This window comes from uncultured Sphingopyxis sp. (genome assembly GCF_900078365.1).
GTDB lineage: Bacteria > Pseudomonadota > Alphaproteobacteria > Sphingomonadales > Sphingomonadaceae > Sphingopyxis.
This window is the reverse complement of record NZ_LT598653.1, coordinates 454974-685659: the sequence shown is the minus strand read 5'-3', so window position 1 is coordinate 685659 and position 230686 is coordinate 454974. Positions and strand designations below refer to the sequence as shown.

Sequence of the window (230686 nt, the reverse complement as noted above, 5' to 3'; positions counted from 1 at the left end):
GCCTCCGAACATGGCATCGATCGCTTCGTCCCCAGCCCAGCCCGAGGCATAGAGCGTATGGATCGACGTTGCCATGAGCGACCAGCCGGTCGACCCGTCGGATCGCGCCAGGTCTTCGAGAACCTCGATGCATGTGCGGATACTCGACGCGCCGCCGCCGAGCTCGCGCGGCGCCATGAACCACACGAGTTCGCTCTCCAGGAAGATATCGACGACCGGCTTGGTAAGATCCCCCTTCGCCTCGGCTTCGCGCGCTTCGCTGGCCACGAGCGGCGCCATATCCCGAACGATCGCGCGGTAATCGATCGCGGCGTTCGCGGTGGATTTTTCCTTCACCATGGTCTGGCTTTCATACTGCATCGAATTACCGCTCCCGATCTGCTCTCGGTCTGCTTCTTAGGATCGAATGCCCTGTCGGTCTGTCCCCAATCGCAGGGACCGCGAACAGGGCAGCGGAGCATTAACCTGTATCTTCGGCGCGCAGGATAGCCGAGCCCAGCAGACCCCGCCAAGACACCGATCGAAAGGATTTGACATTGCAGGACGCTTCCTCCTGGACCGACGGGCTTCAGCTCGCCTTCGGCGCCGACCAGCCCCGACGGATGCTGATCGGGGGAAGATGGCTCGAGAGCGATTCCGGGCAGAGTATCGCAGTCGTCGATCCCTCCACGGCGAGCCCGATCGCCTCGATCCAGCGCGGAACCGCTGCCGATGTCGACCGGGCCGTGGCGGCGGCGCGCGCGGCATTCGAGGGCGGCGAATGGCCTGCGATGAATGGGACGGCACGCGAGCGGCTGATGCGCAAGCTTGCCGATCTCATCGAGACCAACAGCGCCGAATTCGCGTTGCTGGAGGCACTCGATGGCGGAAAACCCATCGCCGCCGCACACCAGGCCGATGTTCTCGGCAGCGTCGCCCGTCTCCGCTATGCCGCGGCGTGGGCGCCGCGCCTGAACGGGCAAAATATCGAACCTGCGGTGCCGCTCGACATGCATTGTTACACACGGCGCGAGGCATGCGGCGTGGCAGGGCTGATCGTTCCCTGGAATTTTCCTCTTGCGATGGCGGTATCGAAGCTCGGCGATGCCCTTGCGGCCGGCTGCACCGTGGTGCTCAAGCCTTCCGAACTGACGTCGCTCGCTACCTTGCGACTGGGCGAGCTGATCGGAGAAGCCGGCTTTCCGGACGGCGTCGTCAATATCGTCACCGGCTACGGCTCCGAAGCGGGACAGGCGCTGGCGGATCATGCCGGGGTGGACAAGATTTCCTTCACGGGTTCGACCCGCGTCGGCAAGCAACTCGTCCGCTCGGCAGCCGGCAATCTGAAGCGGCTGACGCTCGAACTCGGCGGCAAGTCGCCGGCTATAGTTTTCGCCGACGCCGACCTCGACCTTTCGGTACGCGGCGTGCTGCGCAACTTCACTTACAACAGCGGACAGATTTGCGCGGCAGGCTCACGCATATTCGTGCATCGCGCCGTTTATGAGCCTTTTCTTGTCGCGCTGGCTGACGCCGCGTCGGCCGTTCGCGTCGGACCGGCGACGGAGGATTTTACCGAGATGGGACCGCTCGTTTCCGAGGCGCAACGCGACCGCGTCCGCGATTATATCGCCGGCGCGGTCGAAAGCGGCGCCACCGTAGTCGCTGGCGGCGCGATGACAGAAACGGAAGGCTATTTTCACCGCCCGACGATCCTGGCCGATACGCGGCCCGACATGGCGGTCCGGCGCGAAGAGATTTTCGGTCCGGTCGCGACGATATCGCCCTTCGAGGGCGACGAATTCGCGGCCGTTATTCGCGAGGCGAACGACACCGATTACGGATTGTCGTCCTATATCTACACGCGCGACCTCTCGGCCGCCCATCGAACCGCACGGCTCATACGGGCGGGCACCGTACGGATAAACGGAGCGGCACTCGACCACACGATGCCGTTCGGCGGCTACAAACAATCGGGATGGGGGCGCGAAAATGGCTGCGAAGGCGTGCTCTCCTTCACCGAACTCAAGACCGTCATGATCGCGCTCGGGTGATTTCGGTCTGTTGCGGCACTGTCAGCGCTCGGACCGCGCGATCCACTTTGTTTCCCCCGCGGGAACATAATCGCGCAGGGAGGCGAGCATAGCGCCGGGGTCGTTGGCGATCTGTAACATGCCGAAATGACCGGGCTTCAAGAAGGCTTCCGCAACACTGTGTTCGAGGAATTCGAGCAGCTTGTCGTAATAGCCCGCGATATTGAGGAGGCCGCAGGGCTTTGCGTGACTACCGAGCTGCGCCCATGTCCAGATTTCGAAAATTTCCTCGAAGGTTCCGATGCCGCCCGGCATCGCGACGAAACCATCGGAAAGCTCGGCCATCAGCGCCTTACGTTCGTGCATCGAGCCGACGATCCGCAGATCGGCGAGAGCCGGATGCGCGACCTCATGCTCGACCAACGCCTGCGGAATGACGCCGATCACTTCGCCTCCCGCCGCCATCGCCGCGTCGGCGACCGTGCCCATGAGGCCGACCGCTGCGCCGCCATAAACCAAGCCGATTCCCTCTTCGGCGAGGAGCCGTCCGAAGGCCGCCGCGGCTATGCGATAGTCCTCGCGCACGCCATAATTCGAACCCGTAAACACGCAAATCCGCTGCATGCCGCTCATCTTCCGCCCTTTCAAAAGTATGGAGATTAGAAGGCTTTGGCACGCCGTGGAATTCTACCAAAGATCAGGTCGGCTCCCGCTCGCGTATAGGCAAGCGGCGAATGGACGCGGCGCGCGGGAAGTGAATTTCCGAAGGAGGACACCAAAGGGCGGCGTGCCCGTTCGGTGCCTCTCCCTTCACTCTAAACCCCCAATGCCTTCGCAACCCCTGCCCCATAGGCCGGATCGGCGCGGGTGCAGTTTGCGACATGGCGCCGCTTCACCTCGACCCGCGCGTCGCCCATCGCGCGCGCCGTGTTGTCGAACAGCAGTTGCTGCTGCTCGGGTGACATGAGCCGGAACAGGTCGCCCGGCTGTTCATAATGATCCTCGTCGACACGGTGGTCCCAATGGGCCGCGGCGCCTTCGAGTACCAGCGGCGGTTCGACGAGCGCGGGGTCGTCGCCCATCCATTCGCCCTTGCTGTTCGGCCAATAGCTCGGCGTCGCGCCCAGATTTCCGTCGGTGCGCATAGCACCGTCGCGGTGATAGCTGTGATAGGGGCAGCGCGGCGCGTTGACCGGGATATGGTTGTGATTGACCCCGAGGCGGTAACGGGCCGCGTCGGGATAGGAGAAGAGCCGCGCCTGCAGCATCTTGTCCGGAGAGAAGCCGATCCCGGGCACGACGTTCGACGGCGAGAAGGCCGCCTGCTCGACCTCGGCAAAGAAATTGTCGGGATAGCGATCGAGCTCCAACTCGCCGACCTCGATCAGCGGATAGTCGCCCTTGGGCCAGACCTTGGTCAGGTCGAACGGGTTGTGCTTGTGCGTGTGCGCCTGCTCCTCGGTCATCACCTGGATGAAGAGCGTCCATTTGGGGAAATTGCCGCTGTCGATGGCGTCGAGGAGGTCGCGGCCGTGGCTTTCGCGATCGCCGGCGATCAGCGCGGCGGCATCCGCGTCGCTGAGATTCTCGATCCCCTGCTGGGTGCGGAAGTGAAACTTGACCCACACGCGCTCGCCCTCGGCATTGATCATCGAATAGGTGTGGCTGCCAAAGCCGTGCATGTGGCGCAGGCTCCTCGGGATGCCGCGATCGGACATCACGATGGTGACCTGGTGCAAAGCTTCGGGAAGCAGGGTCCAGAAGTCCCAATTGCTGTCGGCCGAGCGCAAACCGGTGCGCGGATCGCGCTTGATCGCATGGTTGAGGTCGGGAAAACGCAGCGGGTCGCGGAAAAAGAAGACCGGCGTATTGTTGCCGACCATGTCCCAATTGCCCTCCTCGGTATAGAATTTGACTGCGAAACCGCGGATGTCGCGCTCGGCATCGGCGGCGCCGCGCTCGCCCGCGACGGTCGAAAAGCGCATGAACAGGTCGGTCTTCTTCCCGATATCGGAAAAGATCTTCGCCTTCGTGTAGCGGCTGATATCGTGGGTGACGGTGAAGCTGCCGTATGCGCCCCAGCCCTTGGCATGCATCCGCCGTTCTGGGATCACCTCACGGTCGAAATGCGCAAGCTTTTCAATGAGCCAAATATCATCAAGCAGCGCCGGACCGCGCGGTCCGGCGGTCTTGATGTTGAGATTGTCCACAACGGGAGCACCGTTGGCGAGCGTCATGCGGCGATCGGTGTCAGTCATATCATGTTCCATTCGATGGGAGAGAGAAGCGGGTTCGTTCCGCTGGCGGCAAGGCCCTCGGCGCATTTCCGGAACCCAGGATGCCCGCCGGAAATCAAGCCTGGGCGAGCAGTTTGTCTTTCAGGAAGCGCCAGGTGCGGGCGTTGGCGAGGGCCGCGGCATCAGCGTCGTAGCGTTCGCCCGAATGCCGCGCGAACGCATGTCCGCATCCGGGATAAGCATGGATCAGCACGGCAGGGTTCGCAGCAACGGCGGCGCTCACCGACCTTTGCGCCCCTTGTGAAATATATTCGTCATCGCCGCCGAGATGAATCATCAAGGGGCTTTGGATCTTGTCCGCTTCCGAGAGATAATTCTCGGCCATCCCCGGATAATAGGCAACGGCAGCATCCGCACCGTGGCGCGCGCTGACGAGATAGGCCATCAAACCGCCGAGACAGTAGCCGACTAACCCCACCTTTCCCGAAGCGCCGGGAATCGTCGCGGCGAATTCCATGACATCCGCGATATCCTCGGCCCCTTGGTCGCGATCGTAGATTTCATATAGCGCGATCGCCTTGTCGACGTCGGCCGGCGTCCGCGGCGACAGATCCACGCCGCGCTCCTGTCGCCAGAAAAGTTCGGGAACGACAGCCAGAAAACCCTGGTCGGCCAACTCTCGACAGCTCGCGCGCATGTCGGCGTTCAGGCCGAAAACCTCGTGCAGGACGACGACGACCGGCCCCTTGCCGGAAGGCGGATGCTCGACGAAAGCGCGGATTGATCCGCCATCGAGCTCGATATCGACATATTGTCCCATGGACGCCTCCGGTAGCGTTAGTCGCCGCAATCGCTTGAGCGGTGATTCTTTGGGTTGAGAAGAGGAGCCCGCGACCAGCTCCGGAGCGCAGGGCGGCCGAGGCGAAAAACATCCCGCCCCGGCCGCGCGCCCTTATCCGCGAATGAAGGCGAGCATATCCTTGTTGATGACATCCGCGTGAACAGCGGCCATGCCGTGCGGATAGCCTTCGTAGGTCTTGAGCACGCCCTTCGTGAGCAGCTTCGCCGACAGCGGCGCCGAGTCCGCATAGGGAACGACCTGGTCGTCGGTGCCGTGCATGACGAGCGTCGGCACCGCGATCTTTTTCAGATCTTCGGTGAAGTCGGTTTCGGAAAACGCCTTGATGCAGTCGTAATGCGCCTTGGCGCTGCCGACCATGCCCTGACGCCACCAATTCTGGATCAGGCCCTTGCTGATCTTCGCGCTGTCACGGTTGAAGCCGTAGAAGGGTCCCGAAGCGATATCGATATAGAATTGCGAGCGATCGGCGGCGAGCGCCTTGCGGAACCCGTCGAAGACGTCGATCGGCAGTCCGCCCGGGTTGCTCGCCTTCTTCACCATCACCGGCGGCACGGCGCCGACGAGGACCAGTTTCGAAACCGTGCCCGGCTTGGCGCGCGCGGCATAATGTGCGGCTTCGCCGCCGCCGGTCGAATGGCCGATATGCACCGCGCCCTTGAGGTCCAGCGCCGCAACCAGCGCGGCGACATCGGCGGCATAGGTGTCCATGTCGTTTCCGATATCGGTCTGGGTCGAGCGGCCATGGCCGCGCCGGTCGTGCGCGATCACGCGGTAGCCTTGCGACAGGAAGAAGAGGAGCTGGTTGTCCCATTCGTCGGCGGTCAGCGGCCAGCCGTGATGGAAGACGAGCGGCTGCGCGTCGCGCGGCCCCCAATCCTTGTAGAAAATCTGCACGCCTTCGGCTGCGGTAATGAAATTCATCGGATGTGCTCCTTGATTTGCGGAAGGGAGAGGTGCGCCGAGGGCCGAGCTCGGCCAATTGAGGCTGCTCGCGATCGCCACAGCGCCACCAGCCGCGACAAATGACCGGCGGTTGAGCATGAAGTCTTCCAAAATCGCCATATGATATCCCCTGACTGGCCGACGTTGCCGCAAGATCCAGATCCCCGACGCGAGGACCGGACATGTGCATATTGCGTCTTGGAGACCGGCTTGTGCATCGTGCCAAGGATCGAACCGACCTATCCTTTGGTCGCACGCCTATAGACGGCTCGGTGCATCGCACCCCGGCTGAGCATTAATCTTCGACCGCAGCTGAAAAAAATTTCCGCTCATGTGCGGGTGCGCACAAGCGGCGGTGTCTCCCTTTCAAACCTTCAGCTCGCGCTGAAAAACAGAAAGGGATGAGAGATGATTTCCAGCCGCACACGCCGCATTCTTGCGACGACCAGCATCGGGGCAATTGCTACGCTGCTGTGGGCGAATTCGGCCGCGGCCCAACAGCAAAACGCCTGCGGACCGCTGATCGATGGGCAAGTCTTCTGCCCGTCGGACGGCGCTACCTACCCCGAGGGCATTCGATATGACGCAGCGGGCAATATCACGCTGAATCTCGGGGAGGGCCTGTCGCTGGCTCCCGTAGTCGGCGAAGCCGGAATCATCGCCATTTCCGGGTTCGGGACGGGTGGCGCAGTCGCCATCAACGGCTCCGGGACGTCGATCAACGCACGCGACGCGACCGGAGCCGCCGTCGAAGCCGACGGCGACATCGTGATCGACCTCGCGAGCGTCTCGACCGAAGTTGTCACTCCAGGCGAAGTGGCTGCCGGAATTACCGCCGCAACCCCTTTCGGATCGACCCGGATCAACGTCGGGTCGGTACGTACGGTTGGCGATTATTCGAACGGTATCGTCGTCGAACAGGGCGGTCTCGGCAACGTATCCATCAATGCCGGAAGTATCTCAACCAACGGCTTTGCATCGGACGGGATCAAAGTCGTTTCGGGCGGCGATACGATCATCGCGGTCGATAAGATCGAGGGCCACGGCGACTATATCTGGGGCGCCAACATCACGAACGGCATCGAATATGAGGGGCAATTGATCTATGGCGTGACGTCGGTTTCCGTCGGCCAGATCAATCTGTCGGGCAATTACAATAGCGGCATTGTCCTGAACAGTCAGGGCGTCGGAATAATCGACATAGGCGATCTCAACGTCGAAGGGACCGGGAGCAGCGGCGTCAATGCCTCGGCTGCCGAAACCGCCTATGTTTCGGTGGGAACCGCGACGTTCAGGGGCGAAGGCAGCGGCGGTATCGTCGCGGCGTCGAATAACGGCAACGCTTTCGTAAAGGTCGGATCGCTCACCGCCGAAAATGGCGCGGGTATCGTTGCCGTTTCCGGATCCGGCGACGCGATTGCCGAGGCGGACTCGATTCACATCAAAGGCGATTTCGCGCGCGGCGCCGAGGCGGCATCTACCGCGGGCAATGCCAATGTTCGCGTCGCTGAAATCTCCACCGATGGGCAAGTTGCGCACGCTATCGCGGTTTCGGCCATGAAAGGCGAAGCCAATATCATTGCCGGCGAGGTCACTACGGCCGGCGACACGTCGTACGGCATCATGGCGACGGGGAAAGAAAACGATATTCGTGTGCTCGGCGCCTTGACCACAAAGGGCGATTGGTCGGCAGGCATATTGAGTTCGACGACGGGCGGCGAGAATTTCGTTCTGACGAGCGGGAAGGTAACGACCCAAGGGGCCAATTCGGACGCTTTTTGGATCACCAGCCGCTACGCGGCCTCCGTAATCCGCGCGACCGGCGACGTCGCGACCTCCGGCGACAGGGCGATCGGGATCCGCGCAATCGGCGAGGATGGCGAGGTTTCGATCGACGCGCAGAATATCGTGACCGAGGGCGCAGGTTCGCACGGAATCCAGGCCCGCACCCGCTTCGTCTCCTTCTACTCGGGACCGTCTCCCGATAACCCCGTTTCCTTGGGGGGCGACATCGACATCCGGGCCGCCAATGTCGCCGTCAGCGGCGAAGGGGCGATGGGCATCAGCGCGCGGGGCCTCGGCAACGCCGCCATTCTCGCGGGCAATGTCAGCGCCGTGTCGGGATCGGCGATCGAGACCGACATGATCGAGGATGTCGCACTCGATCTGCGCGGCAACATTCGCTCGCAGGACGCCAGCGCGGTCGTGGCACGGGGCCAAAATGTCTCCATCGAAATCGGCGCGAGCGCGCATGTTTTCGGCGGCCAGAACGGTCTGGTTATCGATGCGGTCGGCTCGCGCTGCGCGCTGCCCGACTTGGGCGACGGATCGCCGAACCCCTGCCCCAATCCGGGAGACGAAACAGCGGGAGGAGGGATCGGCAATGCCGCCTTTGTAGCCGCCCCGGCGAATTTCCCGGCCTTCGCAGGCGACGCGCGCGTCATCAACCGCGGCACGATCGAGGCCGTCGACGGCTTTGCGGTTCGGGTCGAGAACGGAACGATCGCGTTCGAAAACCGAGGCACGATTACCGGCGGGGTCCGCTTCGCGGGCGGCGATGACCTTTTCGACAACAGCGGGTCGCTCGTCCTGACCAAAAATAGCGATTTCGGTGACGGCACCGACATCCTGCGCAACAGCGGCGTTGTTCGCGCGGGCGGCGACCTCCGCCTCGACGGCCTCGAACGGTTCGAGAACAGCGGCGCGATCGATCTTGGAAACGAGAAGACGGGCGACGTGCTGACCATCGCTGGCGACTATGTCGGTCGGGGCGACGCGGTCGTGCGCCTCGATATCGATGGCGCCGGCCGCGCGTCGGACCGCCTCGTGATCGAAGGGTCCGCCTCTGGTTCGACCGCCATCGCGCTGTCCACCGACCCGACCGAAGCCAAAATAACCGGAGCGAAAGGCGTGCTGCTGGTCGAGGTCGAAGGTCAATCGACCGCCGATGCCTTCACGCTCGCCGAGGCGACGCGCGATATCGGCCTCGTCCGTTATGCGCTGACCTATGATGCGGCGAACGGAAGCTACAGCCTAGTCGGCCGCGCAGGCGCCGGGGCATTCCGCCAGCTCGGCGCGCTGCAGGCCGCCGATCATATGTGGGACGCGAGCGCCGACGTGTGGCGCACCCAAGGCCTGTCGCGCCGCGACGCGCTGATGGGCGATCTCGGTGCGGTTTCGCGCCTGTGGGGCTCGCTGCAGGGTGGCCGCGCGACGCGCGACTGGTCCACCGCCGACGGCGACGATGAGATCGACCTCGACTATCGTCAGAGGCATCGGGGTGGCCAGATCGGCTATGACCTGTTCGGAAGCGGCGGCGAAACCGGCGCGCTGCGTTTCGGCCTGACCGGCGGTTACGCCACGTCGAAGCTGCGCTATCGTGGCGGCGGCGAGCGGATCGAGCTGTCGACCGCCAACGTCGGCATCTATGCAAATTATGTCGGCGAACGGCTCTTTGCGAACCTGCTCGTCAAATATGACCATCATGACGTCGAACTCGAGACCTCGGCTTTCGCATCGACGCAGGACATTGGCGGCTCGACCTGGGGCGTCGACGGTGAAGTCGGGATGCGTTTCGGCAGCACAGGCATGTTCGTCGAACCGACCGTCGGCCTGAGTTGGTCGGCGAGCGACATCGACAGCCTCGGCACCGCAAACCAGCGGCTTGAGTTTGAGCAGTCGAAGCAGGTCAAGGCGCGCATCGGTGCCCGGTTCGGCGGCACGAGCCAGTTCGCGAACGGCAACGCGTTGACCCTCTACGCCAGCGGTAATGCGGTTCGCATCTTCGGCGACGATTATGGCCTGACGGTGACCGCCGGCGAGAGCCAGCGGATCGAGGGTGACCGCCTCGGCACCTTCGGCGAAGGGCGCGCCGGTGTCTCCTATCGCACGGCGGCGGGCTTCGAGGCCTTTGCCGAAGGACAAGGCGAACTGGGAAGCGGTTACGACGGGCTGACCGGTCGCATCGGTTTCCGGATCGGCTTCTGACGGTGCGCAAGCAACGACGGGTGCCGATTTGAAGGACGGCATTTCCGCATCGCGCGGACTGGCCGGTTGGCTGCGGGACAACCGGCTCAGCTTCGCCTGCACATCATATCAATCGGGGCATCTGGTCCTCGTGGGTTCATATCCCGAAGGCGCAGTGGCGATCAGCCGCTGCGCCTTCGACCGCACCATGGGCCTCGCGGCTCGCGGCGGCACGCAGGATAGCGCCGCTAGAGAATATATTGTCCCCGGACGAACGGAACGATACCGGCCACGCGCTCGTGGCGCTACTAAAGCCACGCGAAAGAATATTCGCAGACTTGCCAAAAGACGAGCGCCTCAGCATAGGCGACCGCACCCGATTTTGCGGGGTGACGATCGTTGAGTTCGCGAGCGGTAACACTATAAAATGGCGTCGTTTTCACGCACCGCAAACCGACCTGTTCGACGCCGTCGCGATCGCGGAAATTTTCTGCCTCTCGGCTGCCGCGCCGCGACGTCCGGAAGCCGACGGGATGCCCACTTTCGATCCGCGACCTGTCCTCGCCGTTCGCGTATTTGGCGAAATGACCTGAAATGGGATGGGGGCAAGCCATGACCGAGCATGCCTCGACAGAAGCCGTTGCCGCACCCGCCACTGGTCTGGAAGCCGTCTATCTCGCGCACCGGGATCGGCTTCTGCGTTTCCTGCGCGCCCGTGGCGCCGGGGCTGGAGCCGAGGATCTCGTGCAGGAACTATGGCTTCGGATCGCATCGAAGCCGACCGGACCGGTCTTCGACCCCCTGAGCTACCTCTACCGGGCAGCAAACAACCTGATGCTCAACGACCACCGGGCCGACGCCCGAAATGCGGCACGTGAAGAAGCTTGGGGAGAGGCACATTTGGTCGGCGCGGCGAGCGCCGCTGAGGCGGCTCTCACTGCTAAGGAGGAAGTCGCCCGCGCGCGGCGCCACCTTGCGGCGTGCAGCACCCGCGTACAGGAGATATTCTTTCTTTTTCGCATCGACGGGTTGAGCCAGCGTGCCATAGCGGAACGCTATCACCTCAGCCTGAGCGCGGTGGAAAAGGACATTCAGCGGGCCTACCGAGCGATTGCGTCGTTGAAGGATGAAGACGATGGCTGAATATGGGCCCGATCCGCGGCATACCGCAATCGACTGGCTTACCCGCCAGCGCGATCCCCTGTTCGACGATTGGGACGAGTTCATCGAATGGCTCGAGGCTGACCCGTCGCACGCGGCCCTGTATCAACAGCTTATGGAGCTCGACGCTGCGGTTGCCGATGACCTGGCCGTCGATCCCCCGCAATTCGTCTCCGACGCCAACCCGGCCGAAGGCCCGCCCGAGCGACGGCGGCGAACCGGTGTGTTTGCGGCAGGAGCGGCGGCACTATTGGCACTTGTCGCCTTCGTCATGCTACACCCCCGCGGCGCTTATGAAGTCGCGACCCACGAAGGTCAGCGCAAGCACATTTCGCTAGCAGACGGGAGCCGGATCGTCCTCAACAGCGATACCCGGATGCGGCTGGACCCCGACCTGCCGCGTTCGGCAGAGCTCGTCACCGGTGAAGCGCTTTTCGACATCATTCACGACGAGCGCACACGGTTCAAGGTCACCTTCGATGGTGGCACGGTCCATAATTTGGGAACGCGTTTCATCGTCGGCCGGAAAGGCCGCCGGACAGAAGTCGCCGTCGCCGAGGGAGCCGTCGCTTTCCAGAGCGGGAAGAGCCAGGCGGAACTGCGACCCGGGGAGCGAATTGTCGTAACCGGCGGCCGCATAGTCCGGGATTCGATCGCGAAAGAGGCGATCGGCCGATGGGCAACGCCCAGGCTCGATTACGAGAATGAGCGCCTCCAAAACGTCGCGGCCGACCTATCGCGTGAACTTGGCGCCCCTGTTTCGGTTTCACCGGCAGCAGCGGATATACGAGTCAGCGCGACGATCCAGCTCGATCTCGACGTCGAAAGCAGCGTGGCGCAATTGGGACCACTGCTCGGAATCGAGGTGCGCCGCGACCGCGATGGATGGACGCTGTTGCCGGGAAGATGAGGCGCGATTACGGAATTGCCGCTGCCGCCGGCATGGTCCTCGCGCAGGCGAGCCCGGCGTGCGCCCGCGACCTGATATCGGTCGACGTTCGGGCGGACACACTGCAAACCGCGCTGCGGATACTCGGCGCGCAAACCCGATCGAGCATCGCGCTGGCCGATCCCGCGATGGCAAATCTGGAAACTCGAAAGGTTCGGGGCCGTATGTCGGCCGAACAGGCGCTGCGGCGAATGGTGCGCGACCTGGCAGTCGATGTGGTGGTGCTTGGACCTTCCAGTTTTCGCCTGATCCCCGCGCACCGCCGTAGGGCGCACCGAAAAGCCGTTCGACCTGCCCTTGCCGCGCCGACAATCCCGCCGCCGCCCGACGTCGAGATCATCGTTACCGCCAGCAAGCGACGAACAAGCCAGTCGCATTATCAGGGCAGCCTCCAGACCATCGAGGCGAGCAGCTTGGCCCATGCAGAATATCGCGGCACCGAAGCGATCGAACGCACCGGAACGTCGCTCAGTTCGACCCACCTCGGCCCGGGGCGCGACAAGCTGTTCTTGCGCGGGGTCGGCGATTCCAGCTTTAACGGAAATACACAGGCCATCGTCGGACAATATCTCGGCGAAGCACGCCTTAATTATTCAGGCCCGGACCCGGATCTGCGCCTTTACGATATCGCTCGCGCCGAGATCCTGCTCGGACCGCAGGGAACGCTCTACGGCGCGGGCTCGCTTGGAGGGATCATCCGGATCGAACCCAATCGGCCCGATCCCGACCTGATGCAGTTGCAGGGCACTCTGGCGACCTCGACCTTCAGTGGCGGGACGCGAGGTAGCGAAGCTGCAGCGATGATGAATGTGCCGCTCGGCTGGAACAGCGGCGCGGTGCGCCTCGTCGGTTACCATGTGCGCGAAGGCGGCTATATCGACGACTTGTCACGCGGCGTCATGAACAGCAACATGCTCGAAATCACCGGAGGGCGGGCCACCGTAAGCATCGCGCCGGACGGTGCATGGCGCGCCGAAATCCTGAGCGTATGGCAGGATATCGATGGACGGGATGCCGGATATGTCGACCGCCGCCTCGGTCGCCTGGCGCGGGCGTCCGTCATAGCCCAACCCTACTCCAACCGATTCCGGTTGGTGTCGGCTACGCTCCGCGGCGAGCAGGAGGGGCTCGATATCGCGGCGAACCTGTCGCGTTCACACACGCGCCTGCACGACATTTTCGACGCAAGCGAACCGCTGCCGGACACGCTGGCCCTGATGAGGCACGAAACTTCGAGTGTGAGTTCCGCCGAGGTGCGGATCGGCCGCTCGGGACCGGCGGGAAGCGGTTGGCTCATCGGCGGTTCGGTCGTCGACAGCAGAAGCCGATTTTCCTCCGCGCTGTACTATCGGGTTGCGCCGCCGCTTGGGACGAACACCGCCGCCTCGATACGCGAATATATCCTGTTCGGCGAAGCGTCTGAAGCGATAGGTCCCCTCGCCCTGTCGATCGGCGCGCGTGCTGCGCGGTGGCGTGGTCGCGCCCTGCATGTGTCGGACACGAATTCTCCCGAGGGGCCCTTTAGTTGGAACGATGAGGGTTGGAACATCCTTCCCGGCGTATCGGCGTTGCTTACCCTGCCCGGCGACGTCCAATTCCTCGTTCGCTATGCAGCAAGCTATCGCCCTCCGACCGCGGCGGCGTCGCCTGCCGGCTTCATCGCCCTGTCCGGCGATCGCTACACCGCGTGGGAGGCGGCCGTACGCCGTCCCGCAGATGACGACCGGTCGCTGACAGGCAGTTTGAGCATCTCGGTGGGTCGCTGGCGCGACGTGCAGGCAGATGTCATCGATCATGCCGGCTATCTCACGGCGGCGAATATAGGCGATGCGAAGACGCTCACAGTCGAGGCGCTGGCGCTATGGCGTTTGTCGGAATGCCTGACGCTGAACGGCAGCATCACACTGAACCGGGCGATAGTTACGGCCACAAAGCCGAGCAATATCATTGTCACCGAGGGACGCCTGCCCAACATCCCCGATATGAACGCCCGGGTGGCGGTTCAATATGCCAGTCCGGCCAACGTGAAAAATCCTTACCGATTTTCCGCGGCGCTGCGTCGCACGGGCCGATCGCGGCTTGGCATCGGGCCTGAACTTGGGCGGTGGCAAGGCGGTTTTTCCGATGTTGACCTCGACGCCCACTTGACCCTCGGCAGAGCCGAACTCCATGTCGGCGTCGCCAATATTTTCGATACCGCAGGCAATCGTTTCGCACTCGGATCGCTAGCGCAACCGGGAGCATCAGACCTCTTCGTTCCGCAAACGCCCCGTCGCTTCAGTCTCGGTATCAGAATTTCAGCTCCTTAGGCGGCGCACGGAACAGATCCGCAATCTACCTTTGGCGTTGTACCGGCACCTCGTCCTCACCGGAACGCAAGGGACGGCGCATCGATCACTTGATTGTGCTCTTGGAAATATTGAAGCGGCGGCCATGTCCGGCCATCTGGACCGTGGCCGCCGCTTCGAGGAGATAATATCGTGGCTGCCCGGGGCCTCAGGACCTAAGGCAGTTCGGTGCGATCAGCCGTCAATAATCCCAGACGGCGGGAACCGCGCGAAAGGCGTCGCCCGAGACTGCCACATGATAGATCGACGGGAACGGCAGATGCGTTGCCACGAAGGGTTCACGGGTTTCGGCGAACTCGCGCAGCAGATTGACGCGGACGCGGGCAGCCTCTTCGGGATCATGTTCGAAGCCATTGTGCCAGCCGGGCTGATCGAAACCGGTCTGAAAGATGGCATCACCAACGAACGTCAGTCGCTCGCCATCCGACGTCAGCCGGACCATGCAATGCCCGGGGGTGTGCCCGCCGGTAAGCTGGGCAGTCACGCCGGGCGCGACCTCGGCTTCATTCTCGAAGGTTTGGATCTGGCTGCCATATTGCTCCATAAATCGCTTGGCGGTGCCACGCAACGCATCGGGGAAGCCTTCGGGCATCGCGGTCTTCGAGAAGTCGGGATTCTTCCAGAATTCGACCTCGGCGGCCGCGACGTGAACGCGCAGGTCGGGTCGCATCCGCTCGCGCGTGCCGTCGATGGTCAACCCGCCGATATGGTCCATATGCATATGGGTCACCACGACGTCGGTGATCGAATCGAGCGCGATGCCTGCCGCCTCCAGCCGCTGCACCAGGCGGCCCGCCTTTTCCAGCTTGAGGTTAGGGTCCATACCCAGCCCGGCATCGACGAGAATGATCTGGTCGCCGCTGCGCACGACAAGAACGTTTAGCGGCCACTCGGCCACTCCGTTCGGCAGGAACTGTTCGTCCAGCCATGCGTCGAGGACCTTCGGCTCGACATTATGCGCGAGCACATGCGCGGGGATTGGCAGGATACCGTCGCTGATTATCAACACATCGATATCGCCGACCTGAAGCGCGTACCGCGACGGCACCAGCTCGTCGCGGGCAGGTCCGTCAGATTTCAAGACAGTCTCGAGGGTCATGCCAATCTCCTTGTATCATTTGTTGGGAGGCTTGGATCGCCCATCCGGGTCGTTGACGGTATCGTGCCGGGCGACAGGGCCGGGCAATTTAAGGAGCAGGCAGACCTGTTCTTTTAGATAGGTCGCATTCCGGCGCGGAGAGGTCCTGCCGACGATATCGGCAAGGGCCTAGGTGAGCATAAGCGGCAGCGCGCACCCGGCTTTTAGCGCCCTGTTGGCTTACCGCGGACTGAGTCTAATATGGTCTGCCAGAGCATAGGTCTAGCAACCCTGTTGCCTACCACCCCCCAGATAAATCTAGATAAACCTTAAGTCTTAGTTATGGGCCCCGCTCGACTTCGAGATAGTTACGGGGGCCGATAGAACGAGCAAGTCTGCCCGTCGTCCACTCACAGGACTGGAGACATGAAGATGGATTATCTACGTTGGCTGTTCAATGGATGGCTTCTCGGCATCCGCTGATTAAACGGGCTATCGTCGCGCGGTGCCGCCGGTTCTGCGTTGACGATAGTCTGGCGCTACAGAGTGGCATATGCCTCTCGCAACTAACATTTGTGGCCCCGCCCATTGCCGGGAGCGCCATCTAGCGCTGTCGGCCAAACAGGGGTTTCAACACCTTGGCTCCGTCGCGTTGGCGATCCAGGTAATCGGACCAAAATTGCATCATACGGACCCGCTCTTCCCAATATTCACCGCGAGTGTAGGCTCGCCGGACGCCGTTGTTTTCCATATGTGCCAGTTGACGTTCGATCGCGTCCGGGTTGAATTTCCCGGACTCGTTGAGCAGCGTCGCCGCCATCGCGCGAAAGCCGTGCGCCGTCATTTGCTCCTTCCCGAATCCGAGTGCGCGGAGGGCGGCATTGACGGTGTTCTCCGACATGGGCCGACGTGTTGAGCGAAGCGACGGGAAACAATATCGGCCCGTGCCCGTCAGCTCATATAGCTCTTCAAACAGACGCACGACCTGCCTCGAAAGGGGGACGCGATGCGGCCGACGCATTTTCATCTTATGTTCGGGAATATCCCAGACGAGGCGCTCGGCATCAAATTCGTTCCATTCCGCCTGCCGCAACTCACCCGGCCTGACAAAAAGGTGCGCCGACAGGCGAAGCGCGAACAGCGTGATCGCATGACCGGAATAGCCCTCGATCGCGCGCATCAGTTCGCCCGCCTCCTTCTCCGTGGTGATGGCAGCCAGGTGCTTGACCTTCGGCACGGTCAGCGCGCCGCGCAGGTCGCCCGCGGGATCACGTTCCGCCCGCGCCGTTGCAATAGCATAGCGAAAGACGCGGCTCAGGACGCTTCGCATCCGCCGCGCGCTTTCATAGCGCCCGGTCGCCTCGACTGAGCGAAGAACGAGGAGCACCTCCTGCGCGGTGATTTTCGAGACCGCGCGATTGCCGATGCGAGGATAGGCCTTGTCCAGGAGCCAGCGGATTTTGGCGAGCGTGATATCCGCCATATCTTCGCGCTTGTTCTTCTCGACCCACTCTTCCGCAATGCGCTTGAAACTATTGTCTTCGGAAATCGCCGCGCGCGCCTGCTCGAGTTTCTTCTCGTGTGAAGGATCGAGGCCCGCTGCGATCTGACGCCGCGCCTCATCGCGCTTGGCGCGCGCGTCAGCCAGGCTGACCGCAGGCCAAGCGCCGAACGCCAGCGTGCGATATCGGCCGTGATATTTGTAGTTCATGCGCCACAGTTTGCTTCCGTTCGGCCGAACAAGCAGAACGAGCCCGTCTCCATCGGTCAGCTTGTAGTCGCGGTCGCGCGGCTTGGCGTTAGTGACAGTGGTGGCAAAGAGTCGGTTCATGAGGGTATCGCCCTTCGAAAGGGGCGGAACGATACCCTCCAGGATACCCTCTTTGTTCCCGATTGGTGCCGTATTCGCCCGAATTTGGTCGGACGAGCATAGCACAAAAAGTGGCTGAAATCTCCCGTTTTTCGGACATTCTCGGACGCCCCCGGAAGAACAAATGGTGCCCAGAAGAGGACTCGAACCTCCACGACCTTGCGATCGCCAGCACCTGAAGCTGGTGCGTCTACCAATTCCGCCATCTGGGCACGGGGTAGGAGCGGGCGCTTAGCGGCGGGGTGGCCGGCTTGTCAACCGCGTCGCGGCAGCGCAGGTGCATTTTATCGCAAGGCCGAGGGTTTTGCGTCCTGTCGCCGCCTTCGCCCCTTGCTCCCCTTCCCGCTTCGCGGCATGGGAAGGCCGTCGGCGCGCCCCGCGCCATCCAGAGAATCGATACAGGCGGACGCAATGCAGAAACTCGACGGGCAATTGATCACGGTGCTGGGCGGCGGGGGCTTCCTTGGCCGCTATGTCGTGCAGCGGCTGCTCGCGCGCGGCGCGCGCGTCCGCATCGCCCAACGCGACCCGCGTGCCGCGACCTTCCTCAAGCCGCTCGGCGGGCTCGGCCAGACGCAGTTCGTGGCGTGCGACGTGCGCGACGCCGGGAGCGTGGCGCGCGCGGTGCAGGGCAGCGATGCCGTCATCAACCTTGCCGGCGCGTTCGCCGACATGCAGGCGGTGCAGGCCGATGGCGCGGGCCATGTCGCGACGGCGGCGAAGGCGGCGGGCGCCGGCGCGCTCGTCCATGTCTCGGCGATCGGCGCCGACCCCGAAAGCGCCTCGGCCTATGGCCGCAGCAAGGGCGACGGCGAAACCGCGGTGCGCGCCGCCTTCGCCGATGCCGCCATCCTGCGCCCGTCGATCCTGTTCGGACGCGAGGATCATTTCATCAACCGCTTCGCGGGCATGATGCGCTTGGCGCCGGTCGTCCCGGTGATCGCGCCGCGCGCGAAATTCCAGCCCGCCTATGTCGGCGACGTGGCCGATGCGGTGGTCGCGGCGCTCGGCGGCGACGCGGCGGGCAAGACCTATGAGCTTGGCGGGCCGCAGGTGCTGATGATGGGCGAATTGCTGCGCTGGATCGCCGATGCGACGGGGCGCTCGCCGCTGTTCGTCGACGTGCCCGATTTCATCGCCTCGGCGCTCGCCACCGGCTTCGGCTGGGCGCCCGGAGCGCCGATCACCAAGGATCAGTGGCTGATGCTCCAGCGCGACAATGTCGTCGCCGAAGGTGCCGAAGGTTTCGCGCAGCTTGGCGTCACGCCGGCCTCGCTCGCCTCGGTCGCCGACGGCTGGCTGGTCCAGTATCGCCGCCATGGCCGCTTCGCCGAGCTTGCCGCGCGATAATGGGTATCTGGCTGACCGCGATCATCCTCGGCATCGTCGAGGGTCTCACCGAGTTTTTGCCCGTTTCCTCGACGGGGCACCTGATTCTGGCGACGGAACTTCTCGGCTATGACGCCGCGCGCTGGGCGATCTTCAACATCGCGATCCAGCCGGGGGCGATCCTGGCGATCGTCGTGCTGTACCGGAAGCTGTTCTGGGAGATGTTCACCGGCTTCTTCCGGCGCGACCGCCAAGCGATCGCCTTTGTGCGCAACTTGGCTCTCGCCTTCTTCCCGGCGGTCGTCCTCGGGCTCGCGTTCGGGGATTATATCGAGCTGCTGCTCGAAAATGCCGTCGTGGTTGCCTGGGCGCTCGTCATCGGGGGCTTTGCGATCCTGCTCGTCGAGCGGTTCGCGAAGACAAGGGACGTCGGCGGGGTCGCCAATGTGTCGGCGCGCCAGTCGATCCTCGTCGGGCTGGTCCAGTGCATCGCGATGATCCCGGGGGTCAGCCGCTCGGGCGCGACGATCCTCGGCGCGATGTCGTTCGGGGTCGACCGCAAGACCGCGGCCGAGTTCAGCTTCTTCCTCGCGCTGCCGACGCTGACCGGCGCGACCGTGCTCCAGCTGTTCAAGCATCGCGACGCGATCACAACCAACGACCTCGGCCTGATCGCGCTCGGCTCGCTCGTCTCGTTCGTCGTCGCCTGGGCGGTGATCAAGGCCTTCCTCGCCGTGGTCACGCGCTATGGTTTCGCGCCCTTCGCCTGGTACCGAATCATCGTCGGCGTCGCGGCGCTGATCTGGCTCGGCATGAGATAGGTCCGAAACGATACTAATTGACGAAAGATAATTGCGCAGACCGCTTTGAGAGCAAATTTGCCCTCCAATTTAGGTCAAGAATATTGTCCTATCCCGTAATTCGCCCGTGACACGGCGTTTCGGGCCATGCAATTCCGCCTTCAACGAAGGGGATATTGCATGGCTTCCGAACGCATGCTCCAATTTGTGGGGCGTGAACAATCCTATCCGGACAAGCGCTCGCCCGAAGAGCGCGCGCGCGACTTTCGCGAGATCGCCGAGCGTTACGCGGCTCCGCAAGCCGATGCGCAGGCGGCGCGCTGCTCGCAATGCGGCGTGCCCTATTGCTCGGTGCATTGCCCGCTGCACAATCATATCCCCGACTGGCTGCGCCTGACGGCCGAAGGCCGGCTGCGCGAGGCCTATGAGCTCAGCAACGCGACCTCGACGATGCCCGAGATCTGCGGCCGCATCTGCCCGCAGGATCGCCTGTGCGAAGGCAATTGCGTGATCGAATTTTCGGGCCATGGCGCGGTGACGATCGGCAGCGTCGAGAAATATATCACCGACACCGCCTGGGCCGAGGGCTGGGTCGAGCCGCTGCACGCCGGCGCGGCGACCGGCCAGTCGGTCGGTGTGATCGGCGCGGGCCCGGCGGGGCTGACCGCGGCCGAATATCTGCGCGCGCAGGGGCATGAGGTGCATGTCTATGACCGGCACGACCGCGCGGGCGGCCTCCTCACCTATGGCATCCCCGGCTTCAAGCTCGAGAAGGATGTCGTGATGCGGCGCATCGACCGGCTGACCCAAGGCGGCATCCATTTCCACCTCGGTTTCGCGGTCGGCGAAGACGCGACGCTCGACGCGCTGCGCCAGAAGCATGACGCGATCCTGATCGCGACCGGCGTCTACAAGGCGCGCGAGATCAACGTCCCCGGCAATGGCGCCGATGGCGTGATCGCCGCGCTCGACTATCTGATCGCGTCGAACCGCAAGAGCTTCGGCGACGCGGTTCCGGCGTTCGACGACGGCCGCCTGAACGCTGCGGACAAGCATGTCGTCGTGATCGGCGGCGGCGACACCGCGATGGACTGCGTTCGCACCGCGGTGCGGCAGGGCGCGAAGTCGGTCAAATGCCTCTATCGCCGCGACCGCGAGAATATGCCGGGATCGCAGCGCGAGGTCGCCAATGCCGAGGAGGAAGGCGTCGAGTTCGTCTGGCTTTCGGCCCCCGAAAGCTTCACCGCCGACAAGCATGTGAAGGAAGTCGCGGTCGCGGGGATGCGCCTCGGTGCGCCCGACGCGAGCGGCCGCCGCAGCCCCGAGGCCGATCCCGGCCGCAAGTTCGACGTGCCCGCCGACATGGTGATCAAGGCATTGGGCTTCGACCCCGAGGAGCTGCCGCACCTGTTCGGCTCGCCCGACCTGTCGGTCACGCGCTGGGGCACTTTGCGCGTCGATCACCAGACGATGATGACCAGCCTGCCGGGTGTCTTTGCGGCAGGCGACATCGTGCGCGGCGCGAGCCTGGTCGTCTGGGGCATCCGCGACGGCCGCGACGTCAGCGAACAGATGGCAAAGTGGTTGAAAGCCAAGGCGAAAAGCGAAAAGAAGGCGGCATGACCAAACAGGGAAGGAAATATATGATGCCGTCGTTCCAATCGATCCTGCTCGCCGGTGCCGCCGCCTTGACTCCGCTGGCACCGGCCGGAGCCGTGCAGCAGGAAACGCACGCCGAAATCATCTCCTATTCCGTCGATCAGGAAGATCCTGCATCCGACCCTGCCGAGGCCAAGGCCAAGATGCAGCGCGAAATGGACGAGGCGATCGCGCTGATCGAAAAGATGTTCGACACGAGCGACCTGCCGCCGATCGACCCCGCGCGCCTGACGCTGGCGCAGCAGACGACCGCCGCGCTGATCCCGGCCGGCAGCATCGAGAAGATGGTCGACAACCTCTATGGCAAGATGTTCAAGACGTTCATGGGCGAGTTCGGCGGCCAGTCCGACCTGATGCTCTCGATCAAGACCGGCGTCGAAAGCGACCAGATCGCCGCGCTCGACGAGGCGACGAAGGGCAAGGTCGCCGACATGTTCGACCCGCACCGCAAGGAACGCGACGAGCAGATCAACCGGGTGATCAAGCCGCTGATCAGCGAGGCGCTCGCCGACATGGAGCCGCCGATGCGCGAGGGGCTCGCCAAGGCCTATGCGCGCAAGTTCACCGGCGCTGAGCTCACCGACCTCAATGACTTCCTCGCGACGCCGACAGGCCAGCTCTATGCCGGCGAATGGATGGCGCTGCAGGCCGATCCCGAAGTGATGGTCGCGGTGATCAAGGCGGTGCCTCCGCTGATCACCAAATTCATCGACCGCGCGCCCGCGATCGAGAAGGATCTGAAGGACCTGCCCAAGGAGAAGCAGCTTTCGGACTTCGACGACAAGGAACTCGGCAAGCTCGCCAAGCTGTTGAAGGTCGATGTGAAGACGCTCGAGGAACATCGCGACCTGTGGAACAGCGAGGCGACGGAAGCCGCCGACGCGGTCGCGGTCGATGCGGCCGACGATTATGCGGTCGAGGCCGCCAGCGAGGCCGCGGATGCCGCCGCGGTGGCGGCCGATGCCGCGGTGGCGGTCGACGATCCCGCCTATGACCGCACCAACTGGTCGGCCGATGACGTGAAGCGCGTCGAGGAACTGGAAGCCGCCTCGGCCGCTGCCGCGACCGCCTATCTCGAAGCCGAAGCCGAAGCCGCCGAGAAGGCGCGCGCGCGGCTGGACAACAAACCTTCCGACTAAAGCCCTCCGTCATCCCGGCGCAGGCCGGGATCTCGACGGGCGAGTTGACAATGCACCGATGAGATCCCGGCCTTCGCCGGGATGACGATAGGGAAACAGGACCGTCAGGACGAAGATGATGACCCATTACCCCACCCCCGAGCACGCGCGGCTTGCCGAGCAGGGCATGTATCGCCCCGACATGGAATCCGATGCCTGCGGCGTCGGCATGGTCGCGGCGACCGACGGCAAGCCGTCGCGCCGCGTCGTCGAGGCGGCGATCGAGGCGCTGCGCGCGGTCTGGCACCGCGGCGCGGTCGATGCCGACGGCAAGACCGGGGACGGCGCGGGCATCCATGTCGACCTGCCCGTCCGCTTCTTCGACGATGCGATCGCGGCGTCGGGGCACCGGGTGCGCCCGAACCGCCTCGCCGTCGGCATGGTCTTCCTGCCGCGCACCGACCTTGGCGCGCAGGAGGAGTGCCGCACGATCGTCGAGGCCGAGATCATCGACGCGGGCTTCACCATCTATGGCTGGCGCCAGGTGCCGGTCGACGTGTCGGTGATCGGCGACAAGGCGCAGCGCACGCGTCCCGAGATCGAGCAGATCATGATCGCCGGGCCGCTGCCCGAGGAACAGTCGATCGACGAGTTCGAAAAGCAGCTCTATCTCGTCCGCCGCCGCATCGAGAAGAAGGTGATCGCGGCGCAGATCGCCGATTTCTATATCTGCAGCCTGTCGGCGCGCTCGATCATCTACAAGGGGCTGTTCCTCGCCGAGAGCCTCGCCGATTTCTTCCCCGACCTCACCAACAAGCTGTTCGAGAGCCGGGTCGCGATCTTTCACCAGCGTTATTCGACCAACACTTTCCCGCAATGGTGGCTCGCGCAGCCGTTCCGCTGCCTCGCGCATAATGGCGAGGTCAACACGATCCGCGGCAACAAGAACTGGATGAAGAGCCACGAGATCAAGATGGCGAGCCTCGCCTTCGGCGAGCATAGCGAGGACATCAAGCCGGTGATCCCCGCGGGCGCGAGCGACACCGCCGCGCTCGACGCGGTGTTCGAGGCGCTGTGCCGCGCCGGACGCGACGCGCCGACCGCGAAGCTGATCCTGGTGCCCGAGGCGTGGACGACCGAATGCGACGTCCCCGATAACCACCGCGCGATGTATAGCTATCTCGCGAGCGTCATGGAGCCGTGGGACGGCCCCGCCGCGCTCGCGATGACCGATGGCCGCTGGGCGGTCGCAGGCATGGACCGCAACGCGCTGCGGCCGCTGCGCTATACGCTGACCGCCGACAATCTGCTCGTCGTCGGATCCGAAAGCGGCATGGTGCTGCTGCCCGAGGCGAGCATCCGCAAGAAGGGCCGCCTTGGCCCGGGCCAGATGATCGCGGTCGACCTCGACGAAGGACTGCTATTCGAGGATCGCGCGATCAAGGACAAGATCGCCGACGCCGCCGACTATGCGTCGCGCGTCAAGGGGTTCCGCACGATGGCCGACCTGCCCAAGGGCGGCAAGTCGAGCCTGCCCGCGTGGGACCGCGGCGAGTTGCTCCGCCGCCAGGTCGCCGCCGGGCTGACCATGGAGGATATGGAGCTGATCCTCTCCCCCATGGTCGAGGATGCGAAGGAAGCGATCGGCTCGATGGGCGACGACACGCCGCTCGCGGTCATCTCCGACAAGCCGCGCCACGTCGCGCAATTCTTTCGCCAGAATTTCAGCCAGGTCACCAACCCGCCGATCGACAGCTTGCGCGAACGGCATGTGATGAGCCTGAAGACGCGCTTCGCCAACCTCGCCAACATCCTCGACGAAAAGGGGCAGAGCGACCATGTCCTCGCGATCGACAGCCCGGTGCTGGTCGGCGAGGATTGGGATCGGCTGCGCGCTTATTTCGGCGATGCGGTCGCCGACATCGATTGCACCTTTCCCGCCGACGGCGACGCCGCAACGCTGCGCGAGGCGATCGCGCGCGTGCGCCGCGAGGCCGAGGATGCGGTGCGCGCGGGGCGCAGCGAGCTGTTCCTGACCGACCAGAATATCGGCAAGGACCGCGTCGGCGTGGCGATGGTGCTCGCCGCGGCCGCGGTGCATACCCATCTCGTGCGCAAGGGGCTGCGCAGCTATGCCTCGATCAACGTCCGCTCGGCCGAAGTGCTCGACACCCACGCCTTCGCCGTGCTGATCGGCGTCGGCGCGACCACCGTCCACGCCTATCTGGCCGAAGCGGCGATCGCCGACCGGCAGGCGCGCGGGCTGTTCGGCGAGCTGACCCTCGACGAATGCCGCCTGCGTTTCCGCAAGGCGATCGACGATGGCCTCTTGAAGATCCTTGCCAAGATGGGGATCGCGGTGATCTCCTCCTATCGCGGCGGCTATAATTTCGAGGCGGTCGGCCTGTCGCGCGCGCTCGTCAACGATCTCTTCCCGGGCATGCCGGCGAAGATTTCGGGCGAAGGCTATCAGTCGCTGTTCATCAACGCGGTCGAGAAGCATGAGGCGGCGTTCGACGGGCGCGTCACCACCCTGCCCATCGGAGGCTTCTATCGCCAGCGCGCGGGGGGCGAGGCGCACGCCTTCTCCGCGCAGCTGATGCACCTCCTCCAGACCGCGGTCGCGACCGACAGCTACTCGACCTATCTGCAATTTTCGCGCGGGGTCGCCGACCTGCCGCCGATCTATTTGCGCGACCTCGTCGAGTTCAACTATCCGGCGCAGGGTGTGGCGCTCGACAGCGTCGAGGCGATCACCGAGATCCGCAAGCGTTTCGTCACCCCGGGCATGTCGCTGGGCGCGCTTTCTCCGGAGGCGCATGAGACGCTGGCGATCGCGATGAACCGCATCGGCGCCAAGGCGGTGTCGGGCGAAGGCGGCGAAGCGAGCGAACGCTACAAGCCCTATGCCAATGGCGACAATGCCAACAGCAACATCAAGCAGATCGCGAGCGGCCGTTTCGGCGTCACCGCCGAATATCTCGGCGCGTGCGACGAGATCGAGATCAAGGTCGCGCAGGGCGCCAAGCCCGGCGAAGGCGGCCAGCTGCCCGGCCACAAGGTGTCCGAGTACATCGCCAAGCTGCGCTATTCGGTGCCGGGCGTGGGCCTGATCTCGCCCCCGCCGCACCACGACATCTATTCGATCGAGGATCTGGCGCAGCTCATCTACGACCTCAAGCAGATCAACCCGAAAGCGCGGGTGTGCGTCAAGCTCGTCAGCTCGGCGGGCATCGGCACCGTCGCGGCGGGGGTCGCGAAAGCCCATGCCGACGTCATCCTCGTGTCGGGCAACACCGGCGGCACCGGCGCCTCGCCCCAGACGAGCGTCAAATATGCCGGGACGCCGTGGGAAATGGGGCTCAGCGAAGTCAATCAGGTGCTGACGCTGAACGGCCTCAGGCACCGCATCCGGCTGCGCACCGACGGCGGGCTCAAGACCGGGCGCGACATCGTGATCGCCGCCATTCTCGGCGCCGAGGAATATGGCATCGGGACGCTGAGCCTCGTCGCGATGGGCTGCATCATGGTGCGCCAGTGCCATTCGAACACCTGTCCGGTCGGCGTCTGCACGCAGGACGAGAAATTGCGCGCGAAGTTCACCGGCAGCCCCGAGAAGGTGATCAACCTGATGACCTTCATCGCCGAGGAGGTGCGCGAAATCCTCGCCAAGCTCGGCTGCCGCAGCCTCGACGAGGTGATCGGCCGCACCGAATTGCTGCGCCAGGTCAGCCGCGGCGCCGAGCATCTCGACGACCTCGATTTGAACCCGATCCTCGCCAAGGTCGATGCGCCCGACGATCAGCGCCGCTCGCAGGGGCCGAACTTCCGCAACCCGGTGCCCGACAGCCTCGACGCGCAGATTCTCAGCGACGCCAAGCCGCTGTTCGAGCGCGGCGAGCGCATGCAGCTCACCTACAACGTCCGCAACACGCACCGCGCCGTCGGCACGCGCCTGTCGGCCGAGGTCACCGCGCGCTTCGGGATGAAGGGGCTCGCCGACGACCATGTGCAGGTGCGCCTGCGCGGCACCGCGGGGCAGTCGCTGGGCGCCTTCCTGTGTCAGGGCGTGACGCTCGAAGTCTTCGGCGACGCCAACGACTATGTCGGCAAGGGGCTGTCGGGCGGGCGCATCGTCGTGCGCCCGACGGTGTCGAGCCCGCTCGTCAGCCAGCACAACAGCATCGTCGGCAACACCGTCCTCTATGGCGCGACCGCGGGCACTTTGCTCGCGGCGGGCCAGGCGGGCGAGCGTTTCGCGGTCCGCAATTCGGGCGCGCGCGTCGTCGTCGAGGGCTGCGGCGCGAACGGCTGCGAATATATGACCGGCGGCACCGCGGTGATCCTCGGCCCCGTCGGCTCGAACTTCGGCGCGGGGATGACCGGCGGCATGGCCTTCATCCTCGACACCGACGAGCAGTTCGAGCGCCGCGCCAACGGCGAATCGATCGTCTGGCAGCGGCTCGCGAGCAGCCATTGGGAAGCGGTGCTCAAGGAACTCGTCGAGGAACATGCCAAGGCGACGGGCAGCAAATGGTCGGCCGAGGTGCTCGCCGACTGGGACCGCTGGCGGCTGCGCTTCTGGCAGGTGTGCCCGAAGGAAATGCTGAGCCGCCTGACGCATTCGCTGAACGAGGAAGAGGTCGAGGTGGTCGCGGCGGAGTAGATATTCGTCGCCCCCGCGAAGGCGGGGGCCGCCATCGGCCTTGCGCCGTATCTCCAGCGGCCCCCGCCTTCGCGGGGGCGACGGTTAGACGCGTCCTTGCATCGGTCCGCCGCAAGGCATGATATGTTCACCCCAGCGAAAGCGTCTTTGGGCTAAAGACGCCGCCTTACTGCACCCCCTCGTCCCTCGAAAGGACCGAGTCATGACCCGTCTCGCCCTCATCGCCCTCCCCCTCGCCGCGCTCGCGGCGCCGCTGCCCGCGGCCGCCAGCGAGATGAACGACACCGTCGCCGTGCTCAACGATCCGGCGGCGCAGGACCGCATGGCCGAAACGATCACCGCGATCGTCGGCGCGCTGATGCAGATGCAGGTGGGGCCGCTCGCAAAAGCCGTCGCGCAGGTCGATCCCGAATCCGACGCCGCATACATCCCGCCCGACGCGACGCTCGGCGAAGTGACGGGCAGCGACCCCTATTATGCCGAGCGCATGGGCGACGACGTCCGCGCGACGACGCGCATGGCGGGCCATGCCGCGGCGGCGCTCGCGGCTTATGCGCCGGTGCTCAAGGACATGGCGCGTGACCTTGCCGCGCAGTGGGAGCGCGAGCGCGCCGACGCGCGCCGATAAACCCCTCACTTCGTCATCCCGGCGCAGGCCGGGATCTCGCCGGTGCGTTGTTATGCAAGGTCGAGATCCCGGCCTGCGCCGGGATGACGGTGGGTTGTTCGCATAGCCGTTGCGCGCCACGCCCCGCTGCCGCTATGCCGGACTTATGTGGCAACTCTATCAATTCCCGCTCTGTCCCTTTTCGCGCAAGGTCCGCCTTTTGCTGGGCGAAAAGGGCGTCGGGTACGAATTGGTGCGCGAATCGCCGTGGGAGCGCCGCGACGAGTTCATCGACCTCAACCCCGCCGGCCGCACCCCGGTGATGGTCGATCAGGCGCGCGGTCAGGTGCTGATCGACAGCATGGCGATCGCCGAATATTTCGAGGAGACGGTCGAAGGCAAGGCGATGATCAACGGCACCGCGGCGAACCGCGCCGAGATCCGCCGGCTGACCGCCTGGTTCGACCATGATTTCTATTATGAAGTCACCGGGCCCTTGCTGTTCGAGCGAATGCAGAAGCGCATCGTCCATCGCCAGCCGCCCGACGGCGGCGCGCTGCGCGAGGCGATGAAGGCGGCGAACAATCATCTCGACTATGTCGATTATCTGATCGACCACCGCACCTGGCTCGCCGGCGCGACGATGAGCCTCGCCGACCTGACCGCGGCGGCGCATATCTCGGTCGCCGACTATCTCGGCGGCATCGACTGGACGGGGCACGAGCAGACCAAGGGCTGGTATTCGGGGCTGAAATCGCGCCCCAGCTTTCGCCCCTTGCTGGCGGAGCGGATGGAGATCGTCAGCCCGCCGAAATATTACGAGGATGTGGACTTTTGACGCGCCACGGAATCCCCGGCGAAGGCCGGGGGTTCCGAAGCGTCAACCCCCGCGAAGGCGGGGGTCTTCAGCGGCCTGACGCTTCCTCTCCGTATCCGTCATCCCGGCCTTCGCCGGGATGACGATTCAGGTAAGGATGATCATGCTCCAACCGTCGCCCCCGCGCAGGCGGGGGCCGCCGTCGGTTTACGCGGGGGCGACGGTCATTTCCCGGCCCCTGTTTCAGTCGGGCCACCGCGCCGCGACCAGATAGTTGAGCGCCTCGCTGCCGCCGAGCTTGAAACCCTTGGCGGCCGAGGGCGACAGGCCGGTGCGGTCGATCACCTCGAGCCCCGCGCCTTCGAGCAGCTTCGTCAATTCCTCGGGCTTCAGGAACCGGTCCCAGTCGTGCGTCCCGCGCGGCACCGCGCCGACGCGTTCGGCCGCCTCGACGAGCAGCAGCTTCGACAGCATCGTCCGGTTCGGGGTCGAGAGGATCATCAGCCCGCCGGGCGCGAGCCGCGCCGCGAGCCCGCCGACGAAGGCGGCGGGATCGGCGACATGCTCGACGACCTCCATCGAGGTGACGAGGTCGAAGGTCGCGGGCGGCAGCGCGGCGAGTTCGCCCGAGAAATAGGCGATCGCAAGCCCCTGCCCGGCCGCATGCTCCTTCGCCGCCGCGATATTCTCGGGCGCCGCATCGACGCCGGTGACCTTCGCGCCCATCCGCGCCAGCGGCTCAGCGAGCAGCCCCGCGCCGCAGCCGACGTCGAGCGCGGTGCGGCCCGCGAGCGGATGACGCTCGCGCGCGTCGACGTGCCAATGCGCGTCGATCCGGTCGCGGATATAGGCGAGCCGCACGGGGTTCAGCTTGTGCAGCATCGCCGACGAACCATGCGGGTCCCACCAGTCGGCGGCGAGCGCGCCGAAATGGGCGGCTTCGTGCGGGTTGATCGTCGCGGCGCTCATGCCCCGCGATGTGGCACCGCGCCTCGCGCCATGCAAGAAATTCTATCGCGCGCATAGGTTCTCACGCTTGCCATCGCCCTCCCCCTTCCGTAACGACGCGAGCGCCGCGGAAATCCAAGGGAAAGTTGCGGCCGAAACCAGATCAGGAAAGCGGGGCGAGATGGCGCGGATCGTGATGAAATTCGGGGGCACGTCGATGGCGGGCACCGAGCGGATTCGCACCGTGGCGAAGCTCGTCGCGCGCGAGGTCGCGCAAGGCAATGAGGTCGCGGTCGTCGTCTCCGCAATGGCGGGCGAAACCGACCGGCTCGTGAATTTCTGCCGCGAGGCGAACCCGCGCTACGATCCCGCCGAATATGACGTCGTCGTCGCGGCGGGCGAGCAGGTCACCTCGGGCCTGCTCGCGCTGACCCTGCAGGCGATGGGCGTGCCCGCGCGCAGCTGGCTCGGCTGGCAGCTCCCGATCCGCACCGAGGAAGCGCACGCCCGCGCGCGCATCATCGACATCGACACCGGCGCGCTGACCGCCGCGATGGGACGCGGCGAAGTCGCGGTGATCCCCGGCTTTCAGGGCATGATGGACGACGGCCGCGTCGCGACGCTCGGCCGCGGCGGCTCGGACACCAGCGCGGTCGCGGTCGCCGCCGCGGTGAAGGCCGACCGCTGCGACATCTACACCGACGTCGACGGCGTCTACACCACCGACCCGCGCATCGTCGCGCGCGCGCGCAAGCTCGATTTCGTCACCTATGAGGAAATGCTCGAACTCGCGAGCGTCGGCGCCAAGGTGCTCCAGACGCGCTCGGTCGGGCTCGCGATGAAGATGGGCGTGCGCGTGCAGGTGCTCTCCAGCTTCGTCGAGGGCGACGCGGCTCCCGCAAAAGGCACGATGATCGTCAGCGACGAGGAAATAGAGGAACATCAGATGGAACGGCAGCTGATCACCGGCATCGCCCACGACAAGAATGAAGCGAAGATCATCGTCACGCGCGTCCCCGACAAGCCGGGCGCGGTCGCCAACATCTTCGGCCCGCTCGCCGCGGCCGGGATCAACGTCGACATGATCATCCAGAACGTCGGCCGCGAAAAGGGCGAGACCGACGTGACCTTCACCGTTCCGGGCACCGACCTCCTCCGCTCGATCGACCTGATCGAAGGCGCGAAGGACAAGATCGGATTCAACCGCATCATCAGCGACGACAAGGTGGCGAAGGTCAGCGTCGTCGGCGTCGGCATGAAGAGCCACGCGGGGGTCGCGAGCACGATGTTCCGCGCGCTGGCCGATCGCAGCATCAACATCCAGGCGATCTCGACCAGCGAGATCAAGGTCAGCGTGCTGATCGACGAGGACGAGACCGAGCTCGCGGTGCGGGTGCTGCATACGGCGTACGGGCTCGACGCGGAGTAGGACCTGTTCGGTCTGGACGGGATCAAGCCCCTCCCCTTCAGGGGAGGGGCTAAGGACGCCTTGACCTCGGCAGGGTAATCTCCGGGCTATTCGGCCGCCAGCGGCTGCAGCTCGCCGCCCGCGCGGCGGCGCAGCCGCGCCTGGGTGATCATATGCACCACCGCGATGTGGATCGCGAACAGGGTGAATTTCGACGCCAGCGGAAAGATGCCGATGAACAGCGGCCACCAGGCGGTGAAGAAGAGCGCGATGATCAGGTTCAGCCCCGCGCTTATGAACATCAGCGCCGCCCAGATCATGCCGAAGCGGTCCATGACGTCGCCGACGATCGCGAGCTGCTCGGGCGGGATATAGCGACCCAGCCAGCCCTTGCGCAGCATCACGCCGCCGACGATCAGATAGACGATCGTCGGCTTCGCCATAACGAAGCGCGGATCGCCGGTGAACAAGGTCGCCGCGGCGGTGAAGAGCACCGAGGCGAGGCTGATCCATTGCAGCGCCGCGACCTTCCTGCCCCGCGCCAGTTCATAACCGACGACCGCGAGCGCGACGACGGTGCCCGCGACCGTCGCGGGAACGATGCCCGCCCCCGCAACCAGAAGCACCGCAAAGACGAGGATGCCGAGCGAGTCGAACAGCATCGGCCCGATGGCATAGAAGAGGGTTCGCATGACGCATCCTTTTCGCGACTCAATGTTATCGTTGTAAACATCGTAGCTCCGCCGCGCAGGGTCAAGCAGAAATTTACGTCGTTAACATTGGTGGGTGGCGAACGGCAGGTAGCGGAATAAGCCGTCGCCCCCGCGAAGGCGGGGGCCGCTGCCGGTTTATGCGGCGACGCAGGAAAAGGCCGATTGCGGCCCCCGCCTTCGCGGGGGCGACGTTCTGAGGTAACGCCTGCTCCCCGCCCCAAAACCGCCGTGACGCCCGCCACCCTCTGCCAGGTGCATGGGCCCCAAAAGAAGACCCGCCCCCGGGCCCATGTCCCCGGGGGCGGGTCGCGACCCGTCGTCCTTGGCCGCCGCCGGTCCCGCGGCATGATGCGGGACCGGGGCGGGCGATCAGGCGAGGTCGAAACGGTCGGCGTTCATCACCTTGGTCCACGCCTTGACGAAGTCCTTGACGAACTTTTCGCCGTTGTCGGACTGCGCATAGACCTCGGCGACCGCGCGCAGTTCCGAGTTCGAGCCGAAGATCAGGTCGGCGCGGGTCGCGCGCCAGGTCTCGCCGCCGCTGGTGCGGTCGGTGGCGACATATTCCTGATCGTCCGATCCCTCGACCGCCTTCCACACATTGGTCATGTCGAGCAGGTTGACGAAGAAATCATTGGTGAGCTGGCCCGACCTTTTGGTGAAATGGCCGTGGCCGCGCTCGCCGTGATTGGCGCCGAGCACGCGCAGGCCGCCTATCAACACCGTCATCTCGGGCACCGAAAGGCCGAGCAGCGACGCCCGGTCGAGCATCATCTCCTCGGTCTTCACCGCGAGCTTCTTCTTGCCGAGATAGTTGCGGAAGGCGTCGGCCTCGGGCTCCATCACCGCGAAGCTGTCGGCGTCGGTCTGCTCCTGCGTCGCATCGCCGCGGCCGCCGGTGAACGGGACCGCGACATTGAAGCCCGCGTCCCTGATCGCTTTCTCAAGGCCGACCACGCCGCCGAGCACGATCGCGTCGGCCATCGACAGATTGCCGCGCAGGCCGTCGAGCGTGCCCAGCACCTGGGCGAGCATCGCGGGCTCATTGACCTCCCAGTCCTTCTGCGGCGACAGGCGGACGCGCGCGCCGTTGGCGCCGCCGCGATAGTCGGACTTGCGATAGGTGCTGGCCGAGGCCCAGGCGGTCTTGACCAACTGGCTGACCGTCAGGTCGGACCCCGCGATCTTCTCCTTCACCGCCTTGACCTCGGCGTCCGATGGCGTGGCGCCGGCGGGGATCGGATCCTGCCAGATCAGATCTTCGGCGGGCACTTCGGGGCCGAGGTAGCGGACCTTGGGTCCCATGTCGCGGTGGGTCAGCTTGAACCAGGCGCGCGCGAAGGCGTCCTTGAACGCTTCGTGGTCGCTGCGGAATTTCTCGCTGATCTTGCGAAGCTCGGGATCGACCTTCAGCGCCATGTCGGCGGTGGTCATCATCGTCGGGACCTTTTTGGAAGCGTCCCAGGCCGCGGGGGCCATATCCTCTTCCTTCTGGTCGATCGGCTGCCATTGCTGCGCGCCGGCGGGCGATTTCACCAGCTCATATTCATAGTCGAGCAGCAGGCGGAAATAATTCTCGCTCCATTGGGTCGGCGTGTTGACCCACGCACCCTCGAGCCCGCTGGTCACGGCATGTTCGCCGACGCCGCTCTGGTTGCTGCTGACCCAGCCGAAACCCTGCGCCGTGAGGTCGGCCCCGGCGGGCGCGTGACCCAGCAGCGACGCGTCGCCATTGCCGTGCGCCTTGCCGAAGGTGTGGCCGCCGGCGGTCAGCGCGACGGTCTCCTCATGGTCCATCGCCATGCGCTCGAAGGTCGCCTTGATGTCGCGCGCCGACTGGAGCGGATCGGGATTGCCGCCCGGCCCTTCGGGATTGACGTAGATCAGGCCCATCTGGATCGCGGCGAGCGGGCCTTCGAGTTCGTGCATGCCGTGCTCGGGGGCGATGCGCGTCTGCACCCCCTCGTTCACCCACTTATCCTCGCTGCCCCAATAAATGTCGCGTTCGGGTTCATAGACGTCGGCGCGGCCGCCGCCGAAGCCGAAGACGGGGCCGCCCATGCTTTCGATCGCGACATTGCCGGTCAGGATGAACAGGTCGGCCCAGCTGATCTTGTTGCCATATTTCTGCTTGATCGGCCACAACAGGCGCCGCGCCTTGTCGAGATTGCCGTTGTCGGGCCAGCTGTCGAGCGGCGCGAAACGCTGCTGCCCGCTGTTGGCGCCGCCGCGGCCGTCGGCGGTGCGATAGGTGCCCGCGGCATGCCACGCCATGCGGATGAAGAAGGGGCCGTAATGACCATAGTCGGCCGGCCACCAGGGCTGGCTGTCGGTCATCAGCGCGGTCAGGTCGTCCTTGAGCGCCTGATAGTCGAGCGACTTGAACGCCGCGGCATAGTCGAAATCCTCGCCCATCGGGTTCGACGGGCCGTTGGGGTTGAGGATCTCGGTCGCCAGCATCTCGGGCCACCAGTCCTTGTTGGTGCGGCCGAGCAAGGCGCGGACGCCGCCGGGCTGGTGGACCGGGCAACCGCCCGCGGGATCGATGGGGGTCGGGTCGTTCATGCAGTCTCTCCTCGTTCGGTTTTTGGCCTCGTTCGGTTTTATGGCCTCGTTCGTTTTATGGAATGCCGGATCGTGACGCCGCGGAATGACGGGCGCATGACGCATGGCCGGGCGTCGAGTCGATGGCGCCATCCTTTCGTTCTGACCGGGGAAGGATATGCCGCGCTTCCCCATCGACATAACCGAATAAGCTGAATTCAGTCATCGAATGAACCGATCAAGCGCGCGAGAGTTGCACGACAAGAGGCTCCCGTCCCGCCCTTGCCACGCCCCGGCTACAGGGAGGAACATCTGGACCGGCCACGGGTTGATCCGATGTCGCGGCATGATGGCATGGCGCGGCAAAGGAGATGGAAAGTGGCTAACAACCCCAACCAGCAGAACCAGAAGAACCCGCAAGCTGATCGCGACGAGCAACAACGCCGCCAGCAGCAGCAGCAGCAGGGCGGCCAGGATCGCCAGCAGGGCGGCCAGCGGTCCGATCAGGACCGGAACAAGAACCCGCAGCAGCGCTGACGACCAGCCTGCATGAGAAAGGGCGGCCCCCCATGTCTTTTGGGCGGGCCGCCCTTTTCATTTACCGGCAGGGCGCGGATCAGAAGCTGGCCTTGATCGTCCCGCCCCAGGTTCGTGGATCGCCCGGCAGGCCGGTGATCAGGCCGGTGTTGCCCGGGCCGACGAACAGTTGGTCGATATAATTCTGGTCGAAGGCGTTGCGGACCCACAGGAAGAGGTCGATGCCGCGTTCGGCGCGAAAACCGGCGCGGAAATTCGACAGCGAATAGCCATCGACCCAAGTGTAGAGCGACGGGGTCGCGTTCGACGAGAAGTTCGACCGGTAGCTTCCGTCATAACCGAAGTAGAATTGCCCGTCCTCGCCGAACAGCGACGACGGCGCATTGACCTCCGCCCCGAACGACAGGGCCCATTTCGACACGCCGGGCAGGCGCTGGCCCGAAATGTCGCAGTTCGGCGGGCTGTCGGTGCCGCCCGCCAGCTCGGGCGGGCATGGCGCGTCGACGAACTTCACATATTTGGCGTCGGTATAGGCGCCGCTCCCATAGGCGCGGAACCGCTCGCTCGGCCGGATCGAGACATCGGCCTCGACCCCCTGCGTCCGCACCTTGCCGGCGTTCGCCAGATAGCCGCGCAGCACGCCGAACTGCCCGTTGTTCACATTCGCCTGATAATTTTTGATGTCGGTGCGGAAGATCGCGAGGTTGAAGGTCGCCTTGCGATCCCAGAATTCGCTCTTTAGCCCCGCTTCGTAATGATTGACCGATTCGGGCTTGATCGTCGCCGCGGCGAGCAGCGGATCGCCGGCAGCGTCCCGCGGCACGCCATTCTGGTTGATCCCGCCCGATTTGAACGTCTTTGCATAGGTCGCATAGACAAGGATGTCGGGCGTCACCTTGTAGTTGACGGTCAGGTCGTAGCTGAAATTCCAGTCGCTGAACGACGGCGCATATTCCTGCGGCGAGAAGACGGCGAGCCGGGCGGCGGACACCGCATCGGTCAGGTCCGCCGTCACCGGCGACCCGTCGCCGGCAAAGACGAGACGGCGGTAATAGCCGTCCTTCTTGTCGTAATTCACCCGGACGCCGGGCTGGATCGTCAACCGGTCGGTGACCTTCCAGCTGAGCTGGCCGAACAGCGCCGCACTCGTATTCTTGAGATATTGCGTGTTGATCGCGGTCAGCCCGTCGAGCACCGACGGGTCGTTCGACAGCGGATTCGACGGATTGATCGTCCAGCGGCTCGAGGCGGAACCATGGCCTTCGGTGCCCTGCGTGTCGATGCGCTGGTAATAATAGAAGCCCCCGACGACGAAATCGACGCGGTCGCCGCTGTAATTGTAGCGCAGCTCCTGCGTATATTGGTCCTGCTGCGACGGATTCTGCGACCTGGTGACGATCGGCAGGCCGGTGAAGTCGCGGTCGTTTTCGGGCTGCCAGTCCCAATAGCGCCACGCGGTCACCGAGGTTAGCGTGCCCGGCCCGACATCCCATTTGATGCGCAGCGACGCGCCGCCGATCTCGTTCCCCGCATTCAGATTGGCATCGAGGTCGGTGAGCCGATCATAGGGATTTTCGCTGGGAAAGGCATAGCCCTGCGCCGCGGCCAGCGCGGCGAACTGACGATTCAGCGGCCGCTGCGTCTCACCGGTGCGGACGAAAACCGAGCCGCAGCACACCGCCTCCTGCTTGTTCCAGTCGCCGGCGAGCGTGATGTCGAGAGTGTCGGTCGGCCGCCAGAGCAATTGGCCGCGAATGCCGATATTGTCCTGGCTCTGGATATGGCGGTCGGTCGTGACATTGTAGATCGTGCCGCGGCGGCTGGTCGACGAGACCGCGATGCGCGCCGCAAGCTGGTCCGACAGCGGCCCAGAAATCGCGGCCTTCGCCTGCTTGAAATCGAGGTTGCCGATGCTGACTTCGGCCTTGCCCTCGAAATCGAAGGTCGGCTGGTTCGTCGTGATGTTGATCGCACCTGCCGTCGTGTTCTTGCCGTAGAGCGTGCCCTGCGGCCCGCGCAGCACCTCGATCTGCGCGACGTCGAGGAAATCAAAGGTCGAAGAGGCGACGCGCGAATAATAGACGTCGTCGACATAGATGCCAACGCCCTGCTCGATCCCGTCGTTGGTGAGGCCGAAGGGCGCGCCGATGCCGCGGATATTGACCGCCGTGTTGCGCGGGTTCGACGAGTAGAATTGCAGCGTCGGCGTGAGCTGGGTCAGACGGCCGACGTTGAAGCTGCCCGTATTGTCGATCTGTTCGCCGTCGACGACCGAAATGGCGATCGGCACTTCCTGCGCGGTTTCGCTGCGGCGGCGCGCAGTGACGAGGATCTCGCCGCCATAGCTGCCGCCCTCGACCTGTGCGGCGGCATCGGCGGCGGCATCGACGGCGGCATCATCGGCGGTTTCCGCCGCACCGGCGGGGGCCGCGGCGATCGCCAGAGCCAAGGAAAGCGTGAGGAGGCTGGCCGGCACACGCCGGCGGGCAGACGGATATTTTGAGGTCATGACAATTTCCTGTTGCTTTGAAGATGCAAGAAAATTGCCACATCCGGTGGTCCGGTCTGCGGCATTCAGGTGTGGGGAATATCCCCGCTGGGAGTGGTTGAAATCAGTTGGGGTAGCGGTGCCGTTCGGTCACATCGACCTGCACCAGCCGCCCTTCGTGGACGGTCAGCTGGATCGCGCCGAACTTCAGCTTGTCGAGCGCGTCGAGCACCGTCTGGATGGCGCGGCGTGCCGGTTCAGGGCCGCTTTTGGCGGCTTCCTCCGAAAGACTCATCGATATTCCTTTCCCTTTTGGATTCGCCGGGTAAGCATATGCCAAGTAATTTAGTTGACAATGATTGATTTGCTTTTTGCGCCGAAAGGTTCGGTTGCAGCGCCCAACAGATTCAGGCGTGCGGCGGGCTGACAGGCTGGGCGACGCGGGGGATTGCGCGCGAGTCGCAGTGCTGGCAAAGGCAGCCTCAATGAGCAAAATTAACGATCTGATGGCCCGCGGGACCGACCTTCTCGGCAGCGACTATGCCATCCTCTGCGGCGCGATGAGCTGGGTTTCCGAACGCCATCTGGTCAGCGCGATCAGCAATGCCGGCGGCTTCGGCGTCATCGCGTGCGGCGCGATGACGCCCGAGCTGCTCGATGCCGAAATCGCCGGGACCAAGGCGCTGGCGAAGCGCAATTTCGGCGTCAACCTGATCACCATGCACCCGCAATTGTTCGAGCTGATCGAGGTGTGCGCACGGCATGATGTCGGCCATGTCGTGCTCGCGGGCGGGCTGCCGCCCAAGGGCAGCCTCGAGGCGATCAAGGCGTCGGGCGCGAAGGTCGTCTGTTTCGCGCCGACGCTCGCGCTCGCCAAGAAGCTCGTCCGGTCGGGCGTCGATGCGCTGGTGATCGAGGGGATGGAGGCTGGCGGCCATATCGGTCCGGTGTCAACGAGCGTGCTGGCGCAGGAAATCCTGCCGGCGCTGGCCGACGAAGTGCCGGTGTTCGTCGCCGGCGGCATCGGCCGCGGCGAGGCGATCGCCGCCTATCTGGAGATGGGCGCGTCGGGCGTCCAGCTCGGCACGCGCTTCGTCTGCGCGACCGAGAGCATCGCGCATCCCAATTTCAAGAAGGCCTTCCTGCGCGCATCGGCGCGCGAGGCGGTCGCGAGCGTCCAGATCGACCCGCGCCTGCCCGTCATTCCGGTCCGCGCGCTCAAAAATGCCGGGACCGAAGCCTTCACCGCGAAGCAGCGCGAGGTCGCGAACAAGCTCGACGCGGGCGCGGTTGACATGGCCGAAGCGCAGCTCGAGATCGAGCATTATTGGGCGGGCGCGCTGCGCCGCGCCGTCATCGACGGCGACGTCGAAAATGGGTCGTTAATGGCAGGGCAATCTGTCGGTATGGTATCCGAAGAGGAGAGCGCGGCAGCAATTGTCGCATCTCTGGTGCAACAGGCCGAAGCCGCGTTGCACGCTCGGGGTTGATGCCGCATGGTGATGCGGTTGGGGAGTGGATCATGAATTTGTCGCGTAAGATCATCGTGGCCGGGCTGCTGGCGAGCGTCGCCGCCTGTGCGCCGAAGCCGCCCCCGCCGCCCCCGCCGCCCCCGCCCCCGCCGGTCGTGGTCACCATCCCGCCGCGGCCGCTGCCGCCCGGCAATGCCTCGCTGACGCAGATCCTGCCCGGCCGCGGGATCGACGGGCGCTTCGTCACCGCGAACAGCGGCGTGACCGGCGACCGTGCCTTCTGGCAGCTCAAGATCGGCCTCAACGTCGCCGCCATCGGGTGCCGCGGCGTCGAGGAATCGACGCTGGTTTCGGCCTATAACAACATCATCAAGACGCACGGCAAGGTGATCAAATCGACCGAGAAATCGGTGATCAAGGAGCTCGGCAAGGAAAATAAGAACAACGGCATCGCGCCGCGCGACCGCCTGTCGACGCAATTGTTCAACTATTTCGCGCAGCCGCCCGCGCAGCGCGCTTTCTGCGCGCGCGCCAACGAGATCGCGCAGATCGTCTCGACGACCCCGAGCGCGCAGCTCGTCGAACAGGCGCCCGCGCACCTCGCGCGGCTCGACGAACCGTTCAAGGATTTTTACGAGGCCTATGCCCAATATCAGGCCGACGTGATCGCCTGGGACGCGAAATATGCGCCGCCGCCGGCAGTGATGACGACGCCGGCCCCGGCGATCCCCATCGGCCCCGCCATCACGACCGGCACCACGCCGGGCGGGTTGGCGGCGGCCCCGGCGACCCCTGCCGAAAGCCAATGACGGAATTTCGCGCCGCACAGGAATAGAACGGACAATCGCACGCGGGCTATTGGCGCGCGCCGCATCCTTCTGTTAGCAGGATTGCGATGACCAACGCCCCGCCCCCGCCGTCTTCGGCCGCCCAGTCCGCGCGCACCATATTGACCCGGCTGCACGAGGTGATGGCGTCGCGCGTCAACGCGCAGGGCAAGCTCAATCAGGTCGTCGGCATCATTGGCGAATGCCTCGACAGCGAAGTCTGCTCGATCTATCTGCTGCGCGACGGCACGCTCGAACTCTATGCAACGCGCGGGCTGAAGCAGGAGGCGGTCCACGTCACCCGGCTCGGCCTCGGCGAAGGGCTGGTCGGCACGATCGCCGAGCAGATCGAGACGCTGAACCTCGACGAAGCCGCCGCGCACCCCGACTTTTCCTATCGCCCCGAAACGGGCGAGGAATTGTTCCACAGCTTCGCCGGGGTGCCGATCATCCGCCGCGAGCGCGCGGTCGGCGTCTTGTGCGTCCAGCACAGCGATCCGCGCCGTTACGAAGAGATCGAGATCGAGACGCTGCAGACCGTCGCGATGGTGCTGTCCGAGCTGATCGCCAATGCCGACCTGGTCGACACCGCCGCCCGCACCGACGCCGCCGCCACCGACCAGTCGGCGCAGCGGCTGAACGGGCAGAAGCTGGTCGACGGCATGGGCGCCGGTGTGGCGGTATTCCACCAGCCGCGCATCACGATCGAGCATACGGTCGCCGACGATACCGAGGCCGAGCGCCATAGGGTGTACGCGGCCTTCGACAAGATGCGCGAGCAGATCGACCGCATGGCGAGTTCGGCCGATTTCGGCGTCGGCGGCGAGCATGAGGAGGTCATCGAGACCTACAAGATGTTCGCCTATGACGAGGGCTGGTCGCGGCGCATCAACGAGGCGATCGACAGCGGGCTGACCGCCGAGGCGGCGATCGAGCGCGTCCAGCAGCGCACCCGGATGCGGATGCGCCAGATCGACGATCCGCTGCTGCGCGACCGCATGCACGATCTGGAGGATCTGTCGAACCGGCTGATCCGTATCGTGTCGGGGCAGATGGGCACCGCGGCGCAGATGGGCCTTCGGCAGGATTCGATCCTGATCGCGCGCAACCTCGGCCCCGCCGAACTGCTCGAATATGACCGCCGCCGCCTGAAGGGCGTCGTGCTCGAGGAAGGGTCGCTGACCGCCCATGTCATCATCGTCGCGCGCGCGATGGGGGTGCCGGTGATCGGCCGCGTCAACGACGTGCGCACCTCGATCCGCGAAGGCGACCTGCTGCTGCTCGACGCGGGCGCCGGGCAGCTCCATGTCCGCCCGACGCAGGCGGTGCAGGACGCGTTCGACGCCAAGCTGGAGATTTCGCAGAAACGCCGCGCCAATCTCGCGGCGCTACGCGACCTGCCCGCGGTCACCAAGGACGGCGTCCCGATCGAGCTGATGATCAACGCGGGGCTGCGCGAGGATGTCGCCGCGCTCGACCTGACCGGCGCGCGCGGCATCGGGCTGTTCCGCACCGAATTCCAGTTCCTCGTGTCGGCGACCCTGCCGTCGCGCGATCGCCAGCAGCGGCTCTATCGCGACGTGCTCGACGCGGCGGGCGACCGGCCGGTGATCTTCCGCACCGTCGACATCGGCGGCGACAAGGCGCTGCCCTATATGAACGTCGGCGACAGCGCGCAGGAGGAAAATCCGGCGATGGGCTGGCGCGCGCTGCGCCTCGCGCTCGAACGCGAGGGGCTGCTCAAGGTTCAGGCGCGCGCGCTGATGGAGGCTGCCGCCGGACGCACGCTCCACGTCATGTTTCCGATGGTGTCGGAGCCGTGGGAATATGAAGCCGCGCGCGCGCTGTTCGTCGCCCAGCGCGCGTGGCTCGCGAGCCACAACAGGAAGCTGCCGGTGGCGATCCGCTATGGCGCGATGCTCGAGGTGCCGGGGCTGGTCGAGACGCTCGACCTGATGCTCCCGCACCTCGACTTCCTGTCGATCGGCACCAACGACCTGACGCAATTCCTCTTCGCCGCCGACCGCGCGCACCCGCGGCTCGCCGAGCGTTACGACTGGCTATCCCCCGTCGTGATGCGCTACCTCGCGCGCGTCGTCCGCATCGTGGCGGGGTCGAAGGTCGCGCTGGGCGTGTGCGGCGAGATGGGCGGACGGCCGCTGGAAGCCATGGCGCTGCTCGGCGTCGGCATCGAGCGCCTGTCGATCACTCCCGCCGGCGTCGGCCCGGTGAAGGCGATGATCCGTTCGCTCGACCTCGGCGCGCTGCGCGCCGACATGCCCGCGATCCTCGCCCAGCCCGCGGCCGACCCGCGGGGGCAGTATGCCGAATGGGCCCAGCGGCATCAGGTCGATCTGGGGGATTAGAGGATCGAGCCGCGCAACACTGTCCGCGCGAACTCGGCCCAGTTCTTTCCGCCCTTGTCAGCGGCGATGGCGGCAGCAAGCCCGGCGGCGCGGTCGCGCGTGACCTCCCTGGCAAGAAGGTTGGCGAGCGCCGCTTCATCGGCGGCGGGAAACAACCAGCCGTTGCGCCCATGGTCGATGGCTTCGGCAAGGCCGGGGAGATCGCTCGCGACGACCGGCCGGCAGTAATGCGCGGCCAGCGCAAGCACGCCCGAGCCCGTTACCGAGCGATAGGGCGCGACGACCGCATCGGCGCGCGCGAACAGATCGGCCACGCGTTGATCGGGGATATAATGGGGTAGGAACTCCACCCGCTCGGCTACGCCGCAATCGGTCGCCAGTTGCCGCAGCTCGCCGATGTCGCCCCAAACCTCGCCCGCGACGGTCAGCCGCACATCGCGGTCGGCAAGCGCCCCCAGCGCGCGGATCGCGACATCGACTCCCTTGTAGGGACGGACGAATCCGAAGCAGAGCAGTTCGAGTCCATATTCCCGGGGCAGGTTGCCGGACGCCGCAGGATAATCTGCATAGACGGGATGCGGACAGACGAGGACCGGTCTGCCGGGTTCGGTGCGACGCACCTGTTCGGCCAATGCTTCATTATGGGTGACATGGAAATCGGCCGCGCGCAGTTGCCAATTGCAAAGGCGCGACTTCCATCGTCTCCCTTCGTGATCGCCGACATTGTGGACGATAGCCGCCACGCAGATGCCGCGACGACGCAGCCCGCGCGCGATCGTTCCGAGCATCGGCGCGACGAAGAAAGTCCAGGCGGGGATGACGACCAGCGATGGCCGCAGCGCGGCGATGCGGCGTATTGCCCGGAACCAGCTTATCGGATTGATGCTGCTGATGGCATATCGCGCCGGCACTTTTCCGAACGCCCCGTCGGGATCGCGATCGCTCGCGCCGGGATAGAGAAAACGAGGGTAAAGCAGCGAAAAGCTCTCTACCGCGACGATCACATCCTCCATTTCCGCGAAGGCTTCGGCAAGCGCGGTACTATGTCGCGCGATGCCGCCGCGGAACGGCGCGACCGGCGCAAGGAGAACCACCCTGTCGTGCGGCGTTTTCACCGCCGGATGCAGGACGCAGGCATTGCTGGTCAAGCTGTCGACACCACCCAGAGCCGGGCGGCGAAATATTTACCGATGCCGGGCAGTTTGGACAGGGGATGGAGAAGCTTCAATATATTGTAATGGGGGATGGTTTCCACAACAATCCCGGCGGGATCAAAACCCGCCGCCACAAGCAGGTCGGCAGTGGACCTGCCATCGCGCACGGCGATATGTTCGGGAAATTGCGGAACGATGCCCAATTGCTTTGCACGCTCCATGAAGAAGTCGAGGTTGGGGGTATGCAGATAGAGCCGTCCGCCCGGGCGTAACGATCCGCGGATCGACCGGTAGATGGCGATCGCGGAATCGTCGTCGATATGTTCGGAAAAATCCAGCGTCGCCGCGACATCGAAATATTCCGGGTGACGCGCGCAAAAGTCGCGGATGTCGGCGCAGTGGAAACGATAGCGGCGGCGGCCGGCGCGTTCGGCCCAGGCATTGGCCGCGGCAACGAAATCCGGCGAGAAATCGACCCCGTCATACGAAGCGAAATCATCCCCGATTACATGGAGCAGCATCCCGTTCCCGCAAGCGAAGTCCGCGACCCGCATATTGTCGATCGGTTGCATCCGGGGGACCAGATTGCGAACCCGGTCGATGGGTTTGGCATTGTACCGCTCGACATAATCGCCGCTGTGCAGAGCGAGGCTGCGGTCATGCGCGGCACGGTCTGCGTCCATTATCCGTTGCTCCCCAATTCGTCCCGGCGGGCGGGCGCGGTCTCGGCCGGCCGACGACGCGCGCCAATCTGGCTGATCAACACGACTATGCCGCACCCCGCAAGGCAGAATATCCGGTCGATGCCGACGGCAAGAAACGCAATTGCCGGCGGAATCGCGGTGACCGTTGCGGCGAGCGCAGCCAGTGCTTCGCTGATACCAAGGCCCGCCGGGGCGATCGACGAGGCGGAACCGAGCAGGATCGCGAGCACGAAGGGAAAGGTCCCCGCGAAACCTGTTGATATATGCAAGGCCGCGAAGGCGAAGTTGAGACGCAGCGCGGTCAGCAATATGCCGAACATGCGGTGTACCAGTGTTTGCAGGGCGATAGCCGGTCCCGCAGTTGACCAAAGCCATGCGACGATCGCGACGCTTGCGAGCGAACCGATGACGAGGAGCGGCAACGCCAGTGTGAACGATAACGGCAGCAAGGTCAGCGCGGCCATGACCATCGCGAGCGCCAGCCATAATATCGCGGTCAGCACAACGAGCGCCGAGCTTCGCCCCAAAGAAGCGCCAGCGCGAACCAACGAGCCGGCACGAACCAAGGCGCCGCCGGGCAATGGCAGCAGTTCGGCGAGATAAGCGTACGCCGAAACGACTGTTCCCTTGGCAACGGGCATCGACTGCCCGGCGCTGCGCGCCAGAAGCCACATCGCCACGCCCCCGTATAATAGCGACGGGAGGACCGACAAGGCCAAGAGGAACAATGGCAGGCTTCGCAAACCGGAGGGAGGAAGATCGACCGCGCCGAACGACCAATAGGCCCCGCCGCAAAACAATATCAACGATCCGATCAGCGCAGGACCGCGCCATCTGGTCAATCGAAGCTCGAACGTCGAGGATTTCATCCGGACCGCGGATGAAAGTCGGCTGATATATGGGAGTATGCGGCCGGCGACCATCGGCGAGTCCGATCAAAAAGGCATGAACAACGGGCCGTCCTCATCGGGTCGGGCCGGCGGACGGATGCCGTTGCCCCAGATGAGGCGGGCCGCGCGGGCGCCCGGCACCGACGCGATATGAAACCCGCGGTCGAGATGAACGACCTGGCCCGGGGAGACCGCACGGCCGTTCAGGACCACCCCCGCGTCGCGCACGGTATAGTCGCCGGGCACCCTGACGCGGAACCGATGCTCGCTGGCGCCGGCGGGAATCGCCTCTCCCGCCACCCAGAAGGGACCCCACAGAGGGATATAGGTGTCGCGGATCGCGGCGAGGTCGCCGGGCAGAAACTGGGGCACCGGACGGGTGCCGTTCAGCGCCGCCTCGAACATATAATCGTCGTTGACCACGAGCGGCACCGGTGTCGCCGCCATGGTTGCCTCCATACTGGGAAAGGCGCCGGCCAGATATTGTTCGGTGCCCCACGGGGTCATGAACACATTGGCTTTCGGAAAGCGGCCGAGCAGCGCGCAACTGTCGAAATAGGCTATGGGGCGCGCGAACATCCGGTCGGCCGCGCGCAAAATGTCGCGTTGGCGGTCGATCGGATTATATGGCTCGACGAGCAACACAAATCCGGCGCCGAGCAAAAAGACCAGCGCAGCCAGCCGCCCGCCATAGCGCCGGATCGTCCACGACATCGACAGGCCGCAGGCAACGGCGGCGGGCGCCAGTATATAGACGTAAAAATAAGGCGCCGTATTGTGGTAGAAGAGGAAACTGGAAAGCGGCGCGAGATAGCCCGCGAGGCAGATTTTCTCCGCTTTCGACAAGCTCGCGGCGCGCCAGATCGCGAACGGCGCCGACAGGATCAGCAGCGTCAGCGGCAAGGAGAACAGGGCACCGCCGAGCAAATACCGCCCGTAGGAGATCGAACCCAGATTGAACATCTTGTCGCCCGCGCGCGACACGACCGAGATGGCCTCGCCGCCGCTTCCCGCCGCCAGCGATGCGGCATGCAACAGAAAGATCGCCGCGAAAATCGCAACCGTGACGATGGCGGTGAGCGCAAGTCGGACCGTGATTTGCCTCTTGCCGGTCGCTTCCGACCAGCGCAACCACGCGATACCCATGAAGAGCGGCGCATAGAGCGCCGTCTTGATCGTCAGCACGGCCGCGGTGCCCGCGAGAGCCGCCGCGCCCAGGATCGCCCAGGCGTCGAGCCGCGACCGCAGCATGATCCACGCCGAGGTCATCAGCAGCGCGGCGGCCGGAGCGTCGAAGCGGAACGATGTTCCGTGCTGCAACACATAGATGGCTGTCAGATAGGCGAGCGCGCAGCAGGCGGCGGCGGTCCGGTCGACAAAGCGCGCGGCCGACCCGGCGATCGCCGCCGCGGCCAGCAGGACGCAAAAAAGCATGAACAGCCGGATCAGGATGATATGGTCGACCCCCGTGCCCGGCAGGTCGACGACCCAGAGGAATGCCCGCGTATAGAGCGTCTGCAACGGCTGCGACAGCGTGCCCCGCGCCAGCGCGTGAATCTGGCTGTAGTGATAGAATTCGTCCCAGTTGACGGCGCGCGTCAAGGCGATGTGGAGGTGCAGCAAAAGCGCGGCCCCGATCGCGAAACACGCCCACGCAAAAGGCCCGGAACCGACCTGCCCTTCGCCGCGCCCCGCGACGAACGGGCGACCAACGAGCGCGCCTGTCACGCCGCACCCTTGCGCGGAGCGCGCTCGGACGGCGCGGGCATTGCCGCGGCGTCGATCCGCCCCTCGATCTCGCGCAGCCGTGTCAGGCTCTCTTCTATCAGTTTGCGGTTCGTCGCGATCAAATCGGCGAGAATGCCGAAGGTGGCGGTGAGCGCGCCCAGCACCAGCAGCGCGCCGCCGATGACCAGCGACTGGACATGGCCGTCGCCGTCGCCGCTCGCCCAGAACCACAGGAAGCGCAGCATCGGCAACAGACCGGCGAACGTCATCGCCAGCCCAAGCCCGACGAAGACGCGCAGCGGATTATACGTCGTATAGGCACGCGCCATCGTAATGCCCGTGTTGACGATGAAACGCGGAATCGATTTGAACAGGCGCGACGGGCGAAGCGTGGCATTGGTACGGATCGGCACGCTCAGGATCGACAGCCGCTTGCGGCCCGCCTGGATCAGCATGTCGGTGGTATAGCTGAATTCGGTGGTGATGTTGATGCGCTGCGCCGCCTCGCGGCTGATCGCGCGAAAGCCGCTGACCGCGTCCGAAATCTGCACATTGGCGAGGCGCTGGACCACCCTGCTGCCCAATTCCTGCAGGCGGCGCTTGACCGGACCGAAATGCGCATTGTCGGAGACGCCGCGGTCGCCGACGACGATGTCGGCGCGGCCGTCGAGGATCGGCGCGACGATCCGGGCGATGTCCTCGCCGACATATTGGCCGTCGGCGTCGGTGTTGACGATGATGTCGGCCCCCGCCGCGAGCGCGGCATCGACGCCCGAACGGAACGCGGCGGCGAGACCGCGGTTGGTGCGGTGGCGCACGACATGATGCACGCCCCACATCCGCGCGACCTGCGCCGTATTGTCGGTGCTGCCGTCGTCGATGACGAGGATTTCGATCGTGTCGATGCCGTCGATCTTGCGGGGCAAGGCCGCGAGCGTCGCGGGGAGATCTTCGGCCTCGTTCAGGCAGGGAATCTGGATGACCAGCTTCATCGCGCCGCCCTCCGGCTCACCGCCCACTCGCTCATTCCGCTCTGATCCATGGAAATCCCCAACATTCCGTGTCCTCGCGGCCTAGGGGCTTGTGGTTAATATCGCACTAACGCACGCATTCGGGGCCATTGCTCCCGCGGTCATGTTTATGTTATGTTCTCCATCCGATTCCCCGAGGAGAGAGCCATGACCGACGAAGCCCCCCGCGCCAGCGGCCAATGCCATTGCGGCGAAATCCGCTATTCGATGAGCACCGCGGTGCAGCATCATGCGCTGTGCCATTGCGGCGATTGCCGCCGTCATTCGGGCGCGCCGCTCGTCGGCTGGGCGCTCGTCGGCAACGACGAGATCGAGATTAGCGGCACCGCGAAAATCTATGCCTCGTCCGAACATGGCCGCCGCCATTTCTGCGGCAATTGCGGCACCGGGCTTTTCTACACGAACGAGGCGATGTTTCCTGGGCAGATCGACGTGCAGAGCGCGACGCTCGACGACCCAGACCTGATCCCGGCGCAGGCGCAGATCCAGACCGCCGAGCGCATCGGCTGGATGGAGAAACTGAACGACCTGCCCGCCTTCGAGCGTTACCCGCCCTTCGAATAACGCGGGTCATCGTCGTCGGCGGCGACCACCGCCGCGACGAGCTTCGCGATGTCGAGCAGGGTCTTGGCGTCGTCATAACCCTGGCGGACGATCACGAGCGCGCGCGACGGGATGACGACGACATATTGGCCGCGGTTGCCGAAACCGCCGAAGGCGTCGGCGGGCACGCCCTCCGACTTGGCGAGCAGCCAGAAACCGGCGCCATAACCGAACGGCCCATCGGGCTGCGGTCCGCTCGGCGTGGTGACGAAACGGCGCCAGCCGGCGGGAAGCAGGCGCTCGCCCCGCCACATGCCGTCATTCTGGTAGAGGAGCCCGAGCCGCGCGAGGTCGCGCGCGCTGGTCCACACCTGGCTCGACAATATATAGTCGCCGTCCTTGTCATGCTCGGCGAAGGTCCGCGTCATGCCGAGCCGGTCGAAGAAAGCGGCGGGATCGAGCGGCGTTCCCGCCTTTTCGAGCGCCGCCCGCAGCGACAGCGTCGCGAGCAACGTGTCGTTGTTGGCGTAGCGATAGCGCGTGTTCGGCGGATTGAGCAGCGGCCATTGCGTCGTCCACTGGCGCACCGATGCGCCGCCCATATAGATGGCGTCGGTGCGGTTTCCGGCGGTGTCGCTGGTGAGGCCGCTCGCCATGCGCATCAGTTGCTCGGTGGTGATCGCGGCGCGCGGGTCGCCCGGCGTCCGCCATTCGGCGATCATGGCGGGCTTGGTGACGTCTATCTGCCCCTTGAGCACCGCATTCCCGATCAGCGTCACCGCTATCGACTTGGCGACCGAAAAGGTGCGTTGCGCGGTGTGCATGTCGTGGCCGCCCCAATAGCGTTCGAGCGCGATGCGGCCGTTCTTGACGATCAGCAGCGAACTGGTGCGGCCGCCGAAGCGGGCCATGTCCGCCGTCGCTTGCTCGAACTTCGTCTGCCCCTTGACCGGCCAGCGCGCCCCCTTGTCGCCCATCGGCCAGGGTTGGGCATCGAGGTCGGGGCGGCGTTCGACGGCGCCGGCGGTCTCCGCAGGTCGCGCGCCGATCGGCAGCGTGACGCAGCCTTCGCGCCCGGTCCATACGGCGATGCGCGGCGGCATGCCGTCGCGATAGCGCACGCTGACGCGCTTCGCCTCCTCGTCGACGTCGGCCCTGAGCGCGCGGACGTCGGCCTCGATCTCGGGATAGATGTTGGTGAGCTCGTCGCGCTCGATCGCCTCGACCGGCTTGCCCGCGCCGTTCCACAGCGACGAGCAGGTAAAGGCGGCGCGATAGCCCGCCGCCCAGGCGCGGGCGAGTTCGGCATCGGGCTGCGGCGCCTGCGCCGCCGCGGGCGCCGCGCCCGCGAGGAGCGCGGCGGCGAACAGGCGCAGCAAGTCAGGGCCGATCGCCGAAGGCCTGCCGCTGCGCCTTTTTTGCGCGATCCCACCAGGCACGGCGCAGGACGTCGGCGACCCGTTCGGGGTCGTCCGATCCGTAGCGGACGAGGAGCGCGTGCCAGCCTTCGTAATGCGGGGTCTGCCAGAAGGTGTCGGGATCGGTTTCAAGCAGCATTTCCTTTTCGTCGGGCTGGCACATCGCGGCGAAGCTGCCGGGCTCGCGGCCGGGCGAAGCGAGCGCCTTGCCATTGAGCTTCGGACAGGGGGTGCCATAAAAGGAAAGCATCTCGACGTCGGGAAGCGCGCAGGCGAAGGCCACCACATCGTCCCAATTGTCGAATGTCAGCGCCATATCGCCGGTTTAGCTCAGTCTTCCAAAGTCCCGGCGATGACCTCTATGTCGCGCCCCAAGGGCTGCATGGGCTGGAAGCGCAGGCGCGTCAACACCAGGCGGTCGTCCTGAATGTCGAGGTCGAACATGGCATGGCCGCCGCGCGGGCAGCATTGGCTGTCGTCGTCACGCGCGACGGGGGCCGATGCGGACATCGCGTCGAAGGCGAACTCCGCCGGGCCGCGCAGCCAATAGCCGGCGGGCAGCAACTTGCCGCCCTGCTCGGCCCAGCCGGACAGGTCGATACGGCGCCACCCGGGCTTTGCGACATCGTTCATGAACAGCGCATCGGCATTGCCGCCGCCGCTGCCGGCAAGCCGGCCGCCGACATGGACCAGCTGGCGCGCGTCGCCGTCGACGACCAGGTCGGGCGCGCCGAGCGATCCCGAGCTTTCGGCGAAACCCGCAAGCGACGCCTTGCCCGCCTTGTTTTGCGACACCAGAACCAGCATCCGCGTCCGGGCGCCGTCGCGCGGGGCGAGCAGCATCTTTTGCCAGAGCAGGGTCGCCCCGCGGTCCGCGCTGTTGATCCGCCCGCTCGCTTCGACGCTGCATGTCCCGCCGAAATCATAGAGGCATCGCTGCGCGATATGGGTGATGCGGGCACGCGTCAGCGCGATCTTCGCCGCGACGTCGGCCGCGGTGCAGGTGGTTTCGACGGTGCCGCCCGGACAGGACAGGATCGGTGTCGCTGCGGCGGCAAGGACAAGCGCCAATGCCATGATGACTACCCCAGTTCCGGCGCGACCCGACGGGGCGAAATTATACCCTCGCGGCGCACCGAACAAGGCTCGGAAAGCCCCCAGCGTCAGCTCTTGGCGCGGCGCCTTTCATCCCACCAGGCGAGGCGTTCGGCGATGCGCTTTTCGAAGCCGCGATCGACGGGGCGGTAGAAGGCGGCGGGGGCCATGCCGTCGGGCCAGTAATTGTCGCCCGAAAAGCCGTCGGGCGCGTCATGGTCGTAGCTGTAGCCCGCGCCATAACCCAGATCTTTCATCAGCTTGGTCGGGGCGTTGAGGATGTTCGCGGGCGGCGCGAGGCTACCGGTCTCGCGCGCCGCGGCCCACGCCGCCTTCTGCGCGGCATAGGCGGCGTTCGATTTGGGCGCGGTGGCGAGATAGAGGCAGGCCTGCACGATCGCGAGCTCGCCCTCGGGCGAACCGAGGAACTGATAGGCGTCCTTCGCCGCGAGGCATTGCACCAGCGCCTGCGGGTCGGCGAGGCCGATGTCCTCGCTCGCGAAGCGGGTGAGTCGCCGCAGGACGTAGAGCGGCTCCTCGCCCGCGACGAGCATCCGCGCGAGCCAGTAGAGCGCCGCCTGCGGGTCCGAGCCGCGCAGCGCCTTGTGGAGCGCCGAGATCAGATTGTAATGGCCGTCGCGATCCTTGTCGTAGACCGGCATCCGGCGGTGGAGAAACTGCGCGAGTTCGTCCGGGCCCAGCGGCTCCTCGATCGTCACCGAAAACAGCGTCTCGACCTGGTTGAGCAGGAAGCGTCCGTCGCCGTCGGCGCTGGCGATCAGCGCCGCGCGCGCCGCGCCGGTCACCGGCAGGCGCTGGCCCAGCTCGGCCTCGGCGCGCTCGATCAGCGTGCCGAGCGCCTCCTCGCCGAGCCGGTTGAGAACGAGCACCTGCGCGCGGCTCAAAAGCGCGGCATTCAGCGCGAAGCTGGGATTCTCGGTCGTCGCGCCGACGAGGACGACGGTGCCGCGCTCGACATAGGGCAGGAAGCCGTCCTGCTGCGCGCGGTTGAAGCGGTGAATCTCGTCGACGAAGAGCAGGGTGCGCTTGCCCGCCGCCGCCATCTTTTCGGCATCGGCGAAGGCTTGCCTGAGGTCGGCGACGCCCGAGAAGACCGCCGACAGCGGCGCGAAGCGCATGGAGACCGCCTCCGCGAGCAGCCGCGCGATCGTCGTCTTGCCGGTGCCCGGCGGTCCCCAGAGGATGATCGACGACAATTGCCCGGCGGCGACCATGCGGCCGATCGCGCCCTCGGGGCCGGTCAAATGCTCCTGCCCGACGACGTCGGCGAGCGTGCGCGGGCGCAGCCGCTCGGCGAGCGGCACCGGGCCGGTCGCGCCGCCCCGCTGCGCCGCGGGTATTTCCTCGCCGAACAGATCTCCGGCCATCGTCAGGATCGCCGCTGTTTCTGGCGGATCAGGCGGATATAGGTGTCGGCGACCGCCTGGTTGATCGCATCCCATTGATAGGCGCCGCTTTCGAGCACCGCCGCCGCGCCATGTTCGGCGCGCAGCGCGGGGTCGCGGCAATATTGCTGGAGATGGTCGGCAAAGCCGGTGATCGATCCGGGTGCGACGAGATAGCCCGTCTGGCCGTGCTTGACGATGCTCGCGCTGCCGGTGGCGCGCGCGGCGACGACGGGCAGCCCGCACGCCATGGCTTCCAACGTCACATTGCCGAAGGTTTCGGTGACCGAAGGGTTGAAGAAGATGTCGCACGAAGCAAGCGCGCGGGCGAGGTCCTCGCCACCCTGGAAGCCGACGAAACTAGCGTCGGGGAGCCGCGATTCGAACCAGTCGCGCGCCGGCCCCTCGCCGATCACGACGACCTTGTGCGGCACGCCGCGCCGCTGGAGCAGGTCGATCGCGTCGGCGAAGACGTCGAGCCCCTTTTCCATCACCAGCCGGCCGAGAAAGGCGATCGCGGGCCCGTCATCGCCGATGCCCAGCGCGCGGCGCCACGTCATGTCGCGCCGGCCGGGGTTGAACACTCCTTGCTCGACCCCGCGCGTCCAGATGCCGATGTCGTAGTTCATCCGCTGGTCGCGCAGCACCTGCGCGAAGCTTTCGGACGGCGCGATCAGCGCGTCGCACTTGCGGTAAAGCTTGCGCAGCCAGGCGACGACGACGGGTTCGAGGAAGGAGAGATTATAATAGCGGAAATAGGTTTCGAAGCGCGTGTGGACCGAGCAGGCGACCGGCAACCGCCGCCGCCGCGCCCACGCCGCCGCCTGCCGCGACACGCGGTCGGGGCTGGAGATATGGACGATGTTGGGCGCGAAGGCGGTGATGTCCTCGCGGACGCGCGACGAGAAGCTCAAGGGAATGCGATATTCGCTGCGTCCCGGGATCGCCATCGACGGCACGCTGACAAGATCGCCGGTCGGCGCGAAATCGGGGTCGGCGACGGTCGGCGAATAGACGCGGACCGCCGCGCCATGCGCCAGCAGAAAGCCGACGAGGCGATTCAGCGCCTTGTTCGCACCATCGGTGGTCATGTTGTAATTGCCGCTGAACAGGGCGATGCGAAGGTCGGAAACTTCCATCCGGTCGCGCCTAATCCTTTAGCCGTGCCTTGGCAATTGCGTCAGAACTCCTCGGTCCGTTCCGACGGCGCCTCCAGATCGACTTCGACCGGCGGGTGGAGGCGCAGGCGGTGGACGCGGCGCTCGTCGGCCTCGGTCACCTCGATCCGCCAGCCGCTCGGGTGGAGGAGGATCTCGCCGACCTCGGGAACATGCCCCGCGAGCACCGCGGCAAGCCCGCCCAATGTATCGACATCCTCGTCGACTTCGGCGAGGCGGGGGTCGATCGCCTCGCCGACGTCGTCGAGCTCGGCGCGCGCATCGGCGTCCCAGCAGCCATGCTCGCCCGCGACGATCAGCGGTTCGGGCTCGTCGTCATGCTCGTCCTCGATCTCGCCGACGATCTCCTCGACCAGATCCTCGATCGTCAGCAGGCCTTCGGTGCCCGAATATTCGTCGATGACGATGGCGAGGTGGGTACGCTTGGCGCGCATTTCGGCGAGCAGGTCGAGCACGCCCATCGACTGCGGGACATAGAGCGGCTGGCGGATCAGGTCGAGCAGCGGCGGCGGCGGGCGCCCCTCGGCAAGCACGGCGAACACGTCCTTGACGTGAATCATGCCGACGACCTCGTCGAGATTTTCGCGATAGACCGGCAGGCGGCTGTGCCCCGCTTCGACAAAAAGCGCGACGACCTCCGCAAAGGGCGCGCTTTCGGGAATGGCGATGATGTCGGCGCGCGGCACCGCGACATCATCGACGGTCTGTTCACCGAAGTGGAGGAGGTTGCGCAGCATCTTGCGCTCGATCGGCGACAGGTCGCCGACGATGTTGCTGCCGCGCCGGTCCTCGCCCTCTTCCTCGGCCTCGTCGATGACCTCTTCGATCTGTTCGCGCAGCGACGGTTCCTTGTCGCCGCCGAACAACAGGTTTTTCAGTCCGGACAGCAGCCCGGACCTGCTACTGTCCTCTTCCGATCGGTTCGAAGATCCCTGGTCGTCGGGCATTTTTCCGGCTTATCCTAAGTTAGTCCCGATCCGCATATGGATTGGCGATGCCCAGCGATGCAAGGGCTTTCACTTCGAGCGCCTCCATCGCCGCCGCCGAGGGGTCGTCCATATGGTCGTATCCGACGAGGTGAAGCATGCCGTGGACGATCAGGTGCGTCGCATGATCGGCGAGGGAAACCCCCTTCTCCTCCGCCTCGCGCGCGCAGGTTTCGCGTGCGAGCACGATGTCGCCGAGCAGGATTTCTCCGTCGTCGCTGTTCGCGAGCCCTTCGAGCAGATCGTCCTGAACCTGCGGGAAGGACAGGACGTTGGTCGGCTTGTCCTTGCCGCGAAAGTCGCGGTTGAGCGTCTGCACCTCGGCATCGTCGGTCAGACGGATCGCGATTTCGACCAGCGGCGCGGCGTCGGCAAGCGCGGCGAAGGGCGTCAGCGCCAGCGCCGCCGCGGCCGCCTCCGCGGCGCGGGCGTCCCAGTCGACGGCGTCGGGCCACGGGGTCGCGGCGTGCGTTTCGACGCTCAGCATGGAAAATGGCGCGCCGGAAAAATGGCCGAAAACTGCGTAACTTCACTCTGGAATCGCGGTTTCGAGGCGGAAGGAACAACGATGCGGATCATGCGAGCGACGCTATAATGGCGGCGCACTGTAGGACAGCGAAAAATTGCTGGGCGTGTCCCTCGGCTTGGGGATGGGGAGCGGACGTTCCCCAAATTTCCTTCGTCATCCCGGACTTGATCCGGGATCCCGCTTTGTGATGCCCCCCCCCCTGATTTCGACAGCAAGCGGGACCCCGGATCAGGTCCGGGGTGACGATGATTTATAGGCAGCTACCGGCCGTCAGCCGCCGCCCCTCAATGCACGTGCCGCAGCTTGTCGGGATTGCGCATCACATAGATGCCGGTGACCTTGCCGTCCTCGATCTCGAGCGCGGTGGTCTGCAACTCACCGTCGGCTTCGCGCGTGACGAAGCCCGGCAGGCCGTTGATCATGCCGGTGTGGACGAGGCTCGATCCATATTTGCCGAACAGGACCGCGAGGCTGCGGTGCAGCTTGAGCACAATATCGTAACCGAGCACCGGCTCCATCGCCGCCGGGCGCTTGCCGCCGCCATCGGTCCACATGCCGACGTCGGCCGCGAGCAGCGCGCCGAGCGCGCCCATGTCACCGCTGCGCGACGCGGCGAAAAAGGCGTTGGCGATCTCCAGCCCCTTTTCCTTCTCGAGCTTGTAGCGCGGGCGCGCGTCGCGGACGTGGGTGCGGGCGCGCGCCGCGAGCTGGCGCGCCGCGGCGGGATCGCGGTCGATCGTCTTCGCGACCTCATCGAACCCGACGCCGAAGACGTCGTGGAGCAGGAAGGCGGCGCGTTCGAGCGGGGAGAGCCGTTCGAGCGCGAGCATCAGCGGCAGGGTGACATCGTCCGCTTCCTCTTCCTCGACCAGCGGATCGGGCAGCCAGGGGCCGATATAGGTCTCGCGGGTGCTCCGCGCCGACTTGATCTGGTCGAGGCAGAGCCGCGTCACGGTGCGGCGGAGAAAGGCCGCGGGCTCGCGCACCGCGCCGCGGTCGGTGCCGAGCCAGCGGATATAGGCGTCCTGCACCACATCCTCGGCATCGGCGACCGAGCCGAGCATGCGATAGGCGACGCGGGTGAGCAGCGGACGCAGCGGGTCGAAACTCGCCGCCGCCTCCGCCGCATCGACCGCGCTCCGGATGCCGCCCGGCGTCATCAGGCCGCCTTCGGCACGCCGTTTTCGTACCAGAGGCCGAAGCCGACCGCGATGCGGTTCCAGCCATTGATCACATTGATCATCACGGTCAGGTTCACCTGTTCCTCCGGCGTGAAATGCGCTTCGAGCTCTTCCTTGGCCGCTTTGCGTGTGTGCTCTTCCGAAAGGCGGGTCAAGGCGTCGGTCCACGCCAGCGCGGCGCGTTCGCGGGGCGTGAAGACCGGGGCTTCGTGCCACGCCGCGAGCAGATAGATGCGTTGTTCGCTCTCGCCCTTCGCGCGGGCCTCGACCGTGTGCATGTTGATGCAGTTGGCGCAGCCGTTGAGGATCGACGAGCGGATTTTCACCAGTTCGGCCAGGCTCGGATCGAGGCTGTTTTGCGCGGCGATCGAAGCCGCCATCCACTGCTTCATCACCTGCGGGGCGGCGGCATAGGGGTCGGTAACCTTGGACATATCGTGTCTCCTTCAGGGGGTGTGCAGATATGACGAGACAGGAATGCCGAATGTGACACGAAGCGAGAAAATTTTCTCAGCTCGTCATTGCGAGCGAAGCGAAGCAATGACGGCTTGATAATCGGCGGACTAGGCGTAGCATCGCGCCGTCTTTCGGCAGTGGAGGGGAATGGCGATGAAGTTTCTGGGTGGTTTCAGCGAACAGGCCTATGCGCTGCTGCGCATCGTCGCGGGACTGCTGTTCCTCGCGCATGGCGTGCAGAAATTCTTCAATTTCCCGGTCGCCTTCCCGATGCCATTGAACCCGATGCTCCATGCCGCCGGGATCATAGAACTCGTCGCGGGCGGCCTGATCGTCATCGGCCTGTTCACGCGCCCCGCGGCCTTTGTCGCGAGCGGCATGGCGGCTGTCGGTTATTGGATGATGCACGGAAGCAAGGGGCTGTACCCGATCGTCAATGGCGGCGAAACGATCGCGCTCTATTGCTTCATCTTCCTGTTCATCGCGACGCGCGGCGCGGGGATATGGAGTGTTGACGGCGCAAAGAAATAGGGGGACCTCTGCGGAAATGGCTGGAACCAGCCGGTAGCGGACCTATCTTTCATCGTCATCCCCGCGAAAGCGGGGACCCAGAGCGCGCGTAGGCTGATCCCACACTGGGTTCCCGCTTTCGCGGGAATGACGAAGATAGGGAATGTCCACTTCCCACCCCAAAGCCGACAGTAGCACCCAAAAACAGGGGACGGCCCTTGCGGACCGCCCCCAGGTGCGGGCTTCACATGGTGAAGGTCTTCACAGCTTGCGCGTGTTCGCTTCGATCAGCTTCTTCGCCTCGGCGATCGCCTTGGCGGTGGTCAGCTTCTTTTCCTGAACCTCGTCGGCCATTTCGAGCAGGCGGCCGCTGATCACGGTGCCGGTCTCGGCCTTTTCCTCGATCGCGATGCCGCCCTTGGCCGCCGCCACCCGGTCCCATTCGGCGCGCACCGCGGCCCAATATTCCTTGGTCGCGGCCCAATAATCGTCGGCCGCTTTCACGTCATACTGGTCGTATTTGATATAGGTGTTGAGGACATATTCCTGGACGATCGGCACCAGCTTGCCGTCCTTCGTCCCCATCTTGGTATTGTCCTGCCAGTGGATCCAGCCGTCAGGCGAGGGTTGGTGGCGGTTGATCGAGAGATAGCGGTCATAGACCGGATTCCGCACCGCGTCGCGGCGCGCGAGGGGGCGCCAGGTCCAGCTCGAGCGCCAGCGGCGGATGCCGCCCTGCGTTTCGAACTGACCCCAGCCGGCGTAGCGCGGGCTGTCGTCGACCTGATAGACGGTCTGCGACCAGCGGCCGGTGCGCATCCGTTCGGGGACGTCTTCCCACGCCCAGATGTTGCGATCCGAATAGGCGAGAATCTTCGCGGGCTCATATTCCCAATCCTGCCGCCAATGCTTGATGACGAAGCTCTTGTCGTCGTCGCCGGTGATGACGAGCATGTGCTGCAATACGATCTTGCGCCCCGTGTCCTCGATCACGCGCACGACCTCGTTGCCGCCCGACCTTTTGGGTTCGAGCACCTCGTAATCGGGATCCCAGCGCGTCGATTCCTGCATGTTGAAGCTGACGCGGTAATTGCCCGCCATCGCGAGGATGTCGGCGCGGTCCTGCTCGAAATGGGCGGCGGCCTCCTCGGCGGCGATCGGCGGGTGCGCCGATGCGGTGACGGGCAGCGCGGCGGTGAGCAGCAACAGACCGGCGGCGAACTTGCGATAATGTTTCATCGGTGCAGTCCTTCTGTTCGACTAGAAGCGGAAGCTCAGCGAGGCGCTCACGTTGCGGCCGGGCTGGGTATAGGCGTCAGTGACGGTCGAGGTGGACGCGAGCCCGCGCACATCGCTCCACCACGCATATTTTTCGTCGAGGATGTTGAAGACCCCGGCGCGGAGCGTCAGCCCCTCCACGATCCGCACGAAGGCGGTCGCGTCGAGGATGGTGAAGCCGTCGGGGCGGTAGCATTCGGGCGTGCAAAGCCCTTCGGTCCGCGATGCCTCCTTGCGCGCGCTGTGCGTCATGATCAGCTGGCCGCCGAACCGCCCCGCGGGCTCGCGGTAGCCGACGCCCGCGACGAGCTTGAGCGGGTCGATCGTCGACAGCGGCACGCGCGTGCCGTCGGGCAATATCTCACTGCCCTTCGCATAGGATAGGGCGAGCGTCGTATACAGGCCGGACGACGCTCGCCCCTCGAACCGCGCTTCGGCGCCTTTGACCCGGGCGCGGTCGAGATTCACGAATTGATAGACGGCGGGATCGGCGGGCGTGAAGCTGCCGCTCACCACTTCCTGACTGATGAAATCCTTGTAGCGCGCCGAAAAGGCGGTGACGTCGAGGCTGACATGATCGCTGGAAAAGCGGATGCCGCCCTCGAAGCTTTCGCTGCGTTCGGGGCCGAGGTCGGGGTTCGGCGCCGAGGTGTAGCCGAAGGCGAGATTTTCGAAGAACTGGTTGACCTGCCCCGGCTCGGGCGCCTTGAAACCCGTCGCATAATTGGCGAACAGCCGCACCGTGTCGGTGATCTTCCACAGCGCGCCGAACTTGGGCGACAGACGCGAACCGCCCTGCCCGGCGCCGCTGAAGGCGGGGAGCAGCGGGTCGTCGTCGGGCGACAGGTCGTACCAGTCGAAGCGCAGCGCCGGATAAAGGATCAGCCGGCCGTCGGCGATGCTGATCTCGTCGCCCGCGAACAGGCCCGCGCGGGTGAAGTCGGTGCTCGGGAAGGCGCGCGTCGGAAAGACTTCGCCGAAGGGCGGGACGGTGCCGTCGCGCAGGCCCCGCTGGCGCGTCTTGCTGATGTCGCCGCCGAAGACGAGGCGGTGGGCGACCGCCCCGGTCGCAAAGTCGGCGCGCGCGTCGGCGGCGGCGCCGATGACGCGGTTCTCGAAGGTGTTGAGGCGCGTGCGGTCGACCGCGGGGGTGCGATCCTCTTCGGTATATTGATTGTCCTCGCCGTCCTGCCAGTAAAGCGCGACGCGCGCGAAATCGATCGCGCCCTCGCCCTCCCAGCTCCAGTCGAGCGAGACGCGCTTGCGTTCGCCGCTGTCCCAGCCTTCGAGCCGTTCGACCGACGCGCTGAGGCCGGTGAGCCCGTTCGTGTAAAGATGCGTGTCGAGATATTCGCCGGTCAGGCGCAGCTTGTGACCGTTCGCCGGATCATAGACGATGCGGGCGAGCGCGGCGTTCGAACGGCCGTCCTGCGGATTGGGTTCGGTGCGCAGCGTGCCGGTGCCGCCGACGTCGCCCTTGTTGTCGAGTTCCTGCCAGTCGCGGCGCGTATAGGCGGCCATCAGCGACCAGTCGCCGCTGCGCCCAGCGAGGATCGCGGTCTCGCTATACTCCTCGTCGGCGCTGCTGTAGCCGGCGCGGAGGAGGCCGCCGACAGTCTTGCCCGGCTGGATGAAATCGGCGGGGTCGGCGGTGATGAAACTGACCGCGCCCGCGAGCCCGTCGCTGCCATAGAGCGCCGACGAAGGGCCGCGCAGGATTTCGACCGACTTGATGAGGCCGAGGTCGACATAGTCGCCGCGGCCCGCCGCCTGCGCGCCGAAGCTGAAACCGTCGGGAACGCGCACCCCGTCGACCTGGATCAGCACGCGGTTGCCGCCGATGCCGCGAATGTTGAAGCTGTCGTTACCCGCGCGCCCGGTCGCGCCCAGCGCGGCGCCGAAGCGCGCGGGCTGGCGCTGGACGCTGACGCCCGGTTCGAAGCGCACGAGGTCGCGGATGTCGGTGACGAGCTCGTCGGCGATCTGCTCGTCGCTCTTGACGCTGACGGTGACGGGCAGGTCCTCGGCCCGCACCGCGGTGCGCGTCGCGGTCACGACGATCTGGTTCTTGCGTGCCAGCCAATATTCGCCGTCATTGTCCTGCGCAAAGGCCGGCGCAGCGGTCGCGGCGAGCGCAAGGCCCAGCGCGCTGCCGGCGGCGAGGCGGCTGACGGACGGCAAACTCTGGCTGGTCAATTTTCTTCCCCTGATTGTTATGCGATTGACTCGCAATAGCAGCGCCCTAGGCGCGCAAAATCAGAGGGTCAATATGCTAATGCGAATCACTCTCGAAAAATAGCGCGAACGGTGCGACGTTGTGGGAGGCGTCGTCCGGGACAATGTCAGGGGTCATCGGATTAAGGGGTTCGAGGCCGCTGGCGGCCGGAAGCGGATCTATCTTTCATCGTCACCCCGGACTTGATCCGGGGTCCATTCACGCGGCGTGGAGAGAATGGATCCCGGATCAAGTCCGGGATGACGAATGTCTGAGACCGACCGATTGCGGACATGGAGAGAAGAAAGCCCCTCCCCTTCAGGGGAGGGGTTGGGGTGGGGTCTATCGGCCTTGCGCAACACCGATAAACCCCACCCCACTACGACTAGGCAGCAAGCTGCCAAGTCTTCGTTGCCCCTCCCCTGAAGGGGAGGGGCTTGATGGATCGCAATGGCAGTTCACCACCCCATAGCCGTCATCGCTTGCGTTAAGCCCCCGGCCCCTCATAGGCCTCGACGATCCGGCCGACGATCGGGTGGCGGACGACGTCGGCGGCGGTGAAGCGGCTGACGTTGATGCCTTCGAGCCCCTCGAGCCGCGCGACCGCGTCGGCGAGGCCCGAGGTCGCGGGCATCGGCAGGTCGACCTGCTTCGGGTCGCCGCAGATCACCATCCGGCTGTTCATGCCGAAGCGGGTCAGGAACATCTTCATCTGCGGGATCGTCGTGTTCTGCGCCTCGTCGAGGATGATGAAGGCGTCGGCGAGGGTGCGGCCGCGCATGAAGGCCAGCGGCGCGATCTCGATCTCGCCGCTCGCGATGCGGCGCTCGACCTGCTCGGCGGGCAGGCAGTCGTGGAGCGCGTCGTAGAGCGGGCGCAGATAGGGATCGACCTTTTCCTTCATGTCGCCGGGGAGGAAGCCGAGCTTTTCGCCCGCCTCGACCGCGGGGCGCGAGAGGATCAGGCGCTGGACGCTGCCGGTGATGAGCTGCGCGACCGCCTGCGCGACCGCGAGATAGGTCTTGCCGGTGCCCGCGGGGCCGAGCGCGAAGATCACCTCGTCGCGCGCGAGCGCCTGCATATAGGGGACCTGCGACGGCGCGCGCGGGACGATCGTCTTCTTGCGCGTGCGGATCATCACCGGCGGCGCTTCGCTCGTGTCGTGGCGGATGATGCCGTCGAGCGTCGGCTGCGCCGACATCGCGATCACCCCATCGACGAGCCCCGCGTCGACCTCCTGCCCCTGTTCGATGCGATTGTAGAGTTCGGTGAGCACGTCGCGCGCGCGCGCCGCGGCTTCGGCCTCGCCCTCGATCTGCACACGGTTGCCGCGCGCCGAGATATAGACGCCGAGGCGGTTCTCGATCGCGACGAGATTGCGGTCGAACTCGCCGAAAAGAATGCCCAGAAGCTGCGTTCGCTCGAACTCCGCCGTCAGTCGGACGCGGTCGCCGGGTTCGGCGGGGGTGGAGGCGGTCAGCGGGCGTTTGGACACGTGGGCAGGGCTCCTAGCTTCGATAAAGGACTGTGTACTCCCGCGAAGGCGGGAGTCCATCTCCGGTCGTCTCAAATTTAAGCAGTGGGTGATGGGTCCCCGCCTTCGCGGGGACACAGGAAGCCCGAGCCACTAGGCGACTGCTTCCATCAGAAGTTCGGCGCCGAGGCTGTTCGGCCCGGCCGAGGTGACGCGCACGTCGACCATGTCGCCGATCGCGAGGCCCGGCGCGGTGACGTGGACCGACTGCAGCCAGGGCGATTTGCCGATCAACTGGCCGTCATGCTTGCCCTTGCGTTCGAGAAGCAGGCGCGTCGCGCGGCCGACGGTCGCTTCGTTGAACCCCTGCTGCTGCTCGTTGAGCAGCGCCTGAAGCCGCTGGAGGCGATCGTTCATCACCGCCTCCTCGACCTGATCCTCCATGCTCGCCGCGGGCGTGCCGGGGCGGCGCGAATAGATGAACGAGAACGAGGTATCGAAACCCACGTCTTCGATCAGCTTCATGGTCTTGTCGAAATCTTCTTCGGTTTCACCGGGGAAGCCAACGATGAAGTCGCCCGAGATCGCGATGTCGGGGCGCGCTTCGCGGACGCGTTCGATGACGCGCAGATAGCTGTCGACGCTATGGCTGCGGTTCATCGCGGCGAGGATGCGGTCGCTGCCCGCCTGCACCGGCAGGTGGAGAAAAGGCATCAGCTTCTCGATCTCGCCATGCGCCGCGATCAGCCCGTCGGTCATGTCGTTGGGATGGCTCGTCGTGTAGCGGATGCGCTCGAGCCCGTCCTCTTTCGCGAGTTCGCGGATCAACCCGTCGAGGCCGATCGCCCTGCCCTGCTCGTCCTCGCCGTCCCACGCATTGACGTTCTGCCCGAGCAAGGTGATCTCGCGGACGCCGCCCGCAACGAGCGCGCGCGCTTCGGCGATCAGGTCGGCGAAGGGCCGGCTGATCTCGGCGCCGCGCGTATAGGGAACGACGCAATAGGTGCAGAATTTGTCGCAGCCTTCCTGCACGGTCAGGAAGGCGGTCGGGCGCTGGTTGCCGCTGCGCTTCGGCAGCGCGCCGAACTTGCTTTCGAGCGGCATGTCGAGGTCGACCGCCTTCTCTCCCCGCTCGGCGCGCGCGATGAGGCCGGGCAGGCGGTGATAGGCCTGCGGGCCGACGACGACGTCGACGCTGGGCGCGCGGCGCGCGATCTCGGCGCCTTCGGCCTGCGCGACGCAGCCAGCGACGGCGATGGTCGGCGTGCTGCCGTCGGCGCGCTTCAGCCGGCCGATGTCCGAATAGACTTTCTCGGCCGCCTTTTCGCGGATGTGGCAGGTGTTGAGCACGACCAAATCGGCGTCGGCGCCATCGGCCGCCGCGACATAGCCCTCGGCGCCTAGCATCTCGGCCATGCGCTCGCCGTCATAGACGTTCATCTGGCAGCCGAAGGATTTGACGTGGAAGGTCTTCTGAGGATTTGGGAGAGAGTCGGATTTCATCGGCGCGCTATAGGCGATGCGGCGCGCCGGCGGAAGACCGCGCGATTTCGGCCGCGATCGTCGCACGCGCCGCCTCGGCGAGCAGCTTGCGATCGCCCTCGACGATGTCGGGGAGCGGATCGAGATAATGGATCGTCAGATAGATCGGACGCTTGCGCGCGAGCAGCCGCTTGAAATTGTCGAGCCCGGATTCGGGATCGAGCCAGGCAATGTCGGTCGCCTCGGCGCCATAGTCGAGCAGGACCGGCTGGACGCGCAGCTTCGGCGGGGTCGGGATCACCGCCTGGAACAGCGAGGCGCGGAAGGGCAGCAGTCCGTCGCCCGGCCCGGTCGTGCCCTCGGGAAACAGCGTCACCGGCCGGCCGCGCGCGAGCGCACCCCGCAGCTCGTTCGCCTGATTGTGAATCTCGCGCCGCGCCTCGCGCTGGACATAGACGGTGTGGTTCTGGTCGGCGAGCCAGCCGACGAGCGGGGTCGTGCCCACTTCGGCCTTCGACACGAAAGCCGAGCGCGCCGCGCCGCCCAGCGCCAATATGTCGAGCCAGCTGACATGATTGGACACGAACAGCACGTCGCGCCGGAGCCGCGTGCCCGTCGTGCGGATGCGCAGCCCCGCGATCCAGCCGGCGGCGTTCATGAAGGCCATGACCATCGGCGACGGGCGGCCGGCGGCGCGATAGAGAAGGTGCGGGACGATCAGGAATAGAAGCGTCAGCACCATCAGGGCGAGACGGGCGACCGTCCGCCAGGTGATCGAGCTGCGATCAGTCGCGCTTGCGATCGATGGCGACACCATAAAGCTCCATGCGGTGGTCGACCAGGCGGAAGCCCAGCCGTTCGGCGATCACTTTCTGCAACGCCTCGAGCTCGGGATCTACGAATTCGATCACATTGCCCGTTTCGACGTCGATCAGATGGTCGTGATGCGCCTCGGGCGCGGCTTCGTAGCGCGAGCGCCCGTCGCCGAAATCGTGGCGGTCGAGGATGCCCGCTTCTTCGAACAGGCGCACGGTGCGGTAAACGGTCGCGATCGAGATGCCGCTGTCGAGCTTCGAGGCGCGCTCATAAAGCGTCTCGACATCGGGATGATCCTCCGAATCCGAGATGACGCGCGCGATAATGCGGCGCTGTTCGGTGATGCGGAGACCCTTTTCGTGGCACAGGGCTTCGAGATCGATATTGCCGGACATGCTTGCCTTTCCTGCAGATGCAGCCGTGTCTGTCTTTGTTACAAACTGTATAGGGATGCCCCGCGAATAGGACAAGGGCGGCGCCCCTGCGGGCGCCGCCCTTCCCTGCCCCGCGGGGCCGTCTTTTGCAAAGCGTTACGCCTTGGCCTTGCGCTTGCGCCCGCCGCCACGGCCCTTGGTGCCGAGACCGATTTCCTTCGCCAGCGCGCGGCGCTTTTCGGCATAGTTGGGCGCGACCATCGGATAGTCGGCGGGAAGCCCCCATTTGGCGCGATAGTCGTCAGGGGTCATGCCATAATGCGTCATCAGGTGGCGGCGCAGCATCTTCAGCTTCTTGCCGTCCTCGAGGCAGACGATGTAGTCGGGCTTGACCGAAGTGCGGATCGAGACCGCCGGCACCGGCTTTTCCTCGACGACCGGCTCGCTTCCGAGGCCCGACAGCGCGGCGTGAACATTATTGATCAAAATGGAGAGATCGGAAATCGCGACGCTGTTGTTGCTGACATGCGCCGCGACAATGTCGGCGGTCAGCGTGACGAGCATCTCGTTGGTGTCGGCAGAATCGGACATGAGACTATTCCTTGTTTTACCCAGAAGCGTTGCGGCGAATATTGGCTTTTTTCTTCCGCCCTACGGATTAGTGCCACTTCGGATGCAATTCCGCAATGACCGATCAGTCGACTCGACGCTCCCCGCCCGGTCGGCGCATTGTAATCGCGTCGCGAAGCTTGCCGTCGTTGCCGCGATAATAGGCGGGCCGCCGTCCGCATTCGGTAAAGCCCGCGCGTTCATAAAGATGAACCGCGTCATTGTCGGCTCGCATTTCAAGGAAATAGTCTTCCACGCCCTGTCCGGCGGCCCAGGCGCGCCAGTCGTCGATCAATAATCGCCCGATCCCGCGGCCGCGAAACTGCGGGTCGACCGCGAGCAACAATAATTCGCTTTCTGGTCCCGCGATCCGCGCGGCGGAAAAGCCGCACGCCTCTTCGCCCTCCCACGCCAGGCACACGCGCGCCGAGGGCAGCGCGAACAGGGTCAAGAGCTGCGCGCCGGTCCACGCCTCGCCATAGGCGGGCTCGAACGCCGCATCCATCACCCGCATCACCGCGGCGAGATCGCCGACGCGCGCGGTGGCGAGGCGGATAGCGGCGGTCATGCCGGGGCCGCCATCGGCTTCGCATCGGGCGCCCGGCCATAGATGGGGCCCGGCCGGTCGGTGATCGCGCTCGCGGGCAAGCGCAAAAAGGCGCGCGCGTCGGGCAGCATCGCGAGCGCGCGCCCCGAACCGCGTTTCGCGACAAAGGCCTCGGCGCGATTGCCGACGATCAGCGCGTCGCCGAGCCGGACGGCTTCGTCGGGAAGCAGCGAACGAAGCTCGCCGCGCGGCGCGAGGTCGGCCGCGAAAGGCTGGACGAACCATTGGCCGTGGCCGCCCTCCATCACGACAAGCGCGCCGCCCGCCGCCGCGATCTCGTCCGCCGCCGCGGCGGCGGCGAGCGCGAGCGTCGAAAAGCCGCGGACCGGCACTTGCCAGCCGAGCGCGAGCGCGCGCGCCGCCGCGATGCCGATGCGCACGCCCGCAAAACTGCCCGGACCGCAGCCGACGGCGATGGCGTCAGCGCGGCCGCCGCCCGCAAGTTCGGCGATCAGCGGAACGAGACGCTCGGCGTGACCGCGCCCGATCACTTCGTGGCGATGATCGACGACCGCGCCCCCCTCGATCAGCGCCACCGAGCAGGCCTCGCTCGCCGAATCGATGACCAGATGGCGCATGGGACGGAGCGCGCGCCGTTCAGGCGATGCGATTGAAGCGCGCGAAATCGGGGCGCGGGCTGCGCTCGAAGATGGTCGCGGGATCGCCATAGCCGAGCGTCGAGATGAAATTGCTCTTCACCTTGGGCTCGCCGGCGAAAAAGGCCCGATCGACCGCTTCATTATCGAAACCCGACATCGGCCCGGTGTCGAGCCCGAGCGCGCGCGCGGCGAGGATGAAATAGGCGCCCTGGAGGCTCGAATTGCGGAATGCCGTCGTCTCGGCAAGCGCGTCGTTGCCCGCGAACCAGCTCCGCGCATCGGTGTGCGGGAAAAATTCGGGCAGATGCTCGTAAAATTCGGTGTCCATCGCGATGATCGCGGTGACGGGCGCCGCGCGGATCTTGCCCTCATTCCCCGGGATGGCGAGCGCGGCGAGCTTCGCCTTCGCTTCGTCCGAGACGCACCAGACGATCCGCGCCGGTAGGCTGTTCGCGCTGGTCGGGCCGAACTTCATCAGGTCCCATATCGCGTGCAGCTGCGCTTCGGAGACGGGTTTGTCGAGGTAGCCATTATAGGTGCGCGCGGTGCGAAACAGCTGATCGAGAGCGCTGTCGGAAAGCGGCTCGCTCATGGGCTAACTCCTCGAGGAAAAAATGATCAGACGGCGTGAACTGCCGTTACCTCGGGAACATAATGTTTCAAGAGGGACTCGATGCCATTTTTGAGCGTCGCGGTCGAGGACGGGCAGCCGGCGCAGGCGCCCTGCATCTTCAGATACACATTGCCCTTGTCGAAACCGCGATAGATGATGTCGCCGCCGTCGTTGGCGACCGCGGGCCGCACACGCGTTTCAATGAGTTCCTTGATCTGGTCGATGATGTCGGCGTCGGCGGGATCGTCGGCAAAGCCCTCATCCTCGGCCGGAACCGAGAAACCCGCGCTCGCCGCGTTGAACAGCGGAACCTCGGCGAGAAAATGATCCATCACGATGCCGAGCACGTCGGGCTTCACATCGGCCCATTCCGCGCCGGGGGCGATCGTCACCGACACGAAATCACGGCCGAAGAACACGCCGGTCACGTCGCCGAGCGAGAAAAGCGCGCTCGCGAGCGGCGAGGCTTCGGCCTCTTCGGGGCTGGCGAAGTCGCGGGTTCCCGTCTCCATCACCGCCCGGCCGGGCAGGAATTTGAGCGTCGCGGGGTTGGGCGTCGATTCGGTTTCGATCAGCATGGAGTGCATGTGGGGCGCATTCACGCTTTGTGCAAGGTGACGCGCATGCGCTAGGACGCGCCGATGCGCCGCTTCACCCATTTCGCCGCCATCGACTGGTCGGGCGCCCGCGGCGAGCGCCAGCGCGGGATCGCGCTCGCGGTGGCGAGCGGCGCGGCGGCGCCCGCGCTCGTGCGGCCCGGCCATATCTGGTCGCGCGCCGAAATACTGGCGTGGCTGGAGGAGGTCGCGGCCGCGGGCGAGGATATGTTGATCGGCTTCGATTTCTCAGCCGCCTTCGCCTTTGCCGACGCGGGCGCCTATTTTCCCGAATGGAGCGAGAGCCCGGCCGATATCCGGGCGCTTTGGTCGCTGGTCGAGCGGCTCGCGCGCGGCGATCCGCATTATGAGGCCGGCGCCTTCCTCGCGCATCCCGACGCGCGGCGCCATTTTCGCCACGGCCGCGGCGATGTCGGCGATCTTTTCGCGCCCGGCGCGGGCCGCCTGCGCGTCGTCGAGCAGCATCAACGCGCGACGAAGCAAGCCGCGAGCGTCAGCAATTTCAACCTCGTCGGCGCGGCGCAGGTCGGCAAGGCGAGCCTTTCGGGCATGCGCCTGCTGCACCGGCTGGCGGGCCGGATACCGCTGTGGCCGCTCGGCCCGGTTCCCGCCCGGGGGCCGCTGCTCGTCGAAATCTATACGAGCCTTGCGGCGCGCGCGGCCTGCCTGCCGCCGGGGCGCAGCAAGATCCGCGACGGCGCGGCGCTCGACGCGGCGCTCGGCGCTCTGGGATCACCGCCCGCCCGCCTTGCCGGCCCGGTCAGCGACCATGCGAGCGACGCGCTGCTGACCGCGGCATGGCTGCGCACGATCGCGAGCGAGGCCGCCCCCTGGTCCCCGCCTCCGCTGACCCCGGTTCTTGCCGGGACCGAAGGCTGGACATTCGGCATCGTCTGACCATTTTCGGCCTGCCGCATTTTCCCGCATGTCCGCTGTTCCCATCGGGCCGAAAAATGCTTAGGGGAACGCGAGCGCCGGCTTAGCTCAGTTGGTAGAGCACCTGATTTGTAATCAGGGGGCCACGGGTTCGAATCCTGTAGCCGGCACCATTCGAGCCTTCCGTAACGGCGCCAGCTTCCCCCTCGTCACGTCCGTCAGGAGCCGTGATGCGGGGAGAGAAGCCGGCGCTGTCTTCAACCATCAGAATTTCGCGGTCAGTCCGACAAAGATCATGCGGCCGAGCGGATCATAAACGCCCGGATAGGTATTGCCGTTTCCGAAAGAGCTGAGCAGCCCCTGCGCGATCGCGGGCGGATCCTTGTCGAACAGGTTGTTGATGCCCGCGCGCACCGTGAAATTCTCCAGCACGTCGACCGTGCCGGCAAGGTCGAAATAGCTGTAAGCGTCGATCTTGCTGTTGATGACATAGGGCGTGCCCTGGAGGAATTCATTGTCGGTGTTGCTCGACAATTTGGCGCTGCCGAAATAGCGCCAGTTGAGCGAGAGCGTCGCGTTCGACCACGGCATCTGCCACGTCGTGCGCAGCTGATGCCGCCAGCGCGGCGTCGGCTGGCCGCAGGTCGGCCCGAACAGCCCCGCGCAGTCATAGGTTCCAAGCCCCGGAAGCGGCTGCACCTGATGCTTGTCGAGATAGGTGCCGACCAGTTCGAAATTGAGCTTGCCGCCATCGTTCAGGCCCAGCGTATCGAGGCCGAAGCTGTAGCTCGCCGTCGCGTCGATGCCGGCCGATTTCAGATAGCCGGTGTTGAGCGTGGTCGCCGTGATATAGCCGTTGGTTCCAAAGATCACGCCCGTGGTGGGGTCGCGGTTGAACAGGTCGCAGAAGAACGGATTGCCCGTCTGGATACACTGGTTGATCGTCAGGAAGGGATCGACGGTCCCGATATAATTGTCGACCTTGATGTTGTAATAATCGACCGAGACCAACAGGTTGGGAATGGCCCGGGGCGTCAGAATCAACCCCGCGGTATAGGTGTCGGCTTCTTCGGGCTTGAGCGCCGGATTGCCGCCGCCCTGGGTGACGCAGGTTTCCGCCGGGCATTCGGGGATGTTGCCATAGAGCGCCTGCGTCACGCCGGTGAGGGCGCAGCGATCGAACGACGCGACGGGCGAGGCGCCCGAGCAGGGATCCTGCCCCTGAACATTGCCCAGGCCGCGGGCCGCGAACAATTCGGCGACGTTGGGCGCGCGGATCGCATGGTTGTAGCTGGCGCGGAAACGGATGTCGCGCGATGGCGCATAGTCGAGTTCGGCCTTGTAGGTCGTCGCGCCATAGCTGGTTTTCGTGCCGTCGAGACTGTCGTTGGTATAGTCCGAATAGCGCAAGCCGAGATTGACGCTGAGCGAATGGGCAAGCGGCATGTCGGACAGGATCGGCAGTTCGAGTTCGCCATAGACTTCCCGGACCTTGATCTTGCCCTGCGATTCAAGCGTCCCCTTTTGCTGTGCCAGCGCGTCGGCCCGGAAATCGAGCGTCTCGATGCGCTGCTCGACGCCGACCGCGAATCCGATCGCCTGCGACGCCCAGGGGCTCTGGATGCCATAGGCGCCGAGTTCGCCGCTGATTCCCGCGTTGAGCACGGTGATTTTCTGCTCGCCGCGCGTGAAAGTCGGGGCATAGATATAATCATAGACGCCGGGGTCGATCGTGCCGAAACCGAACACGTCCATCGGCACGCAATCGGGATCGCTGCCGTCGATGACCGATTTGCAGGTCGCCACGCCGTCGACCTCGACGACCTGGAGCGCCTTCTTCGCCTTTACCGGGTCGATATCGTTCTGGTAATTTTCGTTGAAGATCGCCACCGCGCGCAGCGCGCCGACGTCGTAGCGGATCCCCGGTGCGATCTCGCCGCGCACCCCGCCCTGAAAGCGATAGTCGGTGTGGCGCAGGTCGTCGCGGCGCGGCGCGCTGCCCTCGCCGGTCATACGATAGCCAATGAAGGTATCGCGGCTGGTGTCGGTGCCCGCCGCGGCGCCGCAGAGCGCCCCCGCCTGCTGCGCGCTCAGGAAGGGATTGTCGCAGTTGATCGAATAGACCTCGCCCTGGAACAGGGCCGACGGCGCGGCTTGCGAAAAGCTGTGGTCGTCCATGAACATGAAGCTGCCATAGAGTTCGGCGGCCGAAGACAGTTCATAATGTGCGAAGGCGCCCGCGGTATAGCGGCGATCCGAACGCTGCATATAATTGGTCGGCGCATAATTGTAGCGGAAGCTGCTGTCATACGGCACCCAGGTCTTTTGGCCGTCCTTGGTGTTGTTATAAGTGACGGGCGATCCCGAGACCGGGTCGGCGAGAACGGTGAACAGGCCGAATTCATTGTTGCTCGAACCGCCGCAGACAAAGCCGGTGCGGTCGTCATTGGGGTCGAGCGCGCAGGCCGAATAGTCGCGCGAGCCCTGCAGCACGGGGTTGACGCGCCGATAGCCCGCATAGGCGGTGACATTCCCGCGCCCTTCGGCGAAATTGGTGCCGACGGCGAAATTGACGTCGAGCTTTTCGCCATCGGTGACCGATTTGGGCGCGTTCTGATAGCCGTTGCTGTCGATCAGGTCGCGCAGCGTCCCGTTGTTGTTGCTGTGCTGATAGAAACTATATTGCCCATCGACGCGGACGCCGTCGAGATTCTTGCGCAAGATGAAATTCACCACGCCCGAAATCGCGTCCGATCCGTAAACCGCCGATGCACCGCCGGTCACGACGTCGACGCGCTCGACCAGCGACGACGGGACGAAATTCACGTTGATCGCCTGCGTCGGCAGCATGCGCTGGCCGTCGATCAGGACGAGCACGCGGTTCGAACCCAGGTCGCGAAGATTGACGTTCGACGTGCCGTCCGACCCGTTGGAGACATTTTCATTGGCGTCGGCGGTGAATTGGGGAAGCCGGTTGAGTACCGATTCCACCGTCGTCGCACCCTGATAGCGAAACTCCTCGTCGCTCACGACGGTCATGGGGCTGTTGCTGTCGAGGTTGGGCCGCCGGATGCGGGTGCCGGTAACGACGATCGCCTCGCCTGCGTCGCTCGCAGCCGGGGCGCCGCCGGTCTCGCTCTGCGCCATGACCGGCGTGGCAAGAAACATCGTCGCTAGCGCACTGGCGCTTGCGCCCAGCAAACAGCGGGTAAGTCCGTCCTTCATTGCAACCTCCCAAAAAGCTCTCGTGGCCTTGCCCATTGGTGAGCATGTCGGACAATTTAAGCATGTCTGACAATTAGGAGTCAAATACATTATACGATTTACTGTATACGCACCAAAGTGCGTGGTTTTTGAGGCGGTTCCGGCGGATGGGCGGTGCTTTACCGGAGCCGCGATCGCGGCGAATCAACCGAGGGCGAACGAATCACTCCGCCATGCCAGGCTGGCGGATCGGCTGCGGAGCAGGTTTCCTGCTAGGGTCTGTCCTGATTTAGCGGAATCAAGCCCCTCCCCTTCAGGGGAGGGGTTGGGGTGGGGGCTCGAAAACCTGCGCAAGGCCGATGGCCCCCACCCCCGACCCCTCCCCTGAAGGGCAGGGGCTCAATCGGTTCAAACTAAATAGGAGAGACGCTAACAGGAAGGGACGCCAGCGATGGCCGTAGCATTGTTCGCCGCATCGCGTCGCGTTCACCAGGCCGGCGCTGAAATCGCTATCCGATACCGACCGATCCGATCGTCATGGTCCAATCGGCCGCCCCCGCATCGTCCCGATTGCGGCTGGGCCCGCTTCTCGCGCCCTATCGTCGGACGAGAAAGGGGCCGGTCAAATCGGCTCGCCATCGACCCGCAGCAGCACCGCGCCATGCGCCGGCACCGTGAACTGCAAATCGTCGATGGCGACTGCCGCACCGCGCCACAGGTCGCGCACCCGCGTCAACCGCGCCAGATCGGCGTCGGCCGCCGTCGGCGCCATTTGCGCCGCCGCCTCTCCGCGGTTGAAGAGCGCCAGCGCGACCGACCCGTCCGCCAGTTCCTTGCGCCACACCTCCAGCGGGCCTTCCTTGCGGATCGCGCGGCCCTGAACGCCCTTGACGTCCTGATCGATGGCGATGACTTCGCGGTTCTTGAGAAGGCGCAGCGCGCTCTCGGGGGTCTGCCGCAGGTCGTGTCCCATGATCAGCGGCGCGGCCTGGATCGCCCACAATGTCAGGTGCGTGACATATTCGTCCTCGCTCATGCCGCCATTGCCGACCTCCAGCATATCGGGATCGTTCCATCCCCCCGGCCCGGCGTGGCCGAATTTCGGATTCCGTTCGAAGCCGATGTCCGACATGGTTGCATAATCGTCGGTGATGTCGCCGGTCGTGCGCCACAGATGGCCGCCGACCGATCGCCCCCATTCGGACACGTCGAACCGACCATATTGGCACAAGGAGTAGAGCATCGGCCGCCCCGTCGCTTTCAGCGCGAGCCCCATTTCATAGTAGCTGCGCTTCACCTTGTCGGCGTCGTCGTAGAACCATTCGCCCGAGCATAGATCATGTTTCAGATAGTCGAATCCCCAGTCGGCAAAGGTCTGGGCGTCCTGCTGGATATGTCCGTAGCTTCCTTCATAGCCGGCGCAGGTCCGCGGACCCTGCGACGTATAGATGCCGATCTTCAGCCCCTTCGAATGAACATAGGCGGTGAGCGCCTTCATGTCGGGGAATTTCGCATTGGGCTGCAGCACGCCGTTCGCGTCGCGCTCGCCCTGCCAGCCATCGTCGATGTTGACATAAAGATAGCCGGCATCGCGGAGGCCGGTCGCGACCAACGCGTCGGCCATCGCGCGGATCGTCGCATCGTCGATCTTGTCGCCGAACTTGTTCCAGCTCGACCAGCCCATCGGCGGCGTCGCGGCGAGGTTGTCGGGCGCGATCGCTCCCAGCGGCGGAAGATCGGGGGCGAAGCGAAAGGCGCGGGCCTCGGCGTCCTTCACCCCGCCGCGGCGGCCGTCCTGCTCGACATGCGCATACCATATATCGCCGGTCAGCTTGACGCCCGCAGGGGTGAACCGCGCCGTCCAGCGGCGCGTGGGATGCGCCTTGTCGTTGAGGTTGCGTAGGTCGAAGGTCAGCGTGTCGCCCTCGATACGGGCATTCTGCAAAGCGATCGGCCCATACCATAAGGTCGTTACGCTGCCGCTGATCACGCCCGCATCGTCCGCCACTTCGAGCATGGTGACGCCGGGATAGCTCGGCGCGTCGTCGAACAGCCAGACGCCTTCGACCGCGGAACGCGCCTGGGCGGGAAGTTGCAGCGCCAGAGACAGGCACAGCGCGGCCAGCAGCAATCGCATGATATTTTCCTTTGAACCGGGAAGGATAGCGTCGATCAGGCCGCGATCGCCGAACGCTGGCGCGCGCTGCGCCACCGCCCATAGGCGAAATAGATCGGAAGACCGGCGAGGTTCCAGATGATGAAGCGGACGATGGTCGACGACGGCAGGCTGACGAGCAGATAGAGGCAGCCGAGCACCGCGGCGGTCCCGACGACATAGGGCGCGGGACAGCGGAACAGCCGTTCGATTTGCGGCGCGTTCCGGCGCAGAACCATCAGGCACACGCCCACGGCGATGAAGGCGAGCAGGGTTCCGGCATTGGCGAGCTCGGCGATTTCGTCGAGGCGGAAGATGCCCGCCACCGCGGCGATCGACAGGCCGGTCAGGATGGTGATCAGCGTCGGCGCGCCGGTCCTCGGGCTGACCGTTGCCAGCCGTTTGGGCAAAAGCCCGTCGCGCGCCATCACAAAGAAGATGCGGCTTTGGCCGTACATCATCACGAGGATGACCGACGGCAGCGCGATGATCGCCGCGAGCGCCACAAGATGCGCCGCCACCGGCTGGTCGAGCGTGCGCAGGACGAGGGCGAGCGGCTCGGTCGAATTGGCGAGTTGCTGAAAAGGCAGCGCGCCGACCGCCGTGATCGCAACCCCCATATAGATGAGGGTACAGACCAGCATCGAACCGATGATGCCGATGGTCAGGTCACGCTTCGGCTGCTTGGTTTCCTCGGCCGAGGTCGCGACCGCGTCGAAGCCGTAAAAGGCGAAAAACACGATGGCCGCCGCCGCCATCACGCCGCGCTTCTCGCCTCCGCTTTCCACCGATCCGAAGCCATAGGGCATGAAGGGTTGCAGATTGGAGAAATCGAACGCGGGAAGCGCAAAGGCGATGAAGGCCGCCAGCGCCAGCAATTTGATGATGACGAGAATGATGTTGAGGGTCGCGCTTTCCCGCGTGCCCGCGACGAGCATCCCCATGACCGTCAGCGAGACCAGCACCGCGGGCAGGTTGACGATGCCCCCGTCATGCGGCCCCGACAGCAACGCCGGCGGCAGCGCGACGCCCGCGGATTGTATCCAGCCCACCAGATAGCCCGACCAGCCGACGGCAACCGTCGAGCAAGCGAGCGAATATTCGAGGATCAGGCTCCATCCGACGATCCACGCGATGGTTTCGCCCAATGCGACATAGCTGAACGTATAGGCGCTCCCGGCCGCGGGAATCATCGTGGCAAGCTCGGTATAGGCGAGCGCGGCGCAGGCGCAGACCATTCCGGCGATCGCGAAGGCCAGGATCACGGCCGGCCCCGCGCGCTCCGCTCCGACCCCGGTCAGCGTATAGATGCCCGTCCCCACGATGGCGCCGACGCCCAGCGCGATCAGATGCGGCCAGCTCAATGTTTTCGCCAGCGACTGGCTTGCCTCGTGCGACCGGATGTCATCGAGCGACTTGCGCGGACCGAACATTCATTTCTCCCCGTTCGTCGCCGGCTCAGACCGCGACTTTCAATTGTGCTTTCAGATCGGCGAGCGTCGCCTTGATATGCTCGGTCAGCAGATGTTCGACGGTATCGCCGTCGCGCGCCATCCATGCGTCGAGCAGTTGCCGGTGTTCGAGATGCGCCCGCGATTCGCGGCCCGACGGCTCCAGATGGGCGACCACATAACGCTCCGAAAGGATCGAAAGCCGTTCGACCATCTGGGTCGTGAGCAACCGGCCGCCGACCCGGACGAGCGCGGTGTGGAAATCGCGATTGCGCATCGCGACATCGGCCAGATTGTCGCTGGCGGCGGCGTCGAGACGCTCGTACACGCGCTGCGCCTCCTCGCGCTCGGCGTCGTCGGCATGGACGGCCGCGAAGGCGGCGGCGGCGGGCTCGAGCGCCAGCCGCAGCGCATAGATTTCGTCCGCCTCGGCCGCCGACATCGGCCGGACGAGATAGCCGCGGTTCGGGTGGCTGATGAGCAGCCCCTCCTGTTCCAGCCGGGCCAGCGCCTCGCGCACCGGAATCTTGCTGACCCCCAGTTCGGCGGCCAGCGCGTCTTGGCGGATCGGCATGTCGGTCGCCAGTTCGCCGACGACAATCTGCTCGCGAACGATATCGAACACGCGTTCGGACAGGGTGCGGACCACTATACTCATTTCAAATACTCCAAAGCGGGGCGGAACGCCGGACAGTCCGGGCGCCCCCCACGCGCTATTTGACCTGAAATCCGTCCCAGAAGCGATCGCTGCGATCAATCCAAATCGTATTGAAACCGGTGGCGATCGCGGAACCCGTGATCGACGGAATGATCGCCGGCTGCCCGGCGATCGTCGTTTCGGATTCGACGCGCCCGGTGAACAGGCTGCCGATATAGCTTTCGTGAACGAAGCGGTCGCCGGCCTCCAGCTTGCCGGCCCCGGCAAGATGCGCCAGGCGGGCCGAGGTGCCGGTACCGCACGGGCTGCGGTCGATCGCCTTGTCGCCATAGAATACCGCGTTGCGGCCATCGGCCCCGTCGGCGCGCGGCTTGTCGGCCCACAGCACATGGCTGACCCCCCGGATCGTCGGATCGAGCGGATGCACCGGTTCGAATTTGGCCTGCACGGCCTGCCGGATCCGCCCGCCCAGTTCGATCAGGCGCGCGGCGCCCAGATCGTCGAGCCCGGTATAGCCGCCCTGCGGCTCGACGATCGCATAATAATTGCCGCCATAAGCGACATCGACCGAGAGCGCCCCGATGCCCTCCACCTCGATCGCGATACCGCGCGCGGCGACATAGGCGGGAACATTGACGATGCTCACCGCCGTCACCTTGTCGCCATCACTTTCATAGGTGATGTCGATGACGCCCGCCGGAACCTCGACCTTCAGCCGGCCGGGCGTCGCCGGCACGATGAGGCCATGTTCGAGCGCGAAGGTGATGATCCCGATCGTGCCGTGGCCGCACATCGGCAGGCAGCCCGATGTTTCGATGAACAATATGCCGACGTCGGTGTCGTCCCGGGTCGGCGGATACAGAAACCCGCCGGACATCATGTCGTGACCGCGCGGCTCGAAACACAGGCCGGTCCGGATCCAGTCGAACCGGGCCAGGAAATCCTGCCGCCGCGCCGACATCGAATCGCCCTTCAGCATCGGCGCGCCGCCTGCAACCAGACGAACCGGATTTCCCGCCGTATGCCCGTCGATGCAGAAGAAGGTGTGACGCATCGCCAGCCGGCCTCAGGCCGCTTTTGCGCTGACCGAGGCCGGGCGGGTGGCGGCCGCCTGTTCCACCATCGCGATCACCTCTGCCCGGCGCGCGCCGACGAGCGGCAGACGCGGCGGCAGCACCCGCTCCGAACCGCGGCCCATGACCTGTTCGGCCAGCTTGATCGACTGGACGAGGTCATGCTCGGCGTCGAGGTGGAGCAGCGGCATGAACCAGCGATAGATTTCCAGCGCCCGCGCATGATCGCCGCGTTCGAACGCCGCGACCAGCTCGACCGACTCCTTCGGGAACGCATTGGTGAGGCCCGAAACCCAGCCCTGCGCGCCAAGATACAGCCCCTCGAGCGCGACGTCGTCGAGACCGGCGAACAGGACGTAGCGATCACCGAACGCATTGCGAAAATCGGTGAAGCGGCGCGTGTCGGGCGCCGATTCCTTGACCGCGACGATATTGTCGACATCGACCAGCGCCTCGAGCACGGCCTTGTCGATCACCGTGCGATAGGCCGGCGGGTTGTTATAGAGCATGATCGGCAATCCGGTCCGCTCCGCCACCCCTTTGAAGTGGGCGACCAGCTCGTGCGGCTGCGGAACATAGACCATCGGCGGCAGCAGCATCAGGCCGTCGGCCCCCGCCTTTTCCGCCGCCGCGGCGTAACGCACCGCGCGGCGGGTATCATATTCGGACACGCCGGTGATCACCGGCACGCGCCCCGCAACCACTTCGACGATGGCCGACAGAACGGCGATCTTTTCATCATATTCGAGCGAATTATTCTCGCCCACGGTGCCCAGCGCGATCACGCCGGTCACGCCGTCCCGAATAAGATCGTCGACCACGCGCTGCGTATCCGCCAGATCGATCGACAAATCCTCGCGCAGCTGGGTCGTCACTGCCGGAAAAACGCCCTTCCAACCAATCGTCATAAAAAATCCTGCTCTTGAACCTGAATATCGTATACGGTACACAATCTACCTTTGCAAGAGAGGATCGTTGTGCGCGTCAATATCATCGGCGGCGGTATCGTGGGGCTCTGTTCGGGCATGGCGCTGGCCGAGGCGGGCCACCGCGTCACGATCATCGACGACGATGCGGACCGTCGCGCGGCCTCGTGGGGCAACGCCGGCCATATCGCGACCGAACAGGTGGCCCCGCTCGCCTCGCCGGCTTCCTTGCGCACCGCCTTTCGCCGCCCTTTCGCGGCGGGCGGGCCGCTCGACCTGCCGCTGTCGGGGGTTCGCCACTGGCTCGGCTTTCTTCCCCGCTTCCTCGCGGCGGCCCGGCCTGCGGCATTTCGCAGCGGCAGCGCCGCGCTCGGGTCGCTGCTCGACGGGGCGTTGCCCGCCTGGCAACATATGGCCGCGCTGGCCGGCAAGCCGATGCTGCTTCGCGCCGACGGCCATTATATTTTGTGGGAAAACGCGGCGATCGCGCGGGCCGGCTCGGCCGCCTGGCACGCGGCCGACATCGGCACCGCCAGCCTTCACACGGTCGAGGCGGCCGAGATGGCGCGTCTCGCGTCGCTGGTCGGCGTCCCGATCGCGGACGCCTTGCGGTTCCAGGGCAGCGGGCAAATCACGGACCTCGGGGCGCTGGCCGACGCGCTGGAGGACGCGTTTCGCGCGCGGGGCGGCACGATCGAGCGATCGTCCGCGCGGCTTGCGGTCGATGGCGGCCGGGCGCGCGTCGAGGGGCATGACGCCGACATCGTCGTCGTCGCGGCGGGCGTGCGCAGCCGCGCCCTGATGGAACAGGCCGGTCATGTCGTCCCGCTGATCGCCGAGCGCGGCTATCATATCCGCGCCGCGGCGGGCGAATGGCCGGCCGGCCTTCCGCCGCTGGTGTTCGAAGACCGCGCCATGATCGTCACGCGCTTTGCCGACACGGTGCAGGCCGCCAGCTTCGTCGAATTTCATTCGCCCGGCGCGCCGCCCGATCCGCGCAAATGGGACCGGCTGGAACGCCATGTTCGCGAACTCGGCCTGCCCTTCGCTCCACCCTTCACCCGCTGGATGGGCGCCCGCCCGACGCTGCCCGACTATCTGCCCGCGATCGGCCGGTCGCGCCGCATCGGCAATCTGGTTTATGCCTTTGGTCACCAGCATCTGGGCCTGACGCTCGCCGCCGTGACCGGCGACCTGGTGCGCGCCCTGATCGAACGGGAAAGGCCCATGGTCGACCTGGCGCCCTTCGACCTCGCCCGCTTTGGAGAATGAAGACGATGACGATTGGATGTTCGACCGCCGAAATCGAGCTCGCGAGCCTCGCGCCCTGGGCCTCACCCGCCCCGCCGATCGGCACCGCGGAACGGCGCGCGCGCCTCGCCGCAGCGCAGGAGCGGATGGCGGAGATCGGCGCCGATGCCATGCTCGTCAACGCCGGACCAAGCTTGCGCTATTTCACCGGGGTGGCATGGGCGCCCTCCGAGCGGCTGGTGGCGATGCTGTTGCCCGCGGCGGGCGAGCCGAGGATCATCTGCCCCGCGTTCGAACGGGGATCGCTGATCGCCGAACTCGCGATCGACGCCGATCTGCTGCTTTGGGAGGAGGATGAGGATCCCGTTCGGCTGGTCGGAAAGCTGCTTGCGCCGGGCGACACGCTCGCGGTCGACCCCCTGTTGCCTTTCGCCGTGGGCGAGCGGCTGCGGCGCAGCTTCGCTCTGGTCGATGGCTCGCCCGCCATCGACGGTCTGCGCATGGTCAAATCGCCGTCCGAACTCGCGCTGATGGGGCAGGCAAAGGCGATGACGCTCGAAGTCCACCGGCGCGCGGCGCGAATATTGGCGCCGGGAATCCGTGCCAGCGAGGTCAAGCGTTTCATCGACCGGGCACACCGCGCGCTGGGCGCCGGCGGATCGAGTTTTTGCGCCGTACAGTTCGGACGCGCGACGGCCTTTCCTCACGGATTGCCGGAGGATCAGCAACTGCAGGAGGGGCAGCTTGTCCTGATCGATACGGGCTGCACGATCGACGGCTATCACAGCGACATTACCCGCACCTATGCCTTTGGCGCGGTCGAATCCGAAATCCGCGCGATGTGGGAGCTGGAAAAGGAGGCGCAGGCCGCCGCCTTCGAGGCGGCGCAGCCGGGCGCGTCGTGCGAAAGCGTCGACACCGCCGCCCGCGACGTTCTGGAGCGCGCGGGGCTCGGTCCCGATTACCGGCTGCCGGGCCTGCCGCATCGCACCGGGCACGGGATCGGCCTTTCCATCCACGAGCCCGCCTATCTCGTGCGCGGCGACCGGACGCCGCTGGCGCCGGGCATGTGTTTTTCGAACGAGCCCATGATCGTCGTCCCCGACCGCTACGGCATCCGGCTGGAAGATCATTTCCATGTCACCGAGACAGGCGCCGCCTGGTTCACCGAGCCCCAGCATTCGATCGATCGGCCGTTCGCATGAAGCGTCCGCTCATCGCCGCTTGCCTGCTGCTCGCGGGCTGCGCAGAAGCGCGCCCGGTGATCGGCCCGCCGCCGCCCGCGCTCGCGCTCGACCCCTTTTACACCAAATCGGTGAGCGCGGCGGGCATCCCGATCAGCGCGTCGGACGCGGTGCCCGACGAAGCCCTGTTCACCGCCCGCCGGATCGTGCTGGCGATGCTCGAAAAGCGTCCCGATCTCGCGCATGCGCTTGTATCGGCGGGGCAGCGCGTGATGATCATGGGCGTCGAGGAACAGACCACCGACGTCCCCGAACAGCGCGATTGGAAAAAGCCGGCGATCGACGATCCACGCCTGACGCGTTGCGAACGCAAATATTATGCGGAGCGGATCGGGCGCCTCTCCGACCGCGAATATTGGAACAGCCGCGCGCGGGGCATGGGCGGCCTGCTGACCAGCGGGGCGACCGAAAATCTTCTGGCGATGCCCGGCACCCGCTATTTCGGCGAAACCATATTGGTCCACGAATTCTCGCACGCGATCTTCGACGCGATGGAAACCGCCGACCCGGCTCTGTTCGCGCAAGTCCAGAAAGCCTATGCGGACGCCATGACCAGACATCTGTGGGACGGCCAATATGGCGCGACGACGGCGCATGAATATTGGGCCGAGGGAACGCAATTCTGGTTCAATTCCAACAAGCTCGCCGTCATCGACGGCAGGCGCATCCTGTCCGATGCCGACCTCAGCCGACACGATCCGGCGCTCGCGGCGGCGCTGAGGGCGGTTTATGGCGACCGGCATCGCCTGCCCGGCGACCCATTCTACCGCCACCCCGCCCGCGTTCCGGACGGCCCGCCCTCGCAAAGCACCGGCGAGACCTGCTGATCGCGCCCTCGCGCGCGTTCATCCTTCGCAGGGTGCGGCGCGTTCGTCGGGTTCGGCCGGCGGCACCGCCGCGCGGGGCGCCAGCGCCTCCCACTCCTGCACGCCGACGCCCGCGTGGACGCCGCCATCGCCCGACGCATCGAACACCGCGCGCAAGCAGCGCGTCGTGACCGCCGGGAACGCGACCGCCTCAAATTGTCCGGGCACGGCGCCATAGGTGCCGGCGCCGCGAACGCGTTTCCAGCCCCGATCCCAATATTCGAGGTGCCAGGCGCGCGGCGGCGCCACGCCAACGCTCGCGCCCGCCGGCTGGTCGGCAAAGAACCAGATCCGGCTGCCGGTCAGCGTCACGGGGCGGTGCCAACGATATTCGATCCACGGCCGGGCGGGATTCCGGCCGGTCCAGCTGCCCCACATTTCGGGCGGCAACGGATTTTTGCGGACCTTGCCGTCATTCAGCGCCCGGATCCAATATTGCACAGGAATCGGCTGGTTCGACGCGGCGGCGGCCGCGGCGCCCGCGATGTTGCGCGTCGGCGCCGCCGCGGGCATCGGCGCGCGGGTCGGCGTGACCGGCCGGATCGCCGGTGGCGACACGCTGTCGTCCCATATGAGCCGGTCGAGCGCGACCGATCGGCGGAAATGGCCGCCGTCCCTGGCGTCGGCGGTATGATAGGCCAGATACCATTGCCCGCGGAACTCGACCGCGCCCGCGTGGCTGGTGGTCGATGACACGGGCTTCAGGACCACCCCCCGCCACGTCCACGGCCCCAATGGCGAGGAGGCGGTGCCATAGGCCTGACAGGCGTGATAGACGGCGGGCGTGCAGGGGCTGTCGGGGCCCGCATTGTTACCGGCGTAGATCATGTAATAAACGCCCTTGCGCTTCATGATCCACGGCGCCTCGAAGAAGCCCGTCAGCCCCTTTATCGCATGTTCCTGGCCCGCGGGGGTGACCATGTCGCGCGCGAGTTCCATGCCGCGCAGCTGCCCGAAAGTGCCCCAGTAGATATAGACCCGGCCGTCATCGTCGACCAGCACCGTCGGGTCGATATTCTGTATATCGTTGGCCTGCGGCACCCGCTGCGAGATGATCGGGCCGGCGGGATGCGCGTCGCGCCAGGGGCCGAGCGGCGTATCGGCGACCGCGACGCCGATGGCGAAGCGGTCCTTCGCACCGCTTTCCTTCTCCATGACCGAGGCATAGAAATAGAAGCGCCCGTCGCCCCCTTCGACCACTTGCCCGGCATAGGCGCGGCCGGGTTCGGCCCAGGCGAATATGGCGTCGGGGCGCATGGTCGCCGGATAGTGCCGCCATTGTCCCGAAGCAGGGCTCTGCGTCGCCAGCATCTGCCATTCGTTCATGATGAAGTCGTTGACGTCCGGGGCCGCTTCATCGCGTCCCGCCAGGATATAAAGCGTATCGCCGACGACCAGCGGCGCGGGATCGGTGGAATAAGTGCGGCCATCGGCCAGGATCGGGTTGCCCTTGCTGACGATCGCTTCCGGCTGCGGCGCGCCTTGCGCGAGGCAGGCCGGCGAAGCGGCCCATATCAGACCGGCGAGAAACACCCCCCGCATCATTCTATTCCTCCTCGGCATAGGGCCCTTTTCCGCCGTCGGCGATCAGCTGGTCGACGCGGCGGTCAATCTCGGAAATCGGCACCGATCCGAGCGACAGCACGGCGTCGTGAAAGGCCTTCAGGTCGAACTTGGGGCCGAGCCGCTGTTCGGCGCGCCGGCGGGCGTCGATAAAGGCGAGCTCGCCGATGTAATAGCTGAGCGCCTGCCCAGGCCACGCGATGTAGCGATCGACCTCGGTCTCGATCTCATGTTCGGCGAGCGCGGTGTTGTCGTGCAGATAATGCTGCGCCTGCTCGCGGCTCCACCCCTTCGCATGGAGGCCCGTGTCGACGACCAGCCGTGCCGCGCGCCACGCCTGATAGGACAGCATCCCGAACAGTTCATACGGGGTTTCGTACATGCCCATTTCTTCGCCCAGCGTTTCGGAATAAAGCGCCCACCCCTCGCCATAGACCGACAGATAGGTGTCGCGCCGGAATGCGGGCAGATCCTGATTCTCCGCGGCAAGCGGCATCTGGAAAGCATGCCCCGGGGCGCTTTCGTGAAGCGTCAGCGCGGGCAGCGAGTAGAGCGGCCGAGATGGCAGGTTCCAGGTGTTGACCAGATAGATGCCGGGTCCGCCGCGGCCGCCGGTATAGAAGGGAGCAAGCTCGTCGGGCACGGGCTCGATCGCAAAGCGGCTGCGCGGCAGACGCCCGAAATATTGTGCGGCCTTGCCGTCGAACCGCTTCGCGATCCACGCCGCGCGATTGAGCAATTCCTGCGGCGTCTTCGCATAGAATTGCGGGTCGGTGCGCAGAAAGTGCAGAAAAGCGGGGAGGTCGCCCTTGAACCCGACCTCGTCCATGACGGCCTGCATCCGGGCGCGAATCTTCTTCACTTCCGCAAGGCCGATGGCATGGACCTGATCGGGCGTCAGGTCGCGGGTGGTGAACTCCGCGATCTTCGACTGATAATAAGCGCGGCCGTCGGGCAAGTCATAGGCGGCGAGGCTTTTGCGCGCGCCGGGAATATATTCGTCGCGCAGGAAGGCCAGTAGCCGGGCGTGCGCGGGCACCACCGCGTCGCGGATCGCCGCCGCGCCTTCGGCCGTCAAGGCGGCGCGCTCATTTGGTGCAATGGCCGCCGGCCATTCGCGGAACGGCGCATAGAAGGGCGATTCTTCGGGCGACTTCGCGCGGGCGACCTCGGCCACGCCGATGTCGCGCCCTTTCAGTGTGATTTGCGAAGGGGTGAAGCCGCGCCGGAGGCCTGCGCGCATGTTGACGATCTGCTGATCGAAATAGCGCGGCATGTCGCGCAGCATCGCGATATATTCGCGGTAATCCTCTTCATCCTCAAATGTCGCGCGCGCCCAGCCGGCGACGCCGCCCCAGAAGCTGGAATCCGAGTTCAGCGGCTTTTCGAACTCGCGATATTTCTGGTCATTGAGCAGCGCGGCGATCTGCCCCTTATAGACGACATAATTGACCCGCTGCGCCGCCGACAGCGCGCCGGGATCGATCGCATCCAGCGCCGCCGCGGTCCGGGTCCAGCGTTGCAGCCGTTCGGCCTGCGCCGCCGGGCCGACATCGGGAAGCCGCCGCGGCGCACCGTCCGCATCGTCTTCGCCCGGCGCGAACTGCGCCCGGCGCCACTCATATTCCGCGCTGGAAAGCGCCTCGAACCGTTCGTCTGCGCTGCCTTCCGCCGCCGTTGCACCCGTTGCCGCCGCTATCGTCATCGCCATCAGGATCACCAACCGCCAAAGTTTCACGTCACTCTCCAATTCGCATGATGTCGTCATAGAGCCGCGCGGGAATGGTCCCGCCCTTTGCAAGGCTCTCCCGCCGCGCCGCGTAACGGCGCGACGATGGCAGGCGGGCGCCCTGCGCCTCGATCGCCGCGAACATCGCCTCCGCCCGCGCCAGATGGCCGGACATCGCGGCGCCCAGGAAAGCGGCGGGATCGATGGCGAGGACGAGCTCTCCGCCCATCGGCGATCCGCCACGCCCCTCGTCGAGCGCGATCGATTCGGCGCTGGTCAGATCGCCGATCAACGGGCCGGCGAGCAGTTCGACCATCGCGGCGAGCGCCGACCCCTTGTGGCCGCCAAAGGTGCGCATCGCGCCGTTCAGCACCGCTGCGGCGTCGGTCGTCGGCCGCCCTTCGCCGTCGACGCCCCAGTCGTCGGGCACGGGCTCGCCCGCCCGGCGGCGAAGCTCGATCTCGCCGCGCGCCGCCGCGCTGGTTGCGAAATCGAATACGAAAGCCTCCCGCCCCGGACGCGGCCAGCCGAACGCGATCGGGTTGGTGCCGAACACCGGTACGGCGCCACCCGCCGGCGCCACCCAGGCGTGGCTGGGCGTGAAGGCGAGCGCGACAAGGCCATGATCGGCGAGCCGCTCGACCTCCGGCCACAGCGCGGCGAAGTGAACGACATGATTGAGCGCGAGCGCCGCGATGCCTTGGTCGCGCGCCTTTTGCACGAGGAGCGGGAGCCCGCACTGGAACGCGAGCTGCGCGAACCCGCCGCCGCCATCGACGCGGACGACGCCCTTCGCGGGTTCGCTCGCCACCGGCACCGCGTCGGGAACCACGACGCCGCTGCTGATGCTGTGCGCGGCGACGATCAGCCGATAGATGCCGTGGCTGGTACAGCCATCGCGCTCGCCCGCGACCATCGTTTCGGCAACGGCATCGGCGTGATCGGACGACAGCCCCACCGCGCGCAGCTTGCGCCGCGCGAGGCTGCGCAACTCGTCGAGCGTCATCCGCACGCCGTCGCCGGCGGCGGCGCTGCTCATGTCGCGCCGCCGGGCTTGGCGGTGACGAGGCGCATCCCGAAGACCGGCCCCGCGGTATTGCGATCGTGCGGCACGACGCGCACGCGGACCGACGCCTTGCCTTTCGTCAGCGCGGCGGGGACGGGATATTCGACGTCGAAGAATTTGCCCGGCGCATCATGGCCGAGCCGCTGCGTCGCGATCCGCTGCCCGTCGATCAATATGTCGAAGGCGCGCGGCCGCTCGTCGCCCCAATAGGTCGCCTGAAGAACCAGCGGCCCCGGCTTCACCTTCATGCCGAATTCAAAGAAGCCGCCCGAACGGGCGTCGCGCCCCTGACGGCCCCGATAGGTCACGGGCCAGCTGATGTCGCTGGTCAGGTCATGGTCGCGCTCAGGCTGCATCTCGCCCAGGAACATGACGTCGACCGAACGCGCGGCGACGTCCTTCAGCCGCGCCTGTTCCGCATTGTAGCTCGCCTCTTCGCTTTGCCACGCGGCTTCGGTGAACCGCTTGAAATAGACGGCGCTGCGGCGTTCATACTGGCGATAGAAGGGCACGAAATTGAGGTCGGCCGGCCGAACCACCCCGCGCGTTCCATAGATCGCCCGATCAGCCGCGACCGGCGAAAAGCCGGTGAGCAGGTCCGCGCCGACGAGCGCCGGATCGGCGCGCTCCCATTTCTGTTCATTCGGCCCCAGATCGGCGGCGAGGACGAGCGGGCCGCGCAGCACCGAGACGACGCTGTCATCGCCCGGCGTCGCTTCGAGCCGCAGATCGAGCGGCAGCGTGATCGCGACGACGTCGCCCGCCTTCCAGCGGCGCGACACCACCGCATAGCCGCGCGTGAAGGCGGGCGTCGCCGCCTCGCCATTCACCGTCACCCGCGCCTTGCCGGCCGCCCAGCCGGGCACGCGCAGCGCAACCGGGAAGGTGCCCGAACGCAGCTTGTCGAACCGCAGCGTCGAAGTGGCCCCATAGGGGTAGCTGGTATCGAGCGTCACGCCCGCCTTGCGCGCGGTCCAGTCGGCCGTCGCGGGGATATAGAGATTGACGTAGAAGGTCCCGTCCTCGCCTTCCCAGAAGATCGAATCGCCATGTTTGGCGTGGCTTTCCATCCCCGAACCGACACAGCACCAGAAAGCGTCGTCGTCGGTCGTCGAATAGCCGCGCTCGGTCCCCGACATCAGCGGGGTCATATAGGTGAAGCCCCCGGTCGCGGGATTCTGCGCCGCCATGACATGGTTGAGATGCGCGCGTTCATAATAGTCGAAGAAGGCCCCGTCGGGGTTCCACGTCCACAAATGCCGCGTCAGCTTCAGCATATTATAGGTGTTGCAATGCTCGCACGTCGCCTCGGTGATATGCCGGGCGGTCGTGTCGGGCTCGAAGAAATATTCACGGTCGGCATTGCCCCCGATCACATAGCTGTGATGATGGACGACGCGGTCCCAGAAGAAGGAGGCGGCGGTCGCCTTTGCCGGTTCGCCGGTCAGTTCGTGAATCCGCGCGAGGCCGATCAGCTTGGGCACCTGTGTGTTGGCGTGGAAATTGGCGAGCTTGTCCTCGCGCGCGGTCAGCGGATCCAGAACGCGCTTGTCATAGAAAAGCTCGGCCATCGCCAGCCACCGCTTGTCGTTGGTGCGGGCATAGAGTTCGGCGAAGCTTTCGTTGATCCCGCCATATTCGCAGGCGAGAACCTCCTGAACCTGCTCGGGAGTCAGGGCGGTCATCACGCCCTCGAAATAACCGGCGAAGCCGGCCGCGACGTCGAGCGCCTTTCGATTGCCCCACGCGCCATGGATGTCGAGCAAGCCCGCGAACAATTTGTGGATGGTATAGAAAGGCGCCCATGACCCGTTGAGGTCGAAGCCGCCCGAGCGGATATCGCCCTTTTTGATTTCGTCGAAAATCTCGACGCCATCGACGATCGTGCCGTCCTTGCGCTTGCGCCCGAGACCGCCGAAATAGCCATTGCCGCGCGCCGCCTGGATCGCGGCGAGTTCATCGACGATATAGTCGGCGCGCCGGCGCATTTCGGGATCGCCGGTCTGTTGCCAGGTCAGCACCAGCGCCGTCATGTAATGGCCCAGCGTATGCCCCGCGATCGTGTCGCTTTCCCAGCCGCCATAGACCGGCGCCTTGGGCTCCATCCCCGCATAGGCACGGAAATTATGGAGCAGACGATCGGGATCGAGGCGATGAAGATAGGCGCGGTTCACTTCGACCGCGGTCGCGAAATCGGACGGCTTCAGGCGCACCGCGTCCAGGGGCAGCGGCCGCGCCTTGCCGCGCAGATTGATGCCGCCCCCCGCCGCAAAGGCGCCCGTCGCATGGGCAAGGATAGCGAATGTGCCGACACCGAACATCAGCTGCCGGCGACTGGTTTGAAATGACATGATCCGCTCCCTAATTTTGAATATCGTATACAGTCATACATGAAAGCAGCTGTCAATCCTCAAATGGATCCACCCCGATCCGGCGGCAGCGCATGAAGGCGTCGGCGACGAGGCGGAGCGGAGTCCGGTCCACGTCGCTGCGCTCTTCGCCTATCAGGCGCGCGAAGCGGGCGTAGATTTCGGGATATTCGCGCTCGGCGCCAACGTCGCGATCGACGCCATCGATCGACAGCCGGGCCCCTCCCGCGCCGAGGCACAATCGGCCCGCATCGGTTTCGGCGGTGATGTCCCACGTCTGCGGCCCCTGTTGGCGCCAATCGAAGACGGCATGGACCGGGGCGTCGTCGATGCCGACCATATCGAGTTCGGCGGCGATGGGCGCGGCGCGATTGGACGGAATTTCCAGCCGGCCGTCGCGCAGATAAAAATGCCGCGGGAGGATGTGCGTGGCGATCGACAGCGCATTGATCCCGGGATCGAACACGCCGAAGCCGCCGGGTTCCCATATCCATTGCTGGCCGGGATGCCATCGGCGGACATCCTCTTTCCAGACGATTTCGACACGACGGATGTGGCGTTCGGCCAGCCAGGCGCGCGCGGGCGCGACGCCGGGAGCGTAGCGCGAATGCCACGCGGCGAAGAGTGTCGTGCCCGACGCCTCGGCGAGCCTCGTCAGCGCCTCGACCTCCGCCAGCGTCGCTCCCGGAGGTTTCTCGAGCAGCACATGCTTGCCGGCGCGGATCGCTTTCGCCGCGGCCGCGAAACGGGCCTGCGGCGGCTGGCACATGGCGATGGCGTCGATCGCGATACCGGCGCCCAGCAGCGCGTCCACGCTCTGGAAGACCGGTATTCCGTCGAGCGTGCCGGCAAGGCTCGCCGCCGCGACCAGCTCGAATTCGTCCGACACCGCGATGGCCGGAAGATGCTGGTCATGCGCGATCTTGCCGAGACCGACGATGGCGATCCGAACGGCCATCTAGAGCGCCTTCACCGCGGCGGACGGCGATGCCGCCCGGGCGATCGGATTGCGGACCGGCAGCGTGAACGGCGCCGCCTCGATCTCGAACACATCGCCCTCGCGCGTTTCCACGCCCTCGCTGAACGACAGGGTCGCGGTGCCGAAGAAATGGACATGGACGTCGCCGGGGCGCCGGAACAGGCCATATTTGAAATGATGATGCTCGAGGTTGGCGATGCTGTGCGACATATTGGCTTCGCCCGACAGGAAGGGCTTTTCCCACAAGGTCCGGCCCTCGCGCACGATGCGGCTGACCCCCTCGACATGCGCGGGCAATTCGCCGACGAGCAGTTCGGGGCCGAGCGCGGCGGGGCGCAGCTTCGAATGGGCGAGCCACAGATAATTGCCGCGCTCGGTCACATGGTCCGAAAATTCATTGGCGAGCGCATAGCCGAGACGGACCGGCGCGCCGTCGTCGGCGATCAGATAGATGCCGGCGATTTCGGGCTCCTCGCCCGCGTCGAGCGCGAAATCGGGCGACACCAGCGGCGCGCCCGGCGCGACGAGCGAGGATCCGTCGCCCTTATAGAACCATTCGGGCTGGGCTCCTTGGGCCTCGCCGGCGGGTTTTCCGCCTTCGACCCCCATCAGGAACATCTTCATCGAATCGGTCTGATGCGCTCCATCGTCCACGGCGCGGTGCATCTTGTCACGCCCCTCGGCCGAACCGAGATGGGTGAGGCCGGTGCCGCTGAGCAGCAGATGCGCCGGATCCTCATGGTCGATCGGCGCGAGCAGTTCGACCGCCGCGAGATCGACCGGCGGCCCGTCGCCGAGCGCCCCGATCAGCGCGCCCAAAGTGGTTCCTTCGGCGAGGGCACGGCGGGCGAGCGCGAGCGTGCTCGATACGCCGGGAACGCTCGATGCCGCCGCTCCGTCGCGGATCACCGCGACTCCCCGGTCGCCGTCGGCGCCGCGGAATTGCACCAAAGAAATCATGGCCTTCCTCTCCTTATCGCCTTCTCTGCCTGCCTCAGGCGCGCGCCAGCACACCGTCGATACGCCGCGCCACGCCATAGGGATTGTCCTGCCGCAGCGCGGCGGGCAGCAGGCGGTCGGGCAGATTCTGGTAACAGACGGGCCGCAGGAAACGCATGATCGCCAGCGCCCCGACCGATGTGGTGCGGCTGTCGCTCGTGGCGGGAAACGGGCCGCCGTGAACCATCGCGTGGCAGACTTCGACGCCGGTGGGCCATCCATTGGCGAGGATCCGTCCGGCTTTGCGCGCGAGCAACGGGATCAGGGGGGCGACCAGCTCCTCGTCGGCCTCGTCGAACAGCAGCGTGGCCGTCAACTGGCCTTCGAGGCCGCCGACAAGCCGTGCGATCTCGGCCGGGTCGGCCGCGCGAACCACGATCGACGACGATCCGAACACTTCGTCGCCGAGCGCCGGATCGTGCGCGAAAGCGGCGGCGCCGGTACCGAAAAGTGCTGCCTGCGCCTGGTTTTCACCCTCTCCCGCCGGACCGCGCGCGAGCGTTTCGACGGCGTCGTGCGCGCTCAAGGCATCGACGCCCCGCCGGAAGGCCGAATGGATGGCCGGCGTCAGCATCTGCTGCGCGGGCAACCGGCCAAGCGCGGCGGCCGCCGAGCCGACGAAAGCGTCGAGGTCGCTGCCGTCGAGGGCGATCAACAGGCCCGGGTTGGTGCAGAATTGGCCCGCCCCCATCGTCAGCGACGCCGCATAGGCTTCGCCGAGCGCAGCACCGCGCGCCTTGGCGGCAGCGGGGAACAGGATGACCGGATTGATGCTCGACATTTCGGCATAGACCGGAATCGGCTCCGCGCGCTCGCTCGCGATGCGCACCAGCGCGAGGCCGCCGCCGCGCGATCCGGTGAAGCCCACCGCCTTGATGCGCGGGTCGGCCACCAGCGCGGCGCCAAGCTCGTTGGTCGTGCTGGGAAGATAAGAAAATACGCCTTCGGGCATGCCGCAACGCTCCACCGCCCGGCGAATCGCGCGGGCGACCAGTTCGCCGGTGCCCGGGTGCGCGGGGTGCCCCTTCACGATCACCGGACAGCCCGCGGCTAAAGCGGAGGCCGTGTCGCCGCCCGCGACCGAGAAGGCGAGCGGGAAATTCGACGCGCCGAACACCGCGACCGGGCCGAGCGCGACATTGCGGCGGCGCAAATCGGGCCGGGGCAGCGGAGCGCGATCGGGCAGGGCGGGATCGATCGTGACGTCGAGCCAGCCGCCTTCGCGCACGACCGAGGCGAACAGGCGGAGCTGGCCGATCGTGCGCCCGCGTTCTCCCTCCAGCCGCGCGCGGGGCAACCCGCTTTCGCGCATCGCCCGTTCGATCAGCGCATCGCCGATGGCGGCGATTTCTTCGGCGATGGCTTCAAGGAACAGAGCCCGTGCTTCGAGCGCGGTTTCGCTGAAAACGGCAAAGGCCCTGTCCGCCAGCGCGGCGGCGTCGGCGACGTCGGCAGCGCCGGCTTCGTGGAAATCCGGGCCGATGTCCCGTCCGGTTGCCGGATCGACCGCCGCGAAGCGCGCTTCGCCCGCGCGGTCGGCGAATCCTATCAGGATGGCGCCTGTAATTTCCATGATGCACTCCAATAAGTCTGACAGTATACTATTATGCCCCGATTGCAGATTGGCGGGGCAGCGTCAAGGAGAGGATAATGATAATCAGGGCCGTTTCACCCGTCGGTGCGAAGCTTGGCGAAGGCGCGCTATGGGATCCCGATCGCGAAATCCTGTGGTGGGTCGACATCAAGGCGCCGGCCCTGCACGCGCATCATGTCGCGAGCGGCGCCAACCATCGGCACCCCTTGCCTTTCCGCCTTACCGCGCTCGGGCTGACGCGGGGCGGGAAGCTTATCGCCAGCGGCGACCCCGGTTTCGTGCGGCTTTCCATCGCCGACGATCTCTCGATTTCCGCTTGCGACGTCCTGGCGACGGTCGACGAGCCCGTCGGCAATCGTTTCAACGACGGCCAGGTCGATGGCGAGGGCCGGTTCTGGGCCGGGACGATGGATGATGCCGAAGCGGCGGCGCGAGGTTCGCTCTACCGGCTCGATCCGGACGGGAGCGTGGCGCGGGTCCGCGGCGGCATCATGGTGCCCAACGGACCGGCGTTCCTCGCCGACGGCACCATGCTCGTCACCGACTCGGCGGCGCAGCGAATCACCGCGGTCACGCTCGACGCCGGCGGCAACCCGGTCGCCGAACGGCCTTTCGCCGCCTTCGCCCCCGAACAGGGCTATCCCGACGGCATGGCGGTCGATGCCGACGATCATGTCTGGATCGCATTCTGGGACGGATGGTGTCTGCGCCGCCTGTCGCCCGAAGGGGAGATCGTGCGCGAGATCCCCCTGCCCGTTCAGCGTCCGACCTGCCCGGCCTTCGGCGGCCGCGACCTCGACCGCCTCTATGTCACCAGCGCCACGGTCGGCCTGACGCCAGAAGCACTCGCCCGGCAACCGCTGGCGGGGGCGCTGCTGTGCCTGACCGGCGTGACAACCGGTCGCAGCCCCGCCCGCTTCGCCGGTCAGGACGCGTCGGAGGGCACCATTCCCGGTGGTTCGACCGCGGCCGGACCTTCGCCCGAGACGACGGGCTTTGACCCCCACAGGGCATAGAAGAGGATATAAAGCTCGCACGCCGCAGTGAGCAGGAAGGACATCTGCAGGCCGTAAAGGTCGGCGAGCCAGCCCTGCACGACGACGAGCGCGCCGCCCGCGATCGCCATGATGAGCAGGCCCGACCCTTCTTCGGTCAGCGGCCCGAGACCGCGAATGCCGAGCGCGAAAATGGTCGGGAACATGATCGAATGGAACAGCCCCACCAAAATCAGCGACCACATGGCGACGGGGCCGTGGGCGAAGACCGTCACGAGCATCACGATGAATGCGCCGATCGAGAAGGCCGCGAGCAATGCTTCGGCGCTCACCCGCTGCATGATCGCCGCCCCCAGAAAGCGTCCGACCATCATCCCGCCCCAAAGGAAGGTCAGATAATTTCCCGCCTGCTCATGTGTCAGGTTCGCGATGTCGGGCTGGCTGACGAAGTTGACGAACAGGTTGGCGACCCCGATTTCGGCGATCAGATAGATGAAGATGGCCGGAATACCCCACACGAGATTGCGGTGCCGCCACAGCGAATGATGCTTGCGTTCTTCGCGGCTGACCCGGCTGGTCGCCGCGCCCATCGCGGGAAGCGGGAAACGCGCGATGATGACCGCGAGTATGAGGAGCGCGACCGCCACGAGGCCATAGGGCAGAATCACCGAATGCGCGTCGGCGAGCCGCTCCGCCTGGGTCAGCACCGTGCCGGCTTCCGCCGTGCCCCCCTTCGACCGGCCCAGAATCAGATAGGCGCCGAACATCGGCGCCAGCATCGTGCCCGCCGAGTTCATCGCCTGCACGAGGTTGAGGCGCGACGACGCCGTTTCCGGCGCGCCCACCACGACGACATAGGGATTGGCGGCAACCTGAAGCAGGCTGATGCCGCAGGCGATGATGAAGAGCATGACCAGCGTCACGCCATAGGAGGGAAGGCTCGCCGCCAGCATCATGCCCAGCGAGCCCGCCGCCATGATCAAAAGCCCGACGACCAGCGCCTTTTGATATCCGATGCGCTCGATCAGCTTCGCCGACGGTATCGAGGCGACGAAATAGGCGATGAACCACACCGACTCGATAAGGGTCGTTTGCGTGTAGCTGAGGTCGAACACGCTGCGCAGATGCGGCAGCAGCGTATTGTTGATGACGGTGATGAACCCCCACATGAAAAAAAGGCTCGCCAGCAGCGTCAGCGCCGCCGTGTAGCTCCGCGCCGGGCCGGCCGGCGGGCTCCCGCTGCTTGTGGGGACACCGGATGGAACGGGCATGAACGACTTCTCCCTTTTTTATGCCGGCAGCGAAGCGGCTTCTTTACAACTTGTCTGACTGTATACTATCTAGGGCAATCGTCAATCGGTGAGGAGATAGTCCATGCGCGTCGTCAGCAGCAGGAAGAAAGTGGCGAGATTGCTCGCGACATGCGCCGCCCTTACCGCGACGACCGTCGCGCCGAACGCCCATGCGGCGACCGCCGAGCGGTCCGAACTCGGCAAATTGGCGGACGGCCGGACGGTCGAGACGATCACGCTCGCCAATGAAGCGGGCGTGAAGGCGCGCATCATCACCTATGGCGCGACGCTTCAGTCGCTCGAGGCGCCCGATCGCACGGGCGCCGTCGCGGACATCGTCCTCGGCTATGACGACCTCGCGGGCTATGTCGACAAGCCCAATTATTTCGGCGTTACCGTCGGCCGCTATGCTAATCGTATCGCGGGCGGCCGCTTCGCGCTCGACGGCCGGTCCTACCAGCTTCCGCTCAACAATGGCGCCAACTCCCTCCACGGCGGCACGAGGGGCTTCGACAAGCAGTTGTGGACGGTCGCGTCGGTCGAGAGCGGACCGGCCGCCAGCGTCACGCTGACCTTGACCAGCCCCGCGGGCGACCAGGGCTATCCGGGAACGCTCGACGTCACCGTCACCTATTCGCTCGACCGGACAGGGGCGCTGACCATCGATTTCGGGGCGAAGACCGATGCGCCGACGATCGTCAATCTGACCAATCATGCGATTTTCAACCTCGCCGGCGAAGGCGCGGCGCGCGGCATCCTGGGTCACAGGCTGACCGTCGCGGCGCAGCGTTATACGCCGGTGAACGACGCGCTGATCCCGACGGGCGAGTTGAAAGCGGTCGCGGGCGGCGTGTTCGACTTCACGCGCGGGCGGACCATCGGCGACGGCATCCGCGACGGCCGCGATCCCCAGATCGTCGCCGGCCGCGGCTATGACCATAATTTCGTGCTCGACAAGGGGACGACCGCGAAGCCCGAGCTCGCCGCCCGGCTCGAAGACCCGGAGTCGGGCCGCGTGCTCGAAGTGCTGACCACCGAACCGGGGCTTCAAGTCTATACCGGCAACTTCCTCGACGGCACGCTCGTCGGCAAGCGCGGTCATCTTTACCGCATGGGCGACGGCATCGCGCTGGAACCGCAGAAATTCCCCGACACGCCCAACCAGCCCGCGTTCGGATCGGCGCGGGTCGATCCCGGCAAACCCTATCATCACCGCATGATCTATCGCGTCTCGACGACGCGCTGATCGCAGGAGCAGAAAATCCATGTCCGACGCCCCGGTTCCCCCGAAGCTGCGCAGCCGCGCCTGGTTCGCGAACGACGAGAATATCGACATGACGTCGCTCTATCTCGAACGCTATCTGAACTTCGGGCTCAGCCTCGACGAACTGCGCTCGGGCAAGCCGATCATCGGCATCGCGCAGACGGGATCGGACCTGTCGCCGTGCAACCGGCACCATCTGGTGCTGGCCGAACGCGTTCGCGAAGGCATTCGCGAAGCGGGCGGAATCGCGCTGGAATTCCCGGTCCATCCGATTCAGGAAACGGGAAAGCGTCCGACGGCGGGGCTCGACCGCAACCTCGCCTATCTGGGTCTTGTCGAAGCCTTATACGGCTATCCGATCGACGGCGTCGTGCTGACGACGGGATGCGACAAGACGACGCCCGCCTGCCTGATGGCGGCGGCAACGGTGAACCTGCCCGCCATTGCGCTGTCGGTCGGCCCGATGCTCAACGGCTGGCACAAGGGCGAACGGACCGGATCGGGCACGATCGTCTGGAAGGGCCGGCAGATGCTGGCGGCGGGAGAGATCGACGAGGAGGGCTTTATCAGGCTGGTCGCCTCGTCGGCGCCATCGACGGGCTATTGCAACACGATGGGCACCGCGACGACGATGAACTCGCTGGCCGAAGCGCTGGGCATGATGCTCCCCGGATCGGCCGCGATTCCGGCGCCCTACCGCGATCGCCAGGAAGCCGCCTATCACAGCGGCAAGCGCATCGTCGAAATGGTGGCCGAGGATCTGAAGCCGTCGGACATCATGACGCGCGAGGCGTTTCTGAATGCGATCGTCGTCAACAGCGCGATCGGCGGATCGACCAACGCCCCGATCCATCTGGCCGCCATCGCCCGGCATATCGGCGTCGAGCTGACGATGGACGATTGGCAGGAGCACGGGCACAAGATCCCGCTGCTCGTCAATCTGCAGCCCGCCGGCGAATATCTGGGTGAGGATTATTATCGCGCGGGCGGCGTGCCGGCGGTGGTCGCGCAGCTGATCGGCCAGGGACTGATCCACGAAAATGCGATGACCGCGAACGGCCGCACCATCGGCGAAAATTGCCGCGGCGCCGAGATCGAGGACGAAAAGGTCATTCGCAGCTATGAACAGCCGCTGGTTGCCGATGCCGGCTTCATCGTGCTCAAGGGCAATTTGTTCGACGCCGCGATCATGAAGACCAGCGTCATCGGCGACGAGTTTCGTGATCGCTATCTTTCGAATCCCGACGATCCCGACGCCTTTGAAGGGCCAGCGATGGTGTTCGACGGTCCCGAGGATTATCACCGCCGCATCGACGACCCCGCGCTCGCCATCACCCCCGACACCTTGCTCTTCATGCGCGGCGCCGGTCCGGTCGGCTATCCCGGCGCGGCCGAGGTCGTGAACATGCGCCCGCCCGCCTATCTGATCCGCGAAGGCATCGGCGCCCTGCCCTGTATCGGCGACGGCCGCCAGTCGGGCACGTCGGGTTCGCCGTCGATCCTGAACGCGTCGCCCGAAGCCGCGGCCGGCGGCGGTCTCGCGCTCCTTAAAACCGGCGACCGGGTCCGCATCGACCTCGGCCGCGGGACGGTCGATGCGCTGATCGATGCGGAGGAGCTGGAGCGGCGCCGGCAGAGCCTCGCGGAAGCGGGCGGCTTCGCCTATCCCGCGTCGCAGACGCCGTGGCAGGAGATCCAGCGCCGGCTGGTCGGGCAGATGGATAGCGGCGCCATCCTCGAGGGCGCCGAAAAATATCAGCGCATCGCCCAGACCGCCGGGCTGCCCCGCGACAGCCATTGACGCCGACAGCCGGACTCTCTCAGTCGGGCTGCAGGGAAATTTCCGTATCGATCAGCGCGAGCCGGATGAGTTCCGCCATCGCCGCCCGGGCGGCGCGCGGATCGCCCGCGGCGACCGCGTCGAACAGGGCCCGGTGGTCGGGAATGGGGTCGCGCGGCAGTTCGCGCTTACGCTGCTTGTAGATGGTGGTCCACGCGATCGCCGCCATGATCGAGCTGGCAAGCGCGATCACCGCATCGTTGCGGCTCGCCTCGAGCATGATCATGTGGAACTGCTGGTCGGCGAGACGCCCGGCTTCGGTCGCCAGCCCGTGGCGCGCCATCGCGTCGAGCGCACCACGCATCGCCTGCACCTGCTCCTCGGTGCGGCGTTCCGCCGCCAGTTCGGCGGCGCTCGGTTCGACGATCATCCTGAGCTCGAACAGGTCGTGAAGAAATTTCAGGCTCGGTTCGGCCTCGAACTGCCAGGCGAGCAGGTCGGGGTCGAGGAGGCTCCACTGGCGCCGCGGGCTGACCCGCGTGCCCGCCTTGGGGCGGCTGTCCACCAGCCCTTTCGCCGACAGGGTGCGGAAAGCCTCGCGCAGCGCGGAACGCGAAATGCCGATCTGTTCGGCATATTCGATTTCGCCGGGAAACATATGCCCTTCGGGCAGCTCGCCGGTCAGTATCTGGACCGCCAATTGCTGCGCCAGCGAGCCCCGCAATCGCTTGCCATTGCCCTGCTGGATGAGCGCCCCCGCGACGGGCTTGAGGGCAAAGCTCTTCATCTGTCTGTCCATTGCCACCTCTTCCAACTCCCCGGCCATCCTGTCCAGCGTCATTTTAGCATGAAGTCTTACAATATACTGTATATTATCTCTTGAAGTCTGACCATGCTTTGCTATGCCCGATGAAGCGGGAGAGAAGCAGTGAACCAGGATAGAGTGACAAAGTGGCGCCGCGGCAAAGCGGCTTTTGCGGCGGCGCTGCTGGCGGGCGGCGGACTCGTGCTGGTCGCCGCCACCCCCGCGCTGATCGCACAGGAGCCGCCGAAGCCCCAGTATAAGCCGATCGCGACGAGCGAATATCGGGTCGGCGATCTGGTCGTCGCGCTGCGCACCGACACGCAGACGCTGGCCCGGCTTTCGCCGGGCGCCGAGCCGGGGTTCAGCTTCGTCCCGACCGCGCGCGAGGCCGAACGCGCCGGCGACGGCTATAATCATATCGGCGACCTCAACCTGCGCGTGCGAACGCCCGGCGGGGAATGGCGCGACTTCGCATCGGCCCAGACGCGCCGCGCGATCCGTCCGCTGCCCGCGGGCGGAGCGGCGATCGCCGCGGCCGACATCACCGCGAGCATGGGCCCCGACGCGCCGTTCAGCGTCGAGCGACGCTGGTTCGACGACAAGGGGCTGCTCGGGCTCTCCTTCCGCATCGCGAACCGGTCGGATCGACCGCTCGAGATCGGGGCGCTCGGCATGCCGATGGTCTTCGACAATATATTGATCGATCGCAGTCTCGACCAAGCGCATAGCGAAGCCAGCTTCGTCGACCCCTATATCGGCCGCGACGCCGGATATCTGCAAGTCACGCGCCTCAACGGCCACGGCCCCGCGCTGCTCGTCCTGCCGCGCGGCAGGAACAGCGCGCTCGAGGCCTACAGCCCGCTCAAGAATCCGCGCGAAGCCGAGCCCGGCTCGATCTTCACCGACAAAAGCCCGCGCGGACAGACGTCCGAGGGCTTCTATGACTGGACGGTCCATTCGGCGGCCCTCGCCGAACGCGAATGGAAGGACGCCGGCGAACAGTGGAATGCGCCGACCAGCCGCACCCTTGCCCCGGGCGAGGCAATCGAGGTGGGCGTGCGGCTGGTCCAGGCGCCGTCGATCCGCGCGATCGAATCGACGCTGATCGCCAACCAGCGCCCGGTGGCCGTCGGCATACCCGGCTATGTCGTCCCGATGGACCAGCAGGCGAGCCTGTTCGTCAAGGCGCCGAGCCGGATCATATCGGTCGAGAGCCATCCGGCCGGAGCGGTCGAGGCGACAGCCGCGGGCAGCGTCAAGGGCTGGGCCCGCCTCGCCATCCGCGGGCGGCAGTGGGGGCCGGTCCGCCTCACCATCGCCTACGCCGACGGCACCAGGCAGACTGTCAGCTATTATGTGACCAAACCCGCGGACGAGGCGGTCGCCGATCTCGGCCGTTTCGCGACCACCCGCCAATGGTATGAAGGCCGGAACGATCCTTTCGGCCGGTCGCCGGCGATCCTGACCTATGACAATGAGGCTAAGAAGATCGTCGATGTCGAACCGCGCGTCTGGATCGCGGGGATGAGCGACGAAGGCGGCGGCGGCAGTTGGGTCGCCGCGACGATCAAGCAACTCGACAATCCCGATCCGGTCGAGGTCGCGAAGATCGAGCGGCTTGTCGATGAAACCGTGGTCGGCAATCTGCAGCTGGCCGACGGGCCGAAGGCCGGGGCGGTCAAGAAGAGCCTCTTTTATTATGACCCGGCGAAATTCCCCGATGCCTATGACGGCTTCCCCGCCGATAAATGGAAAAGCTGGACCGCATGGGACGCCAAGGGCGCGGGCGACCTTGGCCGTGCCTATAATTATCCGCATGTCGCGATCGGCCATTGGGTGCTGTACCGCACGGCACGCAACCACCCCGGCCTGGTCAAACGGCACGACTGGCGCTGGTATCTGGAAAAGGCGCATCAGACCACGGTCGCGATGATGCGTGACGCGCCCTATTATGCCGAGTTCGGCCTGATGGAAGGCGACGTCTTCGTCGATATATTGAAGGATCTGAAGCGCGAGGGGATGACGGCCGAGGCGGCCGAGATGGAAGCGCTGATGAAGAAGCGCGCCGATCATTGGCGCTCGCTCAAATATCCCTTTGGGTCCGAAATGCCGTGGGATTCGACCGGCCAACCCGAAGTCTATGCCTGGATGCGCTATTTCGGCTTCGCGCCGCAGGCCGATGCGACGCGCGAGGTGATCCTCGGCTATGATCCCACCATTCCGAGCTGGGCCTATAATGGCAACGCCCGCCGTTATTGGGACTTCCTCTATGGCGGCAAATATGCGCGCATCGAGCGGCAGATTCATCACTATGGCTCGGCGCTCAACGCGGTGCCGCTGTTCGACGCCTTCCGGCGCGATCCCGCCGACCTGCACCTGCTCCGCGTCGCCTATGGCGGAATGATGGGCGGCATCACCAATATCGATCAGGAGGGCTTTTCCTCCGCGGCCTTCCACGCCTGGCCCGATATGATGAAATGGGATCCCTATAGCGGCGATTACGGCATGGGCTTTTACGGCCATGCGATCGCCTCGGCGACCTATGTCGTCGATGATCCGACCTTCGGCTGGCTGGGCTTCGGCGGCGACGTCGATGCGGCGAAGGACAGAATAACCATCACGCCCAAAGACAGCGCGCGGGCGCGGCTGTTCATCGCGCCGGCGGGGCAGTGGATCACGCTGGAAGCGGGCAAGATCGCGCGCGCGACCTATACGCCCGTGACGGGACGGATTGAGCTGACGCTCGATCCCGCAAGCCAGCATACCCCGCACGCCCGCCTGTTCGTCGAGGCCACGACCGCATCGGCACGGCCGATGACCGTCGCCGGGGCGAAGGCGGAGCGCGGAGGCTTTACCATTCCGCTCGCGGCGGAGCCCGTCACCATCGCCCTGACCCCGCGCTGATCGCCACTCGACGGGAAGGAAGCCCATGACCCGCACGCGCGCGATGACGGCGCTCTGGTTGCTTGCGCTCGCCGGCTGCGGCGGTGGCAGCGGATCGGGCGCGGGTCCGATCACCCTGCCCGCCCCGACGCCTGCTCCGGCCCCGACGCCATCGCCTTCGGCTTCCGACGGCGCATGTGTCGCAGGCCGCTGGTCGGTCGCGGCCACCGACCCCGGTGACGCCGTCAACGGACCGCTGCCGGTGCAATATGAAACGGCGCATTTCGCGTTCCGCTGGCAGGGCGATCTCGTGCCGATGGCCGATGCCCGCGCGGCCGGCGAGCATCTGGAATTCGTCTGGGGCGAATTTGTCGATCGTATCGGCTTTCCCGAACCCGACTGCGGCAAGACGGAAAAGCGCAAGGCCAATATCTACGTCGCCGCCGACTATGGCCTGTCCGGCGGTGCCGATGCCCTCGGCCAGATGGGCATGTGGATCGGCCCCGGCGGCGTGCGCGACCGCTTCGGTCTCGCGCATGAATTCACCCATGCGCTGCAGGCGATGACCGGCGCCTATCGCGGCTCGCCCTATTCGCAATGGCTGTGGGAAAGCCACGCCAACTGGATGACGCATCAATTGCCCGAATTTCGGGCGAACACCCATTGTTCGGTGCTGTCGGTCAACTATCCGCACCTCTATTACGGCTCGTCGCGGGTCCGCTACTGCAACTGGCAGTTCCTCGAATATGTCAAGAACCGCTTCGGATATCCGGCGGTCAATGCACTGTGGTCCGACGCGCCGAAGGATATGGATGCCGGCGGCGCGAGCGCCGATCCGGTCGAGGTGCTGATGCGCAGCCGCGGCTGGACGCTCGCCCAGCTCAACGATGCCTTTGGCGACTGGGCGATGCGCAACGCCAATTGGGACTATGTCAATCCCGACGGCACCGATCAGGGTGCAATCTATCGCCGCGAATATGGCGGCTACGAACCGCAGCTCGGCGACCGGCTGCTGCGCACGACCATCCTCGATCCGGTCGATCTCGACCGGAGGCAGTTCGCCGTTCCGGCAGCTTGGGCGCCGCAGCGCTGGGGCTATAATATCGTCCGCCTGCACCCCGATGCCGGCGCGGACAGCGCGACCGTCACCTTTCGCGGCATCGTCCAAAGCGCGTCGGCGACACCCGCGCTGCCGGGACTGGCGAACGAACCGGCCGCGATCCCGGCGCCCTCCTCGGGCTGGCGCTGGGGACTCGTCGCGGTCGGCGGGTCGGGCCGCGCGCGTTATTCGCCGCTTCAGCGCGGGGCCGACGGACAGACGACGCTGTCGCTGCTGCCCGATGATCAGGGGCTTTATCTGATCGTCGTGGGCGCGCCCGGCAGCTTTCATCATATCGGCGCCGAACAGCCCTATTATTCGATCTATCGCTATCCGTGGATGGCCGCGTTCGAAGGTGCGATGCCCGAAGGGTTCCAGCCGGACGCTCCACCGCCGATAGCAGGCGGGCATCGCCATCCGAACGGCGGCGGCTGGGTCGCCGCGAGCGCGACGGTCGATCCGGCCGCTTATGTCGGCCCCTGGGCGCGCGTCTTTTCGGGCGAGGTGCGCGGCACCGCCCGCGTCGAGGATCATGCCGTCGTCGACGGCGGCCAGCTGTTCGACGATGCCCGCGCCAGCGGCCTGTCGGTCATCCGCGGCAACACGATCCTCAAGGACCGGGCGCGCGCCGATACCGTCTTCCTCGGCCTCGGCGAATATGAACAGAATATCGTCCTGTCGGGCACCGCGCAGAATATCGGCGACGTCGAGCAGCGCGGCGCCTCCTTCGCCAAAGGCGTCTATTACGGCTTCGTCGATCAGGCGGCGGCGGATGACCCCGCGCGCGGCGCCGGCCTGACCGCGCCCGTCGCCGAAGTCACGGCACGGCCGGTCTACAAGTGGCGCCCCTGAAGGCCCGGAGCCCGTTCGGGATCAGGCCGCGCGACCTCGCGCCGACCCCGCGACCAGGTTCATCACCAGCTTCGGCAGGCTGTCGTAATTCGCGCCATGATATTGCGAATCGGTGGGCAGCGCGTCCTTGAGGCGGCGGTGCGCCTCGGCGAGCGAGTGATAGGGCACGCCCGGCAGCAAGTGGTGCAGCGCGTGATAGCGCAGGCCCACCGGCGCCCACAGCTCGGGCAGCAATCCCGGCGGCGGGACGTTGACGCTGTCGAGGAACTGGCCGGTGACGGTCAGCACTTCGCCGTCATTTTCCCAGAGATGCGCGACGAGCGTGCGGATCTGGTTGAGCACCAAAGTCGCGGAGGCGATCGCGCCGAAGATGGCGAGCGCGCGCAGCGGCACCCAGCCGAAAACCCCCGCGGCGATCAGAAAGGTCGCCCACGCCCAGGCGCCGCCTTCCTGCCACGCCCACTGGCGCCGGAACTCGCCCTCGGGCGGCTTGCGGCGGAACAGCGGGTTGATGATCATCCCCGAATAGCGTTCGACGACCACCCGGCGCAGCGGCGGGATCAGGAACGACAACGGGGTGAGCACGCCGTAGCGGAAGACGAGCGCGAGCGGCGCGAAGGCCGCGGCGACGACGAACAAGGGCACCGTCCACGGCTTCATCAGCGCGAGCGGCAGATATTCGGGATCCTCCACCGTGCCATATTTGGTGCGGTTGTGGTGCAGGCTGTGAATCCCCTCATACATGAAGGAGGGGATGAGCAGCGGCACGCCGACGAGGATGTTCCACGCAAGGCGGAAGCCCGGCAGCGCATTCTTGCGGATATGTGTGAGTTCGTGGATGAAGCTGCCCGCGCGGTAGAGCGCGACCACGGCAATGACCGCGGCAAAGAGCATCCACGCGGTCGAGGGCGCCAGGATCGCCGCCGCGATGCCCGCATAGCCGACGAAGGTCGACGCGAGAAAGTCGGTCCAATAGATGCGCGCCGACGGCTGCACGAGATCGCGCGTCAGCTCCGACGCCGCGCGGATCATCGCCATATCGTCGGCGATGGCGGACTTCGGAATCTTGTCGGCATCCGCCGACGGGGGCATCTTCGGCGCCGACGGCGCGAAGGGGGTCGCGACCCGATCGGCGGGGGGATTGATCGTCGTCATAAGCGGCTCTTCACCATGATTTCGTGGCAGCAAAATGGCCGAATGCGGGTCGCCAGCGCCCCATCTATGCCCTAATGCGTCGCGACAAATATAGGGTTGGCTTTTCAGGAAACCAATATGAGCGCGCATAACGAAGGTCCGATCACCATCCATCCGGTCAAGGACAAGAACGACCTGCGCGAGTTCGTCGAGCTTGCCTTTCGTCTCAACCGCGGCGACCCGGCGTGGGTGCCGCCGCTGAAGGGAGAGGTTTACGGCCTGCTCACGCCGGGCAAGAATCCGTGGTTCGAGCATGGCAAGGCGCAATTCTTCCTCGCGCGGCGGAACGGCCGCACGATCGGCCGCATCTCGGCGCACATCGACGCCCTCGCGCTCGCGCAGCCCGCCGAACAGGGCATGGGACCCGGCACCGGCAATTGGGGGCTGCTCGAGGCCGAGGATGAGGACAGCGCGCATGCGCTGATCGCCGCGGCCGAGGACTGGCTGCGCGGGCAAGGCATGACGCGCGCGCTCGGCCCGCTGTCGATTTCGATCTGGGACGAGCCGGGGCTGCTGATCGAGGGTTTCGAGACGCCGCCGACGATCATGCTCGGCCACAACAGCCCGCTCTATCACGGCTGGATCGAGAATGCGGGCTATGCGCCCGTCAAGCAGCTCTTCAACTATTCGGTCGCCATCGCCGACGGCTTTCCGCCGCTGGTCAACCGCATCGTCGCGGCGGGCGAGAAGAATGCGCGAATCCGCATCCGCAAGGTCGACAAGCGCCGTTTCGATGCCGAGGCGAAGCTGATCATGGGCCTGCTCAACGACGCCTGGTCCGACAATTGGGGCTTCGTACCGCTGACCGACAGCGAGATCGCCTATGTCGGCAAGAAGCTCAAGGACATCGTGTTCGAGGATCTGATCCGCGTCGCCGAACTCGACGGCGAACCGGTCGCCTTCATGATCGTGCTGCCCAACATCAACCAGCTTTTGATCGACATGGACGGGTCGCTGCTCCCCTTCAACTGGGCGCGGCTGCTCTGGTGGCTGCGCAAGCCCAAAAGCCGCATCCTGCGTGTCCCGTTGATGGGCGTCGCGAAGAAGCTGCAGAACAGCCGCATGGCAAGCACGCTGGCCTTCATGATGATCGAGTTCATCCGGCGCGACGCGGTGCGCGACTATGAAGCCGAACAGGGCGACATCGGCTGGGTGCTCGACGACAATCAGGGCATGAACGCCGTTGCCGACGCGATCGAGGCTAAGGTCAACCGGGTGTATCAAATCTACGACAAGGCGCTCTGACCGCTGGGACAGCTTTGCGACAAATGGCCGCCACCGTGCGTTTGACGCATGGAAAGGCTTGTCAATGGCAGTCCAGTATCTTGCCGCCAACCGCTTTGGCCTCGGACGCCGGTTCGACGACCCCGCGATCGAGGATCCGAAGGACTGGCTGATCCGCCAGATCGGCGATTATGATCCCGCCCCCGCGGCAATCGCGGGGCTGGCGGGACGCGAGGAGATCGCGACCGCCTATGCCGAATATCGCGATGAGCGGCGGGCGATGCGCCGCGAAGCGAACAGCGCGGAAATGCGCGACGACGAGGGCGCGGACGTCCCGGCGATGCGGCGCATGGCGCGCGCCGGCTTTCGCCGTCATTATGGCGAGGCCGCGAGCGCCCGGCTGGCGGCCGCGGTCGCGACGCCGACGCCCTTTGCCGAAAGACTCGTTCATTTCTGGGCCAATCATTTCGCGATCTCGGCGGACAAGCAGACCGTCGTCGGCTTTGCCGGAAACTACGAGAATGAGGCGATCCGTCCGCATGTCATGGGCAAGTTCGCCGACCTGCTGACCGCGGCCGTTCACCATCCCGCGATGCTGCTCTTCCTCGACCAGGCGCAGAGCTTCGGCCCCGACAGCGCCTTTGCGACGCGCGTGCGAAATCGTGGGCGGCGGCAGGCGCCGGGGCTCAACGAGAATCTGGCGCGCGAGATTATGGAACTGCACACGCTCGGCGTGCGCGCCGGCTATACGCAGGCCGATGTGACGAATTTCGCCAAGGCGCTCACCGGCCTCACCGTCGCCGGGCTCGGTCGCGGCGCGGGGCAGCGGCTGATGCCCGCCGACGCACGGCCGGGCGCGACCGTCTTCGTCGATCGGCTCCATCAGCCGGGGGCGCTGACGATCCTCGGCAAACGCTATGACCAGCCCGGGGGGAAACAGGCCGAAGCGGTGCTCCGCGATCTGGCCGTTCATCCCGCGACCGCGCGCCATGTCGCGGCCAAACTCGCGCGGCATTTCACATCCGACGATCCGCCGGCGACGCTGGTCGACCGGCTGGCGGGGGATTTCGAACGAACCGGCGGCGACCTGCCGTCGCTCTATCGCACGCTCATCGCCTCGCCCGAACCCTGGACCGCTACGCCGACGATGTTCAAATCGCCGTGGGACTGGACGGTGTCGATGCTCCGCGCCTTGAAAACACCGGGGCTCGGCCAGCGCCAGAACATCGCCGCCATGTTCACCCAGCTCGGCCAGCCGGTGTGGCGCCCCGGATCGCCCAAGGGATATGACGATATGGTCGCGACCTGGGCGGGGTCGGCGGCGCTGATGCAGCGCGTCGAACTGGCGAGCCGCATCGCGGGCCGGATCGGCGACCGCGCCGATGCGCGCCAGCTCGCCCCGCTCGTCCTCGCCGACGCGCTCACGCCCGAAACGAGCCAGGCGATCGCGCGCGCCGACAGCCCGGGCCAGGGCCTCGCGATGCTGTTCGCGAGCCCTGCCTTTTTGCGGAGATAGATGATGATCCTCTCACGTCGCTCGATCATCCTGTCGGGAATCACCGTCGCCGCCGCGGGCGCGCTCCCCGGTTTCGCCTATGCCGCGGCGGGCACGCCCAAGCGCCTCGTCTTCGTCATCCAGCGCGGCGCCGCCGACGGGCTTGCCACCGTCGCGCCAACGGGCGATCCCGCCTTCGCCGCCGCGCGCCGCGCGCTGGCCGACGAGACGGCGGGCGGCGCGAAGCTCGACGGCATGTTCACGCTGCATCCCGCGCTCGCGCAGACCGCAGGCCTTTACGCCGGCAAGCAGGCGCATTTCGCCCACGCCGTCGCGACGGCCTATCGCGACCGGTCGCATTTCGACGGGCAGAATATGCTCGAGGGCGGCGGATCGCGCCCCTATGGGCGCGACGACGGCTGGATCGGGCGGCTGCTGACTTTGCTCCCCGCCGCCGAGCGCGATGCGATCGCCATTGCGCCCGCGGTTCCGCTCGCGCTACGCGGCACGGTGCAGGTCGGCACCTATGCGCCGAGCCGCCTGCCGCAGGCCGATGCCGACCTGATCGCGCGGCTGACCGCGATGTACGCCGACGACCCGCTGCTCCACCCGCTGTGGGACAGCGCGGTGAAGACGCAGGAGCTGGCGAGCGACATCGGCGGCAACAACGGCCGCAACGGCGCCGACCTCGGCAAGCTCGCCGCGTCGCTGATGCTGCCGGTCGATGGCGCGCGCGTGATGATGGTCGAAACCGGCGGCTGGGACACGCACAGCGGCCAGCGCGGGCGCCTCGCGGCGCAACTGCGCGGGCTCGACCAGCTGATCGGCGCGCTGCAGACGGGGCTTGGTCCCGCGTGGAACGACACGCTCGTCATCGTCGCGACCGAATTCGGTCGCACGGTCGAGGTCAACGGCACCGGCGGCACCGATCACGGCACCGGGTCGACCGCGATGCTGCTCGGCGGCGGGCTGGCGATGGGCGGCAAGGTGTCGGCCGACTGGCCGGGGCTCGCCGCCGCGGCGCGCTACGACGGCCGCGATCTCAAGCCGACGCGCAGCCTAGAGAGCGTGATCGCCGACGCGGTCGCGCATCACTATGCGCTCGATCCCAAGCGCGTGATGACGACGCTTTATCCCGACGCATGAGGCCGCGAAGGCGGGGATCCATCTCCGATCGGTTCGAAATGGCACCGGCCGGAGATGGGGCCCCGTCTTCGCAGGAGCACACGGCTTTTCTTCTGCTTCCGTTAAGACAGCACCGCCCAGGTCGGCGCGTGATCGCTCGCTTTCTCGCGTCCGCGATGATCCTTGTCGACGCCCGCATCGACGAGCCGGTCGGCGAGCGCGGGGCTCAGCAGCAGGTGGTCGATGCGAAAACCATGGTCGCGCTGCCAGCCGCCCGCCTGATAGTCCCAGAAGGTCCAGACCCCGCCCGCCGGATGGCGGCTGCGGATCGCATCGGTCCAGCCGTCGCCGAGCAGGCGGAACCAGGCGTCGCGCGAATCGGGCTGCATCAGCGCGTCGGTCGTCATCGCGCGCGGATCCCACACATCGTCGTCGTGCGGGATGACATTATAGTCGCCGGTGAGCACCGTCGGGATTTCGGAGGCGAGAAGAAATTTCGCCCGCTCACGCAGCCGCGCCATCCAGCGCAGCTTGTAATCGAACTTGGGTCCCGGCTGCGGGTTGCCGTTGGGAAGATAGATCGATGCGACGCGGATGCCGTGAACATCGGCCTCCAGATAGCGCGACTGCTCGTCCTCCGCCTCGCCCGCAAGACCGCGCTGCACCTCGACCGGCTCGGCGCCCTTCGCAAGTATCGCGACGCCGTTGAAGCCCTTTTGCCCGTGATAGAGAAAGCCGTAACCCGCCGCCTCGATCTCCTTGGTCGGCATCGTCTCGTCGCTCGACTTCAGTTCCTGCAAACAGGCGACATCGGGCTGCGTTTCCTCGAGCCATTCGACGAGGCGCGGCAGACGAGCCTTGATCCCGTTGATATTGAAGGTCGCGATTTTCATGGCGCACCTATGCCAGCAAGCTGGCAGCTGTGAAAGGCGTCAGATCGAGAAGCTCGATCCGCAGCCGCAGCCCGATGCGGCGTTGGGGTTTTCGACCTTGAACGACGATCCGCCGAGCGAATCGACGAAATCGACGACGCAGCCGCGCACCAGATCGATGCTGACCGGGTCGACGACGAGCTTCACCCCGTCGGTCTCGGTGACGATGTCGTCGGCGTCAATGCTTTCGGCGAGGCCGAAGCGATAGGTGAAACCCGAGCAGCCCCCGCCATCGACCGCAAGGCGCAGCGCCGCGGCGGCCTCGCCCTTGCGGCCGGCGATCCAGCGGACGCGCGCCGCGGCGGCGGGCGAAAGGGTGATGTCGGAAAGCTGCGTGACCATGATCGCTAGATAGGCGTCCCGCCTTCAAATAAAAAGGGCGCCTCGACGATAGCTCGCCTGGCGCCCCTTCCTCTCCGACCCGGGAAAGCTCTTATTCGGGACCGCCCATCGCGACATTCTTGCCGGTAATCGCGGCGATCGCCATCTGGTCCGAACGGACGAAAGGCAGCGGATTGACCGGCGCGCCTTCGATGCGGACTTCATAATGGAGGTGGTTGCCGGTCGAACGGCCGGTCGAACCGACGTAACCGAGAATATCGCCCTTCTTCACCTGCTGCCCGGGGCGCACGATGTAGGAGGACATATGGCCGTAGCGCGTCTGGATCGCGTTGCCATGCTCGACCTCGACATAATTGCCATAGCCGCCGAGGCGCTGGGCGCGGCCGACGATGCCGTCGGCGGTCGCATAGATCGGGGTGCCGCGCGGCGCCGGAATGTCGATGCCGTTGTGGCGCGCGACCCGGCCGGTGACGGGGTGGACGCGCATGCCGTAGGACGACGACAGCGACATCTGGTCGATCGGGCGGCGCGACGGAATCGCAACGCCGATCGAGGCGGTCAGACCGGTGTCGAGGCGCTTCCACGCCTGAAAGATCGCGCGGGCTTCGCTGTCTTCGCTTGCCGAGGGAACGCCAGCATCGAAGCTGTCATCATCGGGTTCGTCGGGAGCGACAATGCCGGCGTCGGCGCTGGTATCGGCGGCGTGGACGGCCGGGGCGGCCAATCCGAAACATGCTGCCGCGCAAACCATTGCGACTTGGTGCAACTTTTGCGCCAGAAGAGTGTTAATCAAAACAACGACCCCGCGTTTGCCATGTCGCCAAAGCCCGGAAAAGGCCTTGGCGCCGGTATTTCTTGGTTTGGATGATTGCTCATCCCCCGCGGAAGCCTGTGTGCTGTTCCAATCCTTACGAAGCAATAACGGCGTAGAATTCTTGCGTTAAACCGGCACGCTCGCGCGCCGAGTCGTTGAACGGCGGCTTCAAACTGCCGCGAAAGCGCGATTTTACCAGGGAATGCCACGTTTCGACGGCGTTGAATCCCATTTCGTCGCACTTTTGCCGGAACCAGACTGTGCCGGCGCTCACATGCCGGATTTCATCCTTGTAAATGCGCGATAAAATCTTCGCCGACGCCTCGTCCCCGGCGGCGCGGAAGCGGTCGACCGTCGCCGGCGTGACGTCGAGCCCGCGCGCTTCGAGCACCATCGGCACGATCGCGAGCCGTGCGAGCGCGTCGTCGGCGGTCGCCTGCGCCGCTTCCCACAGCCCGGCGTGGGCCGGAAATGCGCCATAATGGCTGCCGAGCTGGCGCAGCCGCCGGTCGAGCAGCGCGAAGTGCATCGCCTCGTCGGCGGCGACGCCGATCCAGTCGTCGACGAAAGCGCAGGGATATTCGCCGCCGAAGCGCCCGACCAGATCGACCGCGAGGTCGATCGCGACGAATTCGATATGCGCGAGCGCATGGAGCAGCGCGATGCGCCCGCGCTCGGACCCGCCCTTGCCGCGCTTGGGCATCCGGTTCGGCGCGATCAGTTCGGGCGCCGCCGGCCATGCGGGCTGGTCGGGCATTGGCGTGTCGCAGCGATGTTCGATGTCGCCGCGCCGCCACGCCCGCGCGAGCCCTCGCGCCGCGCGGCGCTTGGCGTGCGGGTCCGCCGTCAGCAGAACCCCGCGCGCGGCCTCGCCGAGGGTGGTCAAGGCATCAACCCTGCCCGTTCGCGTCGAGCGAAGTCGAGACGCCGCGTAGGCGCGAGGGGCGTCTCGACTTCGCTCGACGCGAACGGGATAGGAATGAAGGCCATCGTTCAAAGCGCCTTGGCGGCCTCCAGCACGGCGTCGGCATGACCCTTCACGCGCACCTTGCGCCACTCCTTCGCCAGCCTGCCATCGCGGCCGAACAGAAAGGTCGACCGCTCGATCCCCATATAGGTGCGGCCGTAATTCTGCTTTTCGACCCAGGTGCCGAAGGCTTCGCACACCGCGCCATCCTCGTCGGAGGCGAGGCGGACGGTCAGGCCATATTTGTCGCGGAACTTGCAGAGCTTCGCGGGCGCATCGCGCGATACCGCCAGCACCTGCGCGTCCAGATGCGCGAATTCGGGCGCGAGGCGGGTGAAATCCTGCGCTTCGGTCGTGCAGCCCGGCGTATCGGCCTTGGGATAGAAATAGACGACCAAAGGCGCGCCCTTCATCGCGGCAAGGTCGATCGCCGCGCCGTCGGCGTCGAGAAGTTTCACATTGGGAATCGGGTCGCCGATCGCGGGTGCGCTCATGTCTCAAATCTCCTGCTGTGCCGAGGCGGCGGGCCGAATCGAAGCCCACCAGTTCGCGATCTCCTGCCGCGCCAAATCGTGCGCGGCAAGCAGTTGCGGCCAGCCGGGTTCGCCGCACGCCGCCGCGACAAGTTGACGCGCTGCCGCCGTCGCGGGTTCCCCGTCGGGCGCGGTGAGGCGCAGCATGACGAGCATCCGCGCGAGCAGCCCGTGCGCGGCGCACACCTCGGTCGGCGCCAGCCCGGCGGCCTTCAGGCACGCCAGCGCCGCCGCGATATTCGGGTCATGGCACTGGCCGCTCGCAAGCTGCGTCACCTGCATCGCGAATTCGAGGTCGACGAGCCCGCCCGGCCCGCCCTTGATGTCGAGCGCGCCCTTCGGCGGCTTGTGCGCCGCGATCTTGGCGCGCATCTCGGCAGCGTCGGCCGCCAGTTTCGCGGGATCTCGCGGGATCACGAGCAGGTCGGCGACGATGCGCTCCACCTCCGCCTTTACCGCGTCCGAGCCATAGACCGGCCGCGCACGGAGCAGCGCCATATGCTCCCACGTCCACGCCTCCTCGCGCTGATAGCGTTCGAAGCTGTCGAGCGTGACGACAAGCGGCCCCTGCGCGCCCTGCGGGCGCAGCCGCGTATCCACATCGTAGAGCTTGCCGGCCGCGGTCGGCACCGACATCGCCGCGGTCACGCGCTGCGCAAGGCGGTTGTAATAGGTCGTCGCGCCGAGCGGACGCGGTCCGTCCGATTCGGCGAGATGATCGCCGGTAAACAGGTAGATGAGGTCGAGGTCCGACGCGTGCGTCAGCGCCCTGCCCCCAAGCCGGCCGAGCGCGAGCACGACAAGCTCGCTGCCCGGAACGCGGCCATGCGCCGCCACGAATTCGGCGACCGTCGCATCGGCGAGCACCTGCAGCGCCGCTTCGGCGAGCTCCGAATAGCCGCGCGCGATGGCGAGCGGATCGTTCGCGCCGGCGATCAACTGCACGCCATAAGCGAAGCGCCGCTCGCCGACGCGGTCGCGCACGCGGTCGAGCAGCCGCTCATAGTCGAGACCCGCCAGTCCCGGCGTCCATTCGCCGAGCAGGTCGGCCTTGGCCGCCGGCGCCTCGAACGCGCGCTTGTCGATCAGCCCTTCGATCAGCTCGACCCGCGCGCCGAGCGCGTCGGCCAGCGTCGGGGCGAGCGACAGGGTGCGCGTCGCGATCCGGGCGAGTTCGGGCTGCGCCGCGAGGAGGTGGAAGAAGCCTACTGCACTCGGCAGCCCGCCGACGAGCTTGTCGAAACGCAGCAGCGTCGCCTGCGGATCGGGCGCGGCACCCAACGCCTTCATCAGTTCGGGCAACACCGTCTCGAGCGCCGCCTGCGCCGCCGGACTGCGCAGCGCGCGCAGCTTGCCGCCGCGCCATTCGGCGATCGTGCGCAGCGCCGCGTCAGGCGGATCGAACCCCGCCGCCATCAGCTCCGCCGCAAGGCCGCCCTCGTCGCGCGGCAGCCCCGTCGTCACGGCGCGCTCGGCAACGAGCCGGTCGTAACAGCTGCCGACATCGGCGACGACCGGCTCCAGCGCCGCGAGCAGCGCCGCGCCGTCTATCTCGCCGTCGAGCCGCGCGACGCCATCGAGCGCCGCTTCCTGGATGGGCAGGCTGTGAGTTTGCTGGTCCTCGATCATCTGCAACCGGTGCTCGATACGGCGCAGCGTCGCATAATGGCCCGACAGCCGCGCCGCGACCTCGGGTTCGATCCGTCCCGCCGCCGCGAGCGCCGCCAGGGCATCGACCGTCGCGGGCACGCGCAGCGACGGGTCGCGCCCGCCGTAGATGAGCTGGTGGACCTGCGCGAAAAATTCGATCTCGCGGATGCCGCCGCGCCCGCGCTTCAGGTCGAAGCCCGGGCCGAACGCCTGCCCCTGCGCGAAATGGTCGCGAATGCGGTCGCTCATCGCGCCGATTTCCTTGAGCTGCCGGAAATCGAGGCTGCGGCGCCAGATGAAAGGCTGGATCGCGGCGAGGAAATCTTCGCCGAGCGCGCGGTCGCCCGCCGACGCCCGACTACGAATGAACGCCGCCTGCTCCCAAGCGAGCGCCTCGGATTCATAATAGGAGATCGCGGCGCTTTCGGGCAGCACGATCGGCGTCACCTCGGGATGCGGACGCAGCCGCAGGTCGACGCGCAGCACATGGCCGTCGGCGGTGCGCGCCGACAATATCTCGACCATCCGCCGCGCGATCCTTACCGCCGCTTCGCCGGGATCGTCGCGCGAACGGCGCGGCAGCGTTTCGGGGTCGAAGATCAGGATCGGATCGATGTCCGACGAATAGTTGAGTTCGTGACTGCCGAGCTTGCCGAGCGCGATCACCGCCAGACCGCGCGGCTCCTCGCCCGGCACCCGCTCGGCAAAGGCGGCGGCGAGCGCCGCGTCGCACGCCATATCGGCAAAGCCGGAGAGCAGGCGCGTCGTCGTCGCGACGTCATGCTCGCCCGACAGGTCGCCGAGCGCGAGCAACAGCGCCAACCGCCCGCGCCACCGGCGAAGCGCGGGCATGATGTCGTCGCCGGCCGGCGGCGGCGCGACACCGGCCAGCGCCGCGTCGGTGCCGTCGGTCAGGAACCGCGTCACATCGTCGGGGTTGATCTCGGCGAGCCGGGCGAGGAACGGCGCGTTGGCGGTGAGCCGGTCGAGCGCGGACTGGCGCGCGGAAGCATCGGGTGCGGTCATCGACTGTCGCTATCGCCCGCTAGCCGTCGGCTCGCAACCCCCGCCTCGTCATTGCGAGCGAAGCGAAGCAATCCAGGGCGGTTTACGCCTACTCTGGATTGCCGCGTCGCCTTCGGCTCCTCGCAATGACGAGGCGAGGAAATTCAGGCCGGGATCGTGCTTTCGTCGAAGAACAGCACCTGCGAAATCGCCGCACGCAGCGTCGCGGGCTGGTACGGCTTGGTGAGCAGGAAGGCGGGTTCGGGCCGGTCGCCGGTGAGCAGCCGTTCGGGAAAGGCGGTGATGAAGATGACCGGCACCTTGAGGCCGCCCAGGATTTCCTGCACCGCCTCGATCCCCGAGCTGTTGTCGGCGAGCTGGATGTCGGCGAGCACGAGCCCGGGCTGGTGCTTCTGCGCCTCGTCGACCGCCTCGCGGTGCGTCGTCGCGACGGCCACGACGTCATGCCCCAGGTCACGGACGATCATTTCGATGTCCATCGCGATGATCGGTTCGTCCTCGATGATCAGGATGCGCGCGCGCGTCTGGCGATCGATCTCGTCGGTCGCGTCGGCGATCAGCGAGCGCACCGCCTCGGCATCGCGGCCGATGATCCGGCCCGTATCCTCGGCGCTGAAACCTTCGACCGCGGTGAGCAGCAGCGCCTGCCGCGCGAGCGAGGGGATGCGGCGCAGCCGCGCGTCGGCGATCGCCATGTCGGTCAGCGCACCGCCTTCGGTCGCAGCCGCCTGTTCGGCCATCAGCCCGAAATTGTCATGCACCATCCGGTAGAGCTGGATGCGCAGGTCGGCGCCGGTGTCGATCGCGCCCGGATCGGCGACCAGCGTTTCGAGCAGCCGCGCGACCAGCGCATCGCCGTTCCGCTGGCTTCCGGAAATGGACCGGCCATAACGCCGCAGATAGGGAAGATGCGGCGCAACCGACTGACCCAATGACATATTCTACCTCCTGATAGCCGCTAAAACGGGGTGGATGCGTCCGGAAAAGGGACAAGCCCCCATACCTCCCCGTCCCCATCCGATATATTTCAACCTTTGGGAACGATTTAGCCCTAAAATGGTTTCATCGCGAAGGAACAAACGCGCCATTGCTCTTTGGTGTATGCGCGGTTAGCAAAAGGCCCCATGTTCAGCGGATGCTTCGATAATGCCTTCTAAAACCGGTTCGCCACGCAGCGAGGCTTCCGGAAAGGACGCGGGCAGGAAACCTACCACCAAGGGGCAGGACGTCAACGGCGCCCTGCGCCGCGCCTATGAATCGACCGTGGACGAAGCCATTCCGCAATCCCTGCTCGATCTGCTCGGCAAGCTCGACTGATTTTCAGCGCCGGTAGCGCGCGTCGAAGTCCCGCTGAAACGCCGCGAAAGTCCCCGCGGCGATCGCGTCGCGCATGTCCTGCATCAGATCCTGATAATGGTGCAGATTATGCTGCGTCATCAGCATCGCACCGAGCATTTCGCCCGAGCGGACGAGGTGGTGCAGATAGGCACGCGACCAGGTCGTGCAGACCGGGCAATGACAATCGGCGTCGAGCGGCGCCTGATCCTCGGCGAATTTCGCGTTGCGGATGTTGATCGGGCCGTCGCGGGTGAACGCCTGCCCGTTGCGTCCCGAGCGCGTCGGCAGCACGCAATCGAACATGTCGACCCCGCGCGCCACCGCCCCGACCAGATCGTCGGGCTTGCCGACCCCCATCAGATAGCGCGGCTTGTCGGCGGGAAGCTGGCCGGGCGCATAGTCGAGCACGCCGAACATCGCCTCTTGCCCCTCGCCCACCGCCAGCCCGCCGATCGCATAGCCGTCGAAGCCGATGTCGGTCAGCGCCGCCGCCGAGCGCGCGCGCAGCTTTTCGTCGAGCGAACCCTGCTGGATCCCGAACAAGGCCGAGCGCGAAGCATGCTCCCCGCCCGCGTCGAAGCCCGCACGGCTGCGCGCCGCCCAGCGCATCGAGCGTTCCATGCTCGCCGCTGCGCGCTTCGCATCGACGCCGCTGGGCGGGCATTCGTCGAACGCCATCACGATGTCGCTGCCGAGCAGACGCTGAATCTCCATCGAGCGTTCGGGGGTGAGCATGTGGCGCGAGCCGTCGAGATGGCTCTTGAACGCGACGCCCTCCTCGCTCTGCTTGGTGAGCGCCGACAGGCTCATCACCTGATAGCCGCCGCTGTCGGTCAGGATCGGCCGGTCCCAGCTCATGAATTTGTGGAGGCCCCCGAGCCGCGCCATGCGTTCGGCAGTCGGGCGCAGCATCAGGTGATAGGTGTTGCCGAGGATGATGTCGGCGCCGGTGGCGCGCACCTCGGCGGGGCGCATCGCCTTCACCGTCGCGGCGGTGCCGACGGGCATGAAGGCGGGGGTGCGAATCGCGCCGCGCTGCATGGCGATCACGCCCGTGCGCGCGGCGCCGTCGGTCGCGCTGATCTGAAAAGCGAATCTGTCGGCCATGGCGCGCGCCTATGGCTGGATAGGCGCCGAAAGTCGAGAGAAGGAGAGCCCCTCCCCTTCAGGAGTGTCGGGTCGGCCATGCCCCCGGCATGGCCTAAACCGTCCGGGGGACGGTTTACCCGACACTGGGTTGGGGTGGGGGCTCGCGGCGTAGCGCACGGCCGATGGCCCCCACCCGCTGCGACTAGCGAGCAAGCTCGCAAGTCTCGCCGCCCTCCCCTGAAGGGGAGGGCTTGTCTCTCTATTCCCGCGCCTCTTCACTCGACGGCTCTTCCTCGGCCGCCTTCGCCTTTTCCTTCGGCTTCTCCTTCTCGAAAATCCGGATCAGCTCCTTCTTGCGCGCGTCCGAAAGCTCCTTTTCGGCCGCCGGGAACATCTCCTCCTCTTCCTCGTCGATATGGTGGAGATAGCGGTCCTTCATCGTGCGAAAGCGCGTGAGCCAGCCGGTCGACGAAAAATCCATCTCGTATAATTCGGTGAGGAAATCCTCGATTTCCTTATGCTCGGCCACACTGTGCTGCGCCTCGTCGCGCAGGTCCGGGTTGGCGAGCATCGTCGCATAGAGCGACATTTCCTCCGACGCCGCATGCGCGGTCACTTCGACCCGGAACGCCTCGAACAGCGCGCGGCGCTCGTCGCTGTCGCCATGGGTCGCGTCGATGCGGTCGAGCAATTCGCGGTGCCGGTCGTGATCGGCCTTCAGCCGTGCGAAGATTTTGGTCTCGGTCATATGCGTCTCCGTCCGTTGGCGGTTCGAAGACAAAACGGAGCAAGCCGCAGCGGGTTCCGGCGTCAGCCCGCTTTCCAGTCGCCCGTCGTCGTGAAGGCCGGCAGCGCGAGTGCGCTCGTCTGCTGCGCCGCCGCCGCGATCAGATAGGGCGAAACGCGGTGGCGCGTGCAGAGCCCGCCATTGCCGTCGCTGACCATCGTCTGTTCGAATTCGATGCCCTGCTGATGCTTCGCCGAACGGCGGACGGTCGCGGTGACGAGCTGCCCCTCGCCGAAATCGATCACGAAGCGCGTGCCGACGGGCACGTCCAAAAGGCCTTCGATAAAGGCGCCGGTCGTCGACAGATTGCGTATGACGACATTGTAGCGGTGATTGTCGTGGATCGCCCCGACCTTGCGGAACAGCGAGAAACGGTCGTTGCGCTGGCGCGCGGGCCCCGACGGCTTGATCGTCCACGATCCCGCTTCGGCATGCTCCATCAGTTCGGCCTGCGGCACCGGCTTGCTGTAGACATAGCCCTGGACATGGCTGACGTGGAGCCCCCGGATCAGGTCGAGCTGGTCGAGCGATTCGATGCCCTCGGCGGTCGTTTCCATTTCGAGCGCCTCGGCCAGCGCGACGATCGCGGCGATGATCGCGCCGTTGCGCGACCCGGGCACGGTGGCATCGCGGACGAAGCTCTGGTCGATCTTGATCTTGTCGAACGGTGCCGATTGCAAATAGCCGAGCGACGAATAACCGGTGCCGAAATCGTCGAGCGCGAGGCGGACCCCCAGATCCTTCAGCGCCTTGAACATCCGGTTCGTTTCGGCCGTATCGCCGAGGAACACGCTTTCGGTGATTTCCAGTTCGAGCCGGCCCGGCGCGAGGCCCGACGCCTCGAGCGCCTGCGCGACGACCTTGGGCAGATCGGCGTTCGCGAACTGGATCGGCGAGACGTTGACCGCGACACGCATGTCGCCCGGCCAGCCCGCCGCATCCGCGCACGCCTGGCGGAGCACCCATTCGCCCAGCTTCCAGATCAGATTGGCTTCCTCGGCGATCGGGATGAAGACCGAGGGCGATATCACGCCGCGCTCGCGGTGGGTCCAGCGGATCAGCGCCTCGACCCCCGTCACCATGTTCGATTTGGAATGGACGACGGGCTGATAGCAAAGCGCGATTTCGCCGCGCGCCAGCGCGTCGCGCAAATCCTCCTCGAGCATGCGCCGATCCTCGGCCGCCTGATGCAAGTCGCTCGAATAAAAACTGAACCGGCCGCGCCCGTTGCCTTTCGCCGCATAGAGCGCGAGATCGGCGTTGCGGACGAGGTCGTCGCTGCCCTGCCCGTCGAAGGGCGCGATCGCGACGCCGACCGACGCGCCGATGATGCAGCGGCTGCCCTCGACCGAATAGGGTTGCGACAGGCTGGCGATGATGTCGGTCGCCATCTCGCCCAATTTGCCGCGATCCTCGATGTCGGGAAGGATGATCTGGAATTCGTCGCCGCCGAGGCGGCTCACCATCTCCTTGTCGCCGACGATCTTGAGCAGGCGTTCGGCGACCTGTTTCAGCAGCGCATCGCCCGCCGGGTGGCCGAGCGTGTCGTTGACCTGCTTGAACCGGTCGAGGTCGAGCAGCATGATCGCGCACGAGCGTTGTTGCTGCGCGAAGGCCGCGAGCGTCGCGTCGAGCTTTTTCGAGATGTTGAAGCGGTTGGCGAGACCGGTCAGCGAGTCATAGAGTGCGAGCCGCGATGCGTCCTCGGCCGAGCGGCGCTGCGCGGTGATGTCGGTGCCGCTGCCCCGATAGCCGGTGAACTTGCCTGCACCGTCGAATTGCGGCCGGCCCGAGATCGCCCACCAGCGATCGTCGCCTTCGAAGGCGCTGCGCAGCGGCAGTTCGTGGAATTTCGACTGTCTGGTCAACAGAAAGGGCAAGGTGCGCTGGCGTTCGCCTTGGCTGTCGGCGGGCAGGAACAGGTCGGTGAAGGCGGCGCCCAGCAGCGCACCGCCGGCCCGTCCCATCAACCGCGCCACCGAATCGGTGATATAGGTCAGCCGTCCTTTGGCATCGGTCGACCAGAACCAGCCCTGCCCGCTTTCTTCGTAATTGCGGAGCAGCAGCAGCGCCTCATGGGTGCGCAGATCCGCCGCGGCCTCGCCGCGCTGCTTGCCGATGCGCGAGCCGAGCATGCCGAAAAAGCCGCGCTGGGCCTCGTCGGCACCCTCCTGTCCCCCGTCCCCGGAATCGATCCGCGATGGCCCGTCCATCCAAAAAACTCTTTATCTGATCCCCACTATGCGGCCGCTATGCGCGGCAACAGATTGCGATAGTGTAAATATCGAGGGTCTTGCCCCAAAGCGAAACATCCGGGCGATCTGACCGGCCCCGCGCCAGCGCATCGCCGCGTCCGCGACTTTCGCTCATCCTGCCTCATTAACCTTTCCACGAAGCCAAATGTTAATATGGGCCTCGCGATGGATGCGCGCATGCCAATGACCGTATATCTGAACGATGCTCCGCGAACGGCGGGCAAGGGGCGCGCGTCGCGGCGGCAATTGCGGCTGCCGCTGCACGGGTCGAAGGCGACCGGCGCCGAAATCGAGGCGCTGGTCCATAATATCTCGGCGACGGGGATGCTCGTCGAGAGCGGCGCGCCGCTCGAAATCGGCGAGGTGATCGAGGTCAATCTTCCGCACAGCGGCAAAACGGCGGCAAAGGTCATCTGGACCAGCGGCCGCCTTGCCGGATGCCAGTTCGAAATGCCGATCTCCCCCGCGACGCTCAGCGCCGCGCAGCTCCGCAGCGTGGTGGTCGAAGCCGGGCCCGATGCGGCCCAACCCCGGCCGGCATCGTCGACCGAAAGTTTCGGAGCCCGCCTGCAGCGGCTGCGAACCGCGAAAGGGCTGACGCAGGGACAGCTTGCCACGCGGCTGGGTGTCAGCGAACCGTCGATCTCAGCGTGGGAGCTCGACAAGGCCCGGCCCAAGGCCGGCCGGGTGGAAGTGCTGGCAAATATGCTCGGCGTCGAAATTCACGAGCTTCTCGGGCTGGAAGAAACCGAAAGCCTGCGCGATCTCGTCGCCCGTGCGAAGGAACAGATCGCGAAGGCGGCCGGCGTCGCTCCCGCCAATATCAAGCTGACCATCGAGATATAGTCGCCCCCGCCACGCGGCGACAAAGCTCTCCCGACGTCGATTCGTCAGAAGATGGACGTCAGGTCGGAATGATCCGCAATTCGAAGCGATCGGTATCGAAACCCTGTTCGCCGGGGATGGCCGCGATCGACCGCTCCCTGACCCGCGGGCCGGTCGCGCGGCTGAGCACGGCGTGGCCCGAACCGTTGAGAATGATCTCGTCGCTTCCCGCGATGATCCGCGCGCCTTCCAGCGAACCCGGCTCATAGTTGATCACCAGATCATAGCCCGCCGGCGCGTTGCAATATTCGCGGAAGGTTCCGAGCGACACGGCGTCGCCGCTGACGACACCGAAGCCGGTCGGCTGATGCTGCACGTTGCACTGCACCGCGACCGTCAGGCGGAGGTTGAAACCGAACGACGCCGCCATGGCAGTCGTCGGCGCGGCAACGAGCACGACACTCGCAAGCCCGAGCGAGAATTTCCTGATCATCCGTAACCTTTCCGCCAGTAGGCCGAAGCTTTGGATGATTATCTAGGCTCGCGAATCTAACATTCAGTTAAGGGGCGTCAGAAAATTGACAATGGAGGCCGGGCAAAGCAGGCCGCGTCAGCGCGCGGTCACCGAGATCGAGACGACGTCGCTATACACTCCGGCGCGCCGATCGGACGTGTCGCCGATCAGGAACTGGATCGGCAGCGCTTCGCGGCGCAGCCCGCCATTCGTCTGCCCGGATATCGTACGCACGCCCGTTAGATTGACCGAGTTGCCCCCGATTGCGAGGCTGTACGGCACATACCAATCGCTCGATCCGAGACGCAGGCGGCCCGAATTGGCCGAGGTGACGTTGAGATCGTAAGAACCGGTGCTGGCGACGCGAAGCTGGAGCGGCACCGGCGCGACACCCGGCCGCAGTTCGCCGAGGTCGACCACCGCATGCCCGTCGCTCATCGTGTAAGCGCCGGCAAGGCCGATCCGTGCCGAGGGCAGGACATTGATGCCGAGGACGAGTTGGGTGCCGCCGAGCGAACGGAAGCTGCCGTCCTGCGCCTCGATCGTCACATCCTGGGTAAAAATACCCGAATCCTTCACATCGTCGGCGTCGGCGACGAGCTTGTACAACAAGGTGCGCGATCCGTTCGCCCCCAGCGTCAGCATCCGCTGCGACGGATTCCGCTGCGTCCGCCCGGCACGTGGCGTCACATCCTGCGTGTCGGTCAGGTTGAGCAGCGCGTAACCGATCCGTTTTCCGCTGCCCTTCGACAGGCCGAACGGCGGCTGGACGAGGTCGAACACCGGCGTGAAACGGCACTCGCCCGTGCCCTCGTTTACGAAAGTGACACCGAACGTGCCCTCGGGAATGGCTCCGTCAAAAGGGTCATATCCCTGGATCAGCCAGCTTTGGGGTGTCGCATTGATCCGGACAAGACATTCGGCACCGGGAATAGCGGCACCCGGCGCCGGCGCCTGCGCGTGAAGCGGCATCGCCAGCACCGCCGCGGCGAGAAACAGGGTATGGCGCAGCATAATGCCTCCTAATTTTTCGTGCCGGGGCGAACCGTACCGAGGTTCAACAGACCATCGGTGTCCGCCGGCACCGTGAATTCGAAGCTCCGGTCGATTGTACCATTGGGACCGTAGGTTTCCACCAGGTAGCGCCGCCCCGGCAGCAGGTTGGTGATCGCGAAGCGCCCGATCGAATTGGTGAAGAAGGGAATCGGCTTCGGCGTCTCGGTCGACTGCACATCGAGCAAGGTGACACGGCCGCCGATCAGCGACACGGGCTTGTCCGGCGCCAGAATCAATGTCCCCATCGCGCTGGCGAACGCATCGGTGCCGATGCGCGCCGCATAGCCGCTCTTGTACGGCGGATGGACGCGGAACACGCCCGGCCCGGTATCGTAGCCCGTCGGCGGATCCTCGACGTCATATTGTACCGACTGGGTGGCGTAGGAGCCGAGGAAGTTGTTGACCGCCGCCCCCAGCGCGCCGCTCTTGCTGATATAATTATTCTCGGCCAGCGACTGGCCGGCGACGACGCTGCGCTTGCCGAGGTTCTTGTGCGGCGAGAGGAGCATGAAGCTGTCGTTGATCCGCCGCCCGATGCCGAAGCCGCCGTCGGCAAAGGCCAGCGAAGTGCCGACCCGCACCGTCGTGACGTTAAGGTCGGCCACGTCCGACAAGCTGGGTCCGAATGTCGCGTGGCTGATCGACGCATCGAAGCGATTGGCCGAATAGGTCGCATAGCCCAGCGCGCGCGCGCTGTTGTCATCGCGCGTGACGACCCCGCCAAAGCCGACGCTGTTGAGCTGGTTGAGGCCGCTCTGGTTGTAGGAAAGCTCGCCGAGATTGTCGCGGCTCTCGTACCGTGCCTCGGCGCGGCGGCGATAGTCGGGCTGGAACACGATGCCGATGTTGAAGCTGACCCCGTTGCCGCGCGAGAAGGCCGACGGGAATTTGGCGTAATCGACCCCAGCGCGGAGAGTCCAGCGCCGGTCGAGGCGATAAAAGCCCGTCGCGCCGACGCGATAGCTATCGCCGACGTCGCCGCGCCCCTTGAGATAGGAGGCCGATGCCGTCGCGGTCAGGCGCATGGAAAGCTGCCGTGAATATTGTCCCGTCACCGTCGCCGAAGTGGTGTTGATCCCGTCGATATTGCCCAGGTTGGCGAAGCGGGGCGACAGATAATCGGCGCGCAGCGTGAAGCTGTCGGACAGTCCTTCGCGATCGATGAAATGTTCATAGCTGACGCCGCCGGCGAAGCCCGTACCGGCGGTCTTCGAATTGCTGCCGCCGGCATCGAGCAACAGGCGGCCGCCGTTGGGAAGGACGAACTGGGTCTGCCCGGTCAGCGTCTGGACGTCTTTGCTCGCCTGAAGGCCGACGCCGATCGCGGGGCGGTTGAAAAAGGCCTTGCGGAAGAATCCGGAGAAGGCGACGGTGCCGCGATAATCGGGCGCACCGCCGAAGGTCCGGCTGGTCGGACCGAAAAAGGCGCCATATTCATAATCGCCGGGATCGAGGTCGATCGGGTCGAGATATTGCTGATACGACAGGTTCTGAACCGCGCCGCTGTTGTCGGTAACCTGAATATCGACGTCGTTGCTGCCGGCGATCAGCGGCAGCGAGCTGAAATCGTAACGGCCGGGCTGCAGCCGGACCTCGCGATAGAGCGACCCGTTGCGCATGAAACGGACAGTCGATTCGCGTTGCAGGATGAGCTGGCGATTGGCCTGAAGGATCGCCGAGCGGAAACTGTTGAAACGGCGGCGCTGGCGCAGCACGCCGATGCCGCCCATTTCAACGAAGGATTGCTGGCCGCGAATTTCGGGATCGAGATCGCCGAGATACCAGCGCCGGAAATCCTCCGGCTCGTCGTAAACGAGGCGCGCATAGTTGCGCGTGAATTTGTAACTGTCCCCGGTCACGCCGAACTGTTGCCCCAGCTGCGCGTCGCCCTCGAAAACGAACCGGCCGAGCCGCACGGCCCCGTCGAAGTTGATCGTCGGCGGATCGGCCTGGTCGCCCTCCCACAAATAGCTCTGGATCGCGCTGAGGTTCAGGAAGGCCGAAAACCCCGCGGGCTGCAACGTCACATCGTTCGCGTCCTCGCGCGGGGGCGCGAAAATATCCTTGATGGCGCGCTGCTCGGCCGACACCTCGACCACGACCACCGCGAGCGTGCTGGGGTCATATGTCAGCTGGACCCCGGTCTTGCCGAGATCGTCGGGACCGAAATTGGGCAGCGACATGAGGTGCGACGACAGTTCCGCATGCGCCTCTTCGTTCAGCACCGGCTGCATCAAGCGCAGAAAGGTCGCCGATTCGAGCAGGAAGCGGTCGTCGGCGGTGAGCAGCATCGGGATATCGCCCAGGCTGCTGCTCTGAAATGTCAGCGGCACCGTCATTTCGATGTCGCGGTCGTAAGGATTGATGTCCGGACGACCATGAGCCCCGATCGGAAGCTGCGGCATCACAGGAGTCGGTGTGGGGATCGGCGGGATCGGCGTGCCCGGCAACGGAATGGTCGTTGGTGCGCCGGGGTCTTGTGCGGGCGGCGAAGACCGCGGACCCTGCGGCAACGGAATCGACACCTGCGCAGCGGCCGTGCCCGCGCACAGCGCGGACAGCGCAACCGAGCACAGGGCGAATCCGGCTTTCACTGTTTGAACGAGAGCTTGATCGGACCGGGGCCAAAGCCGGGAACCGGCACGCGGAAGACGCGCTCACCCTGAGCGGGCACATAACCGGTACCGACCGCCTGATTGAGTTCCTCGGGCGAGATATCGACGCGCAGCCATTTGCCATCGGTGCCCGTGCCTTCGAGCTGCCAGCCGAAATTCGACATCATCGCGTGACGGCGGCCTTCGTTGCGCAGGGTGATTTCTACCCCGTCCTGCATCGGCGGCAATTCCTTCGATCCAGGAGGCGCGGGCGGCTGATACATGGCCTGCTTGACCGTGGTCGCCTTCACGTCGGGTTTTGCCCCGGGGGGCGCCACGACCACCAGCGCGCGCATGTTGTAGAGCACTTGCACCTGTGCCCCGATCGCGTCGGCGGCGCCGGGTTCGAAGGCGACCGGCAATTGCTCGACCGAAACATAATAGGCCTGCGATGCCGCCAGTTCGGCGCCGCCCACCCATTGCAGGCGGACGACCTGGCGACCGCCGGCCGGCAGCACGCCCTGCGGCGGAAAAATGAGGAAATCCTGGTCGGCAGGCGTTTCGACGATATTCCCGTCCTTGTCGATTTCCATTCGGAAAACGCGCGTCTGGAACGCGAGATTGCCGGGATTGATGTTCTGGACCTCGATCCGCGCCACGGCGTTGCTGCCGCGCGATTCCATTTCGACGACCATCGGCGACACGCGCATCGCCAGCGCCGGGGTGACAATCAATGCCAGTGCGGCAAACGCAGCAAGCAGCGCGCGCGCATGACGCTTCATCGTCGCCAAAGCGGTCATGATCCCCATCCCCCTGTCCCGATCCGCGGACATAATCGCATTAAACCATAAAGAAAGGGGAAAGATCGCTCTTTCCCCTTTCCCCATTCAGCTACGCTTAGAGAGCGCGAAGCGTCAGCGTGGTCGTGCCGGTGTAGTCACCAGCGACCAGGCCCTTGTTCGTCACGGCCGGAGCAACAATGTCGATGTCCATGCGCGAACGCCATGCGCCCTGCTGCTTCTGACCGGCGTTGCCGGTGGTCGGAACGTTGAGCGACTGCGGCGTACCGGTGGTCTGCGCGTTCAGCGCAACGCCGGTCCACGAAGCGGTCACTGCGTACGGGATGTTCGCCTGGAACTCGTCGGTGTCATAACCGCCCGGGTTCAGGTTCACGAGGCCGCGGATGTCGTTCTTGTTGATTTCGACGACATTGTTGGTGTTGCAACCAGCAGTCAGCGTGTCGATATTGGCTTCTGCATCGCCGACCATTTCGAACGCCGAGTTGACGTTTTCATTGTCGCCGGTGCGGACGCCGATGACGCCGAAGTCGATGTTGCGGGCGTTCGAGTTGTTACCGGCGTAGAAGGAGCAGTCGCGGTTGACGGTACCGCTCAGCGTGAACACGACGTTGACGGTCGGGGTCGCGTCTTCGCTGTCGCCCGGAACGTCGGTCTGTGCGCGGTAGCGCGTGCCAACGCCGGCCAGAAGACCCAGCTCAAGGCCGAGCGTTTCCAGGCCATTGGGGTTGGTCGACGTGTACGGGATACCAAAAACCGTACCGGCATAATGACGCTCGTTCGTCTGGGCGACGGCCGGCGTCGCGATAAGCGCGATGGCGGCGATGGTGCCGCTAAGGATCTTCTTCATAATCTTCTTCCCTCTATTATACCGCCCCGGCGCATTTGCCGATTGCGGCCTAATACCTGCACCGGTTTGGTCGGAGACCGGGAGAGCAGCGGTGCCTGCCCTTCCGGCTACCGTCCGCGGTCGCCCGCGGACGAATTCGCTAAATCGGAGAGACGGTGATCGTGATCGTCTCCGAATATTCGCCGGCGAGCAGCCCGGCTTCGCCCGAAGGCTCGCCCAGTTCGACCGCCAGACGCATGCCGTCGGTGGCGATGCCGCCATTGCTGGAAATGATGCCGCCGGCCAAAAGCTGGCGGCTGTTGAAGGACCGGCTCACCACCTGCCGCGACGGGTATCGCACCGGCATTTCGACGGCCAGATTATAGGGGAGAACGCCGCTGTACGGGCCCTGCCCGTTCGGCATCATTGTGTGGGTCAACCCGCCGCGAGCGCCCTTGATCGTCATCGTGAACGGGACATTGCAATCGAACGCGACGCGCGTTTCGATGCCCAGGCCGCGGCGTTCCAGATTGCCGAAATCCATGTCGCCGATGCTTCCCATCGCGCAATGCTGGCGAATGGCGCCGCTGACCGCGATGTCGAGCGATTTGACGTTCCGGATTTCCTCGGCGCTCGCTGGCGCAGCAACAGCCGCCGCGGCGAGCGCAAAGAGCATGAACCTCATGACTCAACCCCCCAAAAAACCAAACGGTTTCCGGCTCCGCTTCGCGGATGACCTTTGGGCATCCCCCGACGCCCGGGGAGTCGCGACCCGACTCACCCCCCTCCGTTAAGAAAAACTTACTACAGAGATTAAGTTCGGTTCACACCCTCAAAATGGCGATGATTTGAAAATCTCCGGCGCCAATGCCTTTCAACTTCCAAGAGAAAGGACGGATTCCGGGGCATTACAGGGGTTAATCGCTCCCATGCGCCGGCGACGCCGAGAACGACAGCGTCCGGAATCGAGACAATGCGCCGGAAAAACTTAACTCGATTATTAAATACAGGTTAAGTTTTTGCAGCTCAACGAGGCAAAAATCGGCGAAAATCCGCGGCAACGCGGTGCTTGACCGGTCGCAATCGGCGCACGGTTCGGCTCGCCCTCACGGGATCGACCTTGCCGATTCCCGTCTCCCGGGCGCATGGCCCGCCGGGTGGCCCGCGCCTTTAACCTCTCCACAACCGATTGTCCGGCATAGGGCTGAGCCATGCCCATTCACGCGATGATCGAACAGGAAGAGCCCGCCGACGGAGCGCGCGGCGCCCCGCGCATGCACATGCGATTGGAAACCTCGGGGTCGCTCGGCGACCACCAGGGCACCATGGTCGTGATCCACAATCTGTCGGCCACCGGCATGCTGATCGAAACGGCTTCCGATCTCGACATCGGCCAGCGGATCACGGTGAGCTTGCCCGAAGCGCCCGGCTGCACGGCGACCATCGTGTGGCGCAGCGAGGCGCTCGCGGGCTGCCGTTTCGACCGGCCGCTCTCGCGCGCCGCGCTCAGCGCCGCGCAGTTGCGCAACCCCCTCCCGCGGGATGTCGATCCCGCCGACGCCGAAGCCGACGGCGAAATGCTGGCCGACCGGCTGCGCCGGTTGCGGCAGGAGCGCGGCCTCAGCCGCGCCGAACTGTCGAACCGGACGGGTTTCAGCAAGCCGAGCATCTGGGCGTGGGAAAGCGGCAAGACGATGCCGCGGCGCAGCAACCTGATCGCGCTGGCCGACGTCTTTGGCATATCCGAACGCGAGCTTCTTGCCGGCGAGTCCAGCGGCGCCTCAACCGATGCGTCAACGACGGCAAGGCGGCTTCAAGCGCTGATCGAGACGAGCCGTGAAGGCATCGCCATGCTGGCCGGCGTGGAACCCGACCGGGTCCGGATCACGATCGAATATTAAGGTCGCGCGGGCAACAGCAGGCTCGCATCGCCATAGCTGTAGAAGCGATATTCCTTCCCGATCGCATGGGCATAGGCCGCCTGCATCGTCTCCAGTCCCATCAGCGCGCTGACCAGCATGAACAGGGTCGAGCGCGGCAAGTGGAAATTGGTCATCAACCCGTCGATCGCCTTGAAGCGGTAGCCCGGGGTGATGAAGATCGCGGTATCGCCAGCGAAGGGCGCGATCGTGCCGTCATCGGCCGCGGCGCTTTCGAGCAGGCGCAGGCTGGTCGTCCCGACCGCGATCACCCGCCCGCCCTTCGCACGCACCGCGTTGAGCCGCGCGGCCGTCTCGGGCTCGATCCGCCCCCATTCGGCGTGCATGACATGATCGTCGGTGTCGTCGGCCTTGACCGGCAGGAAGGTGCCCGCGCCGACGTGGAGCGTCAGCGTCTCGGTTCCGATCCCCGCCGCCGCCAGCGCATCGAGCAGTTCGGGCGTGAAGTGCAGTGCCGCGGTGGGCGCCGCGACCGCGCCGTCGCGCCGCGCGAATATCGTCTGATAATCGCTGCGGTCGTCCGCGTCGGTCGCGCGCTTGCCCGCGATATAGGGCGGCAGCGGCATCGTGCCCGCGCGCTCGAGCAGCAGTTCGACCGGCTCGTCGCCAGCGAAGGCGAGGATGAAGCTGCCATCGGCCAGCCGCTCCTCGGCGACCGCTTCGACCCCCGATCCGAAATCGACCGTCTCGCCGACGCGCAGCCGCTTCGCATTGCGCACGAACGCCTGCCAGCGGCGAAGGTCGACGCGCTTGTGCAGCGTGGCGCTGATCTTCGCATCCCCGCGCTGCCCTTCGAGTTGTGCAGGAATGACGCGCGTGTCGTTGAAGACGAGGCAATCGCCGGGGCGCAACCACGACGACAAATCGCGCACGCCGGCATCGATCATCTCGCCGCCATCGACTACCAGCATCCGCGCCGCATCGCGCGGGCGCGCGGGGCGCAGCGCGATGCGCTCGTTGGGGAGGTCGAAATCGAAGGCGTCGACGCGCATGACGGTTCGCGCGCCTCCCCGGGATTACTGGCTGATCGGCGCGTTGAGCTCGTCGACCGTCACGGTGGGCACCACCGCCGGCGCGGGCACCGTCTCGGTCAGCATCGAGGCCGGCGGCATCGGCTTGTTGTCGGCGGCGACCGACACCTGGACCATGCGCGACATCACGGCCGGCGGCTCGCCCTTATGGATCGCATCGACATATTGCATCCCCGACACGACGCGGCCGAACACCGTATAGCGGCGGTCGAGCGAGAAGCGCGGCTGGAACATGATGAAGAACTGGCTGTTCGCGCTGTCTTCGCTCTGCGCGCGCGCCATCGACAGCGTGCCGCGCAGATGCGGGGTCGGATTGAATTCGGCCTTGAGGTCGGGGAGCTGCGAGCCGCCCTGCCCGGTCGCGGTCGGATCCCCCGTCTGCGCCATGAAGCCGTCGATCACGCGATGGAACTTGATCCCGTCATAGAAACCCGCGCGCGCGAGCTGCTTGACGCGCTCGACATGGTTCGGCGCGACGTTGGGATAGAGCTGGACGACCACGCGCCCGCCCGTCGAAAGGTCGAGGTTGAGCATATATTCGGGGACGCCCATATATTGCTCGGGCGGCATCGCGGGAGCCGCGGGCGCTTCGGCCGCCGGGGCTCCGTCCTCCGCCGCATCACCTGCGGGCGGCGTTTCGACGGGCGCGGGCGGCAGCGTTTCGACCGGCGGCGCAGGCTGGCTCGTCTCGGGATTCGGCGACGGTGCGGGCGGCGCTTCCTGCGCCACGGCCGCCGTCGCAAGACCGAGCGCCATCGCCGTGAGAATCATGGGGCGGAAGGAAAATTTCATGCTGGATCGGCCCTTGTGTAACATTCCGGAACTGCGCCCCGTCCGGCGCGCCCTAACCCGAAAAAGCTGAACGCTCAATGGATGGTGTCACGCCTCGCCCTGGCGAAGGCCGCGTTCGGCGATGCGCGTCGTCACCGCATCGCGAACCGCTGGCGTCACGAATTTATGGATGTCGCCGCCGAAGATCGCGATTTCCTTGACCAGCCGCGACGCGATCGGCTGCAGGCCGACGTCGGCCATCAGGAACACCGTCTCAATCCTGTCGTTGAGCTGCTGGTTCATCCCCGCCATCTGATATTCATATTCGAAGTCGGCGACCGCGCGCAGCCCGCGGACGATGACGGTGGCCCCTTCGCGCTCCGCAAAATCCATCAGCAGCGAGTTGAATCCGACGACACGAATGTCGCCCTCGATCGACGCGACCTCGGCCTTCACCATCGCGATGCGTTCGTCGTCGTCGAACATCGGCGATTTGGTGATGTTGGTCGTCACCCCGATCACCAGCCGGTCGACGAGCTTCGCGCCGCGCCGGATGATGTCCATATGGCCGAGCGTGATCGGATCGAACGTCCCCGGATAAACCCCCACCCGCATCAACGGTCCCTTTCCACGACATAGCGCGCGATCGCGCGCAGCAGCGCCGCCTCTTCGCCGAAGCCGGCCAGATGCTGGGTCGCCTGTTCGACGAGCAATCCCGCCTGTTCGCGCGCGCGCTCGATCCCCATCAGGGTGACGAAAGTCGCCTTGCCCGCCGCTTCATCCTTGTGCAGCGCCTTGCCCGCCAGCGCCTCGTCGCCCTCGACGTCCAATATGTCGTCGGCGATCTGGAAAGCCAGCCCGATGTCGCGCGCATAGCCGCGCAGCGGCCGGCGTCCCTCGGCTGGGATGCGCGCGAGGATCGCCCCCGCCTCGACCGAGAAGGCGATCAGCGCGCCGGTCTTCAGCTGCTGGAGCCGCGTCACCGTCGGCAGGTCGAAATTAGAGGTCTCGGCGGCGAGGTCCATCATCTGCCCGCCCGCCATGCCCGCGGGGCCGGCGGCGCGCGCAAGTTCGCAGCACAACTCGCCGCGCACGAAGGGGTCGGCGCTCGTCGCCGGGTCGCACAGCCATTCGAAAGCGAGAGCATGAAGCGAATCGCCCGCGAGCACCGCGGTCGCCTCGTCGAACGCCTTGTGAACCGTCGGCTTGCCGCGGCGCATGTCGTCATCGTCCATGCACGGCAGATCATCGTGGATCAGCGAATAGACGTGCATCGCCTCGACCGCCGCGCCGACACGCAAGCTGAGCGCGCGATCGACATGAAAAAGATCGCCCGCCGCGCGGACGAGCAGCGGGCGAAGTCTTTTGCCGCCGGCGATCGCGGCGTGGCGCATCGCTTCATAAAGCGGCCCGCGCGGATCGGCGGGCACGGCGAGCAGCTGGTCGAACAGCCGGTCGATCCCGGCCACCACCTCGGCCTGGGTCGACAGCAGCAATTGCGTGCTCCGCGAAAGCTGGTCGTCGGCGAGCGCCACCTGGATCAGCTTTCGCCGAAGGACGTGGTTCCCGCGGGCCGGCCGTCGGCGCCCAGGCTGACCTGCTCGATCCGCGCCTGCGCCGCCGCCAGCCGCGCTTCGCAATGACCGCGGAGCGCATGGCCGCGCTCGTAAAGCGTCACCGATTCCTCGAGGCTGACGTCGCCGCTTTCGAGCCGCCGCACGATCGTTTCGAGCTCGCCCATCGCGGCTTCGAACGACAGCGAGGCGATGTCCGCGGCGGCAGCGGGGTCGGGGGTATCCGTCATCGCCCTGCTTTGGCCCCTTCGCCCCCTCGCGGTCAAGCTTGACGTGGTGATTTTGCCCTATAGCGTCGTGCCATGTTCATCGGCCATTTCGCTCCGGCGCTGATCGCCGCGACCCGTCCGAAGGCGGCCGGGCTCGGAACGCTGTTCGTCGCGGCGCAGCTGGTCGACATCGGTTTCGCCGCGCTGCTCGTCCCCGGCGTAGAGGCGATGCGGATCGCTCCCGGCATCACCGCGATGAACCCGATGGACCTCCATCACATGCCCTATACGCACAGCCTGCTCGGCGCGGCGCTCTGGGCTGTCGCGTTCGGCCTGCTGGTCCAGCTCGTCACGAAGCGGCGCGAGGCCGCGATCGGCGCCGCGCTGGTCGTCGTCTCGCATTGGTTCATCGATCTTCTCGTCCATATCCCCGACCTGACGCTCTATGGCGCGCCGCCGAAGCTGGGGCTCGGCCTCTGGAACCATCCGATGATCGCGATGCCGCTGGAAATACTGCTGATCGGAGGCGCCTTCCTCTATTATCTGCGCCGCACGGAGGCGCCCGCGGGCAACCGCCGGCTCTGGATTCTCGCCGCCCTGCTCGCCTTGGCGCAGGCGATCGACTGGTTCGGTCCGAAAGAGCCCGCCTATTCGCTCGCAATCCCCGCGACGATGCTCTTCGCCTATGCGCTGCTCGCCGGAACCGCGGCGTGGGCGGGCGCGAACCGGCGGCGCGCGGCCCGCTGACCGCTTCGTCCCGGCGCAATCGCGTTTCTGTTTTTTGCAATTGCCGGCGCGCGCGACGCCGGCCATGCTGCACCGCACAAGAAGAGAGGGGCTCGAAGGCAAGTTTTGTTCAACGACAAGGACTTGCACCATTAAAGAATATATTCTCCCCGCCCTCGGCCTGCTCGCGCTGGCGCCCGCCGTCGCGTTCGCCAAGGACGAACCGGTCAAGCGTTTCGAGCATGAAGGCGCGACCTACAGCTATACGGTCAAGCAGGTGGGCGACACCCGCGTGATCAGCGGCGTCGAGGAACGCACCGGCAAGCCGTTCACGCTCCGCGTCGGCAGCCACCGCGTGCGCGGCACCGTCGGCTCGCAGCAGGTGAGCTTCACCCTCCGCGACGTCGAACCGCTCAAGAGCGAGACGGCCACCCTCGCCTCGCGCTGACCCTCTCTCCGACCGCAGACCCCATGATGTTTTCGCATCATGGGGTCTGTTCGTTTGGCGCTCCTCCCGCTAAAGGCGCGCCATGACTCAGCAAGCGCCCGCCATCACCCCCGAAATCGTCGCCGAACACGGCCTTTCGCCCGAGGAATATGATCGCGTCCTGAACGCCATCGGGCGCGAGCCGAACCTCGTCGAACTCGGCATCTTCTCGGTCATGTGGTCCGAACATTGCAGCTACAAGAGCTCGCGCATCCACCTCAAGAAATTGCCCACCGAAGCGCCGTGGGTGATCTGCGGTCCCGGCGAAAATGCCGGCGTCATCGACATCGGCGAAGGCGAAGGCGGCAAGAAACTCGCCGCGATCTTCAAGATGGAGAGCCACAACCACCCGTCCTACATCGAACCCTATCAGGGCGCGGCGACCGGGGTCGGCGGCATATTGCGCGACGTCTTCACCATGGGCGCGCGTCCGGTCGCGAACCTCAACGCGCTGCGCTTCGGCCGCCCCGACCATCCGAAGATGAAGCATCTCATCTCGGGCGTCGTCCACGGCATCGGTGGTTACGGCAATTGCGTCGGCGTTCCGACCGTCGGCGGCGAGGTCAATTTCCACAAGGCCTATGACGGCAACATCCTCGTCAACGCGATGACCGTCGGCGTCGCCGAGCAGGACAAGATCTTCTATTCGGCCGCGAGCGGCGTCGGCAATCCGATCGTCTATGTCGGATCGAAAACGGGCCGCGACGGCATCCACGGCGCGACGATGGCGTCGGCGGACTTCGGCGAGGATGCCGAGGAAAAGCGCCCGACGGTGCAGGTCGGCGACCCTTTCACCGAGAAATTGCTGATCGAGGCGTGCCTCGAGCTGATGGCCTCGGACGCGATCGTCGCGATCCAGGACATGGGCGCCGCGGGCCTCACCTCGTCGTCGGTCGAGATGGCGTCGAAGGGCGGCGTCGGCCTCCACCTCAGGATGGACGATGTGCCGCAGCGCGAAACCGGCATGACGGCCTATGAGATGATGCTGTCCGAATCGCAGGAACGCATGCTGATGGTCCTGAAACCCGGCAAGGAGGATTTCGCGAAAGCGATCTTCGAGAAATGGGAGCTCGACTTCGCGGTCATCGGCACCGTCACCGATACGGGGCGCATGGTGCTCGAGCATAAGGGCGAGATCGTCTGCGACATCCCGCTCGCGCCGCTCGCCGACGACGCGCCGCTCTACGACCGGCCGCATGTCCCGACGCCCAAGCAGCCCGATCTTGCGAACGTCCCCGAGACGAAGGATGTTGCGGCCGACCTCAAGGCGCTGATGGGCACCCCCGACATCGCCAGCCGCCGCTGGATCTGGGAACAATATGACAGCCAGGTCGGCGCCGACACGGTGCAGACCGGCGGCGACGCCGCGCTCGTTCGCATCCACGGCACCAACCGCGCGCTCGCGATGTCGACCGACTGTACGCCGCGCTATTGCTATGCCGACCCGGTCGAGGGCGGCAAGCAGGCGGTCGCCGAGACCTGGCGCAACATCACCGCGGTCGGCGCGACGCCGCTCGCGATAACCAACTGCCTCAACTTCGCCAATCCGCAGCGGCCCGAGATCATGGGCCAGATCACCGGCTGCCTCGACGGCATGGGCCAGGCGTGCCGCGCGCTCGACTATCCGATCGTCTCGGGCAACGTCAGCCTCTATAACGAGTCCAAGGCGACCGGCGGCGGCAGCGCGATCCTGCCGACCCCCGCGATCGGCGGCGTCGGCGTGATCGACGACCTCGCCAAAGCCGTCGGCATCGGCTTCAAGCGCACCGGCGACATCGTCCTCGCAGTCGGCGAGCGCATGGGCCATCTCGGCCAGTCAATGTGGCTGCGCGAAATCCTCGGCCGCGAGGAAGGCCCGCCGCCGCCCGTCGACCTGAAAGCCGAAAAGCGCACCGGCGACTTCATCCGCGCCGCGATCAACGCGGGCTGGATCACCGCCTGCCACGACGTCTCCGACGGCGGCGTCGCGGTTGCGCTCGCCGAAATGGCCTTGAAGTCGAACATCGGCGTGCTGGTCAGCGAAGAACAGCCCTTCGGCGTCGCCGAGAGCTTCTTCGGCGAGGATCAGGGTCTCTACCTCGTCACCGTCTGCGACACCTGCCTCGCCGATTTCCTCGACGCCGCAGGCCGCGCCGACGTGCCGGTCGACCCGCTCGGCCGCACGATCAAGGACCGCATCGTCTTCGAGCTGCCCGAAAGCGACCATCAGGTGACACTCGCGGAACTCCGCGAAGCGCACGAGGGCTTCTTCCCGAACCTGATGGGGGCCGACGCGGCGCTTGCCTGATGTGTTTGCGAGAAATGACTCGCACAAAGGCACGAAGGCACAAAGGGGGTGCGCAATGGAACCCTCGTGCCCGGTTGATGCGCGTTCATTCTTGATGGAATCGTCATCCCGGCGAAGGCCGGGATCTCGCCGGTGCGTCAAGCCGAGGCGATGAGATCCCGGCCTTCGCCGGGATGACGATCAACGATGATCAGGATTCGACGCGCATGACGACGGTCCGGTTTCGCACCCCCTTTGTGCCTTCGTGCCTTTGTGCGAGATAAGGAAACAGGCACAGCGGTTCGCAGGAGAAAACCGAGTCATGACCATCCATGTCGGCATCGGCGGCTGGACCTATGAACCGTGGCGCGGCACCTTCTACCCGCCGAAGCATCCGCAGAAACGCGAGCTCGAATATGCGGGCGAGCATCTGACCGGAATCGAGATCAACGGCACCTATTATGGCAGCCAGAAGCCCGAAAGCTTCGCCAATTGGGCGGCGTCGGTCCCCGACGGCTTCAAGTTCAGCGTCAAGGCATCGCGCTTCACGACCAATCGCAAGGTGCTGAAGGACGGCGCCGCGTCGGTGGAGAAATTCCTCACGCAAGGCCTGACGCGGCTCGGCGACCGGCTCGGCCCGATCCACTGGCAGTTCATGGCGACGAAGCGATTCGACCGCGATGATTTCGCGGGCTTCCTTGATCTGCTTCCCGACACGCAGGACGGCCTGCCGCTGCGCCACGCGATCGAGGTGCGCCACGAAAGCTTCCGCGACCCCGCTTTCACCGACCTGCTGCGCGAGCGGAACATGGCGGCCGTCTATGCCGACAGCGACGAATTTCCGTGCATCGACGAACAGACCGCCGACTTCACCTACGCGCGGCTCCAGCGGTCGCGGGAGGATGTCGAAACCGGTTATGACGACAAGGCGCTCGACCATTGGGCCAAGCGCGCCAAGGAATGGGCGAAGGGCGGCCGCGACGTCTACATCTTCTTCATCGCGGGCGCGAAGGTCCGCAACCCGGCTGCGGCACAGGCGCTGATCGCGAAACTAGGCAAATAAATCCTCCCTGTCGCGTAGCGATGGGGAGGTGGCAGCGGCATCGCCGCTGACGGAGGTATAACGCGGCCCCTCCACCATCCGCTACGCGGACGGTCCCCCTCCCCACGCCTACGGCGCAGGGAGGATCTTATATCAAGCCGCCGCCGCCTGCGCAGCGAGGAAGTTGTACGGATCGATCCCGCGGCTGCGGTAAGCGCGATGCGCTTCCTTATAGAGCGTCGGCTCGCCGATCCCCAGCCGGGCGCGCGCGGCTTCGAGCGGTTCGGCGAGCAGCGAGCGGATGTCCTGCTCGATGATCGGCTTCGCCGCCTTGCCGTGGCGCTGGCCCTGGCGGATCGCGCCGAACACGGGGGCGTCGCTCCTGATGCTGCGCTTCACCTCGTAGCCGCCGGCATAGGCGATGAAGAAATTGCCGTAATTGCCCGTCTGCCCATAGGTGAAGCCAAGCACGCACTGCTCGCCGAGCGCGTCGCGGCCATAGCCGGTCAGAATGTGGAACAGGTCGTGCGTGTCGCGCAGCCGGTTCGAATACCATTGCACCTGATCGTCATATTGCGGGCGGCCCATCTTCTCGCTTTCGGCGACGAGACCCGCGGCCGACAGCCCCTCGCGGCGCATGAAACTGACATAGGCGTGGCCGACGCTGCCCTCGGGCAGTTCGTCGATCCAGCCATGATCGTCGAGCAGATCGGGCAGATAGGGCTCGCGCTCCATCAGCTTGCGGCCGAAATCGCTTGTCACAAAGGCGCGCGCATCGTCCATGAACCCCTTGCGCGGCAGATTCTCGAAGATGTGGAAGACCTGCTCGGTATCTTCCTTGTCCTTGATAAGCTTGCGGAAGTGCTGGAACGCCTTGAACGGGCGGAACTTCTGCGGCTGACGGTCGGGGTGGGAGAAGATGGTGGGGGTCATGGCGGTTCTCGCTCGAATCATCTGATCGTGCCGAAATAGCATTACTGACATATATGTCAATAGCGGCCCGCCGGCCGGCGCGCAATAATCGCTCGACGCTCCGCGGCGCGCGCGATACCCCTCGTCTTCGGCCGAAGGGGAATGCGGCATGGACGGTCAGGCGGCGGCAACGCGTTACGAAAGCCTCGATGCGATTCGCGGGGTCGCGGTGATGGGCATATTGGCGATGAACATCGTCGCCTTCGCCTTGCCCTTTCAGGCCTATGCCAACCCCGCGGCGGGGGGGCCGCCGGGCAGCGCCGACGTTGCGACCTGGTTCTTCAATTTCGTCCTTGTCGATTCGAAGATGCGCGGACTTTTCTCGATGCTGTTCGGCGCGAGCACCTTGCTCGTCATCGACAGCGCCGCGTCGGCGGGGCGCAGCGCCGCGGGAGCGCATTATTCGCGCATGGTCTGGCTGGCGCTGTTCGGCCTCGCGCATTTCTACCTGATCTGGTTCGGCGACATCCTCTTTCTCTATGCGATCTGCGGGCTGCTGCTCTTCCTCTTCCGCAACCTGTCGGTGAAGGCGCTGCTGCTCTGGTCGATCCCCTTCTTCCTGATCGGCATCGGCCTGCCCGCCAGCCTGTGGTCGATGCTGTCGATGGCGCAGGCAGGCACCTTGCCGCCCGAGGCGGCCACGGGAATGCAGGAGGCGCTCGCGCAGATGAACGCCGACATGGGTCCGTCGACGCCGGCCTATGCGAAGGAAATGGCGCTCTATCTCGGCAGCTATTCCAGCATTGTCGCGCACCGCACGGGCGAAATGGGCGGCGATCCGATCTTCTTCCTCAGCATGTTCCTGTGGGAAACGATCGGCCTGATGCTGATCGGCATGGCGCTGTTCAAATCGCGCATGCTCACCGGTGAGTGGGAGGCCGCGCGCTACCGCAAATGGGCGCTGATCTGCTTCCTGATCGCGGCGCCCCCGCTGGCGGGCCTTGCCGTCTACCAGATGCGAACGGGTTATGACGCGGTGGCGATCTTCGGCTCGACGATCGCGCTATCGATCCCGTTCGACACGCTGATGACCGTCGGCTGGGCGGCGCTGATCATGCTGCTGATCCAGACCCGGGCGAGCGCTGCCGTGCGCGCGCGCCTCGCCGCGGCGGGACGCATGGCCTTCACCAACTATCTCGTCACCTCGATCGTCATGACGACGATCTTCTACGGCTATGGGCTGGGCCTGTTCGGCAGCGTCGGCCGTCTGCCGCTCTATCTCTTCTGCTTCGGCATGTGGGCCGCGATGCTGCTGTGGTCGAAGCCCTGGCTCGAACGCTATCATTACGGACCGCTCGAATGGCTGTGGCGCAGCCTGTCGCGCTGGCGGGTTCAGCCGATGAAGAAGGTCGCGGCCGCTCAGTAACTCGCGGCGCGGCCGAAGCCCGCCGGGCGGCGCTGGACGAGCGGATTGGCTTCGCGCTCGAGCGCGGCGAGCGTTTCCTCGAACAACCGGCGCAGTTCGACAACGCGCGGCAGATATTCGTCGGGGCTGGTCTGGCTTTCGACGCAGGCCCTCGCGAACATCTCGATATCCTCGGCCAGCGCACCCAGTTTCTCGCCGCCGAACTGGCGCGCTTCGCTCTTCAGCGTATGCGCAGGCATCACGAGGCCGCGGGCGTCGCGCGCGCGCATCGCCTCTTCGATCGCGGCGACCGATTTGGTGCCGTCCTCACGAAAATAGCCGAGAATCCGCACGAAAGCGGCCCCCAATTGGGTGCGCGTCGCGCGAAATTCTTCCCAATCGACCAGGATTTCGTCCAATGTTCCGTCCCTTGGTGTTCATATTCGGCCGGTGGTCCCGGCCTGTCCATGCCCAACTTCGGTAAAAAAGACGTTACGGTGACAGCTGCGCCGCGACGCCAACCGCCCCGTTTCGGGTCAGCGGCGGACGCGCCAGCGCCCCTCGCCGGGCGCGGCCGCGTCGCCCTCGACCGTCCAGCCATGCTCAGCCGCCAAGGCCGCGACTTCGCGCTCCGCCTGCGGATCGTCGGCGATCAGCAGCACCTCGCGCGCCTCGCGCATCGCGCGGGCGAGGCGCAGCGCGGGCCAGGGGCAGCGCATCCCGCGCGCGTCGACCGCCACCGGCGACGCGTCACTCGTCATAGGGATTGCGCGAATTGCGGAAGTTGAGCCGCACCGGCACGCCCTGGAACCCCAGTTCCTTGCGCATGCCGTTGACCAGATAGCGTTCATAGCTTCCCGGCAGCGCGTCGGTGCGCGAGCCGAACACGACGAAGGTCGGCGGCCGAGTGCGTGCCTGCGTGATATAGCGCAGCTTGATCCGCTTGCCGCCGGGCGCCGGCGGCGGGTTCGCGGCGACCGCGCCCTCGAACCAGCGGTTGAGCCGTGCGGTCGATACCCGGTTCGTCCAGATTTCGCGCTGCTCGAACGCGACGCGCACCAGCGTGTCGATGCCCTTGCCCGTTGCGCCCGAGATGCTGAGCACCGGGACGCCCTTGACCTGGCTCAGCCCGTCGTCGAGCGCGGTGCGCACGCCGTTGAACAGCGCCGACGGATCCTCGGCGATGTCCCATTTGTTGAGCGCGACGATCAGCGCGCGGCCTTCCTGGAGCACCCGGTCGGCGATGCGCAGATCCTGCGCCTCGAGGCCTTTCGTGGCGTCGAGCAGCAGCACGACGACCTCGGCGAAATCGACCGCGTGCAGGGCATCGGCGACCGACAATTTCTCCAGCTTGTCGATGACTTTCGCGCGCTTGCGCATCCCCGCCGTGTCGAACAGCTGGATCTCGTGGACCTCGCCGTCCTTTTCCCACTGCCAGTCGACGCGGATCGAATCGCGGGTGATCCCCGCCTCGGGCCCGGTGATCAGCCGGTCCTCGCCGATCATCCGGTTGATCAGCGTCGACTTGCCCGCGTTCGGACGCCCGACGATCGCGAGCTTCATCGGCCCGAGCGGCGCATCCTCATCTTCTTCGTCCGCCGCATCGGCCTCGGCGTCCATGAAAGGCTCGACGATCGGGCGCAGCGCGTCGAACAGCTCGACCTGCCCCTCGCCATGCTCGGCGCTCAATGCAAGGACGGTATCGAAACCGAGCGACCAGGCCTCCATCAGCCCCGCTTCGCCTTGCTTCCCCTCGGCCTTGTTCGCGCAGAGGATGATCGGCGTGTCCTCGCTGCGCAGCCAGCGCGCGATTTCCTCGTCGAGCGGCGTGACGCCCGCGCGCGCGTCGATGAGGAACAGCGCCGCGTCGGCCTCGCGCACCGCCTTTTCGGTCTGCACCCGCATCCGCCCGGGCAGCGTCGCCGCGTCCTGATCCTCGAACCCCGCGGTATCGACGATGCGAAATTCCAGGCCCAGCAGCTTGCCAATGGCCCACACCATTTGCGCGGCCTCCAGGCCCAGCAGCTTGCCGTCGCCCTCGCGCCGGTCGCGCGTCACACCCGGCTGGTCATCGACGAGCGCGAGGCGCTTGCCGACGAGCCGGTTGAACAGCGTCGATTTGCCCACATTGGGGCGGCCGACAATGGCAATCGTCGCGTGTCGCGACATCAGTTCATTCCCTGTGTTCAGCCGGGCCGCCCCGGCCCGGACGCCGCATCAGCGCCAGGCCGTGATCGTCCCATCGTCCGCGAGGACGTACAAGATATTGTTCGCGACGACCGGCGGCTGCGACAGCGACGATTTGAACTCGGTCGAGCCGAGCAGCGACCCGTCGGCGGGCGAATATTCGGCCAGCGTCCCTTCACTGTTGACCGCGATCAGCCGGCCACCCGCGAGAATCGGCCCGGTCCAGCGGATCGGGTCCTTCTTCTTCTTTTCGGTCTCGACGCGGAAGCGCGCGAGCTGCTGGATCCAGCGCACCTTGCCGCTGCCACGCGCGACGCACAGCAGCTTGCCGTCGTCGGTCATCGCATAGACCCACTCGCCCACGACATAGGGGGTCGAGATGCCGGCAATCGAGATTTCCCAGCTGCGCTGGCCGGTGACGAGTTCATAGCTCGCCATGCGGCCGCCCTGGCCGAGCGCGAAGACATGGCCGCGGTCGATGACCGGATCGGCATCGACGTCGGTGAGCGTCGACACCGACAGCGCCATCGACGTGCGCGCGAGCGCGTCTTCCCACAGGTCGCGGCCATTCTCGTAACGATAGGCCTGCACCTCGCCCGACGAGAAGCCGGCGACGATCGTCCCCTGCCCCGCCGCGGGCGACGCCGCGCCGAACACGCTGCCGGCCTCAGTCGACGCCGTCGCCTGCCACTGCACCGCGCCGTTGGCGGCGTTGAGCGCGTAAATCTGGTTGTCCTGGCTGATCACATAGACGCCGCCGAAGGCGATCGTCGGTGCGCCGCGCAGCGGTCCGGTCGGCTTCACCTTCCAGATCACCGAGCCGTCGGCAGCGTTGAGCGCCGCGACGTCGCCGACGCCGCTCGTCGCATAGACGACATTGCCATCGACCGCCGCACCGCCGCCGAACAGAGAGTCCTTGAAATCCTTGCCCGTGCTGCCGATCGCCACGCTCCACAGCTTCGCGCCGGTATCGGCGGCGAAGGCCGACACGACGGCATCGGTATCGACGACGAACAGCCGGTTGTCGGCGATCACCGGCGAAGAGGCGAGGCGCTGCTTGTTGGTGCTGCCCGCGACGCTCGCTTCCCACAGCTTCGCGCGCGTCGCGCCCAGCGCCGGATGCCCCATCGATTTCGATGCGTTGCCGCCCGACTGCGCCCAGGCCGCATTCACCGCCGGCTCGGGCAGCACGACCGCGATCGCGGCGGTGGCCGGGTCGACCTTGATGCTGTTGTCGTTCGACAGGATCGACACGCGCTCGCCGATCGTCGGGGTCTTTGGCGGACCGTCGCCCTTGAACACGCCGCATCCCGCAAGCGGCAGCGCCAGCAGCGCCGCATAGAGTCCGTACCGCGCGCTGCGCATAATATCTCGCCGCATATTAATTGGCTTCCTCAGTCTTGGCGGCTGCCGCCGCCTTGGGCGCGGCATTGCCTTTCTTTTCGGCGGCGGCGCTTTCCGCCGCCCGGTCGGTGACCGCATCGACGCCGAGCATGCCGGCCATCTGCACCGAACGCGATTGCAGCGACCGCGTCACGCCGGGCAATTTGGCGATGCGGCCATAGAGCGCGCCGGCCTGATCGAACTGGCCGAGCTGATAATGCGCCGTCGCCGACAGCTCGGCGGCGCTCGCGAACCAGCTCGACGCCGGGTCCTTCGCATCGACCATCGGCTTCATTCGCGCGATCACCGTCTCGGGCTTCAGCGTGTCATATTCAAAGGCGGTCTGGCGGATCAGCGCGAGGTCGCGCAGCGCCTGATCGAGCTTCGTGTCCGCGGCGACCTTCGCCATCAGCGCGGCGGCCGCCTTGAGGTCGCCGGCCTGCGCCTTGATGTTCGCTTCCTGCATCTGCGCCACCGCGCGATAGGCGGGCTCGCCCTCCGCCGCGATCTTCTGCAATTCGGTGGTCGCGGCGCGCGGCTGATTGGTGCCGAGCTTTTCGAACGCCGCGATCAGTTCCTCGGCCTGCTCGCCGCGCGCGACATCCTGCCGGTGATCCCAGAAGAGATAGCCGCCGAACGCCAGCAGCGCGGCGAGGACGCCGCCGATGATCCACCGGCCGTAACGCTGCATGATCGTGTCGAGCCGGTCCTTGCGGACGGCTTCGTCGACTTCCTGCAACAGCGCGGCGTCATTCGTCGGGCTCAGGGCCAATCAATCCTCCATAAACTCGATAGCGGCGCGGGGCCGGCCCGCTTCCTTAGCGACGGCACGGGGAAAGGCCAAGCGTTTCACTTTGGGTCATCGCCCGCGCGCAGCCAGCGCCATCAGCCGGCGTAGGTCTGATCCTCGGTGGGGAATGAACGGGACCTGACTTCGTCGGCATAATGTTTCACCGCGTCGCTGACGACGCCCGCCATGTCCTGATAGCGTTTCACGAATTTCGGGACACGTTCGAACATGCCGAGCATGTCGTCGGTGACGAGCACCTGGCCGTCGCACTGTGCCGAAGCGCCGATGCCGATCGTCGGGCACGCGACCTTGTTCGTGATCTCGATCGCGATCGATTCGAGCACGCCCTCGATGACGATCGAAAAGGCGCCGGCCTGCGCGACGGCGACGGCGTCCTCGACGATCGAACGCGCCTCTTCCTCGCTCTTGCCGCGCACGCCATAGCCCCCGAGGATGTTCACGGCCTGCGGCGTCAGCCCGACATGGCCCATCACCGGAATGCCGCGCTGGGTCAGGAATTCGATCGTTGGGGCGAGCACCTTGCCGCCCTCGACCTTCACCGCCGCGGCGCCCGTTTCCTTCAGCAGCCGTGCGGCATTGTCGAACGCCTGCTGCGGGCTCCCTTCATAGCTGCCGAAGGGCATGTCGACGATCACCGCGGCATGATAGCTGCCGCGCACCACGGCCGCGCCGTGCAGCGCCATCATGTCCATCGTCACGCCGACCGTGTGCGGCAGGCCATAGATCACCTGCGCGAGCGAATCGCCGACGAGCAGCATGTCGCAATGCGGGTCGAGCAGCTGCGCCATCCGCACCGTATAGGCGGTCAGCATCACGAGCGGCTCGCCGCCCTTGCGCTGGCGGATGCGCGGCACCGTCAGGCGCTTCATCGGCTGCGGCGTCGGGTTGGCGCGGCTCGTCGAGGTGTCGAGGGTGAGCGTTTTTGGGAGCGTGGACATGGCGCGGGGACTTAGCGGCTAAAGCGGGAACGCGAAAGCGGCAAAGACCCGCCATGTTATCTCTCATTGACTCGGTGTTAAAAATATTAGACATAAAGTTCGAATCATATGACATGGAGCCCGGACATGACCTTCCGCGAAAAAACAGCCTGGCTGACCCTCGTCAGCATGATCGTCGCCTATAGCCTCTATTTCGGTTTCATCCTCGCCGGGCATCCCGCCGGGCGCGAACTGTTCCCGATGCTGTGGCTGTTCGGGTCGATCGCCGCGACGCAGGCGATCGTCGTGATTGCCGGCACGGTCATTCTCGCGCTGCGGTCGCCGAAATCGGAACGCGCGCGTGCCGACGAACGCGATCGCGCGATCCGCCGCCGCGGCGCCGCTGCGGCCTATTACCTGCTGCTCGCGGGTATGATCCTCGTCGGGGTGGTGATGCCCTTCACCAGCGGCGGGGTCGAACTGGCGAACACCGGATTGTTCGCAATCGTGGTCGCCGAGCTCGTGAACAGCGCCGTCGTCCTTTCGAGCTACCGGAGAGGCTGGCATGGCTAGGCCGCCCTTCACCAACGACATCCGCACGCTGCGCTTTCTCGCCGGCGAAATGACGCAGGGCGAGCTCGGCGACCGCGTCGGCGTGACGCGGCAGACGATCGCCGCGATCGAGCAGGGCAAATATTCGCCGTCGCTCGAAGTCGCCTTCCGCATCGCGCACGTCTTCGGCAAGCCGCTCGAAGCCGTGTTCCAGTGGAATGACGAGGGCAATTGAGACAGCGCGGCCGCGCGGGCCCGGGCCGGCGTCCCTCCCCGGTGACGCCGGCCCGGTCTTAGGCCGCGCCGAGGGCCGCGAGTTGCTCGTCGCTGAGCCGGAGATCAAGGCTACCGAGCAGTTCATCGAGCTGCGCCACCGTCGTCGCGCTCGCGATCGGCGCCGTCACGCCCGGCTGTGCCGCGACCCAGGCGAGCGCGATCTGCGACAAGGTCGCGCCCGTTTCCGCGGCGATCGCGTCCATGACGGCCAGCACCGCCGGTCCCCGGCCTTCGAGATAGGGTTTGACCCGCGCCCCGCGCGGGCTCTTCCCGAGATCGCCGCCCTCCCGATATTTGCCCGAGAGATAGCCCGAGGCGAGGCTGAAATAGGTGACGACGCCCAGCCCTTCGGCGATGCACAGCTCCTGCAGCGCGCCTTCATACTGGTCGCGGTCGAGCAGGTTGAGTTCGGGCTGCATCGCGGTGAAACGCGGCAGGCCCTTTTCGTCCGCCACCCGCAGCGACTCCGCCAACCGCTCCGCCGAATAGTTGGACGCGCCGATCGCGCGCACGATTCCCGCATCGACCAGCTCGGCAAAGGCGCCGAGCACCTCGTCCAGCGGCACGTCGGGATCGTCCTTGTGCGCAAAATAAAGGTCGATGACATCGGTGCCGAGCCGGTCGAGCGAGCCCTGCACGGCCTCGCGGATGCGATCGGGCTTCAGGCCACCGGGCATCATGCCGACCTTGGTCGCGATCAGGATCTTGTCGCGCGCGCCGCTTTGCTTCAGCCACGCGCCCATCATGCTTTCGGACTCGCCGCCCTTGTGCCCCGGAACCCACGCCGAATAGACGTCGGCGGTGTCGATCATCCCGCCGCCGCGTTCCACGAAGCGGTCGAGAACGGCGAAGCTCGCGGCCTTGTCGGCCGTCATGCCAAAGACGTTGCCGCCAAGCACGAAAGGACGAACCGACAGGCCGCTCTGGCCCAGCGCGCGTTCGGTCATCGCGAAACTCCTTTTTTAACCGTGGGCACCGCCTCGCGCGGGTTGTCGCTGAACAAGCCGTCGATGCCGGCGGCGAGATAGGCGTCGATCTCGCCCGCCAGATCGCCATGCCCCGCGGGATTGATACTAGCCTTGTCGCCGAGCGGCAGAAAGTAATTCTCGCGGCGGAACGTCCAGACATGCACTTTGAGCCCCGCGGCGTGGGCGTCGCGCACCAGTGCGGTCGGCTTGCCGAGCCGGCCGAGCGTGGCACGCGGGATCACCATCGCCTTGTTCGGCCCGATGCCGTCGGCATAGCCGGCGATCATCTTGAGCCCCGACGGCGACGCCATGGCGGCATAGCTGGTGCCCGGCCGGTCGGCGGGCCCGCCGCCCGCGTCCATCAGCTGGATCAGCGGCAGGTCGCTCTTAGCACGCAGATCAATCAGATTGCCGACCTCGAAGCTCTGGATGAACACCGGCGCGGTGCGGCCGCGATAGCCGAAGCGGTCCAGCATCGCGAGCAAAGGCGCTTCGTGCGGCAGGCCGATCGAGGCGAAATAACTCGGATGCTTGGTTTCCGGGTAAACCCCGATCGGCTTTCCCGGCCCCCGGTTCACCTCGGCGAGCAGCGTCAAAATCTCCTCGAAGGTCGGGATTTCGAACCGGCCGTCATAATCGGTGCCGCGCAGCCTCGGCAGCCGTTCGCGCGCGCGCAGCGTCTTCAATTCGGCGAGCGTGAAATCCTCGGTGAACCAGCCCGCGACCGTCTGCCCGTCGATCCGCTTTTCCGTCTTGCGATCCGCGAACTCGGGATGGTCGGCGACGTCGGTGGTCTCCGAAATCTCATTCTCGTGCCGCGCGACGAGGATGCCGTCCTTGGTCAGCACGAGGTCGGGCTCGATGAAATCGGCGCCCTGTTCGATCGCGAGCCGGTAGCTCGCCAGCGTATGTTCGGGCCGCTCGCCCGACGCGCCGCGATGCGCGATCACGATCGGCGGCTGGCCGTCGAGGGTGGACTGCGCGGTCACCGCGTCAGCCGTGCAGCCCGCGAACAGCATCAGCACCGCCGCGGCCACGACCGATCGGATCATGCCGCAAACCGCGCCTGCCAATCCGCGGCCGAAAAGCCGACGCTGATCTCGCCGCCGGCTTCGACAACCGGGCGCCGGATCATCGCCGGTTGCTCGAGCATCAACGCCTTCGCCGCGGCGGCATCCAGCCCCTCCTTCTGCGCCTCGGGCAGCTTGCGAAAGGTCGTCCCCGCCTTGTTGAGCAGCTTTTCCCAGCCCACCGCGTCGATCCAGCCCTGCAGCCGCGCCGCGTCGAGCCCGTCCTTGCGAACATCGTGAAAGCGATAGGCGACACCCCGCTCATCGAGCCAGCGCCGCGCCTTCTTCACCGTGTCGCAGTTAGGGATGCCAAATACAGTTAACAACATTCACCGCTCCAACTCAAAAACACATTGCGCCGGTCAAATCGTACAAGACGTTGCGCTCCGGCGTTCGACCTTCACCGAATTTTGTAAGAGGAAATGATGCCGAATGGCTGCGACGGCATTGTGGCGTCAATCCTCACACGCACCTTTCCGTCTTCGCGGGATAGAGCGGTCAGCTTTGCACCGAGAAGTTCGATCGATGCGGGAAAGACTGACGCAGAAGTATAATCCCAATCCGTCAAACAGTCCGTCGCGCTTTCGCTTCCGTAGCAAATCTGGAAGTTTTGCCGGTCATAAAGGGCTGCCTTTCCTGCGTTGCGGATTCCCACAAAATAGTGGGTAGCAAGTTCAGCCGGATCCAGTCGAGAATAGGCCACCGGAACGATTGCCTTCGCTTTTTTGGGATACTGCCCCTGGATGGTTGGCATGCCACCGCCCTTTGAAATATTTGCCACGGCAAACATCCCATCGAATTTTCCGTCCCGATCATAATCCACGAGACAGTATTGGCTCGCTCCGATCAACTTTTGGCGTCGGGCAATTGCATCACAAGCTACAATCGCGCCTTCGGTCCTCACCTCAATTAGCTGAGTGCCCACGGTAAATTTCGAAGCGCCTCCCGCCGGACCAGCATCACCGTCCAAGCGGAACAAACCTTCGGGCAGGAGGGTTTGCTTGAGTACCCATTCAGCATACCCGACGGAGCGTTCCCCAGGCGTCTCTGTAGCAGGCTGAATCAACCAAACGGTATTCAAAGCACGCGATTGCGCCTGCGCTGCGCTAGAAAGCACGGCCAGCACGGAAGCGCCAACTACTGCCAAGATACTGACTTTATACACGGACCCCCTCACTACTTCGGCGATACGATTGATCGTTTAAGCACCATGTAGGGATGACGCAACGCACCTCAACAAGATTCGAGCGCCGCGCTCAAGAAATCGGCGACGGGTCCGCGATGCGCGTGTTCGCGCTGGCGAGCTTGCCGCGGAGCGCACGGGCGAAACCCTCGTGGAGCGCGCCCGCGATCGCCGGATTGGCGGCGAGATAGGCGCGCAGCGCCGCCGCGGGCACGAACCATAGCCGGGCGTTGCTGCCGAGCACTACCGTTCCCGTCGCATGGGCGCCGTCGAGCGCGGTCGCTTCGCCGATCAGCGCGCCGCCCGACAATTTCCCGACCTCGGCCCCGTCGCGCAGCACCGACGCCTGCCCCTCGGCCAGATAGAATAGGCTCGGCGCCGCCTGATTCTCGCGGATCAGCACTTCGCCGCGCTTCGCCGAAATCCAGTGCCCCTGGTCGATCAGATCGCGCGCCGCCACCGCCCCCAGTCCGGTGAAATGCTCACGGCGCAGCGCCTCTTCCTCGGCCGAAAAGCGCACCTTCGTTCCGCGCAGCCACAGGCGCGCCAATATGCCGATATTGACCGCGAGGATCGCGAGCACGAGCAGGCTGTATCCAAGGTCCGACCCGCGAAACAGCGTCAGCGGCAGCGCGACGAGCGCCGCGGCGGCAAGGCCGATCCGCGCATAGTCGATGCGCACGACGAAGCTCGTCGCGAGAAGGAGCAACAAGGCCCCGTAAAGAAACCACGCGGAATCGAAATTCGCCACAGCCGATCGCTCGCATCCCGACCCGCCCCGCTCATTGGGGTCTCGGTCACTGGGTGGTTGACGTTACCGATAGCCAAAAACCTTGGATACGCGCGCCCATCGCCCGCTCCAGGGTCCGTAATAAACTATCAGTTCCTGGCCCTGAAGAAAAGCATAGGTGCGCAAATGTCACGATAATGCTAATTTTCAGGATCGCTCATGCCGGAAACATTGCTTCGGGCGGGCATCCGCGCCATGGGGCGCGGGATTGGAACCGAAAAGACAGGCAGATGACGAAAAACTGGCAACCGCATAGCTGGCGCTCGCACGAGGCCCGGCAGCTTCCCACTTATCGCGACGCCGACGCGCTCGCGGCGGCCGAGCGCGAGCTCGCGAACTACCCGCCGCTGGTTTTCGCGGGCGAAGCGCGCGACCTGACCGCCGAGCTCGGCAAGGTTGCCGAGGGCAAGGCGTTCCTGCTCCAGGGCGGCGACTGCGCCGAAAGCTTCGCCGAATTCCATCCGAACAATATCCGCGACACCTTCCGCGTGCTGCTCCAGATGGCGGTCGTCCTGACCTTTGCCTCGAAAATGCCCGTGGTGAAGCTCGGCCGGATGGCGGGGCAGTTCGCCAAGCCGCGCTCGGCCGACATGGAAGATGTCGATGGCGTGTCGCTGCCGAGCTATCGCGGCGACATCATCAACGACATCGCGTTCGAGGAAGCGGGCCGCGAGCCCGACCCCGCGCGAATGATCAAGGCGTACAACCAGTCGGCGGCGACGCTCAACCTGCTGCGCGCCTTCGCGAACGGCGGCTATGCCAATCTGCACCAGGTCAACGCCTGGACGCACGATTTCATGGACCGCAGCCCGTGGGCGAAGAAATATCAGGAAACCGCCGCGCGCATTTCCGAGGCGCTCGCCTTCATGGAAGCGTGCGGGGTGACGCCCGAAACGGTGCCGCAGATCAAGGGCACGAGCTTCTACACCAGCCACGAGGCGCTGCTGCTTCCCTATGAGCAGGCGCTGACCCGGCAGGACAGCCTGACCGGCGGCTGGTACGACACCTCGGGCCATTTCCTGTGGGTCGGCGACCGCACCCGCTTCGAGGGGTCGGCGCATATCGAATATCTGCGCGGCATCGGCAATCCGGTCGGTATGAAATGCGGGCCGAGCCTCGAGCCCGACGTGCTGCTGCGCCTGCTCGACACGCTGAACCCGAACCATGTGCCGGGGCGGATGACGCTGATCACCCGCTACGGCCACGACAAAATCGAGGCGCATCTGCCCAGGCTGGTGCGCGCGGTGAAGGAGTCGGGCCACCCCGTCGTCTGGTCGTGCGACCCGATGCACGGCAATGTCATCAAGACCTCGACCGGCTACAAGACGCGGCCTTTCGAACGCATCCTCGCGGAGGTGCGCGGCTTCTTCGCCGTCCACCGCGCCGAGGGCACGCACGGCGGCGGCATCCATATCGAGATGACCGGCCAGAACGTCACCGAATGCACCGGCGGCGCGATGGACGTGACCCAGATGGACCTCGCCGACCGCTATCATACGCATTGCGACCCGCGGTTGAATGCTGGGCAAAGCCTCGAGCTTGCCTTCCTGCTGGCCGAGATGCTCAATCAGGAAATGGCGGATCGCGCGAAACAGGCGGCGTAAGGCCAACCATTATTGAGTGTGCCCCCGCGGAGGCGGGGGCCCATCTCCCGCCGTTCAATTCCGAGAGGGCCGGTGATGGGTCCCCGCCTTCGCAGGGACACACTTCGTTTTTACTCCGCCGTCCCCGGCCACCGCTTCGTATCGGCAAACGCCCGCCCCAGCGCGACATGCAAATCGGCATCTTCGGCCGCGCCGCCGAGCGGGATCTTGTCGGAAAACGCGTCCGCCGGACGGTGATAATCGCTGCCCAAAAAGGCTTCGAGCAGCTTCATGTCCGAAAAGCTGCCGCCGACCATCAGCGACGTCACGCCCTTCGCGCCGAGCGCCCAGCCGTCCTGCCGCTGGATGAAGGCGTCGGCCTCGCCATCCTCGTCGAGCGTGCGGCCGAGCCTCGTCGCCTCCTCGCGCACCATCGCGTCATAGGCGGGCTTGCCGCGCCCGATCGTCGCCACCGGCGTGCCGCGCGGCGAGATCGCGATCGTATCGACGTTGAGCGCGACGGTAATGTCGGACAGCGGCACCACCGGATGATCGGCGAACCAGTGCGCGCCGAGCAGGCCCTTTTCCTCCGCCGTTGTCGCCATGAAATAAATGTCGCGGTCGGGCCGCACGCCCTGGCCCAGCCGCTTCGCGATCTCGATCAGCACCGCGATGCCGCTCGCATTGTCGACCGCGCCGTTGCAGATTCGGTCGGCCTCGCCCTCGGGCGCGCAGATGCCGAGATGGTCCCAATGGCCGAGAAACAGCACCGCCTTGCCGTCGGGTTTCGCGCCGGGCAGCTTGGCGATGATATTGTGGCTGGCAAAGGGGCGGACCGCCGACTCTGCGGTGAAGTCCGCGGTCACCGGCAGCGCGGCGCCCTTGTAATCGGGCGACTTGGCGGCCTCGCGCAGCGCGGCGCCATCCTGTCCCGCCGCCTTGAGCAGCGCGTCGGCGCCTTCGGGCGAGAAGAAGCCGCTCACCGGCGCGCCCGGCTTCGCGCTCGCCAGGCGCACATATTTGCCGCCGACGCTTTCGCGCAGCGCCGGCCACGGCACCGCGCCGTTGGAAACCACCAGCACCGCCGACGCGCCCGCATCGGCGAGCATCTGCCGCCGCTCGCGATAGCGGGGCAGCTTGTCGCCGAAAGGCGCATTGTCGAACAGCATGATCGCGAGCTTGCCCTTGACGTCGGCATTGACCTGCCCCGCGCCGTCGACGCCATAGCCGACGAAAAGCGCGGGCACGTCCGCCAGCGCGACCGACGCGTCGCGGCCGGTCAGGATAATGCCGTCATCGCCCGGCACGATCTCGCGGCCGTTCACCTTGAACTTCGCGGTGCCGCCGAGCGCCTGCGTCTCGACGAAAGGCACCGGCTGGACCCACGGCGTCGCGCTGCCCGGCACGGGTTCGAGCCCGGCCTTCGCCCATTCGCCGACGACATAGGCGATCGTGCGGTCCTCGCCCTCGGTCCCCGGCGCGCGTCCCTCGAACGCATCGTCCGCCAATATCTTGATATGAGCGGCCAGCTCGGCCTCGGTGACCGGAGCATCGCCCTTGGCGGGCGCGGCCGAAACGGCGGGGGTGAAGGACAGCAGGGCGACCGCCGCGATCGCGGCGCGGAAAGAGCTATTTTTCATGGACGCGCCGCATCGCATTTCCGCCGCGCCCCGGCAAGGCAGTTCGTCGAACGACGAACGACGGATCCCCTCCCGCAGGCGGGAGGGGCAGCGAGGCTTGCGAGCTTGCTCGCTAGCCGCAGCGGGGTGGGCAACTGCACCGCCGCTGGCCCACCCCCGCCCCCTCCCGCAAGCGGGAGGGGAGATTCAAGCCCGCCCCGCCCGCTCGAGCAGCGCCCTTGCCGCGGCGACGTGCATATCCTCGACCATCCGCCCTTCGTGCCGCTGCGCCCCGCCGGTCGCCGCCGCGACCAGGGCCTCAGCGGCGACGATCTCGCGCTCCGACGGCGCGAAGGCAGCGTTGCACGGCTCGACCTGCGAGGGATGGATCAGCGTCTTGCCGTCGAAGCCGAGCCGCCGCCCTTCCGCCGCCTCTCCCGCAAAACCCCCAGCATCGTCGATCGCATTATAGACCCCGTCGAAGCACCACACGCCGCCCGCGCGCGCCGCAAGCACGATCGCCTGGATCGCATGGCTCATCGCGCCGCGGTCCATGCCATCGGGCAGTTTCAGCTCGTGCGCCAGATCGTTGAGCCCCGCGATCAGCCCCGCCACCGCCGGATCGGCGGCAATGTCGCGCGCCGCATAAATCGCCGCCGGCGTCTCGATCATCGCGAGGATCGGCAGGGCGAGGCCGCGTAAGGGGTCGAGATCGGACGGCGCATCGACCTTCGGCAGCACCACGGCACCGAGATCGAGCCCGGCGAGCGCGGCGATGTCGTCCGCCTGCTCGGCGCTGCCCGTCGCATTGACCCGCACGGCGACGCGCTTGCCCGGAAAGCCCGCGGTCACCGCCGCCCGCATCGCCCCGCGCGCCTCGGGCTTGCGGTCCCCGGGCACCGCATCCTCGAGGTCGATGATCAGCATGTCGGCGGCGAGCCCGCCCGCCTTTTCGAGCGCGCGCGCGTTCGATCCGGGAACATAGAGCAGGGAGCGCGGCGGATAGCCGGCCGAATAGTCGCTTGGGGTCATGCGCTTTTCTGTGGCGCAACCCCGCCATTGCCGCAATAAGGAAGCGGGTTTGCAAAGGCGCAATTTGCAATGAGGGGATGATCGATGGAATTCGCACTCGCACTGGTGGTTCTGGCTCTGGTGTTCCTGATCTGGGCGCTGACGCCGGTGCGGCAGGGCTTCGCCTATACGATCGAACGCTTCGGCCGCTACACGCACACCGCGCAGCCCGGCCTCAACTTCATCATGCCGATCTTCGACCGTGTGGGCCGAAAAGTGAACATGATGGAGCAGGTGCTCGACATTCCGGGGCAGGAGATCATCACCAAGGACAATGCGATGGTCGCGGTCGACGGCGTCGTCTTTTTCCAGGTGCTCGACGCCGCGAAGGCGGCCTATGAGGTCAGCGACCTTTACCTGTCGATCATGAACCTGACGACGACCAACCTTCGCACCGTGATGGGCTCGATGGACCTCGACGAAACTTTGTCGAAGCGCGACGAGATCAACACGCGACTGCTCCACGTCGTCGACGACGCGACCACCCCGTGGGGGGTCAAGATCACCCGCGTCGAGATCAAGGACATCCGTCCGCCCGCCGACATTTCGAACGCGATGGCGCGCCAGATGAAGGCCGAGCGCGAAAAGCGCGCGAACATCCTCGAAGCCGAAGGCAGCCGCGCGTCCGAAATCCTGCGCGCCGAGGGCCAGAAGCAGAGCCAGATCCTCGAGGCCGAGGGCCGCCGCGAAGCCGCCTTCCGCGACGCCGAGGCGCGCGAACGCGAGGCCGAGGCCGAAGCCAAGGCGACGCGGATGGTGTCGGACGCGATCGCGGGCGGCAACGCGCAGGCGATCAACTATTTCATCGCGCAGAAATATGTCGAGGCGGTGAGCCAGTTCGCGACGAGCCCGAACAGCAAGACCATACTCTTCCCGGTCGAGGCGACGCAGCTGATCGGGACGCTAGGCGGCATCGGCGAACTCGCCAAGGATGCACTCGACCGCAAGACGGGAGCCTGACATGCCCGATTGGCTGTCCAATATGGAACCGCATTGGGCGTGGCTATCGCTCGGCGTGCTGCTCGCGGCGGCCGAGATCGTCGCCCCGGGCTTCTTCCTCATCTGGATCGGTGCGGCGGCAATCGTCACCGGCATCATCGCCTGGATCGTGCCGCTCAGCGTCCCGCTCCAGCTCGGCATCTTCGCTGTCCTGTCCTTCGTCGCGCTCTATGGCGGGCGGCGCTGGCTGAAGGCGAACCCGATCACCACGGCCGACCCGCACCTCAACCAGCGCGGCGGGCGGCTCGTCGGCGAGGTGCTGACGGTAACAAAGGCGATCGAGGACGGCCGCGGCCGCGCCAAGGTCGGCGACGGCGAATGGCCGGTGCGCGGGCCCGACGTGGCCGAGGGCGCGAAGGTCCGCGTCGTCAGCGCCGACGGCGGCGTGCTGGTGGTTGAATTGGCCTAGGACCGATAAATCAAAACCATGTGTCCCCGCGAAGGCGGGAGCACGCAGCTTTTCACTCTACCTGCCTACCCGCCCCGCGGCCGCGAATGGATCGCCACCACATGCCCCAGCGCGTCGCTGTCGCCGATGCGCCGAAAGCCGAGCTTCGCCGCCACGCGCTCCGACGCCTCGTTGCCTAGGTCGATAATGCAGCGCACGTCCTTGGCATCGAGGTTCGCGTCGGCCCAGCCGAGCGCCGCGGTCATCGCCTCGGTCGCATAGCCCGCCCCCCAATGGTCGGCGTCGAACGCCCAGCCCGCCTCGGGCCGCCCTTCGAGTTCGGGGATTCCGCGGCAGAAATAGCTGAGGCCTCCCATGCCGATCAGCGCGTCGTTCGCGCGGTCGGCGAACACCCAGTAACCGAAACCCATCACCGGCCACAGCCCGGCCGAGCTCAGGAACTTGCCCCAACTGACGTCGGGCGCGCGCGGTTCGCCGCCGATGAAGCGCGTGACGCGCGCGTCAGCCCACATCGCGATATGTATGTCCTTGTCGGCAAGGCGCCCGGGGCGCAGGCGGAGGCGGTCGGTCTCGATGACCGGAGGTGCAGTGAACATCGTCCCGATGTGCCGAAGCGCGGCGGAGCGGTCAATCGGGGTCGAGATAATGGTCGAACAGGTCGTGCAGCACCGCCGTGCCGTCGACCTGCTGCCGGGTCCGCAGCACGCCGATCCGGCCCACCCGCGTCAGCACGTCCACATGGCGCAGCACCTTGCGATAGGGCGGCCGCGCGTCGAGATCGTGGAACAGGAAAACGCAGTCGGGCTTGCAGTGGATGATCGCCTGCAACAGGCAGGCGACGCGAAAGCGCCCGGCGATCGCCACCGCATCGGGGCTGCCGCCCAGCCCGCGCCAGATATGCGTGTGATAGCGCGGCCAGTCGCGGATGCGGCTTTCGCCGGCAGGATGACCCCCCTCGCCCACCGGTCCGATGTCGATATGGACCGGGGTGAACTCGACCGCTTCGCGCGCGACCTCGCCCTGCACCGCGTGCAGCCGGGCGGGGTCGCTATCGACACTGACGATCCGCCGCACCTGCCGCGCCGCGACCAGCGTGGCCTCACCGCAGCCGAATTCGAGCAGCGAAGACAGCCCCGCAAGCTGCAACTCGATCTGCGCGACTTCGGCAGCGGTCAAATGTGGTCGCATGGTCCCCTCCCCACACAATCAGCGATATGGGAGGAGCGCCGCCGCGTCCAGTCGGCATCAGGGCGACGTTGGGGTGGTGAGCCGCCGTTGCCTATAACCGTCGCCCCCGCGAAGGCGGGGGCCGCCAGCGGCCTTAATCAGCGGTGCCCGCGTAAACCGACAGCGGCCCCCGCCTTCGCGGGGGCGACGGCTAGTTTCGGCTGCTACCCGTATTCCAGACAATATTTCGCCCTTCGCGGATCAGGCTGCCGCCGCGGCCAGTTCAGGTTTCGACGCATGTCCCGGCATGATCGCGTCGGCATAGTCGCTTTCATATTTCAGGATCAGCGACCGGTCGTCGTGGTTCCACGGGTGGAAACCCGGCATGAAATAGGAAAGCCAGGGCAGGAAGCTCTTGCGCAGCACGCCGGGCGTGCCGAGCAGATACCACCAGATGCGCGCCGTGACGCGCCAGCCGGTGAGGCCGTCCTGTTTGAGCAGCGCCTTCATCCCCTTGACGCGCTTCGGCCAGAAACGCGTGGTGACGAGCAGCATCATCAGCGACTTGGCACGCCAGCGCCTGAACCGGCTCCAGTCGCGCGTCGCGTGCAGCCAGGTGTCATAGGCGACGCCCTTATGCTCGATTTCCTCGATCGCGTGCCATTTCCATAAGGCGGCCCATTCGGGCTCGGCGCCCGCATACATTTTCTCGTCGCGCAGCATCACCGCAGCCATCATCGCGGTATAATGTTCGAGCGCGATCGTCGCCATCAGGTTGACGATCTGCGGGCGCGTCTTGATCAGGTCGAGCACCTGGTTGACGTCGTCCTCGAGCTCGGAAAGGTCGTAACCCGCCTCCGCCGCCTTCTTGTTGAAGACGACATGCTCGCGGCTGTGGATCACTTCCTGCTGCGTAAAGGCCCGGATTTCGCGCGCCAATTTCTCGGGGACGCCGTCGCGGTGCGCCTTCACCGCCTCGATGAACATCGCCTCGCCGCGCGGAAAGGTCACCGACAGCGCGGTGTGGAAGGCCGAGGCAATCGGATCGCCGTTCAGCCACCAGCGGCCCTGCCGGTCGTCGCGGCCGAAGCGCATGTCGCGCGGGGTGATCGACAGATCGGCGGGGGTCGGCGACCGGGAAAGACTGGACATATGGCGCATACCGTCGAAAAGGGTTGTTGGGGCCGGAAATAGGGTTTACTTACATATATGTCAATAGTGAAGAAGCGTTTGAGTCCCGAGGAAAGCCGGTCGGCGGCGCTCGAAGCCGCGCGCCAGATATTGATCGAAATGGGGCCGGCGGCGGTGACGCTGAAGGCCGTCGCGGCGCGGATCGACCGCACGCAGGCCGAGCCGCTGCACCATTTCGGCAGCGCCGCCGGCCTGCTGACCGAAGTGGCGATCCTGGGCTTCGAGGCGTTGCCGCCGGACCGCGCGCCTTCGCGCAGGTGCCGGCGGGCTGCAAAAGGCGCTCGCCGCCTATCAGGCCGAAACCGTGTGTGCGACGATCGGGCGGAAAATGGCCGAATCGGCACCGGGCGAGCGCAATGTGCGCGAGATCGTCGACCTCGCCTTCGACGCCTTCAACAGCGGCGGCGCGGGCGCGCTCGCGACCTGGATGGCGGCGACGGGCAACGACGACGCGCTCGACCCGATCGTCGAGGCGATCCACCGCCTGATCGACGGCATGGCGCCCGACGCGCACGAAAAACGCCTGATGCACGAGGATACGCTGGCGCTCGTGCTGATGGCGCTGGGCGACGCGCAGCTCGGCGGCCCGATGGCCGAAGCCCTCGGCCTGCCGCGCGACACCTCGCGCGTGCTCGCGACCGAGCTGATCACCGGCCGCATCGCCAAATTCTGGGCGGAGCATGGCGGGAAGCCCGCGAGCTGAAACAAGGCGATGAATAGCCGGTTCCGACCGGAAGCTGCCATTGATCCTCCCTGTCGCGCAGCGATGGGGAGGTGGCAGCGCGAAGCGCTGACGGAGGGGCTATGACGCAACGTCGCTGCCCCTCCACCATCGCCTGCGGCGCCTCGCGGGAAGCAACGCGCCCCGCGCGTTCCTTTTATCCCCCTCCCCGTGGCTTCGCCACAGGGAGGATCGGGATCGGCAGTTCACCAACCCAAAGCCGCCATCGGTATCGCGACTACCTTCCATAGCCTTCCCCCGTGGATGCCCTGCTAGTAAAATCGCGCCGTTCCGCCTAAAGGCCCCGCCATGCACTTCCTCGACCAAGCCAAGATTTTCATCAAGTCCGGCGACGGCGGCCCCGGCGCCGTGTCGTTCCGGCGTGAGAAATATATCGAATATGGCGGCCCCGACGGCGGCAACGGCGGCAAGGGCGGCGACATCGTCTTCGAGGCGGTCGCGGGCCTCAACACGCTGATCGATTTTCGCTACACCCAGCATTTCAAGGCGAAGCGCGGCACCCCGGGCGCGGGCCGCGACCGCACCGGCGCGGGCGGCCCCGACCTCGTCATCCAGGTCCCGATCGGCACGCAGATCCTTGCCGACGACGAGGAACGCAGCCTGCTCGCCGACCTGACCAAGGAAGGCGAGCGCATCCATTTCCTGCGCGGCGGCGACGGCGGCCGCGGCAATGCGAGCTACAAGACCAGCACCAACCGCGCGCCGCGCCAGCACGGTCCGGGCTGGCCGGGCGAGGAAATGTGGGTGTGGCTGCGGCTGAAACTACTCGCGGACGCGGGCCTCGTCGGCTTGCCCAACGCCGGCAAGTCGACCTTCATCAACGCGGTGACCAATGCGCAGGCCAAGGTCGGCGCCTATGCCTTCACGACGCTCCGCCCGCAGCTCGGCGTCGTCAGCCACAAGGGGCATGAGTTCGTCATCGCCGATATTCCGGGGTTGATCGCGGGCGCCGCAGAGGGAGCCGGCGTCGGCGACCGCTTCCTCGGCCATATCGAACGCTGCCGCGTGCTGCTCCACCTCGTCGATGCGAACGACGCGGATGTCGCGACGAGCTATCGCATCGTCCGCGACGAACTCGAAGCCTATGGCGCCGACCTGATCGACAAGCCGGTGATCGTCGCGCTCAACAAGACCGACACGCTCGACGATGAACTGATCGCCGCGCTCTCGGCCGAGCTCGAGGCCGAAAGCGGCCATCCGGTGATGGCGCTGTCGGGCGCGAGCGGCGCGGGGGTGCCCGCGGTGCTCGACAAGCTGCTCGCAGCGATCGGCCATCCCGAACCCGGCGAGGACGAAAGCGAAGAAGCTGGCGACTGGTCGCCGCTTTGATGTCGCTTATTCCGTCATCCCGGCGAAGGCCGGGATCTCGCCGATGCGTCATAACCATAGGGGGAGATCCCGGCCTTCGCCGGGATGACCGGAAATTCAGAGCCTGATGCTAGGAACGAAACGCCGCCGCAGGGAATTTCATGCGGAACAACAAGGATTTCGCATGACCGCACGCAACCGGCTTCCCGCCCTCCTCCTCATCACGCTCGCCGCCCCGGCGCAGGCGCAGGATGGCGAGAAGCGCACCCGCATCATCCTCGGCCCCCAGCTATCGCCGTCGTGGCCGGGCGCGGACAAGTTCAGCGTCGGCCCCTATATCGACGTCTCGCGCACCCGCGACAGCGCGTTCGAATATGAGGCGCCCGACGAAAGCTTCGGCTCGCCGCTCGTCCATGCGGGCGATTTCGCCTTCGGCCCGGCCTTCGGCTTCATCGGCAAGCGCAAGGCGTCCGACATCGGCGCCGACCTGCCCAAGGTCGGCTTCACGGTCGAGGCCGGCGGCTTCGCGCAGGTCTCGCTGACTCCGTCGCTCCGCATCCGCGCCGAAGGGCGCAAGGGGCTCAGCGGCCACAAGGGCTGGACCGGCGAAATCAGCGCCGACTATATCGCGCGGCAGGGTGACGACAGGCTCTTCTCGGTCGGCCCGCGCGTGACGCTCGGCGACGCCAGATATACCCGCGCCTATTTCGGCGTGACGCCCGCAGCCGCGGTCGCGTCGGGCCTGCCCGCTTACGATCCGGGCGGCGGCGTCCAGTCGGTCGGCGTCACCGCGGGCTATCACCGCATGCTCGGCAGAAATTGGGGCATCGCCGTCTACGGCCGCTATGACCGGCTCGTCGGCGACGCCGCCGGCTCGCCCATCACGCGCCAGCTCGGATCGCGCAGCCAGCCCTCGGGGGGCATCGCGCTCAGCTATACCTTCGGCGGCCGCTGACCGGCCCTATCCGCCACCCGGCGCCGGGAGCCGTGCGAGCCGCGCGACGAGCTGCGCCTGGCTCGTCGCGCCGGTCTTGCGGAAAATGCCCTTCAGCAGAAAGCGCACCGCGTTGAGGCTGACGGCGCGCAGCGCGGCATAATCCTGCAGCGTGTCGCCCGCGGCGAGCGCGACGGCGAGGCGCGCTTCGGCCGGGGTCAGGCCGAACCATTGCGCGACGCGATCGATCTCGACCACCGGGGTTTCGCCCGGCGCGCTGCCCAGCGTGACGATCAGCGAGGCGCCGAGGCGGACGCCGCCGAGCTGCTGCGCCGATTGCCGCGTCACCCGCGCGACGAGCACCGGGCATTCCTTGCCCGACGGCGCGACGGTCTGAAAGGCGAGCCCCGCGGGATCGGGGCTCCTGACGAGATCAAGCAATTGTTTCTGGCTCGGCGGATGGATGAAGGCGAAGCGGTCCCGCGCGGTGCCGATGAAGCCCGCGCGTTCATAGCGCGCGGCGCGGGCGTTGGCGGCGAGAATGTTCAGCTGATCGTCGAGGCTGAAGATCGCGAAGGGCGCGGTATCGGCGGCGGCGCGCGCGGCGCCCGCGGCAAGATCGAGCGTCGCGATGCGGTCGCTGATCCGCATCGCGCGCTGCATATGCGGGGCGAGCACGCGCAAGCCGCGCTTCAGCCGTTCGACGTCGCGGTCGCCGGGGCCGGGCAGCATCAGTCCGAGCCGGTCGCCGTCGCGGCGGTCGAGCATCACCGCGACGAGCCGGTCGATCCCATAGGGTTTCAGGAAGTTGCGGAAAAACTCGCTTTCATAGAATTCCTCGCGCGTCATGATGTCGAAACTGTCGACGACGCTGCCATTGCCATAGCGCATCAGCTTGCGCGACCAGGGATGATGGCCGGCATAGACCGCGGTGTAGATTTCCTGAATGCCCGCGGCGAGACCGGTCGCGGCGACGAAGCGCGCGCTCGGCGGATTGCTGCTCTCCCAGAGGATGAAAGCGGCGTCCCAGTTCAGGGGGCATAGAGCGCCGGTGATGCGGGCGAGGGTTTCGTTCCAGCTTTCGGGATGGAGCACCGAATCATAGATTTCGCCGATCAGCGCGTTGAGCACCTCCCATTCGGCCTGCGCGTCATGATCGGTCGCTATGGCCGGTCGCTGGTCGCCCTGCATGACTTCCCCCCAAAGAAGATACGCAGCCCCGGCATTTGAAGCGAGCCGCACCGTGATGGCAAGCGCAATGCGACAAAATGAAAAAAATGGGCGGCCTACCCAGGTGGGTAGCGAAACAAGGGCGCGAATCGGCCATGAAAGACCCGCGACCCGAGGAAGGTGGAACCAAGGCCATCTTGCTCTCTTGAAGTCCGCCGGCTTGCCGGCGGGCTTCATTTTTGGGCGAGGACGGCTTTGACCGGTTTCGACCGAAACCAGCCGTCGCCCACCTTTTACTTCGTCATCCCCGCGAAAGCGGGGACCCAGAGCATGCGTAGGCTGACCCCAGACTGGGTTCCCGCTTTCGCGGGAATGACGAACGATTGGGTTTGTCCGCTTCCCACCCCAATGCCGCCATCGTGCACGGGCTCAAAAAATCGCTGTCCTACATTATCCCGCACGCATAGCTTCGCCCCGCCATGCCCGCTCGCCGCCCTGCCGCACTGCACCTCTCTCCGGCTGCCGGCCCTCTCACGGGTATCATTATACCCGAGGGGAATGACAAGTTTGACAAGTTCGGAATAAAATTGCGCGAATCCTCGTCCGGACATTCGCATTGGCGGAACGCGCGCGGCGCGCTATCGGCGGCGCCATGAGCCTGTTTCCGCCCGCCGCCTGTCCCCGGCTGATCGTCAAGATCGGATCGGCGCTGCTCGTCGATCCGTCGGGCGCGGTCCGGCGCGACTGGCTTGCCGGGATCGCGGCCGACATCGGCGAACGGACGCGCGCGGGCCAGCAGGTCGCGGTCGTCTCGTCGGGCGCGATCGCACTCGGCGCGCGGCGGCTGGGGCTTGCCAAGGGAGGACGCGGGACGCTCGAGGATGCGCAGGCGGCGGCGGCGACCGGACAGATCGCGCTGTCGCAGGTCTGGGCCGAGGTGCTCGGCGCCGAGGAACTGACCGCGGCGCAGATGCTCGTGACCCTCGACGACCTCGAGCATCGCCGCCGCTATCTCAACGCCGCGGCGACGCTCGACCGGTTGCTCAGCCTCGGCGTCGTGCCGGTCATCAACGAGAATGACAGCGTCGCGACCGAGGAAATCCGCTTCGGCGACAACGACCGCCTCGCCGCGCGCGTCGCGCAGGCCGCGGCGGCGGGCGGCGTGATCCTGCTGTCGGACATCGACGGCCTTTATGACAAGAATCCCGCCCTTCCCGGCGCGAGCCATATCGCGCGCGTCGAGCGCATCGATGCCGCGATCGAGGCGATGGCCGACAGCGGCTCCGCCTCGGGTATGGGGTCGGGCGGCATGGTGTCGAAGATCGCGGCGGCGCGCATCGCCAACGCCGCGGGCGCGCATCTCGCGATCGCATCGGGGCGGATCGACCGCCCGCTCTCGACCGAAGCCCGGCACACGCTGTTCGCCGCCGAGCGCGGTGCGAGCGCGCGCAAGGCGTGGCTCGCGGGCGGGCTGACCGCGAAGGGCCGGGTCGAGATCGACGCGGGCGCCGCCAGGGCGCTGCAAGGCGGCGCCAGCCTGCTCGCCGCCGGCGTGACCGCGGTCAGCGGCAGCTTCGCGCGCGGCGACATCCTCGACATCGCCGGCCCCGACGGCCGCGTCATCGCGCGCGGCCTGTCCGAATATCCGGGCGCCGACGCCGCGAACATCGTCGGTCTCGGCCGCGACGCGCAGGAAGCGGCGCTCGGCTATGCGCCCAGAAGCGCAATGGTCCACCGCGACCATATGGTGCTCCTGTGAACGACCAGGCTTCCAAAGCCCCTCCCCTTCAGGGGAGGGGTTGGGGTGGGGGCGATCGGCCTTGCGCTATCTCGACAGCCCCCACCCCCTGCCCCTCCCCTGAAGGGGAGGGGGGAAGATGACCCTCACCCTCGCGATGACCGGCGCGACCGGCTTCGTCGGCGGTGCCGCGATGCGGCGAGCGGTCGCGGCGGGCTGGCACGTCCGCGCCCTCACCCGCCGCGCGCAGCCCGAACGCGAAGGCGTGACGTGGATCGCGGGCGCGCTCGACCAGCCCGAGAGCCTCGCCGAGATGGCGACGGGCGCCGACGTCGTCATGCACATCGCGGGCGTCGTCAACGTGCCCACTCGCGCCGCCTTCGAGGCGGGCAATGCGACCGCAACCGCGAATGTCGTCGATGCCGCGCGCAATGCCGGGATCACGCGCTTCGTCCACGTCTCCTCGCTCGCGGCGCGCGAGCCTGCGCTGTCCAACTATGGCTGGTCGAAGGAGCGCGCCGAGGCCGTCGTCATCGAAAGCGGCCTCGACTGGACGATCGTCCGCCCGCCCGCGGTCTTCGGCCCCGGCGATACCGAAATGCTCGACCTGTTTCGCATGGCGCGGCGCGGCATCGCGCTGGTGCCGAACGGGCGCATGTCGGCGATTTACGTCGACGAGCTCGCGCGGCTGCTCGTCACGCTCGCCGCCGACCGCAGCGTCAGCATCGGCCAGATTTACGAGCCCGACGACGGCAAGCCGGCGGGCTGGTCGCACCGCGGCTTTGCCCGCGCCGTCGCGCGCGCCGTCGGACGCCAGCGCCTCTCGACGCTCGCGACTCCCGCACTGCTGCTCAAGGCCGGCGGGAGGCTCGACAAACTCGTGCGCCGGAGCCGCGCCAAGCTGACCCCCGACCGCGCGCGCTATATCGCGCATCCCGACTGGGTTGCGACCGAAGGCAAATGCCCGCCCGCCGAGTTATGGCGCCCCGAACTGGACACCGGCGAGGCGCTCGCCGAAACGGTGCGCTGGTATCGCCGCGAGGGCTGGCTGTGAGGCAGATAAGCCCCTCCTCTTCAGAGGAGGGGTTGGGGTGGTGGACGCCGGTGCGGCAACACCACCCCGCTGCGACTAGCGAACGAGTTCGCAAGTCTCGCTGCCCCTCCTCTGAAGAGGAGGGGATGCGGAAGGCCGTTCACCCCCCTCCCGTCGCCCGCCCGTCGAAGCGTGCATTGCCAAGGGCGGGGCGCATCCCTAGGTTTGCGGGCATGACCGACAGCACTGCCAACACGCCCAACGATCCCGCCGGCCCCTGGGCCATCCCCGTGCGCCGTCCGCTGCCCGGCGACGACAAGCGCAAATCCACGACCAGCTTCCCGCGCAAGGTCTGGAACCTGCTCGTCGGGATCAAGGACGCGCTCGCGCTCATCTTCCTGCTGCTCTTCTTCGTGGCGCTGTTCGGCCTGCTCGCCGGACGCCCCAATGCCGGCCTGCCGGTCAGCAAGGGCGCGCTCGTGATCGAACTCGACGGTATCGTCAGCGAACAGCCCGCCGAGATCGATCCGCTCGCGGCGCTGTCGGGCGGCGCGCAGCTCAAGGAAATCCGCGTCCGCGACGTCGTCCACGCGCTCGAAGTCGCCGCCGGCGACGATCGCGTAACCTCGGTCGTGCTCGACCTCGACCGCTTCCTCGGCGGCGGACAGGTGTCGCTCGCCGAGATCGGCGCCGCGATCGACAAGGTGCGCGCGAAGAAAAAGCCCGTCCTCGCCTTCGCGACCGCCTACACCACCGACAGCTATCAGATCGCCGCGCACGCGAGCGAGATCTGGGCCGACGGCATCGGCGGTGTCGCGATCGCCGGCCCGGGCGGATCGCGCCTCTATTACAAGGGGCTGATCGACCGGCTCGGCGTCACTGCGCACATCTATCGCGTCGGCACCTTCAAGAGCGCGGTCGAGCCTTTCCTGCGCAGCGACCAGTCGCCCGAAGCGAAGGAAGCCAATCTCGCCTATGCCGGCGTGCTCTGGGAAAACTGGCTGACCGACGTCAAAAAGGCGCGCCCTGCCGCCAAGCTCGATGCCTTCATCGCGGACACCGCGGGCGCGGTGAAGGCGGCGGGCAACGATCTGTCGAAAGCCTCGCTCGACGCCGGCCTCGTCGACAAGCTCGGCAGCCGCATGGCGTTCAACCGCCGCGTCGCCGAGATCAGCGGCACCGCCGACGACAGCAAGCCGTGGGAATATAATGCGATCCCGCTCGAAAATTGGGTCGCCGCCAATCCGCCCGAACAAAAGGGCAGCGCGATCGCGGTCGTCCCAGTGGTCGGCGAGATCGTCGATGGCGAAGCGCCGAGCGGCGTCGCGGGCGGCGAGACCGTCGCGCAGCACATCCTCGACGCCGCCGCCGACAGCAGCATCAAGGCGGTCGTGCTGCGCGTCGATTCGCCCGGCGGATCGGTGCTCGCATCGGAGGAAATCCGCCAGGCGCTGCTCGCCGCCAAGGCGAAGAAACTGCCGATCGTCGTCTCGATGGCGAATGTCGCGGCGTCGGGCGGCTATTGGGTCTCGACCCCCGCCGACCGCATCTTCGCCGAGCCCGAGACGATCACCGGGTCGATCGGCGTGTTCGGCATCCTGCCGAGCTTCGATCAGGCGCTTGCCAAGATCGGCGTCAACGCCGACGGCATCGCGACCACCCCGCTGTCGGGCCAGCCCGATATTTTCGGCGGCGTGAATGACGAGTTCAACGCGCTGGCGCAAGCAAGCGTCGAGGACATCTACGCGCGCTTCACCGGCCTCGTCGCGAAGAGCCGCAAGCAGCCGCTCGACAAGATATTGCCCATCGCCGAAGGGCGCGTCTGGGCCGGCGGCACCGCGCGCCAGATCGGGCTCGTCGACCAGTTCGGCGGCCTGCCCGACGCGCTGGCGGCAGCGGCGAAGCTCGCCAAGGTCGACGGCGATTTCCACGCCAAATATTTCGAGGACGAGCCGAGCGAATTTTCGAAGCTGCTCGCGAGCTGGTCGGGCGCCGAGGAGGAGCAGGCGACGGCGCTCCCGCGCGGCTGGTTCGGCATCGCGGCGATGAACCGCCAACTCACCGAGCGCCGGCTGGTGCAGGATTTGACGATGCTGTCGCAAACGGGGTCGGTGCAGGCGTCGTGCCTCGACTGCCGCGCCTACCTCCCCGCCGTCCCGCGGTCGGGCCAGGCCGAAGCGAAGGGCTTCCTCGCGGCGCTGGCGACGCTGCTGCGCTGACGCCGCCTCTCGCGCTAGCCTGGATCGGCTTCGACGACACGCTATAGCGTTTCCTGTGTCCCCGCGAAGGCGGGAGCTCACGGCCTGTTTAGTCAAAGATAGTCATGCTCAAGCCGGAGGGGAGACGAGCTTGCGCCCATCCCTCGGCCCCGCTATGCCAGCTTGACGTTCACGTTAAGGGAAAGACGAGCCCATGCGCTTCGAAGGCACCAGCGCCTATATCGCCACCGACGACCTCAAGGTCGCGGTCAACGCTGCGACGCTGCTGCGCCGCCCGCTGCTCGTGAAGGGCGAACCCGGCACCGGCAAGACCGTGCTGGCCGAGGAAATCGCCAAGGCGTTCGACGCGCCGCTGATCACCTGGAACATCAAGTCGACGACGAAGGCGCAGCAGGGCCTTTACGAATATGACGCGGTCGCGCGGCTGCGCGACGGCCAGCTCGGCGAAGAGCGCGTCCACGACATCCGCAACTACATCAAGCGCGGCAAGCTGTGGGAAGCCTTCACCTCGCCCAAGCTGCCCGTGCTGCTGATCGACGAGATCGACAAAGCCGACATCGAATTTCCGAACGACCTCCTCCAGGAACTCGATCGCATGGCCTTCCACGTCTATGAGACCGACGAGACGGTGACCGCGAAGGAACGCCCGATCGTCGTCATCACCTCGAACAATGAGAAGGAACTGCCCGACGCCTTCCTGCGCCGCTGCTTCTTCCATTACATCAAATTCCCCGACCGCGACACGATGGCCGAAATCGTCGAGGTCCATTTCCCCGGTATCCAGAAAACGCTGGTCAGCCGCGCGATGGACATTTTCTACGAGGTGCGCGAAGTTCCGGGGCTCAAGAAAAAACCCTCGACGAGCGAACTCATCGACTGGCTCAAGCTGCTCCTCGCCGAGGATATGCCGCTCGAAGTCTTGCAGAACCGCGACGTCGGCAAGGCGATCCCGCCCTTGCACGGCGCGCTTCTCAAGAATGAGCAGGACGTGATGCTGTTCGAAAAGCTCGCCTTCATGGCGCGGCGGCAGGGGAGCTGAACTCCAATATCTCGTCATTGCGAGCGTAGCGAAGCAATCCAGTGCGGTTTACGCTTACTCTGGATTGCTTCGCTACGCTCGCAATGACGGAAATCAAAGCTGATACGCCACCTCGACATCGCCCCAGCGACGGCCGCCGATCACCGCGGGCATATAGACGTTGCGTACCGTCACATAATTGATCCCGTCGCCTTCCTGGCGATAGACGGTCATAAAGAAGGGCGCGGTGCTGCGCTTCGCCGCCATGTCGGTATCGTCGAGCAGGATGCGGCCGTTGCGGCAATGCGCGGTGTCGTGCTCGAGGTCGCCGGTCGGCGCGCGCGAACAGTCGCTGATATGCGTCGGCAGAAAACCGTTCATGTCGCCCGCCGACGACATCCTGATTTCGGGATGATCGGCGACGATGCGATCGAATAGCGGGCGCCAATTGGCGTCGGCCCAGTCGCACAGCGTCGTGCGAAAGCGTTCGGGGTTTGAGTTCGGCACGCGGACATAGTTGGTGTCGAAAAGCTGCTCCATCGTGAGCTCGCCGCGCGCGATCGCCTTTTCGGCAAGGCTGACGAATTCGTCGCGCACCTTCGCGGCAAGTTCGACGATCGCCGAATCCTGCGGGCTGACCCCCGCCGAGATCACCGCGTTGAACATGCGGTTCGACACATGCTCCATCGACAGGATCGAATCGCGCGTTCCCTCCAGCGTCGCACCATTGTCGCGCACCGAGGCGACGACGCTGTCGAGCGCCTCGCGCACCTTCGCGCCATTGGCATGCACCATCGCGCTCGATTGCGCGATCCGGTCGCTCTGATCGTCGAGCAGGGCAACGAGATGCGTCGCATCGTGCAGCGCATCGGTGATCGTTTCGAACTGCGCCTCGGCGCGGCTCGATTGTTCGACGCCCGACTGTATCTCGGCGACCAGCCCGCCCGCTTCGGCGGCGAGGCTGCCGATGCTGCGGCGGATCTCGTCGGTCGCGCCGCGCGTATTCTGCGCCAGCTTCTTCACCTCGGCGGCGACGACGGCGAAGGTGCGGCCGGCATCGCCCGCGCGCTCGGCCTCGATCGCGGCGTTCAATGCGAGCATGTTGGTGGTCTTGGCGATCGACTCGATCGACTGGCTGACCTGCTGCACCTGTTCCATCACCGCGGCGAAATTGGTGACATGCGTGCCGAGCCGCGCGACGAGGTCGATGACCGAGCGGAATTCGGTGACCGCGGCATTGACCCGCTCGGCGCCGGTATCGAGCTGTTCGCAGGCGCGCGCCGACAGCAGTTTCGCCTCGTCGGTCGAATCGGCGATCTGGCGCTGATCGGCCTCGAGGCTGACGACATATTCCTCGAGCCGGCCGAGTTCGCCGATCTGCCGCTCCATCTGGTCGGTCGCGCGCTTGATCCGCCCCGCGGCGTCGCTGCACCCTACGGCCAACTCGCCGCAGTCGCTCGCCACCGACTGGTCGAGGATCGGCTCCGCCGGGTTGATCGGATCATATTTCATTGGCTTGCCCACGTCCCTGAATGATCGAGAAGCTATGCCGGACATTGGTTAACGGGGCGTCAATGGGTGGGGTGCGGATATGGCGGCTTTGGGGTGGGGAGCCGCCACTCCCTACCTTCGTCATTCCCGCGAAAGCGGGAACCTAGTGCGGGATCGGCCTACGCGCGCTCTGGGTCCCCGCTTTCGCGGGGATGACGATGTAAGAGGCCGCAATCGACCGGTCTCAGACATTCGTCATCCCGGACTTGATCCGGGATCCATTCTTTCCACGCCGCGTGAATGGACCCCGGATCAAGTCCGGGGTGACGATGAAAGATAGGTCCGCAGGCATTCGCAAATCGCCTTTGCGCCTTCCATCCTTCCGCTTTCCGTAAACGTAAAGTGATTGCACGCGCGGCGCGAAAGCGATACGCCTGATCCATGTTTTTCGGCTTTCTCGACGAGCTTCGCGCCGCAGGCATTCCCGCGAGCCTGAAAGAGCATCTGATGCTCCTCGAGGCGCTCGACCGCGAGGTGATCGATCGCAGCCCCGAGCAATTCTATTACCTCAGCCGCGCGATCTATGTGAAGGACGAGGGCCAGCTCGACCGCTTCGACCAGGTGTTCAACAAGGTCTTCAAGGGCATCCTTTCCGATTACGGCCAGAACCCGGTCGACGTCCCCGCCGACTGGCTGAAAGCGGTCGCCGAGAAATTCCTGACGCCTGAGGAAATGGCCGCGATCGAATCGCTCGGCGACTGGGACAAGATCATGGAGACGCTGAAGCAGCGGCTCGAGGAACAGCAGAAGCGCCACGAGGGCGGCAGCAAGTGGATCGGCACCGGCGGCACCTCGCCCTTCGGCAATTCGGGCTACAACCCTGAGGGCGTGCGGATCGGCGGCGAGAGCAAGCACAAGCGCGCGCTGAAAGTCTGGGAAAAGCGCGAGTTCCAGAACCTCGACAACACGAAGGAACTCGGTACCCGCAACATCAAGATCGCGCTGCGCCGCCTGCGCAAGTTCGCGCGCGAGGGCGCGGCCGACGAGCTCGACATTCCGGGCACGATCGACGGCACGGCGCGGCAGGGCTGGCTCGACATCCGGATGCGGCCCGAACGGCGCAATGCGGTCAAGCTGCTGCTCTTCCTCGACGTCGGCGGGTCGATGGACCCGTTCATCAAGCTGTGCGAGGAACTCTTCAGCGCCGCGACAAGCGAGTTCAAGAATCTCGAATTTTTCTATTTCCACAATTGCCCCTACGAAGGCGTGTGGAAGGACAATAAGCGCCGCTGGTCCGAACGCCATCAGATGTGGGACATCCTTCATAAATATGGTCATGATTACAAAGTGATCTTCGTCGGAGACGCGTCGATGAGCGCCTATGAGATCACCCATCCGGGCGGCAGCGTCGAACATTTCAACGAGGAATCGGGCGCGGTCTGGCTGCAGCGCATCACCCATGTCTACCCCGCCGCGGTGTGGCTCAATCCGGTGCCCGAGGCGCATTGGGGCTACACCCAGTCGGTGAAGCTGATCAAACAGCTGATGAACGACCGCATGTATCCGCTGACGCTCGCCGGCCTCGACGATGCGATGCGCGAGTTGACGCGAAAGCATTGACGCCAGCCTCGTAACCGACAAAGCATCCGCATCCCCGAGCGAAGACGAGGGGTTCGTTCGAGCGGAGCGAGAACCCGCAACGCCGCAGCCTCGACTTCGCTCGGCATAGCCCCTCGTCTTCGCTCGGGGAGACGGGAATTTCAGATCGAGCCCCAATGATCGACCTCCCCCTTATCACCATTCTCCTGCTCACCGGGTTCATCAACCTGATCGGGGCGCTCGCTTATGCCGCACGGATCGCGGGGGTGCGGACGCGGCGGATCGCGATGTCCTTTGCGCTGTTCAACATCCTCGTGCTCTTCTCGCGCACCTCGAACAGCTTCCTCGGCCCTTTCCTCGCCAAGCGGATCGAGACGCGCATCCACGACGGCAGCGGCGGGCAGCTCTTCTTCGACATGCAGATGGTGCTCGCCGCGGCGAGCGTCGCGACCTTGATCGGCATATTGCTCGTCCCCACGGGGCAGCGCATGTTCGCCGCCGCGATCGGCTGGTATCAGGACAATCGCTCGACGACGAGGCTCGCACTGAAGGCCGCGAGCCCCGGTGGCCTGCGCACCTTGGGGCGGTCGCTGACCGTCCCCAGCCTTTCGCATCTCAAGAGCTGGCAAATGCCCAAGGGGATCGGCTGGGGCGTGCTGATCGCCAATTGCCTCGCGCAATCCCTGCTCGCGGTCGGCGTCGTCGCGTCGCTCTACGCCGGCTATCTTGCCCCGGAATTCCGCGTCACCGCGTCGCAGCTTTCGGCGCTGATCAACGGCTTCGCGACGATCCTGCTCTTCGCCTTCATCGATCCGCAATTGTCGGTGATGACCGATGATGCGGTCGAGGGGAAGGTCGACGAGGGCGATTTCCGCCGCGCGATCACCTTCATTTCCTTGAGCCGTCTCGCGGGCACGGTCCTCGCGCAGGCGCTGCTGCTTCCCGCCGCGATGCTGATCGCGTGGGTCGCCGTCCATGTCTGAAGCTGAAGCGAACGGGACGCGCGGCCACAGCCGCTTTCACGCCGTCCGCGCCCGGCTCGAGGCGATGGCGGTCGAGCCGGGACCGCGCGGCTGGTTCCTCGAATTTCTCGTCTTCGGCTTCAAACAGGGCTGGGCATGCCTGTTCGGCGGCCTGATGCTCGCGCTATTGCTCAGCACGCACCTCTTCTGGCCCGAAAGCGCGCCGCTTCACCGCTATGATGCGATCACGATCGGCGCGGTGTTGATCCAGCTCGGCATGCTCTCCTTCCGGCTCGAAACGCCGAAGGAAGCACTCGTCATCCTGATCTTCCACATCGTCGGCACGGTGATGGAATTGTTCAAGACCGCGGCGGGATCGTGGCAATATCCCGAGGCGAGCCTGCTCCACATCGGCGCTGTGCCGCTCTTCTCGGGCTTCATGTATGCCGCGGTCGGCAGCTATATCGCCCGCGTCTGGCGCATCTTCGATTTCCGCTACACGGGCTATCCGCCGGTCTGGACGAGCTATGCCCTCGCCGCCGCCATCTATGTCAATTTCTTCGCGCATCATTGGGTTTACGACATCCGCTGGTTCCTCTTCGCGGCGACCGCTTTGCTCTTCTGGCGCTGTCAGGTGTGGTTCCGCCCGCTCCACGTCCACCGCCGCATGCCGCTGCTCGTCGGCTGGGGTCTCGTCGCGCTGTTCATCTGGTTTGCCGAGAATATCGGCACCTTCGCGCGCGCCTGGACCTATCCCAGCCAGAACGGCGGCTGGCACATGGTCGGGGTCGAAAAGCTCGGCAGCTGGTATCTGCTGATGATCATCAGCTTCGTGTTGGTCAGTCTGGTGCAGCGGCCGAAAGCGCCGGACGCCGCTGGACAACCGTCGCCCCCGCACAGGCGGGGGCCGCTGTAGGCCTTATCCAATGCCGAAGCGTAAACCGCAGACGGCCCCCGCCTTCGCGGGCGCGACGGGCTATTCGAACGGCTTATCGATCGACGGCGGCGGCTCGGAGAACCATTTCGGGCCGCCGTCGGTCATGTAGAAACAATCCTCGAGCCTTATGCCGAACTCGCCCGGAATATAGATGCCGGGTTCGTTCGAGAAACACATGCCCGGCGCGAGCTTCGTCGTTTCGCCGCGCACCAGATTGACCGGCTCATGCCCGTCGAGGCCGATGCCGTGGCCGGTGCGATGCGAGGTGCCGGGCAGCTTGTAGCCGGGACCCCAGCCGAGGCTTTCATAATAAGCGCGCACCGCGTCATCGACCTTGCCCGCCGGCGTACCAACCTTCGCCACGGCGAAGGCGACGTCCTGCCCCTTGCGCATCTGGTCCCACACCTGACGCTGGCGCTGGCTGGCTCTGCCGTAGACAAAGCTGCGCGAAATGTCCGACTGATAGCCATGCACCGTCGCGCCGCAGTCCATCAGCACGACTTCGCCTTCCTTCACCGCCTGCGGCTTGCCGCTGCCGTGCGGATAGGCGCTCGCCTCGCCGAGCAGGATCAGCTCGAACTCACTCCTGCCGCCGAGCGCGGTGGTCGCAGCCTTCATGATCGCGCCGATGTCGGCGGGGGTCATCCCCGCCTCGATCCGCGGCGCGGTGTGGCGATAGGCGGCGAGCGTGATGTCGGCGGCGATCTGCATCAGCGCGATTTCCGCGGGCGACTTGTGCATCCGGCATCCGCGCACGACCGGCGCGCCGTTGACGACGGTCGCCTGCGGCATCGCCTTTTCGAGCCCATCGACCGCGAAATAGCGCACCGTTTCCTCGACGCCGATCCGGCCCTTCGCCAGCCCGCGCTTGCCGAGCCACGCCGCGACCGCCGCGAGCGGATTCTCGTCCTCGTTCCACGTCAGCACCTCGGCCTCGATGCCGAGACTCTCCCGCACCGAAGGCTCCTCGAAGAAGGGGGTGACGATCGCCACCTCGCCTTCGCGCGTCAGCACCGCGGCGGTCAGCCGCTCGCTGCGCCACCATTCGACGCCGGTGAAATAGATGAGGCTCGACCCCGGCTCGATCAGCAACGCACCGATGTCGTTGGCCGCCATCAACTCCTTCGCCTTGGCGATCCGCGCCATGCGCTCTGCCTTGCCGATCGGGACAGCCTTCGCCGCGAGATTGGGGAGACCCGCGGTATCGGCGGCAAGCGCCGGCGCGGGCAACGTGGCAACCAAGCCGCCAATTGCTGCCGTGCCCAGAAATTGCCGCCGGTGCATCATTTTTCTCCGTCAGTTTCGGGGCGTCATCGGTATCGATTGGACGACAGGCGGCTCCTTGTCGAATCTGCGCCTCATCTCTTCATTGCGTCGATCACTATGTTGTGCCGTCAAGTCGCGGCACATCCGTTGGGTGGCCTGTGTGCCGAGTGCGTAGGGGTCCGCCGCGACCTCAGCCCATGACAGTCCATCGGCAACGCACATCATGTCGTGGAAGTCCCTCGCGGAAAATTTGTCAAAATAATAGAGCAACAATCGTCCGCGTCGCGTCGCGACAACTGATGCGGTCTGAACTTCGTCGATCAGCGGTATCGCCCAGACGACATTGTCGCCCATTTCGATCACCTTCGTCGATGCCGCCACGGCATCGAAGGGGCGATAGGCCCAAGCTTTCGGAGGGATCTCGCGGATCAGCAAAACATTGACCCTGCCATCGGACGCCTTGCCCTCGATCACATAATCGGGCTTCGCCTTGCGGGCCTTCCACTCGTCCAGCATGGCTAGCTGTTCGGTCGGTGGCGGCTTACAATCGACGCCCGACATATACATGCCCACCCAGATCATCCCCGGTGCGACCGGCCCGTCCGGAAGACGGTCCCATTGGATTTCCATTCGGCACACATTGATCTTACCATTGCGCTGTTCGATCCGGCCCTGATTATAATCGTCGAGCGTTGCATAGTCACCGTAGGGCCTCGCGTAGAACACGCCCTTGCGGGGTGTCACCGCGCCGATGACGATCCACGGACGCGAGGAGTCGGCAGGATATATGGCATAAGAACCAACCTGCGGCTTATATTCGGGGTCGCGCGCTTCTTCCGTCGCTCTTTTACGAAGCAGGTCGGCGATATAGCGATTGGATTGCTGTCGACTTTCGTAATCGGTCCCGCCCGGAATAAGCAGCGTGACGGCCTCACGCTTCACATAGGCAGCGGGCTCCTTGGCCGCACAACCAGCAATCGGAAGCGCGAGGGCCGCGCAAGCGACCACCGTAAGACATCGTCTCCCCCTCAGCACCCTCTGTTCCCTCTCATCGATAAATCAGCAAATCTCCGATTTCCCCGCGCCACGCCGCCTCTTCTGGCAGAGCCAGCGTATCGAGGTCGCCGGGGTCCGCGCCCGCATCGTCGACCCACTTGCGCAGGCCGGGACCGCCGTTGATCACATCGATCGCGAGCACATCGTCGGTATATTCGTACTTGAAATCCTTGCCGCGCCAGATCGGATAATCCGGATAGAGCGAGCGGATCGCCTTGAACCCCAGCGCCTGCACGCGCCACGGGCGGAAGGCTTCATGGTCGTACCAGCCACCCTCGGCATGGATATGGATGCCGCTGTTGAGCTGTTTCATATGCTTGTGGAAGGTCGGTTCGAACCAGATGTCGCGCAGCTTGCATCCGGTGAGCCATTCGGGCGCGAGCCGCTGCATTTCGGCGATCACCGCGCGCGCATCGATGTCGGGGGCGCCGAACAATTCGAGCGGGCGCGTCGTGCCCCTGCCCTCGCTCAAGGTCGCGCCTTCGACCATCACCGTGCCCGCATAGGCGCGCGCCATGTTGACGTTCGCGGCATTGGGGCTGGGGTTGATCCACACCCGCTCCGCCGGCCAGCCGAAGCCGGACCCTTCGGGCTCCCATCCCTCTATTTCGATCACGCGATAATCGACGTCGAGCCCGAAGTGACGAATGAACCAATGCCCCATCTCGCCCATCGTCAGGCCGTGGCGCATCACCATCGGCCCGGCGCCGACGAAGCTTTCCCAGCCGGACAGAAGCCGCGTGCCCTCGACCGGGCGCCCAGCCGGGTTGGGGCGGTCGAGTACCCACACCGCCTTGCCGTGCGCCGCGGCGGCTTCGAGGATGTAGAGCAGGGTCGTCACATAGGTGTAGATGCGGCAGCCGAGGTCCTGCAAATCGACGAGCATCACGTCGAACGTTTGCATCGACTGGCCCGACGGCCGCCGCACTTCGCCGTACAGGCTGAACACCGGCATGCCATAGGTCGGGTCGGTGAAGTCGGGCGACTCCATCATATTGTCCTGCAGGTCGCCGCGCACGCCGTGCTGCGGCCCGAACACCGCGGTGACATGGACCCCCGCCGCGACGAGCGCGTCGAGGCTGTGGGTCAGGTCGGCGGTGACCGAGGCGGGATGCGCGAGCAGCGCGACGCGCTTGCCTTCGAGCGGTTTGCGCAAAGCCGGGTCGGCGAGCAGGCGGTCGATACCGAAAAGCGTCGTCATGCCCGCCCGCGTGCCTCAAGCGTCAGGGCAAAGCAATCGGGATGATGGAAGTCGGGCTTGCCCGGCGGATGCGCCAGCGCCCAATAGCTTTTGGTGCCGTCGAGTTCCTCGATCACCGCGGACAGCGCGAGCTTCGCGCCGATGTCGGGGAAGATGCCGGGTTCGACGCGCAGCGCATAGCCTTGTTCGCCGCGCTCGGCGACCATTTCCCACGGCGCGAGTTCGTCGGAGCGCAGCAGCGAGCGGTAATCGTCGAACTGGTAACAGGCCCAGCGCCCGTCGGGGCTGTAATTGAACTCGGTATAGTCGGGCTGGCCTTCTTCGGTCAGAAAGGCTTCGAAACAGGTGCTTTCCCACAGGCCGTCGGTCGCGCTGTCGGCGATGACCAGCTCGCCCTCGCCGTGCGGCAGCACGAGGTCGGCGATCGCACCATCGACGATATAGCGCAGCGCGAACCCATCCTCGAACGACAGGCTGACCTCGACCGCGACCGACCGCACCGCCTTGGCCGGCGTGTCGGGGTGACAGATCAGCTCCTTGCGCATGCTATCCAAATATCAAACCCCATGCTAAGCGCCCGCCCGCTATGACGAACTATAAATCCGACCTGCTGCGCCTTCTCGACGAGCGAGGCTATATCCATCAGACGACCGACGCGGAAGGGCTCGATGCGCTCGCGGCGAAACAGATCGTCCCCGGATATATCGGCTTCGACGCAACCGCGCCCTCGCTGCACGTCGGCAGCCTTGTCCAGATCATGATGCTGCGCCGCCTGCAACAGACGGGGCACAAGCCCGTCGTGCTGATGGGCGGCGGGACGACGCGGATCGGCGACCCGACGGGCCGCGACGAAAGCCGCAAGATGCTGTCGGACGCGACGATCGCCGCGAACATCGCGTCGATCTTCAGCATCTTCCGGCAGTATCTGACCTTCGGCGACGGACCGACCGACGCGGTGATGGTCAACAATCAGGACTGGCTCGGCAAGCTCGGCTATATCGAGCTGCTGCAGGAAGTCGGCACCCACTTCACGATCAACCGCATGATGACCTTTGATTCGGTCAAGCTGCGGCTCGAGCGCGAGCAGCCGATGACCTTCCTCGAATTCAATTACATGATCCTCCAGGGCTATGATTTCCGTCATCTTTCGAAGGCGATGGGCGTGCGACTGCAGATGGGCGGATCGGACCAGTGGGGCAATATCGTCAACGGCATGGAGCTGGGCCGCCGCATGGACGGCGCCGATCTCTATGGCCTTACGACTCCGCTGCTGACCACCGCCGCGGGGGCGAAAATGGGCAAAACGGCCGCTGGCGCCGTCTGGCTTAATCCCGAACAACTGTCCCATTTTGACTATTGGCAATATTGGCGCAACTGCGACGACCGCGACGTCGGCAAATTCCTCAAGCTGTTCACCGACCTGCCGCTGGACGAGATCGCGCGGCTCGAAGCACTCGAAGGCGCCGAGATCAACGAGGCGAAGAAGATTCTCGCCAACGAGGCGACCGCGATGTGCCGCGGCGAAGAGGCCGCCAAAACCGCTTCGGACACCGCCGCGCAAACCTTTGAAAAGGGGCAGATCGGCGGCGACCTTCCGCAAGCCGTCGCGCCCGCCGCAGGGATCAGCGTCGTCGATGCGCTGCGCAAACTCGGGTTCGCAGGCTCGAACAAGGAAGCCCGCCGCAAGCTCGACGAGGGCGCGGTGAAGGTCGATGGCGCGGTCGTCCGCGACCCGCAGCACCGAATCCAGCCCGGCGCCGACCCCGTTCCGCTGAGCCTCGGATCAAAAAAACATGGCCTTGTGGTGCGGTAAGGCGCACAAAAGCGTTTACCACTTCTTCAGCAATCGGATGGATCGTTCATGGCAAAATCAACAAGGTCCACGAACATGCGCAAGATCGACACCAGCAAGGCCCATTATGTCGGCCTCGACCAGCGGATCGCTCCGCGTAGCGACGTCTATTGCCGCCTGCCCTTCGTCATGCCCGACGGGCGGCAGGAAATGTGTACCTGCGTCAACATCAGCGCCGACGGCCTGTTGATGCGCTTCGAACGCGGGCTGGAGCCCGGCGACCTCGTCGTGTTCCGCATGCCGATCATCGGCCGCACCGCGGCGAAGGTCGTCTGGTCGCTCGGCGGCAAGACTGGTGTACAGTTCGACAAGTCGATCTCGGTTGAGGATTATCTGCCGATGATCCGCGCCATGGGCGCGCGGGGCGACATCAACTAGGGCTTCCCGATAGCGTCGCCCCCGCGAAGGCGGGGGCCGCTGGAGGTTTACGCAACAACGAAGAACCAGACCGACAACGGCCCCCGCCTTCGCGGGGGCGACGCTTGTTTATCCACTCCGCAATAACGGCACCGCCGCATCGCGCTCGAACAGATAGAGACAGAGGCGTACCGCTTCGGCCCTTGCGCCCTCCATGCCGCCATCGCGCTCGACGAAGAGCCGCGCATCGTCATGCGCGACCGGCAACAGCCGGACCAGCTGTTCGGGGGTCGCGAGCCGGTAGTCGGCGTCGCCCGATTGCTTGAGCCCGAGCAGTTCGCCGCCGCCGCGCAGTTCGAGGTCCTTTTCGGCGATCACGAAGCCGTCGTTCGTCTCGCGCATCAGCGCCAGCCGCTCGCGCGCGGTTTCGGAGAGATTTTGCGAACGCAGCAGCAGGCATACCGACTTCGCCGCTCCGCGCCCGACGCGGCCGCGAAGCTGGTGGAGCTGCGCGAGCCCGAAATTCTCGGCATGTTCGACGATCATCAGGCTGGCGGCGGGCACATCGACTCCGACCTCGATCACCGTCGTCGCGACGAGGACCCCGGTCTCGCCGGCCTGGAAGCGCGCCATGACCTCGTCCTTCTCGGGGCCCTTCATCCGGCCGTGGACGAGGCCGACGCGCGCGTTGCCCAGCCGCGCGCGAAGCAGCGCGGCGCGATCTTCGGCCGCGGCGAGTTCGCTCCCCTCGCTTTCGGCGACGAGCGGGCACACCCAATAGGCTTGCGCGCCCGTCGCAAGGTGCCGGTCGAGCGAGTCCACAACATCGTCAAGCCGATCGAGCGAGATGACGCGCGTATCGACCGGGGTCCGGCCGGGCGGCATTTCGTCGATCTGCGACACGTCCATCTCGCCATGATTGGCGAGTTGCAGCGTGCGCGGGATCGGCGTCGCGGTCATCACGAGGAGATGCGGCGGTCGCGCCGCCTTTTGCGTCAGCATCAACCGCTGCGCGACGCCGAAGCGATGCTGTTCGTCAACGACGACGAGCGCCAGATCGCGGTAATTGACCGCCTGCTGGAAGATCGCGTGGGTGCCGACGAGGATGTCGATACTGCCATCGGCGAGCCCCATCAGGGTGGATTCCCTCGCGCGGCCCTTGTCGCGCCCGGTGAGGATCGCGAGGTTCACCGGCAGGCCGCCGAGCATGCGCTGCAAGGTTGCATAATGCTGGCGCGCGAGGATTTCGGTCGGCGCGAGCAGTGCCGCCTGCGTCCCCGTCTCGACCGCGGCGAGCATCGCGCGCAAGGCGACGAGCGTTTTGCCCGATCCGACATCGCCTTGCAGCATGCGCAGCATCGGCGTGTCCTGCGCCATATCGCCCGCGATCTCGCGCCCGACGCGCTCCTGCGCGCCGGTCAGCCCGAACGGCAGCCTGAGTGCTTCGGCAAGCCGGCCGTCGCCGGCGATCGCCCGGCCCTTGCGCGTGCGCAGGCCCTGCCGGATCAGCATCAGCGCGACCTGGCTCGCGAAAATCTCGTCATAGGCGAGCCGGTCGCGCGCCGCCTCGTCGCGCGGGCTGGCGTGGGCGCGCTCCATCGCCTCGTTCCACGCGGGCCATCCGCGACTCGCGAGCAGGGGCGCGTCGATCCACTCGGCCAGCTCGGGCCGCCGTTCGAGCGCCACGGCTGCGAGCTGCGACAGGCGCGCGTTGGTCAGCCCTTCGGTCAGCGGATAGACGGGCTCATGCACCGCGATGCCCGCCTCGTCGCCGGGCTCGGCGACATGGTCGGGGTGGACGATCTGCCGCATGTCGCCATAGAGGTCGAGCCGCCCCGACACGCGGCGCTTTTCGCCCAGCGGAAAGAGTTTCCTCGCCAATCCCGAGGTCCGCCCGAAATAGACGAGCCGGACATGATCGCCCGCGCTGTCGAAGGCTTCGACGCCGAAGGGCGCACGCGGGCTGCGGCCGGGGCGATAGTCCTGCGCGGTGAGCTCGACGATGATCGTCTGTCCCGCCTGCGCCTGATCGAGCCGGTCGACCGGGAAGCGCGAGATCAGGCCCGTCGGCAAATGGAACAGCACATCGACGACGCGCTCGAGCCCGAGCCGCGTCAGCGGCTTGGCAAGCTGCGGCCCGACGCCTTTCAGGTCGGTCAGCGCGGCAAAGAGCGGATTGAGTATCTCGGGTCGCATCGGTGATCTCGTCTAGCGCGGACGGAACGATCTTGCACCTCCCCTCTCCCCTTGCGGGAGAGGGCAGCGAGACTTACGAGCTTGCTCGTTAGTCGCAGCGGGTGAGGGGTTGCGCTTGCAAAGCAAGCGCGTGCTCGCCATGCGAGCACTCACCCTCATCCAACTTCGCCTAGCCGCAAAGCGGCAAGGCTTCGTATCCTTCTCCCGTCAAGGGAGAAGGGAAAGAGAAACAGATGCAAGACCGCCTCAAACGCCTCAAATTCCGCGCCTGGCACCGGGGCACGCGCGAGGCCGACTATATGATCGGCGGCTTCTTCGACCGTTATGCGTCCGGATGGAGCGAGGAGGAGCTCGCATGGTACGAGGCCGTTGTCGAAGAAGATGACGTCGACATCATGGCCTGGGCGCTCGGCACCGGCGAGCCGCCCGCGCATCTCGACCGGCCCGAGATGATCGCAGCGATGCGCCGGCTGGACTATATTCCGCTGCCATGACCCTGCCCGCCGCCGACATTTTTGCCGCGATCGGTTCGGCACCGGCGCCGCTGACGCTGGCGCGCGCGGCCGACGGCTTCCTGCCGCTGCTGCTCGCCGATCTGGCGCGCGCGAGCGACAAGCGGCTTGTTTATGTCGCGACCGACGATGCCGCGATGCAGGCGGTCGCCGACGCAGCGCCCTTCTTTGCGCCCGATCTGATCGTCCACCGCTTCCCTGCGTGGGATTGCCTGCCCTATGACCGTGCAGGCCCGTCGATGCGTGTCAGCGCCGACCGGCTCGCGACGCTGTCGGCGCTGCAACTGCCGCCGAAGCGCGGCGAACTCATCCTGACCACCGTCGCCGCGCTCACCCAGCGCACGCTGACGCCCTTTCGCATCCGCCAGCTCGCGACGACGCTCGCGCCGGGCCAGCGCATCGACCGCGACGCGCTCGCCGAGCTGCTCGTCTCGAACGGTTTCAGCCGCGTCGACACCGTCGCCGACCAGGGCGAGTTCGCGGTGCGCGGCGGCATTCTCGACCTCTTCCCCGCCGGCAAGGAGAACGGGCTGCGCGTCGATTTCTTCGGCGACGAGATCGAGAGCATCCGCCGCTTCGACCCCGCCGACCAGCGCAGCCTCGGCCCCGCCAAGGCGTTGCAACTGCTCCCGGCCAGCGAAACCCTGCTCGACGAAGCGACGATCAAGCGCTTCCGCTCGGCCTATCGCGAATTGTTCGGCGCGCAGGCAACCGGCGATCCGCTCTATCAGGCGGTGAGCGACGGGCGGCGGCAGGCGGGCATGGACCATTGGCTGCCCTTGTTCGAGGAGCGGCTCGCGACACTGTTCGACCATATCGACCCCGCGACCCCGGTACTGCGCGGCCACCGCACCGAGGCGACCGCCGAGACGCGCTTCGCCGCGATCGCCGATTACCATGCGAACCGCGTCGCCGCCGAGCGCGAATCGCCGGGGAGCTATCGCCCGCTAGCGCCCGAGACACTCTATCTGACCGAGGCGGAATGGGCCGGAGCGGCAAAAGAGCGCCCGATCCATATCGTCACCCCCTTCGACGTCCCCCCCTCGGCGACCGTGGTCGACCTCGAAAGTTTCGCCGCGCGCGATTTCACGCCCGAGCGGACCGCCGACGAAAATGTCTATGCGAAGGTCGCGGACCATTTGTCGGACGAGCGCCGCAAGGGACGGCGCACGATCATCGCGAGCTATTCGGGCGGTGCGCGCGAACGATTGGCAGGGTTGCTGAAAGAGCATGGCGTCGATGGGTTGGCGCAGGTCGATACGTGGCAGGAGGCATTGGGCGTTTCCTCTCCCCTCCCGCTTGCGGGAGGGGTCGGGGGTGGGCAGACGGCTCAACCGTCATCTGCGGACAAGCCCACCCCTAGCCCCTCCCGCAAGCGGGAAAGGGATCATGTCGCCCTGATCGTCCTCCCCCTCGACCATGGCTTCGCCTCCGATGCGATCAGCCTGCTCACCGAACAGGATATTCTCGGCGAACGCCTCGTCCGGCGGCAGAAGCGCCGCAAGAGCGCCGACGCCTTCCTCGCCGAACTCGCGACGCTCAGCGTCGGCGACCTCGTCGTCCACCTCGATCATGGTATCGGCCGCTATGAAGGCCTGACCCAGATACCGGTCGGCAGCAGCCCGCACGACTGCGTCGCGCTCACTTATTCGGGCGGCGACAAGCTCTACGTCCCGGTCGAAAATCTCGACGTCCTGTCGCGCTACGGCGGCGAGAGCGAGGGCGTCGGCCTCGACAAATTGGGCGGCGAAGCGTGGCAGCGCCGCAAGGCGCGAATGAAGGAGCGCATCCGCGAGATCGCGGGCGAACTGCTCGCGACCGCGGCGCAGCGCGCGCTGCGTTCGGGCGAATTGCTAGCGCAGGACGCCGCCTATCCCGCCTTCGCCGACCGCTTCCCCTATCAGGAAACCGACGATCAGGACCGCGCGATCGGCGACGTGCTCGCCGACATGGCGTCGGGGCGCCCGATGGACCGGCTCGTCTGCGGCGACGTCGGTTTCGGCAAGACCGATGTCGCGCTGCGCGCCGCCTTCGTCGCCGCGATGGCGGGGGTGCAGGTTGCCGTGGTCGTCCCGACCACCCTGCTCGCGCGCCAGCATTACAGCAATTTCGTCGAACGCTTCAAAGGCTTCCCGGTCAACATCGGCCGCCTGTCGCGCCTCGTTCCCGCCGCCGAAGCGCAAAAGACGCGCGATGGGCTGGCGAGCGGCCAGATCGACATCGTCGTCGGCACCCATGCGGTGATCGCCAAGGCGGTCGAGTTCAAGAATCTCGGCCTCGTCATCGTCGACGAGGAACAGCGTTTCGGCGTCGTCCACAAGGAGCGGCTGAAGCAGCTCAAGGCCGACGTCCACGTCCTCACCCTCACCGCGACCCCGATTCCGCGCACGCTGCAGATGGCGATGTCGGGCCTGCGCGAGCTTTCGGTCATCCAGACGCCTCCCGTCGACCGCCTGGCGGTGCGGACTTACGTGGCGCCGTGGGATCCCGTCGTGATCCGCGAGGCGCTGCTGCGCGAGCATGATCGCGGCGGGCAGAGCTTCTTCGTCACCCCGCGGATCAAGGACCTGCCCGACATCGAGCTATTCCTGCGCACGCGGGTGCCCGAGATCAAATATGTCGTCGCGCACGGCCAGATGGCGCCGGGCGAGGTCGAGGAGCGGATGAGCGCCTTCTACGACCGCAAATATGACGTGCTCGTCTCGACCACGATCGTCGAAAGCGGGCTCGATATTCCGAGCGCGAACACGCTGATCGTCCACCGTGCCGACCGCTTCGGCCTCGCGCAGCTCTACCAGCTCCGCGGCCGCGTCGGGCGGTCGAAGACGCGCGCTTACGCCTATCTCACCACGCTCGAAGGCGGCGCGATCACCGACACCGCCGAAAAACGCCTCAAGCTGCTCGGCGACCTCGACACGCTGGGCGCGGGTTTTCAGCTCGCGAGCCACGATCTCGACATTCGCGGCGCGGGCAATCTCGTCGGCGACGAGCAGTCGGGGCATATCCGCGAGGTCGGTTTCGAACTCTACCAGTCGATGCTCGAGGAGGCGATCCTCGTCGCCAAGGCCGAGGGCATGGGCGCCGCGCCCCCGCGCGAAGCCTTGTCGCCCGTCATCACCGTCGACGCGCCGATCCTGATCCCCGAGGATTATGTTCCCGACCTGCCGCTGCGCATGGCGCTCTATCGCCGCCTCAACGAGGCCGGGGATCGCGCCGCGCTCGACGGCTTCGCGGCCGAAATGATCGACCGTTTCGGCCCGCTGCCGCCCGAAACCGCGAACCTGATCCAGCTGATGGAGATCAAGGCGAACGCCAAGGCCGCCGGCATCGCCAAGCTCGACGTCGGCACCAAGGGCGCGCTGGTCAGCTTCCATGGCGACCAGTTCGCGAACGTCCCCGGGCTGATCGCCTATGTCGAGCGGCTGAAGGGCCGGGCGCGTATCCGCCCCGACAACAGGCTGTCAGTCAGCGGCGATTGGGTCAGCACCGGCGCGCGCCTCAACGGGGCGCTGCAACTGTCGAAGGGATTGGGGAAGCTGGCGCGGCAGATCGCCTAGGCAGCCGGCCCAGCCGATCGGCGTCGCACCGCTTCGCGCGCGCGCATCAGGCCGGAAAACAGGCGCCGCCGTCGCGGCGTGCCGATGGCGATCGCGCAGTCGAACATCGTACGGCGGTCACGCCAGAAGGCGCCGCCGCTATGCGCGCCGGGCGACGCACAGGTGTCAAAGAACGTGTCGGGCTCGGCGCCGACCTGTTCGGCCACATAACGCATCAACAACAATCCCGGCGCATAGCTTCGCAGCGCCTCGTCATAGGTCATCTTGAACCCGAACCCGCGTTTCCCGGAAACGAACCAGCTCGACATCGCGGCCACGCCGCCAGCAGTCGTCAACCGCGCGATACGAAGCTGGCCGCGCCGCTGCCCTTCGCGCACCACCTCGCGGAACAGCGCCTCGGTGTCCGGCGCGCAGCCGATCGCGCTCCCCGCGCGCCCTTTCCACCCCGCGCCTTCGAGCGCGAGGAACGCATCGATCCACGGCTGCGCGTCGTCGCCCTGGCCCAGCATCTCGTATCGCACCGGGCCATGATCGCGTTCGAGCCGCCGCGCCAGGCTGCGGGCGCGCGACGCCGCCTTGGCGTCGGGCGCCGCCTCGCTTCCGGGCCGGCGCGCCGGGCGGTCGAAGCGATTGACAAGATGCAGCGGCCGCCGGTCGTCGGCGCACAGGCCGACAAGCGCGGCGGCAACGGGATTGTCGGCGGCGAACTGGTGACAATGGATGAGCAGCGCCCCGTCGGCATGCGCATCGAAATGATCGAGCAACAAGCGCCAGAAGCGGAAAGCGGCGCGCGGCAACACCAAAGGCGCGCCCAGAAACTGGTTGGTCGCCGTCCACGTCCGCCAATTCGCGACCGGCCAGCGCCCGAAGCGCGGCGCGCGGACCAGCGGCAACAAACCGATCCAGCGTCCCGCCGCGTCGGCCGCTATGGCGATACGGACATCGTCGGGTGCCGCGCAATGGCGCAGCGCGGCATCCATGAACCAGTGCTGGGCAAAGACGTTCGCCGCCCCCGCCCGATCCGACAATTGCGTCCAGCGGGCGTGGTCGCATGGTCCGAGGTCGGCCCAGCGCAGCAGCCGGACGGTATCGCCGCCGTTCGCGCTCACCGTCTCGCCCGCCGCCGCAATTCCGGCGCGGAGGTCGCTGGCGAAATCATGGTGGATCATAAGAGCCCCACACGGCGCGCGGCGCGCGCGGCAAGCGCGCGCAGTCGCGGCCGCTCCGTCCAGGCCGGCGGACGCGACGTGCCAAGGCCGATCCGGCGCAGCAGCGGGTTGACCGCCAGCGCCTCCGCCGCCGCAAGACTCCAGTCGCTTTGCCAGGTCACCGACAGCGAAATCGACGCCGACGCGCCGGCGCGCACCCAGTGCGGCGCCGAATAAGGAACATAGAGCGCATCGGCCGGCGCCAGATGGTGTATCGTTGCCGCGGCCTCGAACTCGGGCCGCCATGGCAGCATATTTTCGCCCGCCCGGTGATGCGCCTCGCGGTTGGCGAGCGACAGGAAGGGCGGCGATGACGGATAGGTCGCGAACGCCTTGTCGCCCGCGATCTGGAACAGGATATTATACTCGGCATCGAAGTGAAATGGTGTCAGCGTGCCGGGCGCCGAGACGAAGATGAACGCGCGGAGCGAGCGTCTGGCCCCGGTCCGCGGGACGATCGCCCCGTCGAGGTCGGCCATCAGCGGGGGCAGCACCTCGCGATAATGCGGCAGCCGCTCGATTCCGCGCAGCATGACCCATTGCCGGCCGGTGGCGATCGCCCGCACGCTGTCGCCGACACTGGCCTCCCCCGCGCTCGCCATCGCGAAATCGCAGCCGTTGGCCGCATCCGCGACACGCCGTTCGACATCGCTCGCGGGAAGCTTCCCCGCGGCGTCGGCGAGTGCGGGCAGCGTGAACAGCGGGTGATCGGCAAGTCGATGGCGCAGCGTCGCGGACGCGAGCGGATAGGCGTCGGCGAATCGATCGCCGTGCGTCGAGCCCCATATCGTTGTGCCATGTCGTGCGACGGCCATAAAACCCCCGCGCCGCGCGATAAGATCGAAGGTTGAAAGGCGCGTTAACGCCGTCCACGTACCCGCCGCAGCCCGCGCGGCCGACCGCCTACAGCAGCGCCGCCAGATCGCCGGCCGGAACCGGCCCCGACTTGAGAAACCCCTGCCAGGTCGCGACGCCGAGCTCCGACAAGCGCGCCAATTGCCGCTCATTCTCGATCCCCTCGGCCACCACGAGCAGCCCGAGCGCGCGCGCCAGGTCGACGATCGCGCGCACAACGATGCGGTCGCGGTCGCTGCCGTCGATCGTGCGGGTGAAACCGCTGTCGATCTTGAGATAGTCGATCGGCAACCGCGCGAGCAGCGACAGGCTGGAATAGCCGGTGCCGAAATCGTCGATCGCGACCGCGACGCCGAGCGCGCGGATCTGCGCGAGCTGGTCGGCGGCGCTCGCCGGGTCGCTCAGCATCGCCTGTTCGGTGAGTTCGAGCGTCAGCCGGTCGGGGTCGACCTTCGCCGCTTTCGCCATTGCCGCGAAGCGCCCGGCGAATTCGGGGTCGCCGAGATCGGCGGCGGTGATGTTGAGCGAAACGCGCAGCTTGGCAAGCGCCCGCGGCCATGTCGCCATTTCGGCGAGCGCGACGCGGTGCGCATGTTCGGTGAGCTCGCATTCGAGCCGCGCGGCGCGCGCCGCGGTCACCAGCGGCCCGGCGCCGAGCAGCCCGAGCTCGGGATGCTGCCAGCGCAGCAGCGCCTCGACCCCGGTCATCTCGCCGGTCGCGACGTCATATTGCGGCTGATAATGGATCACGACCTCGTTGCGCGCGAGCGCGGCGCGGACCATCACGCCGTCGCGCGCCGACGCCGGCCGCGCGAGTTGGTCGCCCGCGGCGCGCAGCTGCTCGGCGACCGATTCACCCTGCGTGATCAGCGCCGCGGCGATGCGGATCGACAGGCGGCCGTGCGGATCGCCGACGATCGGCTCGGCGAGCGCGACGTGCAGCGCGCGTTCCTGCGCGCGAAGCGCGCCGAGCGACAGCGGCGTCGCGGGCACGATCAGGAAGCGCGGCCCGTCGAGCCGGTCGACGCACGATCCCTGACCGAATTCGTCGCTCGCGAAATTTTCGAGCCGCCGCCCGATCTCGTCGAGCACCGAATCGCCCGTCGCCGTCCCGGCGCTGTTGTTGATGCGCGCCATCTGGTCGACCTGAACCAGAATGACGCCGACGTCGGCGTCGTACCGGGCGTGCATGGCTTCGAGTTTGCGGGCGCAGGTGAACAGGGATTCGGACAGGCGATTCATTGCGCCTTCCTAACAGGCTTTCCTTGCCAAGTTCGTGCCTTTTGCACCACAATATGTCCGTGGCTGTCCCATTATCTCACTACGCCGCGTCGCCGGCGCCCCTGATCGACGGACTTGGCCGGCGGATCAGCTACTTGCGCCTGTCGGTGACCGATCGCTGCGACTTGCGTTGCCGTTACTGCATGGCCGAAGACATGGCCTTCCTGCCCAAGTCGGCGGTGCTCAGCATCGAGGAAATGGCCGAGCTCGCAGCCCGCTTCGTCGCGCGCGGCGTCCGCCGCATCCGCCTCACCGGCGGCGAGCCGCTCGTGCGGCGCGGGATCGACACGCTCGCGACGCGCCTCGGCGCGCTGATCGGCCACGGGCTCGACGAACTGACGCTGACCACCAACGCGATGCGGCTCGCCGAACATGCGCCGATGCTTGCGGCGGCGGGCGTCCGCCGGATCAACGTCAGCCTCGACACGCTCGATCCGGCGGCGTTCCGGCACATCACGCGCGTCGGCGATCTCGATGTCGCGCTGCGCGGGATCGACGCGGCGCGCAGCGCGGGGCTCGCGGTCAAGATCAACATGGTCGCGCTCGCCGGGCTCAACGAGGATCAGCTGCTCCCGATGCTCGACTATTGCGCGGCGGCGGGCTGCGACCTCACGCTGATCGAGACGATGCCGCTCGGTGAGATCGAGAGCGACCGCAGCGATCACTACATCCCGCTCCACCATTTCGTCGCGCCGCTGCGCGAGGTGCGCGCCATCTATCCGGTCGACAAACGCACCGGCGGCCCCGCGCGCTATTTCGCGGTCGAGGACAGCCCGGTGACGCTCGGCCTGATCACGCCGCTCAGCGACAATTTCTGCGCGACGTGCAACCGCATCCGCCTGACCGTCGAGGGCCGCATCTATATGTGCCTCGGCCAGGACGATCATGTCGATCTGCGCGCTGCGCTCCGCGACGGCGGCGATGTCGACGGCTTGATCGATCGCGCTTTGGCTGGCAAACCCCGCGCGCATGACTTTCATATCGAACGAAAGTCCAAACCGGCGGTCGCGCGTCATATGAGTGCAACGGGCGGCTGACAGGCCGTCCGCGAGGGGACCAGGATGCAACGCAAGATCGCACTCGTCGCGTCGAACGCGCCCGCGGCCATGGAAGCGGAGGCCGACCTGCGCCCGCTCTACGATTTCGTCGAGCTGGCCGAGGCCGACCTTTTGATCGCGCTCGGCGGCGACGGGTTCCTGCTGCACATGCTGCACCAGTTGCTCGACCAGCGCCGCAGCCTCCCCGTCTTCGGGATGAACCGCGGCACGATCGGCTTTCTGATGAACGAGTTTCGCGTCGAGGGGCTGCTCGACCGCATCGCGGCGGCACGTCCCTATCTGATCCATCCGCTGTCGGGCGACATCACGACGATCAGCGGCGAGCGGCACATTTTGCCCGCGATCAACGAAATCTCGCTGCTCCGCGAAACGCGCCAGGCGGCGAAGCTCGAGGTGATGATCAACGAGAGGACGATGCTCGAGGAGTTGGCGTGCGACGGCGTGCTCGTCTCGACCCCCGCCGGATCGACCGCCTACAACCTCAGCGCCAACGGCCCGATTCTGCCGCTCGATTCGGCGATGCTCGCGATCACGCCGATCAGCCCTTTCCGCCCGCGGCGCTGGCGCGGCGCGCTCGTCCCCGAATCGACGAGCATCCGCTTCAACGTCCGCGAGGCCGCGAAACGCCCGGTCAGCGCGGTCGCCGACCAGCGCGAAATTCGCGACGTGAAGACGGTATTGGTGACCACCGACCGCAGCCGGCCGCTGACTTTGCTGTTCGATCCCGACCAGGGCCTCGACGAACGCATCGCGATGGAACAATTTGTCGTCTGAGAGTGACAAAGCCGCCGAAAGCCTCTTGATAATTATATCGGTTGGCGGCAAAGGGACCGCCTTGCCCGCATCGGCGGCGTGTTCCTCGGTAGCTCAGCGGTAGAGCAATCGACTGTTAATCGATCGGTCGTAGGTTCGAATCCTACCCGGGGAGCCACTTTCTTGTTTCACAAGCTTTCATAGGGCTCCGAAACCCTTACTTTTCCGGGGTTTCCCGGGGCGATTATACCTGTCTTGCTCAGCTGCCTTTTTTTTGCGCGCGCGCCGCCCGGACGCCCGCGACGAACTGCTCCTTGGTAACCTTTACCGCCAATCCCTTGTCCGACAGGAAAAACGCCGCGCGCGGCATGGTGATATTGCCTTCGCGGGTGATCAGCACCGCGCCTTGCGGCGCCATCGCCTTGACCTTGCCGAGCACCGCCGCGCCATCGGCGCTGCGCACTTCGGCTCCCGGCTTCAACGCTTCGTCGACCGCTGCCGCATCGGCCTCCGCCTCCTTCAGCACCGCGAAGATTTTCGCTTTCGGCGCTTTCAGCGCCGGCCCCTTTCCGGTCATCAGAAAGGCGCCCTTCGATACCACCAGCCCGCTGCCATTGACCGCGACCGCCACCCTGTCGCCCTCCACCTTGACGATCCGGCCGATCTCTTCGCCATTCTGATCATAGACTTTGGTGCCGGGCGTCAGCGCAGCGGATCGCGCCGCCTCTTGCGCCTGAGCGGGAGGGATGGCGGACATCACCGTGCCGACGAAGCATAACGCGGCAAGAAGGCCGAAAAATTTGGACATGGGACGCTCCTCTCGAACAGCGATGTCCCCGTGCCGTATCGTGCGGCCCCGCGCCAAACAGCATGTTGTCCGGCCGTGCCGCGGACGCGGCGAGCCGACCGGGCCAAGGTGCCGCGGCGTTTATGTCAAGCGGGTCAGATGCTCGACAAGCAGGGGCTGGAGCCGGCGTATCTCTTCCCGATGCGCCGAGGAGAGGCCCGACAATATTTCGGTCGCCCGGGGCGTGAGCCGCAGCAGCGCACGCCGCCGATCCAATGGTGCGGGCTCGCGCCGGACGAGGCCGATCGCTTCGAGCCGGTCGATCAGTCCGGAGGCGGTGTGCGGCTTCACGAGCAGGCGCTGCGCCACATATCCGACCGTCGCACTGTCGGGGTCCGCCGCCCGGATCGCGAGCAGTGCCTGATGCTGTTGCGGCGTCAGCCCTGCTTCCCCCGCCTTGGCTTCGCTGAACATCTGAAAGCGCCGCAGCGCGAAACGAAATTCCGCGAGCGCGGCATAGTCGGTATCGGTCAAATCAGAAGCCATGCAATCCTCGGGTTGAATTATATCGTGTCACGATATAATTGGCCGCTCCCCAATTTCATGAGGCACGGTGTGAGCCTTCTTTCTGCACGGGCGATCCCCGGCCATCAACTGGCTGACCACAGCGTCGATCGCCGAATGATATTGCTGGCCTGCATGGCGCCGGTCATCGGGACCGGCGGCGCATTCGGCGCATGGCTGCTGCTCAAATCGATCGCGATCGCCACCAACCTCTTCTGGTTCGGCCGTCTTTCGGCGCAAGAAGCCGAAATCACCGATGCCACCGTGGGCCTTGCCATGGTGGCGATTCCGGTGATCGGCGGCCTGATCATCGGCGCGATGGCGCGCTTCGGCTCGGAGAAGATCAGGGGTCACGGCATTCCCGAAGCGATCGAGACGATCCTGTTCGGCGAAAGCAGGCTGTCGCTGAAAGTTGCGATTCTCAAACCGATCTCGGCGGCCATTTCGATCGGAAGCGGCGGGCCGTTCGGCGCCGAAGGCCCCGTCATCATGACCGGCGGCGCGATCGGATCGCTCTTTGCCCAATGTTTTCACCTGAGCGCCGCGGAACGAAAGACGTTGCTGGTCGCGGGCGCGGCGGCCGGCATGGTCGCGATATTCGGGACCCCAATGGCCGCGATCCTGCTGGCGGTCGAAGTTCTCCTGTTCGAGTGGAAGCCGAGAAGCTTTGTGCCCGTCGTGATCAGCGTGCTCGTGGCCGCGGTGTGGAGACCCGAGTTGATCGATCAGGGGCCGATGTTTCCCGCCATCTGGCCGCTTCCGGCCACCGGCTGGATTATCGCCGCGGCCGCCGGGATCGGCGTGGCCGTCGGATTGCTCGCGGCGCTCCTCTCCAGCCTTCTCTACCGGATCGAAGACCTGTTCCACCGCCTTCCCGTCCACTGGATGTGGTGGCCGGCGATCGGCGCGGTCGTCGTCGGCGTGGGCGGATTGATCGATGCGCGTGTCCTGGGTGCCGGCTATTCCAATATCCAGACGCTGGTCGACGGCTCGATGGCCTTGCGCGCGGCAATCGTCCTGCTGGCGGTCAAAGCGGTCGTCTGGCTTGTCGCCCTGGGCTCCGGGACATCGGGCGGCGTGCTCGCCCCGCTCCTGATTCTCGGCGGAGCGGCGGGTTGCATCGCCGGCCTGTGGCTGCCGGGCTCGACGGGTTTCTGGGCCATGATAGGCATGGCGGGAATCATGAGCGGCGCCATGCGCGCGCCGCTCACCGGCGCCATATTCGCCGCCGAACTGACGGGCCGTTTCGACGCGCTTCCAGCAGTGATCGCAGCGTCGGGATTCGCCTATGCGATCAGCGTGCTTTGCATGAGGCGCTCCATCCTCACCGAAAAAATCGCCCGGCGCGGACGGCACATCCTGCAGGAATATACCGTCGACCCGCTCGATTTGCAGCAGGCGGGCCAGCTTATGACCCCCGACCCCGCAACCCTGCCGGCGGACATGACGGTCCAAGCCGCGTTGCGCTTCTTTACCGAAGAGGCGACCCATCGCAGCTATCCGGTCGTGGATGCCGAAGGGCGTCTGGTCGGGCTCGCATCGCGATCGGACGCCCTTCGATGGAAAGCGGGCGCGTTCGACGAGAATATTTCGCTCGCCGAAACGCTTTCGGACGCGTCGCAGACCACCGCATATCCCGAAACCCCGTGCGGCGTCATTGCGGACCTCATTGTCGAGACGGGTGTCGCCCGGGTGCCTATCGTCGATCGGGACACGCACAAGGTCGTCGGCATCCTCTCGCGGCAGGACTTGCTCAAGGCGCGAAGGGCGCAGCGGAGTTCAGAGACGCGGCGAACCAGATTCGGCCGATAGGCATCGCTTCTTTGCGTGGATCGGCAGGAGCCATCCGGCCGGTCAGTGGTTGACCCTCGTGTTCTGCACCTCTAGCCTTGCTGCGATGCACAAAAGGGACAATCTCCCTCTTCCGCCACCGCTCACGGAATGGGCGGCGCGGCAACCGGTGGCGCTCTTTCTGGATTTCGACGGCACGCTCGTTGAAATCGCGGAAACGCCGGACGCGATCCTGGTTCCCGACGATCTGGTGCGGCGCCTCGAGCGTCTCGCGGGGCGGATGGATGGCCGCCTCGCGCTGATCACCGGGCGGTCGCTTTCGGATATAGGCAGCCATCTGGCGCATGGATCGATCAGGGTCGTGGGGTCGCACGGCGCCGAAGATGGCGACGCCGCCGGTCCCGCCGCTCCGCTCGCGCGCGCGGCGTCGGCGGCGATCGCGGCGCTCGTGGGCGAGTGGCCCGGCCTTCTCGTCGAGACCAAGCCGCACGGCGTCGCAATTCATTACCGGCAGGAACCAGATGCCGAGAAAGCCGTCTTTACCCTCATGGATGACATTGCCGAGCGCGAAGGCCTGGCCGTGCGGCGGGGCAAGATGGTTGTCGAACTGGGACCGGTCCAAGCCAACAAGGGACGGGCCGTGGCGCGGCTGATGCGCCGTCCGCCCTTCGCCGGCGCCAAGCCCGTCTTCATCGGCGACGACATCACCGACGAAGACGGTTTCGCCGCCGCCGCCGCCGCGGGCGGGCACGGCATTCTCGTCGGCGCGCCGCGTCCGACCGCCGCCCATTACCGGCTGCAAAACACGCGGGAGGTCTATCATTGGCTGGGCCTGTGAGCGACCTGTCCCTCTGGCCGATCGGCAATTGCCAGGTCAGCGCGCTCGTCGATGGCGCGGCGGGGCTCGTATGGGGATGCGTCCCGCGTGTCGATGGCGACCCCGTCTTCTGCGCGCTGATGAACGGCGAGCGGCAGGACGAGGGCATATGGCGCTTCGCGCTCGAAGGACAGGTGCGCGCCGTCCCGCGATACAGCCGCAATACGCCGATCCTCGTCACCCGCCTCGAAGCCGCCGACGGCAGCGCGGTCGACATAATCGACTTCTGCCCGCGCGCCGAACGCTCGGGACGCATGTACCGGCCCGTCGCCTATGCGCGCATCGTCCGTCCCGTGGCCGGCAGCCCGCGTATCCGCATGAACCTGTCGCCGATGCGCGACCATGGCGCCGAGCGCGCGCCGACGACGCGCGGCACCAACCATATCCGCTACCTGATCGGCAACCAGCCGCTCCGCCTCACCACCGACGCGCCGGTCGGCTATCTCATGCAGGAGCTCGCTTTCCGCGTCGAATCCGACCTCCATTTCTTCCTCGGCCCCGACGAGCCCTTTACCGGCAACGTCCGCGAATCGCTGCGCGGGATGGAGGAAGCGACGGGCCAATATTGGCGCAGCTGGGTACGCGGGCTCGCGACGCCGATGGACTGGCAGGACGCGGTGATCCGCGCCGCGATCACGCTCAAGCTCTGCCAGCATGAGGAAACCGGCGCGATCGTCGCCGCGCTGACCACCTCTATCCCCGAGGCGCCGCACAGCGAGCGCAACTGGGATTATCGCTATTGCTGGATTCGCGACGCCTATTACACGGTGCAGGCGCTCAACCGGCTCGGCGCGCTCGACGTGCTCGAAAAATATCTCGCCTATCTGCGCAACATCGTCGATCGCGCCGCGGGCGGGCAGATCCAACCGCTCTATTCGGTGATGGGCGTCGCCGAACTCGACGAGGGCGTCGCCGAACATCTCGCCGGTTATCGCGGCATGGGGCCAGTGCGCATCGGCAACGCCGCCTATCAGCAGGTCCAGCACGATGCCTACGGCCAGATCGTGCTGCCGACGGTGCAGGGCTTTTTCGATCAGCGGCTCTTTCGCATGGCCGACGAGCGCGATTTCGAAAGCCTCGAAAGCGTCGGCGAGGTCGCGTGGGCGATGCACGATCAGCCCGACGCGGGCCTGTGGGAATTTCGCACTCGGCAGCTCGTCCATACCTATTCGGCGGTGATGAGCTGGGCGGCGTGCGACCGGCTCGGCAATGTCGCGGCGCGCATCGGCAAGCCCGACCGCGAAGCCTGGTGGAACGGCCGCGCGGCGAAGATCCGCGATACGATCGAGCGCGAGGCGTGGGACGAGGCGGCGGGCCATTATGGCGCCGCCTTCGGCCACGCCCACCTCGACGCCAGCCTGCTCCAGATGGTCGAGCTGCGCTATATCCGCGCCGACGATCCGCGTTTCCAAGCGACATTCGCAGCGATCGAAAAGGCGCTGCGCCGCGGCGAGCATATGCTGCGGTACGATAGCGAGGATGATTTCGGCCTGCCCGAGACCGCCTTCAACTTCTGCACTTTCTGGCTGATCGAGGCGCTGCACCTGTGCGGCCGGAGCGACGAGGCGCGCGAGCTGTTCGAAAAGATGCTCGCGCACCGGACGCCGTCGGGCCTGCTCTCCGAAGATCTCGATTTCGAGAATGGCGAACTGTGGGGCAATTTCCCGCAGACCTATTCGCTCGTCGGCATCATCCATTGCGCCGGCCTGCTGTCGCGCGGCTGGGACACGGTGCGATGAGCCGGCTGATCGTCGTTTCGAACCGCGTGTCGGTCGCGAAGGGGCGCGGCGCCGCAGGCGCGCAAGGTGGCCTTGCGGTCGCGATGAGCGCGGCGCTGCGCAAGCGCGGCGGCATCTGGTTCGGCTGGTCGGGAAACGAGGTCGAACAATTCACGGGCCAGCTCACGATGGAACGCGTCGATGGCTTCACCACCGCGACGATCGATCTCGAACCCCACGACGTCGACGAATATTACAACGGCTACGCCAACCGCACGTTGTGGCCGCTCTTTCACTATCGGATCGATCTCGCCGAATATGAGAATGAGTTCGGCCGCGGCTATGAACGCGTCAACGAACAGTTCGCGAACAGCCTTTATCCGCTGATCGAGGAGGAGGATGTCGTCTGGGTGCAGGATTATCATTTCCTGCCGCTCGGCGAACGGCTGCGCGCGCAGGGGGTGACGAACCGCATCGGCCTGTTCCTGCATATCCCCTGGCCGCCGACCCGCCTGCTCGTCTCGCTCCCGCATCACGAGCGGCTCGTCGCCGCGATGCTCCGCTATGACGTCATCGGCTTTCAGTCGGTCGAATGGCTCGAAAGCTTCCTGCATTATTGCCGCAAGGAACATGGGGCGGAGGTCGATGAAGACAGCGGCACCGTCCGTATCGGCGACCGCAGCACCATCGCCCGCGCCTTTCCCATCGGCATCGACCATGCCGAATTCATGGCGCTCGGCGAGACCGAGATCGCCCGGCGGTCGCAGCAGCGGCTCGCAGGCAGCGCGCGCAAGCGCATAATCGCGATCGGAGTCGACCGGCTCGATTACAGCAAGGGGCTTCCCGAACGGATCGACGCGCTCGAACGACTCTTCTCCAGCCACGACGACATGGTCAACGAGCTGCTGTTCGTCCAGATCGCCCCGCCCTCGCGCGAGGATGTCCGATCATACCAGCAGATCCGCGCGACGCTCGAACAGAAAACCGGCCAGTTTAACGGCGCGCATTCGGACGTCGACCTCGTCCCGATCCGCTATGTCAACCGGGGTTTCGGGCGCGCCGAACTGTTCGGTTTCTATCGCGCCGCGAAAATCGGCCTCGTTACCCCGCTCCGCGACGGGATGAACCTCGTCGCCAAGGAATATGTCGCCGCGCAGGACCCCGAAGACCCGGGCGTGCTCATCCTCTCCCGCTTCGCGGGCGCGGCCGAACAACTCACCGACGCGTTGCTGGTCAATCCGCACGATGGCGGCGAGGTCGCGCGCGCGATCTGGACCGCGATGCAGATGCCGCTCGCGGAGCGCAAGGCGCGTTGGGAAAAGCTCTACGCCGTCGTTCGCGATGCCGATGTCATCGGCTGGGCGGACGATTTCCTGTCGGCGCTCACGCAGGATCCAACTCTGCCGGAAACGTGAGAGGCGCGCGCGTCCCAGAGATGCCCTTATTTTCCGACTAGCGCATGGGGCAGTTGCGGTACCTCCGCGCCGCCCCAGATCTGGCGTTCACGCCCCTTGAGGTGCGGGTCATAATCGTCGCTCCACGCGTCGACATAGCTGCGCGCCGCCCACGCCTCCCATTGCTGCGCCATATTGCGCACGCGATCGGGCTGGCTTGCGGCGAGGTCGTGCATTTCCGTGCGGTCAGCCGCCATGTCGAAGAGCTGCCAGGGCTGCTCGAAGCCCGCGACGAGTTTCCACTTGCCGTCGCGGACGGCACGGTTGCCCTCATGCTCCCAGAAGATGGGCTTGTCGCGGGTCAGCGCCTCGCCGCGGAAGGCGGGGACCATCGAACGCCCCTCCATCGGCAGGATCGCATGTCCATTGAACCTCTTGGGATAGGCGGCGCCGGCAAGTTCGACGAGCGTCGGCATGACGTCGATCAGATGCCCCGGCTCGCGCACGAGCGTGCCGCGCACCTTCGCCGCGATCCCGCGGGGCCAGTGCGCGATCAGCGGGGTCGCGATCCCGCCCTCATAAGTGTGGTGCTTATAATATTGGAAGGGCGCGTTCTGCAGCGTCGCCCAGTTCATTCCGGTCCAGACCACCGACTGCGCGCTGCCCGCCGGGCCTTCGCCCTTGAGACGGCCGTCGGGACCGCTTTCGGCGGTGCCGCCATTGTCGTTCATCAACAGGATCAGCGTATTGTCGAGTTCGCGCGACTGCCGCAGGCGATCGACGAGCGTGCCGATCGCCCGGTCGACGCGATGGACCACCGCCGCATAGACCGCCATCATCGTGTCGAAGCGGTCCTTCTCCGCCGGCGACAGCTTGTTCCAGTCGTAACTGCCCGGCAACGCGGCGGGCAGTTCGGCGTCGGCGGCGATGATGCCGAGCTGCTTTTGCCGCTCGAACCGTTCGCGGCGCACGACTTCCCAGCCGCGCATGTACCGGCCCTTGAACTTCGCGACGTCCTCGGGCGGCGCCATCAGCGGGAAATGCGCCCCGACGAAGGGCATGTAGAGGAAGAAGGGTTTGTGCCGTTCGCGCGCCTCGCCGATGAATTTCGTCTGCCAGTCGACGAACATGTCCGACGAATACCAATAGCCCTGCCCCACGCGCGGCGAACTGGCGGGCACGCGCTCGCCGTCGATATATACCGATTGCGCGAGCGGCTGCGGCTGATCGCGATAATAAAGCTCGCCCGAAGGCGAGGTGAGCGACCGGTCGAAGCCGCGCTGCCACGGGCCGACGCCGCGCGATATGCCGAGATGCCATTTGCCCGCCATGGCGGTGAAATAGCCCGCCGATTTCAGCACCTCAGCCAAGGTGACGACGCGGTCCGAAAGCTTGCTGTGCAATCCTTTCGACCCGGGCACCTGAACCGATTCGAGATGCCCCAGCCCCGCCTGGTGCGGATAGGTGCCGGTGAGCAGCGACGCGCGCGACGGGCTGCACCGCGCATTGTTGTAGAATTGCGTGAAGGCGAGCCCGTTTTTCGTCAGCGCATCGATATTCGGCGTCGGGATTTCGCCGCCGAAACTGCCCATGTCGGAAAAGCCGACGTCGTCGAGCAGGATCACCACGATGTTCGGACGGGTCGGTTGCGGCCGCGCCGGTGCGGCCGCGGCGCTGGCGGCCGACGGGAGGATAGCTGCTGCCAGCGCGGCCGCGGCACAGCTCGCACGAGCCAACAGGCGGACGGCATGTTTGATATTCACCGGACTGTCTCCCCTATTCACCTATTTATCATATATATATTGACTTTATTCGGCCATTGGTCAACATCCACGGTGAAACGTCGACAAGAAGATGCGGGTAGCTGCGTGAAGTCGGGATTGCGGCCGGATGCGCCCCGATTCTTCAGCCACCCTCCCATCTTGCCGGCGTCAAAAGGCAAAAATGCCTGCAGGACATTGGGAGAGCATAGGATGAAAAAGCAGACGGGCTTTTCGGCCGCCGTATCGCTACTTGCGCTCGTCGCAGGCGCCCCGGCGTGGGGGCAATCCACCAACGCAAACGACGCCGCCTCGACCGATGCGGTCGCCGACGCGGCACAGGAGCCGGAAGATGCGATCGTCGTCACCGGTATCCGCCGCTCACTCGAACGCGCGGCCGACATCAAGCGCGAGTCAGTGCAGGTCGTCGATGCGATCGTCGCGCAGGACATCGGCAAGCTTCCCGACCCCACCACCGCCGCCGCGCTCCAGCGCGTGCCCGGCGTCCAGGTGTCGGTAAACCGCAACAACGAACTCGGCGACGTGCGCGTGCGCGGGCTTCCCGACGTGCTCACGACGGTCAACGGCCGCGAGGTGTTTTCGACCATCGGCCGCAACTTCGACCTGCAGGACATGCCCGCCGAGGCGCTGTCGCGCGTCAATGTGTTCAAGTCGCAGACCGCCGAGCTGACCGAGGGCGGGCTTGCCGGGGTCATCGACCTCCAGCTCAATCGGCCGTTCAATTTCAGGGATCCGACCGTCGTCCTCGGCGGCCGCGCCAATTACGGCGACCGCGTCGACAAGATCAATCCGCAGTTCAGCCTGCTCGCGACTGACCGCTGGGACACCGGCATCGGCGAGATCGGGGCGCTGATCAACGGCACCTATTCGAAGTCCGACTATTATCGCGCATCGACGGTGCTGTTCCAGCGGCGCAGCACCAACACCGCGCCGTTCAACACGCCGGGCTATGTCATCCCCGGCATCCTCCAGAATTTCCCCCAGCAAGGCTTTATCGAGCGGCATCAGCTCAACGGCGCGCTGCAATGGCAGGCCTTGCCGTCGCTTGAGGTCTATGCCGAGGGCTTCTACACCTATTTCCGCGACCGCGGCAGCCGCAACGGCGCGAATATCCAGCCCTTCACCAACGGCACGACGATCACCGACGTCACGCCCGGCACCAGTTGCATCAACACCTATGTCCGCTCGAACGGCAACAATCCGGTCATCCAGACCGACGCCGAGGGCGAAAAATCGTGGACGCTGACCGAGGCGCAACGGAACAATCCGGTCGAGCTGTGCCAGCCCGAGAGCATGACCTTCGACAACCTCGTGTCGAACCAAACGACGCAGGCGCGCGACCTCAACCAGCGCAACAAACAGTTCGCCGGCGGGCTGAAATATGAAGAGGGCCGGCTGAACGCGGTGCTCGACGTCGCTTACCAGACCTCGAAATATGAGCTGCAGAACATCACCTCGGACATCGGCCAGCGGCTGCCCAGCCTGACCGTGATCATGGATAACGACGGCCATGCCGAATATACGGTGCCCGGCGATGCCCTGCTCAGCCGCGACAATCTTTATATTCGCAACGCACTGATCCAGAATTTCACCGAGAACCGCGGCAAATTGTTCCAGGCGAAAGGCGACGTCGATTATGATCTCGACGGTTTCCTGTCGAACATCGCCGTCGGCGTCCGCTACGCGCACCGCTCCGCCGAGGAGCAGGCGGTCAACCTCAACAAGGCCATCCCCGGCGGCAATATCGGCACCGATTCCGAAGCCAGGGCGGTGCTGGTGTCGGACACCGGACTGCCCGACGATTTCCTCGTGCTCGGATCGCGCGCGCCCGACCTCAACAATGGTTCGCGCTTCTATATTCCCAACCCCGACTTTCTCCTGTCCGAAGACGGGCTCGACGCCGCCCGCGCCTATTTCGGATTGCCCGCGGGACGGCCCGACTATGATCCAGGACGCGCATTCGACGCGAAGGAGGATACGCTCGCTGCCTATGTGCAGGGCAAATATGAAACCGACCTGTCGAACAGCATCACCTTGGACGGGGTCGTCGGGGTGCGCTATATCCGCACGAGCCGCACGATCGGCACATTCGTCGAGGCGGAGGGCGGCGAATATGACCGGCTGACCGCCGACTCGGTCGATCATGACTGGCTGCCCAATGCGACTGCGCGCTTCCGGATCGGCGACAACATCCAGATCCGCTTCGGCTATGCCAAGTCGCTGCGCCGCCCGAACTTCGAAGCGCTCAACCCGGCGATCACGCTCAACCAGTCCAACAACCCCCTGGTTCAGAGCACGGGCAATGCCGGCAATCCCGACCTCAAGGCACAGAAGTCCGAGAGCCTCGACGCGACCTTCGAATATTATTTTCCCAGCGGCTATATCGCGATCGCGGGCTATTACCGCGACATCACCGATCGCGTCATCACCAGCGGCGCGGTCGAGATGATCGACGGCGTCGATTATTCGGTGGCACGCCCGCGCAACGTCGGCCAGGCGACGCTAAAGGGCATCGAACTCAGCACCCAATATTTCTTCGACTTCCTGCCGGGCGCATTGTCGGGGCTCGGGGTGCAGGGCGCCTTCACGCTCGCCGATTCCAAGGTCGGGGGCGACGATCCGCTGGCCGGTTATCCGCTTCAGGGCGTGTCGAAATACAACTACACCGTCGGCCTGCTGTACGAGAAGAGCGGGATCAACGCACGCCTGGTCTACACATACCGCTCCAAATATCTGTCGCTCGACGCCACCGGCCAACCGACGCTGCGGCCCATGACCGAAGAAACGATCGCTTCGCTCGAAGTACCGGCGCTCGTCACCTATGCCCGCGGCGCGGGACGGCTCGATTTCAACATCGGCTATGACATCACCGATGCTATCCGCGTCGACATCGGCGGCACCAACATCCTCGGGAACAACACGTCGACCTATTACGACTATCCCGGATATACGAATATCAACAACGAGATGTCGTATGACGAAACGACCTATTCGGTGGGCGTGCGCGTCAAATTCTAAAGCGGACGCGCGGCGGCAGCGACCCGCCGCCGCGCGCTCCTCTCAATCGGCCCCTCGCTCCATGCGACGGGGCCGTTTTCTTATCGGCGCAGCGTCGCCATCCACGCCTTGAGCTTGCCGAGCAGACGGTCGCGGATCGCGGGTTCGCTCGCGGCGACATCGTTCGCCTCACCCGGATCGCGTGCCAGATCGAAGAGCTGGGCGCGGTCCCCGCCCGCTTCGGCGAGCAGCTTCCAATCGCCTTCGCGGATCGCAAAGGGGGGCGCCTGATCGCGCTCGAGCGCCGGTTGCGGCGGCTCTTTCGCCGCGCCTTCCTTGCCATAGGCCCAATAAAGGGCCGGCCGCTCAGCGATCGCGCGGCCCTCGATCACCGGCGACAGGTCGATACCGTCGATCCCGGCAGGCGTCCGCGCACCGGCGATGCGGGCGAGCGTCGGCAAGAGGTCGACGCCCTGCCCCACCGTCCGCTCATCGCGATAACCGGCCTTGGCGCGGCCGCGCCAATAGAGGATCAACGGCTGGCGGATGCCGCCTTCGTAGAGGCTCCATTTGCGGCCGCGCAGATTTTCCGTGCTGCCCGGCGCGACTTGGCCGTCCTTGTAATAGCGCGGCGACGACGACGGGCCATTGTCGCTGGTGACGATGACGAGCGTATTGTCCATCTCGCCCATCTGGTCGAGCCGGTCGAACAGGCGCCCAAGCGTCTTGTCCATCTTGACCAGCGACGCGAGCATCCGGTCGTCGTCGGAAGACGTGCCCTTGCCCATGACATCCGAAAGGCTTTCGTCGTCGGGCGCCCAGGGATCGTGCATGTCGTTGAGCCAGAGGTTCACGAACCACGGCCTTTCCGCATGCTGCGCGACGAAGTTGACCGTCATGTCGGCGTAGAGGCCAGTGAGATTGGTCTTCAATTCCCAGAAGCGCGGCCCTTCGCCGAGCTTGTCCGATTGCTCGGCGAGAAAGCGTTCTTCGTCGGACACCAGCACGCGCGGCCCGAGCCCCTCGAAGGTCGTGAAACTATGGTCGAAACCATAGGCGGTCGGCCAAGGCGCATCACCGATGTCGCGCCCGCCGCCGAGATGCCATTTGCCGATATGCGCGGTCTTGTAGCCGGCGCCCTTCAGCAGCCGCGCGATATTGGGCAGCTTGGGGTCGAGCCAATCGGCCTGCCCGACCGATCTATTATAGGCGCGGTCGCTGACATAGTTGACGAAGCCGACCTCGGCCGGAAAGCGCCCGGTCAGAAATCCCGCACGCGACGGGGAACAGATCGGCGCCGCGTCATAGAATTGCGTCATCAACACGCCTTCGCGCGCGAGACGGTCGAGATTCGGCGTCTGGACCTTCCGGTTGCCCATCACCGACAGGTCGCCGAAGCCCATGTCGTCGACGAGCACGAACAAGATATTAGGCTTGTCCGCCGCTGCGGACGGAGCGGACCTGTCGGCCGCGGGAGCCGCCGTCGTCACGGGCGCCGCGACGCCCATCAGCGCCGCGAGCATGGTGGTCGCGGCCCAGCGGGCCATCGCGGAGCGTCGTGCCATCGGCGTTTCCCCTGCCTTATTTATCCTCGAACAGCGGCTTTGCGATCTCGGCGAAATCCTCGACCGGCAGCTTCGATACCGCGCGGTCATAGGTGAGGAGGCCGTTGAGTTCGCCCTCGACGTCGCTCGTTTCGGTGTAGACCGATGCGGCGAGCCCCAGTTCCTTCGCCTGACGGATGATCTCGTCGAACTTGATCTTGTAGCGGCGGCGGTAATCTTCCTTGTCGGTCGCGAACTGATAGATGCGCGCGTCGCGGTCGGTGAACCACAGATGCCCCGGGATCGGCAGCCCGACGCCGCCGAATTCGCCGGTCACGATCGGGCGGTCGGCCTGCGGCGCGGGTTCGACGGGCACTTCGTCATAGGTGTGGATGTCATAGACGTCCGACCCGCTGCCCGGCACGTCGAACCAGCCGCTCGCATTGTTGACGAGGCGGCTCGGGTCCATATTCTTGGCGATGCTGCCGACGGTCTTGACGTCATACTGACCCCAGCCCTCGTTATTGGTCACCCACATCACGATCGAAGGGAAGGCGCGGAGCGCGCCGATCATCCGCGCGAGTTCGGCCTGATATTGCGCCATACCCGCGGAGGTGAAGGTCGCCTCGCGGTCGCTCGGGCGCCGCACCGCCTGGTCGCCGAACGCGCCGGAGGGCATGTCCTGCCAGATCAATATGCCGAGCCGGTCGGCGTCATGATAATATTGCGCGGGCTCGACCTTGATATGCTTGCGCAGCATGTTGAACCCGGCTTTTTTGAGGAAGATGATGTCGCTACGCGCCGCCTCCTCCGACGGCGGGGTCAGCAGGCTTTCGGGCCACCAACCCTGATCGAGCGTGCCATTGTGAAAGAGCGGCTTGTTGTTGAGCAGCAGCGCCATCTTGCCCGTCTTGGGATCGATGCCGGTCGAAATCTTGCGCATCCCGAAATAGCTTTTGACGCTGTCGCTGGGCGCGCCGGTGACCGTCGCCGCGGCATAGGCCGCGACTTCGCGCCCGGTCATCGGCGGCAGGCCGGTGCGGTCGTTCCCCGCCCCCTGCGGCGGGGTCACCTTCACCAGCTCGGCGGTGAGGTCATAGAGATAGGGGTCGTCGGGCGACCAGAGCCGCGCATTCGGAATCTTGAGCACCCCCTGCCGATTGCCGCGGACGATCGTGCTCGCGATCACCTTGCCCTTGTCGCGCGCGGTGATGCGGACGGCGTCGCTGGGCGTCGCGGTGTTGCTGAGCGCGACGTCGACCGTCAGTTCGCCTTTGTCGATGTCGGGCACCGCGCGCAGGTCGGCGATATGAAGGTCGGCGACGGGCTCAAGCCACACCGTCTGCCAGATGCCGCTGACCGCCGTGTACCAGATCCCCCGCGGTTCGAGCGTCTGCTTGCCGCGCGGCTGGTCGCCGGTCGAGGTCGGGTCGGTGACCTGTACGACGAGTTCGTTCGCGCCCGGGCGCAGATAGCGGGTGACGTCAAAGCTGAACGGGTCCGACCCACCCTTATGGCTGCCAACGACGACGCCGTTGACGAGCACGGTCGATTCGAAATCGACCGCGCCGAAGTGGAGCAAGGTGCGCTGGCCGGGCCATTTCGCGGGCAGCGTGAAGCTGCGCTTATACCACAGCCGGTCGTCGGGCATCAGCTTGCGCGCGACCCCCGACAGCCGCGATTCAACCGCGAAGGGGACGAGGATCTTGCCGTCCATCGCCGCCGGCTGCGGCTCGTTCGCGGGGCGGATCGCATAATCCCAATGCCCGTTGAGGTTCATCCAGGTATCGCGTTCCATCTGCGGGCGCGGATAGCTGCGCCACGCATTTTCGGCGGTCACCTTGCGACCCCACTCGGTCATGATCGGCCCGACATAGGCGGGCCCGCCCTCGGTGCTGCCGGGCGCCGTATAGCCCGCCGTATTGATGGTCGAATTGGCGGGCTTCTTGGGCGGCGGCGCGGCAGTCTGCGCATAGGCGACGGCACTGGCGCTGCTCGCCAACAGCACGGCAACGACAAGCAGCTTCGAAACAGGCTTCATCTGACCCTCCCAATTTATATGATCAATGTGTTTTATAAAGAGTCGCTCGATGTGGCAACCGGAAATCGGTCGCGACCGCTTCGCGGAATGCGGCGTTCGATCAGGAAGATCGCCACAGCCGAGAAGGTCAGCATCGCGGCGAGGAAGATCATCGGGGCCAGATCGCTGCCGGTCGCGTCATGGATTTTCGGCACGACCGCCTGCGCGACGAAGCCGCCAAGATTGCCCACCGAATTGATCGCGGCGAAACCCGCTGCCGCCGCCGCACCGGTCAGGAACCGTCCCGGCAGCACCCAGAAAAAGGGCTGACCGGCAAAGATCGCTGCGGCGGCGACGCACAGCGCCGCGAACTGGAGCGCGGGCGACGGCAGCAGCACCGCCAGCACGAGGCTTAGCGCACCGACAAGCGCGGGACCAACCATGAAGCGGCGCGACCCTCCGCTCCGCGCCGCCCGGCGCGGGAGCCACCACAAGGCCGCTGCTACGACGAGCCAGGGGATGATGTTGAGAAAGCCGTTGGCGGCATCGCCGACGCCGAAACCGCGAACGATCGTCGGGAGCCAATAACTGAGGCCATAGGCCGAAAGCGGAAAGCCGAGGAAGGCGATGCAGAGCAGGATCACGCGCGGGTCGCCGAGCGCGCGCAGCGGATTGGCGTGCTCACGCGTGCCGCCCTCGGCGGCAAGCGTGTCGGCGAGCCATGTCTTTTGCGCATCGGTGAGCCATCCTGCTTCGGCGGGCCCGCGCGGCAGGCGCGCGAGCACGACGGGGACGAGCAGCAGCGCCGGAATCGCAGTGACGATGAATACCCACTGCCATCCACGCAAACCGGCAGTGCCGTCGAGTTCGAGGAGCAGCCCGCCGAGCGCGGCACCGACGGCATTGGCGAAGGCACTTGCGATCAGGAACAGCCCGATCGCCCGCGCGCGCTCCGCCTGCGGAAACCACAGGGTGAGCAGATAGAGCACGCCGGGGAAGAAGCCCGCCTCCGCAACCCCGAGCAGGAAACGCAGGATATAGAAGCTCGTCGGCGTCCACGCGAAGCCGAGCGCGAGCGTGACGAGGCCCCAGGCGCCGATGATCCGCGCGAACCAGATCCGCGGGCCGACACGCTCGAGAATCAAATTGCTCGGAATCTCGAAGAGACAATAACCGATGAAGAACAGCGCCGATCCGAGGCCATAAGCCGCCTCGCTGAGCCCGAGGTCGCCGACCATCTGCAGCTTGGCATAGGCGACATTCTGCCGGTCGATATAGGCGACGAGGTAGAGGAGGCAGAGGAGCGGCATCAGCCGCCAGGTGATGCGCCGGACCGTCGCCGCGCCGATATCGTTCATCTCCGCCTCTCCCTGCCGGCGCCTTTCGCGCCTTCCGGCGGTCGCGCCGCCCTATCCTCTATTTATACGATATATATGCTTCCTATCGGCGCAAATCGAATCTATCAATGGGGCATCGGTTGTCATGCGGGGGGCGAACCGGCCCGCGCCAAAGACACCGCAAGAGGGAGAAGAGACATGATCCGCCGGAGCTTCCTGCTCACCGCCGCCGCCGCGTTCACCATCGCCGCAACCGCCGCCCAGCCCGCCGCCGCGCGCGAGCAATGGACGAAGGAACAGGCGAACAGCTGGTACGACAAGCAGCCCTGGCTGATCGGTTCCAACTACAACCCCGGCTCGGCGGTCAACGAACTCGAGATGTGGCACGAACCCACGTTCGATCCGGCGACGATCGACAAGGAACTCGGCTGGGCGTCCAGCATCGGCATGAACACGATGCGCGTCTTCCTCCACAACCTGCTGTGGGAAAACGATCCCGAAGGCCTCAAGAAGCGCATGAACGAGTTTCTCGTCATCGCCGACAAGCACAAGATCAAGATCATGTTCGTGCTGTTCGACAGTGTATGGGATCCGAACCCCGTCTATGGTCTGCAGAGCCCACCAATCCCGGGTGTCCACAATTCGCGCTGGGTGCAGGCCCCAGGCGAGGCTCGGCTGAAGGACGCGAGCCAGTATCACAAGCTCGAAGCCTATGTGAAAGACATCGTCGGTACCTTTGCGAACGACAAGCGCGTCATCGTGTGGGACGTGTGGAATGAGCCCAACAACAAGGGCGGCGGCAATTACGATCACATCCCCGACAAGAACAAATATGTCGCGCTGCTGCTGCCGCAGGTGTTCGAATGGGCGCGCAGCGCGAACCCCAGCCAGCCGCTGACATCGGGGGTCTGGATCGGCGAGAATTGGGACAATATGGACAAGGTCGACGCGGTCGAGCGCACGCAGCTCACCCAGTCGGACATCAACAGCTTCCACGATTACAGCTGGCCCGAAAAGTTCGAAAAGCGCGCGAAGCAGATGCTGAGCTATGGCCGGCCGGTGCTCTGCACCGAATATATGGCGCGCGGCAACGGGTCGACCTTCGAGGGCTCGCTGCCGATCGGCAAGAAATACAACATCGGCATGTACAATTGGGGCTTCGCCGACGGCAAGACGCAGACGCGGCTGCCGTGGGACAGCTGGAAAAAGCCCTATACCTATGACGAGCCGACGATCTGGTTCCACGAGGTCTTCCGTGCCGACGGCACACCCTATCGGCAGGCCGAGGTCGATCTGATCAAGCGCCTGGCCGCCGCGCCGAAGGGCGTGGCCCCGATGGCGAACGCCAAATGATCCGGCGGCCGGTGCTCCGCCGCGCCCTGCTCGCCGCGCTGCTTGCCGGTTCGGCCGTGGCAGTAGCGGCGGATGCGCCGGCCCCGCTCTCATTCGACGGCGCCGATCCCGACATCGAGGCCGCGGATGGACGCTATTATATCTACCCGACCAATTCGGGCGGGACCGGGCGGCTGCACGTCTGGACCTCGCCCGACCGCCAGCATTGGCAAAAGGGCGCCGAGCTGATTGCGCTCGACCGGATCGCGTGGATAGGCGACGATGGCGCGCCGCGACATGCGTTGTGGGCGCCCGATATGGTCGCTGCGAACGGCCGCCATTATCTCTATTTTTCGGTCGGACCGCAGAATCCGACACCGAGCCGGATCGGCGTCGCGACCTGCGCCGGGCTCGAAGGGCCCTGCACCGACAGCGGCAAGCCGCTGGTCACCGGCGGCAAGGGGTTCGAAGCGATCGACCCCGCGGTCTTCGTCGACCCCGCGAGCAAGGCACGCTACCTCTATGCAGGCGGCAGCGCGGGCGCGAAGCTGCGCGTCTGGATGCTGAAGCCCGACATGGTGACGATCGAGCGCGAGGTTGCCGTCGAAACCCCACCGCATTTCACCGAAGGCGCGTTCATGCACGAACGCGGCGGCACCTATTATCTCTCCTATTCGTCGGGCAGCTATCGCCACGACAGCTATCAGGTCCATTATGCGACCGCCCCGTCACCGACGGGACCTTGGACTTATCGGGGAAAGATCGTCGAGAGCGACGATCGCTTCAAGGGGCCCGGCCATCACGCCTTCCTGCACGATCCCGCCGACGGCCGCTGGTATATCGCCTATCACCGCTGGGAAGGGCAGACCGGCCCCGGCCCCTATAAGGGCAGCCGCAAGTTCATCGTGCAGCCGATCGCCTATCGCGCCGACGGCACGATCGTGCCGCTGGAAATGCGCTAGGCTATTTTTCCGCGTCGTCGATCAATGTCAGCACGTCACCGATCAGGTGGCGCATCGCGCTGCGCGCCGCGTCGGGATCGTGCGCCGCGATCGCGTCGCGGACCGCGGCATGGTCGGCGACGCTGGCGGTGCGGCCCTTGATCCGGTTGGTGAAGCGGATCGAGGTGCGCAGCGCGGTGCTCACCACGTCGCGAAACTGGGCGTAGAAGGGATTGTTCGACGCGCGCAGGACGGCAACGTGAAAGGCGATGTCGGCCTCGAGCGTATCGTCCTCGCCGCGTTCGGCCGCTGCCATGCGATCGAGACCGTCGCCGATCCGCTTGAGTTCTTCGTCGCGTCCGAACTGCGCCGCGAGCGCCGCCGCCTCGGGCTCAATCGCGACACGCAGCTGGTTGAACTGCTTGAGCAGCTCGATCGAAAATTGTCGCTCGAGCAGCCAGCGCAGCACATCGGTGTCGAACAGGTTCCACGACGAGGTCGGCTGCACCACCGTCCCTTGTCGCGGCCGCGCACTGAGCAGCCCCTTGGCGGTCAGCATCTTCACCGCTTCGCGCGTCACCGACCGGCTGACGCCGTGGCGCTTGGTCAATTCGGCCTCGGTCGGAAAGGCTTCATCGTCGAACTGACCGGTAACGATCGCGCGCCCCAGATTGTCGAGCAGGCCATAGGTCAGATTACGCCCGAGCGAAGCGGGGACGTCATCCTGTCCCAATCCCGATTGTTCCCACGACACGGCGTTCGCCTCCTTTTCGAGAAGCCGCGAAGCGGCCTTGCGCCAATGTTAGGCCGAACAGAAAAGTAGACAAGCTTAATTAATACGATAAATATGTATTCATGCCGACGGGAATCGGGAGGTTCGGAGAGAATATGTTCAATCGGTCGTCCACCACTCCGCTCCCGGCCGCCAAAAGATTATTCGCGACGGCGGCAATGAGTTTGGCGGCGATCGCGACCGTGCCCACCGCGGCAGCCTTGGCGCAGGGTGCGCCGCAGGCTCCCCCGGCCGAAACCGGTCGGCAAGCCGAACGCCGGCCCAATATCCTGTTCATTCTCGTCGACGACATGGGCTTTGGCGACCTGTCGGTGATGGGGAACAAAAAGGTCCAGACCCCGAACCTCGACCGTCTCGCACGCGACGGCGTGCTGCTCACCAAATTCTACGACGCCGCGCCGATCTGCTCCTCGTCGCGCGCGGGCTTTCTGACCGGACGGTTTCCGGCCGACGTCGGCTTCGTCGGCATCACCGCCAGCCGCGCGCGCAATGCCGAAATCGGGCAGGTCGACTGGCTCGATCCGAAACTGCCGACGATCGCACGGCTGCTCCAGCAGAACGGCTACAAGACCGCGCATATCGGCAAATGGCATCTCGGCGGCGGGCGCGACATCGGCGATGCGCCCTGGCCGACCGCCTATGGTTTCGACAAGAGTTTCACGACCTTCGAAGGGCTCGGGCCGCGCGTGCTCGTGTCGGACGAAGAGCGTTTTCTTGCCCAGCAGTCGGACAAGCTCGGCGAAGGGCCGCGCTTCTGGGAAATCAAGACCAATCTCACCGGGCTATACGCCGACATGACGGTCGATTTTGTCGCGCAGAATTCGCAGAAACCCTGGTTCGTGAACCTGTGGCTCAATGACATCCACGATCCTTGGGCGCCCGACGACGAAAGCCTGTCCGCCGTCATGGGCAAGGGCACATCGTCCGACGACGACCGGATGCTTGCCTCGCTGGTCAAGATGGACAAGACGCTCGGTCGCCTCTTCGAGCGGCTCGACCAGATGGGCGAAATGGACAATACGCTGGTCCTCTTCACATCGGACAACGGCCCGTCCTCGCTCGCACGTTACCACGAGCGCGGCGAAACCGCGCCGGGAAGCACCGAGGGGCTGCGCGGCCGCAAGTTCAGCCTTTACGAAGGCGGCATCCGCCAACCGCTGATCCTCTATTGGCGCGGCCATATGAAAGCCGGCACGCGCGACGAGCGGACGGTGGCGCAGGGTGTCGACCTGCTGCCGACCTTCGCGAGCATCCTCGGCGTCAAGGCACCCGCGGGCAGCGTCGGCATCGATCTGTCGCCGGCGCTGCGCGGCCAGCCGGTCACCGAGCGGCCCCACCTCTTCTGGGCCTATGGCAAGGAAGGCAGGCCGATGCTGGGCAAGCCCAGCCAGCCGATCGACGTATCGCCGCGCTTCGCGGTGCGCGAGGGCGACTGGAAGCTGCTTGCGAACGATGGCGGCGCCGACGTCGAACTCTATGACCTTGCGCACGATCCGATGGAAAAGCAGGATCTGGCGGCGAGCAAGCCCGAAGTGCGCGGGCGCCTGCTGGCAAAGCTGAAGAAATGGCTGGCCCGGCTGCCTGAATGATCGTGCAGCCAGCCCCGAGAATCGAAATGATCCCCCGACCATGAAAGCCGCATCGCATCGCGCTGCCCCTGCCTCCGCCCCGTCACTCGGCGGCATGCGCTTCGTCGAGGGCGGCGCCTTCATCATGGGGTCGGATCGTTTTTATCCCGAAGAACAGCCGCTGCGCCGCGTCAAGGTCGACGGCTTCTGGATCGACGAAACACCGGTCACCAACGCCGCCTTCGCCGCATTCGTCGCCGCGACGGGCTATCGCACGCTCGCCGAACTGCCGCCCGATCCCAAGCTGTATCCGGGCGCCGATCTGGACGGCGTCGAACCCGGATCGCTGCTGTTCCGGAAAGCCGAGGCTCTGATCCCGCTCGACGATCCGTCGGGATGGTGGGCCTTTGTCCCCGGCGTCGACTGGCGTCACCCGACCGGCCCCGAGAGCTCCATCGAAGGCATGGAGAACCATCCCGTCGTCCATGTCGCGCACTGCGATGCCGAGGCCTATGCCAAATGGGCGGGCAAATCGCTCCCCACCGAAGCCGAATGGGAATATGCCGCGCGCGGCGGCATCGACGGACAGGATTATGCCTGGGGCGACGAACTGGCGCCGGAGGGCGCGATCCTCGCCAATTACTGGCTCGGCCTCTTCCCCGTTTCGACGACCAAGGCCGATGGAAATTACCGCACGACGCCGGTCGGCAGCTTTCCGGCCAACGGCTACGGCCTTTTCGACATGATCGGCAACGTCTGGGAATGGACGCGCGACTGGTATGCCGCGCCGCAGGGCGCAAAGAGCAAATCGCCTTGCTGTGCGATCGCCAATCCGCGCGGCGCGACGCTCGCGCAAAGCTATAACGGCGGCGCCCCCGGCACACGCATCGGCCGCAAGGTGCTGAAGGGCGGCTCGCACCTCTGCGCCGTCAACTATTGCCAGCGCTACCGCCCGGCGGCGCGGCATCCGCAACATGTCGACAGCGCGACGAGCCACATCGGCTTTCGCTGCGTGTCGCGACGAAAGGGAGAATGAACATGCCACGTACCGCGCACTGGACCCGCAGGGCCCTGCTCGCCCTGCTGATCACCGCGACGTCGGCATGCTCGCAGACACCGGCCCCTCGCGCCGCTGCGGCGCCCGCACCGGCCCCCGTCACGGCGCAGCGTCCCAATGTCCTGCTAATCCTTATCGACGACCTCAAGCCCGCGCTCGGCACCTATGGCGACCGCACCGCGATCACCCCGAACATGGACCGCCTCGCGGCGCGCGGCGTGCGTTTCGACCTCGCCTATGCCAACCAGGCCGTGTGCGCACCGAGCCGCATCAACCTGATGAGCGGCGCGCGCTCGACGAGCAGCGGCATCTATAATTTCGGAATGAACCTGCGCGACTATATGCCCGATGCGGTGACACTGCCGCAATATTTCATGCGCGCGGGCTATCATACCGAAAGCATGGGCAAGGTCTATCACATCGGCCACGGCACCGTCGGCGACACCGCCGGCTGGTCGGTCCCGCACCACAAGGAAAAGGTGATCGAATATGTCGACCCCGCCAGCACCGGCGGCAAGCCGACGCAGGAAGAGGCCTTGTTCGAGGAAATTCCGGTGCCGGAGGGCAATCCCTTCGCCTATGCCCGCACGCTCGCGCGCGGCGCGGCGTGGGAAATGCCCGATGTCGCCGACGACGCCTATGCCGACGGCCGCACCGCCAAGCGTGCCGAAGAGCGGCTGAAGGCGCTGAAAAACAGCAAGCAGCCTTTCTTCCTCGCTGTCGGTTTCGCGCGCCCGCACCTGCCCTTCTCGGTGCCGAAACGCTATTGGGACATGTATGATCCCGCGAAGCTGCCGATGCCCGAATTCGAACAGCTGCCCGCAGGCGCGCCCGCCTATACCGACAAGCAGGGCGGCGAGATCAACGCCTATCGCGAGCCGCCGCGGAATGTCCGCGGCGATCAGTTTCCGCCTGAACTCAAGCGCCGGCTGCTGCACGGCTATTATGCCGGCGTTTCCTATGTCGATGCCCAGATCGGCAAGGTGCTCGATGCGCTCGAACGCGAAGGGCTTGCCGATAACACCGTCGTCGTCCTGTGGGGCGATCATGGCTATCATCTCGGCGATCATGGCATCTGGACCAAGCACACCAATATGGAGCAGGCGACGCACATCCCGCTGATCTTCGCTGGCCCCGGCATCGTCAAGGGACGTTCGACCGATCAACTCGCCGAGACGGTCGACATCTATCCGACGCTCGCGGCGCTCGCGGCCCTGCCCGCCCCCACCGGGCCGCAGCCGATCGACGGCACCTCGCTCGCGCCGGTGCTGCACGACCCGGCGGCGCGCGTGCGCGATTATGCCTATCACGCCTATCCGCGTCCCGGACGGCTCGGCCAGGCGATCCGCACCGACCGCTATCGCCTCGTCCGCTGGACGCAGGAAAAGACCGGCGCGCGCGACTATGAACTCTACGATCTGGTCGCCGACCCCCAGGAGACGCGCAACCAGGCGAACGCGCTGCCCAGGGTGCGCGCCGAACTCGACGCGATCCTCGACAGCCAGCCTGCGGCACAGCCCATCAACGGCAAGCCTCGCAAAAACTGAGGCTGGCCCGGGGGTAAAGAAAAGGCCGCGGCAACCCCGCGGCCTTTTTGTTTGTCACGATGGCTGAATGCTCAGCGTCCGCGCGACGGCACCGGAAGCGGGGTGTCGCTGGCGACCGGCTCGCCGAATTGCGGCCATCCCGCCGCGCTCCATCCGAAACGCTGGATATGCGGCGCCCGCGCGGGCGTGCATTTCATCCCCGGCCCGGGATTGGCGTGATAGATGATCCAGTTCTCCTTGCCGTCGGGCGAGGTGAAAAACCCGTTGTGCCCCGTCGCATAGACGCCGTTCGCGCTCTTGAAGGCGGGCTGCGCGGTCTTCGTCCAGACCTTGGGATCGAGCACATCCGATCCCGCGGGCGCGTGCAGCAGACCGAGCGCATAATCGTCGGACCAGCAGGCGCTCGCCGAATAGGTCAGGAATAGATCGCCCTTCGGCCCCCGCAAAAACTCCGGACCTTCGAGGATCTGGCGCCCGCCCTGTTTTTCCCATGGCCTGTCGGGCATCGCGATCACGCTTTCGGGCCCGCCGAGCGTCCAGGGATTGCGCATTTCCGCGATCGCCAGCCCGCTGTCGGGACCGATATAGGGCGAATAAGCGAAATAGCGTTTGCCGCCATGCTCGAAGACGGTTCCGTCGATCCCGGCGCGCGCGGTGTTCACGCGCCCCTTGTCCACCCACTCGCCCTGCATCGGATCGGCACCCGCATTTTCGAGCACGAAGACCGCGCGATGCTTGTCGTCCTTGAAGCCGCTCGCGGTTGCCGAATAATAGAGATACCATTTCCCGTCGAGGCGGTGCAGTTCGGGCGCCCAGATGCTGTGCGCGTTCGGCCCCTTGGCGGGCGGCGTCCACACGACGCGTTTCTCCGCTTTCGCAAGGTCGGCGATATTATCGGTCCGCCACAGCATGAGGCGGTTGCCCAGCGTGTGGGTGTAATAATAGACGCCGTCGACCTGCGTGATCCACGGATCGGGACCCGAGGTGAGCAAGGGATTGGTGAAGGTCGCCGATGGCGCTTCGGCCCCGCCAGCCGGGACGGCCAGGCCGGCCAGCAGCGCCGCCGCCAGCAGCGCCGCCGATTGCCCGATGCGTCCGTCATATAGCTTGTCGAGGCGACGGGCCGAATCCGCCGCCGCCTTCTTATACGCGACCTTCATGCGATTCCCCTGTCCGTTCAGAACTTCACCCGGGCGCCGATGCTATAGACCGTCTCGTCGCCCTGCAGGGCAAAGACCACCCGCTCGTCGCCCCAATAGGTCGAGGTCTTGTTGCGCAGGATATTCGTCCCGCCGATGTCGAGCCGCAGCGCATCGGTCACGTCATAGCCGATGCTGAAGTCGAGACGGCCGGCGGGACGGACATAGGACAGGAACACCGGGATATAGGGATCGTCGATCGGCCGGCTCTCGTCATAGGGCCGGACCGCGATGCCGCCCGTATTGTCGCCGTTGATATATTTGGAGCGGAAGGTCCAGATCAGGCGGCCGCTCAGGCCCTTCTTGTCATAGAGCAGACCGGCGGTGTAATTATATTTGGACACGCCGACCAGCGGATTGCCCGCAAGCGGATCGTCGCCCTTGACCTTGGAATCGGCCAGCGTGAAGGCGCCCTGCACGCCGAAACCCGAAAGCGCCCCCGGCAGGAAGTCGAAGAAATATTGCGCGCTGACCTCGATGCCCTTTAGGTCGACCGACCCGACGTTGCGCGGGGTGGAGATCAGGTAATTTTCGCCCCCGATCTCCTCCTGCCGGTTTGCCGTGACGACGCGGTCCTTGATCGACCGATAATAGCCGGTGACCGCGACATAGCCGCTGTCGAAATAATATTCGGCGGTCAGGTCGATGCTGTCCGATTTTTGCGGACGCAGGTCGGGGTTGCCGCGCGTGCCGTTGTTGATCAGGAACACATTGCCCACGACGGTGAGCGATTCCGCGGGATTGAGCGAACCGAAATCGGGGCGCCGCATCGACCGCGAATAGGTCAGGCGCGTCTGGAATGATCCCGGGAATTTCAGCCGCGCGGTCGCCGATGGCAGAATGTCGACATCCGACCGCTTGGCGACGATCGGGCTGAAGGCATCGCTGTCCCCGACGCGCTCGAAGCCGGAAATCGTGCGGTCGGTCTTGACGACGCGGGTGCCGACCACCCCGTCGAGGGTGAGCGCGCCGATCGGGATTTCATAGCTGCCTTCCATATAGGCAGCGTAAGTCGCCTCGCTGGCGTTGAATTCCTTGGTCGGATCATAAGCCGGCGCCGCGAGCGGCAGGCCGAACAGGTCGCGAAGCTCGTTGCGCCCGCGTTCGGACCGCAGATAGGCGGGGTTCACGCCCAGGAACGCCTGCCCGCCATTCAGCCGCGGCGCGACGCCGATCACGCCCAGGAAATCGGGTGATAGCGGCAAAGAGGAAATCAGACGCGCGTTCGCCTCCGACGGCGTGCCGATATTGCCGAAACCGATCGACTGCACGGTATTGGTCTGCCGCACTTGCTGGAACAGCGCCTCGCGCTTGGCATAGCGCAGGCCGCCGCGAAGTTTGGTCAATATGCCGTCGAATTCATATTCGCTGTCGAGCCGCGCCTGGAACAGGCTGCCCTTGCCGGCCGAGAAATTCTGGTTGATCGAATTGCGCAGCGACACATTTTCCGAGCTGAGCGGGATCGACGGGTCGATCGTGAAGGAGGGACCGTTGTTGTCATCGAATTCGACGAACACGGTCGGCACGCGCTGGCCGACTTCCGCGTTGAAATTTTCGGTCACCGAGCGCGACGTCTGGTAAGCGACGTCGACCTTGAGCACACCGCGATCCTGCTCGAAGATCAGGCCCCCGGCGACCATCTTGTTCCGCTGCGTCACCTCTTCGGACGAGCTGTTCTGGTTGACCACGACATTGTCGAAGCGCGCGCTTATGGGCTCGCACATGGTTTTGACGGTCGCGGGCTGCAGTGTTTGCGTCACTTCCCCCGTATCCGGATCGACGTTGTTCACGATCTGCGGGTTGGTCCCTGCGGGATTGACGCGCGCGTCGATGCAGTAATCGCTGAGAGTGACCTCGGTGATCTGCGAATTGTTGGTGAAAGGCTGGGGGTTGAAACCGGCAAAGCCCGTCGTGCTGTTGAAATAGGTGTAAAGGCCGTCGGCATAGAATTGCAGCGACGGAGTCGCCTGCCATTGCAGCGCGGCATTGGCCTGGAAACGCTTGATGTCGCCGACGTCGGGCATGTTGCGCAGCACTTGCGGCATCATGATGTCGGCGGTGCCGAACGGCGTGCCCGAGACGAAGCGGCGTTCGCCGAGGTTGGTGACGCTGCGGATATTCTCCGCCTGCGACCAGGTCACATTGACCAACGCGCCGATCTCGCCGATCGACGTGTCGGTCTTGGCCGCCGCGAGCGCGCCGAGCTGCGGATTGCTCGCGTCGGCGATCGTCGCGTAATTCTGGCGCGCGGTCAGGACGAAGGTCGGGTCGCGGAAGTCGAAGGGGCGATTGAGCCGCAGATCGAGCGCGCCGGCTACCCCGCCCTCGATCTGGTCGGCCGTCTGCGATTTGAATGCGTCGATCCGGGCGAGCGCCTCGGCGGGCACATCCTGCAAATCGAAACCGCGCCCGGTGGTGGTCACGACCTCGCGCCCGTTCACCGTCGTCAAAATGTCGGTGAGGCCGCGGATGCGGACGGTCGACAGCTCGTTGTTGCGGTCATTCTGTACCTGGATACCGGGGACGCGCTGCAATGCGGCGGCGACAGTGGGATCGGGCAATTTGCCGATGTCGGTCGCGACGATCGAATCGACGACCTGCGTGGCGTTGCGCTTCACCTCGGCCGCGCGTTCGAGCGACTGGCGCACGCCGGTGACGACAATATCGCCATCGGTGCTTTCCGCTTGCTGGGCCGGATCCTGCGCCGCCGTATCCTGAGCAACCGCCGGCATCGAAACGAACACGGCCGTCGCCGACACCGCGCCCAACAAAGTCTTACGCATAATCCTCTCCCTGTTTGACGCGTTTCGCGCGCTCGTCACCAACCCCGATTCCGAAGCCTTAAAACGATAAATAATATAAAACGGAGAATATGGCAACGTGCGATCACCACGCGCGGGGCGCCATCGATAAAAAATGCGCCGGAGGCGGGCTCCGGCGCATCATTATGTCGGCTTGACCGCAAACCTTCGTCAATCGCCCTCGCCGCGCATCGGACCGCGTTCGAGGCGGGGTTTGACCGGGACCGACCCACCATCGCCCTGCGCCTTGCGCCAGGCCGCGAGGCGGCCGCGAAGTTCCGACAATTGCTTGGCGTAGCGCGGATCGCCCGCGAGGTTCACCTTCTCGTCGGGGTCCGCCTTCAGGTCATAGAGCTCCTCGGCAGGACGTTTGTAATAATTGTCGACGATCGCCTTGGCGGCGGGATCCTTGTCGGCCGCCTCGCGCCACGAAGGGAAATAGGCGCCCGAGTCCGTGCGCATCACCTTCAGGTCGATGTGCGTCGTATAGGTCCAGTCGGGATGGAGATTCTCGATATATTTCCAGCGGTCGGTGCGGATGCTGCGCATCGGATAGACATTGACCCGGCCGTCATTGTTGTGCGTCGTGAATATCTCCTTACGGCCCGCCGTCCCCTGCCCGACGCCGAAGAGGCTTGCGAAGGAAAGGCCGTCGATGCCTTCGGGCTTCTTGCCTCCGGCAAGCTCGACCAGCGTCGGCAGGACGTCGACCCAACTGACCATCGCGTCGGTCCGGGTGCCCGCCTTCACATGGCCGTTCCAGCGCACGACCATGGGCACGCGCGTGCCGGTGTCATAGAGGTTCCACTTGCCGAACGGCCACTGTGTGCCATGGTCGGTCGAATAGAGAACGAAGGTGTCCTTCCCGAGCACGGCGTCGACGGCGTCCATCGTCGAGGCGAGGTCCTGGTCCATCCGCGTGACCGCGGCATAGAAGCGCGCGCGCGCATCGCGGGTGATCGGCGTATCGACCGTCTTCGGCGGCAATTTCATCGCGGCGGGATCATAGCCCTCGGTCGTTCGCGGCCACGGCACATGCGGCCAGTTGGTGCCAACGAACAGCGCGAGCGGGCGCTTGTCCTTGCGTGCCTTCAGCCATTCGGCGGCGGCGGGAATGCCCTTGTGATCGTGGAACGTGTCATTGGCATAATAGTCGAAACCATAGGTCCCGGTGTGCTGGTAATGCGCGACCTTGCCGAAGGCGACGACCTCATAACCCTGTTCCTGGAGGTAGGAGGGCAGCTTGCGGATCGCCGCGTTGGCGCGGTCATGGTTCGCCTCCGCCCCGTTGCGCGCGGGCATCATCCCGGTGAGCAGCGCCGCGCGGCTCGGCGCGCAGGCAGGCGACGCGACGAAGGCGCGGTCGAACGACATGCCCTCGGAGGCGAGGCGCTGCAAAGCGGGCGTGCGGACATTCACATCGCCGCCCAGCGGGACGTCGGCGTAGCTCAGATCGTCGGCGAGGAAGATCACGATATTGGGCTTCGCCGGCGACCTGGCGGCGCTCTGCGCGTAGCCGGGCGCGGCAGAAGCGAGAGAAAAGGCGAGGACGCTCGATGCGAGCACCAGGTTGCGCCGACTGAATTTGGACATCGGATATCTCCCGGATTATGAAGTTCGTTATCGGCCGAGCGCCGCGATGAAGGCGCGCGCGCGGTCGCCGACTTCGCCCGCGCCCATGCCGGGCTTGTAGAGCGCCGACCCGAGGCCGAAGCCCGCCGCCCCCGCCGTGAGCCATGGTGCCATATTATCGGGCGCGATTCCGCCGACGGGCAGCAGCCGCGTCCCTGCGGGAACCACTGCACCCAGTGCCTTGAGCACCGCCGGGCTGGCGGCCTCCGCCGGAAAGAGCTTCAGCGCCGTCGCGCCCGCCGCCAGCGCGACGAAGGCCTCGCTGGGCGTCGCGAAACCCGGCAACGACACGAGACCCGCGCCAGCCGCCGCGGCGACGACGTCGACATTGGTGTTGGGCGAAATGATCATCGTCCCGCCGGCGTCGGCGACAGCGGCGACATCGGCGGCCGTCAGCACCGTGCCGGCGCCGATGACCGCGCGGCCTTTCAGCCGGCCGACAAGGCGGCCGATGCTGTGCAGCGGATCAGGCGAGTTCAGCGGGACCTCGATCAGCGCGAAGCCAGCCTCGACCAGCGCCTCGCCGATCGGCTCGACCTCGTCCGGTTTCACGCCGCGCAGGATCGCGATCAGCGGACAGCGCGCGAAAGCGGCGTCGAAGGCGGCAACATGGGTCATAAGGCTTTGTCTCCGATGGCGAGAATGCCGCGCGCGAAGGCGCTATGGCTGTCGACGATCACCGGCTCGCGGCCGGTCGCCGCGACGGCGGCGGCGTAAAGATCGCCGAGCTGGGGATCGGCGAGAATGTGGATCTGCTCGAACGCGCAATCGTCCATGCGCGCAGCGACATCGCCGCCGATCAGCACGCCGCTTGCAAAGGACGCCGCATCGGCATCCTCGCGAAGTCCGAGCACCGAGGCCGCGCGGATACCGAACAGCGACGCCGCAAGGTCGCGCCGCGCGCCTTCAGCCAGCCCGTCGCGAAACGCCGGGCCATCGCTGACATCGGCGGCCAGCGCCCCCGCGAGCAGGCTGTGCCCACGGAGCAGCGCGAACAGCTCGCCCGTCATCGCGGTGGTGAAGCCGGCAATCCGCCCGTCCGTCATCGTCGCCCATTTGCAGTGGGTTCCCGGCTGCGCGAGCAGCGCGTCGGGCGGCACCATCCAGCCCGCGACCGCGCCAAGCAGCTGCACTTCCTCGCCGCGCATCACATCGGCGCGGCCTTTCTTCGAACAGGAAACGCCGGGCACGATCGCGGTGCGGTCATCGATCCAGTCGAGCCCGGCGACAAGTTCATCGATCCCCGCTGGCGCCGCGACATAGGGCACGACGCGCCAGCCGACGGTCGAGCCGACCATGCCCGCGAGCAGCATCGGCAGGTCGCCGAACCGCTCGCGGATCGCCGCGACCTCGCCCGCGAAGTCGGTGACCGACGCGGCGCCCCGGTCGTCGCGCTCGGTATGCGCGACCGCGCCGTTCTCGAAACGGAACACGCGCCGGTTGGTCGTGCCCCAGTCGACGGCGAGAAAGGCGGACGGCGCGCTCACCACCAGGTCGCGTAGAGCGCGATGAGGATCAGGATCACGCCGACGCCGGCGACGTTGAAGGTCGTCGGCGTCGCGAAGCTGACGCCCTGCATCGTGATGCGGTTCGCGTCGCCGCGACCCTTGAACATCAGGCTGATCCCTACCGCGAGCGCGAGGCTGATCAGGAAGACGAGGCCCATGCGGTTCATGAAGGGGAAGTCGGGCATCCCGATCTTGAACGCATAGGACAGCAGGACCGACGCGACGGCCGCGGCGATGGCGCCGGCTTCGCTCGCCTTTTTCCAGAACAGCCCGAGCAGGAAGATCACGGTGATACCCGGAGTGAAGAAGCCCGAGAATTCCTGGATGAACTGGAAGGCCTGATCCGAATTGCCGAGCAGCGGACGCGCGGTGAGCAGCGCGATGATCACCGCGAGCGCCGCCGCGGTCCGGCCGACGAGCACCAGATGCTTCTCGCGCCCGCCGCGCCGCTCATCCTCGGCTTCGTTCGTAAGGCCACGCGCCTTGGCATAGAGGTCAAGCGTGAAGATCGTCGCGATCGAGTTGATCTTGCTTGCGGTCGACGCGATGATCGCGGCGATCAGCGCGGCGAAGACGAGGCCGAGCAGCCCCGGCGGCAGCAGGCGCATCATCGTCGGATAGGCTTCGTCGGGCTTGGCGAGCTCGGGCGCCAGCACGACAGCGGCGATGCCCGGCAGGACGATGATCACCGGCATCAGCAGCTTGAGGAACGCCGCGAAGATCACGCCCTTCTGCGCCTCGCCCAGATCCTTCGCGGCGAGCGCGCGCTGGATGATATATTGGTTGAAACCCCAATAGCTGAGGTTCGCGATCCACATGCCGCCGACCAGCACGGCAATACCGGGCAAATCCTTGTAGAAGGGATGGTCGGGTGCGAGGATCATGTCGAAATGGCCGGGCACGCGCTCGGTGAGGATCGAGAAGCCCGCGATCACGCCCTCGCCCCCGCTGATCTCGTTGAGCGTCAGATAGGAGATGACGAGGCCGCCCATGACGAGCAAGGTGACCTGCACGATGTCGGTGAGCGCGACGGCCTTGAGCCCCCCATAGAGCTGATAGAGCAGCGCGAAGGCGCCCAGCACGATCAGCGCGACATTCTGGTCGACGCCCGCGACCTTGTTGACCGCGATCGATCCGAGCCAGATGATCGAGGTCAGGTTCACGAAGATATAGAGCGCGAGCCAGAAGACCGCCATGATCACCGGCAGCGTCTTGCCGTACCGCTGCTCGAGGAACTGCGGCATCGTATAGATCTTGTTTTCGAGGAAGATCGGCAGGAAATATTTGCCGACGATCAGCAGCGTCAGCGCCGCCATCCATTCATAGGACGCGATCGCGAGGCCGAGCGCATAGCCCGATCCCGACATGCCGACGATCTGCTCGGCCGAGATGTTCGCCGCGATCAGCGACGCGCCGATCGCCCACCAGGGAAGCGATTTCGAGGCGAGGAAATAGTCCGACGTGTCCTTGGCATGCCCCGCTTTTTCGCGGCTCACCCATTGCGCGAGGCCGAAAATGCCGATGGCATATATGACGATGACGATGATATCGATTTGCGACAGGCCCGCCATACGGACTCTCCCCTTGGCTGATTATTGAAATCACATTTATCTGATTTAAACGGCTTGTCTAGCTTCCTGTGCGGAATCGGTGATAAGGCCGGTCAAAATAACGTGTGGAGACGAACGTGGCGAACATGTCGGGACTGGGAATTGAGGATACGGGACCGCAGCTTGGGCGCAATCTGACCTATGGCATGCTCGACGCGATCGGGCGCGCGATCGTCGTCGGCGATTATGACGGCGCGATCTTTCCGACCGAGGCCGAACTCGCCAAGCAGCATGGCGTCAGCCGGTCGGTGACGCGCGAAGCGGTGAAGATGCTGACGGCGAAGGGGCTGCTGAGCGCCCGACCCCGCCAGGGGACGACCGTCCAGCCGACCACGTCCTGGAACCTCTTCGACACCGACGTCCTTCGCTGGCTGCTCGAACGGCAATTTTCGATCGATCTGCTGCGCCAGTTCAACGAGCTGCGCGTCGCGATCGAACCCGAAGCGGCGGCGCTCGCGGCACGCGTCGCCACGGCGGACGATATCGAACGGGTGAATGCGGGCCTCAAGCGGATGGAAAGGGCGGAGCGCGGCGAAGACGACGTACTGGAAAGCGACATCGCCTTTCACGTTGCCGTGCTGCGCGCGTCGCGAAACCCCTTCTACGCCCAATTCCGCGACGTCGTCAGCACCGCGCTGCGCACCTCGATTCGCTTCACCAACCGCGTCAAGGGCCGCACCGCCAATGTCGCCGACCATGCAGCGGTGCGCGACGCAATCGTCGCCGGCAATCCCGACAAGGCGCGCAAGGCGATGCGCGCGTTGATCAGCGACGTGCTCGAACTGATCGACACGGCCAAACCGGACGGTGCCGCCCCCGGGCGGTGACGACACCAGCGCCGCCTATTTCTTCACCTTCGCTCCCGTCGTGAGGCGATAGGTCATGACGTTGCGATAGGTTTCGCCGGGCGCGAGGCGCGCATTCGGGAAATTCTTCTGGTTCGGGGCGTCGGGGAAAATCTGCGGCTCCATGACCAGCGCGTCGCCCATGCGATAGATTTTCTTGCTCTTGCCGTGGCTCGTCGCGTCGAAGAAATTGCCCGAATACATCTGGAGGCCCGGCTGGTTCGACCAAAGTTCGAACCCGCGGCCCGACACCGGATCCTCGACCCGCGCCATCAGATGCTGGTCGGCGGTGACCTTGCGCCCGATCACCCAATTATGGTCGTAGCCGCGGCCGAAGACGATCTGCTCGTCGCTGGCGTCGCGGACGCGCTCCCCAATGACGGTCGGCTTGCGGAAATCGAACACCGTGCCGGCGACCGGGCGATATTCGCCGGTCGGGATCGCGCCCGAATCGGTCGGCAGATAGCTTTCCGCCGGGATCGTCACGACATGCCCCATCGCACCGTTCGCCGAGCCTTCGCCCGACAGGTTCCAATAGGCATGATTGGTGATGTTGGCGATCGTCGGCCGGTCGGTGGTCGCGACATATTCGATCCGGAGATCATTTTTTTCGTCGAGCGAATAGATCGCATCGACCGTCATCGTGCCGGGATAGCCCTGATCGCCGTCGGGGCTGACATAACGGAGCGTGACCGACGCCGTCGGGCCGCTCTTCACCGAGGTCACTTCCCACAAGACCTTGTCGAAGCCGAGCGTGCCACCGTGCAGCGCGTTCGCGCCATTGTTGATCGGCGTCTGCCACGTCTTGCCGTCGAGCTTGAAGCGCCCGCCCGCGAGCCGGTTGGCGAAGCGGCCGACGGTCGAGCCGAAATATTGCGGCGTGTCGATATAATCGGAGAGATTGTCGTAACCGAGCGCGACATCGGCCTTCTTGCCGTCGCGATCGGGCATCACCACCGATTGCAGCGTCGCGCCGAGCGCGATGACCGTCGCCGAAATGCCGTTGGCGTTGGTCAGCGTCACCGCGGGTACGCTGCGCCCGTCGGGCATCTTGCCGAAGGTCGATTGCGATGCCTCGGCACCCAGCGCCGGCGTTGCCGCAACCAAGGCCGCCGCCGCGGCTCCCCAAGCCAGTTTCGTCATCTTCTTCACTCCTCTAACCCTTGTATTTCTGCGCCGGCAGGCCGCGGCATCCGGGATCGACTTCGAACAGCGCGCCGCCATGCGGTTCGTTCACGCCGTCGGACGCCGAAGTGACGAACATCCGGTCGAGGCCGGGTCCCGCAAAGGTGCAGCTGGTGATTTGCGACGCCGGAAGCGGGATATGCCGATCGGGCGTCCCGTCGGGCGCGAAGCGCATGACGCGCGAGGCGCCCCAGCAGGCGACCCACAAACCGCCATCGGCGTCGAAGGTCATCCCGTCGGGATTGCCCCAATCCTCTTCGAACAGGATGAAGGGCGCGGCTTCTCCCAATAATCCGTCATCGCGGATATCGAAGCGAAAGATCGTCCCGCGCGCGGTATCGGTGTGGAGCAGGAAAGCGCCGCCGGGGTCGATCGCGGGACCGTTGGCGATCGTATAGGGACCATCAACCTGCGCCAGCGTGCCGTCGGGATCGAGGCGATAGAAAGCCCCTGACGGCCGGTCGCAGGTGACGGGCATCGTCCCGGCCCAGATCCGTCCCAGCGCGTCCGCCTTCGCATCGTTCAGGCGGTTCGCCGCGTTGCGCGGATCGACCGAAACGATCGGTTCGCGCGCATCGGCATCGAGGTCGATGCGTACGATGTCGCGCCCGATCCCGGCCACGAAACCGCCCGCCTCGCGCTCGATGATCCAGGCCGCATAATGGGGCTGCTCAAAGCTGTCGACGCGGCCGTCGGCGAGCGTCATGCGGTTGATCCGCCGGCCCAATATGTCGACCCAGAACAGCGCGCCGTGCCGCGCCGACCACATCGGGCCTTCGCCCAGCCGGTCGCGCCCCTCCCGCGCAATCACTCGCACATCGGACATCAGTGACTGTCCCGCGGTAAGCCATGCGCCTGCGCGACGCGCTGATATTTGACCGCCATTTCGAGGACCGCGCCACTGTCGAACTGGCCGGTCAACGCGCGGTGGATTTCCTGCCACGGCGTCTGCGCGGGCGGCATATAGTCGGGATCGGCCTTGAGCTCGGCGCGGCGGCGATCGAGCTCGGCGTCGTCGACGAGCATGTTCGCGGTGCGCTTCGCAAGGTCGATGCGGATACGGTCGCCGGTCCGCACCAGCGCCAACCCGCCGCCGACGACGGCTTCGGGCGCGGCGTTCAGGATCGACGGGCTGCCGCTCGTTCCCGACTGACGGCCGTCGCCGATGCACGGCAGCGCGTGGACGCCCGCCTGGATCAGCGCGGCGGGCGGGCGCATGTTCACCACCTCGGCCCCGCCCGGGTAGCCGATCGGCCCCGCGCCGCGCATGATCAGGATCGAGTGGGCGTCGGCGCCGAGCGCCGGATCGTCGATGCGGCTGTGATAATCCTCGGGCCCGTCGAACACGATCGCGACGCCCTCGAACGCGTCGGGATCGGCCGCATTGCTCAGATAACGCTCGCGAAACTCGGGCGAGATGACGCTGAGCTTCATCACCGCATTGTCGAACAAATTGCCGCGCAGCACCGTAAGCCCAGCGGCGGGCTTCAGCGGCGCGTCGAGCGTTCGGATGACGTCGATGTCCTGCGTGTCCGCCTCGCCGATATTCGCCGCAACCGTCTGCCCGTTGGCGGTGAGCGCATCGCCGTCGATCAGCCCGGCACGAAGCAACTGCCCCATCACCGCGGGCACGCCGCCGGCGCGATAGAAATCCTCGGCCAGATAAGCGCCCGCAGGCTGCAGATTGACGATCAGCGGAATGTCGGCGCCCTGCACCTCCCAATCCTCAAGCGTCAGTTCGACCCCGATATGACGCGCGATCGCGTTGAGGTGGATCGGCGCGTTGGTCGATCCGCCGATCGCCGAGTTGACGCGGATCGCATTCAGGAAAGCGGTGCGCGTCAATATGTCGCTCGGCTTACGGTCGGCGTGGACCATCTCGACGATCTGCATTCCGGTGCGATAGGCGCATTCCTGCCGGTCGCGATAGGGCGCGGGGATCGCCGCCGATCCGGGCAGCGACATGCCGAGCGCCTCGGTCAGCGAATTCATCGTCGTCGCGGTGCCCATCGTGTTGCACCAGCCGGTCGATGGCGCCGACGAAGCGACGAGTTCGAGAAACCCTTTATAATCGATCTCGCCCGCCGCGAGCATTTCGCGCGCGCGCCAGACGATCGTGCCCGATCCGGTGCGTTCGCCCTTGAACCAGCCGTTGAGCATCGGACCGACCGACAGCGCGATCGCCGGGATATTCACCGTCGCCGCCGCCATCAGGCACGCGGGCGTCGTTTTGTCGCAGCCGACCGTCAACACAACACCGTCGAGCGGATAACCGTGCATCGCTTCGACGAGGCTCAGATACTGGAGGTTGCGGTCGAGCCCCGCGGTCGGCCGCTTGCCGGTTTCCTGGATCGGGTGCGTCGGAAATTCGATCGCAATGCCGCCCGCGTCGCGAATCCCGTCGCGCACGCGCTTCGCGAGCTCAAGGTGGTGGCGGTTGCAGGGCGTCAGGTCGCTGCCGGTCTGCGCGATGCCGATGATCGGCCGCCCCGACTGCAACTCGTCGATGCTGAAACCATAGTTCAGATAGCGTTCGAGATAGAGCGCCGTCATGTCCGGATTATCCGGATTGTCGAACCAGGCACGCGACCGCAGCCCTCCCTTGCCGTCTGGCCGCGTTTTCGCCCCGTCTCCCATATATATCCTTCTCGATGCACATTTTCGGCCCAAGCCCGGAATCGGTTGATAACCTGAACCGTCGCAGATAGGAAGCATATATATCAGACAAATAAAAATAGGATGAAGAATGATGATTCGCTTGGGATTGGTCGGAATCGGAAAAATCGCGCGCGACCAGCATCTTCCCGCCATCCATGCGGACGATCGATACGCGCTTGTCGCGACCGCCAGCCGCCACGCGCAGCTCGATGGCGTGCCGGGACATGCCGACATCGCCGCGATGATCGCGGGCGACCATCGCCTCGACGCCGTGTCGATCTGCACTCCGCCGGTCGGCCGCCACGCGATCGCGGCGGCGGCGATCGACGCGGGACTGCATGTCATGCTCGAAAAGCCGCCCGCCGCGACCACGACCGAGATCAGCGCGCTCGCCATTCACGCCCGCGCGCGCGGCGTCACCCTGTTCGCGACCTGGCATTCGCGCGAGGCGGCGGGGGTCGCCCCGGCGCGCGACTGGCTGCGCGACAAGCGGATTCGCGCGGCGCATATCCGGTGGAAGGAAGATATCCGCCGCTGGCATCCGGGGCAGGAATGGATCCTCGACGCCGGCGGCTTCGGCGTCTTCGATCCCGGCATAAACGCGCTGTCGATCATGACCGCGATCCTCCCCGCCCCCCTGCTTCTCGACGCGGCGCGCATCGATATTCCCGACGGGCGCAGCTCGCCGATTGCCGCGACCATGATGATGCGAAGCGGCGATGCGGCGGTGACCGCCGACCTCGATTTCCTGCAAACCGGCCCGCAAAGCTGGGATATCGAAGTCGAAACGGACGCGGGAACCTTACGGTTGTCGATGGGCGGCAGCGTGCTCGAGTTGCCAGGCGGCGAACCGATCACCCGCGAAGATCGCGAATATCCCCGCCTCTACACGCGCTTCGCCGAGCTGGTCGCGGCGGGCAAGAGCGAGGTCGACATTCGCCCGCTCCAGCTCGTCGCCGACGCCTTCCTCGTGGCCGAACGACGCACGGTCGCGCCCTTCCAGTTCTGAGGAACAGACGTCGCAACCGCTGAGCCAAAAAAGGCCCGCCACCCCCGAAGAGGATGGCGGGCATGCGGGAGAGCGGACGAAAACAGTGAAGCGTGTGCCTAGTCGCGCGCAGCGCCGATCCGCGGAATGCCGATCGACTCGGCATCCCCGATGTCGATCGGCACCAGCCCGAACTGCATGCGCCACGGCGCGGTCGGATCGTTGCCGAACATCGTGTACCAATAGCGGCCCTGCTTGTCGCGAAACGCCGTGCCGTGGCCGCCGTGCGGCGCCCCCATGCGGCGCTGCGTATAGGGGCCGAACAGGCTCTTCGACGTGCCGTACATCATGTCATAGGTGCCGTGCGTGCGCAGTGGACCGTGCCATTCGGCGCCGGTCAGAAAATAGACGCCATTGGCCTTGATCAGGCCATTGCCTTCATAGCCGACATGATCGCCATCGGCGTCGACAAGCTGGCGCACCGGTCCCTCGAAGCCACTCCGTGTGGCGTTGAGCTTGCCGATGTTGCCGCCGCCCCACAGGAAATAGAGGCCGTCATCGTCCTCGAACGGGAAGCCGTCGATGCCTTTGACGAAAAAGCTTTTCGTCACATTTTCATATGGCCCTTCGGCCTTGCCCGTCGTGGAGCGATAGAGCCAGGTCTTGCCGCCAACGCCCTTCTCCATCACCGAAAAAGCGAGATAATAGGTCTTGTCACGCGCCGACCACATGATCTCGGGCGCCCAGAGTTCGGCGATATTCTTGCCGAAATCATAGCCCATGCCTTCCCACTTCCAGATGAAGCCGACCTCGTCCCATTGGTTGAGGTCCGACGAGCGCCACAGCTTCACGCCGCCGTCCGGCTTGTGATAGCCATAGCCGTCGAGCGTCCCGACGAGATAATAATAGCCGTCGCCGCCGAGCGTCACCGACGGGTCGCGCATCGTCTCGCTGGTGATCAGCGCCTTGCGCGCCGCGACCGCGCTGTCTTCGGTGATCACCGACGCCGCCTGCCGCAGCCGCCCGTCGGGCGCGCGCTCGAGCGGTACCAGCCCGACCTGCTCGCAGAACATCGCAAAGCTGTCGTCGCATTTGGGGTTATAGGCTGCGGCGAGCTGGCCGTCATCAAGCCGCACTACCGAACCGCGACCCGCGTGCGGCACTGCAAGCATGCGCATCGTGAACGGGCCATAGGGGGTCGGCGCCTCGGCCATGAACAGATCCTCGGTCGCGGTACGCATCCGCCCGGTGACCTCGCTCGCGGCGAGGACATAGCTGTCGCCGTCGCGGAACATCGCCGCGCCGCGCACGCCGACGCGCGTGCGCACCGGCCAGTCCTTGCCGACCGGCGGATGCTTGGCGAACAGCGCCTGATCGGGCTTCAGGAAGCGCGGCGTCTCCGCAAGCTTCGCAAAACCCGGCGCAAGCTTCGCGATCGAACCGCCGCCCCACAGAAGATAGCCCGCGCCGTCCGTATCCACGAACAGCGACACGTCGGACGCATCCTCGACGAGGCAGGGCGAAGCCTCGAACGCGCCGCCGGGCCGCGCCGCCAGCCCTGTCGCGACACGAGCGCAGCCCGCCTTGTCGGAGAAGGCGAGATAGAGCCTGTCGCCCGCGACCGTCACCGAAGGCGCCAGATAGCGTTCGGATACGTCACCCGGCGTAATCCCGTTGCCCGAAATCCTGGCAGGGCCGATGCGCGTCCATTTTTTTGCATCGGGCGAGGCCCACAGTTCGACGCCGTGGCGCGCGCCGGTGCGCAGCGTGGTGCCGGTGAGGATCCATCCGCCACCCGGCAACCGTGCGACCGACGCATCGCCGATCGGCCGTTCGGAGAAGATCGGCGCGACGGGCTTTGCGTCAGCAGCGGGCATCACCGTCGCATTCCTGTCCATCGACGGATGGTCGGCGAAAATATCGTCGGCGACGGCACTCTTCAGCTTCTGCTGCGCGCCGGCGGCCGGCGCGAACGACAGCGCCGCCAACATCAGGCCGCTGATCCAGGTCTTCTTCTGCACGGTCATTTACCTTTCTGGAGCGCCTTGAAGTCGTCGAAAATCACATAGTTCGGCGCCGCGCTGCCATCCGCATTCTTGCGGATCGTCGCCGGGGCGAACACGCTGTTGAGCAGCCACGGCGTCTTGTCGGGCCCGAAATTCCGCGACATCGAACTGCCCTGCTTGAAGCCGTAGGTCGCGACCGCAAGTCGGCCGGTGTCGCGGAATATCTTCATCTGGTTGGCGACATAATGTTTGCGGTTCTCGAACCACGGGCTCATCCGCAGGAAATCGTCCCACTGCTCCCTGGGGAAAGGCGTTTCGAGCGCCGCCTTGATAATCTGCCAATTCTGCGCGGTGCGAGGCGCCTGATATTTGTCGGCGAAGGCGGGATTCACCACGCCCTTCATATTCTGCTGCCACCACCAGACGAGCGAAAATTCGGTGACGATGAATTTCTGCTCGGGCCGCATCCGCGGCAGGATATAGTCGAGAAAGGGCTTCGACGCCTGGATCGCGGGGATGTGAGGGTGGATATTGACCCCGTCGATCTCCGGCGTCGTCTTCACGAACGCCATCCAGCGTTCGGTGGATGCGGTCTGCTTCTTCTTGATATCCAAGCGGTTGAGCGCCCCCATATACAGGCGCGTCTTGCATTCGCCCGGGCATGCCTTGGCGCGATAGGCGATCGCGCGCTTCGCCATCGCCTCGTAAAAGGCGTTGAGGTCGAGGTCGCGATCCTCCTCGCGGCTCTCGATATAGGGCTCGTTGCCGACTACCAATATATCGACCTTGCCGACCACGAGCGGCAGCACCGCATCGACACGCGCGAGTTCGCGATCGAACGCCGGCGTGCCCGCCTTCGGGAAATCTCCGCGGTTATAAGGGAATTTCAGGGTCAGGATCGTCTTGTAGCCGCGCGCATGCGCATCGAGGATCGCCTTGACCGCGCCATGGTCCGCGGCACCGCGGTCGAGCTGCGGCATCGGCACGAACAGGCGGACCCAGCGGGCACCGGCCTTTTCGAGGTCGCGATAATCGATATCCTCATAATGCTCGTTGTAATTCGCCCCGAGCGCCCCCTGCGCCTGCGCAATGCCCGGCAGGCAGGCAATCGCCGCAACGGCGGCGAACAATCCCCGCATCATCATCATCTCCTCTTGATCCTGATCACGGCCGGCTGCGGCCGTCGCTTTCGATCTTGTCGAGCCGCGCCGCGAGCCGGGCAGTCAGGTCGGGCATCTTCGCGGCGAGATTCTCGCGCTCGCCGGGGTCGCTCGCCAGATTATAGAGCTGGTGCCGCGGCGACGTACCGATCGCATTGCCATGGAACTCGTGCGGTTCCACGCTGCCGCGAATGAACTTCCAGTCGCCGACGCGCAGCGCGAGAATGCGCGCCCCGCTGCTCGCGACGGTCGATCCCGTCGTCACCATCAGCTTGGTATCCTCGACCACATGGTCGCGACCGCGTTCGCTGCGCCCCATCAGCGGCACCAGCATGTCGAAGCTGTCGACCGCGGCGTCCTGCGGCAGTGCCTGCCCCACGAGAGCGGCAAGGGATGCGACCATGTCGACATGATCGACCAACGCTTCCGACACATGGCCTTCGCGCACATGCCCCGGCCAGCTAACGATCATCGGCACCCGCGTGCCGCCTTCGTAGATGCTGTATTTACCGCTGCGATACGGTCCCGAAGGCTTGTGATCGCCTGCCAGTTCTACCGCCCGATCGTCATAGCCGTCGAACAGGATTGGGCCATTGTCGCTGCTGAGGATGACCAGCGTGTCGTCGGC

Annotated in this window: 193 protein-coding genes, 3 tRNA genes and 1 pseudogene (2 of these 197 only partly in view); 75 read left to right on the top strand and 122 right to left on the bottom strand. The window is 65.8% G+C overall.

Annotated elements, in window-relative coordinates:
- Positions 1-339: the 5' end (the start) of an acyl-CoA dehydrogenase family protein gene (locus QZL87_RS03045; protein WP_295323596.1), read on the bottom strand. The gene continues 858 nt to the left of window position 1, outside the view; the window shows 339 of its 1197 coding nt (coding positions 1-339); the start codon lies at positions 337-339; its stop codon lies off the left edge, out of view.
- A gap of 197 nt (positions 340-536) precedes the next feature.
- Between QZL87_RS03045 and QZL87_RS03040 the strand changes: the two genes are divergently transcribed.
- Positions 537-2033: an aldehyde dehydrogenase family protein gene (locus QZL87_RS03040; RefSeq protein WP_295323595.1), complete on the top strand. Its 1497-nt coding sequence runs from the start codon at positions 537-539 to the stop codon at positions 2031-2033.
- A gap of 21 nt (positions 2034-2054) precedes the next feature.
- On the opposite strand, the gene QZL87_RS03035 is transcribed toward QZL87_RS03040, so the two are convergent.
- The 4 genes from QZL87_RS03035 to QZL87_RS03020 form a co-directional block, all read right to left on the bottom strand.
- Positions 2055-2645, bottom strand: coding sequence for a TIGR00730 family Rossman fold protein (locus QZL87_RS03035; protein WP_295323593.1), 591 nt, complete (start codon positions 2643-2645; stop codon positions 2055-2057).
- 182 nt (positions 2646-2827) lie between these two features.
- Complete coding sequence (locus tag QZL87_RS03030; protein ID WP_295323591.1) at positions 2828-4270, bottom strand: catalase; 1443 nt, start codon at positions 4268-4270, stop codon at positions 2828-2830.
- A 94-nt stretch (positions 4271-4364) separates the two neighbouring features.
- Positions 4365-5069, bottom strand: coding sequence for a dienelactone hydrolase family protein (locus tag QZL87_RS03025; RefSeq protein ID WP_295323588.1), 705 nt, complete (start codon positions 5067-5069; stop codon positions 4365-4367).
- Positions 5070-5201: 132 nt separating this feature from the next.
- A complete protein-coding gene (locus QZL87_RS03020; RefSeq protein WP_295323585.1) occupies positions 5202-6032 on the bottom strand; it encodes an alpha/beta hydrolase in 831 nt (276 codons plus the stop codon).
- A gap of 429 nt (positions 6033-6461) precedes the next feature.
- Between QZL87_RS03020 and QZL87_RS03015 the strand changes: the two genes are divergently transcribed.
- From QZL87_RS03015 to QZL87_RS02995, 5 genes are all read left to right on the top strand, one after another.
- A complete protein-coding gene (locus QZL87_RS03015; protein WP_295323582.1) occupies positions 6462-10040 on the top strand; it encodes an autotransporter outer membrane beta-barrel domain-containing protein in 3579 nt (1192 codons plus the stop codon).
- 317 nt (positions 10041-10357) lie between these two features.
- Positions 10358-10612: a hypothetical protein gene (locus QZL87_RS03010; protein ID WP_295323580.1), complete on the top strand. Its 255-nt coding sequence runs from the start codon at positions 10358-10360 to the stop codon at positions 10610-10612.
- Between the two features lie 19 nt (positions 10613-10631).
- Positions 10632-11162, top strand: a complete 531-nt coding sequence (locus tag QZL87_RS03005) for an RNA polymerase sigma factor (RefSeq protein WP_295323577.1) — start codon at positions 10632-10634, stop codon at positions 11160-11162.
- A complete protein-coding gene (locus QZL87_RS03000; RefSeq protein WP_295323575.1) occupies positions 11155-12090 on the top strand; it encodes a FecR domain-containing protein in 936 nt (311 codons plus the stop codon). Before QZL87_RS03005 ends, QZL87_RS03000 begins: the two co-directional genes overlap by 8 nt.
- Positions 12087-14438, top strand: a complete 2352-nt coding sequence (locus QZL87_RS02995) for a TonB-dependent receptor (RefSeq protein ID WP_295323572.1) — start codon at positions 12087-12089, stop codon at positions 14436-14438. Before QZL87_RS03000 ends, QZL87_RS02995 begins: the two co-directional genes overlap by 4 nt.
- A gap of 220 nt (positions 14439-14658) precedes the next feature.
- On the opposite strand, the gene QZL87_RS02990 is transcribed toward QZL87_RS02995, so the two are convergent.
- From QZL87_RS02990 to QZL87_RS02980, 3 genes are all read right to left on the bottom strand, one after another.
- Positions 14659-15576, bottom strand: a complete 918-nt coding sequence (locus tag QZL87_RS02990) for an MBL fold metallo-hydrolase (protein WP_295323570.1) — start codon at positions 15574-15576, stop codon at positions 14659-14661.
- 583 nt (positions 15577-16159) lie between these two features.
- A complete protein-coding gene (locus QZL87_RS02985) occupies positions 16160-17386 on the bottom strand; it encodes an integrase arm-type DNA-binding domain-containing protein (protein ID WP_295323567.1) in 1227 nt (408 codons plus the stop codon).
- A gap of 164 nt (positions 17387-17550) precedes the next feature.
- Positions 17551-17637, bottom strand: a tRNA-Leu gene (locus tag QZL87_RS02980).
- A 199-nt stretch (positions 17638-17836) separates the two neighbouring features.
- Between QZL87_RS02980 and QZL87_RS02975 the strand changes: the two genes are divergently transcribed.
- The 7 genes from QZL87_RS02975 to QZL87_RS02945 all read left to right on the top strand — a co-directional run bounded on the left by QZL87_RS02975 (position 17837) and on the right by QZL87_RS02945 (position 28442).
- A complete protein-coding gene (locus tag QZL87_RS02975; protein WP_295323564.1) occupies positions 17837-18775 on the top strand; it encodes a complex I NDUFA9 subunit family protein in 939 nt (312 codons plus the stop codon).
- Positions 18775-19575 (top strand): undecaprenyl-diphosphate phosphatase, encoded by an 801-nt coding sequence (locus QZL87_RS02970; protein WP_295323562.1) that lies wholly within the window; start codon positions 18775-18777, stop codon positions 19573-19575. Before QZL87_RS02975 ends, QZL87_RS02970 begins: the two co-directional genes overlap by 1 nt.
- Positions 19576-19734: 159 nt before the next feature.
- Positions 19735-21177 carry an NAD(P)-dependent oxidoreductase gene (locus QZL87_RS02965; protein ID WP_295323559.1) on the top strand — a complete coding sequence of 481 codons (1443 nt, stop codon included), beginning with the start codon at positions 19735-19737 and terminating at the stop codon, positions 21175-21177.
- Complete coding sequence (locus QZL87_RS02960) at positions 21174-22352, top strand: DUF2059 domain-containing protein (RefSeq protein ID WP_295323556.1); 1179 nt, start codon at positions 21174-21176, stop codon at positions 22350-22352. The genes QZL87_RS02965 and QZL87_RS02960 overlap by 4 nt, the downstream gene beginning before the upstream one ends.
- Positions 22353-22467: 115 nt before the next feature.
- The gene (gltB, locus tag QZL87_RS02955) at positions 22468-26997 is read left to right on the top strand and encodes a glutamate synthase large subunit (RefSeq protein ID WP_295323554.1); all 4530 of its coding nucleotides are present in this window, start codon (positions 22468-22470) and stop codon (positions 26995-26997) included.
- Between the two features lie 202 nt (positions 26998-27199).
- Positions 27200-27625, top strand: coding sequence for a hypothetical protein (locus QZL87_RS02950; protein ID WP_295323551.1), 426 nt, complete (start codon positions 27200-27202; stop codon positions 27623-27625).
- Between the two features lie 145 nt (positions 27626-27770).
- The gene (locus tag QZL87_RS02945) at positions 27771-28442 is read left to right on the top strand and encodes a glutathione S-transferase family protein (protein ID WP_037556711.1); all 672 of its coding nucleotides are present in this window, start codon (positions 27771-27773) and stop codon (positions 28440-28442) included.
- A gap of 222 nt (positions 28443-28664) precedes the next feature.
- Here the strand turns inward: QZL87_RS02945 and ubiG are convergent, their stop codons facing one another.
- A complete protein-coding gene (gene ubiG / locus QZL87_RS02940) occupies positions 28665-29390 on the bottom strand; it encodes a bifunctional 2-polyprenyl-6-hydroxyphenol methylase/3-demethylubiquinol 3-O-methyltransferase UbiG (RefSeq protein ID WP_295323548.1) in 726 nt (241 codons plus the stop codon).
- Between the two features lie 160 nt (positions 29391-29550).
- Here ubiG and QZL87_RS02935 point away from each other — a divergent pair, with 160 nt between their 5' ends.
- Entirely contained in the window at positions 29551-30798 is a 1248-nt protein-coding gene (locus tag QZL87_RS02935; protein ID WP_295323546.1) for an aspartate kinase, read from the top strand.
- A gap of 86 nt (positions 30799-30884) precedes the next feature.
- Here the strand turns inward: QZL87_RS02935 and QZL87_RS02930 are convergent, their stop codons facing one another.
- Both QZL87_RS02930 and katG read right to left on the bottom strand, forming a co-directional pair.
- Positions 30885-31469 (bottom strand): septation protein IspZ, encoded by a 585-nt coding sequence (locus tag QZL87_RS02930; protein WP_295323543.1) that lies wholly within the window; start codon positions 31467-31469, stop codon positions 30885-30887.
- Between the two features lie 390 nt (positions 31470-31859).
- Complete coding sequence (gene katG, locus QZL87_RS02925) at positions 31860-34055, bottom strand: catalase/peroxidase HPI (protein WP_295323541.1); 2196 nt, start codon at positions 34053-34055, stop codon at positions 31860-31862.
- Between the two features lie 357 nt (positions 34056-34412).
- Between katG and QZL87_RS02920 the strand changes: the two genes are divergently transcribed.
- Complete coding sequence (locus QZL87_RS02920; RefSeq protein WP_295323539.1) at positions 34413-34571, top strand: hypothetical protein; 159 nt, start codon at positions 34413-34415, stop codon at positions 34569-34571.
- Positions 34572-34650: 79 nt separating this feature from the next.
- Here the strand turns inward: QZL87_RS02920 and QZL87_RS02915 are convergent, their stop codons facing one another.
- Both QZL87_RS02915 and QZL87_RS02910 read right to left on the bottom strand, forming a co-directional pair.
- Positions 34651-37080: a TonB-dependent receptor gene (locus QZL87_RS02915; RefSeq protein ID WP_295323537.1), complete on the bottom strand. Its 2430-nt coding sequence runs from the start codon at positions 37078-37080 to the stop codon at positions 34651-34653.
- Positions 37081-37183: 103 nt separating this feature from the next.
- On the bottom strand, positions 37184-37354 hold the full coding sequence (locus QZL87_RS02910) for a YezD family protein (RefSeq protein WP_136173657.1): 171 nt from the start codon (positions 37352-37354) through the stop codon (positions 37184-37186).
- Positions 37355-37544: 190 nt separating this feature from the next.
- Here QZL87_RS02910 and QZL87_RS02905 point away from each other — a divergent pair, with 190 nt between their 5' ends.
- The 3 genes from QZL87_RS02905 (at position 37545) to ptsP (ending at position 41724) form a co-directional block, all read left to right on the top strand.
- Positions 37545-38549 (top strand): nitronate monooxygenase, encoded by a 1005-nt coding sequence (locus QZL87_RS02905; protein ID WP_295323536.1) that lies wholly within the window; start codon positions 37545-37547, stop codon positions 38547-38549.
- 32 nt (positions 38550-38581) lie between these two features.
- Positions 38582-39340, top strand: a complete 759-nt coding sequence (locus QZL87_RS02900) for a hypothetical protein (RefSeq protein WP_295323534.1) — start codon at positions 38582-38584, stop codon at positions 39338-39340.
- Positions 39341-39426: 86 nt separating this feature from the next.
- A complete protein-coding gene (gene ptsP, locus QZL87_RS02895) occupies positions 39427-41724 on the top strand; it encodes a phosphoenolpyruvate--protein phosphotransferase (protein WP_295323532.1) in 2298 nt (765 codons plus the stop codon).
- Here the strand turns inward: ptsP and QZL87_RS02890 are convergent.
- Genes QZL87_RS02890 through QZL87_RS02870 form a run of 5 tightly spaced genes read right to left on the bottom strand, consistent with a single transcriptional unit; the run spans position 41721 to position 47192 of the window.
- The gene (locus tag QZL87_RS02890; protein WP_295323530.1) at positions 41721-42839 is read right to left on the bottom strand and encodes a glycosyltransferase; all 1119 of its coding nucleotides are present in this window, start codon (positions 42837-42839) and stop codon (positions 41721-41723) included. The genes ptsP and QZL87_RS02890 overlap by 4 nt on opposite strands.
- Positions 42840-42868: 29 nt before the next feature.
- A complete protein-coding gene (locus tag QZL87_RS02885) occupies positions 42869-43561 on the bottom strand; it encodes a class I SAM-dependent methyltransferase (protein WP_295323528.1) in 693 nt (230 codons plus the stop codon).
- Entirely contained in the window at positions 43561-44505 is a 945-nt protein-coding gene (locus QZL87_RS02880) for a hypothetical protein (protein ID WP_295323527.1), read from the bottom strand. Before QZL87_RS02880 ends, QZL87_RS02885 begins: the two co-directional genes overlap by 1 nt.
- Positions 44506-44517: 12 nt before the next feature.
- Positions 44518-46200, bottom strand: coding sequence for a hypothetical protein (locus tag QZL87_RS02875; protein ID WP_295323526.1), 1683 nt, complete (start codon positions 46198-46200; stop codon positions 44518-44520).
- Positions 46197-47192: a glycosyltransferase family 2 protein gene (locus tag QZL87_RS02870; protein WP_295323524.1), complete on the bottom strand. Its 996-nt coding sequence runs from the start codon at positions 47190-47192 to the stop codon at positions 46197-46199. The genes QZL87_RS02875 and QZL87_RS02870 overlap by 4 nt, the downstream gene beginning before the upstream one ends.
- Before the next feature lie 186 nt (positions 47193-47378).
- Here QZL87_RS02870 and QZL87_RS02865 point away from each other — a divergent pair, with 186 nt between their 5' ends.
- Positions 47379-47795: a GFA family protein gene (locus tag QZL87_RS02865; protein ID WP_295323522.1), complete on the top strand. Its 417-nt coding sequence runs from the start codon at positions 47379-47381 to the stop codon at positions 47793-47795.
- Here the strand turns inward: QZL87_RS02865 and QZL87_RS02860 are convergent.
- The 9 genes from QZL87_RS02860 to QZL87_RS02820 all read right to left on the bottom strand — a co-directional run bounded on the left by QZL87_RS02860 (position 47777) and on the right by QZL87_RS02820 (position 56001).
- Positions 47777-49153, bottom strand: a complete 1377-nt coding sequence (locus QZL87_RS02860; protein WP_295323520.1) for a serine hydrolase — start codon at positions 49151-49153, stop codon at positions 47777-47779. The genes QZL87_RS02865 and QZL87_RS02860 overlap by 19 nt on opposite strands.
- A gap of 1 nt (position 49154) precedes the next feature.
- Entirely contained in the window at positions 49155-49508 is a 354-nt protein-coding gene (locus tag QZL87_RS02855) for a hypothetical protein (protein WP_295323518.1), read from the bottom strand.
- 14 nt (positions 49509-49522) lie between these two features.
- Positions 49523-50269, bottom strand: coding sequence for a hypothetical protein (locus QZL87_RS02850; protein WP_295323515.1), 747 nt, complete (start codon positions 50267-50269; stop codon positions 49523-49525).
- Positions 50270-50355: 86 nt separating this feature from the next.
- Positions 50356-51675, bottom strand: a complete 1320-nt coding sequence (locus QZL87_RS02845; RefSeq protein WP_295323513.1) for a replication-associated recombination protein A — start codon at positions 51673-51675, stop codon at positions 50356-50358.
- A gap of 2 nt (positions 51676-51677) precedes the next feature.
- On the bottom strand, positions 51678-52832 hold the full coding sequence (locus QZL87_RS02840; RefSeq protein WP_295323510.1) for a glycosyltransferase family 1 protein: 1155 nt from the start codon (positions 52830-52832) through the stop codon (positions 51678-51680).
- Positions 52833-52873: 41 nt separating this feature from the next.
- Complete coding sequence (locus tag QZL87_RS02835) at positions 52874-53818, bottom strand: hemolysin family protein (protein WP_295323508.1); 945 nt, start codon at positions 53816-53818, stop codon at positions 52874-52876.
- A 19-nt stretch (positions 53819-53837) separates the two neighbouring features.
- Complete coding sequence (ybeY, locus tag QZL87_RS02830; protein ID WP_295323505.1) at positions 53838-54344, bottom strand: rRNA maturation RNase YbeY; 507 nt, start codon at positions 54342-54344, stop codon at positions 53838-53840.
- 326 nt (positions 54345-54670) lie between these two features.
- Positions 54671-55546 (bottom strand): sigma-70 family RNA polymerase sigma factor, encoded by an 876-nt coding sequence (locus tag QZL87_RS02825; RefSeq protein ID WP_295323503.1) that lies wholly within the window; start codon positions 55544-55546, stop codon positions 54671-54673.
- On the bottom strand, positions 55546-56001 hold the full coding sequence (locus tag QZL87_RS02820; protein ID WP_295323500.1) for a carboxymuconolactone decarboxylase family protein: 456 nt from the start codon (positions 55999-56001) through the stop codon (positions 55546-55548). Before QZL87_RS02820 ends, QZL87_RS02825 begins: the two co-directional genes overlap by 1 nt.
- 175 nt (positions 56002-56176) lie before the next feature.
- On the opposite strand from QZL87_RS02820, the gene QZL87_RS02815 reads away from it, so the two are divergent.
- Positions 56177-56554, top strand: a complete 378-nt coding sequence (locus tag QZL87_RS02815; RefSeq protein WP_295323498.1) for a DoxX family protein — start codon at positions 56177-56179, stop codon at positions 56552-56554.
- A gap of 240 nt (positions 56555-56794) precedes the next feature.
- Here the strand turns inward: QZL87_RS02815 and QZL87_RS02810 are convergent, their stop codons facing one another.
- From QZL87_RS02810 to QZL87_RS02760, 11 genes are all read right to left on the bottom strand, one after another.
- Positions 56795-57772, bottom strand: coding sequence for a DUF6607 family protein (locus QZL87_RS02810; protein ID WP_295323495.1), 978 nt, complete (start codon positions 57770-57772; stop codon positions 56795-56797).
- Positions 57773-57793: 21 nt separating this feature from the next.
- On the bottom strand, positions 57794-60007 hold the full coding sequence (locus tag QZL87_RS02805; RefSeq protein WP_295323492.1) for a TonB-dependent hemoglobin/transferrin/lactoferrin family receptor: 2214 nt from the start codon (positions 60005-60007) through the stop codon (positions 57794-57796).
- Between the two features lie 506 nt (positions 60008-60513).
- A complete protein-coding gene (locus QZL87_RS02800; RefSeq protein ID WP_295323490.1) occupies positions 60514-61521 on the bottom strand; it encodes a PhoH family protein in 1008 nt (335 codons plus the stop codon).
- Between the two features lie 132 nt (positions 61522-61653).
- A complete protein-coding gene (gene miaB, locus QZL87_RS02795; RefSeq protein ID WP_295323488.1) occupies positions 61654-63003 on the bottom strand; it encodes a tRNA (N6-isopentenyl adenosine(37)-C2)-methylthiotransferase MiaB in 1350 nt (449 codons plus the stop codon).
- Between the two features lie 7 nt (positions 63004-63010).
- Positions 63011-63799, bottom strand: coding sequence for a lysophospholipid acyltransferase family protein (locus QZL87_RS02790; protein ID WP_295323486.1), 789 nt, complete (start codon positions 63797-63799; stop codon positions 63011-63013).
- Positions 63768-64193, bottom strand: coding sequence for a Fur family transcriptional regulator (locus QZL87_RS02785; RefSeq protein WP_295323483.1), 426 nt, complete (start codon positions 64191-64193; stop codon positions 63768-63770). Before QZL87_RS02785 ends, QZL87_RS02790 begins: the two co-directional genes overlap by 32 nt.
- Before the next feature lie 135 nt (positions 64194-64328).
- The gene (locus QZL87_RS02780; protein WP_295323481.1) at positions 64329-64763 is read right to left on the bottom strand and encodes a MucR family transcriptional regulator; all 435 of its coding nucleotides are present in this window, start codon (positions 64761-64763) and stop codon (positions 64329-64331) included.
- Positions 64764-64866: 103 nt separating this feature from the next.
- A complete protein-coding gene (locus tag QZL87_RS02775; RefSeq protein ID WP_295323479.1) occupies positions 64867-65349 on the bottom strand; it encodes a GNAT family N-acetyltransferase in 483 nt (160 codons plus the stop codon).
- Positions 65346-65966 (bottom strand): tRNA (adenosine(37)-N6)-threonylcarbamoyltransferase complex dimerization subunit type 1 TsaB, encoded by a 621-nt coding sequence (gene tsaB, locus QZL87_RS02770; protein ID WP_295323476.1) that lies wholly within the window; start codon positions 65964-65966, stop codon positions 65346-65348. The genes QZL87_RS02775 and tsaB overlap by 4 nt, the downstream gene beginning before the upstream one ends.
- 19 nt (positions 65967-65985) lie before the next feature.
- Positions 65986-66579: a malonic semialdehyde reductase gene (locus QZL87_RS02765; RefSeq protein ID WP_295323474.1), complete on the bottom strand. Its 594-nt coding sequence runs from the start codon at positions 66577-66579 to the stop codon at positions 65986-65988.
- Positions 66580-66605: 26 nt separating this feature from the next.
- Positions 66606-67178: a NifU family protein gene (locus QZL87_RS02760; protein ID WP_295323472.1), complete on the bottom strand. Its 573-nt coding sequence runs from the start codon at positions 67176-67178 to the stop codon at positions 66606-66608.
- A gap of 63 nt (positions 67179-67241) precedes the next feature.
- Between QZL87_RS02760 and QZL87_RS02755 the strand changes: the two genes are divergently transcribed.
- Both QZL87_RS02755 and QZL87_RS02750 read left to right on the top strand, forming a co-directional pair.
- Positions 67242-68114, top strand: coding sequence for a hypothetical protein (locus QZL87_RS02755; RefSeq protein WP_295323470.1), 873 nt, complete (start codon positions 67242-67244; stop codon positions 68112-68114).
- A 76-nt stretch (positions 68115-68190) separates the two neighbouring features.
- Positions 68191-68266, top strand: a tRNA-Thr gene (locus QZL87_RS02750).
- Between the two features lie 91 nt (positions 68267-68357).
- On the opposite strand, the gene QZL87_RS02745 is transcribed toward QZL87_RS02750, so the two are convergent.
- From QZL87_RS02745 to QZL87_RS02720, 6 genes are all read right to left on the bottom strand, one after another.
- The gene (locus QZL87_RS02745) at positions 68358-71261 is read right to left on the bottom strand and encodes a TonB-dependent receptor (RefSeq protein ID WP_295323468.1); all 2904 of its coding nucleotides are present in this window, start codon (positions 71259-71261) and stop codon (positions 68358-68360) included.
- Positions 71262-71919: 658 nt separating this feature from the next.
- The gene (locus QZL87_RS02740) at positions 71920-73434 is read right to left on the bottom strand and encodes a glycoside hydrolase family 27 protein (protein WP_295323466.1); all 1515 of its coding nucleotides are present in this window, start codon (positions 73432-73434) and stop codon (positions 71920-71922) included.
- Between the two features lie 35 nt (positions 73435-73469).
- The gene (locus tag QZL87_RS02735) at positions 73470-74885 is read right to left on the bottom strand and encodes an amino acid permease (RefSeq protein ID WP_295323464.1); all 1416 of its coding nucleotides are present in this window, start codon (positions 74883-74885) and stop codon (positions 73470-73472) included.
- A gap of 25 nt (positions 74886-74910) precedes the next feature.
- Positions 74911-75561: a GntR family transcriptional regulator gene (locus QZL87_RS02730; protein ID WP_295323462.1), complete on the bottom strand. Its 651-nt coding sequence runs from the start codon at positions 75559-75561 to the stop codon at positions 74911-74913.
- A 55-nt stretch (positions 75562-75616) separates the two neighbouring features.
- Positions 75617-76615, bottom strand: coding sequence for a 4-hydroxyproline epimerase (locus QZL87_RS02725; RefSeq protein ID WP_295323460.1), 999 nt, complete (start codon positions 76613-76615; stop codon positions 75617-75619).
- 12 nt (positions 76616-76627) lie between these two features.
- Entirely contained in the window at positions 76628-77542 is a 915-nt protein-coding gene (locus QZL87_RS02720) for a dihydrodipicolinate synthase family protein (RefSeq protein ID WP_295323457.1), read from the bottom strand.
- A gap of 69 nt (positions 77543-77611) precedes the next feature.
- On the opposite strand from QZL87_RS02720, the gene QZL87_RS02715 reads away from it, so the two are divergent.
- From QZL87_RS02715 to QZL87_RS02705, 3 genes are read left to right on the top strand one after another with little or no spacing between them, the layout of a single operon-like run.
- A complete protein-coding gene (locus QZL87_RS02715) occupies positions 77612-78832 on the top strand; it encodes an FAD-binding oxidoreductase (protein ID WP_295323455.1) in 1221 nt (406 codons plus the stop codon).
- A gap of 5 nt (positions 78833-78837) precedes the next feature.
- Positions 78838-80016, top strand: coding sequence for a Xaa-Pro peptidase family protein (locus QZL87_RS02710; RefSeq protein WP_295323453.1), 1179 nt, complete (start codon positions 78838-78840; stop codon positions 80014-80016).
- Positions 80013-80882 carry a glycoside hydrolase gene (locus tag QZL87_RS02705; RefSeq protein WP_295323452.1) on the top strand — a complete coding sequence of 290 codons (870 nt, stop codon included), beginning with the start codon at positions 80013-80015 and terminating at the stop codon, positions 80880-80882. The genes QZL87_RS02710 and QZL87_RS02705 overlap by 4 nt, the downstream gene beginning before the upstream one ends.
- Positions 80883-80900: 18 nt before the next feature.
- Here the strand turns inward: QZL87_RS02705 and QZL87_RS02700 are convergent, their stop codons facing one another.
- From QZL87_RS02700 to QZL87_RS02670, 7 genes are read right to left on the bottom strand one after another with little or no spacing between them, the layout of a single operon-like run.
- Complete coding sequence (locus tag QZL87_RS02700; protein ID WP_295323451.1) at positions 80901-82466, bottom strand: family 43 glycosylhydrolase; 1566 nt, start codon at positions 82464-82466, stop codon at positions 80901-80903.
- A gap of 1 nt (position 82467) precedes the next feature.
- Complete coding sequence (locus QZL87_RS02695) at positions 82468-84222, bottom strand: DUF885 family protein (RefSeq protein ID WP_362988436.1); 1755 nt, start codon at positions 84220-84222, stop codon at positions 82468-82470.
- 1 nt (position 84223) lies between these two features.
- Positions 84224-85252 carry an Ldh family oxidoreductase gene (locus QZL87_RS02690; RefSeq protein WP_295323449.1) on the bottom strand — a complete coding sequence of 343 codons (1029 nt, stop codon included), beginning with the start codon at positions 85250-85252 and terminating at the stop codon, positions 84224-84226.
- Positions 85249-87630, bottom strand: coding sequence for a glycoside hydrolase family 127 protein (locus QZL87_RS02685; RefSeq protein ID WP_295323444.1), 2382 nt, complete (start codon positions 87628-87630; stop codon positions 85249-85251). Before QZL87_RS02685 ends, QZL87_RS02690 begins: the two co-directional genes overlap by 4 nt.
- Positions 87631-87682: 52 nt before the next feature.
- Complete coding sequence (locus QZL87_RS02680; protein ID WP_295323442.1) at positions 87683-88606, bottom strand: Gfo/Idh/MocA family oxidoreductase; 924 nt, start codon at positions 88604-88606, stop codon at positions 87683-87685.
- On the bottom strand, positions 88607-89587 hold the full coding sequence (gene araD1, locus QZL87_RS02675) for an AraD1 family protein (RefSeq protein WP_295323439.1): 981 nt from the start codon (positions 89585-89587) through the stop codon (positions 88607-88609).
- Between the two features lie 34 nt (positions 89588-89621).
- Complete coding sequence (locus QZL87_RS02670; RefSeq protein ID WP_295323437.1) at positions 89622-91199, bottom strand: aldehyde dehydrogenase (NADP(+)); 1578 nt, start codon at positions 91197-91199, stop codon at positions 89622-89624.
- Between the two features lie 77 nt (positions 91200-91276).
- Here QZL87_RS02670 and QZL87_RS02665 point away from each other — a divergent pair, with 77 nt between their 5' ends.
- Complete coding sequence (locus tag QZL87_RS02665) at positions 91277-92236, top strand: SMP-30/gluconolactonase/LRE family protein (protein ID WP_295323435.1); 960 nt, start codon at positions 91277-91279, stop codon at positions 92234-92236.
- Here the strand turns inward: QZL87_RS02665 and QZL87_RS02660 are convergent.
- On the bottom strand, positions 92146-93486 hold the full coding sequence (locus QZL87_RS02660) for a sugar MFS transporter (RefSeq protein ID WP_295323432.1): 1341 nt from the start codon (positions 93484-93486) through the stop codon (positions 92146-92148). The genes QZL87_RS02665 and QZL87_RS02660 overlap by 91 nt on opposite strands.
- Before the next feature lie 103 nt (positions 93487-93589).
- Here QZL87_RS02660 and QZL87_RS02655 point away from each other — a divergent pair, with 103 nt between their 5' ends.
- Positions 93590-94753: an aldose epimerase family protein gene (locus tag QZL87_RS02655; protein WP_295323430.1), complete on the top strand. Its 1164-nt coding sequence runs from the start codon at positions 93590-93592 to the stop codon at positions 94751-94753.
- 19 nt (positions 94754-94772) lie between these two features.
- Entirely contained in the window at positions 94773-96572 is a 1800-nt protein-coding gene (locus tag QZL87_RS02650; protein WP_295323427.1) for an IlvD/Edd family dehydratase, read from the top strand.
- 19 nt (positions 96573-96591) lie between these two features.
- Here the strand turns inward: QZL87_RS02650 and QZL87_RS02645 are convergent, their stop codons facing one another.
- A complete protein-coding gene (locus QZL87_RS02645) occupies positions 96592-97338 on the bottom strand; it encodes a FadR/GntR family transcriptional regulator (protein WP_295323424.1) in 747 nt (248 codons plus the stop codon).
- A gap of 156 nt (positions 97339-97494) precedes the next feature.
- Between QZL87_RS02645 and QZL87_RS02640 the strand changes: the two genes are divergently transcribed.
- Positions 97495-100260: a DUF5695 domain-containing protein gene (locus tag QZL87_RS02640; protein WP_295323422.1), complete on the top strand. Its 2766-nt coding sequence runs from the start codon at positions 97495-97497 to the stop codon at positions 100258-100260.
- A 25-nt stretch (positions 100261-100285) separates the two neighbouring features.
- Positions 100286-102190, top strand: a complete 1905-nt coding sequence (locus QZL87_RS02635; RefSeq protein WP_295323420.1) for an Svx/AvrXca family virulence/avirulence protein — start codon at positions 100286-100288, stop codon at positions 102188-102190.
- Between the two features lie 21 nt (positions 102191-102211).
- Here the strand turns inward: QZL87_RS02635 and QZL87_RS02630 are convergent, their stop codons facing one another.
- Positions 102212-103345, bottom strand: a complete 1134-nt coding sequence (locus tag QZL87_RS02630; protein ID WP_295323418.1) for a fatty acid desaturase — start codon at positions 103343-103345, stop codon at positions 102212-102214.
- A 117-nt stretch (positions 103346-103462) separates the two neighbouring features.
- On the opposite strand from QZL87_RS02630, the gene QZL87_RS02625 reads away from it, so the two are divergent.
- From QZL87_RS02625 to QZL87_RS02615, 3 genes are all read left to right on the top strand, one after another.
- Positions 103463-104629 (top strand): N-acetyltransferase, encoded by a 1167-nt coding sequence (locus QZL87_RS02625; RefSeq protein ID WP_295323415.1) that lies wholly within the window; start codon positions 103463-103465, stop codon positions 104627-104629.
- 64 nt (positions 104630-104693) lie between these two features.
- A complete protein-coding gene (locus QZL87_RS02620) occupies positions 104694-106124 on the top strand; it encodes a DUF1800 domain-containing protein (RefSeq protein WP_295323412.1) in 1431 nt (476 codons plus the stop codon).
- A 3-nt stretch (positions 106125-106127) separates the two neighbouring features.
- Positions 106128-107249, top strand: coding sequence for a DUF1501 domain-containing protein (locus tag QZL87_RS02615; protein WP_295323409.1), 1122 nt, complete (start codon positions 106128-106130; stop codon positions 107247-107249).
- A 101-nt stretch (positions 107250-107350) separates the two neighbouring features.
- Here the strand turns inward: QZL87_RS02615 and xth are convergent, their stop codons facing one another.
- The 7 genes from xth to QZL87_RS02580 form a co-directional block, all read right to left on the bottom strand.
- Entirely contained in the window at positions 107351-108121 is a 771-nt protein-coding gene (gene xth / locus QZL87_RS02610) for an exodeoxyribonuclease III (RefSeq protein ID WP_295323406.1), read from the bottom strand.
- Between the two features lie 39 nt (positions 108122-108160).
- Entirely contained in the window at positions 108161-108502 is a 342-nt protein-coding gene (erpA, locus tag QZL87_RS02605; RefSeq protein ID WP_295323404.1) for an iron-sulfur cluster insertion protein ErpA, read from the bottom strand.
- Positions 108503-108593: 91 nt separating this feature from the next.
- A complete protein-coding gene (locus QZL87_RS02600) occupies positions 108594-109226 on the bottom strand; it encodes a M23 family metallopeptidase (protein ID WP_295323401.1) in 633 nt (210 codons plus the stop codon).
- A 184-nt stretch (positions 109227-109410) separates the two neighbouring features.
- Positions 109411-110202, bottom strand: coding sequence for a ferritin-like domain-containing protein (locus tag QZL87_RS02595; RefSeq protein WP_295323398.1), 792 nt, complete (start codon positions 110200-110202; stop codon positions 109411-109413).
- A 107-nt stretch (positions 110203-110309) separates the two neighbouring features.
- Positions 110310-110777 carry a peroxiredoxin gene (locus QZL87_RS02590; RefSeq protein WP_295323395.1) on the bottom strand — a complete coding sequence of 156 codons (468 nt, stop codon included), beginning with the start codon at positions 110775-110777 and terminating at the stop codon, positions 110310-110312.
- Positions 110778-110780: 3 nt separating this feature from the next.
- Positions 110781-113492 (bottom strand): bifunctional [glutamine synthetase] adenylyltransferase/[glutamine synthetase]-adenylyl-L-tyrosine phosphorylase, encoded by a 2712-nt coding sequence (locus QZL87_RS02585; protein ID WP_295323393.1) that lies wholly within the window; start codon positions 113490-113492, stop codon positions 110781-110783.
- Between the two features lie 143 nt (positions 113493-113635).
- The gene (locus tag QZL87_RS02580) at positions 113636-114430 is read right to left on the bottom strand and encodes a response regulator (RefSeq protein ID WP_295323390.1); all 795 of its coding nucleotides are present in this window, start codon (positions 114428-114430) and stop codon (positions 113636-113638) included.
- A 208-nt stretch (positions 114431-114638) separates the two neighbouring features.
- Here QZL87_RS02580 and QZL87_RS02575 point away from each other — a divergent pair, with 208 nt between their 5' ends.
- Complete coding sequence (locus tag QZL87_RS02575) at positions 114639-114809, top strand: NepR family anti-sigma factor (protein WP_295323388.1); 171 nt, start codon at positions 114639-114641, stop codon at positions 114807-114809.
- Positions 114810-114812: 3 nt separating this feature from the next.
- Here QZL87_RS02575 and tgt read toward each other — a convergent pair whose 3' ends face one another.
- The 3 genes from tgt to QZL87_RS02560 all read right to left on the bottom strand — a co-directional run bounded on the left by tgt (position 114813) and on the right by QZL87_RS02560 (position 118919).
- Positions 114813-115937, bottom strand: coding sequence for a tRNA guanosine(34) transglycosylase Tgt (gene tgt / locus QZL87_RS02570; protein ID WP_295323385.1), 1125 nt, complete (start codon positions 115935-115937; stop codon positions 114813-114815).
- 241 nt (positions 115938-116178) lie between these two features.
- Complete coding sequence (locus QZL87_RS02565; protein WP_295323383.1) at positions 116179-116667, bottom strand: hemerythrin domain-containing protein; 489 nt, start codon at positions 116665-116667, stop codon at positions 116179-116181.
- A gap of 62 nt (positions 116668-116729) precedes the next feature.
- A complete protein-coding gene (locus QZL87_RS02560; RefSeq protein WP_295323382.1) occupies positions 116730-118919 on the bottom strand; it encodes an EAL domain-containing protein in 2190 nt (729 codons plus the stop codon).
- A gap of 219 nt (positions 118920-119138) precedes the next feature.
- Between QZL87_RS02560 and QZL87_RS02555 the strand changes: the two genes are divergently transcribed.
- Positions 119139-119807 (top strand): helix-turn-helix domain-containing protein, encoded by a 669-nt coding sequence (locus tag QZL87_RS02555; protein WP_295323380.1) that lies wholly within the window; start codon positions 119139-119141, stop codon positions 119805-119807.
- Positions 119808-119865: 58 nt separating this feature from the next.
- On the opposite strand, the gene QZL87_RS02550 is transcribed toward QZL87_RS02555, so the two are convergent.
- From QZL87_RS02550 to QZL87_RS02525, 6 genes are all read right to left on the bottom strand, one after another.
- The gene (locus tag QZL87_RS02550) at positions 119866-120279 is read right to left on the bottom strand and encodes a hypothetical protein (RefSeq protein ID WP_295323377.1); all 414 of its coding nucleotides are present in this window, start codon (positions 120277-120279) and stop codon (positions 119866-119868) included.
- Positions 120280-120396: 117 nt separating this feature from the next.
- Positions 120397-121314: a hypothetical protein gene (locus QZL87_RS02545; protein WP_295323375.1), complete on the bottom strand. Its 918-nt coding sequence runs from the start codon at positions 121312-121314 to the stop codon at positions 120397-120399.
- Positions 121315-121322: 8 nt separating this feature from the next.
- Positions 121323-123761: a hypothetical protein gene (locus tag QZL87_RS02540; protein ID WP_295323372.1), complete on the bottom strand. Its 2439-nt coding sequence runs from the start codon at positions 123759-123761 to the stop codon at positions 121323-121325.
- 185 nt (positions 123762-123946) lie between these two features.
- Positions 123947-124750, bottom strand: a complete 804-nt coding sequence (locus QZL87_RS02535) for a fimbria/pilus periplasmic chaperone (RefSeq protein ID WP_295323369.1) — start codon at positions 124748-124750, stop codon at positions 123947-123949.
- Between the two features lie 97 nt (positions 124751-124847).
- The gene (locus QZL87_RS02530) at positions 124848-125597 is read right to left on the bottom strand and encodes a hypothetical protein (protein WP_295323367.1); all 750 of its coding nucleotides are present in this window, start codon (positions 125595-125597) and stop codon (positions 124848-124850) included.
- 139 nt (positions 125598-125736) lie between these two features.
- The gene (locus QZL87_RS02525) at positions 125737-126261 is read right to left on the bottom strand and encodes a hypothetical protein (RefSeq protein WP_295323364.1); all 525 of its coding nucleotides are present in this window, start codon (positions 126259-126261) and stop codon (positions 125737-125739) included.
- A gap of 526 nt (positions 126262-126787) precedes the next feature.
- Here QZL87_RS02525 and QZL87_RS02520 point away from each other — a divergent pair.
- Entirely contained in the window at positions 126788-127477 is a 690-nt protein-coding gene (locus QZL87_RS02520) for a helix-turn-helix domain-containing protein (RefSeq protein WP_295323362.1), read from the top strand.
- Here the strand turns inward: QZL87_RS02520 and queA are convergent.
- The 5 genes from queA to QZL87_RS02495 form a co-directional block, all read right to left on the bottom strand.
- Positions 127474-128508 (bottom strand): tRNA preQ1(34) S-adenosylmethionine ribosyltransferase-isomerase QueA, encoded by a 1035-nt coding sequence (queA, locus tag QZL87_RS02515; protein WP_295323359.1) that lies wholly within the window; start codon positions 128506-128508, stop codon positions 127474-127476. The two genes, QZL87_RS02520 and queA, sit on opposite strands and share 4 nt — an antisense overlap.
- Before the next feature lie 24 nt (positions 128509-128532).
- On the bottom strand, positions 128533-129339 hold the full coding sequence (locus QZL87_RS02510) for a peptidylprolyl isomerase (RefSeq protein ID WP_295323356.1): 807 nt from the start codon (positions 129337-129339) through the stop codon (positions 128533-128535).
- Positions 129340-129426: 87 nt separating this feature from the next.
- A complete protein-coding gene (coaD, locus tag QZL87_RS02505; protein ID WP_295323353.1) occupies positions 129427-129933 on the bottom strand; it encodes a pantetheine-phosphate adenylyltransferase in 507 nt (168 codons plus the stop codon).
- Positions 129933-130853 carry a polyprenyl synthetase family protein gene (locus QZL87_RS02500; protein ID WP_295323352.1) on the bottom strand — a complete coding sequence of 307 codons (921 nt, stop codon included), beginning with the start codon at positions 130851-130853 and terminating at the stop codon, positions 129933-129935. The genes coaD and QZL87_RS02500 overlap by 1 nt, the downstream gene beginning before the upstream one ends.
- Before the next feature lie 5 nt (positions 130854-130858).
- The gene (locus QZL87_RS02495; protein ID WP_295323350.1) at positions 130859-131122 is read right to left on the bottom strand and encodes an exodeoxyribonuclease VII small subunit; all 264 of its coding nucleotides are present in this window, start codon (positions 131120-131122) and stop codon (positions 130859-130861) included.
- 72 nt (positions 131123-131194) lie between these two features.
- Here QZL87_RS02495 and QZL87_RS02490 point away from each other — a divergent pair, with 72 nt between their 5' ends.
- The 4 genes from QZL87_RS02490 (at position 131195) to QZL87_RS02475 (ending at position 135643) form a co-directional block, all read left to right on the top strand.
- A complete protein-coding gene (locus tag QZL87_RS02490) occupies positions 131195-131848 on the top strand; it encodes a hypothetical protein (protein ID WP_295323347.1) in 654 nt (217 codons plus the stop codon).
- A gap of 64 nt (positions 131849-131912) precedes the next feature.
- The gene (locus QZL87_RS02485) at positions 131913-132275 is read left to right on the top strand and encodes a hypothetical protein (RefSeq protein WP_295323344.1); all 363 of its coding nucleotides are present in this window, start codon (positions 131913-131915) and stop codon (positions 132273-132275) included.
- An 82-nt stretch (positions 132276-132357) separates the two neighbouring features.
- On the top strand, positions 132358-134601 hold the full coding sequence (purL, locus tag QZL87_RS02480; RefSeq protein ID WP_295323342.1) for a phosphoribosylformylglycinamidine synthase subunit PurL: 2244 nt from the start codon (positions 132358-132360) through the stop codon (positions 134599-134601).
- Positions 134602-134902: 301 nt separating this feature from the next.
- On the top strand, positions 134903-135643 hold the full coding sequence (locus QZL87_RS02475; protein WP_295323340.1) for a DUF72 domain-containing protein: 741 nt from the start codon (positions 134903-134905) through the stop codon (positions 135641-135643).
- Positions 135644-135775: 132 nt separating this feature from the next.
- Here QZL87_RS02475 and QZL87_RS02470 read toward each other — a convergent pair whose 3' ends face one another.
- Entirely contained in the window at positions 135776-136555 is a 780-nt protein-coding gene (locus QZL87_RS02470; RefSeq protein WP_295323337.1) for a Coq4 family protein, read from the bottom strand.
- A 148-nt stretch (positions 136556-136703) separates the two neighbouring features.
- On the opposite strand from QZL87_RS02470, the gene QZL87_RS02465 reads away from it, so the two are divergent.
- Positions 136704-137960, top strand: coding sequence for a DUF418 domain-containing protein (locus QZL87_RS02465; RefSeq protein ID WP_295323335.1), 1257 nt, complete (start codon positions 136704-136706; stop codon positions 137958-137960).
- On the opposite strand, the gene QZL87_RS02460 is transcribed toward QZL87_RS02465, so the two are convergent.
- The 6 genes from QZL87_RS02460 to panB all read right to left on the bottom strand — a co-directional run bounded on the left by QZL87_RS02460 (position 137954) and on the right by panB (position 143258).
- Positions 137954-138358, bottom strand: coding sequence for an Hpt domain-containing protein (locus QZL87_RS02460; RefSeq protein ID WP_295323332.1), 405 nt, complete (start codon positions 138356-138358; stop codon positions 137954-137956). The genes QZL87_RS02465 and QZL87_RS02460 overlap by 7 nt on opposite strands.
- Positions 138359-138475: 117 nt before the next feature.
- Positions 138476-138700, bottom strand: a complete 225-nt coding sequence (locus QZL87_RS02455; RefSeq protein WP_295323330.1) for a sulfurtransferase TusA family protein — start codon at positions 138698-138700, stop codon at positions 138476-138478.
- A complete protein-coding gene (gene der, locus QZL87_RS02450) occupies positions 138690-140108 on the bottom strand; it encodes a ribosome biogenesis GTPase Der (protein ID WP_295323327.1) in 1419 nt (472 codons plus the stop codon). The genes QZL87_RS02455 and der overlap by 11 nt, the downstream gene beginning before the upstream one ends.
- A 48-nt stretch (positions 140109-140156) precedes the next feature.
- The gene (locus QZL87_RS02445; RefSeq protein WP_295327131.1) at positions 140157-141491 is read right to left on the bottom strand and encodes a PQQ-binding-like beta-propeller repeat protein; all 1335 of its coding nucleotides are present in this window, start codon (positions 141489-141491) and stop codon (positions 140157-140159) included.
- Positions 141492-141507: 16 nt separating this feature from the next.
- Entirely contained in the window at positions 141508-142281 is a 774-nt protein-coding gene (locus tag QZL87_RS02440) for a tetratricopeptide repeat protein (RefSeq protein WP_295323324.1), read from the bottom strand.
- A 113-nt stretch (positions 142282-142394) separates the two neighbouring features.
- Positions 142395-143258: a 3-methyl-2-oxobutanoate hydroxymethyltransferase gene (panB, locus tag QZL87_RS02435; RefSeq protein WP_295323322.1), complete on the bottom strand. Its 864-nt coding sequence runs from the start codon at positions 143256-143258 to the stop codon at positions 142395-142397.
- Between the two features lie 126 nt (positions 143259-143384).
- On the opposite strand from panB, the gene QZL87_RS02430 reads away from it, so the two are divergent.
- Both QZL87_RS02430 and QZL87_RS02425 read left to right on the top strand, forming a co-directional pair.
- A complete protein-coding gene (locus tag QZL87_RS02430; RefSeq protein ID WP_295323320.1) occupies positions 143385-143810 on the top strand; it encodes a hypothetical protein in 426 nt (141 codons plus the stop codon).
- Positions 143803-144024 carry a helix-turn-helix transcriptional regulator gene (locus QZL87_RS02425; RefSeq protein ID WP_295323318.1) on the top strand — a complete coding sequence of 74 codons (222 nt, stop codon included), beginning with the start codon at positions 143803-143805 and terminating at the stop codon, positions 144022-144024. Before QZL87_RS02430 ends, QZL87_RS02425 begins: the two co-directional genes overlap by 8 nt.
- 58 nt (positions 144025-144082) lie before the next feature.
- On the opposite strand, the gene QZL87_RS02420 is transcribed toward QZL87_RS02425, so the two are convergent.
- From QZL87_RS02420 to QZL87_RS02400, 5 genes are all read right to left on the bottom strand, one after another.
- The gene (locus QZL87_RS02420; protein ID WP_295323316.1) at positions 144083-145012 is read right to left on the bottom strand and encodes an aldo/keto reductase; all 930 of its coding nucleotides are present in this window, start codon (positions 145010-145012) and stop codon (positions 144083-144085) included.
- Positions 145009-146085 carry a glycerophosphodiester phosphodiesterase gene (locus QZL87_RS02415; RefSeq protein WP_295323314.1) on the bottom strand — a complete coding sequence of 359 codons (1077 nt, stop codon included), beginning with the start codon at positions 146083-146085 and terminating at the stop codon, positions 145009-145011. Before QZL87_RS02415 ends, QZL87_RS02420 begins: the two co-directional genes overlap by 4 nt.
- Positions 146082-146432 (bottom strand): ArsC family reductase, encoded by a 351-nt coding sequence (locus QZL87_RS02410; protein ID WP_295323312.1) that lies wholly within the window; start codon positions 146430-146432, stop codon positions 146082-146084. The genes QZL87_RS02415 and QZL87_RS02410 overlap by 4 nt, the downstream gene beginning before the upstream one ends.
- 71 nt (positions 146433-146503) lie before the next feature.
- Positions 146504-147229 carry a hypothetical protein gene (locus QZL87_RS02405; protein ID WP_295323311.1) on the bottom strand — a complete coding sequence of 242 codons (726 nt, stop codon included), beginning with the start codon at positions 147227-147229 and terminating at the stop codon, positions 146504-146506.
- Between the two features lie 130 nt (positions 147230-147359).
- Entirely contained in the window at positions 147360-147998 is a 639-nt protein-coding gene (locus QZL87_RS02400) for a cyclic nucleotide-binding domain-containing protein (protein WP_295323310.1), read from the bottom strand.
- 308 nt (positions 147999-148306) lie between these two features.
- On the opposite strand from QZL87_RS02400, the gene QZL87_RS02395 reads away from it, so the two are divergent.
- Positions 148307-149680: a class II 3-deoxy-7-phosphoheptulonate synthase gene (locus QZL87_RS02395; RefSeq protein ID WP_295323308.1), complete on the top strand. Its 1374-nt coding sequence runs from the start codon at positions 148307-148309 to the stop codon at positions 149678-149680.
- A 110-nt stretch (positions 149681-149790) separates the two neighbouring features.
- Here QZL87_RS02395 and QZL87_RS02390 read toward each other — a convergent pair whose 3' ends face one another.
- The gene (locus tag QZL87_RS02390; protein WP_295323306.1) at positions 149791-151299 is read right to left on the bottom strand and encodes a M28 family peptidase; all 1509 of its coding nucleotides are present in this window, start codon (positions 151297-151299) and stop codon (positions 149791-149793) included.
- A 186-nt stretch (positions 151300-151485) separates the two neighbouring features.
- Complete coding sequence (locus QZL87_RS02385; RefSeq protein WP_295323304.1) at positions 151486-152310, bottom strand: CoA ester lyase; 825 nt, start codon at positions 152308-152310, stop codon at positions 151486-151488.
- An 84-nt stretch (positions 152311-152394) separates the two neighbouring features.
- Between QZL87_RS02385 and QZL87_RS02380 the strand changes: the two genes are divergently transcribed.
- Both QZL87_RS02380 and QZL87_RS02375 read left to right on the top strand, forming a co-directional pair.
- Positions 152395-153309: an SPFH domain-containing protein gene (locus QZL87_RS02380; RefSeq protein ID WP_295323301.1), complete on the top strand. Its 915-nt coding sequence runs from the start codon at positions 152395-152397 to the stop codon at positions 153307-153309.
- A 1-nt stretch (position 153310) separates the two neighbouring features.
- Positions 153311-153757 (top strand): NfeD family protein, encoded by a 447-nt coding sequence (locus QZL87_RS02375; RefSeq protein ID WP_295323298.1) that lies wholly within the window; start codon positions 153311-153313, stop codon positions 153755-153757.
- A 65-nt stretch (positions 153758-153822) separates the two neighbouring features.
- On the opposite strand, the gene QZL87_RS02370 is transcribed toward QZL87_RS02375, so the two are convergent.
- The 4 genes from QZL87_RS02370 to QZL87_RS02355 form a co-directional block, all read right to left on the bottom strand.
- Positions 153823-154353: a GNAT family N-acetyltransferase gene (locus QZL87_RS02370; RefSeq protein WP_295323296.1), complete on the bottom strand. Its 531-nt coding sequence runs from the start codon at positions 154351-154353 to the stop codon at positions 153823-153825.
- Between the two features lie 31 nt (positions 154354-154384).
- On the bottom strand, positions 154385-154945 hold the full coding sequence (locus tag QZL87_RS02365; RefSeq protein WP_295323293.1) for a hypothetical protein: 561 nt from the start codon (positions 154943-154945) through the stop codon (positions 154385-154387).
- Positions 154946-155185: 240 nt separating this feature from the next.
- Positions 155186-156076, bottom strand: coding sequence for a metal-dependent hydrolase (locus tag QZL87_RS02360; protein ID WP_295323290.1), 891 nt, complete (start codon positions 156074-156076; stop codon positions 155186-155188).
- A 60-nt stretch (positions 156077-156136) separates the two neighbouring features.
- Positions 156137-156289, bottom strand: a complete 153-nt coding sequence (locus QZL87_RS02355; RefSeq protein ID WP_295327172.1) for a hypothetical protein — start codon at positions 156287-156289, stop codon at positions 156137-156139.
- Here QZL87_RS02355 and QZL87_RS02350 point away from each other — a divergent pair.
- From QZL87_RS02350 to QZL87_RS02340, 3 genes and pseudogenes are all read left to right on the top strand, one after another.
- Positions 156215-156818, top strand: a pseudogene (locus tag QZL87_RS02350) (TetR/AcrR family transcriptional regulator). The gene QZL87_RS02355 and the pseudogene QZL87_RS02350 sit on opposite strands and share 75 nt — an antisense overlap.
- Before the next feature lie 327 nt (positions 156819-157145).
- Positions 157146-158186 carry a GTPase ObgE gene (gene obgE / locus QZL87_RS02345; protein WP_295323287.1) on the top strand — a complete coding sequence of 347 codons (1041 nt, stop codon included), beginning with the start codon at positions 157146-157148 and terminating at the stop codon, positions 158184-158186.
- 163 nt (positions 158187-158349) lie between these two features.
- On the top strand, positions 158350-159120 hold the full coding sequence (locus tag QZL87_RS02340; RefSeq protein WP_295323285.1) for a MipA/OmpV family protein: 771 nt from the start codon (positions 158350-158352) through the stop codon (positions 159118-159120).
- 6 nt (positions 159121-159126) lie between these two features.
- On the opposite strand, the gene QZL87_RS02335 is transcribed toward QZL87_RS02340, so the two are convergent.
- On the bottom strand, positions 159127-160290 hold the full coding sequence (locus tag QZL87_RS02335; protein ID WP_295323282.1) for a hypothetical protein: 1164 nt from the start codon (positions 160288-160290) through the stop codon (positions 159127-159129).
- Between the two features lie 631 nt (positions 160291-160921).
- On the opposite strand from QZL87_RS02335, the gene proB reads away from it, so the two are divergent.
- The 4 genes from proB (at position 160922) to QZL87_RS02315 (ending at position 166298) form a co-directional block, all read left to right on the top strand.
- Positions 160922-162028: a glutamate 5-kinase gene (proB, locus tag QZL87_RS02330; protein WP_295323280.1), complete on the top strand. Its 1107-nt coding sequence runs from the start codon at positions 160922-160924 to the stop codon at positions 162026-162028.
- A 118-nt stretch (positions 162029-162146) separates the two neighbouring features.
- Positions 162147-163061 carry an NAD(P)H-binding protein gene (locus tag QZL87_RS02325; protein ID WP_295323278.1) on the top strand — a complete coding sequence of 305 codons (915 nt, stop codon included), beginning with the start codon at positions 162147-162149 and terminating at the stop codon, positions 163059-163061.
- Positions 163062-163273: 212 nt separating this feature from the next.
- Positions 163274-165259 carry a signal peptide peptidase SppA gene (gene sppA / locus QZL87_RS02320; RefSeq protein ID WP_295323277.1) on the top strand — a complete coding sequence of 662 codons (1986 nt, stop codon included), beginning with the start codon at positions 163274-163276 and terminating at the stop codon, positions 165257-165259.
- A 193-nt stretch (positions 165260-165452) separates the two neighbouring features.
- Positions 165453-166298, top strand: coding sequence for a MoxR family ATPase (locus tag QZL87_RS02315; RefSeq protein ID WP_295323274.1), 846 nt, complete (start codon positions 165453-165455; stop codon positions 166296-166298).
- A gap of 93 nt (positions 166299-166391) precedes the next feature.
- Here the strand turns inward: QZL87_RS02315 and QZL87_RS02310 are convergent, their stop codons facing one another.
- Positions 166392-167789 carry a methyl-accepting chemotaxis protein gene (locus QZL87_RS02310; RefSeq protein WP_295323272.1) on the bottom strand — a complete coding sequence of 466 codons (1398 nt, stop codon included), beginning with the start codon at positions 167787-167789 and terminating at the stop codon, positions 166392-166394.
- Positions 167790-168209: 420 nt separating this feature from the next.
- Between QZL87_RS02310 and QZL87_RS02305 the strand changes: the two genes are divergently transcribed.
- The 3 genes from QZL87_RS02305 (at position 168210) to QZL87_RS02295 (ending at position 171245) form a co-directional block, all read left to right on the top strand.
- Entirely contained in the window at positions 168210-169388 is a 1179-nt protein-coding gene (locus QZL87_RS02305) for a VWA domain-containing protein (RefSeq protein ID WP_295323269.1), read from the top strand.
- A gap of 155 nt (positions 169389-169543) precedes the next feature.
- Entirely contained in the window at positions 169544-170350 is an 807-nt protein-coding gene (locus QZL87_RS02300; RefSeq protein WP_295323266.1) for a lipid II flippase Amj family protein, read from the top strand.
- Positions 170343-171245, top strand: a complete 903-nt coding sequence (locus QZL87_RS02295) for a DUF817 domain-containing protein (protein ID WP_295323264.1) — start codon at positions 170343-170345, stop codon at positions 171243-171245. Before QZL87_RS02300 ends, QZL87_RS02295 begins: the two co-directional genes overlap by 8 nt.
- Before the next feature lie 60 nt (positions 171246-171305).
- Here the strand turns inward: QZL87_RS02295 and QZL87_RS02290 are convergent, their stop codons facing one another.
- The 4 genes from QZL87_RS02290 to QZL87_RS02275 all read right to left on the bottom strand — a co-directional run bounded on the left by QZL87_RS02290 (position 171306) and on the right by QZL87_RS02275 (position 175334).
- A complete protein-coding gene (locus QZL87_RS02290; protein WP_295327129.1) occupies positions 171306-172550 on the bottom strand; it encodes a Xaa-Pro peptidase family protein in 1245 nt (414 codons plus the stop codon).
- A 12-nt stretch (positions 172551-172562) separates the two neighbouring features.
- Positions 172563-173474, bottom strand: a complete 912-nt coding sequence (locus QZL87_RS02285; protein ID WP_295323262.1) for a hypothetical protein — start codon at positions 173472-173474, stop codon at positions 172563-172565.
- A gap of 106 nt (positions 173475-173580) precedes the next feature.
- Positions 173581-174789: a DUF1343 domain-containing protein gene (locus QZL87_RS02280; protein WP_295323260.1), complete on the bottom strand. Its 1209-nt coding sequence runs from the start codon at positions 174787-174789 to the stop codon at positions 173581-173583.
- Positions 174786-175334: a DOMON-like domain-containing protein gene (locus QZL87_RS02275; RefSeq protein ID WP_295323259.1), complete on the bottom strand. Its 549-nt coding sequence runs from the start codon at positions 175332-175334 to the stop codon at positions 174786-174788. The genes QZL87_RS02280 and QZL87_RS02275 overlap by 4 nt, the downstream gene beginning before the upstream one ends.
- Before the next feature lie 41 nt (positions 175335-175375).
- On the opposite strand from QZL87_RS02275, the gene tyrS reads away from it, so the two are divergent.
- A complete protein-coding gene (gene tyrS / locus QZL87_RS02270; RefSeq protein WP_295323257.1) occupies positions 175376-176602 on the top strand; it encodes a tyrosine--tRNA ligase in 1227 nt (408 codons plus the stop codon).
- A gap of 75 nt (positions 176603-176677) precedes the next feature.
- Positions 176678-177019: a PilZ domain-containing protein gene (locus QZL87_RS02265; RefSeq protein ID WP_295323255.1), complete on the top strand. Its 342-nt coding sequence runs from the start codon at positions 176678-176680 to the stop codon at positions 177017-177019.
- A 108-nt stretch (positions 177020-177127) separates the two neighbouring features.
- Here QZL87_RS02265 and recG read toward each other — a convergent pair whose 3' ends face one another.
- Positions 177128-179194 (bottom strand): ATP-dependent DNA helicase RecG, encoded by a 2067-nt coding sequence (gene recG, locus QZL87_RS02260; protein WP_295323253.1) that lies wholly within the window; start codon positions 179192-179194, stop codon positions 177128-177130.
- A gap of 233 nt (positions 179195-179427) precedes the next feature.
- Between recG and QZL87_RS02255 the strand changes: the two genes are divergently transcribed.
- Together QZL87_RS02255 and mfd are read left to right on the top strand one after the other, a co-directional pair.
- Positions 179428-179688 (top strand): succinate dehydrogenase assembly factor 2, encoded by a 261-nt coding sequence (locus QZL87_RS02255; RefSeq protein WP_295323250.1) that lies wholly within the window; start codon positions 179428-179430, stop codon positions 179686-179688.
- Entirely contained in the window at positions 179685-183263 is a 3579-nt protein-coding gene (mfd, locus tag QZL87_RS02250; protein WP_295323248.1) for a transcription-repair coupling factor, read from the top strand. Before QZL87_RS02255 ends, mfd begins: the two co-directional genes overlap by 4 nt.
- Here mfd and QZL87_RS02245 read toward each other — a convergent pair.
- The 3 genes from QZL87_RS02245 to QZL87_RS02235 all read right to left on the bottom strand — a co-directional run bounded on the left by QZL87_RS02245 (position 183260) and on the right by QZL87_RS02235 (position 186568).
- Positions 183260-184432, bottom strand: coding sequence for a GNAT family N-acetyltransferase (locus tag QZL87_RS02245; protein ID WP_295323246.1), 1173 nt, complete (start codon positions 184430-184432; stop codon positions 183260-183262). The two genes, mfd and QZL87_RS02245, sit on opposite strands and share 4 nt — an antisense overlap.
- Positions 184429-185286 carry a transcription factor jumonji, JmjC gene (locus QZL87_RS02240; protein WP_295323244.1) on the bottom strand — a complete coding sequence of 286 codons (858 nt, stop codon included), beginning with the start codon at positions 185284-185286 and terminating at the stop codon, positions 184429-184431. The genes QZL87_RS02245 and QZL87_RS02240 overlap by 4 nt, the downstream gene beginning before the upstream one ends.
- A gap of 88 nt (positions 185287-185374) precedes the next feature.
- A complete protein-coding gene (locus QZL87_RS02235) occupies positions 185375-186568 on the bottom strand; it encodes a GGDEF domain-containing phosphodiesterase (protein WP_295323242.1) in 1194 nt (397 codons plus the stop codon).
- Between the two features lie 53 nt (positions 186569-186621).
- On the opposite strand from QZL87_RS02235, the gene moaA reads away from it, so the two are divergent.
- From moaA to QZL87_RS02220, 3 genes are all read left to right on the top strand, one after another.
- Positions 186622-187644, top strand: a complete 1023-nt coding sequence (gene moaA / locus QZL87_RS02230) for a GTP 3',8-cyclase MoaA (protein WP_295323239.1) — start codon at positions 186622-186624, stop codon at positions 187642-187644.
- A 24-nt stretch (positions 187645-187668) separates the two neighbouring features.
- Positions 187669-188439 carry an NAD kinase gene (locus tag QZL87_RS02225; protein WP_295323237.1) on the top strand — a complete coding sequence of 257 codons (771 nt, stop codon included), beginning with the start codon at positions 187669-187671 and terminating at the stop codon, positions 188437-188439.
- A gap of 82 nt (positions 188440-188521) precedes the next feature.
- Positions 188522-188596, top strand: a tRNA-Asn gene (locus QZL87_RS02220).
- An 81-nt stretch (positions 188597-188677) separates the two neighbouring features.
- On the opposite strand, the gene QZL87_RS02215 is transcribed toward QZL87_RS02220, so the two are convergent.
- Complete coding sequence (locus QZL87_RS02215) at positions 188678-189226, bottom strand: hypothetical protein (protein WP_295323235.1); 549 nt, start codon at positions 189224-189226, stop codon at positions 188678-188680.
- Positions 189227-189346: 120 nt separating this feature from the next.
- Complete coding sequence (locus tag QZL87_RS02210) at positions 189347-189751, bottom strand: helix-turn-helix domain-containing protein (RefSeq protein WP_295323233.1); 405 nt, start codon at positions 189749-189751, stop codon at positions 189347-189349.
- Positions 189752-189820: 69 nt separating this feature from the next.
- Here QZL87_RS02210 and QZL87_RS02205 point away from each other — a divergent pair, with 69 nt between their 5' ends.
- The 4 genes from QZL87_RS02205 (at position 189821) to QZL87_RS02190 (ending at position 195570) form a co-directional block, all read left to right on the top strand.
- Positions 189821-191581, top strand: coding sequence for a chloride channel protein (locus QZL87_RS02205; RefSeq protein ID WP_295323230.1), 1761 nt, complete (start codon positions 189821-189823; stop codon positions 191579-191581).
- Positions 191582-191729: 148 nt separating this feature from the next.
- Entirely contained in the window at positions 191730-192398 is a 669-nt protein-coding gene (gene otsB, locus QZL87_RS02200) for a trehalose-phosphatase (protein WP_295323228.1), read from the top strand.
- Positions 192395-194176, top strand: coding sequence for a glycoside hydrolase family 15 protein (locus tag QZL87_RS02195; RefSeq protein ID WP_295323225.1), 1782 nt, complete (start codon positions 192395-192397; stop codon positions 194174-194176). The genes otsB and QZL87_RS02195 overlap by 4 nt, the downstream gene beginning before the upstream one ends.
- A complete protein-coding gene (locus QZL87_RS02190; protein WP_295323223.1) occupies positions 194173-195570 on the top strand; it encodes a trehalose-6-phosphate synthase in 1398 nt (465 codons plus the stop codon). Before QZL87_RS02195 ends, QZL87_RS02190 begins: the two co-directional genes overlap by 4 nt.
- A gap of 26 nt (positions 195571-195596) precedes the next feature.
- Here QZL87_RS02190 and QZL87_RS02185 read toward each other — a convergent pair whose 3' ends face one another.
- Positions 195597-197312 carry an arylsulfatase gene (locus QZL87_RS02185; RefSeq protein WP_295323221.1) on the bottom strand — a complete coding sequence of 572 codons (1716 nt, stop codon included), beginning with the start codon at positions 197310-197312 and terminating at the stop codon, positions 195597-195599.
- A 210-nt stretch (positions 197313-197522) separates the two neighbouring features.
- Between QZL87_RS02185 and QZL87_RS02180 the strand changes: the two genes are divergently transcribed.
- Positions 197523-200348 (top strand): TonB-dependent receptor, encoded by a 2826-nt coding sequence (locus QZL87_RS02180; protein WP_295323219.1) that lies wholly within the window; start codon positions 197523-197525, stop codon positions 200346-200348.
- Between the two features lie 80 nt (positions 200349-200428).
- Here QZL87_RS02180 and QZL87_RS02175 read toward each other — a convergent pair whose 3' ends face one another.
- Genes QZL87_RS02175 through QZL87_RS02165 form a run of 3 tightly spaced genes read right to left on the bottom strand, consistent with a single transcriptional unit; the run spans position 200429 to position 205249 of the window.
- A complete protein-coding gene (locus tag QZL87_RS02175) occupies positions 200429-201892 on the bottom strand; it encodes a sulfatase-like hydrolase/transferase (RefSeq protein ID WP_295323217.1) in 1464 nt (487 codons plus the stop codon).
- 16 nt (positions 201893-201908) lie between these two features.
- Complete coding sequence (locus tag QZL87_RS02170) at positions 201909-203912, bottom strand: sugar-binding domain-containing protein (RefSeq protein ID WP_295323215.1); 2004 nt, start codon at positions 203910-203912, stop codon at positions 201909-201911.
- A gap of 32 nt (positions 203913-203944) precedes the next feature.
- Positions 203945-205249, bottom strand: a complete 1305-nt coding sequence (locus QZL87_RS02165; protein WP_295323212.1) for an MFS transporter — start codon at positions 205247-205249, stop codon at positions 203945-203947.
- Between the two features lie 177 nt (positions 205250-205426).
- Here QZL87_RS02165 and QZL87_RS02160 point away from each other — a divergent pair, with 177 nt between their 5' ends.
- Both QZL87_RS02160 and QZL87_RS02155 read left to right on the top strand, forming a co-directional pair.
- Positions 205427-206581 carry a cellulase family glycosylhydrolase gene (locus QZL87_RS02160; protein WP_295323210.1) on the top strand — a complete coding sequence of 385 codons (1155 nt, stop codon included), beginning with the start codon at positions 205427-205429 and terminating at the stop codon, positions 206579-206581.
- Entirely contained in the window at positions 206578-207522 is a 945-nt protein-coding gene (locus QZL87_RS02155; protein WP_295323207.1) for a family 43 glycosylhydrolase, read from the top strand. The genes QZL87_RS02160 and QZL87_RS02155 overlap by 4 nt, the downstream gene beginning before the upstream one ends.
- 1 nt (position 207523) lies before the next feature.
- Here the strand turns inward: QZL87_RS02155 and QZL87_RS02150 are convergent, their stop codons facing one another.
- Positions 207524-208255 (bottom strand): FadR/GntR family transcriptional regulator, encoded by a 732-nt coding sequence (locus QZL87_RS02150; RefSeq protein ID WP_295323205.1) that lies wholly within the window; start codon positions 208253-208255, stop codon positions 207524-207526.
- Between the two features lie 197 nt (positions 208256-208452).
- Between QZL87_RS02150 and QZL87_RS02145 the strand changes: the two genes are divergently transcribed.
- The 3 genes from QZL87_RS02145 to QZL87_RS02135 all read left to right on the top strand — a co-directional run bounded on the left by QZL87_RS02145 (position 208453) and on the right by QZL87_RS02135 (position 212466).
- Positions 208453-209883 (top strand): sulfatase-like hydrolase/transferase, encoded by a 1431-nt coding sequence (locus QZL87_RS02145; RefSeq protein WP_295323202.1) that lies wholly within the window; start codon positions 208453-208455, stop codon positions 209881-209883.
- Positions 209884-209977: 94 nt separating this feature from the next.
- Positions 209978-210898 carry a formylglycine-generating enzyme family protein gene (locus tag QZL87_RS02140; RefSeq protein WP_295327126.1) on the top strand — a complete coding sequence of 307 codons (921 nt, stop codon included), beginning with the start codon at positions 209978-209980 and terminating at the stop codon, positions 210896-210898.
- Between the two features lie 2 nt (positions 210899-210900).
- On the top strand, positions 210901-212466 hold the full coding sequence (locus QZL87_RS02135; RefSeq protein WP_295323200.1) for a sulfatase: 1566 nt from the start codon (positions 210901-210903) through the stop codon (positions 212464-212466).
- 71 nt (positions 212467-212537) lie between these two features.
- On the opposite strand, the gene QZL87_RS02130 is transcribed toward QZL87_RS02135, so the two are convergent.
- The 6 genes from QZL87_RS02130 to QZL87_RS02105 all read right to left on the bottom strand — a co-directional run bounded on the left by QZL87_RS02130 (position 212538) and on the right by QZL87_RS02105 (position 221177).
- The gene (locus tag QZL87_RS02130; protein ID WP_295323197.1) at positions 212538-213626 is read right to left on the bottom strand and encodes a glycoside hydrolase family 43 protein; all 1089 of its coding nucleotides are present in this window, start codon (positions 213624-213626) and stop codon (positions 212538-212540) included.
- 17 nt (positions 213627-213643) lie between these two features.
- Positions 213644-216448, bottom strand: a complete 2805-nt coding sequence (locus tag QZL87_RS02125) for a TonB-dependent receptor (RefSeq protein WP_295323195.1) — start codon at positions 216446-216448, stop codon at positions 213644-213646.
- Between the two features lie 189 nt (positions 216449-216637).
- Positions 216638-218059 carry a sulfatase gene (locus tag QZL87_RS02120; protein ID WP_295323192.1) on the bottom strand — a complete coding sequence of 474 codons (1422 nt, stop codon included), beginning with the start codon at positions 218057-218059 and terminating at the stop codon, positions 216638-216640.
- Between the two features lie 27 nt (positions 218060-218086).
- Positions 218087-218716, bottom strand: coding sequence for a 2-dehydro-3-deoxy-6-phosphogalactonate aldolase (locus tag QZL87_RS02115; RefSeq protein ID WP_295323189.1), 630 nt, complete (start codon positions 218714-218716; stop codon positions 218087-218089).
- The gene (locus QZL87_RS02110) at positions 218713-219591 is read right to left on the bottom strand and encodes a 2-dehydro-3-deoxygalactonokinase (RefSeq protein ID WP_295327124.1); all 879 of its coding nucleotides are present in this window, start codon (positions 219589-219591) and stop codon (positions 218713-218715) included. Before QZL87_RS02110 ends, QZL87_RS02115 begins: the two co-directional genes overlap by 4 nt.
- Positions 219582-221177, bottom strand: a complete 1596-nt coding sequence (locus QZL87_RS02105) for a sodium/sugar symporter (RefSeq protein WP_295323186.1) — start codon at positions 221175-221177, stop codon at positions 219582-219584. The genes QZL87_RS02110 and QZL87_RS02105 overlap by 10 nt, the downstream gene beginning before the upstream one ends.
- Positions 221178-221302: 125 nt before the next feature.
- Here QZL87_RS02105 and QZL87_RS02100 point away from each other — a divergent pair, with 125 nt between their 5' ends.
- Positions 221303-222043: a FadR/GntR family transcriptional regulator gene (locus QZL87_RS02100; protein WP_295327121.1), complete on the top strand. Its 741-nt coding sequence runs from the start codon at positions 221303-221305 to the stop codon at positions 222041-222043.
- 15 nt (positions 222044-222058) lie between these two features.
- Here QZL87_RS02100 and QZL87_RS02095 read toward each other — a convergent pair whose 3' ends face one another.
- Genes QZL87_RS02095 through QZL87_RS02085 form a run of 3 tightly spaced genes read right to left on the bottom strand, consistent with a single transcriptional unit; the run spans position 222059 to position 225883 of the window.
- Positions 222059-223204, bottom strand: a complete 1146-nt coding sequence (locus QZL87_RS02095) for an aldose epimerase family protein (protein WP_295323183.1) — start codon at positions 223202-223204, stop codon at positions 222059-222061.
- Between the two features lie 13 nt (positions 223205-223217).
- Positions 223218-224072, bottom strand: a complete 855-nt coding sequence (locus QZL87_RS02090) for an SMP-30/gluconolactonase/LRE family protein (RefSeq protein ID WP_295323181.1) — start codon at positions 224070-224072, stop codon at positions 223218-223220.
- The gene (locus QZL87_RS02085; RefSeq protein ID WP_295323178.1) at positions 224072-225883 is read right to left on the bottom strand and encodes an IlvD/Edd family dehydratase; all 1812 of its coding nucleotides are present in this window, start codon (positions 225881-225883) and stop codon (positions 224072-224074) included. Before QZL87_RS02085 ends, QZL87_RS02090 begins: the two co-directional genes overlap by 1 nt.
- A 109-nt stretch (positions 225884-225992) precedes the next feature.
- On the opposite strand from QZL87_RS02085, the gene QZL87_RS02080 reads away from it, so the two are divergent.
- Positions 225993-226913 carry a Gfo/Idh/MocA family oxidoreductase gene (locus QZL87_RS02080; RefSeq protein ID WP_295323175.1) on the top strand — a complete coding sequence of 307 codons (921 nt, stop codon included), beginning with the start codon at positions 225993-225995 and terminating at the stop codon, positions 226911-226913.
- 98 nt (positions 226914-227011) lie between these two features.
- Here QZL87_RS02080 and QZL87_RS02075 read toward each other — a convergent pair whose 3' ends face one another.
- The 3 genes in view from QZL87_RS02075 to QZL87_RS02065 are tightly spaced (at most 22 nt apart) and all read right to left on the bottom strand, a layout consistent with a single transcriptional unit that may run on beyond the window.
- The gene (locus QZL87_RS02075) at positions 227012-228913 is read right to left on the bottom strand and encodes a family 43 glycosylhydrolase (RefSeq protein WP_295323173.1); all 1902 of its coding nucleotides are present in this window, start codon (positions 228911-228913) and stop codon (positions 227012-227014) included.
- A 2-nt stretch (positions 228914-228915) separates the two neighbouring features.
- Positions 228916-230040 (bottom strand): hypothetical protein, encoded by a 1125-nt coding sequence (locus QZL87_RS02070; RefSeq protein ID WP_295323170.1) that lies wholly within the window; start codon positions 230038-230040, stop codon positions 228916-228918.
- A 22-nt stretch (positions 230041-230062) separates the two neighbouring features.
- On the bottom strand, positions 230063-230686 hold the 3' portion of the coding sequence (locus tag QZL87_RS02065) for an arylsulfatase (RefSeq protein WP_295323167.1). It continues 882 nt past the right edge of the window; only the last 624 of its 1506 coding nucleotides appear in the window; its start codon lies off the right edge, out of view; the stop codon is at positions 230063-230065.

What these genes read in the sequence shown, in the direction of transcription:
- QZL87_RS03035 (WP_295323593.1), bottom strand. Translation starts at nt 2,645, where the DNA reads ATGAGCGGCATGCAGCGGATTTGCGTGTTTACGGGTTCGAATTATGGC.
- QZL87_RS03030 (WP_295323591.1), bottom strand. Translation starts at nt 4,270, where the DNA reads ATGACTGACACCGATCGCCGCATGACGCTCGCCAACGGTGCTCCCGTT.
- QZL87_RS03025 (WP_295323588.1), bottom strand. Translation starts at nt 5,069, where the DNA reads ATGGGACAATATGTCGATATCGAGCTCGATGGCGGATCAATCCGCGCT.
- QZL87_RS03020 (WP_295323585.1), bottom strand. Translation starts at nt 6,032, where the DNA reads ATGAATTTCATTACCGCAGCCGAAGGCGTGCAGATTTTCTACAAGGAT.
- QZL87_RS03015 (WP_295323582.1), top strand. Translation starts at nt 6,462, where the DNA reads ATGATTTCCAGCCGCACACGCCGCATTCTTGCGACGACCAGCATCGGG.
- QZL87_RS03005 (WP_295323577.1), top strand. Translation starts at nt 10,632, where the DNA reads ATGACCGAGCATGCCTCGACAGAAGCCGTTGCCGCACCCGCCACTGGT.
- QZL87_RS03000 (WP_295323575.1), top strand. Translation starts at nt 11,155, where the DNA reads ATGGCTGAATATGGGCCCGATCCGCGGCATACCGCAATCGACTGGCTT.
- QZL87_RS02995 (WP_295323572.1), top strand. Translation starts at nt 12,087, where the DNA reads ATGAGGCGCGATTACGGAATTGCCGCTGCCGCCGGCATGGTCCTCGCG.
- QZL87_RS02990 (WP_295323570.1), bottom strand. Translation starts at nt 15,576, where the DNA reads ATGACCCTCGAGACTGTCTTGAAATCTGACGGACCTGCCCGCGACGAG.
- QZL87_RS02985 (WP_295323567.1), bottom strand. Translation starts at nt 17,386, where the DNA reads ATGAACCGACTCTTTGCCACCACTGTCACTAACGCCAAGCCGCGCGAC.
- QZL87_RS02975 (WP_295323564.1), top strand. Translation starts at nt 17,837, where the DNA reads ATGCAGAAACTCGACGGGCAATTGATCACGGTGCTGGGCGGCGGGGGC.
- QZL87_RS02970 (WP_295323562.1), top strand. Translation starts at nt 18,775, where the DNA reads ATGGGTATCTGGCTGACCGCGATCATCCTCGGCATCGTCGAGGGTCTC.
- QZL87_RS02965 (WP_295323559.1), top strand. Translation starts at nt 19,735, where the DNA reads ATGGCTTCCGAACGCATGCTCCAATTTGTGGGGCGTGAACAATCCTAT.
- QZL87_RS02960 (WP_295323556.1), top strand. Translation starts at nt 21,174, where the DNA reads ATGACCAAACAGGGAAGGAAATATATGATGCCGTCGTTCCAATCGATC.
- gltB (WP_295323554.1), top strand. Translation starts at nt 22,468, where the DNA reads ATGATGACCCATTACCCCACCCCCGAGCACGCGCGGCTTGCCGAGCAG.
- QZL87_RS02950 (WP_295323551.1), top strand. Translation starts at nt 27,200, where the DNA reads ATGACCCGTCTCGCCCTCATCGCCCTCCCCCTCGCCGCGCTCGCGGCG.
- QZL87_RS02945 (WP_037556711.1), top strand. Translation starts at nt 27,771, where the DNA reads ATGTGGCAACTCTATCAATTCCCGCTCTGTCCCTTTTCGCGCAAGGTC.
- ubiG (WP_295323548.1), bottom strand. Translation starts at nt 29,390, where the DNA reads ATGAGCGCCGCGACGATCAACCCGCACGAAGCCGCCCATTTCGGCGCG.
- QZL87_RS02935 (WP_295323546.1), top strand. Translation starts at nt 29,551, where the DNA reads ATGGCGCGGATCGTGATGAAATTCGGGGGCACGTCGATGGCGGGCACC.
- QZL87_RS02930 (WP_295323543.1), bottom strand. Translation starts at nt 31,469, where the DNA reads ATGCGAACCCTCTTCTATGCCATCGGGCCGATGCTGTTCGACTCGCTC.
- katG (WP_295323541.1), bottom strand. Translation starts at nt 34,055, where the DNA reads ATGAACGACCCGACCCCCATCGATCCCGCGGGCGGTTGCCCGGTCCAC.
- QZL87_RS02915 (WP_295323537.1), bottom strand. Translation starts at nt 37,080, where the DNA reads ATGACCTCAAAATATCCGTCTGCCCGCCGGCGTGTGCCGGCCAGCCTC.
- QZL87_RS02910 (WP_136173657.1), bottom strand. Translation starts at nt 37,354, where the DNA reads ATGAGTCTTTCGGAGGAAGCCGCCAAAAGCGGCCCTGAACCGGCACGC.
- QZL87_RS02905 (WP_295323536.1), top strand. Translation starts at nt 37,545, where the DNA reads ATGAGCAAAATTAACGATCTGATGGCCCGCGGGACCGACCTTCTCGGC.
- QZL87_RS02900 (WP_295323534.1), top strand. Translation starts at nt 38,582, where the DNA reads ATGAATTTGTCGCGTAAGATCATCGTGGCCGGGCTGCTGGCGAGCGTC.
- ptsP (WP_295323532.1), top strand. Translation starts at nt 39,427, where the DNA reads ATGACCAACGCCCCGCCCCCGCCGTCTTCGGCCGCCCAGTCCGCGCGC.
- QZL87_RS02885 (WP_295323528.1), bottom strand. Translation starts at nt 43,561, where the DNA reads ATGGACGCAGACCGTGCCGCGCATGACCGCAGCCTCGCTCTGCACAGC.
- QZL87_RS02880 (WP_295323527.1), bottom strand. Translation starts at nt 44,505, where the DNA reads ATGGTCGCCGGCCGCATACTCCCATATATCAGCCGACTTTCATCCGCG.
- QZL87_RS02870 (WP_295323524.1), bottom strand. Translation starts at nt 47,192, where the DNA reads ATGAAGCTGGTCATCCAGATTCCCTGCCTGAACGAGGCCGAAGATCTC.
- QZL87_RS02865 (WP_295323522.1), top strand. Translation starts at nt 47,379, where the DNA reads ATGACCGACGAAGCCCCCCGCGCCAGCGGCCAATGCCATTGCGGCGAA.
- QZL87_RS02855 (WP_295323518.1), bottom strand. Translation starts at nt 49,508, where the DNA reads ATGGCGCTGACATTCGACAATTGGGACGATGTGGTGGCCTTCGCCTGC.
- QZL87_RS02850 (WP_295323515.1), bottom strand. Translation starts at nt 50,269, where the DNA reads ATGGCATTGGCGCTTGTCCTTGCCGCCGCAGCGACACCGATCCTGTCC.
- QZL87_RS02845 (WP_295323513.1), bottom strand. Translation starts at nt 51,675, where the DNA reads ATGGCCGGAGATCTGTTCGGCGAGGAAATACCCGCGGCGCAGCGGGGC.
- QZL87_RS02840 (WP_295323510.1), bottom strand. Translation starts at nt 52,832, where the DNA reads ATGGAAGTTTCCGACCTTCGCATCGCCCTGTTCAGCGGCAATTACAAC.
- QZL87_RS02835 (WP_295323508.1), bottom strand. Translation starts at nt 53,818, where the DNA reads ATGCCCGACGACCAGGGATCTTCGAACCGATCGGAAGAGGACAGTAGC.
- ybeY (WP_295323505.1), bottom strand. Translation starts at nt 54,344, where the DNA reads ATGCTGAGCGTCGAAACGCACGCCGCGACCCCGTGGCCCGACGCCGTC.
- QZL87_RS02825 (WP_295323503.1), bottom strand. Translation starts at nt 55,546, where the DNA reads ATGACGCCGGGCGGCATCCGGAGCGCGGTCGATGCGGCGGAGGCGGCG.
- QZL87_RS02820 (WP_295323500.1), bottom strand. Translation starts at nt 56,001, where the DNA reads ATGTCCAAGGTTACCGACCCCTATGCCGCCGCCCCGCAGGTGATGAAG.
- QZL87_RS02815 (WP_295323498.1), top strand. Translation starts at nt 56,177, where the DNA reads ATGAAGTTTCTGGGTGGTTTCAGCGAACAGGCCTATGCGCTGCTGCGC.
- QZL87_RS02810 (WP_295323495.1), bottom strand. Translation starts at nt 57,772, where the DNA reads ATGAAACATTATCGCAAGTTCGCCGCCGGTCTGTTGCTGCTCACCGCC.
- miaB (WP_295323488.1), bottom strand. Translation starts at nt 63,003, where the DNA reads ATGAAATCCGACTCTCTCCCAAATCCTCAGAAGACCTTCCACGTCAAA.
- QZL87_RS02790 (WP_295323486.1), bottom strand. Translation starts at nt 63,799, where the DNA reads ATGGTGTCGCCATCGATCGCAAGCGCGACTGATCGCAGCTCGATCACC.
- QZL87_RS02785 (WP_295323483.1), bottom strand. Translation starts at nt 64,193, where the DNA reads ATGTCCGGCAATATCGATCTCGAAGCCCTGTGCCACGAAAAGGGTCTC.
- QZL87_RS02780 (WP_295323481.1), bottom strand. Translation starts at nt 64,763, where the DNA reads ATGTCCGATTCTGCCGACACCAACGAGATGCTCGTCACGCTGACCGCC.
- QZL87_RS02775 (WP_295323479.1), bottom strand. Translation starts at nt 65,349, where the DNA reads ATGACCGCCGCTATCCGCCTCGCCACCGCGCGCGTCGGCGATCTCGCC.
- tsaB (WP_295323476.1), bottom strand. Translation starts at nt 65,966, where the DNA reads ATGCGCCATCTGGTCATCGATTCGGCGAGCGAGGCCTGCTCGGTGGCG.
- QZL87_RS02765 (WP_295323474.1), bottom strand. Translation starts at nt 66,579, where the DNA reads ATGAGCGAGCCGCTTTCCGACAGCGCTCTCGATCAGCTGTTTCGCACC.
- QZL87_RS02760 (WP_295323472.1), bottom strand. Translation starts at nt 67,178, where the DNA reads ATGCTGATCGAAACCGAATCGACGCCCAACCCCGCGACGCTCAAATTC.
- QZL87_RS02755 (WP_295323470.1), top strand. Translation starts at nt 67,242, where the DNA reads ATGCGCCGCTTCACCCATTTCGCCGCCATCGACTGGTCGGGCGCCCGC.
- QZL87_RS02745 (WP_295323468.1), bottom strand. Translation starts at nt 71,261, where the DNA reads ATGTTTCTTGCCACGCCGGTCATGGCGCAGAGCGAGACCGGCGGCGCC.
- QZL87_RS02740 (WP_295323466.1), bottom strand. Translation starts at nt 73,434, where the DNA reads ATGCGATTGCTGCTGGCCGCGCTGTGCCTGTCTCTGGCGCTGCAACTT.
- QZL87_RS02735 (WP_295323464.1), bottom strand. Translation starts at nt 74,885, where the DNA reads ATGTTCGGTCCGCGCAAGTCGCTCGATGACATCCGGTCGCACGAGGCA.
- QZL87_RS02730 (WP_295323462.1), bottom strand. Translation starts at nt 75,561, where the DNA reads ATGAGTATAGTGGTCCGCACCCTGTCCGAACGCGTGTTCGATATCGTT.
- QZL87_RS02725 (WP_295323460.1), bottom strand. Translation starts at nt 76,615, where the DNA reads ATGCGTCACACCTTCTTCTGCATCGACGGGCATACGGCGGGAAATCCG.
- QZL87_RS02720 (WP_295323457.1), bottom strand. Translation starts at nt 77,542, where the DNA reads ATGACGATTGGTTGGAAGGGCGTTTTTCCGGCAGTGACGACCCAGCTG.
- QZL87_RS02710 (WP_295323453.1), top strand. Translation starts at nt 78,838, where the DNA reads ATGACGATTGGATGTTCGACCGCCGAAATCGAGCTCGCGAGCCTCGCG.
- QZL87_RS02705 (WP_295323452.1), top strand. Translation starts at nt 80,013, where the DNA reads ATGAAGCGTCCGCTCATCGCCGCTTGCCTGCTGCTCGCGGGCTGCGCA.
- QZL87_RS02700 (WP_295323451.1), bottom strand. Translation starts at nt 82,466, where the DNA reads ATGATGCGGGGGGTGTTTCTCGCCGGTCTGATATGGGCCGCTTCGCCG.
- QZL87_RS02690 (WP_295323449.1), bottom strand. Translation starts at nt 85,252, where the DNA reads ATGAGCAGCGCCGCCGCCGGCGACGGCGTGCGGATGACGCTCGACGAG.
- QZL87_RS02685 (WP_295323444.1), bottom strand. Translation starts at nt 87,630, where the DNA reads ATGTCATTTCAAACCAGTCGCCGGCAGCTGATGTTCGGTGTCGGCACA.
- QZL87_RS02680 (WP_295323442.1), bottom strand. Translation starts at nt 88,606, where the DNA reads ATGGCCGTTCGGATCGCCATCGTCGGTCTCGGCAAGATCGCGCATGAC.
- araD1 (WP_295323439.1), bottom strand. Translation starts at nt 89,587, where the DNA reads ATGATTTCTTTGGTGCAATTCCGCGGCGCCGACGGCGACCGGGGAGTC.
- QZL87_RS02670 (WP_295323437.1), bottom strand. Translation starts at nt 91,199, where the DNA reads ATGGAAATTACAGGCGCCATCCTGATAGGATTCGCCGACCGCGCGGGC.
- QZL87_RS02665 (WP_295323435.1), top strand. Translation starts at nt 91,277, where the DNA reads ATGATAATCAGGGCCGTTTCACCCGTCGGTGCGAAGCTTGGCGAAGGC.
- QZL87_RS02660 (WP_295323432.1), bottom strand. Translation starts at nt 93,486, where the DNA reads ATGCCCGTTCCATCCGGTGTCCCCACAAGCAGCGGGAGCCCGCCGGCC.
- QZL87_RS02655 (WP_295323430.1), top strand. Translation starts at nt 93,590, where the DNA reads ATGCGCGTCGTCAGCAGCAGGAAGAAAGTGGCGAGATTGCTCGCGACA.
- QZL87_RS02650 (WP_295323427.1), top strand. Translation starts at nt 94,773, where the DNA reads ATGTCCGACGCCCCGGTTCCCCCGAAGCTGCGCAGCCGCGCCTGGTTC.
- QZL87_RS02645 (WP_295323424.1), bottom strand. Translation starts at nt 97,338, where the DNA reads ATGAAGAGCTTTGCCCTCAAGCCCGTCGCGGGGGCGCTCATCCAGCAG.
- QZL87_RS02635 (WP_295323420.1), top strand. Translation starts at nt 100,286, where the DNA reads ATGACCCGCACGCGCGCGATGACGGCGCTCTGGTTGCTTGCGCTCGCC.
- QZL87_RS02630 (WP_295323418.1), bottom strand. Translation starts at nt 103,345, where the DNA reads ATGACGACGATCAATCCCCCCGCCGATCGGGTCGCGACCCCCTTCGCG.
- QZL87_RS02625 (WP_295323415.1), top strand. Translation starts at nt 103,463, where the DNA reads ATGAGCGCGCATAACGAAGGTCCGATCACCATCCATCCGGTCAAGGAC.
- QZL87_RS02620 (WP_295323412.1), top strand. Translation starts at nt 104,694, where the DNA reads ATGGCAGTCCAGTATCTTGCCGCCAACCGCTTTGGCCTCGGACGCCGG.
- QZL87_RS02615 (WP_295323409.1), top strand. Translation starts at nt 106,128, where the DNA reads ATGATCCTCTCACGTCGCTCGATCATCCTGTCGGGAATCACCGTCGCC.
- xth (WP_295323406.1), bottom strand. Translation starts at nt 108,121, where the DNA reads ATGAAAATCGCGACCTTCAATATCAACGGGATCAAGGCTCGTCTGCCG.
- erpA (WP_295323404.1), bottom strand. Translation starts at nt 108,502, where the DNA reads ATGGTCACGCAGCTTTCCGACATCACCCTTTCGCCCGCCGCCGCGGCG.
- QZL87_RS02590 (WP_295323395.1), bottom strand. Translation starts at nt 110,777, where the DNA reads ATGAGCGCACCCGCGATCGGCGACCCGATTCCCAATGTGAAACTTCTC.
- QZL87_RS02585 (WP_295323393.1), bottom strand. Translation starts at nt 113,492, where the DNA reads ATGACCGCACCCGATGCTTCCGCGCGCCAGTCCGCGCTCGACCGGCTC.
- QZL87_RS02580 (WP_295323390.1), bottom strand. Translation starts at nt 114,430, where the DNA reads ATGTCATTGGGTCAGTCGGTTGCGCCGCATCTTCCCTATCTGCGGCGT.
- QZL87_RS02575 (WP_295323388.1), top strand. Translation starts at nt 114,639, where the DNA reads ATGCCTTCTAAAACCGGTTCGCCACGCAGCGAGGCTTCCGGAAAGGAC.
- tgt (WP_295323385.1), bottom strand. Translation starts at nt 115,937, where the DNA reads ATGGCCGACAGATTCGCTTTTCAGATCAGCGCGACCGACGGCGCCGCG.
- QZL87_RS02565 (WP_295323383.1), bottom strand. Translation starts at nt 116,667, where the DNA reads ATGACCGAGACCAAAATCTTCGCACGGCTGAAGGCCGATCACGACCGG.
- QZL87_RS02560 (WP_295323382.1), bottom strand. Translation starts at nt 118,919, where the DNA reads ATGGACGGGCCATCGCGGATCGATTCCGGGGACGGGGGACAGGAGGGT.
- QZL87_RS02555 (WP_295323380.1), top strand. Translation starts at nt 119,139, where the DNA reads ATGCCAATGACCGTATATCTGAACGATGCTCCGCGAACGGCGGGCAAG.
- QZL87_RS02550 (WP_295323377.1), bottom strand. Translation starts at nt 120,279, where the DNA reads ATGATCAGGAAATTCTCGCTCGGGCTTGCGAGTGTCGTGCTCGTTGCC.
- QZL87_RS02545 (WP_295323375.1), bottom strand. Translation starts at nt 121,314, where the DNA reads ATGCTGCGCCATACCCTGTTTCTCGCCGCGGCGGTGCTGGCGATGCCG.
- QZL87_RS02540 (WP_295323372.1), bottom strand. Translation starts at nt 123,761, where the DNA reads ATGCCGCAGCTTCCGATCGGGGCTCATGGTCGTCCGGACATCAATCCT.
- QZL87_RS02535 (WP_295323369.1), bottom strand. Translation starts at nt 124,750, where the DNA reads ATGACCGCTTTGGCGACGATGAAGCGTCATGCGCGCGCGCTGCTTGCT.
- QZL87_RS02530 (WP_295323367.1), bottom strand. Translation starts at nt 125,597, where the DNA reads ATGAAGAAGATCCTTAGCGGCACCATCGCCGCCATCGCGCTTATCGCG.
- QZL87_RS02525 (WP_295323364.1), bottom strand. Translation starts at nt 126,261, where the DNA reads ATGAGGTTCATGCTCTTTGCGCTCGCCGCGGCGGCTGTTGCTGCGCCA.
- QZL87_RS02520 (WP_295323362.1), top strand. Translation starts at nt 126,788, where the DNA reads ATGCCCATTCACGCGATGATCGAACAGGAAGAGCCCGCCGACGGAGCG.
- queA (WP_295323359.1), bottom strand. Translation starts at nt 128,508, where the DNA reads ATGCGCGTCGACGCCTTCGATTTCGACCTCCCCAACGAGCGCATCGCG.
- QZL87_RS02510 (WP_295323356.1), bottom strand. Translation starts at nt 129,339, where the DNA reads ATGAAATTTTCCTTCCGCCCCATGATTCTCACGGCGATGGCGCTCGGT.
- coaD (WP_295323353.1), bottom strand. Translation starts at nt 129,933, where the DNA reads ATGCGGGTGGGGGTTTATCCGGGGACGTTCGATCCGATCACGCTCGGC.
- QZL87_RS02495 (WP_295323350.1), bottom strand. Translation starts at nt 131,122, where the DNA reads ATGACGGATACCCCCGACCCCGCTGCCGCCGCGGACATCGCCTCGCTG.
- QZL87_RS02490 (WP_295323347.1), top strand. Translation starts at nt 131,195, where the DNA reads ATGTTCATCGGCCATTTCGCTCCGGCGCTGATCGCCGCGACCCGTCCG.
- QZL87_RS02485 (WP_295323344.1), top strand. Translation starts at nt 131,913, where the DNA reads ATGCTGCACCGCACAAGAAGAGAGGGGCTCGAAGGCAAGTTTTGTTCA.
- purL (WP_295323342.1), top strand. Translation starts at nt 132,358, where the DNA reads ATGACTCAGCAAGCGCCCGCCATCACCCCCGAAATCGTCGCCGAACAC.
- QZL87_RS02475 (WP_295323340.1), top strand. Translation starts at nt 134,903, where the DNA reads ATGACCATCCATGTCGGCATCGGCGGCTGGACCTATGAACCGTGGCGC.
- QZL87_RS02470 (WP_295323337.1), bottom strand. Translation starts at nt 136,555, where the DNA reads ATGACCCCCACCATCTTCTCCCACCCCGACCGTCAGCCGCAGAAGTTC.
- QZL87_RS02465 (WP_295323335.1), top strand. Translation starts at nt 136,704, where the DNA reads ATGGACGGTCAGGCGGCGGCAACGCGTTACGAAAGCCTCGATGCGATT.
- QZL87_RS02455 (WP_295323330.1), bottom strand. Translation starts at nt 138,700, where the DNA reads ATGACGAGTGACGCGTCGCCGGTGGCGGTCGACGCGCGCGGGATGCGC.
- der (WP_295323327.1), bottom strand. Translation starts at nt 140,108, where the DNA reads ATGTCGCGACACGCGACGATTGCCATTGTCGGCCGCCCCAATGTGGGC.
- QZL87_RS02445 (WP_295327131.1), bottom strand. Translation starts at nt 141,491, where the DNA reads ATGCGCAGCGCGCGGTACGGACTCTATGCGGCGCTGCTGGCGCTGCCG.
- panB (WP_295323322.1), bottom strand. Translation starts at nt 143,258, where the DNA reads ATGTCCACGCTCCCAAAAACGCTCACCCTCGACACCTCGACGAGCCGC.
- QZL87_RS02430 (WP_295323320.1), top strand. Translation starts at nt 143,385, where the DNA reads ATGACCTTCCGCGAAAAAACAGCCTGGCTGACCCTCGTCAGCATGATC.
- QZL87_RS02425 (WP_295323318.1), top strand. Translation starts at nt 143,803, where the DNA reads ATGGCTAGGCCGCCCTTCACCAACGACATCCGCACGCTGCGCTTTCTC.
- QZL87_RS02420 (WP_295323316.1), bottom strand. Translation starts at nt 145,012, where the DNA reads ATGACCGAACGCGCGCTGGGCCAGAGCGGCCTGTCGGTTCGTCCTTTC.
- QZL87_RS02415 (WP_295323314.1), bottom strand. Translation starts at nt 146,085, where the DNA reads ATGATCCGATCGGTCGTGGCCGCGGCGGTGCTGATGCTGTTCGCGGGC.
- QZL87_RS02410 (WP_295323312.1), bottom strand. Translation starts at nt 146,432, where the DNA reads ATGTTGTTAACTGTATTTGGCATCCCTAACTGCGACACGGTGAAGAAG.
- QZL87_RS02395 (WP_295323308.1), top strand. Translation starts at nt 148,307, where the DNA reads ATGACGAAAAACTGGCAACCGCATAGCTGGCGCTCGCACGAGGCCCGG.
- QZL87_RS02390 (WP_295323306.1), bottom strand. Translation starts at nt 151,299, where the DNA reads ATGAAAAATAGCTCTTTCCGCGCCGCGATCGCGGCGGTCGCCCTGCTG.
- QZL87_RS02385 (WP_295323304.1), bottom strand. Translation starts at nt 152,310, where the DNA reads ATGACCCCAAGCGACTATTCGGCCGGCTATCCGCCGCGCTCCCTGCTC.
- QZL87_RS02380 (WP_295323301.1), top strand. Translation starts at nt 152,395, where the DNA reads ATGGAATTCGCACTCGCACTGGTGGTTCTGGCTCTGGTGTTCCTGATC.
- QZL87_RS02375 (WP_295323298.1), top strand. Translation starts at nt 153,311, where the DNA reads ATGCCCGATTGGCTGTCCAATATGGAACCGCATTGGGCGTGGCTATCG.
- QZL87_RS02370 (WP_295323296.1), bottom strand. Translation starts at nt 154,353, where the DNA reads ATGTTCACTGCACCTCCGGTCATCGAGACCGACCGCCTCCGCCTGCGC.
- QZL87_RS02365 (WP_295323293.1), bottom strand. Translation starts at nt 154,945, where the DNA reads ATGCGACCACATTTGACCGCTGCCGAAGTCGCGCAGATCGAGTTGCAG.
- QZL87_RS02360 (WP_295323290.1), bottom strand. Translation starts at nt 156,076, where the DNA reads ATGTCCAGTCTTTCCCGGTCGCCGACCCCCGCCGATCTGTCGATCACC.
- QZL87_RS02355 (WP_295327172.1), bottom strand. Translation starts at nt 156,289, where the DNA reads ATGGTGCAGCGGCTCGGCCTGCGTGCGGTCGATCCGCGCCGCGACGGC.
- obgE (WP_295323287.1), top strand. Translation starts at nt 157,146, where the DNA reads ATGCACTTCCTCGACCAAGCCAAGATTTTCATCAAGTCCGGCGACGGC.
- QZL87_RS02340 (WP_295323285.1), top strand. Translation starts at nt 158,350, where the DNA reads ATGACCGCACGCAACCGGCTTCCCGCCCTCCTCCTCATCACGCTCGCC.
- QZL87_RS02335 (WP_295323282.1), bottom strand. Translation starts at nt 160,290, where the DNA reads ATGCAGGGCGACCAGCGACCGGCCATAGCGACCGATCATGACGCGCAG.
- proB (WP_295323280.1), top strand. Translation starts at nt 160,922, where the DNA reads ATGAGCCTGTTTCCGCCCGCCGCCTGTCCCCGGCTGATCGTCAAGATC.
- QZL87_RS02325 (WP_295323278.1), top strand. Translation starts at nt 162,147, where the DNA reads ATGACCCTCACCCTCGCGATGACCGGCGCGACCGGCTTCGTCGGCGGT.
- sppA (WP_295323277.1), top strand. Translation starts at nt 163,274, where the DNA reads ATGACCGACAGCACTGCCAACACGCCCAACGATCCCGCCGGCCCCTGG.
- QZL87_RS02315 (WP_295323274.1), top strand. Translation starts at nt 165,453, where the DNA reads ATGCGCTTCGAAGGCACCAGCGCCTATATCGCCACCGACGACCTCAAG.
- QZL87_RS02310 (WP_295323272.1), bottom strand. Translation starts at nt 167,789, where the DNA reads ATGAAATATGATCCGATCAACCCGGCGGAGCCGATCCTCGACCAGTCG.
- QZL87_RS02305 (WP_295323269.1), top strand. Translation starts at nt 168,210, where the DNA reads ATGTTTTTCGGCTTTCTCGACGAGCTTCGCGCCGCAGGCATTCCCGCG.
- QZL87_RS02300 (WP_295323266.1), top strand. Translation starts at nt 169,544, where the DNA reads ATGATCGACCTCCCCCTTATCACCATTCTCCTGCTCACCGGGTTCATC.
- QZL87_RS02295 (WP_295323264.1), top strand. Translation starts at nt 170,343, where the DNA reads ATGTCTGAAGCTGAAGCGAACGGGACGCGCGGCCACAGCCGCTTTCAC.
- QZL87_RS02290 (WP_295327129.1), bottom strand. Translation starts at nt 172,550, where the DNA reads ATGCACCGGCGGCAATTTCTGGGCACGGCAGCAATTGGCGGCTTGGTT.
- QZL87_RS02280 (WP_295323260.1), bottom strand. Translation starts at nt 174,789, where the DNA reads ATGACGACGCTTTTCGGTATCGACCGCCTGCTCGCCGACCCGGCTTTG.
- QZL87_RS02275 (WP_295323259.1), bottom strand. Translation starts at nt 175,334, where the DNA reads ATGCGCAAGGAGCTGATCTGTCACCCCGACACGCCGGCCAAGGCGGTG.
- tyrS (WP_295323257.1), top strand. Translation starts at nt 175,376, where the DNA reads ATGACGAACTATAAATCCGACCTGCTGCGCCTTCTCGACGAGCGAGGC.
- QZL87_RS02265 (WP_295323255.1), top strand. Translation starts at nt 176,678, where the DNA reads ATGCGCAAGATCGACACCAGCAAGGCCCATTATGTCGGCCTCGACCAG.
- recG (WP_295323253.1), bottom strand. Translation starts at nt 179,194, where the DNA reads ATGCGACCCGAGATACTCAATCCGCTCTTTGCCGCGCTGACCGACCTG.
- QZL87_RS02255 (WP_295323250.1), top strand. Translation starts at nt 179,428, where the DNA reads ATGCAAGACCGCCTCAAACGCCTCAAATTCCGCGCCTGGCACCGGGGC.
- mfd (WP_295323248.1), top strand. Translation starts at nt 179,685, where the DNA reads ATGACCCTGCCCGCCGCCGACATTTTTGCCGCGATCGGTTCGGCACCG.
- QZL87_RS02245 (WP_295323246.1), bottom strand. Translation starts at nt 184,432, where the DNA reads ATGATCCACCATGATTTCGCCAGCGACCTCCGCGCCGGAATTGCGGCG.
- QZL87_RS02240 (WP_295323244.1), bottom strand. Translation starts at nt 185,286, where the DNA reads ATGGCCGTCGCACGACATGGCACAACGATATGGGGCTCGACGCACGGC.
- QZL87_RS02235 (WP_295323242.1), bottom strand. Translation starts at nt 186,568, where the DNA reads ATGAATCGCCTGTCCGAATCCCTGTTCACCTGCGCCCGCAAACTCGAA.
- moaA (WP_295323239.1), top strand. Translation starts at nt 186,622, where the DNA reads ATGTCCGTGGCTGTCCCATTATCTCACTACGCCGCGTCGCCGGCGCCC.
- QZL87_RS02225 (WP_295323237.1), top strand. Translation starts at nt 187,669, where the DNA reads ATGCAACGCAAGATCGCACTCGTCGCGTCGAACGCGCCCGCGGCCATG.
- QZL87_RS02215 (WP_295323235.1), bottom strand. Translation starts at nt 189,226, where the DNA reads ATGTCCAAATTTTTCGGCCTTCTTGCCGCGTTATGCTTCGTCGGCACG.
- QZL87_RS02210 (WP_295323233.1), bottom strand. Translation starts at nt 189,751, where the DNA reads ATGGCTTCTGATTTGACCGATACCGACTATGCCGCGCTCGCGGAATTT.
- QZL87_RS02190 (WP_295323223.1), top strand. Translation starts at nt 194,173, where the DNA reads ATGAGCCGGCTGATCGTCGTTTCGAACCGCGTGTCGGTCGCGAAGGGG.
- QZL87_RS02180 (WP_295323219.1), top strand. Translation starts at nt 197,523, where the DNA reads ATGAAAAAGCAGACGGGCTTTTCGGCCGCCGTATCGCTACTTGCGCTC.
- QZL87_RS02175 (WP_295323217.1), bottom strand. Translation starts at nt 201,892, where the DNA reads ATGGCACGACGCTCCGCGATGGCCCGCTGGGCCGCGACCACCATGCTC.
- QZL87_RS02170 (WP_295323215.1), bottom strand. Translation starts at nt 203,912, where the DNA reads ATGAAGCCTGTTTCGAAGCTGCTTGTCGTTGCCGTGCTGTTGGCGAGC.
- QZL87_RS02165 (WP_295323212.1), bottom strand. Translation starts at nt 205,249, where the DNA reads ATGAACGATATCGGCGCGGCGACGGTCCGGCGCATCACCTGGCGGCTG.
- QZL87_RS02160 (WP_295323210.1), top strand. Translation starts at nt 205,427, where the DNA reads ATGATCCGCCGGAGCTTCCTGCTCACCGCCGCCGCCGCGTTCACCATC.
- QZL87_RS02155 (WP_295323207.1), top strand. Translation starts at nt 206,578, where the DNA reads ATGATCCGGCGGCCGGTGCTCCGCCGCGCCCTGCTCGCCGCGCTGCTT.
- QZL87_RS02145 (WP_295323202.1), top strand. Translation starts at nt 208,453, where the DNA reads ATGAGTTTGGCGGCGATCGCGACCGTGCCCACCGCGGCAGCCTTGGCG.
- QZL87_RS02140 (WP_295327126.1), top strand. Translation starts at nt 209,978, where the DNA reads ATGCGCTTCGTCGAGGGCGGCGCCTTCATCATGGGGTCGGATCGTTTT.
- QZL87_RS02135 (WP_295323200.1), top strand. Translation starts at nt 210,901, where the DNA reads ATGCCACGTACCGCGCACTGGACCCGCAGGGCCCTGCTCGCCCTGCTG.
- QZL87_RS02130 (WP_295323197.1), bottom strand. Translation starts at nt 213,626, where the DNA reads ATGAAGGTCGCGTATAAGAAGGCGGCGGCGGATTCGGCCCGTCGCCTC.
- QZL87_RS02125 (WP_295323195.1), bottom strand. Translation starts at nt 216,448, where the DNA reads ATGCGTAAGACTTTGTTGGGCGCGGTGTCGGCGACGGCCGTGTTCGTT.
- QZL87_RS02120 (WP_295323192.1), bottom strand. Translation starts at nt 218,059, where the DNA reads ATGTCCAAATTCAGTCGGCGCAACCTGGTGCTCGCATCGAGCGTCCTC.
- QZL87_RS02115 (WP_295323189.1), bottom strand. Translation starts at nt 218,716, where the DNA reads ATGACCCATGTTGCCGCCTTCGACGCCGCTTTCGCGCGCTGTCCGCTG.
- QZL87_RS02105 (WP_295323186.1), bottom strand. Translation starts at nt 221,177, where the DNA reads ATGGCGGGCCTGTCGCAAATCGATATCATCGTCATCGTCATATATGCC.
- QZL87_RS02100 (WP_295327121.1), top strand. Translation starts at nt 221,303, where the DNA reads ATGTCGGGACTGGGAATTGAGGATACGGGACCGCAGCTTGGGCGCAAT.
- QZL87_RS02095 (WP_295323183.1), bottom strand. Translation starts at nt 223,204, where the DNA reads ATGACGAAACTGGCTTGGGGAGCCGCGGCGGCGGCCTTGGTTGCGGCA.
- QZL87_RS02090 (WP_295323181.1), bottom strand. Translation starts at nt 224,072, where the DNA reads ATGTCCGATGTGCGAGTGATTGCGCGGGAGGGGCGCGACCGGCTGGGC.
- QZL87_RS02085 (WP_295323178.1), bottom strand. Translation starts at nt 225,883, where the DNA reads ATGGGAGACGGGGCGAAAACGCGGCCAGACGGCAAGGGAGGGCTGCGG.
- QZL87_RS02080 (WP_295323175.1), top strand. Translation starts at nt 225,993, where the DNA reads ATGATGATTCGCTTGGGATTGGTCGGAATCGGAAAAATCGCGCGCGAC.
- QZL87_RS02070 (WP_295323170.1), bottom strand. Translation starts at nt 230,040, where the DNA reads ATGATGCGGGGATTGTTCGCCGCCGTTGCGGCGATTGCCTGCCTGCCG.